Below are 167,606 nucleotides of genomic sequence, written 5' to 3'. Positions count from 1 at the left end.
AGGCATTGTTTCATCTTGTTCCAACGGCCCATTAGAGGGAAAAAATAATCTCTGTAAGCTTATCAAGCGCATTGCCTTTGGTTTTGGGCGTTTTGATCATCTTAGAAAACGGATTTTGCTCCAACAAATCCTTGTCAAACGCAACTAAAAAAGCTGTCCTAAGACAACTTTTCACACACTGCTGTAACTCATTTTTTAGCGAGTACCACCGCAGAGTTGACAGAGCCGTTTTTATTGTTCTACTTCCACAAAGCAATATTTTTATCTGGCGCTAGGATAAACAACATTTGTACCAATAACTTTGGCCTTTCAAATCTTAAAATTCCTTGGCTGCTGCTTCTACTTTGCTAAGAAATTCAGACAAGAATTCTTCTGCCTTTTCAGGCTGATAAGCATGGCCTTCGACACTCAGAGAACTAAAATCTGTCCCGATAAATTCAAAAATCGCTTTCATATATTGAGTGCCTGTATCTTGTCCATTATAAAAACCACCGCTGGCTTGTAGATACAGTACTTTCTTGTCTGTTGCCAAACCTTTCGGGCCTTCTTCCGTGTAACGGAAAGTTTTACCCGCAACATTGACTGTATCAATCCATTTTTTAAGGCTAGCAGGAACCATAAGGTTCCATAATGGACTAGCAATGACTACTTTATCTGCTGAAAGGAATTGCTCTGTAAAGGCACCAAAACGTGAAACTTTATCTTGTTGTGATTCAGATAGGGCAGTAAATTCTACACCATTCTGCATGGCAATGAAAGCCGAAGCCATGTCTTGATCAATTTCAGGGATATTGGCTGAGAAGACATCGAGCACTTCTACCTCATCTCCTGCATTTGCGGCTTTATAAGCAGATACAAAAGCATCCAAACCTTTGATTGAGAAGCTGTCTTCAGCTGTCAAAGGATGCCCTTTTACAACAAGTAATTTCGTCATCAATAAATCCTCCAAGATTTCATTTAATTTACATATGTAAACAATATTACTTTATCATTATATCAAAAACATTTTTGAAAGGCTATAATTTTAATATGTGAAATTCAGCACAAATCTGTAAACGTTAAAACCACCTTGAAAAATGTCAAGATGGCTTTTGATTTTAGTGGCGAATTAAATAATCAAATGCACCCAAAGCTGCAGTAGCACCACTTCCCATTGCAATAATAATTTGTTTATAAGCAGAGTCTGTACAGTCTCCCGCAGCAAACACGCCAGGAACATTAGTAGCCCCTTGCTTATCGACGATAATTTCGCCCCGTGCTGTACGGTCAACAACACCGTCAAGCCATTCAGTATTTGGTACTAGTCCGATTAAGATAAAGACACCTGACAGTTCAAGAGTTACCTTTTCTTGTGTTTCGCGATTGACATAGTCTAAACTTTCGACCTTGCCCTTACCATGAATAGCTTTTGTTTCGACATTGGTCAGAACAGTTACGTTGTCCAGAGAATACAGCTTTTCTTGTAAAACTTTATCGGCTTTAAGCTCTGGTAAAAACTCTAAAACAGTCACGTGCTCAACTACACCAGCTAAGTCAATGGCTGCTTCAATCCCAGAATTTCCGCCCCCAACTACGGCAACTTTTTGGCCTGCGAAGATTGGTCCATCACAGTGTGGACAATAAGCTATTCCTTTATTTTTGAATTCTTCCTCTCCCGGAATTCCGAGTGAACGCCAGCGTGCTCCAGTTGATAGTACAACTGTTTTAGACTGAAGAACTGCGCCATTTTCTAGTGTCACTTCAAGCAGATCTTTTTTCTCTAATTTCACCGCCTTTTGTGTTTTCATAATGTCTGTAGGATAAGATTTTACATGTTCTTCAAGCTGTGCGACCAGCTTAGGACCTTCAGTATAGGTTGTGCCGATAAAGTTTTCAATACCTAAGGTTTCTAATGGCTGACCACCAAATTTTTCAGCTAAGATACCCGTACGTATTCCTTTACGCGCTGCATAAATAGCTGCACTGGCACCTGCTGGTCCACCACCAACAACAAGAACATCGTACGGTTCTTTCTTATCAAATTCTTCACTGCCGGCCTCACCAAGGAGTTTGTTTAAAATCTCTTCAAGGCTCATACGACCACTTGAAAATTCTTCACCGTTAACAAAGACTGTTGGGACTGCCATCACACCTCGAGATTTTACTTCTTCTTGGAACATGCCGCCCTCAATCATCGTGTGTGTAATATTTTCATTAAGTACACTCATAATATTCAGAGCCTGTACAACGTCTGGACAGTTATGGCAAGTCAAGCTGACGTAAGTTTCAAAGTGATAAGGCTTATCTATAGCTTGAATACGTTTTTTAAGGTCTTCTTCAATCTTAGGTGCGCGACCACTAACTTGCAAAAGCGCCAAAACGAGTGAATTAAATTCATGCCCTAAGGGAATACCGGCAAAGGCAACACCTCGCATCTCGCCCTTACGTACCACAGCAAATCCAGGAGCTTTTACCAATTTTGCTTCCTCGACACTTATACGAGGTGACATCTCCGCAATCTCATTGACAAAATCACGGACTTTTTTACCGTTCGTATCATTTTCATCTGCTTTTACGCGCAAGGCGATATCATTTTCTAAAAGTTCTAAATATTGCTTAAGTTGTGCTTTAAGATTCTCTTCTAACATTTTTTCTTTCCATTCTTTTTAGCTTAAAAAAGGCGAGTAAGCTACTTCGCCTTCTTAAATTAAATCTTACCAACCAAGTCCAAGCCAGGTGTCAGTGTTTCGGCATTTTCTTTCCATTTTGCAGGACACACTTCTCCTGGATGATTACGGATATACTGTGCTGCACGCACCTTGTCTACCAACTGGCTCGCATCACGACCAATCCCATCTGCTGTAATCTCTACAGCTTGAACGACTCCGTCTGGGTCAATGATAAATGAACCACGTTGTGATAAACCAGATGTTTCATCTAAAACATCAAAAATACGAGAAATTTTTTGGGAAGGATCAGCAAGCATTGGGTATTCTACTTTCCCGATAGCTTCACTGTGTTCATGCCACGCAGCATGGACAAAGTGTGTGTCTGTTGAACATGAATAAACTTCAACACCTAGTTCTTTAAGAGTAGCGTATTGTTCTTGCAAGTCTTCTAGTTCTGTTGGACAAACAAATGAGAAATCTGCAGGATAAAATACAATAACATTCCATTTTCCTTTAAAATCATCTGAATTGACCGTTAAAAATTTCCCATTTTGGTAAGCTTCAGTAACAAATGGTTCAACTTCTTTTCCGATTAGTGACATAGATTTTCTCTCCAATTTTTCTATTATTTTTTTGTTCCCTAATAATTATTACAAAATGCTGAGTGTTAGTCAAAGAATCTGTTCATAATTTCGGAACAAATGAAACCGCTTAATGCTTCTGAATTATTACACTCTTGCTTTATAACCGTAAACAGCACTTTTGTGATTGAGAAAAGGATAATTGATAATGTTCTGATTATTTTATAAAACAAAAAATCCCGCTAGGGGAAAAATTTTATCTTGCAGTGAATGCTAAGTACTTATCTAACATAAAGGGGCGTAAATAGGCTGTTGCACTACTTGTAGGAAGAATTTCTTCTGAAAGGGAAATACCAAGCTCATTTTGGATATATTTTCTGCGTTTCTGAATTCTATGCCAGATTTCGGGATACATTTGACGGATGTCAGCTCTTAGTTTTTCATCTGCTAAGAAAATACCACTTTCACAGCTTACGCCGGCATATCCCTGTACAGAAGGAATGATATCAATTTGGAAAAGCATTCCGCTCTTCAACTTTTCTGTTGACGCTGGATAAATAGGAGAGCTCAGCCATTCTTCGTCAGCTATCAGATGCCCTGGATTTAAGGTCCAACCATATTTTTCTTTGGGGAGAACTTCTTCGACTTTATTATACAGGTCTTGGCCTAACATTCCGATTTTAACTGTTTCCAACCATGTTTTCACAGCATTAAAATAAGGTTTAGCTACAACTTCCAAATAATCTTTTTCAGCATCAGGTAACTCTGAAAGTTTGCTTACAGCATATCCGCCTCTACTTTGAAGACCTCCCTTATAACCTGTTGTCATAGACAGTCTATCGCCTTTTTTGATAACTTTAGACCCCGGATAGATATTCGCTTTTTCAAACCGCTCACCAGTAGCCATAATTGTAACAACACTATGATCCTGACCCAGATCAGAGAGACTCTTCGCAACTTCCATCTCTGTCTTTCCAACCTCCACTTGATCCATTGTCTGCAAAATACAGCGCCCTGCTAATGCTGCGCCAAACTCATAATGCGCAAATTCATTAGCATTGTTTCTAGTGCGTATGCCGCCTTCACCAATGAAAAGTTGTGTAGCATTTTCCATTAATACCTTGGGATATAAATTTTTTAGAGCCTGAACCAGATAGTAAGGAAGTTCAAAAAGTTGGGCATTATCTTCCGTGAAACTGGTGAAATTTTTCCAGCCTACAAGACCAATTTTCTTTGAATTTTCCAAAGCACATTGACCCAAAATTTCCTCCACTGTTCCTTTTTTAGGCATGGGCTGATTAGGCAAGGAAAAATGTGGCATGTGTATGGCTTTAGCTAAAAGTCTTGCCTTACTTGCTTTATTCAAATTCTCATTGCCCAATACCATGTAAACCTCACCAGTCACATGAAGAATGAGTAGTGCTTCTTCAAAACGTGGAAGAAAACCTGTTAAATATTCAAAGTTACTCCCATGTTCCAGATCAGCATAAATAACCAAACTGTCATAGCCTTTTTCTCGCATTTTTCCGAGTAAAGCAGTTTTTCTAAAAGCCATCGTTTCATCAGTCAAGGAAACTGGACTTAACTTGTTTTCAATAGCTGGGGCTTTAATCTGCTTAAGCTGAATCAATTTTCGCTCCTTTTTGTAAAAATAAGAATTGCCTAAAAAAGCAATTCCGTACTTAGTGATATTAATTTTTTAATTCTTTTAAAACAGACTTTAAATGTGAAAACTGCGAAGGCTCGGACAAGGAAACTGTCATTTCCCAAGCTTTTGTGCCTTCCTCAACTGCTAAAGAGAGAAAGATACGCTGAAAATGTGAGAGTGCCTCAGAATGAACGAGGTAATCAATCTCTTCTGGGGACAAAAAAATCTGATTTCGCTGAATTGCCTTGTTCAAATAGCGGAGCCAAAGCCGTGCATCTCCTCTAGATTTTTTAGCAGCAGCTTCAAAGTATTCTTTCCAACTCATTTATAACAACCTCAAAAGTTCTGGTTTTTCTCGTAAATAATTTTTCAAAGCCTCTTTGCCATAAGCGATACTGTAGGCTTCTAAAACAACTGCAGGATCGGATGTTCCTTCCGAATAATTTTCCAACAAATCAAGTAAAGTATCTGGACTTTCTATTTTTAATTTTTTCATGATTTGTGCAATATCAGGAATGTCCTTCTCTCTTCCCGCCTGAATCTTATCAATCAAAACAGATTGAAGTGAAGAGAGATAAACTTCAAGATGGCTTGCCTTAAAAATCAAGACCCTATCCTGTTCAGAAAAAGACATGATTTGTCCAATCGAATGACTTAGCCAAGGCTCGTTCACAGTTCCTACATGAAATTCTTGGCCAATCTCTGCAATAATTTCTTCTACTTTGGAAGTGGATTCATAGAAAGCATCGATATCTTCAGTAGCTTTTAAACCGTGATACTCAAGCACAAAGCCACCCACACATTGTAAATTCAGATGGATGTCATTTTCTGACAGCTTTTCATTCAAACGTGTAAACAACTTATCATAATTCATAAATCATATACTTTCTTTTGAAATCTCTCCTTTTGATTATAGCATATAGCAGCGTATAAAAAAAGAGTTTTTTATCTTTTAAAACAAAAAAACACCTTTTGGCGTTTTAATTCCTTATTATTTCAAATGCAGTTTGTAAGTCTTCTAACAAGTCGTGAATATCTTCAATCCCTACAGACAAGCGGATTAATCCATCTTTGATGCCCACTGCTTCTCGAAGATGTTTTGGTATTGAAGCATGTGTCATTACCGCTGGAACCTCAATCAAGCTTTCAACACCACCCAGTGATTCTGCCAAAGTAAAATATTTTAGAGATTCGACAAAATATTTTACTTTACTTTCATCTTGGAGCTCAAAAGAGAGCATTCCGCCAAATCCTGACATCTGTTTAGAGGCAATTTCATATCCAGAATCTGTAGAGAGTCCTGGATAGTAGACTTTGCTCACTTGTGGGCTTTTCTCCAGAAATTCTGCAATTTTCTGGGCATTCGTTGCGTGAGCTTCCATACGAAGTGCTAAAGTTTTTATTCCTCGCTGAACCAACCAACTGTCTTGCGGTCCTAAAACACCCCCGATAGAGTTCTGCATAAAACCAATACGCTCTGCCAAGTTTGTATCGTTTGTTGTTACCAAGCCTGATACCACATCCGAATGTCCTCCCAAATACTTTGTTCCTGAATGAAGAACGATGTCTGCCCCCAAACTTAAAGGGCGCTGAAAATACGGCGTAGCAAAAGTATTGTCTACAATTGTGATAAGATTATTTTCTTGTGCAACTTCTGTAAGTTGTCGTATATCTAAAATCTTCATCAAAGGATTTGAAGGTGTTTCAAAATAGAGGGCTGTGGTGGTAGGCTTTATCGCCTTGTTTAGTGCAGAAAAATCTGTTAAATCAACCAGATCATACTCTAGCCCAAAGTTCTGCATGACTTTGTCCATCAAACGGAAAGTACCACCATAAACATCATTGCCCATAATGATATGGTCGCCTGCCTTAAAAATTGAGAGAACAGCATGAATCCCTGCTAATCCTGAACCGAATGCAAAACCGCGCACGCCTCCTTCTAAATCTGCAATAAGTGATTCTAGAGCATGACGCGTTGGATTTCCCGACCTTGAATATTCATAAGCTTTGGGCTGTCCTAGTCCCTCTTGCTTATAGGTTGATACTTGATAGATTGGGACTGAAACAGCTCCGCTGGTAGCATCTTCACTGATTCCCCCATGAATCATTTTTGTTTTTATCTTCACCTCTGATAGAGTCCCCTCTCTTTAATTATTCATTCATTATAATACAGTTTATTTCTTTTATGATTAAGAATTATTTATAACCAAGTTTTAAAAATTTTATACTGAATTGCTATTAAGTTTTCAAAATACAAAAAATGCTTAACCCGATGTATAAGAACACTGGTTAAGCGTTTTTGTATTTTGGATGAAATCAGTCAAATTTCTTCCTCTGTTCTAAGTTCTATTTTTTAACCTCGTTTGCGTTAGAGAAGAGGTCATTTAAGGCTTCACTCATCGTTGGGTGTGTAAAGATATGATCTCTTATCATAGTATAGGGCAACTTGGCCTTCATTGCAAGAGACAGAATATTAATCACTTCATGTGAATCTTCAGCATAGAGCGTTGCCCCTAAAATTTCCTCTGTTTCTGGGTCAACAAGTGCCTTGAGTAAACCTTTACTTTGCTTGAGTACAGCTGATTTAGGAATAGCTGTAGCTTCTAAACGGAAAAGACGATAATTTTTTCTTTGAGCTTGAGCCTCAGTTTCTGTCAAACCGACATTAGAGAGTGTTGGGGTGATAAAAACACTGCTTGCTAGCTCTCCCCGATTATCCAAAGTTCGTCCCTTATCGCCATAAAGTTGACTTTCAATAATTCTGTAGTCGTCTAATGACGTATAGGTGAACTGTGGTCCGCCGTGTACATCTCCGAGAGCCCAAATATTTTTGGCAGAAGTTTCCAGCTTTTCATTCACTAAGATATGTCCGTCTTCTCCTATTTTTACAGAAGTATTTTCCAGTCCTAAACCAGAGATATTTGGCTTACGACCAGTGGCTAATAAAATCTTATCTGCTTCAACTTCTTCTGCTTGACCATCAAACGTGATATTCAAGATACTCTTCTCATCACGGTCAAAAACACCATTAATTTCGTAGCCGAGCTTGAAAACCGCTCCTGCTTCTTCTAAATCTTTTTTCACACGTGCTGCGATATCTCGATCTTGACGTGGTAAAAAAGTGCGATGAGAATCAATGACAGTTACCCTAGAGCCATAAGACAGGAACATTGAAGCGAATTCAAGACCAATGTAGCCTGAGCCAATGATGACGAGATGATCTGGACGTTTTTGCAAGTCCATCAACCCTGTGGAGGTTACAAGATTTTTGCATTCTGACATGCCAAGAATTGAAGGCAAAATTGCGCGTGCTCCTGTATTTATAAAAATACGCTCAGCCTCCACAAGCATGGCAGGTTGACCCTCTCGAGAGACTTCCACCTCATGATCCGATAAAAATCGAGCCTTACCATCTATAACCGTTGCTGTAGGCTCATCTGCAATCATGTGATAATTTTTGCTATTTAATTTTTCGACAAGATTGACTTTTTGAAGTGCTGCATCCGCAAAATTCTCACCTTTTTGGCCATTGACGATTAGAGACTTTGAAGGGATACAGCCAATATTAATACATGTTCCACCGTACATGCGTGGAGATTGCTCTACTATTGCAACTGCTTCCCCTTTTCTGGCTAAAGATTTCGCAAGCGTTTTCCCTGCTTTCCCAAAACCAATGATAAGATTTTTAACTACTTTTCTTTCCATACTATAACTTTCCCCTATAATCCACGATAAGTAAATTGTGACTTAAATATTCACCCTCTGTTTTCAAAGCTATAAGATTATAACTGCCCTCAACCTTAGCATATAGGTCTTGGCTTCCCCAGAACATCTCGCCCCATTTTTTAAAATAAATGGGACCAAACTCAGAGTCCAAATGTGCATCAAACACCTCAGGAAGTTTACCCTTGTCTATGGCGAGGAGTCGATAGCGTGAAATACCACCTGCACATGCATCTACTGACTCGTTTTTTTCACTCAACTCATGGTCAAAATCTAATACAAAATCTGCATTTTCGAATTTCATCAATCTTTCGCCTACTTCTTTATCGAATATAAATTTCATGTTTTCTGCCTCCTATCATTTAAACAAGTGACTTGATTTCCTTTCTTAATTTATCTATTCCCTTTTCAAAAACCGCCCAGTCCTGTGTAAGTTTAAGCAGTAGATGGTTGCCTTGAATGCTTGAAATGATATGCTGCGCTTGAATTTGGGCTTTTTCTTGACTCCAACCCGTAATTTCAATAATTCGTGCTTGAACCAATTGCGTCCAGCTTTTCATAAGTTGACACAACAACTCACGAAAATCCTCATCCTCGCCCGCACCAAGTTCAACAACAAGATTTCCTACGGCACAGCCATAATGCTTTATTTCGTCTTTATGCATCCGAATTTCCCAATCCAGCATAGCAAGTAGGGCCTCTTCTGGATTTTTCATTTTACGTAAGAGAGGCTCAAAACATTGTCTCTCCCATTCCGAACTGTGCGCACGAATCACCTCGAGGCAGCTTTCCTTTTTAGATAGGAAATAATGATAAAGTTGCCCTTTCCCAGTACCGGAATCTTCCAAAATATCTCGGATAGAAGTTGAAGCATACCCTTTCTGACAGAAAAGTTTCTTACTGCTCTCTATGATTTTATCTTTTGCTTCCGACACTTTACACCTCCAATCATTTTACCTACCGCTTGGTACAGTATTAATATAACACACCATAGAGTGTGCTGACAAGAAATTGAACTTGAAATTTCAGATTCAGGATAATCATAAGAGGATATTAGAAGGGCAATCATCAAAAAAGAATTTAAAAAAACCATTCACAAAGGACTCCGAACAGTCACTTTGAATGGTTCATTTCTTTATTTGTTTTTAAATCACTCCAAAAAGAATAAAGATGATAACAAGAACTCCTAGAGCTATACGGTACCAACCAAAAACTTGGAAATCGTGGCGCTTGATATAACTCATCAAGAATTTAATAACAAAGACTGATACGATATAAGCCACAGCCATACCTACGATAAGTGCGATTACTTCTGACAGACTAAAGTGAAGTCCGAACTTCAAAAGCTTGAAAGCTGAGGCACCAAGCATTGTTGGAACAGCTAGAAAGAACGTAAACTCTGCAGCGACAACACGTGACACACCAATCAACAAAGCACCGACAATAGTCGCACCGGAGCGTGATGTACCAGGAATCATTGAGAGAACTTGAAACATCCCGATAATTAGTGCAGCTTGATACGTAAGTCCCTTGATACTGGTGATTTTAGGCTGACGTGTTTTATTCCAACGTTCGACCACAATAAAGGCAATACCGTAAATGATGAGCATGATAGCAATCGTTAATGGTGTACCAAAATTTTCTTCTAAAAAATCGTTGAGAAAGAGACCGAATACAGCTGTGGGGAGAAAAGCTACGATAACTTTAAGCCACATATTAAAGACAGATCTTTTGATACGTACCCCTTTGCCTTCAATGTTAACAAATGGATTCATCTTTGACCAAAACTCTACGATAACAGCAATAATCGCTCCTAACTGAATAACAACGAAAAACATATCTTTAAAAGCCTGAGTCATATCTGTATGAATAAAGGCATCAACTAGAAGCATATGTCCTGTACTTGATATGGGTAGCCATTCCGTAATCCCCTCAACAATGCCAAGGAAGATGATTTTCAAAAGTTCAATAAAATTTAAGTCCATTTTTCTTATATCCTATTCGTTAATATGGTAAAGCTATTATTTTCAGCAGGCAAAGTTTCAACTTACATTCTTCGACCAGCACTTGAACCATTTTACCAAAATTAAGGCGTAAATTGAAGTGACAGGAAAAAGCACTCCCTTACAATTGAGGGAATGCTTTGTTATTTTTCTTGAGCTTTTTCATACTTCAGCCCCATTGCATTGATTGAAACAACGACTGTTGAGATACTCATTAACACGGCCGCTGCTAAAGGATTGATTGAAATCCCAAATGTAGGATAGAAAATGCCAGCAGCAACAGGAATAGCGACAATATTGTAGCCAGCACCAAACCAAAGGTTCTGTTTCATTTTACGGTTAGATCGTTTAGAAATTTCAATCAGGGCTAAGACATCACTAGGATTTGAGTTCACCAAGACAACATCCGCTGTGTTAATCGCCACAGAAGTTCCACCGCCAATAGCAATCCCAAGATTACTTGTTGCCAGTGCTGGAGAATCATTAACCCCATCTCCAATAAAGAGGACATTGCCTTTTTCTTGATACGTTTTGACAATCCTTGCTTTATCTTCTGGTTTTAACTCAGCATAAAACTCTGTCATGTCTAAATTTTTAGCAATTTTTGCAGCTGTAGCCTTATTATCACCAGTCAACATGATGGGTAAGATACCGCGTTTTTTCAGTTCTGCAATGAAAAATGCTGCATCCTCCTTTAGCGAATCGCCTAAAGCCACAAAACCATGAATTTTCCTGTCAGATATCAAGAAAGATACAGTCAGCCCCTGAGCAAGAACTTTTTGAATTTCGTCTTGGTCAACTGCAATAGAGTGCTCTTGAAGGTAGGCGTAAGATACAACACTATAGTTTTTGCCCTGTACACTTCCTTCCAAACCCACACCAGGAATACTTTCTATATTTCTTGCTTCGAGTTGTAAATCTTCCACTGCATGAACAATCGAAAGGGCAATTGGATGAGTAGAGCCGTTTTCTAAAGCTGCCATCACCTGCAAAATATCAATGTCTTCTTCGTCGTCGACTTTTACAACTTGACGCACAGTAAATTTTCCGTCCGTTAAAGTACCAGTCTTGTCCATCAAGGCATACTTTACCTTATGGATTGACTCCAAAGCAGTTCTGTTTTGAATGAGTAGACCATTTTTAGCTGAAATATTGGTCAAACGTGCCACAACGAGAGGGACAGCTAATCCTAAAGCATGAGGACAAGCAATCACAAAGACGGATACAGCGGTCATTAAAGCGAAGCTAAGTGTGGAAGTCATTGTCCAGATGATGAAAGAAGCAATACCTACGATTAAAGCTGTCCAGAAGAGCCAACCTGCGACTTTATCGGCTAGATTTTCACTGGCAGACTTTTGCTTTTGGGCTTTTTCGACCAGTTGGGCAATTTGTGAAAGGAGAGAATCCTTGCCTAGAGAAGTAACTTTCATTTCGAAGGGAAGGTTTTGATTCAGAGAACCGCCGTAAACAACATCTCCCTTTTCTTTTGGTACAAGACGAGATTCACCTGTAATCATCGACTCATCTACAGATAAGTGAACTGCTTCTGACATCACGATACCATCCGCTGGAATTCGCTCATTTTCCTTAACTAAAAGAACATCGTCTACTTTGAGCTCAGATATGGCTACGTCTTTTCCGTCTTTCAAGTGCGCTTTTTTAGGAATAAGCGATGCCAAGTCCTTGAGAGCATCACCTGCACGGTGAACAGCTCTCATCTCAATGATATGCCCAGCCAACATGATGACGATAAGGGTTGACAGTTCAAACCAGAAATCCATAGCTTCCCCACCAGCCCACACCACGACCGTAGCATAGACAGAGTACAGATAGGCAACAACAATTCCCATAGTGATGAGCATCATCATCGCAGGTTTTTTAGCCTGCAATTCTCCACGCGCACCACTAAAGAAAGGTGTGCCACCGTAAAAGAAAATAATTGAACCCAGTATCAACCTAATAAGCGAGTCCCCTGAAAAATGGAACAATTGAAATCCAGCAATGCTTGAAATAGCAAGCAGTGGAAACATCAAAGCAATACTGACTTTCAGCTTCTTGCTCATATTACCCATGTGCATCATGTGTCCACCGTGGTTCATCATATCATGCTCACCGTGATGTTCCATTTCTTCCCTATCATGTTTCATATGTTCAATGTGTCTATTATCCATGTTAACCTCCCTAAATGTTTAGTTTTTTGAACACTCTTCATCTATAGTTTACGCGAATAAACTTATAAAGTCAAGTAAACTGAATTTTCTAAGAAGTTAAAAAGAACTTAATTTGTTTGAACAACTATCAGTCTAAAATTGTAAATCCTAGAGCTTTAATGTCTTTATTGAAAGTCTGAACTGTTTCGAGTGAGAGTGTGTTCAAATCTTTATGATACATTGAAAGCTTATTCAAAAGAGCAGGAGGGACAGTAATTATATCGACACCAAGATCTTGTGCTTGCACAATATTCAGCACTTCACGTGTCGAGGCCCATAAAAGTTTTACTCCTTCTTTTCGGTGACAGATTTCTACTGACTTTTTCACAAATGGTTCTGGATGGACACCGGTATCTGCTATGCGCCCAGCAAATACCGAAACAATGCTCTCAACTCCTGTAGTAAGTGCATCTACAGTATCCTGAACTTGTTTTTCCGTCATCAAGGCTGTGATGTTCAACTTTAAGCCTAAATCTGACAATTTTTTGATTAAGGGAATGCTTGACTCACCACGTGTGTTCATGATTGGAATTTTCACAAAAACATTATTCCCTAGAGCAGCAAGCTTTAATGCCTCTTTTTCCATTGTTGCAAAGTCATCCCCAAAGACTTCAAAGCTAATAGGCATCCCTTCTATTTTTCCCAGAGCTTCTTGGACAAAAGACATATAATCTGTAACTCCTGCCTGCTTCATGAGTGAGGGATTTGTTGTAAATCCTGAGATGAGTCCAGCTTCTTTCATTGCAATCATATCAGAAATTACTGCACCGTCAGAATAGATTTCAATATTAAATTTCATAGAATTTCCTTTCGTTTTGCTTACTTTTGGCCATAATAAGCAGCAGAACCATGCTTGCGAAGGTAGTGCTTATCCAGCAGATATGTTGATGCTTCTTCTGCTTTAGGATTGAGTTGTTCAGTTAATCTGGCCATCCTCGCAACTTCCTCCAAGACCACACTGTGATAGACTGCCTCTTCTGGTGTTTTCCCCCATGTGAAAGGTCCATGATGACGCACGAGAACACCTGGAACTACCTTATAACTACTGCTTCTTTCCCTAAGGGTTTCGATAATCACCGTTCCCGTTTTTCTTTCGTAATCGGAGTGAATTTCCCCTGCTGTGAGCGAACGGACAACTGGAATTCCTCCATAAAAATAATCTGCGTGGGTTGTCCCATAAAATGGAATATCCCGCCCTGCTTGGGCCCAACCGACAGCTTCTGTTGAATGTGTATGAACCACTCCCCCAATCTCTGGATAAGCTTTATAAAGCTCTAAATGTGTCATCAAGTCAGAAGAAGGGTTGAGTTCTCCTTCGATAACTTTACCCTCTAAATCCGTGATGACCATATTGTCCGGTCTAAGATTATGATATTCAACACCGCTAGGTTTAATGACAACATAACCAAGTTCCCGGTCTATAGCAGAAACATTTCCCCATGTGAACTTTACTAGTCCATATTCTGGAAGTGAGACATTCGCTGCATAGACACGCTTTCTAAGCTCTTCTAATATCATTTATTTAAGCCCTGCTTTCTCAATCAATGGATAAAGGAAGGTTTGAGCTTCTCGGATTGCAGCTCTTGTTTCCTCTACTGTATCACAGTTTTCAGACCACATTTCGATTAAAAATGGGCCTTGATAATTTGTTTCTTTTAAAATATTGAACATTATTTCCCAATCTACGCTCCCTTTTCCAAAAGGAACATCCCGAAACTGCCCTTTCGAATGCTCTGTTACAGCATATGTATCTTTTAAATGAAGCCCTGCAATTGAGAGATGGCCAAGAAAGAGTTCACTGTAAATATCATTATGCCATGCGGAAATATTTCCTGTATCTGGATAGACAAAAAGATAGGGTGAAGCAACTTCCTTCTCAATGGTCAGGTATTTTTGAACGGAGTTGATAAAGGGATCATCCATTGTTTCAACCGCCAAGATAACTTGGGTCTGCTCTGCCCAGTTACACACCTTTCGCAAATTTTTGATATACCGTGCTCTTGTTTCAGTAGATTTTTCTTCATAATAGACATCATATCCTGCGACTTGAATAACACGGATACCTAAATCTTGAGCTAGTTCAATGCATTGTTCCATAATTTTTAACGACTTTGCCTCAGTCTCAGGATTGTTTGACCCTAAGGGAAAACGGCGGTGGGCAGAAAAACAAAGGCTTTGAATACGAATACCCGTTTCGTAAATTGCTTGGACAACTTCCAAGCGTTCTTCTTTTGTCCAGTTTAGCCGAGCCAAGCGCGAGTCGTCCTCGTCGACTGACATTTCAACAAAGTCAAAGCCCAGTTCTTTTGCAAACGCTAATCGCTCCTTCCAAGAAAAATGCCTTGGCATTGCTTTTTCGTAAATTCCAATAGGTCGAGTCATAATTACCCCCAAATCCGTAAAATTTCAGCTTTGAACTCCTGTGCAGCTTCTGCAGGCTTTGGTGCCTCAGTAATGCCACGCCCCACAATAAATGTAAAAATATCTAGTCCTCTAAAAAGTTCTAAGTTTTCGGTATCCAGACCACCAGTGACTGAAACGCGGAAACCCATATTTATCAGCTTTTTGATCTTATCAAGATCTTTTTCACTCCAAGTCTTCCCTTCCAGAAGAGCATCACGTGATTGATGGTAGATGACTTGGGAAATTCCTGCATCAAGCCAAGTCTTTGCTTGCTCATATGTCCAATCACCATAAAGTTCTACCTGAATCTCACCATTTTTATCATTTATTTCTTGAATTGCTTTCCGAGCGGCCTTCATCGTTGGAAGAGTTGCAGAGCAGATACAAGTCATCCAATTCGCTCCACATAGCGCATTGTTTTTAGCCACAGTTCCTCCTGCATCAGCACATTTGGTATCAGCAACAAGCGTTTTATCAGGGAAAAGACCACGGAGTATCTCTACCAGTTGACTCCCCACCTGTAACAGGCAAACTGTACCCGCTTCGATTATATCGACTTCATGTCCAACGGATACAGCAGCTTTAAGCGCACTATGCAGCTCTGAGTGATCCAGAGCTACTTGTAAATTAGGGCGTCTTTTATTCATTTTCATCATCCTTCTTGGTTTAGACTCTGTTATGTTCCACGAAATTTTTATTAAAAAGCTTCTTTTACATTTCCCTGTCTAGATTTAATTCCTCAAGAAAAGGGTTGCTTTTAGACTCTTCTAGCATCTTAAAGATTTCCTCTTTGTGTTTGGCAGCTACAAGCCTTTCAATTGAATTTTCAAGTTCAAACAATGCCACAATTTGTGGGATTGCCACGGAGGTATGGATCTCAGAGCTGATAGCTGCTAAAGTTAACAAAACGCTTACCTCTTTACCATCTGAGAAAGTTACAGGCTCAGTCAAGCTGATAAGGGAAAAAGCAGTTCTGTTTACCCCTGCTTCCGGCCGTGCATGAGGCATTGCCATACCGGGCATAAGGATATAGTATGGTCCATATTTTTCAGTTAATTCCAAAATTGCATGATAATACGCTTCCGTTACTGCACCGCTATCAATAAGAGGTTTAACGGATAGTTTTATCGCCTCTGACCAGTTTTGAGCTCTTAAGCCCAGACAAATAGAATCATTTTCCTTTAGGCTCTGCATCAAATTCATCTTTTTTCCTCCTAAGCCCTATTACTTTATATAAGTATCATAAGACGGCTTGTAATTTTGTCTTAATCTCAGTATCGTCCATTAAGTTATCAAGACCGATAAGATGTGCTTTCGTACGCCCTTTTAATTCTCCGATGAGATGCTCTGATACAATGACAATATCGTAACCAGCTGCTAATCCTTTGGCTTCCTCTACAGAGCAGGAAGCAGATTCAAAATCAGTAATTCCCAACTGGCGTACTGCACGCTCTACTTTCATCTTAATAACCATTGATGTTCCCATTCCATTGCCGCATGCTGTCAAAATTTTTAACATATATTTTTCTCCTCATCTGTTTCTTTTTTACTGAATTTATCTTCTCCTAGCGCTTGGACTTGTCCGGCATAGTAAGCTTCTTTGCTCCTGGCTTTCCGATACTGAAGCTGTGGAATTACTAGAAAGAACAGGCAGACAATGACATAACCCCAAACGCCTAATTTTTGGAAAATGTAAGCAAACGGTACCCAAGGTAATTCAAAGTCAATGTTCCCATGATAACCTCCGAATGCTTGCAACTTAAGCAAAGCAACTGCAAGAGCACCAATAGAAACTTGAAGCAAGCCTGAAATAAAGGAAAGAATAAGCGCTGCTTTCCAGCCTCCACGTTTATCTGCATAAACGGCAATGGCTGCATTGTCAAAGAATACAGGAACAAATCCGGTGATGATAAGAATAGGGCTGCCAAACACAATCAGCAAGCCAATCATAAGCAGCTGACCAATCAATCCAAACACAAACCCTGAAAGCACCGCATTAGGTGAGCCGAAGCCGAATGAAGCTGCCACATCAACAGCTGGGAATGAGCCAGGCAAAAGCTTTTGCGAAATACCTTGGAAGGCATTGGTTAGCTCTGTTACAAACATACGAACGCCCTGCATCAAGATAAATAGGTAAACAGAGAATGTAAAAGCCGTTTGAATCACATACATAAAATAAGATTGGGCTTCAGGATTATAGGGAATCCCAGAGGTAATGACTTGGGGATTAGACATAATATCTGGCCCCAGAACTGCCAAGATTGCACCAAAGAAAACCAGCATCAAGGTTGCCGAAGCAACAACGGTATCGTGAAAAATGGAGAGAAACTTGGGAAGTCTTATATTATCAAGATTTTCTTCTTCATTGCCGATTTTCCCTGCAACCTTATCAACGAACCAAATGGCGAACTGCTGTTGATGACCAATCGCAAATCCTCCCCCACCCGTTAAAGTCTGAGTAGCTTCAACGGTCATATTTGAGCTCACTGCCCAGTAAAGCCCACAGAGAATACCAATTGCCACGATACCAGAGGGACTCCTGAACTCGGGTACAAGCAAAAGCACCATCAGTGAGAGGGTTGCTGCCTGCTGGACCATGATGTGGCCGGTAATAAATAAAGTACGCACCTTGGTGATTTTCCGAAACATTACCAGCACAATATTGACACCAAAACCAATCAGAATGGCCGTCGTTGCTGCACCGATAAAATCAGGAAATTGCTTAGCAATACTTTCGTTTGCCGCTGTCAAACCAAAGTAAGGGTCAATAACTGCTGCACCAATATTGAATTTATAGTTCAAAGCGGCAAGTATAGGCCGAAAAGTATTTACTAAACCACCCGAAGCAACATTCAAAATCAGATAGCCGACCGTTGCTTTAATGAAACCCGAAAAGACTTCATGCGCTGGCTTTTTAAGTAGAGCATAACCGATTAAAACTAGTAAACCTACAAAAAAAGCGGGATTCTGTAAAATATTTTTAGAAAACCATTCTAATATAATAATAAAAGCATTCATAAAAATTTACTCCTGTATCACAACAAGGCTTTAAATTGAATGTTTGAATCTTCCTCAAAGCAATCTTCAAACCCACGTGGATGGTGGTACTCTATTTTCTCTTTATCTAGCGGGTAAGTATACTTGCCGCCGACTTCCCAAATGAATGGGTGAAAGTCGTATTGCAAGCGCTCTTTACGCATTTTCCAAAGCTCGAGTATTTCAGCTGTAGAGGCCATAAAGTTAGACCAAATATCATAGTGCACAGGGATAATGACCTTAGCCTGCAAATTTTCAGCCATTCGTAACAAATCGACCGAAGTCATCTTATCTTGAATGCCTCTTGGATTTTCGCCATAGTTATTCAAAGCCACATCAATACTAAAGTCCTTACCATGCTTAGCAAAATAGTTCGAAAAGTGAGAATCTGCGCCATGATATATGGTTCCACCGGGGGTTTCAAAGATATAATTCACTGCCTTTCGCGCCATTTCTGCATCGGTGATTGTTAAACCTGAAAGTTCTCCCCCTTGACTCTCTGCGCCCTCAACAGGCAAAGTGACCAAACATGTCCGATCAAAAGATTCTACAGCATGTACTATAACATCTTTTACTGTAAAGGACTCCCCAGGCTTGACGATTATAATCCTTTTTTCAGGTACACCCCATTTTTTCCAAATTTCACCGCATTCATAAGGCCCAACCAATTTCACATGTCTTAACTTGGGATTATTAACAATAGCTGCTGCCGTACTCAAATCAATATGGTCACTATGAAAATGTGAAACCAAATAATAATCCAGTTCTTCAATCGCAAAAGGATCAATCACCATGGGCTGAACACGGAGATTGGGTTGCAACTGACGAGCCCCTGCCATGTTAGCCATTTGATGGCCGCGAACCATGTTCTTTATCTTTTTGCTTGACTTGCCTCGTGATGACCATAAGTCCATAACAATATTTGCAGCAGCTGGCGTTTTTATCCATAGGCCACAATTTCCCAGCCACCACATTGAAAAATTTTCCTCCGGCACTACTGTTGCTGCAATTTCTTCATTAAGCCAAGTGCCCCATTCTGGAAAGGTATTCAAAATCCATGATTCTCTGGTCACTTCATTTATATTAGCCATATCAACCTCCTGTGTTGCTCTTTACTCTAATCTTAATATGCTAAGTGCAATAAAAAAAGACCAAATAGCGCACTTTTATGTGTTCATATTTGGACTTTTTAATTTAAGATAACTTATTCATCATTTCTAGAATGCTTCTCCTGCATTCTTTTACTGCCGAAGTATCTCGTATATAGTTGCTTAACAGACTTTCTAAATTATCGTTAAACTTAGGAAATTTCCCAGATTGAAAATAACTGCTATGGCCAATTTTGGCACTATCATTCTCTGTCAAAATAGGATGAACAAAAATGAAAGGGAGCTCAGTTTCTAGAGGGCTTGTAGAAATCAAAAGCCCTAGATCAACAATTTCTTCAATGCTTTTGAACTGTTCCGTAGTAAAAACTGCCTTGATGTCTTCTTCTGGGATATATTGATACAGCTGCTTGATAAGCAACTTTTGAACTGCGAGTCCCTCATCGCAGACAACATAGACGGAACTCTTTTGAGATTTTGAACCTGTGTTTTTTAAGGCGCCACCAAAATGAACAGCCATATAAGCGATGTCGTCATCGCTTAATTCAATCTTCCAACTTTCTTCCAGTAAGGCAGCACTGTTTTTAGTAAAATGAAAAACTTCAGGATATTTCTCTTTAATCTGTTCTGTTAATGGATTTATTGAAAGAATGCCATATTTTTTACGGAACAACATTGCTTTGGCATGTGACAAAAGGGCCTTTGCTAATTCTTCTTTTTGTTCCAAGGGAAAGGCAGAAAGCTCCTCAAAGTATACAATACAGGCATCAACTGTTTTCTTCAAATAGTGCCAATCCTTACTTGTAGCATGTTCATCGCTGTCTTTTCTATATGAAAGGAACAGGAGGGCGATCGTCACAGTTTCAAACGCATTAAGTTGAATCGAGAGTTCTTCGAAAATTATCTCCGCTAGTTTCAGCGCAGCTTTGTATTCAATACGCGCGTGAATCACTGACAAATCTCTACAAACTTCTTCGATTTCCGAGTGACTCAGCTGCATGTTCCAACAGCTCATCAAGACTAATGGGAAGGTTTTAAACATTAATTGAAGTTCATGTTGATTAATTTTTTTCCTCAGATTCCTTTCTAAAATAGGGACTTGATTTTCAAATAATTTTTTTAACTCACCATACTTAGCATCACTATCTGTTTCAGATATTGTTTTCCGTATTATTTCCAGAAAACCTAAGCTTCCATTGGAGAAGATATGGCTGTAGATTTTATGCATGTATTGCACTTGTCCTAGTGCTGCGCCTCTCAAGAAGTAACCCTTTTGCTTTGTGGTCTGTAGGCTGACTTTGTATTGGCTGTTTTGCAAATCATCGCGGATGCTGTTTAAATCATTCAGAACAGTATTACGAGAGGTTTCTGTCAAATCTATTAACTTTTCGAGTGTCACTCGCTCATTGTTTATACAAATGTGGAGGATAATCAAGTGTCTTCTCTCACTCGCAGTCATCATGTAAGTATACGTATTTATCCTCATGATTAAAGACTGACAAGCCCTTTTTTGCGTAAAGCTTAAAAGTACTCCTTGCCGAGGAACAGTAAGAATTTTGTCAATATTTTCCGGCAAAGCATCGTTGATTTTATCAAGATGATAGTATATCTTCCGGCGGGAAACTTGGAATTCTTTTGCAATGACTGTTACCGTTTTAGGTTCCTTAGATGTCATTAAACATCTCAGCAGTTCAAAACTTCCTTTATCTAAAAGCATATTCAGTCCTCCTTGGCCTTGCGCGTCCTTTTCTACTCTCATTATACATTTTCTTTTTCCTGATATCCCTCTATATGACGAAATCTCAATAAAATTTAAAAAACAAAAAATAGGCACGTTATCGTTAAACACACCTATTCCTTTGCTCAACCCATAGATACTTTGTAAAATTTATGGGCATATGCTTGTAATAAAGATAGCCTTGAGGCATCTCCTACTTATTTTTAATATTACGACTTTAGGAAAAATGCTTTCTTATGCCATTAGATACCGCTAATAAAAAACATCATAAGAAACCTGTGATGTACACGTACTCTTTGCACCAGAATTGTCTAGAAATTCAGCTTTGTCCATATCCTCTCCTTCCTTTCCGATTTGTTTTTAACATGTACTCCTTAGATTTCAGGAAAAATGATTCCTTATGCTACTTGACATCACTTGTAAAAAACATGATAAGGAACTTGTAATGTACATGGACACTTTACATCAAAAACATCTATAAGTCCAGCTTTTTCCATTTTCTCTCCCTCCTTTCCTACTTAATTTTTATAGAGCCCAAAGATGATACGTTCCGTCCACTGAACAAGGACAGTTCGCCACACGGATGTTCAGAAGCTTAGCTTTTTTCATATTTCCTCCTTTCTGACACTATCTTGTGTTATGTGTCACAGAAATTTTATTCCTGTCTCTTTAAAGTATCACTTTTTAATTTAACTTTTGCAAGACCAAAAAGTTTCTATAACGTAAAATACAAAGTGTCAGGTTACCTTTAATAATATACACCTACCATGTATTTATCACTTTTATGGAAAGTTTTTCTACCTTTTGTCCCATAGCTTAAACTGTATTTGTCCTTAACACTCTCAAAGTACCTAAAGCAGTCGAAAATAGTAGCATAAAAGCGCTTTATACCAAAAGGTTCTGAAACTTAAAATTCTTCAGGAAAAGTAAACTACGTCTTTTGAGACCTCCCTGTTCTTAAGCCTTATGTAGTCCTGATCAATATCAGCGGTGTACCATACATGACAAACTGATTGTCTTTGACATATATCGCTTCTACTTTCCCCTCTTGTTCCATATAAACTTCATTCAAAATGCGTAATTCTTCAATAGACAACAGTATATTTCCTTGTATAAATGTTGTACCTTCAGAAAGATTTGAACTAAAATGAACAACACCAACAAGTTTACTTAAATATATTCGACAATTTACAAGCTGTGTTTCTTTATAGAGTACGGATACTCTATTGGATGTAAATATAAGAGGGCTTAACTCGTGAAGTATGTTCTCTTGAATGAAGTCTGAATGCTTATCCTTCAAAATATAATTCTCTCATTCTTCTGATTAAAACTCATCTAAATCTATGCGCACAGGTTCATTGCTAAGATGATTTATTTTAAAAGCCAATAAATTTGAATGTTGAATTCCACATATACCAATCACTATTTCTGATCGTCTTCGATAATACATTTCATGTCTTGAACTGCAGCAAGAAATTTTAATCTTTGCTTCCTTTTCTAACCATTTTTTATAAAAGCGTTTCTTTTTATAATCTTTATCTCCATTTCCAAGATAGGTATCATACACAAGGTCAGAGCGCTCTCTTAAAACTTCAGCATCGATTCCTACAGGAGTTTTAGAAATTGCCAGTACATAAAATGAATCTGAATTGGAAAAGCTTATGTAAAAAGGTAGATTTTCTATTTCATGGGCACTTTTCTCAAAAGCTTGGAGTAATAACTGGTCAGACAGATTGTAAAACCCCAAAACCTGAAAGACAACTTGGCTTCCCACAAGGTGTTTCCGTTTTGTTTCCTCTCGAATGGCTTGATTGTAACGTTCTAATCTTTGACCAAAAAGAGTGTTTTCAAGTGCTTCACCTGTGTCTTTGTATATGAAAATTTCAATATTACTCAAGAAAGCTCTCCAATATTTCACTGACCTTGCTTAAAGAAGTTTCTGATTCTTCAAAAATTCCTCTACTAATCTCTGACATCTTCACAGAGTAATCCGCTATCTCTGAACGAAACATTGAGAGTTTTTCACTGATTTTCTCTTCTTCTTTACTCAATAGCATTGCTGCCCCATAATCACTAAATTTTTTTATATTCCAAAGTTGCTCATTAAAAAATGGAATGCCTATAAAGGGAATGCCTTGTTGAGCCATGGCATAAACCGTCCCTTGTCCTCCATGAATAATCGCAAATGAAATTTTAGCTCTTAGAGAACCAAAGTCTACAAAATCTACCAGTTCAATGTCCTTTCTGTCGATATAAAATTCTTCACCACTTGTGGTTAAGATATAGGAAGGGCCTTTGGGAAGATGTGACACAAAATCAATAACCCATTCTTTATTAAAAGAAGTCCCAAAACTCAATAATATCCTATTTTCACCTTTCAACCGACGAAAATCTGATTGCTGTGAAGAAAAAAGTATTGGACCTACGATTTTATAATTACTCTCTGAGTCAAAACTATAAAATTTGCTATAATCCGCAATCAAATTTAAGTTTCCTATGAAGAGTTCTAATCCTGACTTCATTGGAAGGGCTCCTTCTGATATCAAATATTTATTCCAAGACTCCACACTTTTAGAGTATGAAAGAACTAAACGTTTGATGCTCTTTTTAGCTTTTTCATTCTCTTTATCAAAAGACATATGACCTGGAATAATGCCGTCAATATTATGGATAATCTCATCAATTTGTACTGAACCAGAAATGATCCATACGAGTGGGATTTTCTCAATTTTACAACTCACTACAATACTTAAACGATAGCCAGTAAATACTGCATCAAATTGTTGATTCACTAGGAGTTCTCGCTCATAATCACACATGTTTCTAATTTCTTCGTCTGTCAAAAAGTTAAAGTCCATATCAAAAGAGAAAAATTCTTGATAGCGTTCTCGACAATATACTTGAGTGTCAAAAGGACATTGATGAAAAATATAGGCATCATGCTGGAATAAAAAGGGATAAAAAACTTCTCCCAATATGTGGATTTCATGTCCTGCCTGATGTAGAGCAGAGGCGATTTGTGACAAACGCTGACTTTCTCCGAGATTCATCATAAACGGTGCGAATAAAAACTTTTTCATTTAATATATCCTATATCTTTTCCAATAAAACAGTTGATAGCCCCCCAAATCGTGAATAAGAAATTATCAAATAGTGCCCTGTCTTTAAGTCTTCCTTATTCAAAACATAGTCCAACTCTTCTCCAGCCCCATCCGAAGAAAAGTCTAACTCATCCAGTGAATAAACGGGTATATCCAAGGCTGCTAACCAATCTCTAAGAACATCGTATTCTTTTTCTTCTGTCTTTTTATTCGCATTCCATACGACACCTTTGAGAGTGTCAAAAGTGATGCCTCTTATTGGCAGTTCTGCCTCAATGAGAGAAATTAAATCATGCTTTATTTCTTCATTAGTTCTGACTTTATTATCATATTTTATCTGTTCAGCACCAAGAATTCGTGCTTCTCTCTTTTCAGACGAATTTCCAACAATTAACGTACTGCAGTAGTCTGAGGGTCTAAATTTTTCTGGGTCATATCCAAGTTTTTCCCAAGCAAAAAGAGAGAAGTCTGTCCATTGAGAGGCTGAAACGATCAATACATGAGAGAGTTTCTCATTTTTCATCATCTCCTCGGCATAGATAATACCATCAGCAAAGCCAACATTAGAAGAAATGACTGATACTGGACCTTTAATTTTAAATAATATTGAGAGCATCCCTGCTGCCGCATTCATAACAGTAAAAGGGAATTTTGAAGCAGATACTTGATGATACCCTTCTACTCTAATCTGTTTTTCAATATCCTCCACAACTTCTAAAGGTCCAGACGGTGTCGTAAAAAGGATACCCACTTTATTTAAATCTATTTTTTTAAAATCTAAACTGCTGCGTTCAATAGCTTTAGCAACTGTACCCGCAATCATTTTAGAAAAATTATCCATCCTACGATACTGTGCTGGATTAATTTTAGGAGAGGGTGAAAAATCAGTATAACGTAGTCCTCTTATTTTGCTAAAACTTTTAGATATATTTTCATATCTACTGCTTTTATCTTCCAAACTTTCCAATGTTGAAGCATGTGATATGATGTCCATATGAATATTTTCACTCGCTAAGAAAGTTTCTTCTGGTGTATCTTTTGAAGCAAGGAGTACTCCACTGTTATTTCCACCAAATGCGAAAGAGAAATTAAGTGCATAGGAAATATCTTTCGGAATATTTTGATTCCTCACAAAACAATCTTCTTGATAAGAATCTAAAGTTTTTGTCGCCGGAACAGTTTTCTCCTCTATCGCCAGAATACAGTTAATGGTTTCGATAATGCCAGCAGCACCCAGTGTATGACCTGTTTGCCCTTTCGTACTGCTCACCCTTACCGTAAGCGGAAAGTTTTTTCCAATCATGGATTTTTCCATGCCATCATTTGCGCGTGTGCCTGTGCCATGACCATTAATGTAATCAACTTTATTGAGCGGCACTCCTGACTGTTCTGACAAGTTCAGAGCAATTTGACCAGCTCCTTCACCAGTAGCTTTAGGCGCTGTAATGTGATAAGCATCTGATGTAATTGAACCTCCCAATACTTTTCCGTATTTTCCAACTTTATTTTTCTCAAGAACAATAAATCCTGCTCCCTCTCCCAGACTAATACCGCTTCCAGTAGAGTAAGGTTGACACGGAGACTCTTTATTAATGGCTCCTAGAGAGGTAAATCCTGCAAGTGAAATATCACTTAGTTCATCACAGCCGCCACAAATTGCAATATCACATTTACCGTCTTGGAGAAGCTGTGTTCCCAAAATCACTGCATTATTACTCGCAGAGCAAGCAGTTGAAATGACGTAATAACTTGCCTTTATTCCATGATAAGCGATGAGTTCATCCGCAATATAATGCAAAGAACGTTTTTTAAAAAGATCATTCGACATGTCTAAACGATTGTCTTCAAAAGAATAGAGAAGTTCTTGACCCAAGACTTTTCCTCCTAAGGATGTCCCTAGACATATCGCTATCTTTTTGTCTTTTTCTTCTTCAAGTTGAAGATTCGCGGAAGATATTGCTTCTTCAAAAGCTAAAAAGGCAAATTTAAAATTACGGGTTTCCTGCTGATATTTTTCAGGAACTTCCAGTTCACTCTCGACAGCTCCTACATAAGAGTTCAATTCATGTTCCCCGTTAATAAACCGTTTTTGTTTGATTCCTTCTGTTTGAGAGAACAAATTTTTCTTATGTTCCTCAAGATTTTTTCCTAAAGATGAAACGACACCAACTCCTGTAATATTAACTTGATTTCCCATTATTTTGACCAACTTTCTGGAATAACATACGGGTTGGATAGCGTTTCTAACACAACTCCTCCTTCTGTCAGAAAATGAAGGCCTGAGTGAGCATAATATCTTTCAACCTGTAACATGCCTAAACATACCCGGTCAGTTTTTTCATCAAGTGCCTTTATCACCCAGTATACTTTTCCAATTTCTTGATTATCGAAATAAACACCTTCATCTCTTTGAACTTCTGCGGAAGCTGAAAAGACAATACTTTGTTTTGTTGAACTTTCAAAATCCGCTAACAAGCCCCTTCGTCCTTTAAACTCTTCTTTTGTGAAGTCTAAATTCCATGCATATCCTAACTCAAACAAATTATATTGTCCTCTGTATACATCATACACGGGATGGTTGACTTCAAACTTGACATAATCATCAAGTTCTTTATCATATTGCGCTGTATCGGCTAAAAATTCATCAATAAAATGAGGAACCAGATGATTCGGCAAGAGAAACTGATAGCCAAATTCTCCTGAATATCCAAAACGAGCCATAATAATATCAGAGCCCTTATATGTTGTGTTAGTAATGAATTTGAAATTTAAAGTTGAAATATCATAATCATAAAACTGCTGTGCAATTTCTCCTGATTCCTTTCCCTCAATTTGAATGAGGCTCAACTCATCTGAAACTTCCTTGATACTAAATTCACCTTTGATATCGGAGAATAGCGAAAGTAAATCTTCATTAGAAAAAATAATATACTTATCTTCTAATTTATAAAAAACGATTTCCGAATAAACTGTTCCTTTATCAGTCAATATAAATGAAAAGCCACAAGTATCAATATCTGAAAACTCAATATTTTTAGGTATCAATGGATTGAGTATATCCTCTACATCCTCTCCTTTAAGCTCAAAAATTTTTCCCTCAAATTTTCTATATGCCTTGTTTTTACGGAGTTCTTTATAAATTTTATTCATCATTTTCTTCCTCTCTTTTTAATTGTCTAAAATGTATAAACTGTTGGCTGTCTGAACTGTTAGGAATAACACATCGTATCATTATCTTGTTGCTTTCTTTGAAAGAATAAATTTTTCCTTGTTCTGCAGTTATTGATAAGTAACGATTTTTACCCCTATCCACTATTAAAATGTTCTCCCGTGCTTCCCAAATGGGCCCCTTATTTTTATAAGCGTAAAAAGCATCATGTGTCCAAGCTTCTACACGACTTGAACAAGACCAAGAAAACTCCAATACCTTATAAGAAAACATTCTATTTTTACTGTCACCAATATAAAGCTTCCCCTCCTCCATATCTATACGATAAAAAAGTGATCTTCTTTTTTGGTCAAGACGATAATTTACTGCACCGTCTTCCATTGCTGTATAAGCTTTAAGATTTCTTATAGATTTCCAATTTAAATTCACCGCTCTAAATTCTCTAAAATCTATGTTAAAATTTTGAGTTGCCTTTTTTTCAAATTTAATCGAATAATCTATCTTTACATTTCTGAAATTGTTTAATTTTATAAAAGAAAGCGGGCGATATTGCATTTGGTTTGAAGTCGGATTTTGCGTCGAATAGGTAAGTTTTAGTTTTTCAGAAATAATAAGATAGCATAAATCACGTGTTTTAAATTGATGTGCTGACACAAAATCATCTAATTCATTCGGAAGTTGTCCTGGAACATAAGGGAAAGTTGCTCCTTCTTCTTGGATCAAATAGTCCTGTTCTAAGATTTTCATTCCATATTTCAAAACTTTCTCCTTATTCTCAGCTGGAAACTCTTTGATGTAATAATGAGCTTCCAGTCTATTCGGATAAAGTTCAATCACTTTATAAATGTCTAAGTGCTCTCCAATGCAGCGAATGCTTATCTTATTTTCATATTCTTCAACTAAGAATTTCACCTCTTCAGGCCTAGCAAATAATAAATAGGTATCTTCAATAAAGGCCTTATCATTTTTAATAAAGAACAAGCTTCCATTAGAGCGATTGACGACTAAACGGTATGAAAGCATTGACTGATTCAACTGAATATTTATCTTTTCATCGGTAGGCTCTCTATAATGGAGTTGTACCCTAATTTCTCCTATATCTGTGTATACTACGCCTTGAATTAAAAAATTTAGTGGGGCTTTTTTTATTTCAATTTGATTTTTCTTACGTGAAAGTTTTACATATTTAAGATTCCCTATCCTGGCCTTAACAAAAGATACTTGTTCCGAGTAAAATTCACATCTCAGATAGTATCTCTTATTTTCTTTAAAGATATACAATCGAAATAAATCAAGTTGGATATCAAAGGGATAGTATGCCTTAGAAAAGCAACGATACACCATCTTCTTTCCTGAAATTTCAGTTAAAAGTGTCGAAATATCAGCCTTATCTGTCTGCTCTATAATTTTGAAAGTATTAATGTTGTATTTGCTTTCCAAATCTCCCGTAAATTTAAATGCCTTTAAAACTTTAGGCAATAAACTTCTGAGGAGATAACAATGATTCATGTCCTCATAACTTCCTTCAAATTTTGAAAAGCCATTTCTTTTGGAAAGAGTCAGCGAAGCTTTATTATAACGACTGATTTCTGTAAAATGTGTGTGAAAATCACAATTGACGATATCAAATAATACTTCTTTGTGAAGTAATGAAATTGCTGCACCAGTTCGATGCTCCACATCTATTAAAAGAAAGCCACTGTAGCTTTCATTCACAGGAAGTACGCCAAAAGTAATAAATTTGAAAAATGCAGTTGTGCCAATAATTTTTCCATTCTTCTCAAGGACATAAAAGTGACTTGTCTCTTTAATCGCCAAAGTTAAGCAAAAATCTTCCAAGGTCACGGGTGCTCCATTTTGGAATTGGTAAACTTTATTTTTATTGAACAAGTCTACAATTTGAGGAATATCTTCTTCTACTAAAGTCCTCACACGGTAGGCAGAATCATTTTGCATATTTCATACCTTTTTTTAGAAGCATATAGATAGCCAATAGTCCAATCATACACATGGAAACATACAAAAGCATCTCGTTATTGGACAGTGTATGATTATTCACTGTTCTTAAGGCAAGTCCATAGGAAATTTTATACTCATTTTCCACGGACTGTGGTGCGCCTGCAAACACTTTGTGTAGACTATGTGACATCAATACATTTTTTAACATGGCGTTCATTTGAGTCATTGGAAACCACGTCATAACTTGAGCTAAAACACTGCCAACAGAGCCAATGGCGATATAAACTCCAGATAAAAAACCGATTAATGTACCGATAATTGTGCTCAATGTGCTGAAGGCAGAGCTACTTTTAATAAGGGATAAGAAAGGAAGTACAATTGTTGCAGAAAGTAAGCAACTCATCACAATCAACCCCAATATTTTCAGAAAATCTGCCAAACTAAACATCTGAAGATAGTTGAAGCCATTAAACAGCAGTACTCCAAAGAAAAAACAAAGAATCGTAACAAGAGTACCTAGCATGCCAGCAGCAATAATATAGGATAATTCAAGTTTCCATAACGAGCAACTACTGATTTCAAAATCTTCATTTAATTTTTTTTCCCTATCAGAAACCATGACACTAAAAGCTCCTAAGGTACTCGTTAAAGAAACAATCGTCGTTAAACCAGCAATCAGCCATAGATTTACCATTTGAATCACAGGAGAAGACACTGTGGTTGTTCCCATGCTTTCTTTTATAGCATCCAGTTGCATTTGTCCCAAAAAAACTTGATACAGCACCAACAAGATTACTACAGAAAGAAAAGACATGAAAAACGCCATTTTGTCTCGTATATATACCAGAATATTACGTTTGACTAAAGAAAGCATCTTAAATTCCTCCTTGTATTTCGTTTAATAAGTTCAAATAAGCAACTTCTAATGTTGCGTTTTTAACTTCGAAAGTTTCAATTAACGACTGATTATAAGAGAGAATACTCAATATTTGCTCCATTGTCACATTTTGATAAATGTATTCTTTCTCATTCTTTCTTATGGGAGACAGCTCAAACAAATCAGATACAGAGGCGTTTGAATTTTTCAATGTAATTTCCAAATTTGTCGAAGAATTTTTTTCTATAAAGCCTTCAACGGAACCTGAATAGTGGAGTTTTCCCTGGATTAAGACATTTAAACGATCACAGAAAGCCATCTCTTCTAAATAATGTGTAATCAAAATTATTGTCATCTTTGCCTTTTTATTCAGTTCATAAATAGCTTCCCACAAGTCATTTCTGGACTTAGGATCTAAGCCAGTTGTCGGCTCATCAAGAAGAAGAATAGAGGGATTGTGCAGCAAAGCTCTTGCAATGTCTACCTTTCTTTTTTGACCTCCTGAAAGCATGCCATAACGCCGTGTTCTTAATTCTTTAATGGATAAATATTCTTCAAATTTTTTTAAGCTCTGAAAGACTTGCCTCTTATTTAAGCCATATAAGGCACCTCGTGTAATCAGATTTTCTTCAACTGTCAAACGTTCATCTAGACGACTGGATTGAAAAACAATTCCTACATGATGATAGAATGTGTCTGCCTTAACCTTATCTCCGTCAATTTGCCATTCAATGTGTCCTGAAGTTTTATGCGTTGCTTGGATCAAAATGTTGAATAATGTTGTCTTTCCTGCCCCGTTTGGCCCTAACAAACCATAAAACTTTCCTTCCTCAAATTCTGTTGATATTCCTTTGAGGACTTCAAAATCTCCATATTTTTTTTGAATATCTGTTAAAGTAATTTTCATTTTTGCGAGACCAAAATCCTTCCTGAAGCTACTTCTTTACGTGAGTCATTTGTTATTCTCACCTCAATTTCTGAAAGTTTCCCCAGTTTAATAAAGCTCCTGCATCTAATGCTTAAGGTATCTCCTGGAGATACTAAAGTTTTCAACTTGAAATTTTTGATGCTTGCCAAATATCCTACCTTATCCGATAAATTTTCTTCCAAACATAATTTTTCAAAATCTGTGCCACTAATATTTATTTGATCAGATAAGCTATCCAAAATATACATTAATGCTGCAGCTTGGGCGCCGCACTCAATCAGTAAAACGCCAGGCATGATAGGTTGTTTGGGGAAATGCCCTTGGAAAAACGGTTCATTGATGGTTACATTCTTTCTACATAAAATTTCTCCTCTGCTATAATTTTCAACTGAATCAATCAATAGAAAAGGATAAGTATGTGGAAGCAACGCTATAATTTGTGTAATATTCAGTTTTTTCATTGTTGCTCCTCTATAAGTTGGTTTTCTATGATATAATCCGTTAATTTATTAATGGAAGAAAAGATGGACATGTCATCATCTGATAATGCAATCCCAAACTCAGTGGAAATTCCAATAGACAATTCCAAAGCATCAATCGAGTCTAACTCCAGCTCTCTACCAAATAATGGTTGATCATTTTGAATCAGTTTTTTATCTAAATCTAACATCAAGGACTCAACCAAAATTGTCTTTATTTTTTCTTCAATTACTATGCGCTTTTCGATATTTTCTTTTTCAGTTTTCCAATCAATCATTAATCATTCCTCCATCTATTACAAAATTCTTGCCTGTAATGTAATTTGCTTTATCACTACTTAAAAATGCGACTAACCACGCGACCTCCTGAGGATCTCCAAACCTCTGGAGCGGTATTAAGTTTTCAATAATCTCTGCCTTATTTTTTAAGTTACTTGTCATATCTGTATTGATAAATCCAGGACTTACACAATTTACATTGATGTTGTCAGCTGCAAATTCTTTAGCCCAAGATTTCGTTAAAGAAATAATTGCTCCCTTTGTTGCCGAGTAGTTAGCTTGTCCAATCTGCCCTGTAACCCCACTTGTCGACGAAATATTGACAACTTTGCCCCCATTTTTTTTAACCTTCATATACCTTAAAACAGATTTAGAAATATTTACCGCTCCTAGTATGTTCACATTTAAAACAGTTCCCCATTTTTCAGTAGACATCATTAAGAAATACCCATCTCGGGTAATTCCTGCATTATTAATTAGGCAATCAATTTGACCATAGGTCTCATATATTGTTTTAATAATCTTGGAAACATCTTTTTCCCTCGAGATATCGCATGTTTGAACATCTATATCAGGATATTCATCTGCCAATGATTGTGCAGTTGCTTTATTTCCTTGGTATATAGCGATAACTTTATACCCCTCTTTGTAGAGCTCAATGCTTATTGATCGTCCAATTCCTCTCGTGCCGCCCGTTACAATTGCTACTTTCATATTTCTCCTTAGCTTAATTTTTCTTTAAATTGAGTAGTTTTACTTGTTTCAGAATAAATCTATTGGGAGATAAATCCTCTATTGATAAACCTTTCTTTACAAGTTCTTCTAAAATTCTGTGCCACTTAAACTCTTGGGTCAGCTGGTTTATAATTTCTTCTTCAAGATTAGAGGACATGTAGATATATTTAAAAGCATTGTTTTGTTGAATATCAAGAATTTTAACAAGTTGAATATATTCTTCTTTTATTGGTTGAAGAAACTTTGTATGATAGGGTACTTTCAGTCCTAACTTTTTAAGTTTTATCAATAAATCAGCTGATTCTACTCTATCTACAAATCTGTCTCTATTTTCTTCCGAAAAGCTAAGGACACCTGTAGTGGAGTCAGTAGTGATTGCTAATTCCACAAAACTAATGCCATCAATAACCTCTCTTAGTCTCTCCATGGAAGATGTAGCAACGAGCCACATTTCCTCTTTACATTTTAGGGAATTCACTAATGCGGCTCGTTTTTCAATAAACGTCACAATATTTTCAAAACTTGCTGAATCACTTGCCAGCAATACGTTAAATATCCCTGCACTATGCGAGGAAAAACAAGTAATATCCGATAGTTTATACTCCGAAGTTCGCCATAAATTATATATAAATGTTCCCAGCATTGATGCATAATTATCGGATAGCAATATTTCATTTTTTAAAATGCTTTGGAAATATGTATGGGACTGAGTGTTAGTAAACTTTAATTTTTCAAGAATGTCTCGCCCTGCAGCTGATTGGGATAAGCGTATCAAATCTTGTAATCTAATGTTTCCTTGCCCACCATACACTAATATTTTTGACAATTTTCTCGTCCTCCTTAAAAAATTTTCTAACTTTTCGGGAAACGTTACCGCTTACATTTATTTGTACGACAAAAAAATGCTTTTATCACCATAGCTGTAAAAAAAATTATTGCTTCATACAAAAAATAGTTCTACTTGATAAGTTTTCCACTACTTTCGCCAAATAATTCACTCACCTTATTTTAAGTTAATATGCGCATGATTCTCTTAGAATCACTTTTCTTAATGTAAATGTAGCATTATTACACAGCTTCGACAATTTACATCTGAACTACATTTGTAAACCGTGATAAGTTATTTCCTTTAGAAAAAATAATAGGCACGTTTGTGCCAAACAGAAAAGACTTACTCTTCTGATATTTAAAAAATGCAAAATAAAAAGAGCAGCTACAAAATGTAGCTTACTCTTTACATTTGCTTTCCCACTTGTTCTGGATCCTTTTTGAAGAAAAAGATGCCCAAAGCTCGTTTGCTAGCAGAGTCAGATGTGCACTTATAGGTCTCACAACTTACTTCACATTTTTTCAAAACATATTTTTTAAATTAAGTCTTATTTTTATTACGGAGTGAATCATTGAGGATAATCCCGTTTTCATCTTTCCAATATTCCCAACCATTTCTGCTGCCGCCAAGAAGTAGCTCTGCTGCTCTAGAAACAGAGGAGGTTGTGTAATCTTGAACAAATTGCATGCCACCAATGGATTCTTCAATGATGCCATTATTTAACAATTCTTGTCTGGTTTCACCTAAGTAGTCTGAAGAAATATCTTTTATTTTCGAGTATATTTCTGAACCCGAGTATATCGTAACCGTCTCATTTTCATTCAAATACCCGCTTGCCTTTATGCCTTGAGCTTCTAGAAAAATATTTCTAGAAGCATCATACTTGTAATTACCGCTCGACCGTAAGTAGGGATACATAGAAATTAGCCTATTGATTAATTCTGCACTTCTATCTGTAATTGATTTTGATGTCCATTCAGTCATCCCATATAAATTTTTATTCATACGGATATGAAGAGTGTCTTCAAAAATTCTCTTCTTGGTTTTAAAATCTTTATTTCCCGCAGCAGAATTATCAGGTTTGCTAACAAGAGTTAGATTACCAATGGTATTGACTAGACCTGTGTAATCCTCACCAGAAACATTAGCCTGCTCTTCCCAATAGGACGTACTGGTCTGTGGCATAATGTGTTCAATGGATAGCTTGCTCATATCAAGCGTTGCAGAATTATCACTATTTTCTATTTTTTCTAGTAACCACCGCGTTAATCTCATAGTATAGGCATTAGCATTTGAAAGATTTGCCTTCAAAGATTTATCCGTTGGCACAGCCATATTGTTAGACTGATTTCGAGTAACAAGTACATAAATAACTATATCAACGATATTTTCAAAGCCACTTTTTTCGGCCTGTCTCTGTACATTCTTTATGTAGGCGGGAAATGCCTTAGATACTCTACTGGTATCATCACCATTGAAATATCGACGAATTTGGTAATTGTTCAATACTTTGATAACTTCAAAATATTGTTCTTCAGTAATCCTCTTATCTTTGTAGTACCATTCCGATAACTCTAAAACAAACGGTGCTGGCATCATGCTTTCTAAACTTTGAAAATCACTTAGGATTTCAGAATATTTACCCGTTGGTGCTTTATAGCTTTATAATAAAGAGAAGCGAAGTAGTTAGAATATCGCACAAGTTTTTCAAGCAACTCCGCATCGCTATATTTTTTACGTTCTTCATACCAATAATTTTTAAACGCTTGATACAAAACATGTTTTGCAGAATATTTACCCATTATGGCTGCGAGATAATATCTGAAAAAATCTTCCATGGCCCTTGAATTATTGAATACTTCTTCTAATCTCCGCCAATACGTTCTATATAAAATTGTTTGTTCTTCATTGGATTTATCCATCATAATGAAATTTCGAATTAAATCTGAGGCGGTTAACCTCTCACCAGTTGAATTAATACTCTCAAAAATCTGTTGCGCATTGTCGCGGTCGTCCAACTTAATATAGACTATGGAAAATCTTTTCAAAGCATACAAAACTCTATCAAAAGTATATTCATGAACCAGACTCTTCAACTCAGCCTGAAGATATAAAAAATTGCGAACGATATTGCTTTCGCTTTCCTTGTCAATCTCATCATATCTTCCTTCAGCTATGATAAGATAGTCATTTCCGTCAGCAACAGATGGATAAAGTCGTTGACGGTATCGGCTTCCTACTTTTTCAGAATAATTTTGAAGATAAGTTTCATCAATCTCTCTCGCACGGTACTCATTTTCAGCAATTGATTTCATAGCATGAGCAATCAAAAACATCGTCACTAACCGTTGCTGCCCATCTACTACAGAACGTTCCATTTTATAATCAACAATATTCTCAAGATACACAATTGTCCCTAAAAAATGTTGTTTTTGGTTACTCTCATCTTCAATAAGTCCAATCAAATCTTTTTTCAGTTGTACAAGTTGTTTTTTCACAGTCCATGTGTATTTGCGTTGATACACAGGTATAACAAATTGTTTCCACATTGCTTCAGGAATGAATTCGTCCAATAATTTTCTCGGGTTTGATTCCACAGTACTGCTCCTCTGCCATTTTCTACTTACTTTAACTGGATTATTTTTTTATAGAAGTACTTTCTTGACGGAAAAATAGCACACTGACTTCCAAGAAAGTATGCCCCTGCTTTTATACTTATATACTAATTTCTATTCACATATTTTCCTAAAAGCTGTACTTTCCTTTCTCGTAAATTATATCACATTCTTCAATTCCTTGCTTATTTCAATTGGATAGTCCATGCGCTTACCTTAACATTTTAATGTTCCGTTCCAGTTAAATCTGCTTTCAATAAGACTTTTTATTTTTGGGAAAACCATCAAAAAAATCCCCCTTTTTAAATAAGAGGGAAGATTGATTATAGGTATAGTAGTTATTTCTTCACTACTTCTGCTGATATATCATCAATAAAACTCCTCAGGCAAAAGCGTATCCGCTAATTTGATATTGTCTGAGTAATCAATAGGAACGTCAATCACGACTGGTCCTGTTGTGTTAGGAATAGATTCTAGAAGTTCTTTCAGTTCTTTTGCACTGTGTACACGATGCCCTGTAGCTCCCATAGCTTCCGCATATTTTACATAATCAACGCTACCAAAGTTAACACCTGCGGCCCGGCCATATTTTTTCTCTTCTTGGAATTTAACCATATCATAGTGTCCATCATTCCAAATGATATGAATTAATGGCAAATTAAGGCGAACAGCAACTTCAAGTTCTTGACCTGTAAAGAGGAAACCTCCATCACCAGAATGAGAATATACCTTATGTCCTGGACGAAGCAAGGCAGCTGTAATTCCCCATGGCAAAGCAATACCTAGTGTTTGCATGCCGTTCGAGAAAAGCAAGTGACGTGGCTCGTAAGAACGGAAGTAACGTGCCATCCAGATGTAGAGTGAACCAACGTCAACAGTTACTGTTTCATCATCTTTAACCACTTCTTGGAAAGTATTGACCAAGTCGAGTGGGTGCAAACGTCCTTCTTCAGCTGCTTCTATGTCAAATTCGTGCTGGTTAATCACATCACGCAAACCTTTAAGGTATTCAACAGAGCCTTCTGGTAAATTATAGCCACGAACTGCCGGCAAAAGATTTTCCAATGTTTGAGCAATATCGCCGATCAATTCACGTTCTGGTTGGTAGTATGTATCAATCTCAGCAATTGCATTGTCAATAACGACGATGCGACTATCAATCTCAGCATTCCAGTTGCGTGCTTCATATTCGATTGGGTCATAACCAACGGCGATGACTAGGTCTGAACGTTTGAGCAACATATCTCCTGGTTGGTTACGGAAAAGTCCGATACGCCCGAAGAATGTATGTTCAAGGTCACGTGAAATTACACCTGCACCTTGGAAAGTTTCAACGACAGGAATAGACACGTGTGAAAGTAGGTTACGCAAAGCTTTGGCCACTTTTTCATCTGAACCACCTGCACCAACAAGGATAACAGGCAATACGGCATTTTTAATGGCTTGTGCCAAATAGTTAATGTCATCAATTGAGGCATTCCCCATCTTTGGATCTGACAATGGCTTAATTGCATTGACTGATACTTCTGAGTCGATTACATCTTGTGGAATGGACAAAAAACTTGAACCTGCACGGCCAGCTTTTGCAATGCGATAAGCATTAGCTATTGTTTCTGAAATTGTTGATGGGTCCAAAATTTCGGAAGAATATTTTGAAGCAGGTGCCATCATCTGTGCATTGTCCATAGATTGGTGAGCGCGTTTCAATCGATCACTCCGTTTTACTTGACCTCCAATGGCAAGAATTGCGTCGCCTTCAGAAGTTGCTGTCAGGAGCGGTGTTGCTAAATTTGATACACCTGGTCCAGAAGTTACAGCAACTACACCTGGTTCCCCTGTAATCCGCCCCACAGCTTGTGCCATGAAAGCAGCTCCCTGTTCATGACGTGTCACAATGAGTTTCGGTGCCTTAGAATCATGCTCCAAGCGGTCAAATACACGGTCAATTTTAGCTCCTGGAATCCCAAAAACATATTTTACATTATGGTTGATTAAACTATCTACGACTAAGTCTGATCCGAATTTTTTATCAGTCATTTCTTCTCCATTTCATTTAAGATTCACAATCTTCACGACTAATTCTAGCAGAAAAAAATTTAATTTACAAAAATAGAAGCCTGTCAAACACATATGTAGTCTGCTTTAGCCAATTTTTTAGTTATAAAACGTTTACATTATCTCCAATAACAAATTGCAAAGATTATTCTCGCATTTTTATACAAAAAACTATTGTACGATTACTCGAACAATAGCCCTCTCAGTTCTTCATCTTCTGGGACAAGTTCCAGATATTGTTTAATGTAAGTCTGAGCTTTATTATTTTGTCCCAGTTGCAGGAGAAAGTCAACATAGTCCTTCAAAAAATCAGGATTTTCCCTGAGTCCAGTCGAAAGAAGTTCTGTATAAAGTGCCTCTGCCTGCTTATCGTTTTCCAGCTCCTTATTGGCTTGAGCAAAAAGCCACTGTGCCAGCAAGTGTTCTTCTTCTAAAAGCTTTTCAAGGCGAATCACTGCCTCAAAATCACCCATATTGAAATAAAGGTTAGCAAGCAGAAAGACGGTTTCATCATGAAGCTCCGCAACATTGAGAGCATCCACCAAATAACGTTCTGCTGCTGCTTGATCTTTTTGACTGTAAGCCAGTTTGGATAGAAAATGCAATAATAAAGCTGAGTTTGGGTTTTTACGCAAATCTTCCTGAGCCACTCGTGCTGCTTCCTCAAACTGACGATCAGCCTCCAAAGCTTGAGCATAGGCCAGCTCATAGTTTAAAAGATCCGTGTTATAGTCTTCCAGCTGTTTAAAGTAGCTAATGGCACGCGTTTGATTATCGAGTGCACTGTAAAGCAAGGCAATCTTGTAGATAGTATCTGCTGTTTTAGAAAATTCCAGTGACTTTTCCAAAAAAGACAGAGCATTTTCAAAATTTCCAAGCTGTGCATAGGATTCACCAATCCGCTGATAGGTGGAAATCTTAGTCTGCTTCAAGATTTCACGGACAGAAAGTTTGGCATAATTTTGAATTGCCTCTTGATAGGCGCCTTGCTCATAATAGCTTTCCGCCAGAGCGAATGTAATTAGTGGAGAATCTGATAATTCACGGGCTTCTTCAAGCTTACTGATAGCTGTCTCAAAGTCACCTTCAAGCTGGTACAAGTCAGCAATTTTAATCAGAGCAGCAACATAGTTCTCATCACCTAAAGGAATCTGATAAAGATAGTTCAATGCCTCGTCAATCTGTCCATCATCCTCAGCGATTTCAGCTAAATTGATCAAATAATCGGTACTGCTAGGATTGTCACCTAAAATCTTGTCATACACTTGATGACTCTCGTCAATAAATCCCATCATCTGTAAATACTCTGCTAGGTCAGCGAGCATTTCTTCACTATCATACTTGAGTGCATGACTTAAGGCATTGTGCATCCCAATCAAATCACCTTTGTGCAGGAAGTCAATTGTATCTTCTGAATAAGACATTAGTTTTCCTCTGTTTCTTGAATTTCAACCGTTTTTCCTAAACCACCGGGATGATAGAGTTCCGAAATTTCACGATACCAATCATAAAAGTGGCTGATAATAACCTTAGCTGCCGCATAGAATGGAACTCCCAAAAGCACCCCCCATAGTCCAAAGACTTTACCCGCAGTCAAGAGAACAAAAAGAACTGTAACGGGGTGAATACTTAACTGTTTTCCTAAAACTAATGGAGAAACAAAACGGCCTTCGATTGTTTGTTCAATGATATATACGATCAAAACCTTGAGCAACATCATCGGACCACCAGTAGCTAACCCAATAATCATGGCAGGGATAATTGCCAAATAGAAACCTAAGAAAGGAATCAGATTAAAAATCCCTGAGAGAATCGCAAGAGTAATTCCATAACGCAATCCAATGATTGGCAATCCAATCGCTAACATCAGAGCTACCGCCAAAGCAACAATGACCTGACCACGAACATAGTTAGCCAACTGACCATTCATTTCAGTCAAAATCTTAGATGTATCTTTACGCCAGTTAACAGGTAAAAGATGCGTGATATAACCGTTCAAATTCTTTCCATCTCGTAAAAGATAAAAAAGAACAAAGGGGAAGATAACAAGTGAAATAAAGACACTCGCTGTACGCGTAATGACATCCGTAATCGAATTAAAGGCTATGGATGAATAATTTTTTGACCATTCAACAATGTTGTTCCCCATAGAATCCATAAAGTCATCCATCTGTGGACGGAACTGCTCAAAATGCTGATTTGTCAGTAGTTTATTCACTTCTTCTTGAATTTGTTCCACGTAGCTTGGCACATGCCTAGAAAAAACAGAAACACTGTTTGATACAGAAGGAATAGCATAAGCCAGCCCCCATACAAGTAAACCTGCGATCAACAAGAAAATAACTACAATACTAACAATACGCGGTACACGTTTCTTCTCTAGATAGTCAACGATTGGGTTAAGCAAATAATAAAATACTGCCGCTAAAACAACGGGTAGTGAAACGATCGCTAAGAAATCGCCAATCGGTGCAAAGATGAAATGTACCTTATTGAGCAATAAAATATTCAGCAATAAAAGCAAAATAACTAATAGCACTGTTACTACTTTGTTATTCATAAACCATTTGAAAAAAACAGAGGCTCTGAGGTTTTGTTTTTCCATGGGACGTTCCCCTTCTTTTGTGAAAATTCTTCTTATAATTATAACATAATTTTTATTAATTTGGTCGAGAACTTTCTTTGTTTTGCATAATTTAATTTATGTAAAATAGTCTATTTGTGACGTCCCGTTTTCAGTCCTCTAATCAACGGGATTTAACTTTCAATCCCCCTTATAATATATTTAGTGGTTATCCGCCACATAAGTTTATACTTAATTAAGACCGTGGATCAGTATTTCCTCCAAGCGCTTGACGTTTTTTCTACAATTTTCTACAATAAGGTTACAAGACAAAAAGTGCGTGGATACCACAGAAATAAATTTATTGCTGGAGATACACTTGATGTTGTACGTTAGAATTGATGTCGCAAAGCATAAACATGACTTTGCCCTATTAGATGAACAAGGTGAAATACCGATTAAAAATAAATATTTCCCCAACAGCCTTGATGGCTTTGCTTATCTACACAAGAAACTCCAACAACTCAACGAAAGCTATCTCATTGCCCTTGAAGATACCGGACACTATTCCTTTAATCTCTTGGCTTTTTTACATGAGAATAACTATCAAACTTACACTTACAATCCCTTTCGTCTATTAGCATAGAAGAAAGCTATCACCACATGTGGAGTTGGTGGGGCTGCTGTCAAAAGTGAAAAAGTAATTTTTATACATCAATGGGCTCAGAATTAGGAGGATATGATGAGAATAGGAATTATACAGGGAACAACTCAAGTCAGTAAGAATGAGTTGCTCCATAATACTGTCGTAAAAGCTGTAGAAAAAAAAGGGTATGATGTATTTAATTTCGGAGTTTATCCCAACGAGAAACAGTCATATTCATACACAGAAATCGCCTTTTTAACTGCACTACTCATAAACAGTAAAGCTATTGATTTTGTAATTACTGGCTGTTCTTCTGGGCAAGGGATGAATTTGGCCTGTAATACATTACCTGGATTGTTATCGGGTTTCATTCAAAACCCTCAAGATGCTTATTTATTTGGAAGAATTAATGATGGGAACGTGGCTAGTTTGTCACTGGGATTAGGATTCGGCTGGTTAGGCGAGCTTAATTTAGAGTATACGTTAGAAAAATTATTTGATGGAGAATTTGGGATTGGATACCCTGCAGATGTTGCAGAGAGAAAAGTCAGAGAAACTCATCGGGTGAAAGAATTTAATAAGATGAGTAAAATATCTATGATTGAATTAATGAAAAATATGGATAGAGATTTTATAGATAAAATTATGACTAAGAAAAATGTTATTCATTATATCATTGAAAATTCTAACGAAGTGGAATTGGTGGACTATCTTATAAAAGAGATTTCATAAAAAAGTATTGAAGACAGTAATCTGGCGGTGTTATTGCAAAAAACTTGGAACTCACCAATGCTGAAAAGGTTTTGGAATTAACGAGAGTAAGGACAGCTGGTGGGCTCCCGATTGTTATTTTCCAATCTTACATCAATCCAAAAATGGTACAGATCACTAAAGAAGAGATTAACAATTGTGAATCTTTATACTCATTTTCCCATCAACGTATCGAATTAATGTAGTAATTTGTTAAATTTTATACTGATTTTTAATCTAACCCTAGCCCATTAGCTGCAATGACTGCTTTATACCAATGGAATGATTTCTTAGGAATCCGCTTTAATGTTCCATGACCCAAATCATCCTGATCAACATAAATGAAACCATATCGTTTGGCCATTTCCGATGTTCCAGATGAAACAATGTCAATTGCTGACCATGTAGTATACCCTATTAACTGAACCCCATCTTTAATGGCTTCTTCTATCTGCTTGATATGAGCAGACAAGTAATCAATGCGGTAATCATCGTCTATCTTTCCATCTTCTAGCACATCTTCCGCTCCAATTCCATTTTCTACAATAAATAATGGAATACTGTAACGATTATACAGATCGTTTAATGTATATCTCAATCCAATTGGATCAATTTGCCACCCCCACTCTGAAGCCTTCAAGTGCGGATTTTTCAATGTATTCTTTAAATTACCATCGGTTTCTTCAAAATTTTCTTTATCAGCTGCAGAAATTGAAGACATGTAGTAGCTAAACGCCAAAAAGTCAGCAGGATAACGTTTCAAAACAGCTTCGTATTTGTAATTCAATCCCATTTTCATGCCAAAACCTAGCTGCATAGGGTGGATACTCACCACGAATGACTGTATCAGTAAAATAATAATTGTCCATTTGCTCATTTTTTTGTGCTTCTAATGCATCTTCAGGCTTACAAGTTGCCGGATAAGTCGTAAACTTAGCAACCATGCACCCCAACATCGCTTCCTTTGAAACTTTACTTAATGCTTTTTTAGCTAAGGCAGAGGCCACAAACTGATGATGCGCAGCTTGATAACAATCTTGCAGATAGGTTGCTTCATCATCTTTTACAATACCTGTTGAGTAAAAGACATTAAAGCGAGCTCCGTTAATTTCGTTAAAAGCAATCCAATAGTTAACCTTTTCACCATATCGCTCAAACAATGTTTTCGCATAAGTTACATAAAAATCAATGAGTTGACGATTCTTCCAACCGCCGTACTGAGTGACTAAATTCATGGGCATATCAAAATGATTAATTGTAATCAGCGGCTCCATGCCATGCTTAATAACCTCAGCAATAACTTGATCATAAAATGCTAAACCTTTCATATTTGCTTTTGCATCATCACCATTCGGAAATATTCGCCCCCAAGCAATTGAAAAACGAAACACCTTAAATCCCATCTCAGCACACCATGCAATATCTTCTTTAAATCGATGATAAAAATCAATGCCATGACGCTTAGGAAATTTCCTATCATCCGTTTCCTGTAACACTTTCTCAAGCCGCTCAGCTGTTATTAACTTACGCACTGACCTCGGAACAGTTTTATCATGTTTGACTGCAATATCCGCAACAGTTAATCCTTTGCCATCTAAATCAAATGCCCCTTCTGATTGACAAGCGGCAATCGCACCACCCCACAAGAAATTTTCAGGGAATGTTTGTTCAAATTTTTTCATATAAACCGACCTCCATTAAGCAATTACCGTCAGCATTTTTTCTCCTAAGTTCACTTGACCCCTTGTTTTCTCAGGCAAAACCGACACAAAATCATTTGTATTCGTCACCACAACAATCACACTTGACTCATAGCCAGCTAACTTAATTTTTTCACCATCAAATTTCACAAGCAAATCACCCGTCTTGATAGTTTGGCCTTCTGTACAGAAAACTTCAAAATACTTTCCCTCTAATTTCACTGTATCAATTCCAATATGTATCAAAACTTCAACACCATTCTCATCCGTAATCCCAATGGCATGCTTTGTCTTAAAAACTGTCGTAATAACCCCAGTCACTGGCGACATGACTTCTCCATTAGGTGCATCAATCGCAATCCCTTCACCTAACATTTTCTCAGCAAATATATGATCGCTCACTTGACTTAACTCAACCACCTTCCCCGCAGCTGGACTATAAACAACACTTGATTTAATCTGACTAACAGGCTCCTTTTCTTCCTTATCATCTGTTATTTCAATTCCTTCTGCCTTAAAAATTGTCTTCCCAAGCAGATAAGTAATCAGAAAACTTGACACAACCGTCACACCCAGACCAACTAAAATGCTCGCAGGACCGCCCCCCATAAAAATTGGAATGGTTAAAATACTTGGCATCCCACCAGAATACGCTCTTGCCCCCATCATTGTTGCAATCATACCACCAAGTCCACCACCGATTAAGGTTCCGACCATCGTTGCTTTATACTTCGTTAACACGCCATAAAGAGCAGGCTCTGTAATCCCTAAGAAACCTGAAAAAGCTGATGATAATACAATTTGCTTCTGTTTTCTATCCTTGACTAAAAAATAAGTTGAAAAGGTTGCGGTTGCAGTTGCCATCGTACTTAAAAAGTTCGCAGGCGTAATAGTGGTATAACCAAAAGTGGCAATTTGCTGAAGCTGAATTGGGCGAATAGCATGATGCATCCCAACAATAACAAGAAAGGGTCGCGTTGAACCAATCACAAAACCGGCCAACCAAGGTGCCTGATCAATAAGCCATTGAATACCAATAGCTAAATAATCACCGATATAAAAACCAACTGGGGCTACACCAATCAGCATGACTGGTGCCATAATTAAAATAGTAAGTAAGGGGGTAAAAACCGTACTGATTAAATCAGGCATCCATTTTTCTATCCAATTCCACACATACTTTAAAATCCAAACACCTAGCAAAATCGGCAAAATAGAAGATGAATAATCAATAAGTGGCAATGGTAAAAATCCAAATGCAGTCAAAGGATCATTTTCTCCTACCATTCTCATTAGATCAGGGTGCATGATAATACCAGCAAGGGCAAGCGCCATGTACTCATTGGTTTTGAACTTACGAGCCGCTGAAACTGCAATTAAAAATGGTAAGAAGAAGAACATGGCATTACCAGTAATCTTTAAAACAAAATTTAACGTACTTTCTGGATCAAGCCATCCTTTCTCCCTTGCAAAGAAACTCAACCCTTGAATCATACCACCAGCAACAATAGGTGGCAATGCAGCAACTAAAATACTAGATAATGTGCCAATGGCAGTATTAAAACTAAATTTTTTCTCCCCATCATGGTCAATTCCTGAATCAACTAAATCTAATGATGGATACTGCTCCATTATCTCACGAAAAACCTTTGTAACCCCATTTCCAATAATCACTTGATACTGCCCACCTTGAATTTGAACACCTACCACATCTAACTGCTCTATTTCCTTTGTTTTCGCCATGCGGTCATCTTTTAACACAAAACGCAAGCGCGTTATACAATGGGTTAAAGATTTAATATTTTGAGCTCCACCCACGAGTTTCACAATCTTTGTTGCTAATTCTTTTTTATTCATTAAAATCACTCCTCTTTCAAGTAAAAAAACCTTGCATCACTGGCATCTGAAAAAATAATGAAACTCACCTATCAAGTTCCTATTTTATTGCCAAATGATCAAGGTCTTGCCAGCCTAACTGTAACGAATCCTTTATGATCTGTTCTTTTTTTCAACTAAATTGCGAAGATGTAAAATCAAATACATTTTTTCAATATTCGATGTGTGCCAGCCTTGCTTTTCTTGTAAATAATAGTCAATCAAATCGACACAATTCTTTTCTTTATTGAAGCGAGAGAATACCATGTTAACCAACTCATTTTGGTCTCCATTTTCTTGTATGACACCATTTTTTTGACGCATTAGATAATAGCGGAGATGCGTAATAAAACGTTGAAAATACCAAGAATCTTCATCATAATCACAGTTTAACTGGTATCTAACAAGTTGTAAAATATCATTGGTCATCTCAACCATTTGAACACCCTCATGATGTACCGATGACTCAATTTGTGCATTAACAAAATGGAGTGCAATGAAAGAGGCTTCCGCATCAGAAATATTCACTTTTAACTGTTCACGTATTAACGTAACCGCAAATTTTCCAATCCCATATTCAAGAGGATAAAACTTTTTAATTTCCCAGTCAAGCGGATTAGAAATATCCATTTGTTTTTCATAGCGTTGTAGTGAAAAACAAATATGATCAAGTAACGTAAAGAAGATATTCGGATTCAAACTTTCCTTAATTTGAACCTGTCCATAACGAATGATTCCATCTACTGCTTCGATATCTGCTCCACTAGCATCCGTGATTAATGATGCCATTTGTTCTAGATTTAAGCTACCTTCAGAATAAAAAGTCTTTTCCACCTGATCCTCCGCAATCTGATCACCTGAATGTTTCCCAAAGCCAACACCTTTTCCCATTACAATCAATTGTTGTCCATTTTTTCTCGCTAATGCTACATTATTGTTGATCCTCTTTTCTACAATCAAGATCTCACCTCCAAACCTGAATCAAATCAGAACATTTTAAAACATATTGCTTAGCTTTCCCTTTGTGATGTATTTAATCAAGAAGCACACTCCTTTCATTTCTTTACAGTTTCTTTAAAAAATAAAAACCAGAATAAGGACAAGTAGTAAAAAACTATTTGCACTTATTCTGGTCTTGCCTGCCGAACAGTAACGAATCCAGTAAAAAAACCGTTTTAATTTAAGAACAATGATACCATATTCCAATAAAATTGTCAATAGTGTGTGCGTCTTTTTTTGAGGTTATTATTCAGAAGACGAAAATTTGATTAAATTTGCAATCTATTTTTAATTAGTAGTGAAAAATTTTTGATGTTATTTTATGTTTTTTAAACAACATCAAATCGCTTAATATACTGGTATTATATATCTCAATGTTTTTTTCAGTAGTTTTCTTCTCTTTTTTTTAGCTTCTCTAAAGTTATTTCCAAGACCTTTGGCTCAAAAAAATCCTTTGATACCAAGCCTTTTACAGCCCTAATCTATTTCTTCCTTGTAAACAACGCAACTGTCTCCACGGTATTACCCCTTTCCCACAAAACTTTCCTTACTTCCTTGCCGTCAATATAAATCGGAAAGTTAAACTCTATCGACTTCAACGGCATTTTCGATTCTCCACTCGGATATATCTGGATTTCTTTAATGAGGTAAGTGATAAGACTTTTCTTCTCCTCGTCACTCATTATAGCATATAACTTTCCAAAGTTCTGCATGATTTTGTAAACATTATCAAGCGTTATGGCTTCCATCTCAATGGAGCTTTTTCTTAATTTGGCATCTTCAATGCGTTCCTCCAACTCCACCATCGTATCATACAAAGCATCAAGCCTTAATGTCATATCATGGATTTTTCTTTCACGGAATCGGGCATCAACAGGAAGATTGTCAATTTCATTTTCCAGACGTGCTTTATTCAAATCCACCTCTTTCAGCTTATTTTCATAATTGGCAAGCTCTTTATCCACTGTGCTTGTATCAGTCTGCACTCCTATCCGCTTTTCAATTTCTTTCGCAAAATAGGCATCGCTTACCAACTCTTTTACGGCTTCAACTACAAGCGGCTCAATATCTGTTTTCCGAAGGGATGCTTTATAATCGCAATGATGACCTCGCTCCTGCTTATTTCTTCCACATATATAATAGTAAACTTCCTTATATGTGCCGTCTTTATTTGTCCATGCGTGTTTATTCGTATACATTGAGCTGCCGCAAAGAGGGCATTTCAATACGCCAGTCAGAAGATGTGACCTATCTTTGCCAACCTTTGACGGCTGCTTAATTCCTGTTGCTTTCCGCTTTGCATGAACTTTCTGCCAGAGTTCCTCACTGACAATTCCCTCATGCTGTCCGTCCTCTAAAATATAATCATCGGTATGAACCTGCTTATATTCGTTTTTTGTTCCCTTGACCTTTTCCCGTGTCCTCCTGCCGTAAGCAATTTTTCCGCAGTAAACAGGATTGTCTAATATCTGCCGTATTAAATGGTTGCTCCATGTTTCTAACTTTCCGTTCTGACGGGGAATTTTCTTTATTCCTTGCAAGTTAAGATATTTGGCAACTCCGCCAAGCCCTATATCAGAATTTCCAAACTTATCAAATATAATTCGGATTGCTTCTGCTTCTGTTTCTTCTATTAAGAGCTGATTGTCTTTCAGATAATAGCCATACGGGGCAAAGCCACCATTCCAACCGCCCTGCCTTGCTTTTTCCCTGCGTCCGTTCATTGTCTGCTCGATAATGTTTTCCCTCTCAATCTCCGCAACCGCAGAGAGAACGGATATTAAGAGCTTGCCGCTTGTCTGGGATGAATCTATTCCTTCCTCAATACAGATAAGGTTTATTCCATAGGACTGCACAAACTCCAGAGAATTTAGGATGTCGGCTGCGTTTCTTCCAAAACGGGAAAGTTTATAGACAAGAATATATTCTATCTCCAATCCGTTTTTTATGTCGGAAAGCATTTTCTTAAATGCAGGTCGCCCCTCGATTGATTTACCTGACTTTCCTGCGTCTTCATAGATGCCGACAATCTCCATTTCCTCACGGTCTGCAAAACGCTTCAAGCTGTTTTTCTGCCCCTCAAGGCTGTATCCGTCAACCTGCATCTCGGTACTTACTCTGGGATACAAGACACATTTCTTTCCTTCTCTGTTCACACTACCACCTCCGATAATTTAGGAAAATGTGATATGTATGGTTGCGTAAATCTACGCAACACTATCCAATTCCTGCAAAACAAATCTTCCGTACTTTTCAACAATCTGCACCATAGCTTTGATAAAAGTATCGAAGTTTTCCGCTTCATTAACCTTACATTCGTGCTGCTGTTCTGCATTTGTGGATACTTTAGCATTTTCCATCTGACTACCTCCGCAAAACAAAGCGGCTGTATGCCCTAAATTATAGAGATACAACCGCAGTTTGACCAATGTGCAAATTTCTCCGTTTTCCCTAATTTGCACATTTTCCGTTTGGTCTGTTATTGAGTGAAATACTAATGGCAAGAGCCTTGTCAACTCTTGCCATTACGTTATCGGGCATCAATCCCATATACTGTTTTAGTCTATGTTTATCAATCGTCCGTATCTGTTCAAGCAGGATGATGGAGTCTTTATCAAGCCCCTCAAAATCATTTACATCCGTATGTGTCGGTAATTTTGCCTTTGTGTGTACTCGGCTTGTAATAGCAGCCACGATTACCGTAGGGCTATGCCTGTTTCCTATATCATTAGAAATGATAAGTACAGGTCTTGTACCGCCTTGCTCCGAGCCGACAACGGGATTTAAGTCTGCGTAGAAGATGTCCCCACGCTTGATAGTCCTTTCCATTATGTGTTAAACCTCCTATCTGGATTTAGGCAGGGGCTTCCTGCCTATGTAGCAGCCAAACACAAGGAAGTATTTAAGGTCGGGAGAGCATTAACAAAATCTCTGTTCTTATGACCGCCTTATATCTGGCTTTATGATAGGAGCATCTCAATTTGTCCTCGACACCCCGAAATGCAATGCGTCCTTTGACGCAGGGAAGTCGCCAAACGGTCAGCAGCGAACTGACGCCACGGGAGTTCCACCCCAACTGTCGGTCTGACAGAGCCGCCCTCATTGCCTGCGACGGGTTGGATACCGTTCGGGCTGTGACTGGACGGGAGTACCATTGTTCTCTTTGTGGGTCATGGCGAAATCGGGAGCCGCCCGATATTTTGAGTCGGTATTTGACCGCTCACCACCTTTCATCGCTATTCTGCTTATCGGCAGGTCATGGCGTACCGCTGCACACGCTTATGCTCATCACTATCACAAAGAGGAAGTATCTGACGAATGATTATTCGGTTGTCAAGGAACTGTCCCCGTTTTCGCCACACAAAGGAAAATGGGGCGAAGGCTTTTTGCCTTACACCCCATAGTCCTTGAAAATCCTTGATTTTCCCCTCTACTCAAAAAATTTTTTCAATTTTTCTTTGAGCCTGTCCATTCTTCTGTAAACTGCCTTTTCGGTAGTGTTGAGCTGTGATGCAATTTCACGGGTAGAATAGCCCTGTACCTTCATCACAACGATTTGCAGGGTAAGCCTGTCCACCATAATAAGGATTTGATAGAGCTGCTGATTTTCGATGCTGTCTAAAAAATCCTCAACGGTTTTCACTTCGGGCTGTGCTGTTTCTTCGGCAAATTCCTCAAGGTATGTACCTGCATCCTGCAATCTGCGGTAATACCGCCTGTCAGAATTAAAGACCGACCAATCATGGGTATGGAGCTGTTCGATGGTGTCCTCGCTAACACCCAAGCTCCGTAACTGCTTTTCTTCGGCTTCTTTCCAGAGCCGCCATTTCTTTTCTTCTCTGCCATAATTGAATGACATTCCTGTTACCTCCAATCTGAATTTTTTTGAAAATCCAGATTGGCAGGTGGAGAGCGACAGCCAACACCAGAAACAGCCCTGCGGCGTGTTCTTACAAAAAACGACAAAAGAAAAACCGCAAAGGCTGTCACACCTTTACGGTTTAAGGAAAGTTTATTTCTATTGTGTAGAGATTTGGCTTCTACTTTTGAGGTGCAAAGCCCCCATGCGGTTATGAGGATTTTTTTAACAGGTTATTCGCCCATCCTCGGTATGTTGGTATATGTAAGTAGAAGCTGCTGCTTGCAGGCAAAAGAAATCCCTCCAAACTTCAAAAGCGAAGTCAGAGGGTAATTCAAGCATAGCAAATCAACCCACCCGAACATCGTTTTTTTTATTCGGTGGGCTTATCCTACCTATGGTTATATAAAAACAGAGCCGACAAACTGTGATTTCATTTCACAAGTTCATCGGCTCTGCGTCTTAGCGTCTGGCTCTATAATGATATGTTGTTCTGCCCGATAAACGGGAATTTATAGTAAATAACCTACAGCAATAAAAAGATAGCTATACAAGCATTCCCTGTTTAACCTTAAATACATTAAAATTTCCTCCTTCGCAAGTGATTTGTTCTCTTGACCTGCTTTGAGAATAATCACTTTTTCTTTTTCTGTCTATCAAACCTGTTTTACTTCGCTGAAAACACAGTGTCAAAAGTATTTGACAGCACTTCAAACCTTATAGAAACAGCTTGATTATTTCTTTTGCCCACGAGAGATAGGCAGGAACAACCGTATCAAGTGATTGCTTTATGGCAATAATGTCCTGTTCCGAAAGTTCTCCAATTTTTTGGAATACATTTCCTGTGGCTTCCGTATCTCCTAAAGCAATCATTGCTCTGGCATTGTCACCAAGGGCAAAATATTTTCCGATGGATAACGCTCCCACGGAAAAATCGCCGATTGCGATTGCACCGAGGGAAATGATACCCAAGCTGATTGCACCGGTCGCAAATACGCCAATGGAAAAACATCCTGCGGATAAAAGTCCGAGAGCATACATACCGATTGAAAGCATACCGATTGAAAGCATACCGAGCGATAACACGCCTATGGATAGCATACCGAGGGAAACAATTCCTTTTGCTTTTAATCCAACTGCAATCACACCACGGGCATTTAAGCCCACGGCAACAAAGCCCCTTGCGTTTCTACCAATATGCCATAGGGGCATACCCAATATTGTTTTTTCACTTTTTCTCTCACGCAGACGCTTTCTGAAAAACAGGATTTCCTCATTGGAATTGGATTGATTGTTACAGTCTGTTTCTTCTGCGCCTTTAAGCAGATAATCCAACGAGCAATCAAACAACTCACTTATCCGTATCAGTTTGTCAGTTTCGGGATATGTAATATTGCTTTCCCATTTGCTGATTGCCTGTCTGGATACTCCGAGAACATCAGCAAGCTGCTCCTGCGTGTAATTGTTTTCTTTTCGTAGTTTTGATAATTTATCGCCTAATGTCATAGTGCGTCCTCCAATCTGAACTTTTTGTTCGTGTTAATCATACCTGTTTGATGCTTGAAAGACCACCATCATCGAGGTTCTAAATGTAAACTACAGGTTGCATCATTGATTTTATAGCCTATTATGAGGATTTCTGGTTCTCCCTTTACTTTTCTTCATCTTCCGTAAACTCAAACAATTCCTCAACAGATACCGAAAAGACTTTGGCTATGTCCATTGCTAATTTTAACGATGGATTATATCGTCCGTTTTCCAAGTGAACGATTGTTTCACGCCTTGAATGTACTAATTCTGCCAAATCAGCCTGTTTCAGTCCTGCCATTTCACGATACTCCTTGATTTTTGTTTTGAGAGCCATCCTTAGACCCCCTTGCTATCCATAATGCAAAAAACAACAAATCGAATAATCGCTAAAACAAGTATCATTCCAACAAGTGCATATCCTGCCATTATTCCGTCTAAAAGGGTCAATGCGCCTGCAAAGGCGATTATGATAATGGCAACTATCAGTATTTTGAGACATATGGAATCGACTCGCCGTAAATTCTGAACAGCCAATTCATCCTTTGTTTCTTTGCTATACTTACGAATACGGTCTATTTGAATTAAGAAAAACAAAAAAGTAAACCCTGCGACAGCATATTGAATAGACATATAGTAATCATGCCAGTCACGTCTTGCCCACATCCAATAATAGCAAACAAGAAGAAGGGCATAAACAATTTTAGTTCCTACTAATTCTTTCAATGAGACTTTTGATTTCATAAATAAAACCTCCGTGTGATATATTTGTAACTCTTGCGTGTTATAAATATATCACACAGGCATCTCAAAGTCAATACGAAAGTGAATTATTTATAACTTAAAAACCGATGGTCTGTGACTGCTTACAAGTTCATCGGCTCTGCGTCTAAAGCGTCTGGCTCTTTGATGACTAAACTATTCTGTACTTACCCAATCAAAAAATCTATAATCATTTTCTTCTCTTCATATGTCAATTCATTTATATGACCTCTATCCCTTAACAAATATCTTTCGCTTTGTGTCCATACCTTTTTTGCTTTAAGTAACACACCCTTAGCAGGAAATAAGCAATCTTTCTCTGCTGCCATAACTAAAACAGGATTTTGATATTTACTAAGATTTTCACAGCTTTCATTTTGGGGCATAACAGATTTTATCTTTACATTATCAATACTACAACGGGCAGTTGCTAAAAAATCCCCTGTGATATTACTTTCTGTTATTGCTATCGGGAGAATGCATTTAATAAACCATTTTTCTTTGTGTGTGAGCCAGTACATGAGCATTGGAAATGCCATATTTATGCTTTTGTATGTAGGGGCATTCTGAATGGCAGACGGCACAATCAATACACTGCGTTTAATGACCTCTGGAGCAACACACATAGCTTTTACCAATATTCCTGCCCCAAATGAGCCACCGAAACAAGCCATTTCATGAAATCCTAAGCCTTTTATTACATCAACCGCCCATTTCCCATAATCTTGATTTCGTGGCGATAAGGGAACCTCTGCACTTTTGCCGGGATGTCCGATTGTATCAACAGCATATATGTGAAAGTCGTCCAGTAAAAACCTGCAATCTTTCAGATTATATGCGGTTGTCGAATTGCCCCCGTGAAAGACCAGCAGAGGTTCTCCTCTCAAATTGCCGCATTCAATTAAATGTGTTTTTCCAAAGGAAGTATCAATAAATAAGTCCGTATATGGAATTTTCAAATCCTCCATCTGTCTGTCGTACAACTTCCAGACTGTCTTTTTAGATTGCTCGTTTCGATAAATAGATTTCATTTTCTTCCTCCTGTCAATGCAAATTAGATAGTTTATCAGACATCATAACAACATTTATCTTCAATCCCTCCGCTTCAACCAAACTCTCGTGTTTGCATTTAGGACAATAAAGAGGATAGTTCCTCAAAACGGTATCTTCCCTAATCCTGTCACGGGTCTTATTGCCACAAACGGGACATAAAATCCATTCTTGCTTCATCATAAACACCTGCCTTATTTCTCACTCTGATACTCAATGAATAATTTGATGCCTAAACAAAATACAAATCCTCCCAGTAGGATAAACATTAGCCAAATCGTATTCCAATATGGAGATGTTGTATCATACATCCATAGCAGAAGTTCATTCCAAAATTTTAACCTCACACATATGGCAAACAGGTCAAATAAGAGATAACTTCCTCCCGCAATATATATCCATCGCCACCAATAGTTGTGATGGATATTCTTAAAAAAGCTGATAATCCCTAAAAAACAAAGCATAGCTAAAACAATCATAAGTCCATAATAAAAAGCATTCCTGCTTTCCAATATCCCAATCCAGAAATCTGCATAAGACTTCCTGTCAATCATTCCCCAAATCCTGTGTAAATGAAAAACACCAAATAACAGGAAAAACCACGGTTCATAAAATGCTATCTTCCTCATTTTTCTTTTCTCCATTTATACTATTTGACCAATATTTCTTAATAGTCAATTCGAACGTTGTTATATGGCTGTAGCCATAAAAACTACAGCCAATTATTAAAAAATTTGATTTACTAAACCTTTTATCAAGAGATAGAGGACATCTTCAAAATATTTTTCTCCAATTTCCTCCTCATGCAACGTAGCAAGATAAATTGCACGGAAAGCAGCGCTAAAAGTGTCTTTATCTGCCCCATCCCTAATAGGTAGTACAGAGAAAACTTTCTCTACAGCAGAACTGTCATGCTCCAAATGTTCGTTCAAAACCTCTGGCGGAAGTTTCCTTGCCAGTATCTCAACTTCCTTCGTACTTATCATTTTCAAAATTGGTGACTTGGAAGCTAAAATGTAAAAATCGCAAACAATCCTTGTTAGCTGCTCGACAATATCTCCATCCTGTTTCATTTCGTTTACAGCCCGATATACTTTCTGCTCAATCATTTCATGTTCTTCTAAAATGACTTGAAACAATAACAGCTCTTTTGATTTATAAAACAGGTAGAATGTTCCTTTTGGTATATTTACCCGTTGTACGATTTCATCAACGGTTGTGTGACGTACTCCATATTGGGCAAGACACTTTGCAGCTTCCTCTTTCAGCCGTTTTTTTATGTATTCTTTTTCTTGTTCAGAATAACTCTTTGGCAATAGGTTCACCTCTTTTGACTGAATTTGTTTCCATAGTCATTATAGCAAGTAACAGACAATAAATCAAGCTTTTGCCCTCAATATTCACATACTTATCATAATTTAAAAGAAGATTTTTCTATTTGGGTATTTAACTTCTTACTACAAGAGATTTCATATCCTATTACAAGAGATTTCACATCGTTTAACTGGAAGCCACATCTCTGTAAAATATAAGGGTAAAATTTTCAGAGTATAGGTGGTGAGCTTATGGACGAAAGGAACAATCATTTTGACTTTGATTTTACTCCGATAGGACAAGCAATTAAAAAAGCCCGTGAAGCCAGAGGAATAACAAGGGAGCAGCTTTCTGGGATAATCGGCTATGCTCCCAGACACATTCAATCTATCGAAAACGAGGGGCAGTATCCAAGCATCGAGCTGTTTATCCAACTTATTACGATGTTCGATGTGTCGGTTGACGAGTACATATTCCCAAATAAGGAAGTCAAAAAAAGTTCTGCCCGCAGACGCTTAGACGCACAGCTCAACAGATTAAATGATAAAGAGCTTTCCGTCATAGAAGCAACGATAAACGGACTATGTAAGGCAAAAGAGCAGCCAGAGGATTGACCTCTGGTTTTTCTTTCGCCCTTTTTCTAATATCTCGGACAGCCATATCCAAGGATTTCATAATACCCTACGGGGTAGCTGTTCTGTCGGCAGGCATCGCCAGAGTTACCCTCTACGGTGTAAACAACGCCGTTCTCACATTTCTCTACGATACCCACATGGTCAGAATCTCCGTCCTGTCCGTCGTTGCTCCAGTCGAAAAAGATAATGTCGCCTGCTTTCGGCTCATAATCCTTTCCCTGCCATTGTCCGTTGCCCTTAAACCAATCCACACCGTCCGAGCAGAGGGAGAATTTCGGCACAATGCCGCTGTCCAGATAGCCGCACTGGTCGGCACACCACGACACGAAGCAGGCACACCATTCCACACGCCCGTCAAAGCCGTACCAACTCCAATAAGGCTGACCGCCCTCATTGCCGAGCTGTGTCAAGGCAACTTCTACAATGGCTTGGTTGCCACCGCTTGTGAACGCCCGTCCGTATGGGTAATAGCGTAACACATGGGCGGGGTACTGCGTATCGCCGTACTTTTCCCACCCTAACCGCTGTGCCTGCATGGTGGAAAACTCTACCGCATTGGCGTAGGAATAGCCGCCGTAGTTGGTTTTTGCCCATGAGATATACCCGTTGCCGAAGTTATAGCCCTGCAAGGCGAGCTTGATACGCTCCATGTCAATCGGGTTTTCCACCTCGGCAGAGATAAGGGCGGCTTTCAGCTCCTGTACGCCGCACTGGATAGAATACTCTGGGTCTTGTATCCCGTTCGGCTCATGGGGATACCTTGTGTTAAAGCTGCCCTCCGCCGCCTGCATGGGGTCAAGCCCACGCCCGCCGCTTTCCTGCATCATCACCGCCTTGATAAGCTCCACATATTCGGGGATGCCGTACTGCTTGGCATACTTCTGTATCAACGGCGTGTGGGCTTCCACCTCCGCACTGACGGGGGTATAGGAAGTGCTTTCGCTTCCGCCCCCAAATAAGGACACGGCACATCCGAGCAGGACAACAATCAAGATAATCACGACGGCAATCCAACCGCCTGCGATTAGGGCGGAAATCAACGCCTTTGTGCCTGCGATAATCGCCTTGACTGCGGCAATGGCAGCCTTCACTGTCGCTTTTGTCGCTTCGGCTGTCGCCTTTGCGGTTGCTTTCGCTGCCTGTGCCGCTTTCTGGGCGGCTTTGGCAGACGCTTTCGCCGTTTTCTGTGCCGCCTTGACGGTCTGCTCGGTGGTCTTAATCGCCGTCTTAGAGGTTGCCTGTGCGGTCTTTACGCCTTTTTCCGCTGTCTTGACCGTGCCTTTTGCCGCAGATTTCACGGTCTTTTCCGCATTTTGGGCGGTGGTCTTGATGGTCTTTTTCCCCTGCTGACGGGTCTTTATCAACTGGCTTTCTGCACTTGCGGGAGCATCAGGGGCAGGAGAACGGCTCACAGTTCCGTAGCGGAGCTGTGAGCCGTTCCGTTCTGCAGCAGCCTGTGCTTTTTTCTGCTCGGCGGCTTTCATTGCCCGTCTGGTCTTAAACTCGGCAACCTTATCCTTTGCCTTGACGATATTTTCTTTCGTGGTCTGGACGGATTTCTGCCCCCGCTTATTGAATTGGTGGATGCCCTCGTCCTTTACACGGTCTGCGGTATGGGAGATTTTATCTGCCGCATACTCGGTGGCAGAGTTTTCCTCCGCATAATATCCCTGCTCCGCCTTGTCCTTTGTCTTGGCATAAGCGGATTTCATACGCTCACTGGCTATGGCGGCTTTGTCTATGGTCTTTATCGTACCCTTGACCGCATCTCTGGTCTTTATATCAGCCATACAAAACCTCCTTTCCCAGAGGATTTGCGGTCATTTCAGTCTGTCTTTTTCGCCACCACGACAAGCCTGCCGTTCTGTGCGGAATATTCGCAGGTGGAGAGGGTAATGAGCTTATCGCCGTATTCAGCAGTTACGCCCGTATCATATAGTGCAAGCTCCTTGCATTTTTCCACATAGGCGTTAAATTCTTCCTCATTCTCCGCATCCACAAAATCATAATAGCGGTAGCCCTCCGCACTGTACGCCACGGTCTTAAATACGGCGATGATTTCATATTCTGCAGCTTCCGTGAGGGTGTCAAACTGGATGGTCTTGTGCTTTTCATAAAAGCTCTTGGATTTGTAATCCTCCAACGCCCCGAACATCCTGCCGCCCTTGATGTGGTGTCCGTAAATAATGAGATTGTCGCTTGCGGCAAGGTCGCAGTCCTCTTGGATATACGGCACTCCCAAATCGCTGTATTCCTTTTCAAAGTTGTGCTTCAGATAGAAATTCGGATTGTTCTTCGTCTGCATGACGGGGTAATTGATGGTCGTGCCGTCAATGGAAATCCAACCTGCCATATCCTCATTCTGCAAATACAGCTCCTTATATTTCGCCAGAATGTCCTCGCCCTCGCTGACGGGCGTATCCTCTGGCGTTTCTTCCTCCGCAGGGGCGTTCTCCACAACCTTGGCAATCTCCGCAAAGGCTTCGGTCTGCTCATCCACCTGTGCATAGTGGTGGCAGATATGCCAGCCACAAAAAGCCGCCGCACCTAAAAGGCAGACGACGGCAACGATACAGATAACAGACTGGTATTTTTTCAGATATTCTTTCATAGGCTTTCTTTTCCTTTCTTGGTCTACCTTACATTATCGGTGTGCTGCTTGGGCGTGGGTAAATCCCTGCAATATTCGGGATACCTCACCTTGATGCCCTCCATAAAGTAGGGGGCGAACTCGCAGCAGAACAATTCCTCTGGGGTGAAATACCTCTCACGCCCGTCCTCGGCGTAACCGTTCCAGAGGTTAAAAGCAAGGTGGCAGACCTTGACCGTGCCGCTTGTCTGCCATCCGCCGTGCATCCCTTCTGGCTCAATGCAGTCCGTCTTGAAATCGAACATGGCATGGATGTTGTTCCTTGTTTCCTCCGCAATCCCCATCACATAGAAAAACGCCCTGTGGTAACAATCGTTTACCCTGCATTTCATCATATTTTCCAGAAAGAAATCACGGTGGGCTTTATTGCGAAACCTTATCTCTGACATAAAAATCCCCCTCTCTTAGACCTCACCAAATTTTGTCGTCATCAGCTTATACAGCTCCGTATTGCGTGGGAACTTATTAACGAACGGCACAAGGGAGCTGCCCACTTTGAGTAACCCTTGACCTGCACCGACATTGGTGATATAGCTCATCTGCAAATCGGAGATATTAAGGAGCTTGGCAAGCTCAATCCTGTCCGTGGACGCTTGGTTTAACATGATGATAAACTCGGAGTTTGCAAGCATTGTCCTTGCCGTGTGGCTCTGTAACAGGTCGTCCACATTCTGGGTAATGCCCGTACAGTACGCCCCGTACTTACGCACACGCTTCCAGAGGGTAAAGAGGAAGTTTGCCGAGTATTCATGCTGAAAGAGCAGGTAAATCTCGTCAATGAAAATAAAGGTGTTCCTGCCTTTCGCCCTGTTCTGGGTGATGCGGTTTAAGATGCTGTCAAGCACCACAAGCATACCGATAGGCTGTAACTGCTTGCCCAAATCCAGAATGTCATAGCAGATAAGGCGGCTCTTGGTATCCACATTCGTGTGCTTGGCAAAGGTGTTGAGGGAGCCGTCCGTGAAAAGCTCAATCGCAAGGGCGATTTCCTGTGCTTCTGGCTCATCCTGTTTCAGAAGTTCCTCACGGAAGTCCTGCAAGGTCGGCGGCGTTCCCATATAGTTGCCCTGCTGATAGTAGCGGTACACGCTTGCCGTACAGCGGTCTATGATGGATTTCTGCTTTGCCCCAAGGCTCGCACCACCGATGAGCTGCTCGCACAAAGACAAAATGAACTCTGATTTTAAGATGATGGGGTTTGCACCGTCGCCGTAATCAGAGTTCATATCCATAGCGTTGATGTGGTTCTCGCTTGTAGCAGAAATGTGAATGACCTCGCCCTGCATTGCCTTTACCAAAGGCGAATACTCACGCTCTGGGTCTATGATAATCACATCGGCGTTAGGGTCGGTGAGGATGATGCTCGTCATTTCCTCTTTCGCCGTAAAGGACTTGCCCGCACCAGACACGCCGAGGATAAAGGAATTGCCATTGAGCAGGTGGCGGCGGTTGGCGACAATCATATTTTTGCTGATAACATTCTGCCCGTAATATACGCCGTCCTTATGGTAGATTTCCTGCACTCGGAACGGGATAAACACCGCAAGGCTCTCCGTGGTAAGGGTACGCAGAGCATCAATCTTCCTCACGCCGAAGGGCAGGGCGGTATTCAGACCGTCCATCTGCTGATATTTCAGCACGGCAAACTGGCAGAGATGCTTTCTGGCTGTCGTGAGCAGGGCTTCCGTGTCATTGTCAAGCTGCTCTTTGGTATCAGCCGTATGCACCATTGTGAGGACGGCGAACATCATCCTCTGGTCACGGGTCGTCAAATCGTCCAGAAATTCCTTGCTTTCCTTTCGCTGCTGCTCCAAGTCGTAGGGGATAACGGCGGAAAAGTTGTTGTTCTGGTTCTGCTTCCTCTGCCAGTTCGTGATATTGGTTTCCACGCCCAAAAGACGGTTTTCCACCTCCCTTACGGCTTCGTCCGTAGGAACGGGTACGACATCCACGGAGAGCATCATGTTACGGTTTAATTCGCAAAGCTCCGCCACCATGCTGTCCTTGATATAGGCGGCGTACTCTCTGAGGAAAATCACACGCCCGTACCGATTGCCCATCTTGAAATAATCCTTTTCAAACTCAAAGGAGTCGGGGCAGATATAGTCCTTAAAGTCGTGACCTTTCCGCATGGTCTGGGAGAGGTCGAAGGAAAACGCCGTTTCCTCGCCCGTGCGGTAGAAGTCATGGAAGATACGCAGCCTGTCATTGGCATCCAGTTCCGTACACTTTGAGCCAAGACGGTTGAAATGCCCGATAAGGTCAGCACCTACACGGGCAAAATAGTTCCTCGCTTCTTCGATGTTCTTCTTGCAGACGGAAATTGTCACATACTTGTCCTGCACGATGGAATTAGCCCCCGTCGCCTTGTCAAGCAGCATCCTGTTGTATTCCTTGCGGTATTTATCCAGTCCGTCCTCCGCCATAGGGATAAGGATGGTCTGCTCAAAATCCGCTTTGTTCAAGCGGCGGTTGTTGATGGTGATTTTCGTGGTCGCCCCGCTGTCGAGGGCATTAAGAAGCTCCGAGTATTCAAGGAACATGGCTTCCTTGTCCTCACGGCTCGCCACGGCATAGTTGATGTCCTCAAACTGAAAGGTCTTTGCATATTTGTTCTTCCCGACAAGGAAAATGCCGTCCTCCCACATGGTTTTCAGCGGGATGACCGCCTGCACCGATTTCGGCACGATAAATTTTTCCTTATCCTGCTTAAACAGGTTTCTAAGCGTCTTTATCATGGCTTACCTCCTTACGCTTTTTTGATTTCTTGAAATGTTTCGGTTTCTTCGCCTTTTCTTTTACCGCTATTTGCTTCTGCTTCTTCTGGACGGCGGGCAAGCCCTTTTCGTGGGCTTCAAGGGTCGATTTCATGGCTTCGTAGTAGAGATTGTCTGGGGAAAACAAAATCTTCTTTGGCATTAAGAACTCTGATTTTATCCACGCCCAGACAAACTGCTCCGCCGTCATGCCGTTGTACTTCACAAAGCCCATCATGGCAAAAGGGGAAGCCCCCAGAATACACATCCAACTGAGGGTTTCCGTGCCGAACTTCGGGCGGAGCATGAAATATAAGCCCACCGCCACGCCGCAGGCAAGGACAGAAAAAACGAACTGCCGCATAGACAACCCGAAAAACATACTCTCCGTGTAGTTGCGGATTTCCTTATTTATCTTGACTTCCAATCGTTTTCACCTCCTTATCGCTCCCTGTCCTCATTTTTACGGGCAGGGGGCTGTTTCTGTGTTTCCCTCTGCGGCACAAGGTAGAGCTGACCGTCACGCTCTTTTGCCTGCGTGGGATAGCCCATGACCTTTAGTGCTTTTTGCAGGTCGGACACGCTTTCCCTGTCTGGCTTGCAGACACCGATTGCCCGATACATCTGCAAATCACCGTACCACTTTTCATTCTGGAAATTGTCTGCCCGAAAGAAAATATCCTCTTTGATTTCCTCAAGGGGCGTTTCAAATATCCTGCGGTATTCCGCTTCAAAATCGTACATCGCCAACCTCCTTACCGTTCCATTCCGTTCTTTCTTCTTGGTGCTTTCTTCTGGGATGGGTAGGGGATAAATTCTTCCTCCCCCTTGATAATGCTGAACTCCGCCCACAGAAACGGGTGTGTTTCCTGCTTCTGGTACTGGCGGATAAGGTCAACCGCACTTTCCTTTGTGGCGGTGCTACCTTGCTGCATCCCGTCCTTGAAAATATAAAACCGTTCCATTGTTCCTCCTTTACAAGCCCATCATTTCCCTGACAACACGGTCTGCCATCTTGACCGCACCGACTAAGACGAGCATATTGAATACAAGCTCCCCGATATAGCTCCATACCATTGTGACCGCCGCCGCATCGGGATTGACCACGGGCGGGGAAGAAGCAAACAGGGAGAAGATAATACACGCAAGCACGATGACAGCCCCCTCAAGGCACACGGCGGCATAGCTTTTGATAAAGCTCCTGCCGACGCTCTGGCTCGGCTCTCCCGCAAACGAGGACAGGGGAACGGGAGCGATGGCGGTGTAAATATACAGCTTGAAAAACCTGCCGTACACCGACATAATCATAATGAACGACAGCACCGTAATAAACAGCCCGCCGATAAGCGTCACCGCCCATAGGGGGATGCTCTCGAAAAAGCCGCAGTCCTCCACGGCTGTCACAATCTCCTGCGGCAATACCGTCTGCTGTGCCGCCCCGAAGCCTGCGGCATTCATAATCGTGGATATGACACCCTGCACAATCTTAAACAGAGCCATCATCAGCTCCAAGCCATAGGTCACTGCACCTTTGGCAAGGGCGAAGCGGATAAACAGCTTCAACGCCTGCTCTGGACGCTTCACCTCTGCAAAGTTGCCGCAGGTACGCATCACGCCTACCACAAAGAAAAGGACGAGCAGAGCAAGCCCGATAGCCTGCACCGCACCGTGGATGTCAACAATGGCTTTCCATATCGCTCCGCCCTTGAAATTCTCTGGGGATTGGGTAATGAGCTGCCATATCTCGGCTAACTTCTCATTCCAAGTATTTAGGGCGTTCTCCAAGTTCTGAACTACCCAGTTATCAGACATTCGACCACCTCCTTGTTAAAAATCGGCTTATGGGGCAATCCGCGAAGCGGATCTGCCCCGTAAGCCCTGTCTTGTGTCTTTGGGTTATTTTGTCTGCCGCTTCCCAATCAGCCTGTGATTAGGGTCAGAATCTCCTTTGCAAAGGTAATGACAACGCCGCCTGCAAGGGTCAGAAAGCCGTTCGCCCTCTGGGAAGGGTCGTGGGATTTCAGCGACAAGCCAATCTGCACGATGCCGAAGCCGAGCATAATCATGCCGACAGCCCTTACCAGACCGAAAATAAAATCAGAGAGGTTGTTGACTACCTGTATCGGGTCGTTGGCGGCAAAGGCGGTCATGGAAGTGCCAAGCACCATCGTGAGGGCAAGCACCGCCACGCAGTAGCGGCGGAAGCCCGTTCTGACCTTACCCGTCATGGGCAGCTTCGTGGTTTCTTTCTTCTGGGTGTCCTTTTTGTTGAAAATTCGCATAGATAAATCCTCCTTATAAATTGAATAGTTCTTCCAAGTCCTCCTCGGACAGAAGCTCATAGGAAGTGCTGACAGCCTTCACGCTCACGGCGTTTTCTGGAATGTCGCTGTCAAACACAAGGGTTGCGACAGCCTGCGTCGGCTCGCCGTGGAGATAGGGCGGCTGTCCTCCGTCGGTTGTCAGTTTCACATTGGGGTGCTTCAAGATGTCATACTTAAAGTCCATGACGGGGCGTTCCCCACGCACAAAAAGAAGTGCGTAGCGGTTGTCAAGCATACGCACTTCATCGGGCGTTAAAAGCTCACGCCCCGAAATCTGGTAGTTGGTGGAATAGTTCCCGCTGCGTCCAGAGCTTTTCCCATAAGTGTTCGTGTCAATGGTTTCCTTGCCTAAAAGCTCCGACACATACTTGTGGGTACTCTGCTCGTTGCCGCCCAGATAGAGAAATTCATCGCAGTTGCCGCAGATGCTTTCCCATTGCTTTTCAAAGAGGGCTTTGAGCTGTGCCAGATTTTGCAGGATAATCGAGACGGATACACCTCTGGAACGCATGACGCTCAAAATCTTGTCAAAATCATCGGGCAGCGAAACATTCGCAAATTCGTCCATTATGAAATGGCAATGGACGGGCAGGCTCCCGCCGTACTTATGGTCGGCAAGGTAGAAAAGCTGTTGGAATAGCTGCGTATAAAGGATGCTGACAAGGAAGTTAAAGCTCGTGTCGTTGTCTGGTATCAAGGCAAACAGGGCGACTTTCTTTTCCCCCAGAGAGGGCAAATCAAGCTCGTCCGTTGCGGTCAAGGACGCAAGGCTCTCCAGATTGAATTTTTCAAGCCGTGCGGCAAGTGTTATCTGGATGCTCTTTAGGGTCTTGGCAGAGCCAGAATGGTAATCACGGTAATACTTGAGGGCGATATGCTCTGGGTTTACCATCTCCAGACGGTCAAACAGCTCGTCTAACGGGCTTACATAGCTGTCGTCGTCCTCCCGTACCTCGCCTGCCCGTAAAAGCTCCATCACCATCGGGAAATTCTGCTCGTCTGGCGGTGCTTCGTATTTCAGATAGAACACCAAAGACAGGAGCAGCATACTCGCCGCCGTATCCCAGAACGGGTCTTGCGACTGGCTTCCTTTCGGCGTGGTTGCCTTAAAGAGATTGGTTACAAGCCGCTGCACATCGTTGTCGTTCCTTAAATACACAAAAGGGTTGTAGCAATGGCTCTTGTGCATATTGATTAAATCAAGCACTCGCACCTCATAGCCTTTCTTCTCCAACAGACCGCCCACATCCCGCACGATTTCCCCCTTTGGGTCTAAAATCACCATTGAGGTGTTGCACTGCATGGCGTTGGGCTTGCAGAAGAAGCGAGTTTTTCCTGCCCCGCTTCCCCCGCACACAAGGATATTCAGATTTCTCCTGTGCTTCTTGCCGTTCAGCCCGATACGGACATTCTGGGTCAACAGCTTATTCTGGGTCGGGTCTTTCTCTCGGTACTTTTTATTGAGCGTACCTGCATTGCCCCATTTGGCAGAGCCGTGTTCCTCCCGCCTGCGGTAGTTCCTGCGTGTGGAGAGATAAATGCCGATGCCCATAGCATAGGCAAGCAAAAAAATAAGGACAGTCCTTAAACTGTCCTCACACACCGTTATGGAAAACGGCTGATTGATTGCTGCGGATAGACCGCCGATTATCTCCACGATGCCGCCGCTGACATAAGGTGCTGTCAGCAGGGCAAGCCACACAACGGGTACGATGCCGCATACGGCAAGGATTAGGCTCGTCTTGTTCTCATCGTTCCTCATTGCACCTGCACGGGGCGACTTTTACTTTTCTGGTCGGGGCTTTGGATACTCTGATAATCAGCTCGTCAACGGGGTCGGTGGGGCGTTCCTCCCGTACCTGCTCGGTACGCAGCGTGTTCAGTGCGTTGAGCATAATGTTCTTATCATACTTATCCATAGCCAGATGGTAGCGTTCTTCTTTCATAGGCTGTACCTCCTGTTAGCGTTCCTGCTCCTTAGACTTCGGCGGCTTGTTCTTCTCCATGCTCTTATACATATCGCTCTGGATTTCCCCAAGGACATCACGCATCGAGCCAAGCTCGCCCTTGAACGCCTGCGTATCCATCCCCTCATACTCTTTGGGAAGCTTGCCGAAGTTGAAGCCTCTGGTGTCCACGCCATAACGGGAGCTTACCATATAGGCAACGCAGAACGATTTGAAATCGGAAGCGTCACGGCTCTCGTTATGCTTGAAGTCAAAGACCGCCGCCGCAACCTCCTTTGACATGCTCACAAAGAGCTGTTCCTCGGAAAGCCCCGTCTTGATAAAAATGGTCTGCTGCGAGCTGTCATAGAACACAGGCACTTCAAGCTCCTCCACGGGCTGAAAACCGACAGGGCTTGCGTCAATCATTGCCGACACAAGCTCACGGATAGATTTCTTCTCCTGCGGCTGCTGCCTGTCCTTTGCAGAAGTTTCGGAAACATCAAAAACCTCTTTGGCGTTATACCCGACAGCCTTTGTGCCATCATCACGGGTGTATTCCTTGCCAGGCTCAAGGATAACGACTTTCTGTGCGTCCTTGTTCACATAGACACGGCTCTGCTTCCAAGCCGCCCGTTCTTTAAGCTGCGCCGCTTCGGGCATCTGTGCCGACACTAAGATGGCGTTGTTGACAGAGTAGCGGTCAACAACGCCCCTGCACATCAAGGTACTGGCGAAACGCATCGCCGTCCGTCAGCATCTTTTCGCAGGTCGTGTCAATCAGCCCATAGGCTTCCTGCCGCTGCGCCTGTTTCTGGGCAGCCCATTCCTCTTTGTTAAAGGGGCGGCTGCCGCCGTTAAATACATCATAGATACTCATTTATCTTGCTCCTTTCGATTTGTTCGGTTTCTTCCGCTTCGGCGGCTGTTTATGCTCCGTCTTTCCTGCGGGCGGTTTCTTCGCCTTGTCGGAAGATTTGTCTTTGCCGACGGCAGGGGCATCGGCTTCCTGCTCCTTTCGGCTCTCCTTGATTTTCCGCAGTTCTTCTCTGACCGACGGTTTCTCCGCCTTAGTCATAGTAGCCCCCTCTGCGGATTTCTTTGGCTGCTCTGAGGTAGGCTCGGACAGAGGGGATTTTTCCGTCTTTGCCACCGAGGGGTTTGGGGCGTTTTCCTCTTTCTGCATCGGCTTTCCCATAAGGGCGTCCATGAGCTTGTCTTTCTCCGCCTTTTCGGGCGTTGTGATTTCTGGCTCTGGCTGTCCGTCCTTGGCATCCCTGCTTTTTTCCGCCGTGGTAACAATGGATGCGGTATCCACCGAAGCAAGGTTGAAGCGTTCCACGATACGGCTGATTTTCGATGCGTCCTCGGCTCTGGCAATCACATCGACCTCCGCATTGAGGTCTTTGTTCTTGCGGTCTGTGAGGACGCAGTAGAGTACGCCGTATTTTTTGGCTTCCTGCGTGAATTTCTGCAAATCGCCACGCTTGACGGTAAAGACTTTCAGCTCCTTGCCAGAGCGCAGCATGGAAGTCAGCCTCGCCTTGCCCTTGGTTTTCTTTTCCTCTTTGAGAATGGAATACAAGAGGATGGCGATATTCTTCGCACCCGCCCCTGTGATTTTGGCAGCGACCTCAAATCCCTCCAAGCTCATTCTTACGATTTGCTCCGCCGCTTCGCCGCCTGTGTTCATCCTTCATCAGCTCCTTTCTTTGCTGTTTGTTTTCGTCTGCCCGTATGACCTTTAACTTTTCTTTGAGGGTATCGCTGCGGGCTTCGATGCCCTCACACAATCTGACCTCCTTCCGTAAAAATTTCATACGCTCCGTGATTTCTGAAAGCCGAGCCTTGACCGCTTCTTTTTCTTCGCCGCCTGCTTTACGGCTCTGGGAATAAAGCCCCTTGCGCTGTTCGGTCAGCTCATGGATTTCGGATTCCAGAGAGCCTTTATATGAACAAAGCTGCTCCGCCGTATCAATATGATTGTGGCAGAGCAGCCTTGTTTCCTGTGTGATGGCTTCCATCTTCATAAGGTCGTCCTTTAGGAGATAGTGAAGCCGTGCATAATTCGGTTGCCTTTTCTTTGGCAGGATGCCGAGCTTATAGCAGTAGTGGAGATACAGCCCACGCAAGCCGCCGATTTTCTTGGCATCCTTTAATGAGCCTTTTACCCTTATGACCTTGACGGGCTTTGTCTGCTCGGCAAAACGGGAAAATTTCACCGCATAGGAATTTTCCTTAATGCGCTCTACAATCCTCTCGTTGGTATAATCCTCTCCGAGCTTATAGAGCCGCTTCGGTCTTTGCCATCCCTTTCCGATAATCGTCCAGTATTTGCGGTTGGGGTCAAAGCTCACTCGGTATCCCATTTCCGACAACTGGCGGTCAAAGTCTTTCAGCGTGTAGGATTTGGAGATGGCTTCGTCCACCGCCTGCCGTGCCACGGTATCCCTCGTAGGTCGCCCATGCTTTTCCGCTTGGTAGAGGGCGTAGGGCTTTTTCTTCCCGCTTGGGTGTTCGATGACCGATAACGCATACTCACGGCAAAGCTCATCGGAACGCTTACGGAGCAGCCGCAGGTTTTTCTTGTTGTCGTGGTAATGCTTGCCGTCCGTAAAGGAAACAGAATTGACAACAAAGTGGTTGTGCAGGCACTCGGTATTTAAGTGGGTGGCGACAATCACTTGAAACCTGCCGCCCCACATCTTCTCGGCTAACTTCACGCCCACCTCATGGGCAACCTCTGGCGTGACCTCGCCTGCCTTGAAGCTCTGGAAGCCGTGGTAGCAGACAATCTCGCTCGTGTCGTTCCACTGATGTTTGGCAATCATCATTTCATCCCTTGCGGTGGCGGGGTCGCAGTTCACGCCGCTGACAAAAAAACGCTGTTCGGTCTTGTCCTTATTGGTGGCGTATTCCATGACATCCACCATCGCCTGTAAATCGCTTTCGCTGTACTTGGGGTTGGCGGTCTTTTCTGGGTTCTCGGCATAGTCGATGGGGTGGTCGAGCCTGCCTTTCACATCCCATATCTCGCACACCGCCATCAGCCCGTCTGCTTTCTGGGGAGAAGATAGCTCCTGCTCACATCCAGACGGAACTCCCGCCACCGCTTGGCTTCCTCACGGAGCATCGGGGCGTCCACGAAGTCAAGAGCGTTGGCTTTCGCCGCAAGCTGGTTGATGCGGTTGCCGATTGCCGACAGCTCCCGCATGATTTTGTAAAATTCTGGGTCTGGCTTCTCGCAAAGGCGGTAGCCCATCAGCATGGAACGAAGCAGGGCTTCCTTGGAATGCCCCGACCTCTCCACAAGCTCATAAAGGTAGGCGGCTTCCTCCTCATTCAGACGGAAAAGTATCTGCACATTTCTTTTTCGCATCGGCATCCTCCTTTCCCTCGGAGAGCCTGTTAATCTGCATTAGGCACATCAGCACAACGCCAATGATGCTGCCGAGCATCGTGCCGATGACAAAGAATAAAAACTCGCTCATTCTTAAAGCTCCTTTCTTCTGACCGCTTTCTTGGCGGCATCCTTTTATGGGGGTATTAGGGGGCATCCCCTAACAAGCGAATTTGGGCGTCCATCGGAAGATGGATAACCAAATTCAGTGCTTGGTAAGACATTGCTCAGTCCTCGTCCTCCAGACGGCATTCTCCGCACATCGGGCAGAAGTACGGACATTCCGAACAATCCTCGTGCTTCAGACACTCGTCCTCACCCTCATCGGACGGGTCAATTTCCTTTTCTCCGTCCTCGTCTGCTTCCATAATATCGGCTTCGCCGCAGACAAAATCCTCATCGGAAAAGTCGATAAGGTCGGTGTCAAAGAGGATGATTCTGAGCTTCTCCGCCGCCTGTTCGGGGCTGTCGGCATAGACGGAAATGGTCTTTTCATAGTGTCCTGTGAGCGTTACATCATACTGTTTCAATGGGTAAAATCCTCGCTTTCATTCTTAAATTTGGTGTGGTCTTAATGGTCTTTCCTGCTAAAAATCTGCTGCACAATCAACGGGCATCCCTCCTTTCACGGTGGGGATTTTGCTTGGCAAGCCCCAGATAGGACATTAAAAAATCGTTGACATCCTTGCCGACTGGCGGCGGGGTGTCAACGATTTGATAGTCTTTCTGCAATAATTCTTTAAGGGCGGCGGTGCATAATCTGCCCGTCCTGTCGTTATCCAAGTGCAGGATAACGGTCTTAACCTGTGGGTTTTCTTGCAGGTAAGTGGATAGGGCAATGGGGATTTTGCTCTCTGAAAGTTCCTTTTTCGGCTGATACACGCCCGACAAAGAGAGCAGGTTTTCTTTCCTGTAATCCTTTCCCTCGCATTTGAGGTAGGTGGCATAGGACAGCAAATCAATGGCTGCTTCAAATAGATGCACCGTGTCCGTCGGCTCTCTTGCCAGAAGTCGGAACGAATACCGCTTGTCGCTGCCCGATGCGTCGCCCTTAAAGGAGCTGCCAAGCGTACTCCTAAGAGCCGCATACTTTGGCGTTCCGTTCTTGTCCTTGCCGACAAAAACAGCGTTGTGGTACTTCCTGCCCTCAAAGATGATGCCCTCTGCGATACAGTCCTGTATGAGCTGATAGTCAATGCCACGCCCGAAAAGGTACTCTGTCACACGGTCTGCGTTTGCGTTTTTCTCTGGCAAAAGCAGCACTTTCGGCTCGTCTTTCTTTACGACAGGGGGCGGCGGCTTCCAGTCGCCCATATCCCCCGTGAGGGTCTGCACGGCTTCCACGAAGCTGTATTCCCGTACTTTCATCAGATAATCAAGGGCGGAATAGCCGCCGAAGCCCCTTGACCACCAGTACCATTTGCCGTTGGAAATCTTCAAGCTGTCGTGTTCCCTCGTGCAGTAGACATTGCCCGCCACACGCTTTAGGTTGCTCGGCTCGTACCGTTGCAGGTAGGAGAGCAGGTCGATTTGCCGTGCCTGTTCAATCACGGCGGGGTCAAACTGCACATAGCGGTTGCTTCCCATTCAAATAAAATCACCTCCAGAAATGAATTTAGCCGAGGGGCTTTCGGTAAAGAAAACCTCTCGGCTATGTAAAAAACGGCATCAGCTTTCACGCCAACGCCGTCTTTCTTCGGTCAGTCCGTTATAAAATCCCTGCCTTTTTGAGATAACCCACGCTGTCATAGCAGCCACGGAAGTACACCGCCTGCATCTCCATGTCCGTGAGTTTATTCTTTAACTCCATTACCTCAATGAGAGCCGCACATTCTTTCTCGGTCAGCTCGCTTTCGGTTTCGCTGTCAAATACGGCTAAAACCTTGGGATATTCCTCATAAATGCCCTCAATCTTTTCTTGCAGGGCTTTGTATTCCTCGTCCTCTTTCGACAGTCTGGCAACGACAGAGCTTAGATATTCGTTGAAGATATTGCCGTGAACATCTACAAAAGTTTCAAATCTGAACGTATTAGACATTTTCCTCACCTCCGATTTTTCTTATCGTCACCTATTATACTGCCCAGATTTCAGCAATACAAATGTGCAAATGGGATTTAACGCTCCCAGCTCTGTGTTTTCTTTTCGGGCGGTTCGTTTTCCTGCTCTGGCTCGGTATCCATAACAGGGGTGTCTTTCTCGTCCAGATTCAGCTCAATATTGAGGGCGTTCAGCCTGTCGGTCTTTTCTTTCAGCTCATCTTCATAGGCAAACGGCTTCAATACCTCGGTCTTTGCATTGGCAAGCTGCTCCAAGGTTTCCGCCTTTCGGGTCTTGGCGGCTTCCAGTCTGGCAGGGATTTTCCCAATCTCGTTTTCAATACGGGTGAGATTTCCCAGAGCATCCGTGCCTAAATCAACCTTGTGCTTTGTCTTTCCGCAGAGATTAAGACAGTAATGGGTATTGAAGGTGTCGTAATAAACCTCCATCTTGAAACCTCGGTAGCTGCCGATTTCCACGGGATTTGACAGCGGGTTTTCCTTACAGACCGCAAGGAGCATTTCGCCCGCATCCGCTTTTTCCTTATAGGTCACGCCCTTTAAGGTCATGGGACAGAACTTATCCTCGCCCTGCGGCTTGTGCTGTTCGGCAAGGGCGGCGTCGCTTTCGTAGCCGGCAATGCGTTCCTCATACTCTTTAATGGTCTGCGGAAAGTATTTGAGTATCCTGTCCTCAAGGTCGTAATGCTCGGAAAGATAGCTCTGCTTCAAGACTTTCAGCTTCGCCACCTGCATATCCAAGTCCATTTTTTCCTTAAAACGCTCATCGCCTGTGGCAAGCATCTTGACCTCCGCAAAGGAAAGAGCCACCTCGTCCACATCCTCGGCGGAACGCACGGGGCTTTTGCTCGTCATTATCTGGGAGATAAATTTCTGCTTGCTTTCTACCAACTGATAGAGGTAAGCATCAAAGGTCTGCTCGGTCACATAGCGGTAAACCTCCACTTCGGGAAACAGATTGCCCTGCCTTTCAATCCTCCCTTGACGCTGTTCCAAATCAGTCGGTCATTTTTTGCGGACAGTTCATACATGCTATCCTTTTCTGTTCTCTGCTCCTGCGTTTGCTCTCGTTTGATTTCTCCCTCCGTATCTTCTTGGCACAAGCAGGACAATACCTTGATGCACCAGAGCCCGGGACATATTCAACGCCGCACACCGTACAATTTTTAGCGGGCATTGCTGCCCACCGTTTTGTAGGTATGATATGTAATTCATCGACAAAGCCGATGAATTTATAGTAAATCTTGATTTCCTGCTTCACTGTTCCGTCTGCCATCTTCTCACGCTCCGAAACAAGTATCTTGTCTATGAGTGCGTTTATAACTGTTGCATCCAGTTCTTTTAAGCCTTGATAATTTCGGATAAGGGCGAGGAAGTCACGGATTCCCCGTGATTTCTCGTAGCTTTCATTAAGAGTTTCCGTCACCTCTTTCAGCCTTGCTTCAATTTCAAGCTGCTCTTTCTGGTATTTCCCCGACATCATCTCAAAATTCCGCTCGGTAATACGCTCCATGACCTTATCCTCGTAGAGAGAGGAAAACAGCCTGTCCAGTTCCGCAAGGCGTTTGTTCAGCTTCTTACGTTCTTTCTCTAATGCTTTCGCCCTGCTCTGGTCTGTTTCCGTGAGCCGCTTTTCTATGGCCCTGACCGCCTTTTCATCATTCACTGCCATATCCGCAAAACAGTTGATGTCGGCAAGAACGGCATTGAATAAATCCCTTGCTTCTATATTGTGGGCACTACACTCGCTTCTTCCGTTTCTTGCATAATTATTACATGAATACTGTACACAGTCGATAATCTCTGGGCGTTTCCTCCTGTGTACGTTCATTGCCCGCAGAGCACATCCGCAGTCCACACACTTGATAACGCCTGCAAAAATATTTACAAATCCTCCCTTGTTCTGTGGAAGCCTACGACTTGTAATAAGCTGTTGGACAATATCAAATTCCTCCTGCGTGACTATTCCCTCATGGGTATTGGGTATCACTTCCCATTCTTCGGGCAGCTTAGAGGGGCGTTTCTTGCTTTTCATATTGGCGGCAATCCGTTTGTAGCCTACAAGATTTCCCGCATATATCGGGCTTCTTAAAATGCTCCTCACGCTGTTCCCACTCCAAATATAGCGTTTGTCCTCGTTCCCCTCAAAATGACGTTCAAAGCCTGTTTCGCCACGCTCCGCCGCATAAGCGGCAGGGCGTAGGATATGCTGTTTATTAAGATGTCTGCAAATTTTGGCAACTCCATTCCCTTTTAATGCAAGGTCGAATATCTCTTTTACAACATGTGCCACTTTATCATCTATCAGCAGATGGTTGTGGTCGGCAGGGTCTTTGATATAGCCATAAGGGGCGGTAGTTCCCATGAATTTCCCCTGTTGAAACCTCGCCCGATATGCCGATTTTATCTTAACAGATATGTCAGCGGCATACATTTCGTTTAAAATGTTGCGGAAAGGCGTGATGTCCATAGCAGATTTATTCAAGGTATCTACGCCGTCATTGACCGCTATATACCTCACGTTATGCTCTGGGAAGAAAACTTCCAGATATAACCCACAATCAAGATAGTTTCTCCCCAGACGGGATAAATCTTTCGTAATCACGCAGTTTATCAGACCGCTTTCAATGTCTTTTATCATATTCTGGAAACTTGGTCTTTGGAAATTTGTACCAGAATAACCATCGTCCACATACGTTTTTGCTATGTGCCATCCCTGCTTTTTCACATAATCCGTGAGGATGGATTTCTGTGTCGCAATGCTCGCACTCTCGTTATCCGTACCATCGTCTTTAGATAAGCGGCAATAAATGCCGACTAAATAGATTTTCTTTTCTTCTTTGATTCCTGCCATACTGTAAAACCTCCGTATCTGTCCTATCTGTTTTCATGTCCCATTGCGTACATTCTAAGCGGACAGCCCCTCATTGTCGAAGGTGTCGCCCTCGGCAATCTTCTTCCGAATATCCTCGGAGATAATCGGGACAAACGCTTCTGTAACGGTCTGTGTGCCGACATATTCACGGCTGATTATCATCTGCACTGGTGCTTTTGGCACGATACGCTTTCTCTTTTTATCTGCTTTCTTATCCTCGCCCATACTTAAATCTTCCTTTCCAGACAGGGCAGGGAAGAGTTTGGAAATGTCCCCGCCCTGCCAATCAGATACCATTAATCCTCGCTGTTTAATTCTTTCTGTAATGCTTTAAGGAGTGCCGCCGCTTCATCAGCGTTCAGCGTGATTCCCTTGCCGCACTTTTCACGGTTCGGGGAAAAGCTGCGGATGTCATACTTCGGCTCTTTCCCATTCCATGAAATGAGATTGATTTCCTTTGTGTAGCCACTGTCGCCCGTAGACAATACTGCGATTTCCTTTACGATTTCATACTGGATTTCTCTCATTCTCCATACCTCAACTCTCTGTATTTACTTCCCGAAAAAAGAAGATTAGCGGCTGTCACGGTTGCGTTTCCTCTGCAACTCACGCTCCAAAAGTTTGATGATGGTTTCCTCCATCTGCTTCGGCGTTGTGTTCTTCGGAAAGTATTTTTTCAGCTTGCTTGTGTTGATTTTCAAGGTTTCTTTCTGGTTGCCCTTTTCCTCCGTCATAATCGCAAATATCGTATCCATGTCAAGCCGCCCGCTCTGGCTTAACTGTTTCATCCGCTGTGCCTGTGAGAGTGAGGGCGTTGCTTCTTCGCTCTCCATCGTGGCAAAGAGGTTTTCCTGCTCGTCTTTCTTCAAGAAGGACAGTTCCACCGCAGGCGTGAGGGCGATTTTCCCCTCGTCCACCATCTGCAAAATCGGCGGTATCAGTTCCGTCAGGCGGATAAAACGCTGCACGGTCATCCTGCCCACGCCGAAGCCCTGTGCCACCTTGTCGTCCGTCCGCAACTTCGTCACAACTTGTGACGAGGTTAAGTCTGTGCGGAAACCCTGCCGCTTCATGGCTTCGGATTTCATCTTGTAAGCAAACGCCCGCTCCGATGGCAGGATATTCTCACGCTGCAAATTGCTGTCTACAAGGGTGATGATGGCTCGGTCACGGTCTAAGGGCAGGACAAACGCAGGCACGGTATTTATCCCTGCAAGTTCAGAAGCACGGACACGCCGCTGTCCTGCAATCACTTCATAACCGTCCCCGTCCTCTTTCGGGCGTGTGATTATCGGCGTGACAATGCCAAATTCCTTGATGCTTTCCGCTAACTCTGACAGTGTTTCATCTTCTGCCACATGAAACGGATTGTCGGGGAACGGGTACAAGTCTTTGGTCTTTAACACCTTAAAATCCTGTTTCTTCATTCACATATCTACCTTTCTTTCGCTCTGCTTCTATGATTTTTCTGCAATTCTTCCAACACTTCGGGCGGTATTTTTGACAGCAGCCGCCCCATCTGCTCGTTGGTTCTCTGCAATTCAAATATCTTCTGATTCGCTTTCTGCACCTTTAGTTCCTGCTCGTACTTTTCATCACGCATACGCCCCGCATAGTCTGATTCCTGCCCAATTCTCTCTTTCAAACTGTCGATATACGCCTGCTGTTTCCCGATTTCCTTAGAGAATTTCTCCACGTCTGGCAGCCATGCAGAGAGTAAATCTAACGCTTTATCCCTTTTCTTCCCTGCGTTAAAGGCGTTGATGTCGGATAGGGCAGACACGATTTCTTCATACTGTTTATCAAGCCTGCCGCCTAATTTATAGAGCCATGTGGGGACGTGTTTCCGCTTGGTTTCCATTGAGGACTGCCCCCGTTCAAGCTGATTCCACCGTGAGGACATCCGCTCATGGTAGGCGGTCTGCCACTCGGATAATGATTTCTGGTTGCCTAAGATAGCTTTCGCTGACAGCTTATTGTCTGGCGTAATCGGCACAAAGCAGAGGTGCATATGGGGCGTTCTCTCGTCCATATGGACGACAGCGGAGAGGATATTCTGCTTTCCAACACGCTCCGAAATGAAGTCAAGAGCCGTCTGGAAATACGCTTTTTGTTCTTCGGGCGGTAACTGGTTCATAAATTCTGGTGAAGCTGTGATGAGCGTTTCCACCATCATCACGCTGTCTTTCCTTGTCCTGCACCCCGCTTCGGCTACCATGCGGTTAATCTCTTTCTTGTAGGTGTACTTTGGTGGTGCTATGAGATGGTAATTGTTTTTAGAGCGTTCCATATCTATATCTGGGTTGCTTTTGTAGGCTTCTTTCTTCCGCTCGTTGTGGCGTTCACAAGCCGCAACGCCGCCCGCTTTTCGTTTCTGGAAACGCAGGATTGCATAAGGCATAGGCGGATTCCTCCTTTCTTTCGGCGGGTGACCGTCCTTTGGGGTGACAGCGGTGACGGTGGTGACAGCAGTTTTGGGATACCCCCTGCCGACTGCCGCAACTGTCACCCTCACCCCCTGCATGACGGTCATGTCGATGATGACGGTGTTTTTGGGATACCCCCCTCGCAAGAGCCGTCACCGTCATGCCGCCATTCTTTTATCCGAAGCCGTAAGGCGTAGGATAGCAGGGCACAGCCCTGCCTTAAGGGAGTCCAGAGGGAACGTCTGGCACACGACTTTGCAGGGCAAAGTGTAGTGTGTTACACCCTGTAAACGCAGTCGGAAAAATCGGAATGATTTTTCTGACCGCAGGGGTGGTTTTACACGACCGAAAAGGGCGAGTAAATCTCACGCCTGCATTTTGCGTTTACGGGGTGTTCTCCCGTAGGGATGACAGCGGCAGGGTATCCTAAAATCACTGTCACCACCGTCACTGCTGTCACCCGCAGGGCAGAGCCGCCAGCTTTACATGGCTTTAAGCGTCAATGACAGTAACAGGGGGGTATCCTAATATCGCTGTCACCACCATCACCGCTGTCACCCGCCCTCCTTGCAAGGGCAATCCGCCTGCCGTCTTTCCTGCGGCTGTACTGGTAGCAGATACGGTTCTCGCTTAAAAATGTGGTGCGGTATTCATTCAGCCATTTCGTAATCACCGTGGGTATGGTTTCCGTTTCCCCCATAGCGGCTAACAGTTCCGTTGCCGTGCCTATCCATTCTTCCTTATCCCTCATAAAATCCACCAACCGAAAAAGGACATCTGGTATCGTTTCTTTCGCAAGCTGCTCCTGCGTTTTCCGCTCCACAAGCTCCCAACGGCAATCACGGAAACGCAGCGTGTATTCCTGATAAGGCGTGTCCCTGCCCGTCACATACAGCTTGGCGGTGTCAGACGCACGTTTCTCCTTTTCCAGAACAAAGGTAGCGTCCGCACTCCCCGTTAATCCTGTCGTCCCAGACACCTTGTTGAACACGTCGCTGTCATTCTGCTTTCGGATGTGGTGTACGACAATGACCGCCAGAGAGTGCCTGTCGGCAAAGTCTTTGATGAGGGAGATGTCCCCATAGTCGCTTGCATAGGCATTGTCTTTTGAAGCTGTACGGACTTTCTGCAAGGTATCAATGACAATGAGCCTGCTGTCTGGGTAATCTTTCAGATAATCTTCAAGCTGCACGATAAGACCGTCTGACAGCTTGCAGCTTGCCACGGCAAAGTGGAGCCGCCCGCTTGCTTCGTCCGTCAAACGAAATAACCTGTCCTGTATGCGGCAGAACGTGTCCTCAAGGCAGAGGTAAAGCACATCGCCCTCCATTGTCGGCATATCCCATAAAGGGATTCCCTGCGACACGCATAAGCATAGCTTCAGCATGAGCCAGCTTTTGCCTATCTTCTGTGAGCCGCAGAACAGCGATAAGCCTGTCGGGATAAGGCTGTCCACCACAAAGGATGGTTTCTCAAGCGGTTCATAAAGGAGCGTTTCGGCGTTGACTGTCTGTAACTTCTGCATGGCTTTCCTCCTTTCGGGCGGTGTCTTTGTTTTCGTTGCACATAGGCGTTGACCTCCTTAAAAATAGATTTACTCCCACGGAAAAAAGTGAGAGTATGTAATGCCGCCAATCCCACACAAATAAAAAACAGATTTCTTTTTCGGGCGGTGTCGGTCACGGTTGGAGATATTTCTTCAATTTCCGCCTTTACTTTCTCCTTTGCAATCGCAACAGATTTCTGTATTGCCGAAGCGGTGCAATGCTCCATAGCGGCGATTTGGTAAAAATTGAACTCATACTCGTAGTAGAGCAGGAAACGCCGCCTTTGTATCTCTGGAAGGCTCCCAACCGCCTTATAGAGCGTTTCATTCCGTTCTTCCTCAACCATGCGTTCATCAAGGCTCTTAGGCACACGCAACGCCCGTCTGTAAAGGGTTTCGTCCCATACCTCGTTAAACTCCCTGTGCCGCTCGTCCCATTAGAAAAGATTCCTGTTCCTGCGCTCCATCTGCCGAAACTCCATAAAGAACTGTTCCGACACTTCCAACTCGTGGGATTTGCCCTGCCCGTCCTTAAAGCTGATAAAATACCTTGTGCCGCTTTCCGTGGATTCCTCCCGAAGCGTGTATGCCTTAACCCTGTATGCCATCCTGTTGTCCTCCTGCAAAAAATGAGTGAGGGGATTTCCATCCCTCACCCAGTAGCCCGCAGGATGGCAGGCTGTTTTAGAAGCTATAAAATTTTCCGCAGCTTCTTCCGCAGATGGTCTAACCTCGCATAGATGGCACCAGTCGTCAAATGCACAAGCGGGGCAATCTCCTTTGTGGAATACCCCTGCATTTTCAGCAGGACGATTTTCAAGGTACGCCCGTCCACCGTGACTAATACTTGATAGAGATTTTCGCTCTCAATCTCTTCCAGTAACTCCGCAACCGTACCCACTTCCGCCTGCCGCTCCCTGCCTGCCATGTCCTCAAGATATTCCGCAACGTCATTCGTCCATCGGTAAAACCGCCTGTTGGAATTGAAGTCTGCCCTGTCCGCCATGCGTATCTGCTCAATGGTCGCTTCATCAACGCCGCACTCACGCAGCAGCTTTTCCTCCGCTTCTTTCCAGATACGCCATTTCCTGTCCTCCCGTCCGTGGTTGTATGCCATTCTTACTTCCTCCAATCAGAATTGATTGAGAGGGCAGAGAAAAGCCCCCTCATCTTCCCAAAGGAAAAAACAAGGGGGCTGAACGCCTTAAATTTTAATTTTCTATTATCTTTCTTAGTTTTATTAGGATTCTGGCTTTGCGTTTGTTTACAACGCTCTGGGTTATGCCCAACCTCGCCCCGACTTCACGCTCGGAAAGTCCGTCAAAAAAGATTGCCTGTATCAGCTCCTGTTCACTATCCGACAGCAAAGGCAGGGCGGCTTTCAGCCTGTCCACCATGACCGCATTGACAACGGTTTCTGCAATGTCCACCGCTTCATCAGTGATAAAGTCCAGAGGATTCCCCTCGCTGTCCGTAAATCCGTCGAGAGATAGCAGTCTATTCTTTGTATCTAATTTTTGCAGATAACGCCACCGTTCCTTGTCACGGTAGAAGTCTGTGTATTGCTCCCTCACGACTTCAAGCAGACAGCCTTGAATGGGGATAAACAGCTTGTCCATATAGGTCTGGTCGGATTCCCTGCAACGGCAGAACTCCGTGTAGGATAATTCCACATAGCCGCCACTTTCTCTGATATATACCTTTCTTGGTGCATATTTCACCATAAATACCTCCCATCTGAATTTTTGAAATGTAAAAAATCCAGATGGAGAGGCGGAGAACGACACCGCATATCAGAAACAGCCCTACGGCACTTTCCAACAAAAATCGACAAAAGAAAAACCGCAAAGGCTCTGTGACCTTTACGGTTATAGGAAATAGTAATTCTATTGTATGGAGATTGTACTTCTACTTTCAAGGTGAGAAGTACCGTTGCACTGGCAGAAATTTTTTTAACTGGTTTCCTGCCGTTCTCTGATATGCTATGTATTGATAAATTTTGCTTCGTATGAGCAGATAGATAACTGCCCGAAAAAAGGACATAAAAAAATCCCTCCAAATTTAAAAACAAATTCAGAGGGTAATTTAGGGTATAACAAAATAACCCACCCGAATATCGTTTTTTTTATTTGGTGAGTTTGTTCTTTCAAATACGAAACAAAAAGAGCCGATGATTCGTGAATTGTTCCACAATTTCATCGGCTCTGCGTCTTAAGCGTCTGGCTCTTTGATGACAGTTATCTTCAAGTTGTCAACTTTAATCAATCTTTCTTGTCTGCATTTTGGACAATAAAGGGGATAATTCTCCAAAACAGTGTCCTTCCTAATTTTATTACGGGTTTTGCTCCCACAAACAGGACACAATATCCATTCGCATTTCATCATAATTAGTCTCTAATCCTTTCAAATCTCATTTTATATGACTTTTGCAAGCTGTTAAGCTAACTTGTGGAACATATGCCGAACCTTATCTATACGGCTATTCGGGCGGCGGGGTTGGCAAATAAATTTACCAATAGCTGGCTGGTATCCTTTTAACTCTGTCAAGCAGACTCCCTGCCCATTTGTGAAATAAGTTAAATCGTTCCTGTATTCTTGAATACATCTAGCAGGGATTTCTCCTTTCAGAATGACCTCGTCATTCTTTATCTGAGTACTTACAATATCTGCACAATACCTTGGAGCATCATGATACGCCCGTGAGAGATATTCCTGCGGTGCATAAATTTCAAAGTGGAGATATGGCTCTAATAGTTCTGTCCCTGCTTTTTTTAAAGCCTGCTCCAATACGATAGGGGAAAGCAGCCGAAAGTCTGCGGGGGTACTTACAGGACTATAATACAATCCATATTCAAAACAGATTTTACAGTCTGTCACTTTCCATCCATACAGCCCCTGCTCGCAGCCATAAAGAACCCCCTCCATAACCGCATTTTGGAACGATTGATTTAAATATCCAAGTGAAACTCTGCTTTCATACTGCACTCCGCTTCCAATAGGGAGCGGCTCTATGGACAACCCGACAGAAGCCCAGAAAGGATTTGGCGGGACTTCTATGTGGATGGTATATTCTGCTTTTCTAAGCGGTCTTTCCATATATATAACAGTAGGCTCTTTTATTTCTGCCTCCACATGATATTTTTCCTCAAGGATGGCACAAATGACTTCCATCTGCACATTCCCCAAAAAAGAAAGTATAATCTCATGCGTTGTAGTATCCACATAATATTTTAAAAGAGGGTCGCCATCTGAAATTTCTGTAAGTGCCCCAAGCAATATTTCCCGCTGTTCAGATTTCTTTACTGCAATCGTTGTTTGGAGCATAGGGAGAGGATTTTCAATAAATTTTCTCTGCGGCAACAGTATTTCGTTCCCCAAAATACTGTTTAGCTGCAAAACATCATTTGGTAAAATTACAATATCACCAGAGCAGGCTGTATCGGATGAATATAATTCACCGTTTGTCGGAACACACATCTCTGTGATTTTTATTTTCTCTTTTTCAGATATTCTAATAACATCCCTCAAATGCAATGTTCCGCTATATATACGCACATAAACAAAACGCCGCCTTTTCTCTGAATATTCAATCTTAAAAACCTGCCCGCATAGTTCAGATTGACCTTCAGGCGTTGATGAATAAAATTTACTGGCAATTACTTCTATAAGCTGCCGAATCCCCAGATTGTTTTTAGCGCTTCCGTGATAAACGGGAAATAACGTTCCGTTTTGGAATCTCCTGTTTTCTTCCTGTTCCAGTTCTGACATTTTAAACGGTTTCCCTGACATATATTTCTCTAATAGTTCATCGTTTCCCATAATTACCGCATCCCACTGTTCCATATCGTCATTGTCCGTTACATTTATATGGGGATGCTGCCCAACCTTTTGCTTCACTATAATTTCCGAAGAAAGCTTTGCTTTCATTTCCCGATATACCATTGGCAAATCAATCCCCTCTTGGTCAATTTTATTGATGAAAAAAATTGTCGGAATCTTCATTATCTGTAGTGCATGAAACAGTATACGGGTCTGTGCCTGTATGCCATCCTTTGCAGAAACTAATAATACTGCTCCGTCTAATACGGATAAAGAACGGTATACTTCCGCCAAAAAATCCATATGGCCTGGCGTATCTATAATGTTGACTTTTACATCCTCCCACTGAAAAGATGTCACTGCTGTCTGGATAGTGATTCCCCTTTGACGCTCCAAATTCATTGTATCTGTCCTTGTTGTGCCTTCATCTACGCTCCCTAGTTCTGCAATTGCACCACTGGTATACAATAAACTTTCCGTTAATGTTGTCTTTCCTGCGTCAACGTGAGCCAGAATGCCTAAGTTAATTATTTTCATGTGATTTTCCTCCTATCAACACCCAAAAAAGGGCATAAAAATACCCAGTGATAAATACTCCTATCACTGGGTAAATAACTCCAATAGCCCCAAAACACTTATATGTTTTCGGGCATATAAAATTACATGATAAAAGTATTCTTAAACTGGGTACAAAAAACTAAGCCCCATATTAAAAGTGAAACGGGACTGCTACTTTTTGTTCCCACTATCAAATTGACAGTTTATTTAAGAATACCTTGCCGCATATTTATTAACTCCTTGTATAATACTGAATCTAATTATATTCCTTAACCCTTTATTTGTCAAGCTGACAAACTAAAGCAGAAAAAGCGGCAGGATTTCCCCCTGCCACTAATCATCTGTTTATGCAAAAATAATTTCCTTTTCCACAATCTCCCTCGCACAAGCCCTTATGTTATTGAGGCATCCTGTCCATTCTAAGGCGTTTTCTGCCTTTAGCTGTTCCGTTATGCCCTGTGCCTGTTTCATACCCTCTATGAGCCTTTCAAAGCGTTCCTGTGCCTGTCTGTTGATGTCGGCAAGGTAGGCGTTTAGCCTGCCGCTTGTAAGAAGATTGGTGTATGTAACTTTACGGTACTGTTTTAGATAATCTAAATGCCGTTGCCCCCAGATGCCTATTGCCTGTTCTTCTTCGGCGGGTACAGTTAAGCACGGTATCAAATAATCCCCTTGCCTTTCGTATTTGCCGCCCAGTTCCTCAAATAATGATTTTGCCATTGTCTGTTACCTCCACATTCTTTTTTATTTTGAATGTCCGCAAAATCCGTCCTACATCAGACGGACAGTAGCAGGGGTCATTACGCCGCTTCGCTTGATACTATCGACAAGCTGTTCCATGTCCTCGTCCATTAAAACCTTGAACGGGTGGTCGGGAAACTCGTCAATCTGGGAAATGGGAATATCCCGTATTTTGCTTAACTTCGCTTCCTCACGGCTCTGGTCTGTTTCAAACAGGTCATCGTATGCGGTCAGCTCGATTTTTGTTTCTCTGTTTCTCGCCAAGCTCTGCCACCTCCTTTCCGAACTGCTCATAAGCTGCGGCTACCTTGCCGCCTTTGTCGTAGGCAAAAATGCTCTTTCCCTCTGCGGTGGCTTCTACCGCACGGATGGAATGGGGTATCTGGGTATCAAACACCTTGATTTTCTGTCCGTAGGCACTTCTCACCGTGGCGGTGATTTCCTTGGAGATGTTCGTGCGGGGCATTACCATCGTCATAAGGATGCCGTCAATCCGCAGAGGTGGATTGATTTGCCGTTTGACTTTCGACACGGAGCGAAGCAACAGCTCTAAGCCTTTGGCAGAAAGATAGTGGGGCTGTGTGGGGATAACCACGCTGTCAGCCGCCGCAAGTGCATTGATGGTGAGCATACCCAAACTCGGCATACAGTCTATTAAACAATAGTCGTAATTCTTTTTGACCTCGTTCACGCAGGTTTTCAGCACGCTTTCACGGCTTATGGCGTTAATCAGCCTTACTTCCAAGCCCGACAGCTCAATATTGGACGGTAACAGGTCAACGCCCTCGCCGTGGTGCAGGATGCCTTGGACGACATCAACAGATTTATCGTCTATGATGTCCTGCATGATGGTGGAGAGCGTGACCTGCAAATCGTCTGGTCTGTTAAGCCCAAGTGACATGGTTAGATTTGCCTGTGCGTCGGCATCAATGAGCAAAACTTTCTTGCCCTGCTGTGCCAGACTTACGCCCAGATTGACCGCCGTGGTGGTCTTACCGACACCGCCTTTCTGGTTGGTTAAAGCGATTACTTTGCAATTTGACATAGAGTGCGTCCTCCTTTCGCATAGATTTAGCCGCTTTGTCAAGGCGGCTATGTAACTGTACCAGAGGACGCAGGACGCAAAAAAGCCGCTTACTCTTAAACTTGATAAGAATAAGCGGCTTCGTGGTGATGTGCCTTAGACATATTCAATTTTCATTCTCTTAACAGGGGCGTTGACAACTTTGAAAATGAGTTCGTCAACGGGGTCGGTATATCTGCCCTGTTTGATAAGCTGATTTTTCAATTCCACAAGGCTATGTAGCAACAGCTTTCTTTCCTCGCTGTCAAAATACAAGTGGGTTTTCTTTTCTCTCATAATTGCCACCGTCCTTTTTTCTTTCATTATATAGGGAAATGATAGACGGCTCAAATCTGCAATTCGGGTAAAAAAATAAGCGTACCACTATTTCTAATGATACGCTCATAATTTCAGATAACCTCAAAATGCTTCAAAGCATCTTTGATTGCTTCAACCTTTTCTGGTGTTGGATGTTTCCTCGGCTGTTTCAATTCCTCTACCGCATTAGGGGCATCGTACATCGGCAAACCTAAATCCCGTTTTACCTCTGCGATATATGCGGTATGTACTTTGAAGCCATATTTTTCTTCTATGTACTCCTTAATCATTTTGTAGGTAACTCGCTCTTTCGGCTTGTATGCTTCGGCTCTCTTAGCGATATTATCAAGCGGCACTTTGCCCTCACCCTCGCCAAACTCGACTTTTACGTTGATTACGCTGTCTGGTTTTTTGTGGGAAAGCATTACAACCGTCTCAACATGCTTCGTCTGCGGAAAGAGATCAACCGGCTGCACTTTTTCCAAAAGATAGCCTTCTTCTTCAAAGTGCACGACATCACGTGCAAATGTCGCTGGATTGCATGAAATATAGATGATAGTGCGTGCTTGTGTTGCTGTTGCCGCTTTGATAAAGCTTTCATCTAACCCCTTACGTGGTGGGTCAACAAAGATAAGATCAGGCTGAATCCCCTCTTGCAACCATCGGGGCATCACTTCTTCTGCTGGACCCACTTCATAATGCGCATTTGTGATACCATTAAGAGCTGCATTGACCTTGGCATTTTCAACTGCTTCAGGTATAACTTCCATACCGTAGACTTGTGCGACTTTGTCCGCCATTCCAAGTCCAATGGTGCCGATACCGGAATACGCGTCAATGACAACATCATCTGCTTTCAGCTCTGCGAAATCATAGGCCAACTGATAAAGCTTCTCTGCTTGTGCTGTATTGACTTGATAGAAAGCCCGTGCTGAGATTTGAAATTCCTTACCCAGCATGCTATCCGTGATGTAATCTTTACCTGACAGAAGTTTGAACTCCGAGCCAAAAATAGCATTTCCTGTCGACTTGTTAATGCTAAGCTGGAAGGAGTCAACCTTATCACCGTATTCGGTAATAAGTTCAGAAAGTCCAGCAAATTGAGCATCGGTCACAACCAAGATGAGCATGATTTGACCGCTATGGAAACCTCGACGAATCACGATATTACGTACAATACCTCGCTTTGCTTTCTCATCATAGGGTTGAATGTTAAGCCGTATTAAACTCTCACGCACCTGATTAACCAAGTCATCAATTTCTGGATTTTGAATATAAAAATCACGAATCGGAACTAAATCGTGAGAATTCTTACGGAAAAATCCTGTTTCTGTCCGTCCTTTCACACTACGGACAGGTACTTGCGCTTTATTGCGATATTGACTTTCCTGTTCTGCACCTAAGGTTTCGAGGACCGGAAAATCTGGCTTATGTGCATTTTTACGAAGCACATCGACAACCTGTTGGCGTTTAAAATGAAGCTGCGCAGGATAAGCCATATGACCAAAGTCAGCGATTCCTGTGCGCAAATAGGTCACATTCACATCCTGCACACGATCTGGAGATTGGCTGAGCCATTCTTCTACCTTTCCAAAGCCAAAATTTTTCCCGACTTTTAGAACCTTCATTTTTATCTCTTCAGCAGGTAAAGCATTTTCAACAAAAAAAGGGAAGTTATCTACTTTGATAACTCCTTGTCCTTCGTGTGTCAAGTCAACGACTTTTCCTTGGATAATTTCATTTTTCTGGAATTTTTTCATGATTTCATGATAGCATACCCGCTTGATAAAGTCCAATGATGTTTAAATGACAAGCACCTTAACAACTTCACGGAAATTGATTACAGTAAGCTTTTTGTTAACTTGCTAAATATCAAAGAAAGGATTTGTATTCACTTTACTTTCTATTATTTCAACATCTGTGGCAAAACTGGCTAATTTTTCAGCAACTTTTGGAACAAAGAGATGCTCCAAGTAATGTCCGGGATCAAGTCCGACAAGCCCTTGCGAAAGTTGGTCATGTCCAACATGGTAATAGATATCACCTGTAATGTAAAGATCCGCACCTTTAGCTTGAGCCTCTGTCCAAAATTTACCGCCGCTTCCACCACAAATAGCGACACGCTTAATCATCTGGCTTAATGAGCGGTCATAAGTCACCAAACGCAAATAGTCTAAAGCAAAAGTTTTTTTCATTTTCTCTGAAAAGTCCGCCAAACTCATCGGCTCAATATTACCTACACGACCCAAACCTTCTTCGGATAAAATTTCTGTATCCTTAATCTCTAAAAGCTCACAGAACCAATCATTAAGTCCCCCATCAACAACATCAATATTGGTGTGACTTGTATAAACAGCAATACCGGCTTTCGCCAAGTCAAGGACTATCTTTTCCTGACTGTCCGCATCTGTCAAATTCGCTAAGGGACGGAAAATGACAGGATGTTTCGCTAAAATCAAATCCACGTCTTTTTCAATAGCTTCCAAAACAGTTTGTTCTCGAATATCCAAAGTAACTAAAACTTTTTTTACCGGAGCATCAAGTGAACCAATCTGTAAACCTACAGGATCTCCTTCAACCGCTAAATCTTTCGAGCAAAACTCTTCGTACAAGGCCATGAAATCTCTGATTTTCATTGTAGGACTCCTTCTATCTTTTCTTTTTTAGCTTGAACAGCTGCGCGTTTCTCATGGTTTTCAGGAAGTCGTTCAAGTATTTTCTTTAAAGTACTGAGCTCTTTATTCCATTTTTTACGGAAGACCTCTGATTTTTCTTGCGAAAGATAAGGTCCAAACTCAAGCTCTGTTTCATTCAGCTCAGATGTGCCATGCTCTGCCACAATAATTTCATAGATTTTTCCTGCTTCAAGAAGAATCTTTTCTGACGAAATTACAAAATCATGCGCGACAAGCCACGAACGAAGACTTTCTTCATGATTATTGGGCTGCAAGATAAGTTGCTCCACTTGACTCAATTTATCTTTACCCTCTTCAAGGATTTCCGAAATTAAAAGTCCACCCATACCCGCAATCACGATACTTGAGATAGCATCGCTTTCTTCAAAGGCAGCCAAACCATTGGCTAATCTGACCTCTATCTTATCTTGCAAGTTCTGCTCAGACACATGATTTTTAGCAATCTGAAATGGGCCTTTAACCACTTCGCCTGCGATTGCAAAATCAATCTTTTTTTGCTGAATCAAATAGGTTGGGAGATAAGCATGATCACTGCCTACATCCAAAAGACGGCTGTCAGATTTAACGAGATCAGCAACAGCTTGTAGACGTTTTGAGAGTTTTACTTCAGTCATTCAAGTTTCTCTTTCCAAATTTACAGTATTCAAGGACAGGACATTCTTCACACTTTGGTGCGCGCGCCGTACAATGATAACGTCCAAAAAAGATGAGGTGATGATGACTTTCCACCCAGCGTTCCTCAGGAATGAGCTTCATCAACTTTTCTTCGACTTCCAAAACGGAGGCTTTCTGTGACACGATATCTAAACGCTTTGAAATCCGTTCTACATGGGTATCAACAGCAATTCCAGGTATACCATAAGTTTCTCCCAGAACGACGTTTGCTGTTTTTCGGCCAACACCAGGCAAGGTTTGTAATAATTTTTTATCTTTTGGCAGTTCGCTATTAAAGTTTTCTACCAGCATCTGAGAAGTCTTTACAATGTTTTTCGCTTTCGTTTTGTAAAGTCCAATTGTTCGGATACATTGTTCAACGTCTGAAATGTCTGCCTGTGCCAAACTTTTAGGGTCAGGATACTTCGCAAAAAGACCTGGTGTCGCCTTATTTACGCCCTTATCTGTGGCTTGTGCAGATAAGATAGTTGCAATCAAAAGTTGAAAAGGTGTTTCCCACTCCAGCTCTCCGTGTGCTTCCGGAAACATGTTTACAATGATATCTAAAGCTTCTAAAAATTTTTTCTTACTTAGCATATTATTTTCCGTTCCAAGGACCATCCATTGGGATATAAAAATCTGTATTTTTTTGGTTCTGTGTAGCTTCTACACGCTCTGCTTTACGCTGCTCAATAGCTTGTGTACTCATTAAGCCTTCGTTACGCCAGTTTCGCAAAATCGCTTTGATATAGTTGAGCGAAACTTTTCGATTAATGACTGCTTCACGAAGAGCAAGTTTAATCAACTCTGCATCATAATTATCTTCAAAAAGCAGGCTGCGCAGTTCTTCACTTTGCATTGGTGTAATCATACCCATCTCTGCTTCAAAAATATTAACTAAATCTTGAAGTTGCCCCGTGTTTTGTATATTAGAAGTATCTTCTGCTTGAATTTTTGGTGTCAATCCTTCCAATTGATCCAGCTTTTTAAGTGCAGGAGTAACATCAAAAATCGTTTCTACATCCCCTGAAATTTCCAATAAGGTAACTTTCAAAGAACCAAAATCTTGCAAATTATCAATACTGTGGTTAACATCTGAAAGTTTCTTTCCTATCTTTGTAGCAATTTCACTGGGCGCACTGTCACGATTTTCATACAGATAAAGCCAAACCAAAAAGTCCCCCGCTGAGGGGAAAAGTTGAGCAAAATGCTCCAACATAGCATGAGGAAGTATGATGTGTCCAGCCATATAGTTTTCATAGTAGGTCATGCTATTATTTTATCACATTTCATTGTTTTCTTCCTTTTCTTCTATGAGACAAGCATGGATAAAAAGGGAACTATAAAATAATTCGCATTATCCAGAAAGAATTGTTTGACAATTTATCCTAAAAAAAGTAAAATATTCACAAAGACTATGTAAAGGAGATAACATGGCTGGCTCCCAAGTTAATAAACAACTACCTAAGGCAACTGCAAAACGTTTGCCTCAATACTACCGTTTGTTCAAACTTTTAGTTGATGAACAAGTGACGCGCACAAACTCGCAGCTTATTTCTGAAAAAATTGGTGTAGATGCAGCAACGATTCGGCGAGATTTTTCACTTTTTGGTGAACTGGGACGGCGAGGTTATGGCTATGAAACACGTGCTTTGCGTGACTTTTTTGGAGAACTACTTGGACAAGACCGTGAAACCCATATTGCCCTTGTAGGAGTCGGCAATCTTGGACGGGCCTTGATTAACTACCAATTCCAAAATCGCAATAAGATGCGTGTTACCCAAGCTTATGATGTACCAGAAAATCCACTCGTAGGTACAACGAGCGCTACAGGTGTTCCTATCTACGATATTGCAGATTTCTCAAAACATGTCAAAAACTCAAAAATCAAAACAGCGATTATTTCTGTAAATAAAGAAAATGCTCAAGAAGTTGCAGATATCTTAGTAGAGTCCGGAATCAAAGGTATTCTTAATTTCTCACCTTTACGCCTGCATGTACCAGATGATGTCGTAGTACAATCTATTGACTTAACCAAAGAACTTCAAACCCTCTTGTTCTTCATGTCACATAAGGATATCAAATAAAAAGCTCAGATAATTTCTAGATGGCTTGTTTGTCCGAACTGCTTGAAGTGTGAGGGTATCAATGCACAAAACATCACTTAAAAAATACAGCAGCACTTGAATAAACTGCTGAAAAAGTCGGGAAATTCATTTTTCCCGACTTTTTTATACGACAAGTTCTTGTATTTAAGCAAAACAATATAAGTTTTTCAGTAGTCTTACACTCTGTCTCTATATTTTTTAATGGTCCAATAGACCCTCTTCTCTGAAGCTGAGATAGGTATTGTGTCCTGTAATAATGTGGTCTAAAAAATGAATGCCTAAGTTTTCGCAAACCTCCTTAATTTTCTTGGTAAAGACTTTATCCTGCGGACTTGGCTGAGTTATACCTGAAGGGTGATTATGTGCAATAATAATTCCGACAGCAAGATTTCTAATTGCATAATGCAAGATCTCACGTGGATGAGCAATTGAATGGTTGACTGCTCCGATGAAAATCGTTTTTTTCTGAATGATACGGTTTTGACTGTCCAAGTAAATAGCAACTAAATTTTCCTGATCAAAAGAAGCCATCTCATCTACCAAACTCATCCCCAGTTGTTGAGACCCCATCACTTGCCCATAGCGCTTTCTTTGTGTTGTATGAATCCTCTTTCCAAGCTCAATCATGGCTCTTATTTCAACTGCTTTTACTTGACCTATACCTGATATTTCCTTTAGCTCTCCCACTGAAGCACGGCGAAACTCCTCTAAATTGTCAAAAACACTCAGCACACGAGCTGCAAGTTCCATGACATTTTCTTTTTTACTACCTGTTCTCAATAAAATAGCTAAAAGTTCCTGTTCATTCAGCTTTTCAGAGCCAAAAGCTAATAGACGTTCACGGGGTTTCATAGGATAATTATCTTCTCTTACTTGATACATGTCTTCTCCCTATATACCTGTACGTAAAAAACGCTTGAAATTCACCTTTTCTTTTATCACAGAACTTGGATTTTCTCCATAAATCCCTAGGTTTGTCCCTTCACTCTTTAACTTGTCCCAAACACTAAGAAACAACCTCAAGAAACCATAATTACAGATACGCTGGGAAGAAAAAACTAAAAAAAAACAGAAAATGCTCAATGTGGCATAGAAAGCCATCATCTTGAGCATTTTTCTGTTTGACTATTGAGACCTTAGCCGCTTAAGAATATTAATTTCTTATTCAACAGTTACGGCTTTAGCAAGATTACGTGGTTTGTCTACGTCAAGACCACGTTGTACTGTTGCATAGTAAGCAATCAATTGTGTCGGTACAACCATTGAAATAGCTGAAAGATAAGGGTGAACATTATTGATGACAATATCATCATCTTCACGTGCTACAGCTTCTTCTACAATCGTAATCGCTGATGCACCACGTGCCACTGTTTCCATGACATTTCCTCGTGTGTGTGCTGCAACTTCTTCATTATTTGAAATCAGCGCAATCACAGGTGTACCATTTTCAATCAAAGAAATTGTCCCATGTTTAAGTTCTCCAGCAGCAAAGCCCTCACATTGGATATATGAAATTTCTTTTAGTTTCAAGCTAGCTTCCATAGAAACAAAGTAATCTTGTTTACGACCAATATAGAAAGCATTTCGCGCTTCTGGCAACAGTTTTGCTACTAGGTCTGAAATCATTTCTTTCTCTGAAAGCGTGGACTCGATAGATTGAGCAACGAGTGAAATTTCCTTGACTAAATCGAAATCAAGCGCCTTAAGATTTTGGTCGGCGTCACCTACAGCCTTAGCTAAGAAAGCTAAAGTTGCAATCTGCCCTGTGTAAGCTTTCGTTGAAGCAACTGAAATTTCAGGTCCAGCACCAATCAACATTGTGTATGTTGCTTCACGTGATAATGTTGAGCCAGGTACATTTGTTACAGTCAAGCTTGGATGACCCAGTTCATTTACTTTTACAAGTACTTGACGACTATCCGCTGTTTCACCTGATTGTGAAAGGAAGATAAACAAAGGATTTTCACTCAATAATGGCATACCATAACCCCATTCAGAAGCAAGGCCAAGTTCAACCGGTGTATTTGTCAGCTCTTCAAGGATTTGTTTAGAAGCATAGCCTGCATGAAGTGATGTTCCAGCTGCGATGATGTAGATGCGGTCCGCTGCTTGAACTGCTTTTACAATGTCTGCATCAACAGTAACTTTTCCATCTTGATTCGTATAAGTAGAAACGAGTTTACGCATCACGCTTGGTTGCTCATCAATTTCTTTGAGCATATAGTAAGGATATGTTCCTTTACCAATATCTGAAAGGTCAAGTTCCGCTGTATAGCTTTGACGCTCTACTGTATTTCCTTCGTAATCCATTACCTCTGCCTTATCTTTAGTCAAGATAACGAGCTCTTTATCATGAATTTCCATAAATTCAGATGTTTCACGAATCATGGCCATTGCATCAGAGCACACCATGTTATAGCCTTTTCCTAGACCGATAAGTAAAGGAGATTTGTTTTTCGCAACATAGATTACATCAGCATCTTCTGCATCCATGAGAGCAAAAGCATACGAGCCTTCAATAATAGACAAGGCTTTTTTAAATGCTTCAAGTACAGAAAGTCCATCTTCTTCCGCAAATTTAGCGATGAGGTGTACGGCAACTTCTGTATCTGTTTGTCCCTTAAATGTATCATTTGCAAGGTATTCTTCTCTAATCTCTGAGAAATTCTCAATCACTCCATTGTGTACCAAAACGAAACGTCCTGAAGTGGAAGTATGAGGATGTGCATTATCTTCGGTCGGTTTACCATGTGTAGCCCAACGTGTATGACCAATCCCCGCTGTTCCAGTAACGTTGTCCCCTGTTTTTGCTTCTAAGTCTGCAATGCGACCGACTGATTTTACAAGGTTAGCTTTTCCAGAATCATCGGTCACAAAAATTCCTGCTGAATCATAACCACGATATTCAAGTTTTTCAAGACCTTGCAACAGAATGTCCGTTGCATTACGGTTTCCAACAACACCTACAATACCACACATATTAATCTCTCCATTAGCTAAATTGGTATAGCTACTTTTTCTTTATTTTTTCGTCAATAAAAAAATGATAATACAATGTTTTGCATTTGTCAAGAATAATAAATCTTTAATTGGTATAGTTGATTATAAGCAAAAAAATAAATCTTTCGATTTACTTTAATTGCAACTTGACTAATTCTTTGTCCACCTGTGCGAGTACCTTTTCTAAGTCTTCTTCATTGTTGACGAAGTCAAATAAATCACCATCAATACGCATTTTAGGTGAAACGTTATAGTTTTTATACCATATTGGGTATTCCTCATGCACCTGTTGGTAATAAGCTTTCAGCTCTGGCTGTTTCTCTACTTGTTCAAAACTTCGCCCCCGTTGAGTGATTCTTGAAAGCATTGTTTCAAAGCTCACGTCAATATAAACAAGTAAATCAGGACGTTTTTTAGGCATTCCTTCTATCTCTTCTAGCATATTACTGAGCAAATTTTGGTAGATTTCTAGTTCTGTTTTTGTGACATTACCATTTTTATAATTTAGTGTTAAAAAAAGTTCGTCTTCAAATATCGAACGGTCAAGAACGTTATTTTCCTGATCATAAGCCATTTTGATTGATTCGAAACGTTTGTTTAAAAAATAAATTTGCAGCAAAAAAGCATATTTTCTAGGGTCTTGATAATATAAGTCAAGAACAGGATTATTATCTACCGCTTCATAATATACATCTGTTCCCAAATGTTTTCCCAAAGCTTTAGCCAAGCTTGACTTTCCCGCACCTATTGTTCCTGCTAAAACAATCAAAGTTTTATTCTCCTATAAAGTCCAAAGCAGGACTGTCTTCATTTTTATTGTTTATTTTTTTGTTCCAGTAAATACTCTCTGATTTGAGCCATAAAGTATAAGGAACCTGTCATTAAAAGAACATCATCTTCTTTTAACATGTCTTTTAAGACATGATATTCGTCTTTCCAATTTTCAACCAGTTCCACATTATCTCGTTCAAGATAAGTGAACTCTTCTAATTTTAATGCTTTTGGATAATCAAAAGTTGTTAATATAAGCCGAGAATTATCAACGCTTTGGAGCATTTTAATCATCTCTGTAATATCTTTTGTGACGATAGCTGAAAAGAGGATGATAATTTTCCGACCTGAAAATTCTGTTTTCAAATTTTCTAAAAGACGATGCATAGCATGTACATTATGCGCGCCGTCAAGTATAATCAAAGGCCTATGACTTATTTGCTCCATTCGTGCAGGCCAAAAAGTGGCTTGCAGACCTTTTCTGATAGCATTTTCTGAAAGTGATAATTTCATTTTTTCAGCATAAATCAAAGAAAGTTTGATTGCCAGTGCTGCATTGTCTACCTGATGAACCCCTAATAAAGATTTTTCTAGGTAGGTTAATTCAAAATGGTCATCCCTATAGTTAAAGTACTCATCTTCAAGCACTTCAACTTGATAATCTACACCAAATTGATAATGCTTTGCCTGCTTTTTTTCAGCTGTTTGCTGAATAACCTTTAGTGCTTCAGCAGAGATTCTTCCACTCACTAAAGGCGTATGCGGTTTAATAATTCCCGCCTTTTGTGCAGCTATTTCCTCTAAGGTAGAACCCAGTATATCCATGTGATCCAAACCAATGGTTGTTATCGCACTTGCTACAGGCTGGATCACATTCGTACTGTCCAGCAAACCACCCAAGCCGACCTCGATCAGAGCTACATCAACTTTTTCATCTGCAAAATAGCGCAGCGCTACAGCTGTAATAATCTCAAACTCAGTAATACCTGCAAATCGTTCATCCGCATCGAGCTGTTCAACTAAAGGCTTTACCTGCTCCACATAGAAAATAAGTTTCTCATCGGGAATAGGTCGTTCATTAATAGCCATACGCTCACCAAAGGACTCAATGAATGGACTTGTAAAGGTGGCTACTGTGAGACCAAGCTGACGTAAAATACTCCTTGTAAAAGCAACTGTTGAACCTTTGCCATTTGTTCCAGCAATGTGCAGCATGGATAAATCCCTTTCAGGATTCCCAAGTAGTTTCAGCAAGGCTTCTACCCGAGTTAAACCAGGACGAATATTAAATTTAAGTCTACTGTGAATCCATTCTAATGCTTGATCAATATTCATGTCCTTCTCTTTTCTCTTCAAAATATTTTTGGAATTCCTCAGGTGCTTCGGCTTTAGAAAGTAAAAAAACAGGTAATTCAGAGCGCCTTGTCAGACCGTTTGTGAGTTCAAATGTGTAACGAAAATCAATATGTTGATGCGCCTTTTCATTTTTCACAGAATTAAACGGAATTTCTATGATATTCACATCTATAAGATGCCCATTTTTTGCTACGAGTCCCGTTTCCTCGTGAAATTCGCGTAAGGCAGCTTCTTTAGGACTCTCTCCTTCTTCCACATGTCCTGCCGGAAGTAAGAGTTCTTTTTGATAGGGATGTTCGATAAAGTATAGCTTTTCTCCCTCAAAAACAAGAGCTGATGCCGAAAGCTGCAAGGATGGATTTTTCTTCCCTTTTAAATCTTTACCGTTTCTCAAAAGCTCTTTTATCTTTTGGATTTTTTTTGAATTTCCCAAAGAGGAAATCTCATGTATCAACTCATTGTACATCAGTATTTTTGGTAAATTTTAAAATTTTCTATTAAGCGATGCGTTGCTTCAACATCATGCACCCGTAAAACACGTCCACCATCCATCATCATTTGACTTTCGAGAATCAAAGTTGAGATGAGACGTTCATCAACTTCCATGTTTAAAAGGTTGCTCATGAAGGATTTTCGGGATATTGCTATCATCACAGGTAAACCCAGTTTTGTCAATAATTCAGTCGTTTTCAACCTCTGTAAGGAATCCACACCTGTTGCACCACCAGAAAAACCTACACCAGGATCAATACAAATCTGAGTGCTGGCAATTCCCAACTCCTTAAGTTCTTTTTGCTTATCGGCAAAATATGCAGGCAATTCTTGATAGACATTGTCCGCATAATGTAAGCCTGCTCGACCATTATTCATCACAACTAAAGCAGGTTGATATTCTTGTATGAGCAACAATTTTTCAGGTGTATCAAAACCATCTATGTCATTGATGATATCTGCTCCTTCATCAAGTACACGTTGCATGACATAAGCTTCATCCGTATCAATGGCAATAACAGCTTCGGGAAATGCTCTACGAATATTTTTCAAAGGTTCCGCCAAACGTTGCCACTCTTCTTCTGGAGAAATGTCGACATAGCCAGGACGAGAGGATTTTCCTCCCAGTTCAACAACATGCGCTCCGTTTTGCAAATCTTGCTCAACACGGCGCAAGATATAGTCTAACGTCAGATTCTCTTTTGCCCCATCGTAAAAAGAATCTGGCGTCACATTGACAATACCATAAACAATAGGATCTAAAGTCAAGTCAAAAGAAAAATTCTTTCCTGACCAGATAATCTTATGCCGCTTAAAAATTGTTTCTAGAATCGCTTTCCCCTGCGGAAAAGGCCAGACTTGAATGAAGTCAGAAAGCTGATAAATCGTAAAAAAAGCCAACATATCTCGACCATCAAGCAAGGTTTTTGATCCGAGACGAAACAAAATATCGTTTAGGCTTGTCAGCTCTTGACTATTGCAGTCAGTGAACTTAACCACAATATGTTTTAAGGAAAAGGAATCTGTATTTTGTTCAATAATCTTCATTTTAAGTTAGGCTTTCTAAAAACTCCAGTCTCGTTTCTCTATTTTCTTCAAATTCCCCTAAGAAAAATGAAGTTCTCGTCTGAGAATTTCCTTTTTTAACACCACGCATCTCGATGCACATATGACGTGCTTCGACAACTACTGCTACACCTTTAGGCTGTAAAATATCATTCAAAATTTCTGCAATGTCTCTGGTGATATTTTCTTGGACAGAAAGCTTACGTGAAACATAGTTAATCAAACGCGGGATTTTACTTAGACCAATAATATTACCGTCTTTCGGAATGTAGGCAACATTTGCTGTGCCAAAAAAAGGCAACATATGGTGCTCACACATAGAATAAAACGGAATGTCTTTAATCAAGATGGTTTGATCTTGTTCTGTCGCTTCAATCTTAAATAACTTGTATTCTTCAAAGGCTGTTAATTTTTGGGAAGAAAGGATTTCTTCGTACATCTTAGCAACACGTTCTGGTGTTTCGAGAAGCCCTTCACGTTCTGGATTTTCACCCACAGCCGTTAAAATATCTCGGACAGCATTTTCGATACGTTTGCGCGCTGTTTTTTCTTCAGGAATTTCTATTATTTTTTGCCCTTTCCCTTCAAGATTAGAGATAGCCTGTTTGACTTGGGTTTCATATTCAAAGCCCTCCTCTAAAATGTCCATGAGAGGAATCAAAACAAAAAGACGATTGAACAGTTCTTTATGAGGAATAGTCAAATGCTCCTCTCGAAACTTTTCAGTGCCATAAAATAAAATATCAATATCGATAGTTCGTGGCCCCCAATGAACTGCACGTACACGGTTAAGCTTGCCTTCAATATCATGAATAACTTCAAGTAAAGTTTCCGCCTCCAAAGTTGTTGAAAGCTTCAAAGCTATATTGACAAAATCATCTTGTGGAACACCGCCGACAGGTGAAGTTTGGTAAACTTTTGACTTTTTTTCTATCAAGATAGCTGAGTTTTGCCCTAAGAGGTTCACCGCCTCTTGTAGATATGCTTGCTTATCCCCAATGTTACTTCCTAAACTCAAATAAACCGTTTGCATCACTTTCCTGCTTTCCCCCTTAGAAAGCCGTAATTATTCTGTATAAATACTCTAACTTCAAAAAATAGTAGTTTAACCAATCATTTCAATTTCTACATTGTCAAAAATCCCTGCGATAGGTACGGCCAACTTGCGGATATGTACTTCCACCGTTTCGACTTTTTTATTTTCTTTGATGGCTTGAATAATGTCAAAAGCTAATTTTTCAATCAAATCTGCACGCGATGATGCAATGATTTCCGAGATACTTTCATAAAAAGAAACATAACTCAAGGTTTCATCTAAGCTGTCCAAGCCAGAATACGAAAAATTAGTCGTTACAATCAAATCAATCTCTAAATTTTGTCCTAATATCTTTTCTTCAGGCAAGACACCGATATGAGAAAAGAATTTCATGTTATTAATCTTAATCTTATACATACTGTTCAATGGCTGTCCAAGCCTCGTCAATTCCGGTCTTGTCAAAGCTCGAGAAGATAACAAAATCATCTGTACTATCAAACTTCAAAGCTTTTTTGATTACTGAGACATGCTTGTTCCATTTTCCACGTGGAATCTTATCTGCCTTTGTTGCAACTAAAATAACTGGAATATTATAGAACTTTAAAAAAGTGTACATCAGTTTATCATCTTCTGATGGTTCATGGCGCAAATCCACAAGAGCAAGAACAGCCTTCAGATTAGGCGCTGTAGTGAGGTACTCCTCAATCATTTTGCCAAACTTTTCTCGTTCCTTTTTAGACACACGCGCATAGCCATAACCTGGCACATCAACCAGGTGTACTTTGCTGTCAACATTATAAAAATTAAGGAGCTGGGTTTTTCCTGGTGAACTTGAAGTTCGTGCAAAGTTCTTTCGGTTGAGCAAGGTATTTATAAAGCTTGATTTTCCAACATTTGAACGCCCTGCAAGCGCGATTTCTGGTATATCCGTATCTGGATATTGCTTGGCAGAGGCTGCTGAGATTGTCAGTTTTAAATTATTAGGATTTATTTTCATTATTCTCTTTCCCTGTGTCTTTCAAGGTTTGTCTTAAGCATTTTTTGAAACCATAACAAGAAAACCATGAGCACTCATGATTTTCTATTTTTCAATATAAATGACTTCTGCTTCTGCTTTATCACGTACAGCTGCCTCTGTAATAATCACTTTTTCAATGTTATCATGACTTGGAACTTCAAACATGATATCCATCATCACTTCTTCAATGATTGAGCGTAACCCACGTGCACCTGTCTTGCGTTCAATAGCTTTTTCAGCAATCGCATGCAAGGCTGCATCTTCAAATTCCAGTTCAACATTATCGTAGCTTAATAACTGCTTGTACTGCTTGATTAAGGCATTCTTGGGTTCTGTTAAAATACGGATCAGGTCAGATTCTGTTAGACGTTCCAAAGCCGCGACTACAGGTAAACGTCCAATAAACTCAGGAATCAAGCCAAAGGTCTGGATGTCTTCTGCGATAATTTCTTGCATATAGGATTCGTCATCTGCTAATGCTTTATTATTTGTTCCGAAACCGATGATTTTTTCACCAAGACGTTGTTTAACAATTTCTTCAATACCATCGAAAGCTCCTCCAACAATAAAAAGGATGTTTTTCGTATCAATTTGAATCATTTCTTGGTTGGGATGCTTACGTCCACCTTGCGGAGGGACACTTGCTACAGTACCTTCGATAATTTTTAAAAGAGCTTGTTGAACACCTTCACCCGAAACATCACGAGTAATCGAAACATTTTCAGATTTTTTAGCGATTTTATCAATTTCATCAATATAAATGATACCGCGTTCAGCACGTTCGATGTTAAAATCACTGGCTTGAAGAAGTTTCAATAAAATATTTTCAACATCTTCTCCAACGTAACCCGCCTCAGTCAAACTCGTTGCATCGGCAATAGCAAAGGGAACATTCAGTGATTTTGCCAAGGTTTGTGCTAGGAAAGTTTTCCCTGAACCTGTTGGTCCAATCAAAAGAATGTTAGACTTTTGGAGTTCAACTTCATCATCATCCTTACGCGCAAAATTGATACGCTTGTAATGATTATAAACGGCAACGGCCAATGCACGTTTTGCGTGCTCTTGACCAATCACATAACCATTAAGATGGTCCAGCATTTCTCTTGGGGTCATTACAGGAGTAGTTTCAAAGTCCTGAGAATTCTCCTCTCGCATTTCTTCCTCAATCAAATGACTTGATAACTCAACACATTCGTTACAAATATAGACACCAACACCAGCAATAAGCTTCTTTACCTCTGGTTGGCTTTTGCCACAGAATGAACAATAGATATTTTTATTTTCTTTTATATCGTTAGACATGTATATCTCTTCTTCTAAATTTTAAAATTTTTTAGGAAAATAAAGTTCCATAAAAAGCATGAATGGAATTCACTATGTTAGTAAAGGCATTAAGAAGGAATATTACCCCTAAGCCCCAGCGCTTTTTACGGAAGCATTGCAGCGCAAGTATCACGCATATTGCACACAGGACAGCCGTAAATAAGCCAAAAATTGATTTTGTCAAGGTCTGTGCTTCTCCTTCCGCTCATATTTTTCAATCGTAAAATCATAAATATTTTTTTCGTCTTTTTCCCGATAGTCCTCTGATATTTTTTCATACTGTGAAAAATCAAAGTCTTCTGGAAAATATGTATCCGCTGTAAATTTCTCATGAACAATAGTTTTATATAAAGCAGATATTTTTTTTTCAAAAAGAAGGAACATCTTCGCACCACCGATAATATACAAATCACGGTCTTGGCTATTATACCATTCCAACACTTCAGAAACACTATGCATGATAAGAACTCTATCGTTGTCTTCTTTTGGATAGGAAGTATCACGTGTAAGTACGATGCTGATACGTCCCGGAAGCACACGTTTGTTCATACCTTCAAAGGTTTTTCGGCCCATCAAAATGGCTTGATGGTAGGTTGTATTTTTAAAATGTTCCAGTTCAGCAGGTAAGCGCCAAGGTAAATGACCCTCAACACCAATTGCCTTCGCTTCATCTTCTGCCCAGATTGCGTAAATCACTTTACTTCCCCCCCTGCTTTTCTCTACTCCTTGAAAAGCCAACCATCCTTATAAAACAAAGATGTTCCTTTCTTTTTAATGCGTTGTCGTCCTTGTACCTAAAGGCACTCGGTAACATACAGCAAGTCCTATGAGACATGGCTTAAATGTTTCATTCATCAACAGTTATAAAATATTGCGCATGAGCGTTACTATTGTCGTGTTTCGATAACAGCATTTTTTCTGTTGTCAAGGATATAATTACCTTTATCATTATATCAAAAAACACCTTTTTTTACTCTAATTTTTCTTTTGCAGAAAAAGTGTAAAAATTTTGCATTATTTTCTTTACTTTTCCTAAAAGATGTGGTAATATGTTTTTATCAATTAATTTGTTTCAATCAACCCTGTTATGATTAAAGCAAATTAGTCCCCCAACTAGGCTGCTCGCTGAGGCCATACTCCGAGCTACCTAGTTTTTATTTTTGTAAAAATCCCGCTTAATACAGTGAATGGAGAATATTATGAATCATATTGTGCTTTTTGAACCGCGTATTCACTTTAATACAGGAAATATTGCCCGAACATGTGCTGCTACAAATACTACCCTGCATTTGATTGAACCATTTGGTTTTGAAATTACAGATAAAAATCTCAAAAGAGCAGGTTTAGACTACTGGGACAAGGTAAATATCATTTATCATAAGAATCTTGAAGATTTTCTCAGTCATATCGATGGGAAGCTTTACTTGGTCAGTAAGTTTGCTGATCATGTTTATTCAGATATTGATTATTCAGAAACTTCTGAGGATTTGTATTTTATTTTTGGTCGCGAAGACACAGGCTTACCTGAGGCTTTCATGCGGGAAAATGCAGAAAAGTGCATCCGTATCCCGATGAATGATGCGCATGTACGCAGTCTTAATCTTTCGAATGCCGCTTGCATGATTATCTATGAAGCGCTTCGGCAACAGGGGTTTGCAGGACTAGAACTTAGCCATACTTATGAAAAGTATAAGTTGAAATAGGTTTATCAATGTCAAAAGAGGACAGAACATTTGTTCCGACCTCTTTTTTTGTAATCTTTTATGAGTTAATTTGCTTGGTTGATGATGAGAGCGGGACGTGGTCCTCCTCCTATAGGATGATCCAAACCAGTTGAAGTTAGTGTACTGCCAAACCAACGACTATCAACAATCCATATACGGTTGCCACCTGTAGGTGTACGCAAATGCCACCAATTATTACCGTGTGCGACACGGTCCCCAGGATTAGGAAAAGCACGTCCTGGTCCTGATAAGCGTGTCACATCAGCCAAGGAAAGAGAAAAGGCACGAGGCGTTCCGCTAGTATCAACCTGAGTCACATCGGCCGCAACCTCTGGAAAATCGTCCAGATTGTTAGGTATCCAGCGATCAAATGGACCGTCAAAGGTGACATTATTAGGTAAAACTGTTCCTGTTGTAAAGTTATTCGCAACAGGTTGAACCAGAGCTTGTACTGCGCTATCAAGCCCGTCATACCAAGAGACAAGCGCCATATCGTGGTCGTTCCAAGAGGCATTGTCTATTACCCCATTCCGAATAATCATATGATTACCAGAACCCATGTTCTCCAGATAACGGTATTGTTCACCTGCCATGGTGAAAACACGTCCTGGGTTCATAGCACTAAAGTTAAACGCCTCTGGCTGTGCATCCTCAAAAACGCCTGGATTGCCGTCATTATTTGTGATTTCTTGAAGTAATAGACTAAGATAACTACTATGAGTACTATCATTTGGAAGATTTACCAAGAACTCCTCGCTTTGATCTGAACTGATCAGCTGACTGTCCACATGAATACCGTAATAATATTGACCCGGGATGTTACCAGCTGCTGCTGCCATCTCTGCCGCATCAATCAAGTAAGAAGTTGCCTGCCCTGACTGGAGCGTATTGGCCCAATAGGCCCAGCCCGTCCGGCTATCTATCACCCAAAAGTTACCTGTTTTATCCGCAGCTGGTAGGGCATACCACTGGTCTATCGTCATCGGGGCACGGTCTTGTTGCAGGTTTTGTGCAGCATCGTTGGTGACAGTTTCTCCCGGCCAAGTGCCGCCGCTATTGTCAAAATCATCACCCGATGACCAGTAAGCATCTGTACCGTCACCGGGATGAGTGGCACCGTCTGTTACACCATCTGTGACTGGACTTGTGATCCAGTCACGGGCATGTCCTGCAGCTGCCGTCATCAGGTCTGCGTTGTCATGGTTAAAGGTTGGCATAAACCATGGCGCATCTTGTCCTGCTCGTTCCCAACCAAAGGTCAGACGGGAATAACGATTGAAGGCTGCTGAGTCACCTGCACGAGTATTTAAATCATTTGCAGCTGGTCGCATGATTGTCCAGCTGTCTACATCACCACGAGTGGTCCCTGGTACAAGAGGTTCAAAATCTGTTGTCCCTCCTCTTCGAATTTCCATAAATTCAGACAATCGGATGCGCACCATGATTTCAACATCACCGAAGTTTTCAACGAAAACATCTTTATTTTCAGTATCCCGGTTATAGTAGTCATGGGTACGTCCACCGACCGAGTTCTCCCGTATCCGGTCATTGATGGCCCGCTGGTTGAAGGCTTGGAAGGCAAAGGTGCCGCCTACCAAGAGCAGTAAGAGCGATAAAAGTGCGAGATTGCGCAGTTGCCGCCGTTTTTTCTTTTCTGGTGTCATAAACTCCTCCTTTGACGTAACATTTACTTTCGAGTTTTTATTACATATACATTTCTAATGTTACGTTCACTTTCTGAGTCTATAGTATAAAAAAAAAAAAAAAGTCAAATGAAATGAGTGTTTGATGAGAAGAGCGGGGGCCAAATTGACGAGTAGGTGACTTTGTGGCAGTTGAAAAAGTAAATTTATCGAAGAACAGTAAAACGCTCAAACTAGCTTGAGCGTTTATTTATAGCTTATAGACGATAGAAACTTCAGTTCACCTTTACTTCATGAGCATTCACTACAGCTTCTGCTTCAGGTTTAGAATTTAGAATTAAGTTAAGAAGAATGGCTGAAACTGTACTAACGACAATCCCATTAGACAAGAAGATTTGAGCCCAGCTTGGCAGGCTAACAAATAGATTGCTTGAGTTAAATCCAACCCCCATGCCTACTGAAATAGCAACAATAAACAAGTTTTGGTTGTCTTTGTAATCAACTGTGCCAAGCATTTTTACCCCTTGCATGGCAACCATACCAAACATAATAAGCATAGCCCCACCAAGTACAGGTACTGGAATAAGCTGTGCAATGGCAGCAAATTTAGGAATCAATCCCAAAGCGATTAAAAAAGCTGCAGTAAAGTAGATTGGCTTACGTGATTTTATTCCTGACATTTGAACCAAACCTACATTTTGCGAGAAACCAGTATAGGGGAAGGTATTGAAGATACCGCCAAGCAAAACAGCAAGACCTTCTGAACGGTAGCCGTTTCGTAAACGTTTCTCAGATAACTCTTCACCTGTCAAATCAGATAAGGCTAAGTAAACGCCTGTTGACTCCACCATAGAAACAATAGCGATGATAATCATCATCAGGCAGTCGATTAAATAAAAGCGGGGCATCGCTATACGGAAAGGAACTGGCAAGTGTGCCCAAGGGGCTTGATTAATGGCTGAAAAGTCAACCATATGTAAGCCAGCTGCTAAAACAGTACCTGCAACTAAACCAATCAAGATAGATATCGAGCGAATAAAGCCTTTAGCAAAAATGTGGACAAGGAGAATCACTAATATAGTAAATCCTGCAAGCAGTAAACTGTTAGTTGTCGGTGCTGCTTCGTTATTTCCCATATTCCCAACCGCAACAGGAATCAAAGTCAGTCCTATCGTTGTAATAACTGAACCTGTAACCAGAGGAGGGAAAAATTTCCTTATTTTAGAAAAAACACCTGCAACTGCAATAACAAAGACACCTGAGGCGATTAGGGCACCAAACATAGCGCCATCACCATGTTTTTGTCCAATAATAATGAGTGGAGCAACAGACTGAAAAGCTACACCCAGAACAACAGGAAGCCCGATACCAAAATTCTTGGTCATCTTAAGTTGAAGTAGGGTCGCTAAACCGCACATAAAGATATCCGTTGAAATCAAATAAGTCAACTGCATTGCACTGTAGTTGAGAGCAGAGGCAATCATAATGGGCACCAAAATTGAGCCTGAGTACATCGCAAGGAGATGCTGTAAACCTAAAACTGCTGCTTGACCGTTGGCTTGTCTTTTTATCTTAAACATTATTTTTTCTACTCCTTCTTAATCCCAGACAGCATCATCTGCTGGCGCAAATACAACTTTTCCTGACTCAAATTTTTCGATGCGAGCCAAGGAAGTTACTGTTAAACCTTTATCAATCAGAAGTTGCCGGCCTGTTTGAAAGCTCTTCTCGATGACAATACCAATGCCTGCCACTTGCGCCCCTGCTTGCTTGATGAGCTCCTCTAACCCTAATGCAGCTTGACCATTGGCCAAAAAGTCATCAATAATCAATACATTATCCTCAGAAGAAATAAATTTACGAGAGATTGAAACTGTAGAAGTCACTTGTTTCGTAAATGAAAAGACTTCTGTTGTCAGTAGCTCTTCGTTCATTGTAATATTTTTTGATTTTTTTGCAAAAACCATTGGTACACCGAGTGCTTCAGCGGCATAGAGCGCTGGCGCAATACCACTGGCTTCGATAGTTACAACTTTAGTAATGTCTTGGTCTTTATAGACCTGAGCAAAACGTTGTCCGATTGCTTTCATCAGTTCATAGTCAACCTGATGAGTAAGAAAGCTATCAACTTTTAGAACTTGATCTCCAAGAACTTGTCCATCACGTACGATACGATTTTCTAATAACTTCATGATTTCTCCTAAATGTTTATACCTAAGAACTGCTCGTCTCTAGCAAATACAAAAGCCCTACCTGGTAAGGTAGAGCATTTCTAAACGACAAAAGAAGATATGATTTATAAGGCATCAATCAAGACATGAACACTTACATTCAAAGCCATACTGCACAAATAAAAAATCCTCTTATTGTCCTGCTTTTACGGTGCAGGGTAGAGACACTCAGCCATATTCTAAGTATAAATAAGATTTTTTAATATTGATATAGTATAACGTATTTTATTTTTTTAATCAAGAAAAGATCGCGATAAATAAATTTTTTTCAAATATTTATAAATATTGTTCGGAAATCACTTATTGTTTAACTGCATTCATCAGTTGAGAAACTTCTTTTTTACTTAAACGACGGTAACGACCTGGTGCTAGTCCCTCTAAATTTAAGGGGCCATATTGGACGCGGCTTAGTTTTTGAACCGGTAAGCCGACTGCCGCAAACATTTTTTTAACTTGATGATTTTGTCCTTCATGGATGGTCAAACTAACCAGTGAACTATTCTTCACCTTATCTTGTCTCATAATTTCATAACGTGCTGGACTTATTTTTTTCCCATCAATAGTCATCCCCAGAGTTAAAGGGCGAAGATTTTCTTTATTGGCTTGCCCTTCAACTTTAGCAATGTAAACCTTTTCAACACCGTGTCGAGGATGTGTCATCAGGTTCGTAAATTCTCCATCATTTGTTAAGAGCAAGAGACCGCTCGTATCCCAGTCCAGACGACCGACAGGATAGATGCGTTCTTTTCCTTTAGGAAGTAAGTCCATAACTGTTTGACGCCCCTTATCATCACTTGAACTAGAAATATAGCCGCGTGGCTTATTAAGCATATAATAAACAGGTTCTTCATTATAAACGGCAACACCGTTTACTTCCACACTGTCTCCTGCCTCTACTTGATAAGCCAAGTTAGTCATTGTGACATTATTAACAGATACTTTTCCTGATAAGATGAGCTCTTCTGCCTTACGTCTGCTAGCCACACCTGCATGTGCCAAAAATTTATTGATTCTCATTTATTTCCCCATTTTCATTAAATAATACCTGCTGCTCTCCCACAAACTGACTTTCATCAACTTCTGGTAACTCTGAAAGATTATTGATTCCGATATAATCTAAAAAGAATTCTGTCGTTTCATACAAACCTGGACGACCGACAACCTCAAGTGTTCCCGTCTTTTCTACTAAGTTATAGGCCCGTAGAGTAGAGAGTGCCCCACTGGAATTCACACCGCGCAATTGATCAATCTCTAATCGTGTAATCGGCTGTTTATAAGCAACAATCGAAAGAACCTCCAAGGCAGAGCGCGAGAGACTCTGGTTAAGTGGTGTTTTGGCATAGTTTTTAAGAATATCAGCGAATATATCTTTTGTGGCTAGCTTATATTTTCCAGCCGTTTCAATAATCGTCAATGCGGATTCTTGATCTGTTTGATATTTTTCAACCAAACGCTCTATTTGTTGTTCACAAGCAAACTTACTCATACCAGAAAGCTCTGACAGCTGATTCAACTCAAGTCCTTCTTCACCTGCAACGAAAAGCAAAAGTTCTAAAACAGCTGTTTTATTTAGCTTGTCCATCCTGACCTCTTTCTAATAGAATTTCACCAAAAACTTCATCTTGTTTGAACGTGATTTGTTGTGTTTTTATTAACTCCAAAAGTGCCATAAAAGTAGTTAGCAGTTCTTCCTTAGATGTTTTTTTCGAAAATAGTGAGCTAAAGGTATAAGAGCTTTTCTTTAAAAAGAGAGCAGATAATTCGACAATTTTGTCAGAGATGGAAAATTTTTCTGCTTCTATCGTTGTATTTTCATCCGTGAAAGATTGTTTGTGCAGCTCCAAAACATTGCTAAAAGCCAAAAACAAATCCAAACTGCTATAATCTTGTAAAAGTACAGCATCTTCACCAATAATTTCTGTTTTTGCTTTGGAGTAAAATTGGCTACGTTCTTCATGCATTTGTGCAATATCTTGCGACAAGGCCTTGTATTTCCTATATTCATCAATTTGAGCCAAAATATCCTGTTCGAGCTGTTCAGTATCTTCTATGAACTCTTCTGCAACCGTAGGCAAAAGACGACGAGACTTGATGAGCATAAGTTGACTCGCCATTACCATATACTCACTGGCAATTTCTAGCTCTAAAGTCTTCATAGTCTTCAAAAAATTTAAATACTGCTCAATAATCGGAACCAGAGGCACTTCAAAAATATCAACTTTATATTGTCCAACCAGATGTAAAAGTAAATCGAGAGGACCTTCAAAATCATTGATTTTTATCTTTATTTCTTCAATCATTTATAGTATTTTTCTAAGGTTGTAGTTGTAGATAAACCTAGAGCTTCTGCCAACTCATAGACAGTTTTCCCTGCTCTAACTTGCTTCAAAATATACTGCTCTCGCAACTCTTTTGCCGTCATATCTGTATATTTTCTAAGCTCGAGATAGAGAAACTGACGCGACTTGACAAAAAGCTCATCTGCATTATTAATTCTCTGTGTGTAGAGAGCAAACTTATCTCGAATAGGTAATACTCTTTTCAAGCCCGCTTTTTCTACCGTTAAAATTTTGAACTTCCAGTTGAAATTTTCCCAACGCAATTGCTGAATTTCTGCAAACGTCAATCCGAATTCAAGAATGAGGAAAGCTAAAAAGTGCCCCGGCGAGGTTACTGGCCGATAAATCGCTGACAGATTCTTAAGCTCTGCTTTTTGTTTTACTGCTTTCTTTTTTGCACTCACTTGCTGAATCTTGTGCAATTCTTTCAGCAAATTTTTTTCATACAAATAAGACAGAAACTGATTGGCACTTGATATTTTACGACGTTGTGCAGCTACTGTCAATTTTTTTAGGGACTGACGATAAAGTAAGAGCGACTCCCGGGAAATGCTTTTCTTTTCAAAAAATTCTGCAAAATTCCGCAAATCGTAAAGATAATTTGATTTTGTATTTTCTGAGAAGTTTTTACTGGCTAAAAAATTAGGTATTTCGTTTGATAATATCATAGTCTTTACTAAATTCATGGGCAAAAGCATTGATAGCTTTCAAGATTTCTTGACGTGCAATAATGCCAACAAATTCCGTTCTTTTTACTACAGGTAAGAAAGGTTCTTTGACCAACTTATGTAGAATTTCTTCAAGGGATGCAGATGGGCTAACTGTTTCTACTCCAGTGTCGACAATTTCTGAAATACGTGTATTCATTGATTTTTCATAAAAGAAATCTTCTCCCATTTCGAACTCAACGATGTCTGCAAGACCTACAACTCCAACATATTCTTTATTTTTAGTAAGCACTGGCACCCTAGAGTATTTGTACTGACTCAATAAAAGTTTTGCATGTGAAACATTGTGCTCATCAAACAAGACAGCAACATCATCAGCAGCTTTTATAAAGGTTTCACTCTGCCCTAAGAAATATTTTTCAATAGCTTTATCAATCATTTTTACCCTACCTATTTTTCTACAGATTAAAAGTAAACTGTAAATCTGGAATTTCCTTGTGCTCCAAATCACGATAAGAAACATTATAACCGTTGTCAAGTATCGTAACAACAGCATACATTTTTATATTTATGTTCCCACGCGGCTGACTGACAGAGCCTGGGTTAATAAACAAAGTCTTTCCTATAATCTGTGCCACAGGTTGATGTATATGCCCAAAGAGCGCAATGTCAGCTCCTTTTTCCTCGGCAAAATAGGAATAACGTTCAAGCCCAAATCCAACATAGAATTGATGTCCGTGAGCGATGAGAATTTTCTTTCCTTCAACCTCCACCATTTTCACTTCTGAGTAGCCCTCATCATAGTCACAGTTTCCTGAGACTACGGTAATGCCTCTCCATATTTCATCATTGCTCGGTAACTCAGAATCGCCACAATGAAATAAAGCTGAAGCTGTACCTTCATACTTTTCTTTGATTCTTTTAACTATTTCACGATCAGTGTGTGAATCACTCATTACGATAAACATCGAAGACTCCTTTTAGCTTAAGTAGAGCTTTATTTTTTAATGTGCTCCAGCCATTCTGGCAACTCTGCCATTAGTTTTTGCAAAGCCTGACCACGATGTGATGCTGTATTTTTTTCCTCAGCAGTAAGCTGGGCAGCTGTTTTGTCAGATGTTCCTACTAAAAAGATAGGGTCGTAGCCAAAGCCATTTTCTCCTTGCGGCGTAAGGCCAATACGACCTTGCCAGTCTGCTTCGACCACTAAACTTTCTTGGCCTGGATAAGCAGCGACTAGTGTCGTATGAAAATGCGCAGTACGTCGTTCTGGCGTAATTGCAGTTGATGCGAGTTCATGGAGAAGTTTTGCAATGTTTTCTTCATCCGTAGGATTGGGGCCAGCAAAACGATGGCTCCAAACTCCTGGTAATCCTCCGAGAACATCGACACACAAACCCGAATCATCACCGATTACGACTTGACCAGTGATTGCTGCAATTTGCTCCGCCTTCAAACGTGCATTTTCTTCAAAAGTCATACCCGTTTCTTTGATATCTGGCAGTTCAGGATAATCTTTGAGGTTCTTAATTTTATAGCCAAACTCTTCAAAGAGACGTTTAAACTCCCTCGTTTTTCCATCATTACGTGTTGCAATAAGCAATATTCTTTCTGAAGAAAGTTCCGTATGTTCTGCTCTTATCTTTCTTACACCTAGCCACCGATCAGCTATTACTTGAAAAGCTCCTGCATCACCCGTTGTGTAGAAACGATGTCTAATACTGTCGCGCTCCTCGCCGTTAAGGGCAAAATAGTTAAGCAAAACAGTGATATCACGCACGGTTTCTGAACCGCTGTCGATGAGTTGAACATCCTGTCCCATCTCTTTTTGAATAAGCTTGCGTAGCAATGGATAGTGGGTACAACCCAAAATCAAAGTATCCACTTTACCAACCATTGGTCTTAGGGTTTCTGCTACAATGTTTTTCGCGGTTTCTGTATCAACTTGGTTTGACTCAACTAAAGGGACAAAGTCTGGACACGCCAGACTGAGAACTTCAACGCTGGATGACTTAAACTGAATAACTTTGCGGTATTGTCCAGAATTAACTGTCGCTTGCGTTGCAATTACGCCTACTTTCTTATTGACTGTTTTCTGAATTGCACTTGAAGCACCAGAAAGAATAACGCCAACAACAGGAATATCCAAAGCTGCTCTGACTTCATCCAGAGCCACCGCTGTTGCTGTGTTACAAGCAAAAACAATCATTTTTACATTTTTGGAAAGCAAAAAATTGACCATATCCCAAGTGAAAGCAGTAATCTGCTCATTTGAGCGTGACCCATAAGGCGCACGTTGCGTATCACCGATATAGACAATTTCTTCGTTTGGTAATTGACGGAGAATCTCGCGAACAACGGTCAAACCTCCAACTCCTGAGTCGAGTAAGCCAATAGGTCTGTTGTCCATAAATACCTCCAAAATTTACTTTTTCTTAGTGTCTGCTTGTTTTGCTGCACTACGAATTTGACGAAGCACTTGCTGTACTTGTGCTTCTGATGGTTTGCGTCCCATGGATCCCATCATCATGCGCACTGCATCTTCATTCAATGGTGGGTTATCCATCAAGAGTTTTTTCGTTTGCTTTTGTGTAAACCAAGCACCACCTGCAAAACCTGCAACAGCAAAGACAAGCATAAGTAAAATAGCAACAAATAAATTCATTAATACTCTCCTACAAGAAAGCTATAAAATCGCTTTCGAAATTTTTCTCCTTATTATATCAAATTTAGGCTCATTTGTCGTGTTCTTTGTATGTTTCAATCGTTCATTGAGCATATCACAGCCTACAATATTTACTGCTTCTATCCTCCCATAGAAAGAAGCACTTGATTGCTCATACTTTAGCAAGCGACGCTTATTGAGTACGACCTGACAAAGCGAAAACAATCTTTTTTCGCTGAGGTCTAGTAAGACTCTAGCAAAGACCCAGAGGGCTTTGCGTTTGACCGTTCTCGCTTTAGCGAGTTACGGGCATTGAGTATTAATCCACCTTATAAATCCAGCCTTCTGGTGCCTCTTTGTCACCAAACTGTATGCCAACTAACTCATCATAAAGCTTCTGGGTCACAGGACCAACTTCTGTTTCTGAATAGAAAACATGGCGTTTCCCTTGGTCATCAATAGCACCAATAGGAGAAATTACGGCTGCTGTCCCACACGCTCCCGCCTCAACAAAATCATCGAGCTGATCAACAAAGACATCTCCCTCAATAGCCGTCATTCCTAAACGTTCTTCTGCCAGTTGTAACAAGGAATATTTTGTAATTGAGGGCAAAATAGAGGGGCTCAAAGGGGTGATAAATTCATTATTTTTTGTGATACCAAAGAAATTAGCAGCACCAACTTCTTCAATTTTAGTATGTGTTGCGGGATCAAGATAAATCACATCTGAATAGCCTGCTTCATGTGCTTTTTGTCCTGGCTCGATGGAGGCAGCATAGTTCCCACCAACCTTGGTTGCACCTGTGCCATGTGGCGCTGCACGGTCATAATCTCTTGAAACTAAAAAGTTTGTCGGAGTAAGGCCGCCTTTAAAGTAAGAACCAACAGGAACGGCAAAAACAGTAAAAATATATTCGTCCGCTGGTTTTACACCCACAAGACCGCCAACACCAATTATTAAGGGACGAATATAGAGTGTAGCTCCTGTTCCGTAAGGAGGAACAAACTCTTCATTGGCTCTTACCACTTGCTTGACAGCATCAATAAATTTTTCTGTAGGTACTTCTGCCATACGCAAGCGTCGCGCTGTTGCTTGGAGACGCTCGGCATTGCGGTCAGGGCGAAAGAGATTAATGTCCCCTGACTTTGTTCGGTAGGCTTTCAGTCCTTCAAAGCCTTGCTGACCATAGTGAAGTGCAGGCGAAGCTTCTGATAAATGCAGCGTTGCATCACCTGTTAGTTTCCCCTCATCCCATTTTCCATCCTTAAAGTGTGATATATACCGAAAAGGCAGTTCTCGATATTCAAAACCCAAGTTTTCCCAATCCAATTTAGTTGTCATTGTATTTTGTCCTCCCTTATTTTTCCATAGATGTTTTACTAAAAAGTTCATCACCTAAAATTTTTTTAGTATTTGCTATAATTATTAATTATAAGCTATTTTGAATGTGATTTCAATGTAAATTCAGAAAATTATACGACAAACGCATGGAGAAATTATGAGAACGAAAAAAGTTCTTTAAACCATGAAAACTTGTACCACTTATAAAATGGGCAAACTCCATCAAGATTGCTATTCATACGTTTGTCATAAGAAAATTATAGAAATGGAAATAAAATGAATACTCTTAGAATTAACTTTCAAGATTTAGGGCAGCTTCTTCTTGATAAACTCATTTATGTTGTTTTAGTTAGTTTTTTGTTCTTTATCTTATATCGAATCAGTATCCGTATTGTCGACTATCTTTTTAAAAATTACAGCAAGCGCTCTTGGGCTGACTCTTCTCGCATTATGACCTTGGCTCGTTTAAGTAAAAGTGCTTTGACTTACCTCACAGCCTTTCTATGGGTCTATACAATCCTTTCACTTTTAGGTGTCCCTGTAGCTAATGTTCTTGCTGGAGCTGGAATTTTAGGCGTTGCACTTGGTTTTGCTGGCCGAGATTTGGTAGCTGATATCATCAATGGTTTTTTCATTATTGTTGAGCATCAAATCAATGTTGGTGACTGGATTCGATTTGAAAACCTAGGTATTGAAGGAGAAGTGACATCTGTAGGTATCCGGTCCATTACCTTAATTTCAGATGACGGAGCTACAGCCTTCATACCTAATCGTAATATTGAATCATTGAAAAATTTTTCTTACAAAGATCGTACAGTAAATCTTGATATCCCTGTAACCACAGAAAATTTAGAAGAAATGAAAAACAAAATACTCCAAGTAAATACTGACTATCCCCAAGTTATTTATGATGGTATCATCACTCGTGATGAGAGTATTTTCCTTAGAAGTCGTTTAACTGCCGCTTTGGATGAAATAAATGGCTTGCGCTTAGAAATCATGGATAAATACTATACAAAATAAGCAGGTCACTACAGAATGACCTGCTTATTTTTTTATCATTGTTCTAACGGGCTCATAAGTTTTACGATGTATTGGTGTAACACCGAAGGCTTTAAGTCCAGCCAAGTGTTTAGCTGTGCCATAACCAGCATTATGTTCAAAGTCATAATGTGGGTACTGCTGTGCATACTGTTCCATGATACGATCTCGCGTCACTTTAGCGACGATACTTGCTGCCGCAATGCTTGCTGATTTGGCATCTCCTTTAATAATGCTAAGTTGTGGTGTAGCAATATCCAACTCCATTGCATCAACCAAAAGATAATCAGGTTGCAATCCTAACCTTTCTACTGCTTGTAGCATGGCTTTTTTAGTTGCTTGATAGATATTCACTTGGTCAATTGTTTTATTATCCACTAGACCTATACCTATGGCTAAGGCTTTTTCTTGAATTTCATTAAAAATGGTTTCATGCTTAGACTTGGGAATTTTCTTGCTGTCGTTAAGTCCCTTGATTTTACAGTTTTTAGGCAGAACAACTGCTGCTGCTACAACTGGGCCTGCTAGAGGTCCCCGTCCAACTTCATCTATTCCGGCGACTAAATTAAAGCCCTGTACATAGGCTTGTCGTTCAAAACTAAGCATCATTTCAAGCCGTTCTTCTTCAGCTTGTTCTGCCAAAATCTCTTTTTTACGGCGTTTAACAGCTGCTTTAACACCTGCGCGAGGGTCTTCAAGAAAAGCCTCTACATCACTAATGCACGTTAAATGAGCTAAATGCTCTTTTATTTCTTTAATTGTTTGCATAGTCATCTACCTTGTCCAAGCAGTATTCGCCCATCCTGCCATCCCGAACATCTTTAACAAACATCTGATAAAATCGATCATAATCATCACGAAAACCGAAACGCTTCGTGAGCTCCATGATTAACTCTGGCATTTCCAAAGCCGTGTCTTCTTCTTTCATTCGGAGCCGTTTCATGGTTGCTTCTTTATAATTTTCCAAAAAATATTGTAACCCGAAGATGGTCACGTCATCCATTGGCAAAAGTTGATCTTTAATAGCTCCTGTTAACGCAAGCTTCAGCCCCACTTGCTCATCTTCAAATTTTGGCCAAAGTATCCCTGGTGTATCAAGAATTTCCAGTTCTTTATTGGTACGAAGCCATTGCTGCCCCTTGGTTACCCCTGGTTTGTTTCCTGTAACAGCGACCTTTTTCCCTGCCAAGCGATTCATCAAAGTTGACTTCCCGACATTAGGAATACCAACAATCATCGTACGCAATGCACTGTTCTGAATACCACGTTCAGTATTTCGGGCAATCTTTTCAGTCATCAGTGTTTTAGCAGCAGCAGTCAAACGTTTTACTGTATGTTCTTCTTTCGAATTAATAGACAAAGCGATAATGCCTTGCTTTTCAAAAAAATCCACCCAGCCTTTCACGGCATTTCTATCAGCCAAATCTACCTTATTCAGCGCGATTAAGCGTGGCTTATCGCCAATGATTTTATTCAACATAGGATTACGTGAGCTTATCGGCAAGCGCGCATCTACTAGCTCAATAACAAAGTCAACATATTTCAAGTTTTCTTGTACTTGACGGCGGGCCTTGGACATGTGCCCTGGAAACCATTGGATTGTACCCATATCTATACCTTGCTATAACCAGAGTTACAGCCTTTCGTTTTTATTTCTTCAAGCGAGGAATTGTTTTTTTCACAGCCCGTTTTTCTTTTAAACCATTATCTTGCAAAGAGCTGCCAGTGCTAAGCCAGTTGACATCCCTCGTATTGCTTAAAATATTCCATCCACTACATAGTTTTGTTTCAACCCTATTATTCTATCATTTTTCACCTCCCTTCGCCATTATGTATTTGTGTTATTTCTGACATAATAGATTTTCCAAAATTATCTCACAGTATCTCTGAATAAAATTAATAACTTCTGCTCCAAATATTTCTCATTAAGCTTTTTCATTTGCCAAGATTTCCCCACTGCCTTCCCTGCATTAAAAAAACACTGATTTTCACCAGTGCTCCAAATCTGTTTTCTTTCGAATTTTTCTTGTAACTAAACGCTCTATCTCGAATTATTTTTCCTTCCTAACTCCATAGGCAAAGCGGACACTTCCAATTTCAGCAGCATTTTTCATTAATTCTAAGTTCAACCAACCTGCAACCTCATAAAAAGGCTTATTTTGAAGCGGCCATTGTCCCTCTTTGGAACGTGCAAACTCTTCCTCTGACATTTCGGATATACACTTGACCCACTGGCTTTTTAAGTCTGCTAAGTTTGAAAATGCTGTACCTACGTCTCGCGGCCAGTCAATATCCTCCACAGTCAAACGCCCATTGCCAAAATTATAGTCCAGAGCCATTGACCACCAAAAATCTATGTGCCACATAGTCCACGCAATGGTTGGCATTCCGATATCATAAGCTTCTGTCTCTGGAAAACCCTTGGTTGATAAACTCGGATGTGTTACTTCAAAATTCATTTCAGCTGCAGATAAATCCTTCAAGTGATATTCCAATAAAGCCCATGAAACCTCAAGTTGCGCCAACAAACTTTCTTTAATCATCTTAAAACTCCCTGTATTAAACATTTTTTTATATTTTGAGACTTCTGTATCGACCTCTTTTTGGAGACCAAAAACAGTAAAGTCCTTCCTTAGAAAGACTTTACTAACGCTTATTTATTCTGGCAACTCTGATTCAGCAAAAGCATAGTAGTTTCCATCTGGATCTTGAAAGTTAAAGTTAACCATGCCTTGGAAATTATTGATAGGGCTGACCTTGTCTGTGGCAGTAGCTACACGCGCATGCCATTCTTCTAAATCATCTACAGTAAAAAGCATTGAGCCTTTCATATCAGCCACCTCAGGCGAATTTTGTCGAATAAATTCAATATTCCATAGTTGAATGCGTGCACTTGGAGCTTGTGAGTCCACAGCGAAAATCACAGTTTCCTCTTGACCTGAACCTTGACGTCTGAGCTCAGTTAAGCCGATTTTAGTCCAAAATTCGGAATGCTTTTGTACATCCGATACATAGAGCATGTTACAAAGATTGATCATAATGTTTTTCTCTTTCCTTAAACAAATTACTTTCTGCAAGTCTTGCAGATTCTAAAACAAGACGCATCCACTTATTTAGCCGCTTCATAAAAGCAGCGTTTAGGAGAAACAAGTTTCCCTTCTTTTTTTAATTTAACAATATGCTTACTTACTTCTGATTTTTCAATTCCAGTCGCTTCAGCTACAGCTTTCGCATCTAACATTTCTGATGAGTTTTTGAATGTGTGAAGTACTTTTTCCTTATTATCCATACAGGACTCCTTTTTCTATGTATTTCAAATTCGTAACACAAATGTCACAATAGTATTATATCATTTTTTGCTATAAACTTGACAGTGTTTTCACCAACTAGAAAAAATAAACTTTCTACCTTAATGCTTATCTTTTCTTCAGAAGTTTTCGCACTCTCGCTGCTCGCTTATTTTTCAGACAACATCTCCCTCAAGAGCTTTATTCCTGTGCTATACTAATATTATAAAATTTTACGACTAATAAAGCGGAGGTTATAATTTGGCTCAATTTAATTTTTTATCAAAGACTTTTAATGTCATTATAAAAGTTTGCCTAAGTTTACTCGGACTCGTTATTTCCTTTCTCATGTTTAAAGAGATCTGGCTGCTCCTTTTGTCATTTTCTACGGGCTTTGTTGATTATAGCTTCTATGATATTATTGACCGCATATTGACTTTCTTTCTCTTCTTAGAATTTCTAGAGTTAATTATACATTACCTGGCTGATAACGATCACCCTACAATAAAAAAATATATCTATATTGCTGTAGCTTCTATCGTAAGACTCTTGATTTCAAATCACGAGACGTCTCAATTGAGCCTTTTTCTACAATGCTCCGCAATCTTGGTTCTCATTATCGGAACTGTTCTTTTGAACCGCTGGGGGGACCTAAAATAAGCTGTCAAAATAAATTGGGAAAAGTTCCAAAAATGAAAAAACGCTTAATCATATGCATAAAAATGCGAGACTAAGCGTTTTTTGTTTGTCATCTTGGCTAAGAGCAGTTAGATTTTACTGCTTGCACAGACTTTTTACTTGCTTATTTTGTACTGCTCTGTGCAATAGTCAAAAGTACAGCTGGCACACGATATGGTGAGCAGGAAACATAGTCTAAACCTATTTTTTTGAGGAAAGTTACAGCTTCGGGATCACCCCCAACTTCACCACAGACACCAAAGCTGATTTCAGGATATTCTGGTTTCACAAGTCCAATCGCAGTCTTCATCAATGCCCCAACACCGTCCTGATCCAAATGTTGGAAAGGATCATCTTGCAAAATCCTTTTTTCGATATACTCAGGCAGGAACTTCACAGAATCATCGCGTGAAAAACCATAAGTAAGCTGTGTCAAGTCATTGGTACCAAAGCTAAAGAACTGTGCAGCTGATGCCAACTTATCAGCTGTCAAACAAGCTCTTGGTATTTCAAGCATAGCCCCGATCTTATAAGCAACCTCTCTCCCGCTTTCCTTAAAAAGCTTTTGAATTTTACTTTCAAGAAGTTCCTTGAGGTAAGTTAGCTCTCTTTCCTCTGAAATTAAAGGAATCATTATCTCAGGTTTCACTTGTTTTCCTGCTTGAGCAAGATCTAATGCCGCTTCAATGATTGCTTCAACCTGCATCTCATAAATCTCTGGATACGTCACAGCTAAACGGCAGCCCCTGTGTCCCAACATCGGATTAAATTCTTCTAATTCTTTTCCTCTTTGAATAATAAAATCTACAGACTGACCACACGCTTTTGCAACTTCCTCAAACTCCTCTTTCGTTTTAGGCATAAATTCATGAAGAGGGGGATCTAAAAGTCGAATCGTGCACGGCATACCTTCCGTTAGACTTAAAATTTCTAAGAAATCCTTTTTCTGATACTCTTTTAAAGTTTCAAGGGATTTTTTGCGCTGCATCTCTTCTTCAGAAAGAAACATTTTACGCACTTCAAGGATACGCTCTTTACCAAAAAACATGTGCTCTGTGCGTGCCAAGCCAATCCCACTTGCTCCAAAATCTAAAGCTGTCTTGATATCATCAACTGTTTCTGCATTAGCTCTAACTTTCATGTCGCCTATTTCAGCAGCCCATTTTAGAACTTTTCCTAGAATTTCTAAATCTTGTGCCTTATCAAGTTTAATTTCACCTCGATAGATATTTCCTGTTGTACCATCTACCGAAACAATATCTCCTTCTTTTATGATTTGAGTGCCATACTGCGCCTGTTTTCGCTTCTCATTAACATTAAGTGCTTCACACCCAACAACACAACAAACTCCCATCCCACGCGCAACAACTGCAGCATGCGAGGTCATTCCCCCACGAGAAGTAACAATGGCTTCGCTCACAAGCATTCCTTCTATATCTTCTGGAGAAGTCTCTGTTCTGAGAAGAACGACTTTCTGACCAGCTTCATGTGCATTTTGAGCATCTTGAGCATTAAAATAAACCCTTCCATAGGCTGCACCAGGACTGGCTGGCAAACCTTTTGCAATTGCTTGATTTTGTGCAAGTGACTTTTCATCAAATACTGGATGTAAAAGCTGAGTAATCATAGAAGGCGTTAAACGCTTCAAACTTTCTTTCTTACTTATTACACCATCCTCTGCCAACTGAGTCGCAATTTTAAAAGCTGCTTTGGCAGTACGCTTTCCATTTCGTGTTTGTAAAATAAAGAGTTTACCTTCTTCTATAGTAAATTCTATATCTTGCATATCTTGATAATGCGCCTCTAGTTGTTGACAGATTTTTTCAAATTGTCTATAGATATCAGGATTATCCTCCTTCAGTTCCTGGATAGGTCGCGGTGTCCGGATTCCTGCAACAACGTCCTCTCCTTGAGCATTCATCAGAAACTCTCCAAAGACGCCTCCTTCTCCAGTGGCTGGATTACGTGTAAAAGCCACACCTGTTCCACTTTTTAATCCTGTATTGCCAAAGACCATTTCCTGAATATTCACTGCTGTCCCCAATGTGTCTGGAATATCATGAATACGGCGATAAGTGACTGCTCGCGGATTGTTCCAAGAAGTAAAGACTGCTTCTACTGCTGCATAAAGTTGTTCTACTGGCTCTTGCGGAAATTTTTCACCGACTTCCTTCAGGTAAATTTCACTAAACTGCTTAATAATCTGTTTCCAGTCTACTGCTTGCATTTCGGTATCAGATGTATAGCCATGTTTCATCTTATAGTCCGTTAAAGCTTCTTCAAAAAGATTTTTATCTACAGCTTTGACAACATCTCCAAACATCTGAATTAAACGGCGATAGCAGTCGTAAGCAAACACTGGATTGCCTGTTTTCTGGGCAAGAATTTCAACACTTTGATGATTCAGCCCCAAGTTCAAAATAGTATCCATCATACCCGGCATTGAAAATTTTGAACCACTTCGTACAGAAACGAGAAGAGGATTTTCATTATCCGCAAATTTCTTTCCCGTTTCCTTTTCTAAACGTGCAATATGCGTTTCTATTTCTTTAATTAGTTCTGCATCCAAATTTTTTGAATTCAGATATTCTAAGCAAGCTTCCGTTGTGATTGTAAAACCGCGAGGAACAGGCAAACCAATGCTGGTCATTTCAGCTAGATTCGCTCCTTTTCCGCCCAAGAGATCTTTTTGTTCTTTTGATCCCTGAGTAAAATCATAAACGCGTTTCTTTCCCATTGACATAATTGTCTCCTCTATAAATGTGATATACTATTTAACGAACAAATACATTATATAGTATGTCATATATATTGTCAAGCTTTTTTGTAATCGCATTCTTTTTTTGTGGATTTTAGTTCCTATTTTTTTATTCCCCCATATATTGCTTTTCTATAACAATTCTCTTATAATATATAGTATGTCCTATTTATTAAGGAGCTCGTATTGAAACTCACAAAAAGACAAACTGAAATTATTAATATTGTAAAATCAGAACAACCCATTAGTGGTGAAAGAATAGCTCAAACTCTCGGCTTAAGTCGTGCAACATTGAGAAATGACTTGTCTATTCTTACGATGACTGGCTTACTTGATGCAAAGCCAAAGGTGGGCTATTTTTATACCGGTCAAAAGATTCATCCTCTTTATTTAGAGAGCTGTTATTCCCAAAAAGTAGAAGACTATATGACGTCACCCTTGATTATTGAGCAGAATATGTCTATCTATGATGCCGCCACAAGCCTTTTTTTATATGATAGTGGCAGTATCTATGTGAAGAACGAGGAAGGAGAGCTCGCTGGACTTCTTTCTCGTAAAGATCTCCTTCGTTTTTCCATTACTGGAAACAATCTGGAGAAAACACCCGTCGCTGTCATAATGACACGCATGCCAAATATTCACACAATCGGTCCGGATAAAACCCTTCTTGAAGCTGGAAATATCCTCTCACGCTATGAAGTCGACAGCTTACCCGTAGTCGAAAAAGAAGGCTCAAAAAAAATAATCGGTAAAATTTCAATCAAGCATATTATGAAGGCCTTCATTCAGACAGGCAATAAGATTCAAGATGAAAACTAAAGGGGAAAAAATGCAAAGTATAAAAATTTATTTAATCACAGACTCTGTCGGAGAAACTGCCAAAAAAATCATTTCTGCTGTTGTGGCTCAATTTCCAACTGTAGACTTATCAGATGTCCACCTCTATCCTTTTACAAATGACAAAGAGTCACTTCTAGAAATATTAAATGATGCGAAAAAAGAACAGGCTATCGTAGCGATTACTCTCGTGGATAAGTCTTTAGTAGACTTTGTAGAAGAGTTTTCCAAAACGCATAGCTTGCCCTATGTGGACTTCATGTCTCCTCTCATACAAATCATCGAAAATCTATCTGGTGAACATCCCACTCAAGAATCTGGCAGTGTTCATCGCCTGAATCAAGCTTATTTTAATCGTGTATCTGCTATTGAGTTTGCTGTAAAATATGACGATGGCAAGGATCCTAAAGGCTTCTTAAATGCCGATATCATCCTTCTGGGAGTATCACGGACCTCTAAAACTCCTCTGAGCATGTACTTAGCCAACAAAGGATACAAGGTTGCAAATCTACCGATTATTCCTGAAGTTGAAGTGGCAAAAGAACTTTTTAAAGTTGATCCTCATAAAATTATTGGTCTAACCAGTACATCCGAAAGTCTAAGCAATATCCGAAGCTTTAGAGAACAGACTTTAGGCTTAAAAACAAAGTCAATGTACTCTGATGAAAAACGTATACTTGAAGAACTTGCTTACGCTGAAACTCTTTTTGAACAGTTAGGGATTGAAACTATTGATGTCAGTAAGCGTTCGATTGAAGAAAGCTCTATGCTGATTGAAAATCTAATTCAAAAATAAACCGCACAATCGTGCGGTTTATTTTATCTTACAGAAGAGTAAGTTTTCCAGCAGCAAAGCTTGTTAAAATAAAGATAACTTAAAGAAAAGGAGCTTTACATGTCGAAAAAGAAAATCTGGATTATTCCTGTCTTACTTCTATTCATCCTTGGAGGATATTTTGCTGTTAACAAGGTCGTGGCCTTGTTTCACCAGCCTGTCCACGGCATAATCTTATACAGCAAAGATAAGAAAAGCTTAGAAAAGGGACTAGAAAATAACCACTCCTCCATCAAAGATTCTATCAATATCAAAGCAAAATATAACTCCAAAACAGATACATTAGTTTTGAGTAAAAACTCCGCTGAGAAGTTGATAGCTGCTCACGCAGTCAATTATGTAAATAAAAAAGGGAATGATTTTACTTTCAAACATGTAACATCACTTTCAAAAACTCCCGCACTATGGACGTCTGATCTTAAAGCAGCAAGTGCTACAGATGAAAACGGGAAAATTTTTACTGCTGCAGCAACGGAATATATTGTCTTAGGTGAGTCAAGTACTACTAAAAAGACACTTGTACTAGACAATAATGATTTCCAAAATTTTCAAGCAGCTGCTGAATATATTAGCGTGATTGAAGACAAACGTGATGCAGCTCATGCATTAACAACATATAGCTTTGACAAGGCCCAAATTTTCAATTTTAACCAAAAATAAAACTTTATCTGTATTTATGCAAAACAAAAACGCTCAATTAGGATATTCTTTTACACCTAGTTAAGCGTTTTTTAGACCTTTTGTCCCTGTCTCTTTTATTTATTAAAGACAGCCAATAAAATATATATAATCACATGGCACTAAATATTAGTTTTTAGTTTTTTAATCAAAAAGCTACCAGCACTCCAAAGTAACAATGCAATAATGATAAAAAGAATCAATAAACCAATAGAACCATTAGCAATCGAACGGAAAAGTGTCAGTCCTCCAACGGCATAGACAAATCCCCAAATTAGATAGCCTGGAAGAGCCACAAGTGTGTATTTACCCCATTTCCAGTTCAACATACCGGCTCCAAGCTGCACTACAGATTGGAAGCCTACTGTTAAGAAACTTAGAGGAATAACCGGCCAACCATATTTTTGGAGTGCACGCATTCCTGCTTGATTTTCCTCTGATTTCTCTGCATTTTTCCCCCATTTTGTCTTCAGTATTCCCATATGAATGAGTTTTCCTAGTCCAAAAGTCATTTGTGCCCTAAAGAAAACAACTATAAATAAAAATAAAGTTGCTTGCCAAAGCGGCAAACTTGCCACCCAATCGAGCATATTTTCAATCATCCGTTTATCCTCTTTCATTTATACATCAGCTCAATAATCTAGCCTATTACTATTGAACCATAAAAAATTAAAAAGTCAAACTTTTCCGGTATATTCCATACGGAGATTCTGAAAATCAAGCATGCTTACAATATTTTTTCTCGTCTTAACGCCCAGCAAAGTAATGCATGTGAGACTTTTTGTTTTCATTTCTACTTTTATGAAAAAGTGCCATAATCGCCCCTGAACACCATTTTTATATCACAGCTTTTTTCTCTTTGTACACCTATAAAAAAACTTCCACCTCGGGAAGCTTGACTATTTTATCAAAATTTTATTGGAAGAAAAACATGCTAAATTCTATTTCTTGACTACAATAACATTACATGGTGCGTGATTAACAACATAGTTCGTTGTTGAGCCTACAAGCAAACGATCAAACATGTCTGTGCCCGTTGCACCGATTACGATGAGGTCAATCTTATGCGCTTCTTCCTCAGCGAAATTAACAATACTTAGCTTAGGCTTACCTGCAACTTCATAAGTTTCATATTTAACTTGTTCACGAATAATATCTGCACAGTTTGCTAGAATATCTTGTGCAAGTTGGTCCAAGCCCGGTGTTTCTAAAATGCCTTTATGAACTGCGCCATAATACTTATTGAGATCTTTTACTGTAAGCACATGCAATTTTGCCTGATTCATACGAGCAATACGTACTGCTTCATCTATCGCTTTATAGGACTGTTCCGAGCCATCAACTGGAACCAAGATGTTTTTATAATGGTTATCCATTTTAAATTCCTCCCTTTGATGTTATTATCTATAGTTCTATTGTACATTTTATTTTTTCAAAAACGAAATTATTTCCTTAAAAAAACTTTCATACTGTGCATTAAGACACTCTTTCATATTTTTCACGCCAATTATCTCATGAGTTTTAATCTAGATTTCTCTACAATAACTTCTGAAAGCTGTCTAACAATTTTGTCACTTTATTTTAGTGAATTGTAAACGTCATAGAATTTATCTGAAATTTTAAAACGGTTTTTTTGTGCTTTTAAAAAGAATGTGCTACAATGTTAATGGAATTTCGTTATGTTCGTTATAGTGTCCTTTCGTCAATATAAAGAGAAAGGAGAATGCATTATGACATTCACTAACAAAAATAAAAATTTCAAGTACAGTGTATCTCTAGATACTTCAAAAGATATTTTTAAAGTATTTTTGACCAATAATCCAGAAGTTTATGGTCTTGGTCGTACCATTGAAGAAGCAATGCACAACTTGGAAGAATTAGCATAAGGAGCTCATAGCAATGGATGAATATTCCTCGTGATGGTATCTACTTCACCGTTTAAGTAGATGCCTTTTTGTTACTTAAAATTTCGACTTTCCCTATAACTTCTCTTAAATAGATTTACTTCTTCTTAAAAATATGATTTAATTACATCATGAATATCGGTGTAGAAAAGAGCTTATGCAAATGATTTCAAAAAACCTTCAAAAAGCGATACTCAGAGCTAATCAGATTCAGCCAAAAGTCAATAGTTTTCCTTATCTTGCGGAATGTTTAAGGCAAGAAGGTATTATTAAAAACATGTCGTGTTGGTCCATGCCCAACATTTGATCAAGCAGCACTCATCAAAGCATTACGTGCAGATCAAGCAGGGAAAATTACTTTTTCTGAATTTCTAACTGCCGCCTGGAAAGCTGGAGTTATCAGATATGAAGTTGACTTTATAAAACGGCAAGTTACATACTTTAGCGCTTTTGGTGAAGAATATAGAGAAGATTATTCTGCTGTCACTCTTGACAAAAAGACCACAAAAAACAGCCTTTAACGTAATTATCTGGAATATATTATTTTCGAACTAGCTCTTCTTCAGCTAGTTTTTTGTTTTTTTAGTTATTAGTTATCAGTTTAGTTATCATTATTTAGCAAAGTACAAAAACAAAAACCGCTTAATAGAGCGGTTTTCTTAAACTACAATAAAGTAGTGATATATATAATGGAGGCGAGGGGAGTTGAACCCCTGTCCAGACACCTTGCTACATCAACGTCTACAACCATAGGACTTTCTCTCATTTAACAAATTTCCAAAGCCAGTCTCAAACAGCAGAAATTTGCGATGCTTTAAAATCTCTTTTTTTATGTAAAGCCACCATAAAAACGTATCCGACTGAGGTTTAGAGCTTCAGAACGCCATCGGCGAACGATCATCAGCTACGCAGGCTGGTGTTTAGGCAGCGAGTGCGTAAGAAGTGTTATTTTTAGCAGTTATATTTATCTGCGATGGATTTAGGTGACATCACCACCAGTTGCAGTTCATGCGCGACAATGCCTGTCGAATCCGTAACGCCCCCGTTACGGTGGAATGAATTCCAAGTACTTATTATAACACAAGTCATCTAATATTTCACGCGCAGTGGTCGTGCTAAGATAGCCACGAGTGATAAAAATATAATGCTAATGCAAAGAGCAACTGTCACAAAATTTACCTTATCCGGCGCATTTAAAACATCAATGGGTGAAAGCAGACTGAATGGCAACCATTGAGAAACGTCACTCAAGGTCTGTAAAATAGAGCTAAGAACCACAAGCACAAGTACAGAGACAACCGCCAGAAAAGTTTTTCTCGTCCAAACAACAAGGGCGCTGCCAAACACCGTCAGAGTGAGTAAAGCCAAAGTTTGAAGTACACTTGCCGAAAAAACTCTTCCAAAATCCATAGTTGGAAAGAAAACCCAGGTTACATAGGCTGCACTAGCAAGACCCATAAAGTTACTTAACACAGTCACAAAAAAAGCAAGAATAAATTTTGGCACTTGTAATATAAAGGAATTTCGTGCCACTGTCGAATAATAAAGCCCTAAAGAACTCTCTTTCTTTATCCTAAAGGTATCAGCAACAAAATAAATTAAAACAAACAAGCCAATTTGAGAAGTATTACTAAAATAAGATTCCATTAATGATTTCCAATTAGGATCTGGCATAAGAATAATCGTGCCATCTGTCCCACCAAAGGCTGATAAAAATTCCTTCATGTAATAAATTAAAACAGGCGAAGTAATACCGAAAAAGATAAACAAAAAGAAAAGAATTCCCAGACGACCACTGCGCCACCATATCTTTGTTTCAAGAAAAATTAATCTTTTCATTTTTCACCCCCATAATAGCCCGTTCAAAGGCCAGCTCCAAACTGTTACTTGTTGCCCGATAGACACTTATCTTTCCACCTATATCAGGGAAGACTTGTAAAAGCTTCTCAGTGTATTCGCTTTTAACCATCAATTTTCCAGTAATTTCAGGATAAAACTCAATATCATTCACTTGAAGAATATCCATCACTTCTTGCTTGACTTGTTCACTTTTGATTTCGAGCTCTGCAAAATCATCCATCTGACTGTTTTCAATAAATTGATGAAGCTTTCCTTGAAAAATTAATTGACCATGGTTCAAAACAAGAAGTCTGTCCGCAATATTCTCTATATCTGCAAGGAGATGACTTGAAACAACTACGGTTTTTTCCTGTGCTACTTCCATAATAAGTTGTAAAATTTCAATGCGACCAATAGGATCCAAGGCGCTTGTTGGTTCATCAAGAAAAATCAGTACCGGATCAAGCAAGAGAGCAACTGCTATACCCAAGCGCTGCTTCATCCCACGTGAATAGCCGCCGACCTTTTTACTGGGATAATCTACCAAACCTACCTTTTCAAGTGTTGTTTCAATTTGTTCTGCATTTTCTGGCTTCTCATGTAAAGCACAGCTTTGTTGGAGAACTTCTTTTGCTGTAAGATGGGCAGGAAATTCTGGTGTGTCTGGACAATAAGCTAAAGCCTGATTAGCTAACCTTATTTTTCCTTGACTGGCTTTATGCTGACCTAAAATAGCATGAATCAAGGTTGTTTTTCCAGCACCATTTGGACCAATCAAACCAATAATACCGGGATAAGCCTCAATGGAACAAGTAACATTTTTTAAAGCCTCAAAATTTCCAAACGAAACCGTCAGGTTTTCAATGTCGATGATTTTATTCATGTCTATCCCTTCCTAAAGTAAAATAAACTATTCCTCCTAAAGGTATAGAAATAATACAGATTAGTGCCCAGCCCCATTTAGGGAGGTGTTTCACTTTTGGACTCTTCAGAAGACTGTAAAAACAGACTCCGAAGTAGATTACTATCAACATAACAAGCGGTATAATAATACGTATATCCATTTTTCAAGCTCCTTTGCGTATTTCTTTAAAATTCATCTTCGTCAATTTTCTGGATTTCATGTAAAACCCCAGTTAAATGTTTATCAGAAGCATATTCTTCTAAAAGTTTATCAATGAGCTGATTTCGAACGACATAGTTGGAAAAGAGATGGAGTTTTTCTTCATAACCTTCCAAAACTTTTTCTGTGCGTTTAATGTTATCATAGACGGCTTGACGACTCACATCAAACTCTTCAGCAATCTCAGCCAAACTGTAATTATCTGCATAATACAGTTCAATATAATTCATCTGTTTGTCTGTCAAAAGAGTCGCATAAAACTCAAAAAGCGTATTCATACGGTTTGTTTTTTCGATTTCCATAACTTCCTGGCATTCTAAGAAAATGTCTGTTTTTTAACATTCATTTTCAAATTTATTCATAACATAAATTCCCTATCTTTTATAATTCTATCATAATTCTTGCTGTAATCATAAGTACACCTCTATAGATGTTAGGCTCTCTTTACAGATATAACTTATCCGGTCAAACACAAACTTCCAGTTCTAATGAACAACAGCTAGCTACGCGTTCATAAAAAAACAGTATCTGCACTTTAAATTAGATAATAATCAATGATTGTCATGCTACACATATGCTATAATAGAGAAATGAAAAAGATTCTAATTGCGGATGATGATCGTTCGATTTTAACCTTACTTTCTTACAACTTTCGGCAGAATGATTTTGAGGTTACAACTGTCAGCGGTGGAAAGCAAGCCTTAGAGAAAGCTAAGAAAAATCATTACGACCTTATCTTGCTGGATTTGATGATGCCTGAGCTTTCTGGTATTGAGGTGACGGAAATTTTACGTAAAAAACAGAATTTCACGCCTATTTTGATCCTCACCGCACGAGATGATGAGGAAATGAAACTGACAGGACTCAATTCGGGTTCTGATGAATATTTGGACAAGGCAACACCTCTAAAAGAGATAATCGTAAGGGCTAATGCGCTCATTCGTCGTCATCAATACTATAATCAGACTTTAGGAAATGAAAAAGTTTTGGAAAAATCCAAAGTAAAGTTCGATCGTCTAGAACTAGACTTTACAAAAAAAGTTTGTATATTTGATGGAAAGCCTTTAGATTTGACCAAGCGTGAATTCGAAATTTTGGAACTTTTGATTGATCGCTCGGGTGATGTTGTTTCACGTGAAGAATTGCTCCAACATTTTTGGGGAATATCTTCTGCTGCAGAAACACGGACTATTGACGTTTTGATCAGTAAGATTCGTAAAAAGTTAGACAATCAATTTATAAAAACAAAACGAGGATTTGGGTATTACTTCTCTGATGAAAAAAATAAAGCTTAAAAACATTGTAATTTCGACAGTTATTTATCTTGTTGCGACTGTAACTTTGCTCGTTTTTCTCAACATACAGATTCTAAAAACAGATACAAACCGTGTTTTACACGCGATTGAAACGACTAAAACATTCCTTTCAGAGCACCCTGATTCCGCTCTACCTAGCAAGTTCCAGTATTGGCCTGCAAGCACACGAAATGAGGAAACTAAAAAGATTGACGCGGGAGCTGAATATGCACAAGCCGTCACTCGTCACTCTATCGAAATCACCAGTCCAATACGTAAAGACGGTGTAATAACCGCATATCTCCATGCTGTTGATAGTCGTACCTCCCCTTGGTTCACTAATCTGATGGTGGGAGGTTTTGCTACACTCGTTTATCTTGCTTGTGCCTTCTATGTTTTTGTTCACGCCAGACGTAACTATCTCTTTACACAGGATATTGTTGCTAAAATAAAGAATATTGAACGTAGTCCTCTAACACAGAGCTATCTGATGAGTGAAAATGATGACAAAGTGACATCTGCTCTCAATTCTTTGGGCGAATATATTCAAAATCAGATTTTGTCGCACAGTGAAAAGAAAGAAAATATTTACGAATTTATTGAGCTCTTCCAGTTTCCCATCTTTATTTACAATGCCAAAGGCAAGATTCGTAAAACAAATGCTGCTTTTAAAAATGAATTTGCAGACACACACAATCTCGACATTTTCAGTCCTTATGCGGACTTCTTAACTTTCTTGGTGGATAAGATGCTTAATCCAACAACTCAGGAAAAGGATTTCTATTTCGAAAATATAAATGCCTATTATCAAGTCCGTATTTCACCGCTTCCTGATTTGGACAATCGCTTCTTAGTTACTCTACTTGATATTACAGCTTTTAAACGTACTCTTAATGCGCATAATGAACTTATTGCGAACGTCAGTCATGAGTTAAAAACACCGCTGACTTCAATCAAAGGCTTTGCTGAGTTGCTTAAAGACAACTCTCTTCCTGAAGCTGACCGGCAAGAATTTTCGAAGATTATCAGTAAGGAAAGTTCTCGCCTGATTGACTTAGTTCAGGATACTCTGCTTTTGACCAAACAAAACATTCACATTGAAAAGAAAAAAATTAATCTTACAGCCCTTGTCGAGGAGATTCTAAGCACCTCTCAACCGTTACTCGATGAAAAGCACTTGTTCCTCCAGACAAAAATTTCGAATATTTCCCAAGTGACAAATCGTCAAATGGTGCACAGTATTTTTGAAAATCTGATTGAAAATGCTATAAAATACACCGATGAGCATGGAAAGATATTTGTCGGTCTCCATAAAGATAAGAAGAAAGTTATTTTCACCGTAACTGATAATGGACCTGGTCTGACAGAAATTGAAAAGTCTAGAATCTTTGAGCGTTTCTATCGAGTGGATGAAAGCCGAACACAAGTGACAGGAACAGGACTTGGATTATCAATCGTTGATAAAAATGTAAGAGAGCTACAAGGACATATCGATGTGATTAGTGTTCCCGGTAAAGGAACAACTTTCACAGTTACCTTGTAAAAAAGCTTTATGAAAGTAAAACTGCTAAAAATTGACAACAAATTGTGAAAATAAAAAATGGAACCGCACACGCTTAAGTGGTTCCATTTTTATGTGCATAAATAAACTGAGATTTTGCATCAGCGACACTGAATAAAGGTTTTTTCACTCTATCTTTCAAGATAAAATTCAAAGCGATCACCAACATATTGCGACAATACATATTCAAAAGCGCAGCCATCTGATAAGTATGAAATCTGTGTCAATCCTAAAATAGCATCACCGGATTTTATTTTTAAATATTCAGCTACTTCTGTACTTACCTTTTTAGCTGAAATAATCTGCTGACTATGCTCAATCACATATCCTGCCTGGGTTAAAGTATTAAAAAAGTTAGAAGTGATACTTTTCTTTTCGAAAGGCTTCACCAAATCATAAGGAATACTTGCCACTTCGTAGCAAATAGGAACTTGATCTGCATAGCGGACACGCTCCATACGAATAATTGCCCTATCTTTAGTAATCTGTAGCTTTTCGCACTCAACTTCATTAGGTAATGTCTTGAGATAACTTAGAAGTTCTGTAGAAGGTGTTTTACCCTGAGCAGTGACAATCTCTGTAAATGAGGTTGTCCCGCGCATCTTTTCGCGAACTCGCCGACTCGCTACATAAGTACCGCTTCCAACACGGCGCTCCAAAATTCCTTCATCAACGAGTGAAGTCACTGCTTGCCGTGCTGTCATACGACTCACACCAAAACGTTCAGCCAAATCTCGTTCGCTCGGCAAGCGTTCTCCAATTTTCCAAACTGCTTTTTCAACCTCTTCTTTTATCGCATCATGAATCCTTACATAATTCGGAAGGTTACTTCTCTGCATGCTGTCTCCCTTTGCACCGTTTTTTACTTATTATATACCAATTTTAAATAAAAAACCAGCTACAATAGCTGGTTTACATAATTGGTATAATTATTTAGCTGGAACTGTTATTTCACCATCAATAATCTTTTGTTTGGCAGCTTCAACAGCTTTCCATGCTTCGTCTGAAGTATTGTTACGCGCAAGATCGACACCTGAGTTTTTCAAATCGTATTTAAGAATTTCGCCACCAGGGAACTTGTCATCTTTTACCTTGTTTGAGACGTCTTTGACGACATTTCCAACCTCTTTAAGTGTAGAAGCTAGGACAAAGTTAGATTCTTTACCGTCTTTTGATTTGAAGTTTCCGTCTGCTTCTTGGTCACGGTCAACACCGATTACCCAAACCTTATCGGCTTCGTTTTTTGTTTCATTAAGTACACGTGCTTCTGTAAATACACCTGTTCCTACACCACCTGCAGCTTGATAGATGATATCTGCACCGCTAGAGTACATAGCTGATGCGATTGTTTTACCTTTACCTGCATCGCTAAATGAACCAGCATATTGAACATCTACTTTGATGTTTGGATTGACAGACTTAACACCTTCTTGGAAACCAACTTCAAAGGCTGTGATGATGTCTGAGGCAACACCTCCGATGAAACCAACGTGATCTGTCTTGGTTGTTTTAGCTGCGGCAACACCAGCGAGATAAGCAGCTTCTTGGTCAGCAAATGTTGCAGAAACGACATTTTGCTGGTTTTCAATCACAGAGTCAATGATGGCAAACTTAGTATCTGGATTGTTTTTAGCAGCCTGTGAAGTTGCTTCTTGAAGACCAAAACCAATACCAAATATTAGGTTATAACCACCAGAAACTGCTGAGTTAAAGTTTGCTGTGTAGTCAGAAGCTGAGTTTGATTGGAAATAGTTGATGCCTTTACCTCTTGAAAGGTTATTTTCTTTCCCCCAAGCTTGCAAGCCTTCCCATGCTGATTGGTTGAATGAACGGTCATCAACACCACCAGTATCGGTAATCATCGCTACATTGAGATCTGTTTTTGCTTCACCACCTGAAGCTGCATCACGCCCACGACAACCAGCCAAAACTGCTACTGATGCAAGTGCCAAAGCACCAACTGCGAAAATACGTTTTTTCATAGAAACGTTTTCCTCCAAATTTTAAAATTTTTTTAAACTCTTACAAGATAAGAGATTTTATCTATAAGTTTATTTTAAGCTATTTTATATATTAATTCAAGCTAAAAACAAAAATGCGAAATTTATCCGCATCTTTGTTCGGAAATAGCAAATTTACAGGTAATTTTAGCTTATCATTCCAATTCTTGGAACGAATACGGCAATAATTCCCCAACAGTTGTTGCTTTCACTTCTTTTGACTTGGACAACAAATAAACAGGCATATCTGCATCACAAAATTCTGAAATCACTTGACGACATGCACCACAAGGACTGATGGGAGCGGCAGTTTCTCCATAAATATACAGACTTGAAAATTCCAAATGATCTTCGGATACGGCCTTAAAAATAGCTGTCCTCTCTGCGCAATTGCTTAAGCCAAAGCTCGCATTCTCAATGTTACAGCCTTGATAAACTTTACCATCCGTAGCTACCAACGCTGCACCTACAGGAAAATGTGAATAAGGGACATAAGCATGACTGCTTGCTTCACGTGCTGCTTCAATAAGTTCTTTAGTAGCTGGCATTGGCAGTTTCACCTTCCATGATTGCGACACCTGATGAGCATCCCAAACGGTTTGCTCCAGCTGCAATCATTGCTTTAGCATCTTCAAGATTGCGGATACCGCCTGAAGCTTTAACACCCATGTCAGGTCCAACCGTTTCACGCATCAATTTTACATCTTCAACTTTAGCACCGGCTGTTGAAAAGCCTGTTGATGTCTTAACAAAGTCAGCACCCGCACGTTGTGCTGCTTGACAAGCTTTGACTTTTTCTTCATCTGTCAAAAGACTTGTTTCGATAATAACTTTAAGGATACGGCCATCCTTAATGGCATTAACTGCTGCAATATCACTTTCCACTAAGTCCCATTTACCGTCTTTAGCTGCACCAATATTAATTACCATATCTACTTCGTCTGCGCCTTTTTTGATTGCATCTGCGGCTTCAAAGGCCTTGACTTCTGAAGTATTTGCTCCAAGAGGGAAACCGATGACTGTACATACTTTTGAAACTTCATCTTTGAGTTGTTCAGCAGCAAATGCTACCCAGGTTGGATTGATACAAACACTTGCGAATTTGTATTTTTTTGCTTCATCAACGATAGCTTGCACTTTTTCTTGTGTAGCATCAGCTTTGAGGATAGTGTGGTCAATGTATTGATTAATTTTCATTTTTAGGTCTTCTCCTAGTTATTATTTATAGTGCGGACTATAAAGTTCGCTTTAGTTGTGAACATTAAAATTTTATTTGGGCTTGCGACTTTTAAGGTACAGCATCCCAATCATCGTATAAACCGAGATAAAGATAAGAATAAAAAGGGCTATTTTGAGCAACGTATTCTGTGCCCAAAGATTCATTCCAATTGCCCCAAGTGCAGCACCTGCTATACTTTGTAGAGCTTTTATTTCGGTGGGAATAGGGGGAAGTTCATTTTTCATCAGCGAATAATTTCCAAAATTTCAGGTGCATGAACTTGCTGGTCAGAAATTTCGATATTGTTCTTAAACTCCGTAATCAATTCTGGTGTAATTTCACGATTACTATAAAGTGTGGCGATAAAATCACCCTTTTGGACGAAGTCACCCACTTTTTTAGCCAAATTAATACCTGCTTCAAAATCGATTGTATCTGCCTTGGTTGCTCGTCCTGCACCAAGCTTCATCGCAACAATACCGACACCCATTGCTTTTTCTTGCGTAATGTAGCCTTCACGCTCGGCATGGATTTCCACAGTATGTGCCACATTTAATTCTGCAGTCAAATGATTGAAGGCTGTTGCATCCCCGTGTTGTGCTTCACACATGGCAAGGAATTTGGCATAAGCTTTACCATTATCAAGATTTTCGATGATTTCTGGAACAGTTTTTTCTACACCTGCTAATCCAAGCATAATTTGAGCCAGTTCAGCGATAAAGCGACGGAATTCCGATGTTCCTTTACCATTTAGCGTATTCACGGCTTCCGTAATTTCATTACGATTACCTATGGCATATCCTAAAGGCTGGTTCATATTTGTTAGAACTGCCACTGTTTCACGACCAACAGCCTTTCCTAAGTCAACCATTGTACGCGCTAAAAGTCGGGCATCTTCGATATTCTTCATGAAAGCCCCGTCGCCAACAGTCACATCAAGCAAAATGGCATTTGAGCCCGAAGCAATTTTTTTAGACATGATAGAACTTGCAATTAATGGAATAATATCGACTGTGGCTGTCACATCTCGAAGGGCATAGAGGAGTTTGTCTGCTTTAACCAAATCATCAGATTGACCAATCACCGCGATTCCTGAATCTTTTACTTGGCTGATAAAGTCTTCTTCTGTTTTTTCAATTTCAAAACCTGGAATAGATTCTAACTTATCCAGCGTGCCCCCTGTATGTCCTAAACCACGGCCGGACATTTTAGCGACAGGGACATCAAAACTCGCCACTAAAGGGGCCAAAATAATCGTTACTTTATCACCTACACCACCAGTCGAATGTTTGTCTACCTTCACACCAGGGATGGCAGATAAATCAAATTCTTTACCTGACTTAACCATAGCCATGGTTAAGTTGGCTGTTTCCTCTGTCGTCATACCCTTAAAATAGATAGCCATTGCAAGTGCTGCCATCTGATAATCCGGAACTTCGCCAGTCGTATAACCAGAGATAAGCCAATCGATTTCAGCTTTCTCAAAGTGACCACCATCTCGTTTTTTTTGAATCAGGTCCACCATTCTGTAGGTCATAGTTTCTCCTTATAACTCCTTAAAATGTAATATCCTTTATCTTTCGCGACAATCTCACAGTTGCCAAAGACAACATTCATTTTCTTTTGCGCACTCGGCGCGCCCTGTTTTTTCTGAATCACGATTGTCAAATGACCATTATCATTTAAATGCATATAAGCATCAGATAAAATAGCATGTACCACTTCTTTTCCCGCACGAATAGGGGGATTTGAAATAATAGCATCAAAGCTTTGTTCAACATTATCATATATATTAGATAAAAAAATATTATCAACTTTTATATTGTTTTTATCTGCATTTTTCTTTGCTAAATCAAGAGCACGGCTATTTACATCTACAAGTGTGGCTTTCAAGCCATATTTTTTTGCTAAAGTTAAAGCCAGTGTGCCATAACCACAACCTACATCAAGCAAAGTCTTCGCTCCTTCGGGTTGAAAATTATCCAGCAACACACGTGAACCATAATCAATAGCGTTTTTAGAAAATACACCTGCATCAGTCAGAAAGTGTAGGGGAAGGCCCAAAAGTTCAACCGATAGCTCCTGCACGTCATGTGCTAAATCACGGTTGTCTTCATAATACATATTTGTTTTTACCATTACATTTTATTTTATCACAAAATATTTTATTTTTTCTCAGAAAACCTTTACAGATAGTAATCAAGGACTTAAAAACTCTTACTTTATAGCTAGAGTATTTTTTCATTTCATGCACTCTCTATAGCAAGCTAATCTGCTTTCTACAAATTTTTTAAACAAAAGGAAAATATGCTAAAATATCCTTATGAATAAATTCATTAATTACGATGAAATCTCACGAGAAACTTGGCAAAATTTATACCTGTCTTCCATAGTTCCCTTGACAAATAAGGAGCTGGATGCCATTCGTTCACTCAATGATGAAATTTCACTGCAAGACGTTATTGACGTCTATCTTCCATTAATACATTTGGTACGTTTATATAAAAAGAATATTGAAGATTTAAGTTTCTCCAAAGGATTGTTTTTACAAAAAATTGTTCAAACGCCCCCACTAATCATTGGGATTTCTGGATCTGTCGCTGTCGGAAAATCTACTGCTGCGCGTCTCGTTCAGCTCCTCCTTTCCCGTGAATTTAAAAAATTAAGCGTAGAGCTTGTGACAACAGACGGTTTTCTTTATCCTACAGCAATTTTAGAAGAGCGTAACATGTTAGACCGTAAAGGCTTCCCTGAAAGTTATGACATGGAACGCCTCTTAGACTTTCTCTATCGTGTAAAAAACAGTGAGCGATGCGAAATCCCCCTTTATTCACATGAAACTTATGACATCATCGAAGATAAAACCCAGATTATCGACCAGCCTGATATTTTGATTTTAGAGGGAATAAATGTTCTCCAAAATCCGCAGAGTGAACTTCTTTATGTCAGTGATTTTTATGACTTCTCTATTTATGTTGATGCTGATGAGGACTTGATTGAAAAATGGTACTTGGAACGGTTTGACAGCCTACTCAAACTTGCTGAAAATGATCCTCATAACTATTATCATCAGTTTACGAAAATGCCTTACGATGAAGTGATGCAGCTCGCGCGTCAAACATGGACAAATACTAATCTGCCTAACTTGCGCGACTATATCGAGCCGACACGTAACCGCGCCGAAGTCATCTTGCACAAAGCTGCCAACCATTACATTGATAAAATTTATTTGAAGAAATTTTGAAATAGCATAACAATAACTTACTCTTTAATTAAAATAACTGTCTTTTTGTGTCAAACGTTTTTATAATTAGCTCTTTTATGATAAAATATTTTAATATTAATTTTTAGGAGGCCCCCTTGTCTGATAAACAACTTGAAAAAATTATCGTTCTTGACTATGGTAGTCAGTATAACCAATTAATTTCTCGTCGCATTCGCGAGATAGGTGTTTTCTCGGAGCTGATGAGTCACAAAGTCACAGCTCAAGAAATCCGTGAAATAAACCCTGTGGGAATTATTCTTTCTGGGGGACCTAATTCTGTTTATGATGAGGGTTCATTTGATATCGATCCCGAAATTTTTGAACTCGGTTTACCTATCCTAGGCATCTGCTATGGCATGCAATTGATTAGTCACAAATTAGGTGGTAAAGTTGAAGGTGCCTCTGAACGAGAATATGGTGTTGCTCCCATTGAGTTAAAAGCTCCATCTAAGCTCTTTGCCAACACGCCTGACAAACAAGATGTGCTCATGAGTCATAGTGACCGTGTTGTTAAACTTCCAGAAGGCTTCCATGTTGTTGCAACTTCTCCAAACAGTCCATTTGCTGCCGTTGAAGATACTGAACGCAACATTTACGGCATTCAATTTCACCCTGAAGTACGTCACTCCGTATACGGAACAGACATGCTCCGTAACTTTGCCTTGAATATCTGTGGCGCCAAAGGTGATTGGTCAATGGAAAATTTCATTGACATGCAAGTCAAGAAAATCCGAGAACAAGTTGGTGATAAAAAAGTCTTGCTTGGTCTCTCTGGCGGTGTAGATTCTTCAGTTGTAGGAGTGCTCTTGCAGCGTGCAATAGGTGATCAATTGACCTCTATCTTCGTGGATCATGGTTTTCTCCGCAAAGGTGAAGGTGATCAAGTGATGAATATGTTGGGAGGCAAATTTGGCTTAAACATTATCCGTGTTAACGCTGAAGAACGTTTCATGAATAAGTTAGCTGGTGTTTCTGACCCAGAGAAAAAACGTAAAATCATCGGTAACGAATTTGTTTACGTCTTTGATGATGAAGCTTCTAAACTTAAAGATGTAAAATTCCTCGCTCAGGGTACACTCTATACGGATGTGATTGAGTCAGGAACAGATACAGCTCAAACAATCAAGTCACACCACAATGTTGGTGGCTTGCCAGAAGACATGCAGTTCGAATTGATTGAACCTTTAAACACACTCTTCAAAGATGAAGTACGTGCCCTTGGTACAGAACTTGGAATGCCTGATGAGATTGTATGGCGTCAACCTTTCCCAGGACCTGGTCTTGCCATTCGTGTTATGGGAGATTTGACACCTGAGAAGGTTGCGGTTGTCCGTGAATCTGATGCCATCCTCCGTGAAGAAATTGCTGCCGCTGGTTTAGACCGTGACGTATGGCAGTACTTCACTGTTAATACAGGTGTCCGTTCAGTTGGTGTCATGGGAGATAGCCGGACTTATGATTATACACTCGCCATCCGTGCTATCACTTCTATTGACGGTATGACAGCGGAGTTTGCGAAACTCCCTTGGGATGTTCTACAAAAGATTTCAGTACGTATAGTAAACGAGGTGAATCACGTTAACCGCGTTGTCTACGATATTACCTCCAAACCACCTGCAACTGTTGAGTGGGAATAATAGCAAGGAAAAATAGCTAGAATAGAAATTAAAAATCGCTTAACAGAGCGGTTTTTGTTTTACGAAAATCAATAAAAAACACTGATTTTGAAAAAAATTGGCACAAAAAAACCGACCGAAGTCGGGGATTTACCTATAAGAACAGACTTTCATTATATCACATTTGCTATTTCATCAAATAGGATAATAGAGTTTCTATCTATTTAATATTTTATAAAATAGACTAGGTGTAGGAGAATGAGTTCCTGACACTCATAAAAGGGCACCCATTTAACCAAAATTCACCTTTTCTTCCAAAGCTTCAGTTAGAACTTGACTTGCATTTATCCCCTGCTCTTTAGCTAAGATTGCAAGATATTCTGGAATGCTGACATTTTTACGGACCACTTTAGAATGATATTTACGCATATAAGCCACCATGTCAATTGCGATCAATGCAATAGTTGCATCCGGTTCCGCTTTTTTTACTTCTTCAATCGAGCTTGCTTTGGGCATTTCTGCATAATCTTCCAAAGCAAAGCCTAGTACTTCCTCAGCCATTTTATAAGCTTCATCAAGGTCTTTCCCTTGAGTCATTGCTTCTGGGACATCTGGAAAGTGTACAGAGATATAATCTCCATCTGTTTTAAATACTACTGGATATAATAACATTTTTTCTCCCTTCTGAGATAAAGCAAAAGTTCTACTGGTCATTTCAGACCAGCTTGCTTTTTAATACTTGCCTCTAAACCATTTCCTAAGTCTTTATTATGCATGGGCACAATTGTTATTTTCTTAGTATCTGGATTAAACATTTTCTTGTGACTTCCACGTTGACCTTTTTCAATAAAGCCATTCTTTTTGAGAAATTTAACCATTTCTCTAGGTGTCATTGGCAATGCTTCATCTCCTTTCTTGACCACATTCACATTATACACAAAAGTTGTGTATAAATCAAGTGGTGTGTATAGAAAAAGCAAAAAAATTCCCCAACCAAAGCTGAGGGATAAAATATAGTTTTCATTTAATATATGATTAATTATATATTAATCTTCCTTATCACTATCTTCACCAAAATCGGTAGTATTTATAGTTGGTAGGATAATTGCATTTTCATTATCTAAAGATGTAATAAATGAAACGATTGTTCTTATATATGGGAATAACAGCAAGGAAAAATAGCTAGAATAGAAATTAAAAATCGCTTAACAGAGCGGTTTTTGTTTTACGAAAATCAATAAAAAACACTGATTTTGAAAAAAATTGGCACAAAAAAATTAGTGAAAAAGTGCTTAACTGTCCGCATACAACTGCTGAAGTTAAGCACTTTTGGTTTTTTCTCAAAGAAAAAGAGTTTAAATTCACCATAAGGAAAACAAAGTCCTTTTGAAAAATCACTGGATTTTTACTGCTTATATGTTTGAATTCCATGCTCCGTCTTCGTCCCGGAGGATGAGGGCGGGGAAACCATCTGTTATACGTGCAACGGTACCATTCTGATTGAAAATATTAAATGAGCCAAGTATGCTTACATTTTGTATAAACCACGGTAAATTAGTATCAAATAAAGTTCGTGGGGTTGTCCACATACTACGTGAAGCCATAGTCGGAAAAGCTTTTCCAGGACCCGAAAGATGATTGAATTCCGCAAGAGAAAGAGCAAAAGCTTTCTTCTCGCCATTAGGGTCAACCTCCGCAAAGTCATTTTTCAAAGCCTCCGTAAAGGCTGGATGTTCAAAGTCTAGAATAAAAGCACGTGGTGTACCTACAATCGGTATTACGGAACTTAAGTTACCTGAGAAATTTGTTGTCCAACTAGCTATACCGATATGGGCTTCTGGTCCTGTCCCTATAAATTCTTTTTGCACAGGTTGTACTTGACGTCGAATAACAGAAGGCAAATTATTATGCCAGTTCTTCATATTATTATCTAAAGTCGAACCATTATAACTTGTCACACCAGCAATAGTATTCCATGCACTCCCAAACTGATTGCCCGTTGCCATGATCAAATGATTCCCCTCCCCCTTGTTTTCAAGGTAGCGGTATTGCGTGCCCCGCATAGAGAATGTTTGTCCCGGTGCCATCTCACCAAGAATAGGTAGGCCATTGCGTACTTCATCCACCAGCTGTTTGGCAAGGTCGCTATGGTTTTCTGGGGCTTCATCCCAAAAGGCAGAGACGTCGCCATCGGTGTTGGCTACCATATTGGCGACAGCCTTAATCCCGTAGTAATAATCTCCCCGAATCCCGCTTGTCGCAAAGTTAGCCTGATCGAGGAGGAAAGAGGTCGCTTCCTCTGGGAAGAGCAGATTGGCCCAATAAGCCCAGCCTGTCTGGGGATCCACCACCCAGAAGTTACCGACACGGTCTTGAACGGGCAGGGCATTCCACTGGCTGAGCAACATGACCGGTTGGTCTTGGATGACGGTTTGGCGAGCCGTGTGTGTCCCGTTCTCAGTATCTGGCGGTGTTCCTAGGAGCGAGGTGGCTGTGCTACCGTTGTTCCAATAGCCATCTGTCCCATTCCCAGGATGTGTGACCCCTGTAGCATCTGCGCCGGCATTGGTTCCATTAGGACTAGCCGAAGTATCGGCTTCTTCTCCCGACTGGGTCCAGTCACGCCCGTCCCCTGCAGCAGCTGTCTTGTGGTCATCGCGGGCACGGTTAAAGGTCGGCATAAAGTAGGGAGCATCCAGCTGTCCAGAGCCGTCTGTGGCTGCTCGGGGAGTCCAACCGACAGTCCAGCGGGCACGGGCATTGAAGACGGCGCCCGGTCCGACACGTTGGCCAACTGTATTGCCTGAGGCTTCTGGTGTCCAAGGCGTCCATGTGCCTGTGTCTTCTTTGATGGGTTGGACTGCGTTACCGTCTTCCACCTCTTGCGGGTCGGCTTGGACTAGAGATTCGCCATTAATTTCCATGTATTCGAGGAGTTTTACACGTACCAAGATAGGGGCATCGCCAAAGTTCTCGGCGAAGACATCCTTGTTGCCTGAGGCACGGTCAAAGTAGTCGTGCAGGCGACCCACTTCTTCGAAATTAATATTTCCACTTCGGTCATTGATGGCCCGCTGTGTAAAGGAGAACCATGCAAAGGTACCCGAAATCAATAACAAGACTGACAGTATGACTAAAAGGATGCCTAGTTTTCTCTTTTGTTCCATTTCTATTTTTCCACCTACTCCATAAATATGATGTAACAAAAGAAATCTTTTTGTTACAAACTCTAAGAGTATTAAAAAAAAAAGAAAATGAAAGTGAAATAGTATTTAGATGAGGAGAACAAAGCTTCTTAAAATGGGCGCAATACATCTAAAAGGCTCTGGTTTAGGTGTTTCAAAGGGGAGAGCAAGAAGATTCAATCACTGGCCTATCATTTTTATAAATTACTGCAGCTATAAAAAAATGGCAATAGATTTTTCATCTACTACCATAGATTATACAGAAGCATTATTTTTTAGTTCACTTAACAACCATAACATTACAGTTTGCATGATTAATAACATAGGCAGTTGTTGAGCCCACCAGCAGCCGGTCAAATGCTCCCTTACCAGTAACACCGATGACGATTAAATCAACATCATGTTCTTGGCTAAAGTCAATAATTTCTTTCTTAGGCGAACCCTCCACACGATAAGTCTTGAACTCAACCTGTTTCTTAATGATGTCAGCAGCTCTATCTATAATTGCTCGTGCTTGCTCCTCTAGGTTTTCAAGAATAAGCGGTGCACCATAGGTTGAGCCATAAAGTCGAATATCGTCTTTAACATGTAAAACAAGGAGTGAAGTTTCATTTTCTTTAGCTATCTTAACAGCTTCACGCACTGCCTTATCAGATTGTTCAGAGCCATCTACTGCGACCATGATATTTTTGTATTGTTTTTCCATAGAGTCCTCCCTTATTTTAAAATTGTCAATTTAACTTTTCTATATCTATATTTTAAAACAAAAGGACAGAAAAAGACACTAATAGAGTTAAAATAAAATCCGATTTTTCTTTTATTTTATAGGTCTTGTAATTTCAAATGTTTCACCTAAAGCTGTATAAGCTCTTCCAGACAGACGAGCGACAGGATCTAATGCCTCAGCTTTAATATAAAGTTTCTCCTCGTCAATAACCGTGTCATCTACCAGTATATTTTTGACTTCTAAGAGCATAAGGTGGCTGGTTTTTCCTACAGGTATATGCTTGTGAAGTATCACTTCTAGTCGAGCCTTAGCGTTTGCGATAGCTGGTACCTTAACTTCTTGTGATTCTGTCAAATTGATTCCAAACTTTTCAACTTCACTTTCATTAGCTGCAAGCGGTGCTGACGTTTTATTCATTGCTTCAACATTATCAGTGTTGACCAAATGAATAACCCCCTCTTCCCTTTCCAAAAGATTTCTGACAGAATCCTTCATCTCCGTCATCGCAATAGAGACAATGACTGGCTCCTTAGAAACTACATTAAAAAAGCTAAAAGGAGCAGCGTTGACAAGTCCTTGACTATTTTGCGTTGTTAGCCACGCAATAGGTCTTGGGACAACAAGACCAGATATAAGCTTATAGGCTTCCTTACTGTTCATATCCTTTGTTTTAAATGTCTTCATCTTCTCTCCTCTAAACCGTTTTTTAATTTTTCCATAGATTGTGATACTTTTCTTTTCACGTTTCAATGCCAAAAATGGCACAGATGTGCCATTCTCTCCTTCTTCATCTCTAAAATAGAGAGAATGGCAAGATATAAATAACCGTAACAGAGTAAATTAAGTCTCCAACTTTTTCGTTTACAAATGTAAATTCATTTTATTATACCATCTTCTCAATAATTTTCAAAAATATTGTACTTCAAAAGTTCTCTTCTCACTCAGATATAAAGTTTCTAAACTTTAAAATAATTCAATAAAAGTTGGCAAAACAAGAAGTCTATCACCGTGTCTCGGTACTGCGTTTCTTTCATTTTACCTAACAAAAGGTTAAGAATTTTTTCTTTTTCACGGTAAGTTTCTACCAAGAGGCCTTTCCGAAAGAGAGCATGTTCTTCCTGAGAAGCAAATTCAGCATGCCTAACAAGTCGTTTTTTTAGTGTGAGAGCTTGTTCTTCTAAAGCTGCATGTCGCGTAATATTTCTAAAAATTTCTTCTAGATATTGAATAACCTCGATAAGAAATTCCTTCTCAAGAATAACCTTTTTGCCTGCCCCCATCAGCTCCTTTTCCCATAGAGCTAATATTCTTGAAGAAGCTGAAGTAAATAATAAACTGAACTGGCTAATATCTTCTGTACGCAAATAAAAGAGATAGGCAAGCTGTAGAGGATAGGACAAACGATAAAGTTCAACGTTACTCTTCTCATTTCCATAGGGTATCGCGGAAGAATAGCTCGTGTTGACAAACTCAAAATGCTGCTTTAGCACATGGGCAATCATTTCACGAATCATTTCATCATTTGAGGCAAGGGGTAAATATAAGCTTGCTTGCATGGCAGAGCGCTGAAGCCACTTTGTTGAACTTCCTTGCAACAATTGACACGCTCTATTTTTTTCTTTGTTTTCCAAATAATCAACCAGGGGATCTTTAAAGCAATTTCTAAATACAATCGCCCATTCAGGATTAATTTCTTCACTCAGAGTTTCGATTCGAAAAATCGATTTTCTACTTTCCATCGATAATCTAATCGTGTGCATCCTCTTCCTCCCTGTTATCATTTTTATTTTCTATATCTGCAAACTTGATATTTCCGTTAGGCTTTCTAAAATGTCATCTGTCAGAATTGTGATGTGTCCCATTTTTCTGCCTGCTTTTGCTTCTAATTTCCCATAATCATGAATGTGCCATTCTGGGTGTTCACGGTTTATTTTTTCAACTTTAGTAACATCCTGACCTAAGATATTTATCATAATCGCCTTTTTTAAAAGACGAGGCTCGGGCAATTTTTCACCCAGTATGCCTTTGATATGTAAATCAAATTGTGAAAAATCGCAGGCTTCTATCGTGTAATGACCTGAGTTATGGGGACGCGGAGCAAGTTCATTAACATAAATATCCCCTGACTCTGTAAGAAACATTTCAACACAAAGCGTTCCTGAAAGCTGGAGCTTTTTTCCTATTGCTAGAGCTAAGTGTTCTGCTTTTTCGCTTATTTCAGAAGAAACTAGTGCAGGAGCAACCGTACGGTGCAAAATATTGTTGACATGCTCGTTTTGACATAAGGGAAAGGTAACAAAATCTTTACCATTTCCACTTATAATAATCGAAATTTCATAAGAAAAATTAACGAAGTCCTCCAAAACACACTCGGCACTGTCTGCTAATTTTATTGCCTCTTTCAAATCCTCGTCACTCTTTAAGACAACTTGCCCATGCCCGTCATAGCCTCCTGTTGTCGTTTTAAGAACTTGTTTCTTGGTCACCTTTTTTGGAAGGTCTTGAGCATCACAAACCAGCTTCCATGGTGCTATCATCACCTCACACTCTTCTAAAAACTCTTTTTCTAATTTACGGTTCTGCGTGATTTCCAACAATCTGATACCTTGCGGAATGTCTACACATGTTTCTAATTCATACAGTGCTTTTGATGATACATTTTCAAACTCGTAAGTTATTAAATCACAAGCGTAGGCTAGTTTTAGAAGCGCATCAACATCATCGTAATCAGCAATAAGCAACTCGTCCGAACATTTTGCTGCGGGACAGTTCGGATTAGGGTCTAAAGTAATTACTTTATGACCCATATATTGTGCAGAGATAGCCATCATCTGCCCTAACTGACCACCGCCAATAATTCCAATTGTTTTTTTCTTATGTTGCATATTTTCATTATAGGTCATTTTTCTTCTTTCCCCTACTCTTTTTTGGATAGTTTAAAAATAAATCCGTTAATTATACGGATTTTTATTTACTAATATAGAATTATTTTTACAAATATTACACTAACTTTTAAAACATAAGTTTACAGTAGCTTTTTGGTCGATGCCACAGATATTTCTGCAGCATTTTCCCTGTATTTTTTTAATTTTTTAGCCAAGCTTTGATTACCCAGCGCCAAAATTTGAACTGCATAGAGTCCTGCATTTTTGGCGCCTGCTGTTCCTATAGCCATGCTAGCAACAGGTACACCACCTGGCATCTGTACTATAGAGTAAAGACTATCCAAGCCTGATAAGACACGAGACTGGATTGGCACACCAATCACGGGAAGTAACGTCATCGAAGCAACCATTCCCGGTAAGTGAGCTGCACCTCCAGCTCCTGCAATAATTACCTTATAGCCTTGCTTTTCTGCATTTTTGGCAAAATCCAACATTATTTCTGGTGTCCGATGTGCCGATACTACTTTTTTATCAAACGCTATACCAAATTCTTCCAAAATTTGTGTACTTTGCTTCATTGTTTCCCAATCTGAAAGAGATCCCATAATAACTGCAACTTCTGACATTCTTATACTCCTTTATTTCCAATATCTGTTCGGTAAAACATCCCTTCATTGTCTAAACTGTCTAACTTTGTATACAATACCTTCTGAACGCTCCTTATATCTGTTCCTGTTTCCGTAGCCATATACACACGTCCCCCACTTGAAAACAGTTGTCCATTTCTTTCGACAACGCCGGCATAAAAGCAATTTAAACCAGACAAATCAGGCAAGGCAACACTTCCTGTTGAAGTATTAGGATAACCTTGATTCGCCACGACTACTCCTAAAGTGATTTCATCTGTATTCCACATCAACTGCGGCTCTCTGCCTTCTAAAATGTCTATTATATTTTCAGCAAAATCGCTCCTTATTGTCTCCAAAACCACTTGTGTTTCTGGATCTCCAAACCGAGCATTAAATTCAATTGTCTTTACACCTTGCGCCGTCCATATTAACCCTGCATAAAGCACTCCTGTGAAGGATTTGTTTTCAGCCCTTAATCCAGCAATCGTTGGTTCAACAATCCTCTCTAAAGCTTCTTGAACAATACTTTCTGGAATATGAGGTACTGGCGCATATGCCCCCATTCCTCCTGTGTTAGGACCTTGATCCCCATCAAAGGCCCGCTTATGATCCTGAGCAATAGGCAGCGGGTATATCTTACCCTTATGAACCAGACTAAAGAGAGAAAATTCCTCCCCTTCAAGATATTCCTCCACAACTGCTTTTGCCTCAGTCATCTGGAAAATGTCCCTTAAAGCCTCTCTTGCTGTTTCTAAGTCCATTGCTACAGTAACACCCTTACCCGCAGCCAATCCATCGGCCTTAATGACAATAGGAGCTCCTTTTTTCTCAACATAGTTTAGAGCTTCTTCCAAGTCTAAAAAGCTTTCATAGTCTGCTGTTGGCACACCGTATTTTTTCATAATAGATTTAGCAAAGCTCTTGCTTCCTTCAATCTGTGCCGCATCAGCTCTTGGACCGAATATACGCAAGCCTTCTTCTAAAAATACATCAACGATACCGTTCATTAGTGCCGTTTCCGGTCCGACAAAAGTCAAATCAATCTCTTCTTTTTTAGCAAAACCAGCCAAAGATTGACTATCAAGTTCGGAAATAGCCACTGTTTTTAGTTTTTCTTCTGTCATTCCGACATTTCCTGGGCAAATAAAAACTTTATCCACCTTTTCACTTTGAGCAAATTTTCGCGCAATTGCATGTTCACGCCCACCTGAACCAACGACTAAAACCCTCATATTACCTCACTTTCTTTCTCACCTCTATCTTAAAATATTTAGATAAAAAGAAAAAGCCCTAGAGGACTTTTTAAATATATTCTTGTTCAAACGTTCGGAATTATCAAGAGAGGACAGGTAAAAAAGGGATTTCCAATAAATCTTCAATCTCACAGTCTGGCACCAACTCTTCTTGAGTACTTAAATGTTTCGGGTTATACCAAATCGTTTTTATTCCAGCATTTTTCCCACCTAAGATATCTGTTGTTAGAGTGTCACCAACGATTGCGAAAGCTTTCTCCTCCGCATGGTCAATATGATCGAAAACATAATCAAAGAATTCTTTTGACGGTTTGTGTTTTCCAATTTCCTCACTAATAAAAATGTCTTTGAAATATCGCTCAATACCGGACTCTAAAATGCGTGGACGTGATACTTTAGATGTGCCATTACTGACGATATACATTTCTCTTTTTTCCTGTGCCAGTCTATCCAAAAGTTCTTTAGCATGAAAAATGAGTTCATGCCCTTGTGCAAGATAACGCTGATAAGTAGCATCAACGGCAGAAGCATCGTACACTTTGGTTACACCCAAGGCCCTAAAAGCTTTGGCAAAACGTGTGGTAAGCAGTTCTTCACGACTGATTTCTCCTGCTTCGTGACTGCGCCACAAGGCTTTATTTTCGCGCGAATAGATAGCCCTATTTTCCTTTGTATCTTCAATATGATACTGTTCAAAAATTTTTCCCAAAGCCATATATTCTGCCTTATCAAAATCAAGAAGCGTATTGTCTATATCAAAAAGTAGTACAGTCATTTTCTCTCTTCCTAAAAAATATATGAATCTAGTTTAACGATTTGTTGAAATTTTTTCAACAAAAGAGTTTTTTCATGAAAATAAGGCAGCACTACTTTGCCAATAAGGCTACAGATTGATATGGGGCAAGTGTTTCGCTCTCATATGAACCATAATTATTGACAAAAACTTCTGCTTTTTCAAAGCCTTGAGGAATTTTAAAATTCACACTATGATTTGCAAAATTATTAAGAACGAGCAGACGCTGTTCACCATATTCACGAACAAAGGCATAAATGTGCTCAGCGTCCTCAAGTGCAGGTTTGTAACTTCCTTCAGAAATGATTTTTTCAGACTTGCGTAAATCAATCATTTTCTTATAGAATTTGTAGATTTCTCCATCCTTGTCTTTTTTCACATTGATATCTGTATGTTTTCCAACTTTAAGCCAGGGCTCGCCTCTTGTAAAGCCTGCATTTGTACTATTGTCCCACTGCATCGGTGTTCGTGAATTGTCTCGAGACTTGATGCTGACTATGTCAAAGGCTTCTTCTTCTGATTTTCCTTGCTTTATCAGCATTTCATAAGCGTTTCGTGCCTCTACATCTTTGTAATCTGCTACAGAATCATAGTCTGGATCTATCATTCCAATTTCTTCTCCCATATAAATGAAAGGTGTCCCTCGACTAAGATGAATTGAAGCTGCGAGCATCGTTGCCCCTTTCACTCTAAAATTCTTCACATCAACAAAACGGTTAAGGGCGCGGGGTTGATCATGATTATTCCAGAAGTTTGCATTCCAGCCTCCTCCTTTCCCCATTTTTTCTCCCCACTCATGGAAAAGATGCTTCAGCATTTGAAAGTTAAAGGGAGCTTTGGTCCACTTATTTCCGTCTTTATAGTCCGTTTTAAGATGGTGAAAATTAAAGACCATACTTAGTTCTTTTCGTTCAGGTTGCGTATAGAGAATACTGTTCTCAATCGTTGTCGAGCTCATTTCACCCACTGTTATGGCATTCTCATCCTGACCAAAAGTCTCTCGATTTAACATTTGGAGATATTCATGCGTGATCGGCTTATCTGTATACTCAAATTTCCCCTCAAACTCTGGATTGTTTTTAAGAATTTTATCTTTTCCGATTACATTAATCACATCGAAACGGAAACCGGAAATTCCTTTTGAGCGCCAAAAATTAACGACTTTGAACAACTCTTGACGTACATTTTTATTGCGCCAATTTAAGTCAGCTTGAGTCACATCATACAGGTGAAGATAATATTTTCCTGTATCGCCAAAAGGAGCCCAGGCGCTGCCACCAAATTTAGAGCGCCAATCTGTAGGTTGGTCTCTTAAAATAAAGAAATCTTGGTAGTATTTATCACCAGCTAAGGCCTTTTTAAACCATTCATGTTCTGTTGACACGTGGTTCAAAACCATGTCCAGCATAAATTCAATACCCAACTTTTTCCCTCGAGCAATCATTTGGTCAAAATCTTCAAAATCACCGAATACAGGATCGATATTCATATAATCAGAGATATCATAGCCGTTATCTTTTTGAGGACTAGGGTAAAAAGGATTGAGCCAAATCATATCAATTCCCAACTCTGCCAGATAGGGCAATTTTTCCGTGACTCCTCTGAGGTCACCGATACCATTTCCTGTTGTGTCTAAAAATGATTTAGGATAAATCTGATAGATGACTTTCTCACTTAATGTCATAATCTTCTTCCTTTGTTCTTTATTTATTTATAGCTGATTTAAATACGTTTTTCTTTTCAAGACCTGTTCCCATTGTATCTGAGTCTTTGAAACCAAAGAACCACACCAATGTCATTGAAACAACGATACACACTGCTGTTGCAATCCAGAAAACAATGAAGTTATTCGGGTTACCTGCAGCATGCGTCAGTGGATTTGTCGTAGCCGCAAAGTTAGGGAAACCAATAAGTGAGCCGGAGAAGCCATACATATGCAAGTCTAAGAGACCTGCTACAGCTGCACCTGCTGCTGCACCGATTGAACTCATAATAAATACGCGCATATACTTCAAGTTAATACCGTACATGGCTGGCTCTGTTACACCACAGAAAGCCGAAATAGCCGCAGGCAATGCTAAACCTTTAAGACTTTGCTGACGTGTTTTGAGGAAAACAGTTAAAGCTCCTGCACCTTGTGCTAACATTGTGAAGGAAACAATCATATTAATATTTGATTCTCCCGTTGTCACAATTTGCTGTGTCAAAATAGGAATAACGAGCCAGTGAAGACCAAAGATAACCAAAACTTGATAAAGACCACCAATAATTGCTCCTGCTATAGTGAGGTTAAGGTTAATCAAACCAGTAATAACCGAAGCAAGTGCTGATGAAACAATACTAATCACAGGCCCTACCAGCAATAGAACCAATGAAGCAACGATAAAGAAAGTAATCATTGGTACAAAAATTGAACGAAATGCCAAAGGCATATGCTTTTTAAGCCAAGAACCAATAGGTTTTGCTAACCAAGCAGCTACAATGATAGGGAAGATGGTGTAGGCATAGTTAGGAAGACTCACTGGGATGTTAAAATAACTTGTATTAAAGGTAACACCAAAGAACTCCATAACAACAGGAGCTTTTCCTGCAACAATCTCACCATTTTGAATAATATTTGGTGCTGCCACAAGACCTTGTAATGCAGGGTGGATCATAAAGCCACCTACCGCAGCGACAACGTAAGGGTCTGACCCTAGCTGTTTTGCAGCCGCGTAGCCAACTAAAACCGGCAAGAAATAGAACGGCGCCATTGCCAATGTTGAAATAATAATATAAGTCGGGTCAGTAGGACTAATAAGTTCAAAAATATGATTTCCCTTAACAAACATGTTAAGGATACCATTAATCATACCACCAGCAGCTAGAAGACCAATGATTGGCATCATTGAACCTGTGATTGTTCCAACCACAACCTGAAAAGCACGCGCAACTGGGTTCTTCGACACCTTGTTTTCTTCGGTTACTATGTTATCATCAGCACCCTCAACTACACGACTTCCAAGTTGAGCCACAATTTCATCATAAACATCTGCAACAGCTTGACCGATAACAACCTGATATTGTCCTAAGTTAGCATTATAAACAACGCCAGCAACACCGTCCATAGCTTCTATTTTTTCGCTATCTGCCTTATCTTTATCTACTAAATAAAAACGTAAGCGTGTGATACAATGAATAGCCTTTGTAATATTTTCTTCTCCACCAACAGCTTCAATAATATCTGCTGCAAGTTTTTTGTAATCTGCCATGATTTCTCCTTTTTATTTTGCTTTTGCTTGGCCAAGCTTATCGCCTGCCTGAGCTTTTCCTTTTTCAATAGAAAGACTGCCCAATTTTTCAGAAGTATTGGTGATTAAAATCATACTTGTCAAAGGAAGCCCTGCCGCTTCAACCTGTTGCCAATCCACACGCCCAAGCTTGTCGCCGCCTTCAACTTTATCCCCTAGCTTTACCTTAATGTGAAACGGTTGACCGTTGAGGCTTACTGTATCGATTCCCAAATGAAGTAAGACTTCTAAACCATCAGCACGCTTAAATCCTAAAGCATGGCCTTGAACCAAGGTGACCTCCCCCGCTACGGGACTGACAATTTGATCACTCGTTGGCTCAATTGCATAACCATCCCCCATCACTTTTTTTGAGAACACGGGGTCCGCGACCTGTTCTAAATCAATGACTGTCCCTGATAGAGGTGCATATAGACCTGTGTCATCACTCAAAGTTTTTTTCTTGCCAAAACCTAGCATCTTTCTCTCCTTAAACATAATAAATTGATAACTTGTACGTACAAGTTAATGATACCAAAATGAAAGCGGTTTTGCAAGCGTTTATATTTTTACTTTATCTTAAACTTCTTTTTTGCTACACTTATACTATGAAAAAGTATGAAATCATTCTTCGAGATTTAGAGAAAAAAATAATTGAGGGAACCTATCCCGAAAATAAACTTTTACCTAGCGAAAATCAGCTCACAGAAATCTATCAAACCAGTCGTGCAACGGTAAGACAAGCTTTAAAAATTTTAGAAGAAAGTGGCATTATTCAACGGCGACATGGTTTCGGATCAATCGTTATTCCACGTGAAAGATTGATGTTCCCCATATCTGGTTTAATCTCTTTCAAAGAGTTAAAAGATTCTTTAAACTTTGTCTCTACTACAGAAATCCTAACTTTTGAGAAAATTACTGTAGACAAGCAGCTTTCAGAGCTTTCTTTTTTTGAAGAAGGAGCTCAAGCTTTTCATATCTTGCGCCGCCGAAATATTGATAACAGTTTTGTCATTCTTGATCGCGACTATATCTTAGCTTCTATTGCACCAAATATGACAGAAGATATGATTCAAACTTCCCTTTATGCTTATCTTGAGCAGCAGCTTAATTTAGACATCTCCTATGCTCAAAAAGAGATTACTATTGATTTTGTTAACACTGAGGACAAAGACTATTTGGACTTGAACCCTAAAGACCGCCATGTTGTTAGTGTGCGCAGTCATGTTTACCTCTCCGACAATAGTATTTTCCAATATACAGAAAGCCGACATCAGGTGGACAAGTTCCGCTTTACTGAGTTTTCGAGACGGCAGAAACACTAATAAAAAAAGCTAAACTCTCGTCTAGCTTTTTTTATCAATGACGGAAATGTCTCACACCTGTAAAGACCATTGTGATGCCATACTTGTCGCAAGCTTCAATGACTTCTTGATCGCGAACGGAACCGCCCGGTTGGACAATTGCTTTGATGCCAGATTTGGCAATCTCGTCAATGTTATCGGCAAAGGGGAAGAAGGCGTCAGAGGCAAGCACAGCATTATCTAAACCTTTTTCCTGAGCGGCTTCTATTGCTATTTTCACTGAAGCTACACGGTTGGTTTGACCGGGTCCAACGCCGAGTGTTTGATGTTCATTTGTAACAATGATACCGTTAGACTTCACATATTTGACTGCTTTCCATGCAAATTTTAGCGCTTCCCATTGTTCCTTATCTGGTTGGACTTGCGTTGCTACTGTCCAACTTTCTTGTTGTTCTGTAACAACATCTTGTTCTTGTACTAAAACACCGCCAAGCACACCTGTAATCATCGGTTCTCTTTCTGATGCACCAATTTGTTCAAAATCAAGCGTAAGCAAACGGATATTTTTCTTTTTCTTTAAAATTGCCAGAGCCTCATCAGAAAATGTTGGTGCAATAATAATCTCTAAAAAGATTTTGCTCATTTTCTCAGCTGTTTTCTGGTCAACTGGACGATTTAAAACGACAATACCCCCGAAGATAGAAACAGGATCTGCCTCATAAGCATAGTCCCAAGCCTGCTCGATTGTCACCGCTTGTCCAATGCCACAAGGATTCATATGCTTAAGCGCCACAACGGTAGGTTGCTCCGTAAAATCACGCGCAATCTGCAGCGCAGCATCTGCATCACGCACATTGTTGTAAGATAATTCTTTACCATGCAACTGCACACTTTGTCCAATCGAATAAGCAGTCGGGAGTGCATTTTCATAAAAATCTGCATCTTGTTGTGGATTTTCACCATAACGCATCCCTTGTTTTAAATCATAAGTCAGTGTCAACTTTTCAGGTTTTTCCTCTTGACCAGAAAATTTTTCTGTTAAATATTGTGCAATGAGCGCATCATAAGCAGCAGTATGTCGAAAAACTTTGGCAGCCAAACGTTGACGAAGCTCTAAGGTAGTTTCCCCAGCTTTTTCGAATTCTTTGAGAACTGTAGCATAGTCTGTTGGATCAACAAGAACAGTAACATCGGCATGATTTTTTGCTGCAGAACGTAACATTGAAGGACCACCAATATCAATATTCTCAACAATTGTTTGATGGTCAGCTCCTGATAAAAGTGTCTCTTTGAAAGGATAAAGATTGACAGCAACCAAGTCAATGGGGGTAATATTGTGCTCTTCTAAAGCAGCTACATGCGTGTCCAAATCACGTCGTGCCAAAAGCCCACCATGAATCATTGGATGCAATGTTTTCACACGACCATCCATCATTTCCGGAAAATGCGTGACTTTTTCAATCGCTAAAGTTGCAATACCTGCTTCATCCAAAGTTTTTTTTGTCCCACCGGTTGAGATAATTTCAAAGCCAAGCTTACTCAAAGACTCTGCAAATTCAACAATTCCATTTTTATCCGACACACTGATAAGCGCACGTTTAGTCATTTTTATTCCTTTTCTTTTTTTAAGTTTATAATAGCTGTTACTATTTTTTGATAAGTTCTTCTACTACTTTTATATACAATTCATGCTCTGCTTGATGGAGTTTTTTTTCATATTCGGCGAGTTCTGGGTGATAATCAAGCTGCTGCTGGGCTAAAATTTTACCTGTATCGACTCCCGCATCCACCCAATGAACGGTGATGCCCAGTCCCTTTTGAGCTTCCCAAGATTCTTCTAGCGCATGTGCTGAACCCGCAAAAGCTGGCAAATAAGATGGATGGATATTAATAATCCGACCTTCATAAGCTTGCAAAAGAGTAGGGCCAACAATTTTCATATAACCTGCGAGACAAACCAAATCAATCTGATATTCACGGAGTAAAGAAACTATGGCTTCTTCGTAAGTCTGTTTATTAGCGAAAGATTTTAGCGTAAAGCTGACGGAAGGCACATTGAGCTGCTGGGCTCTTTGAAGAGCATAAGCCTCAGTCTTATCTGAAAATAAGAGCTGAATTTCTGTGGGAAAAGCTTGAGCTAGAGCTTCAAAGTTGGACCCTGATCCTGAGGCGAAAACGGCAATCCTCATTTTATAATTACCGATTGTTTCATACGAGGCGTAATTTTTCCGATTTCGTAACATTTTACTCTTTGCTTCACTTCTTCAGCCTTTTCTGGAGCCACAGCGAGGACCATACCAATTCCCATATTGAAAATTTGAAACATTTCATCATGAGGAACTTGACCGTATTTCTCTAAAGCTTTGAAAATAGGCAAAATCTCCCAGCTGTCTTCTTTTATTTCAGCTGTTAATTGATCACCAAACATTCGCGGAAGATTTTCATAAAAACCGCCTCCTGTAATGTGTGATATTCCTTTAATCATATTGTCCTTTATAAGTGGCAAGAGCTCTTGAACATAAATATGGGTGGGTTCAAGCAACTCTTCTCCGAGGGGACGTCCCAGCTCAGGAAGAATTTCTTGTTTATCGAAATCTTTAAAGATTTTCCGAACGAGTGAGTAACCGTTCGAATGAATCCCTGAGGAAGGAAGACCTAATAAAATATCACCTGCCTCAACGTTTTTGGGACCATCAATAAGGGCTGACTTTTCGGCAATACCGACAGCAAAACCCGCAAGATCATAATCATCTGTATCATACATATCCGGCATCTCTGCTGTTTCGCCACCAATCAAGGCTGCACCTGACAGCAAACATCCTTGGGCAACACCTGCAACCACTTTTTCGAGCTTTTCCGGATGGTTTCTCCCGGTAGCGATATAGTCAAGAAAGTAGAGAGGTTCTGCTCCAGCTGCAATGATGTCATTAACACACATGGCCACACAATCAATCCCAATCGTGTCATGTTTATCTGCTTCAATAGCCAGTATCAGCTTAGTACCTACTCCGTCTGTTCCAGAAATAAGCACTGGTTCCTTAACATCAAGTTTCGAAAGATCAAATGCCGCGCCAAATCCTCCAAGTCCTCCAAGAACGCCAAGTCTCTTCGTTTTTTCGGCGTGTTTTTTTATGCGATCAACCACTTGGTAACCCGCTTCAACATCAACTCCAGCCTTTGCATAAGCATTTTTAGACATTTTTCCCTCCTAAAGATTTCAGGTAATTTTCTTCGTAATCGTAAAGTGGTGTCGGATATATACCGTCAAAGTAAGACAGACACAGATTATCGTGGCCAATAGCCTCAACTAATCCTTCTTGACTTAAAAAGGTAAGACTATCTGCTCCAATGATTTGGCATATTTCATCGACTGAGTGATTGGCTGCAATCAGCTCTTCTCGCTTTTGAATATCGATACCATAAAAGCATGGATAAGCAAGCGGTGGACTCGCAATCACAACATGAACTTCAGCAGCGCCAGCATCTTTAAGTAAACGCACGATTCGTCTGCTTGTCGTTCCACGTACAATAGAATCGTCCACCATGATAACCTTTTTACCTTCAACTACACTGGAAACAGCCGAGAGCTTCATCCGTACACCCTGTTCTCTTAGTTCTTGTGTAGGCTGAATAAATGTACGTGCCACATATTGATTCTTAATCAGACCCATTTCGTAGGGTAAGCCAGATTCTTCTGCATATCCTGATGCTGCTGAGAGTGACGAATTTGGCACACCAATAACAATATCTGCATCTATTTGTGCCTCACGCGCCAGGATACGTCCTGACTGTTTACGTGCTGTATGGACATTGACACCTGCAATAACACTGTCCGGACGTGCAAAATAAATATACTCCATTGAACAGATTTGTGTATTGGTCTTATCTGTAAATTGCTCAATATGCAAGCCTTGATCATTAATTTGAATAATCTGACCGGGTTTGACTTCTTGAACAAAGTCCGCACCTATCACATCAAAGGCACAAGTTTCACTGGCTACAACGAGCGCACCGTTAGCCATTTTCCCAATAGATAAGGGACGGAAGCCATTAGGATCAAGAGCTGCAATCATCGAATCTTCTGTCATCAAGAGATAAGCAAATCCACCTTTAACAGTATTCAAGGCTTCCTTTACTTTTCCCATAAATTCAGGATGATGACTGCGGCGAATCAGATGCGCCAAAATTTCTGTGTCTGAACTTGAAGAAAATATCGCACCTTGTGCTTCTAATTCACGTCGTAGCGATATGGCATTTGTCAAGTTGCCATTATGGGCTAGACCAAGCTGCGTGTCTTGAAATTTAAAGTGAAAAGGCTGGATATTGTTTAATTCTGCTGAACCTGCGGTGGCGTAGCGCACATGACCCATTGCTGCTTTCCCTGATAATTTTTGCAAGTCTTTTTCGTGACGAAAAACTTCTGTTACCAAGCCTAAATCACGATGCCGTTGAAGTTGCCCATCATTATTTGACAGAATACCAGCACCTTCTTGCCCCCTATGTTGCAAGGCATGAAGCCCAAAATAAGTCAGTTGTGCAGCTTCAGGATGTCCCCAGATACCAAAAACACCGCATTCTTCGTTTAAGGACTTTACTTCATAAGGCATGGAATCGCTCCTTCATAAATCGCTTTTGCTTCTTCAGTCGATAGGGAAATTTCGCCGTCTTTTGCCGAAATTTTAATTTCTGACTTCTCTGTAACCTGCCCTAACTTGCTTGCTTTCCCTGCCATCAGCTCTTCAAAGTTCTTTTCATCTTCTGGATGAACCGAGAGGATAAAGCGCCCTTGACTTTCAGAGAAGAGTTGTGATACATTGCCATCAAAATGAACCGAAATTCCTTTATTGTTTGCAAAAGCCGACTCGACAAGAGCTACAGCTAAGCCACCTTCAGATAAATCATGTGCTGATTGAATGAGACCCGCTTGGATTGCTTTTAATACATGTTCCTGATTTTCTTTTTCGGCTTGCAGGTCGAAGTTTAGTGTACCTGAAAGCTCTCCTGTCATCATTTTTTGAATTTCAGACCCAGAGAAATCATCTGCAGTATCCCCGATAAGATAAATTAAGTCACCTGTTTCTTTAAAATCCTGTGTCGTAATATGTGCAACATCTTCAATCAGGCCAACCATCCCAATCATTGGTGTCGGTAAAATAGATTGACCGTTCGTTTCGTTATGGAGGGAAACGTTGCCCGAGATAACCGGGGTGGATAGGACACGGCAAGATTCCGAAATGCCATCACACGCCTTGCTCAACTCATAAAATTGCTCTGGCTTTTCTGGATTACCAAAATTAAGGCAGTCCGTAATAGCTAAAGGTTTCCCCCCTGAAGCAATGATATTTCGTGCTGCTTCTGCGACAGCTATTTGCCCACCAATCTCGGGATTAAGATAGAGATAGCGCGCATTACAGTCTGTTGTCATCGCTAAAGCTTTATTGGAATGACGGAGGCGGATAACTGCCGCATCAGATCCAGGTGCAACAACTGTATTGGTCATTACACGACTATCGTAGGTTTCGTAAATACTGCGCTTGCTCGCAATCGTTGGTTGATTCAGGAGTTCTTTGAGTACCTCTGTTGCGTTTGCAATTTCCGGGATAAATTTTTCGGCTTTTTCAAATGCAGCAATACGTGCAGGTTCTTTCATTTCACGATGATAAACTGGCGCATCCTCGGCTAAAGAGTCTACTGGAATTTCGGCAACTTTTTCACCTTGGTGGAATAGCGTATACATCCCGTCATCAGTAACTTCGCCAATATTTACCGCATCAAGTTCGTATTTTTTAAAGAGCTCAACGATTTCGTCTTCATGCCCTTTTTTAATGCAAAGTACCATGCGTTCTTGCGATTCTGAAAGCATCATTTCGTAGGGTGTCATATTCGTCTCACGTTGTGGCACTAAGTCTAAATTAAGTTTCAAACCTGAGCCAGCCTTTGAAGCCATTTCCGAAGTCGAAGAAACTAATCCAGCAGCCCCCATATCTTGAATACCGACAAGGATATCAGAATGATTATGAATCACTTCGAGACAAGCCTCTAACAAAAGTTTTTCCATAAAAGGATCGCCCACTTGAACGGCAGAACGTTGTGTTTCAGAACCTGAACCAAACTCCTGAGAGGCAAAGGAAGCACCATGAATGCCGTCACGTCCTGTTTTCGCGCCGACATACATGATTGTGTTGCCCACACCTTTGGCTTGCCCTTTTTGGATGTGCTTATGCTCAATCAAGCCCACACACATCACGTTCACTAAAGGATTTCCCGCATAAGATTCGTCAAAAGCTACTTCTCCACCTACTGTCGGAATACCGATACAGTTACCATATCCTGCTATTCCAGCTGTCACACGGTCAACAATGTGACGTGTTTTAGCATTGTCAATCTGACCAAAGCGAAGACTATCCAAAAGAGCAACTGGTCGCGCGCCCATCGAAAAGATGTCACGAATAATCCCGCCCGATCCTGTTGCTGCTCCCTCATAGGGCTCAACATAGCTCGGGTGGTTGTGTGATTCTGCCTTGAAAACAACTGCCCAATCATCACCAATATCAACGACACCTGCACCTTCACCTGGTCCCATAAGTACTTGTGGGCCTTCTGTTGGGAACTTTTTCAAGACAGGCTTTGAATTTTTATAGCAACAATGCTCTGACCACATCACGGCATACATGCCAGTTTCTGTAAAGTTAGGCAAACGACCACCAAGAATCTCATTTTTAATTTTAGAGTATTCTTCATCAGTCAAGCCCCATTCACGATAAATTTTTGACGTTTGGATTTCTTCTGGACTCATTTCAACGCTCATTGTGGCGCTCCTTCTTCTACAAAATTTTTCAAGATACTGGCAAACATTTTTTGACCATCATTTCCACCCAATAGGGATTCTACAGCGCGTTCTGGATGGGGCATCATTCCTAAAACATTGCCCTCTTTATTGCAGATCCCAGCAATATCTAAAGCTGAACCATTAGGGTTTCCATTTGCATAAGTGAAAATGATTTGTCCGTTGTCTTTTAAATCTGCCAAGGTTTGTTCATCCGCAATATACTTGCCTTCCCCATGTGCGATGGGCAAGCTAATCACTTCATCTTCAGCAAAAGCTGTCGTAAATTTTGACTTATTATTTACTTTTAAGTTTTGCCACTTTGAGACAAACTTTAAGCTGTCATTTTGAATCAAGGCACCCGGTAAAAGTCCTGCCTCAACAAGAATTTGAAAGCCATTACAGGTACCAAAGACAGGTTTCCCCTCTGCTGCCAAACGCTTAATCTCTGGCATGATGTTAGAAAAAGAAGCAATGGCTCCGCAACGTAAGTAATCCCCATAACTGAAACCTCCAGGAATCAACACACCATCAAATCCTGAAAGAGAATTTTCCTCATGCCAGACAAATTCGGCTTCAGCTTGCATCACATCACGAATGGCCCAAAGGAGGTCAAAATCACAATTTGATCCTGGAAATTGAATAACTGCAAATTTCATCAATCTACCACCTCAACCTTGTAAGTTTCCATGTTTGGGTTAGCAAGGAGTTTTTCTGCGATTTCCTCAACTTTAGAGACTGATTCCTCAGCCGTTGCATCAACTTCAATCTCAAAATATTTTCCTACACGAATGTCTTTTATCTCAGCATAACCTAGCTTTTGAGTTGCTGCTGTGATGGCTTGTCCTTGAGGATCTAAAATTGATTTTTTATAGGTTACGTAAACTTCTACTTTGCTCATTTTCTCTTTCTTATTCACTTTCTTTTATTTTTCTCTATAGATACGGCTTAAATCTTACAATTCTTTTTCTTCTTGAAGGGCTGTGAGTACACGACTGTATACATCAATCAAATCGCCAATATTACGGCGAAAAACATCTTTATCTAAATGATTCCCCTCCGCATCCCAAAGGCGGCAAGTATCTGGTGAAATTTCGTCTGCCAAGATAATTTCGCCAGCTGCTGTACGACCAAATTCGAGTTTGAAATCAACCAGACTTAAGCCGATTTTTGCCCAGATTTTTTGTAGAAGTGCATTGATTTTCAGTGTTTCTGACTTGATGAATTCCACTTCTTCTGGTTGAGCAAGTTCAAGAAAATAGACATGTGCATCATTGATAAAGGGGTCATCCAGCACATCAGATTTGTAATAAAATTCAATAATGGGTTGAGGAAGAACGCCACCTTCTTCCAAAGCAAATCGCTTTGCAAAAGAGCCAGCAACACGATTTCTCAAGACCACTTCTAGAGGTATAATCTCAACCTTTTGATTCAATTGTTCGGTTTTAGACAATTTTTCAATGAAGCTTGTTCGGATTTTTTCAGCATTCAATTTTTGAAAAATCAAGGATGTAATTTGATTGTTCAATGCGCCTTTGCCTTTAATTTCTTCTTTTCTTTTACCATTCAGAGCTGTTGCATTATCACAATACTCCACCCAAATCAGCTGTTCATCCTCTGTCTCATAAAGCTTCTTTGCTTTACCTTCATAAAGTAAGCGTCCCTTTCTCACGATGTGCCTCCTATTTATTTTATAATTTCATTCTAACTTTATTTAGAGTACAAAAAAAGATATTACTTGTTAAAGCAATATCTTTTTTAAACATTGTTCGTTTTTTACGAATGTTTATATAAAACTTCAAATTCTTCGCAGACAATATCCATATCCGGGGAAAAACACCCTATCTCTCGGAAAAAGTTTTCGTGAGCTTGACGCCAATAGGCGAGACTCCTATCTCCTTCACCCTCTTTGAAAGCATGCTCCTCTGTTACTTCATTAAATTTAGTAATATAAACCTTACTTGTTTGAATTGCTGCTCGAGGGCAACCTTTGCCGTCTAGTAAAAGTTCATACTTCCCATCAACTTCAGGTAAATCCTCATCAGGATCATAGTCCAATAAAGCACTCGCCGTTGCTCGTTTTTTACCTTGAAGGACAAGGTCCAATATCTCATCGGCCATTTGCGGATTATTCCCAAAAGACCATGCACCACCAAAGTTCTCAGGATTTAAATTTGCTTCTTTGATAAATTCTTTGTACATTCTTCCTCCTAGTCTTTTTCTTATAAGTTTCAACAGAATCTTTTTCTCGGAGCAATTCATTCTGTCAAGGGAAGGTATCCTCTATATTTGAAAAATATTCTGCAGCTATAAAGCAACGTGAAGGCGGATAAGAACAGTAATCTCCTTAAATTGCCAAATCAAATTTTAATTGCGGACCTACCGGTTCATAATCCACCAATTCAAAATCTTCGGGTTTAATATCAAAGAAATTCGTTCCATCTGCTACATTTAAAATCAAGCGTGGTTCTTTTTCTGAACCCGTACGTGACAGCAATTCATTCGCTTGCTCAAATTGATTATCATAAATATGCAAGTTATTGACGAAGTAGAAAAACTTACCCACTTTCCAACTAAAATGTTTAGCCAGCATCATTTGCAAAGCCACGTATTGCATTGCATTAATGTGATGCGCGACAAGCATGTCATTAGAGCGTTGAATCAAGGTTGCGTCCAGATAAATTTGTCCATCTGCTTCACGTCTTACATCAAACATGGTTTGAAAAGCACAAGGCAAAAGGCCTTCTGTTTCTTCAAAATCTTCATATTGCCAAAGATTAATGATATTGCGGCGGTTCCAGGGATTTTTTTCCAAACCTTCAAGAAGTTTGCTGATAATATTATATTTTTTGACTGTTGCCCCATAACGTTGGCCTATGGTACCATCACCGATTCCCCATTCAGCCCAATATTTTACACCATATTTTTCTTCGAGAACATCGAGTGCACTTGTCTGATCTTGGTAAATCCACATGAGTTCTTTGATTGCTGTCTTGATAGGGATACGACGAAGAGTTGTGATAGGAAATTGGCCTTTTTCAAGATCATAAGTGACGAAAGATCCTGTAATATATTTACTGTTGGCTGTTTGGCCATTTTTATATTTTGGGCGTGCATTTTCTGAAAACACGCCCTTTTCGAGGATATTACTGATGTTTTCTTTGAAGATTTTATCTGCGTAAGTCATATTTCCCTCACTTAAATTATTTATTCATGACTAACATTATATCATATTATGAATTGAGCGTTTGAAGATAAGTACTCATTTTTCCCCTCCTTCCTGTAGGGCTTTTCAACCTACCCTAGGAAAGTAGTCAGAGAATCCCCAAAAGAAAAGAGAAACATCTTCAACACAAAAAAACAGAATATCTTTTATACTTTCTCGCTCAAACACTCCCAGCGCTCATACTTTACTTCTAAGTCAGCAGTAACTTGATCTAATTCTTTTTGCAACTCAGCAAGCCTACCAGCATCAGAACCGTTTTCATTCATTTCTGTATCAATTTCTTCTATTCTTTCTTCTAATTTGGCAATATCTTCTTCGATCGTTGCCCACTCTTGTTTCTCTGCCCATGTCATCCGTGGTTTTACATTCTCACGAACCCGTGTATCAGCTTTCGGCGTTGCCACCTCCACAGGAGCAGTTACTTTTGTCGCCAAGTAATCACTGTAAGCGCCAAAAAGATGATTAATTTTTCCATCCTCAAAAGCTAAAAGCTCATTGGAAACCTTGTCTTGGAAATAACGGTCGTGACTGACGGTAATTACGGCACCAGGGAATTTTGCAAGAAAATCTTCTAAAACTGTTAAAGTTGCAATATCTAAATCATTGGTTGGTTCGTCCAACAATAGAACATTAGGCTGTGTCAATAATATTTTTAGCAAATAAAGACGTTTCTTCTCACCACCAGAAAGTTTACGAATCAAAGTACCATGTGTGCTTCTCGGAAAGAGAAATTGTTCCAAAAGATTGACAATCGAAACCGTCTCACCGCTTGTATTTTGGCTAGCAGAAGCGACTTCTTCCAGAAAATTGATGATGCGCTTGTCCTCTTCAAGTCCACGTATTTCTTGACTAAAATAACCAATTTTAACAGTCTCACCAATATCCATCGTTCCTGATGTCAACTGAAGCTCTCCGGCGATAATATTGAGCAAGGTTGACTTACCTACGCCATTATCACCAACAATCCCAACCCGACTTTTATTCTGTACAATCCAGTTCAAGTCAGAAAAAATTGGACGATCAGGAAATGCAAAAACTGCATTTTCAAAGTTTATGACTTTTTTCCCTAAGCGTGTCGTCGCTAAACTGATATCTACATCACCCAAGTCTTTATCTGTACGTATATCTTCTTTCAAGCTTTCAAAACGGTCAATACGCGCCTGTTGTTTAGTTGCTCGCGCTTGCGGAGACTTACGTATCCATGCTAATTCAGACTTGTAAAGCTGTTGGTTTTTGTGCAAGCTTGCAGCCTCACGCTCCTCTGCTTCAGCACGTTGCGCCAAATAATCTTGATAATTTCCTTGATATTCTTTGAGTTTTGACTTGTCTAGCTCAAATATACGTGTCGCCACATTGTCCAAAAAATAGCGATCATGTGTCACAAAGAGCACTGTTCTCTTGCTGTTTTTGAGATAGTTTTGCAACCATGCGATAGTGTCCACATCAAGGTGATTTGTCGGCTCATCCAACAAAAGTAAGTCTGATGGATTCACAAGGGCTTGGGCCAACTGCACACGGCGTTTTTGTCCACCCGAAAGCGAGCCTATCTTTGAAGAAAAATCAGGCAGTTTGAGCTTTGTCAATACTGTTTTCACATCTGCTTCTACTTGCCAAGCGTTTAAAGCATCCATATCGGATTGAGCACGTTCAAATTTGCTTAAGTCTTCAATATTTAAAAGTGCAGCTTCATATCTTTTGATGGCCCTCATTTGGGGGAGTGAATCATCCAGAACAGTATCCATGATACTCGCTGTATCGTCAAAATCTGGTTCTTGCGTCAAATAGGTAATTTTATAATCTTGGGGGTGAGTAAATGGAGAAACATCTCCATCAAAACCTTGTATACCCGCAATCGTATTAAGCAAGGTCGTTTTACCTGTGCCATTTGTCCCTAATAGCCCTATGCGATCGAGGTCATGAATGATAAATGAAATTTTATCAAAAAGTATTTTATCTCCCACGCTTTTTGTTAATTCTGATGCTAAAAAGTCTGCCATGTTCGCTCTCAATCCTATCTTTTTCTCTGAATACTCTTATTTATTATAGCACAACTTAAAAAAGGCAAAGAGCCTGAGCCCTTTGCCTTTTGATATTAAACATTAAAACTAGAAAAACTCTCCGAGCTTAAATCTGTCAAGTCTGCATTTCCTAAGTCCAAGAGGTAAATACGAAGCTTTTGAGAAAACGTCATACTGTTTCGTGTATTTTCAATCGTTTTCTTCACCACAGGTATATCATCTGTGATTAATCCATCCACATCGTACAGGCGCATACGTTGTACCGTATTTGGAGTATTGACATCCCAGGCATATACTTTTTTGCCATATTCATGCGCTTTTTCTACAAATTCTGAATTCAATGTTGATATTTCAACGGAAAAAGCATCTACATTACTTTTAGGTACCCCGATAAGATTGTAGGTCATAATGTAAGAGACAAAAGTAGACTGATCGTGATTTTTTAGACTCCGTGACAAATCAAAGCTTAAAGATTGTACTTGATGTTTTTTTGCTTCGATATCTTTTTTGTAACGTTGCAAGAAATTCTTACTCACTGCCTCTACATCATCATTAAGTGGAATTTTAATCTCAATCAGCAATTTTTGATGAAGTTTATCTGCTTCTTTTAGGTATTCATCAAAGCTTGGCAATGGAGCAGATTTTCCATTTTCCCGGACAGTGAGTTTCGTAAGCTCAGCTAAAGTCAGCTCATTTACCCTCTTGTTGACACCAGCTAAATGCCGTAAATTTTCATCATGCATGACAACGAACTGTTTGTCTTTTGTTTCCCGGACATCCATTTCCACATAATCTGGACGATAGGTTTGGCTGGTTTCAATCAAAGCCGGAATTGTATTCTGAACGCCATTTTTCTCTGACACACCACGATGAGAAATAATCAGTGGATCTGATAGGGTATCTTGACTGAGATAGTAGACATTAAAAATGCCAATAAGTGCAATAAACAGAGCCGTAAAAATCCCTAATAAACTGCGACTTACCCAGCGCCAAGCTTTAGGCAGCAGACGAAAAGCCTTAAGTTCTACATGTATTTCTTCTGACGTTAATTCCTCTAACAGATTAATGACTACATAAAAAATCAGTATCAACGACAAGAGCATGTGCAGTAGAGCTGAAACTTGGATGATAAACATAATCACAGTCGCTGATGCTAAGGCAATCTGTGGCATATGATAATCAATTGCAGATTGCAACAGAATCAAAAGCTGACTGATCACCCAAAAAGAGGCCAGTAGACTTACAAAAATTGCTGTGAAACGGAAAAAGAAAACTTTAAATGTTCCTTTACTCATCTGCCAACTGGTGCTCAATGAAGTTCTGAGTTTTTTCTGCTGTAAAATCATGAGCGGCAAGACAAAAATCAAACGGTAGCCGATAAAAATAGATAATACAGTCAGTAAAATATAAGCCGCCAAGAGCCACCAATTGTTAGTAGCAATAAATTCCAGTATAAAGTTGGGCACCTGAATGGCAGAAATGATATCGATACCGCTTGCAAAACCACTCAAAGGCAGAACCAACATAAAATAAAATAGGAAAAATAGAATAAGGGAAGGTCGAAGGTGCCTCAATCTTGAAAATGTTGCATAAAGCAATTCAGGAATCGTTACTTTTTCCTTTTTCCTCACAAAGTGAACCAGTATAGTAAGAAAAGTAAACTCCAAAAATACAGCTACCAAGGTCAACACTAGGATTCCCACCAAAGCGAGTGCCGTTAGGGGATGCTTGCTAAAAATGGAAATAACATTATCATAAGCAAGATAATCAATTTCTTTACGGCGAAGTAAAAAATTAGTGGTCACAGTCAAAGTTGGAACTACGACCAGTAAGAGTAAGAGGTGAAAAAAGATTACGGGACCAAAATAGTTAAACGTATTTTTAAAAAAATCTTTTGTCATCTGAAACGTTTTACGCATTTTCATTTCCTTTTTAGTAATGTATATAATAAATGTCTCCCTATTTTAACATAATATTTTCTGAACACTAAGAATATGCTTTGCACTCTTTTACAGGATAGACATTTTGTATAGGGCATCAAAAAAAGCACCTCGGTGCTTTCTGTCTGTTATTATTAGTCGTTAAAGTCGTACCGGAGCTTCATACGATTTGAACCTGAAATTACCATACGACCAAGCATTTCAGTCATTGCTTTCAACGCAAAGGCTGCCAATTCTTCATTTGCTGCTTGTGGGTCTGCAGCGGCTCCCGCTTTATCCGTTTTATTTTGGATTTCACGGAACTTACCGACAGTTGCCAATTCATAGGTATCACGTAAATCAACGTATTTGCTGTAATCTGTATCGCCAAGGAGCGCTGCTGTACAGCTGAGCCAGTACATATTGTTCAAGTCAAATGTAGCTGTTGCATCACGGTAGCATGCTGGTGTGTCTTCAACATTTGTGTAGAAAGGTACGACATGGTTGAAGGTATTTGCCCCAAATGCCAACCATTGAATACCTGCAAGTTTTTCATCCACATGATTACGGATTTGCAAAATGTGGACACTGTGATTACGGTTAATCCCAATTGGGCGGAAAAGTTGTGCTTGTTCTGGTGTGTTTGTTGTACCATAGGTATCAAACTCAGTATTTTCAAAATGACTTGAAAGTACAAATTTCACATCTTCTACTGAAATTTTACGTGTGGCTTTACAGATGAAGGGTAATTCTTGATTTTGAGGATCATCACTTGGAGTTCCCAAAGCATTTTGACCGTACCAAGTACGTGGATTGTTATATACACTGTCTTTAACTGAGCTAGAACCAAAAATATGACGTAAATTGTAACCTTCAAAATCTGGATTGAGATGATTTTCATCAATTAATGCTTTCAAATCTTTTGAACAAAGCGTATCTTCACTTTCAAAATCAAAATGATCAATGTTCATGCGGTTAGGCGCAACCACATAAGAATCATCTGGGATGCGAACTGCTGCCCAATGATGACCACCAATCGTTTCCAACCACCAAACTTCTTCTTTATCAGCAAAAGCAATACCGTTGGGTTCATATGTCCCATATTGATCAAGAAGGGCACCTAAGCGTTCAACACCCTCACGCGCACTGTGGATGTAAGGCAAGACAAGAGTAACATAATCTTCTTCTCCCATACCGCTTTCTTGATTGTAAGGGTCAAGCCC

178 protein-coding genes, 1 other RNA gene, 2 pseudogenes and 1 riboswitch (1 of these 182 only partly in view) are annotated in these 167,606 nt (G+C 40.2%); of the genes and pseudogenes, 20 read left to right on the top strand and 161 right to left on the bottom strand.

All coding sequences use genetic code 11. The features are described from left to right. A partial coding sequence (locus ACGHCK_RS02370) for a transposase (protein WP_394304458.1) occupies positions 1-148 on the top strand: 148 nt, incomplete at its 5' end. 168 nt (positions 149-316) lie between these two features. Here ACGHCK_RS02370 and ACGHCK_RS02365 read toward each other — a convergent pair. The 38 genes from ACGHCK_RS02365 to ACGHCK_RS02180 form a co-directional block, all read right to left on the bottom strand. Beyond that, complete coding sequence (locus ACGHCK_RS02365; protein ID WP_251420634.1) at positions 317-934, bottom strand: FMN-dependent NADH-azoreductase; 618 nt, start codon at positions 932-934, stop codon at positions 317-319. A 163-nt stretch (positions 935-1,097) separates the two neighbouring features. Further along, positions 1,098-2,627 carry an alkyl hydroperoxide reductase subunit F gene (gene ahpF, locus ACGHCK_RS02360; RefSeq protein ID WP_251420632.1) on the bottom strand — a complete coding sequence of 510 codons (1,530 nt, stop codon included), beginning with the start codon at positions 2,625-2,627 and terminating at the stop codon, positions 1,098-1,100. Between the two features lie 59 nt (positions 2,628-2,686). Next, the gene (gene ahpC / locus ACGHCK_RS02355; RefSeq protein WP_251420630.1) at positions 2,687-3,250 is read right to left on the bottom strand and encodes an alkyl hydroperoxide reductase subunit C; all 564 of its coding nucleotides are present in this window, start codon (positions 3,248-3,250) and stop codon (positions 2,687-2,689) included. Positions 3,251-3,485: 235 nt separating this feature from the next. After that, positions 3,486-4,859 carry a M24 family metallopeptidase gene (locus tag ACGHCK_RS02350; RefSeq protein ID WP_251420628.1) on the bottom strand — a complete coding sequence of 458 codons (1,374 nt, stop codon included), beginning with the start codon at positions 4,857-4,859 and terminating at the stop codon, positions 3,486-3,488. A 61-nt stretch (positions 4,860-4,920) separates the two neighbouring features. Continuing rightward, a complete protein-coding gene (locus ACGHCK_RS02345) occupies positions 4,921-5,202 on the bottom strand; it encodes a hypothetical protein (RefSeq protein ID WP_251420626.1) in 282 nt (93 codons plus the stop codon). Continuing rightward, positions 5,203-5,751 carry a DUF6036 family nucleotidyltransferase gene (locus tag ACGHCK_RS02340; RefSeq protein WP_251420623.1) on the bottom strand — a complete coding sequence of 183 codons (549 nt, stop codon included), beginning with the start codon at positions 5,749-5,751 and terminating at the stop codon, positions 5,203-5,205. Positions 5,752-5,857: 106 nt separating this feature from the next. Continuing rightward, positions 5,858-7,003, bottom strand: coding sequence for a cystathionine gamma-synthase (locus ACGHCK_RS02335; RefSeq protein WP_271327898.1), 1,146 nt, complete (start codon positions 7,001-7,003; stop codon positions 5,858-5,860). Positions 7,004-7,223: 220 nt separating this feature from the next. Beyond that, positions 7,224-8,582: an FAD-dependent oxidoreductase gene (locus tag ACGHCK_RS02330; protein WP_251420621.1), complete on the bottom strand. Its 1,359-nt coding sequence runs from the start codon at positions 8,580-8,582 to the stop codon at positions 7,224-7,226. Between the two features lies 1 nt (position 8,583). Further along, entirely contained in the window at positions 8,584-8,943 is a 360-nt protein-coding gene (locus ACGHCK_RS02325) for an iron-sulfur cluster biosynthesis family protein (RefSeq protein ID WP_251420619.1), read from the bottom strand. A gap of 19 nt (positions 8,944-8,962) precedes the next feature. Beyond that, positions 8,963-9,535 carry a TetR/AcrR family transcriptional regulator gene (locus ACGHCK_RS02320; protein ID WP_271327899.1) on the bottom strand — a complete coding sequence of 191 codons (573 nt, stop codon included), beginning with the start codon at positions 9,533-9,535 and terminating at the stop codon, positions 8,963-8,965. A gap of 210 nt (positions 9,536-9,745) precedes the next feature. Then, a complete protein-coding gene (locus ACGHCK_RS02315) occupies positions 9,746-10,585 on the bottom strand; it encodes an undecaprenyl-diphosphate phosphatase (RefSeq protein WP_202229541.1) in 840 nt (279 codons plus the stop codon). A gap of 161 nt (positions 10,586-10,746) precedes the next feature. Next, complete coding sequence (locus tag ACGHCK_RS02310) at positions 10,747-12,774, bottom strand: copper-translocating P-type ATPase (protein ID WP_251420615.1); 2,028 nt, start codon at positions 12,772-12,774, stop codon at positions 10,747-10,749. Between the two features lie 127 nt (positions 12,775-12,901). Next, positions 12,902-13,612: a transaldolase gene (locus tag ACGHCK_RS02305; protein WP_202229537.1), complete on the bottom strand. Its 711-nt coding sequence runs from the start codon at positions 13,610-13,612 to the stop codon at positions 12,902-12,904. Positions 13,613-13,632: 20 nt separating this feature from the next. Beyond that, on the bottom strand, positions 13,633-14,331 hold the full coding sequence (locus ACGHCK_RS02300; protein WP_271327900.1) for an L-ribulose-5-phosphate 4-epimerase: 699 nt from the start codon (positions 14,329-14,331) through the stop codon (positions 13,633-13,635). Next, entirely contained in the window at positions 14,332-15,195 is an 864-nt protein-coding gene (locus ACGHCK_RS02295; protein ID WP_202229533.1) for an L-ribulose-5-phosphate 3-epimerase, read from the bottom strand. Between the two features lie 2 nt (positions 15,196-15,197). Next, positions 15,198-15,863 carry a 3-keto-L-gulonate-6-phosphate decarboxylase UlaD gene (locus ACGHCK_RS02290; protein WP_251420610.1) on the bottom strand — a complete coding sequence of 222 codons (666 nt, stop codon included), beginning with the start codon at positions 15,861-15,863 and terminating at the stop codon, positions 15,198-15,200. A gap of 64 nt (positions 15,864-15,927) precedes the next feature. Then, a complete protein-coding gene (locus ACGHCK_RS02285; RefSeq protein ID WP_251420608.1) occupies positions 15,928-16,419 on the bottom strand; it encodes a PTS sugar transporter subunit IIA in 492 nt (163 codons plus the stop codon). Between the two features lie 37 nt (positions 16,420-16,456). Next, positions 16,457-16,735: a PTS sugar transporter subunit IIB gene (locus ACGHCK_RS02280; RefSeq protein ID WP_271327901.1), complete on the bottom strand. Its 279-nt coding sequence runs from the start codon at positions 16,733-16,735 to the stop codon at positions 16,457-16,459. Beyond that, positions 16,729-18,234 (bottom strand): PTS ascorbate transporter subunit IIC, encoded by a 1,506-nt coding sequence (locus tag ACGHCK_RS02275; protein WP_202229525.1) that lies wholly within the window; start codon positions 18,232-18,234, stop codon positions 16,729-16,731. Before ACGHCK_RS02275 ends, ACGHCK_RS02280 begins: the two co-directional genes overlap by 7 nt. 17 nt (positions 18,235-18,251) lie before the next feature. Further along, positions 18,252-19,343: an L-ascorbate 6-phosphate lactonase gene (ulaG, locus tag ACGHCK_RS02270; protein WP_251420606.1), complete on the bottom strand. Its 1,092-nt coding sequence runs from the start codon at positions 19,341-19,343 to the stop codon at positions 18,252-18,254. Between the two features lie 103 nt (positions 19,344-19,446). Further along, positions 19,447-21,117, bottom strand: coding sequence for a BglG family transcription antiterminator (locus ACGHCK_RS02265; protein ID WP_394304453.1), 1,671 nt, complete (start codon positions 21,115-21,117; stop codon positions 19,447-19,449). 943 nt (positions 21,118-22,060) lie between these two features. Next, the gene (locus tag ACGHCK_RS02260) at positions 22,061-22,396 is read right to left on the bottom strand and encodes a biotin/lipoyl-containing protein (RefSeq protein WP_251420602.1); all 336 of its coding nucleotides are present in this window, start codon (positions 22,394-22,396) and stop codon (positions 22,061-22,063) included. A 24-nt stretch (positions 22,397-22,420) separates the two neighbouring features. After that, positions 22,421-22,993, bottom strand: coding sequence for a hypothetical protein (locus ACGHCK_RS02255; protein ID WP_251420600.1), 573 nt, complete (start codon positions 22,991-22,993; stop codon positions 22,421-22,423). Next, the gene (locus ACGHCK_RS02250; RefSeq protein ID WP_394304452.1) at positions 22,986-24,071 is read right to left on the bottom strand and encodes a glycosyltransferase; all 1,086 of its coding nucleotides are present in this window, start codon (positions 24,069-24,071) and stop codon (positions 22,986-22,988) included. Before ACGHCK_RS02250 ends, ACGHCK_RS02255 begins: the two co-directional genes overlap by 8 nt. A gap of 115 nt (positions 24,072-24,186) precedes the next feature. After that, positions 24,187-26,394, bottom strand: coding sequence for a beta-ketoacyl-[acyl-carrier-protein] synthase family protein (locus ACGHCK_RS02245; RefSeq protein WP_271327902.1), 2,208 nt, complete (start codon positions 26,392-26,394; stop codon positions 24,187-24,189). Continuing rightward, positions 26,394-27,350: an aminomethyl transferase family protein gene (locus ACGHCK_RS02240; RefSeq protein ID WP_271327903.1), complete on the bottom strand. Its 957-nt coding sequence runs from the start codon at positions 27,348-27,350 to the stop codon at positions 26,394-26,396. Before ACGHCK_RS02240 ends, ACGHCK_RS02245 begins: the two co-directional genes overlap by 1 nt. Continuing rightward, positions 27,340-29,322: a GNAT family N-acetyltransferase gene (locus tag ACGHCK_RS02235; protein ID WP_271327904.1), complete on the bottom strand. Its 1,983-nt coding sequence runs from the start codon at positions 29,320-29,322 to the stop codon at positions 27,340-27,342. The genes ACGHCK_RS02240 and ACGHCK_RS02235 overlap by 11 nt, the downstream gene beginning before the upstream one ends. After that, on the bottom strand, positions 29,312-30,199 hold the full coding sequence (locus ACGHCK_RS02230) for an ABC transporter permease (RefSeq protein WP_271327905.1): 888 nt from the start codon (positions 30,197-30,199) through the stop codon (positions 29,312-29,314). The genes ACGHCK_RS02235 and ACGHCK_RS02230 overlap by 11 nt, the downstream gene beginning before the upstream one ends. A 1-nt stretch (position 30,200) precedes the next feature. Then, entirely contained in the window at positions 30,201-31,109 is a 909-nt protein-coding gene (locus ACGHCK_RS02225; protein WP_251420589.1) for an ABC transporter ATP-binding protein, read from the bottom strand. Further along, on the bottom strand, positions 31,106-31,591 hold the full coding sequence (fabZ, locus tag ACGHCK_RS02220) for a 3-hydroxyacyl-ACP dehydratase FabZ (RefSeq protein WP_394304450.1): 486 nt from the start codon (positions 31,589-31,591) through the stop codon (positions 31,106-31,108). The genes ACGHCK_RS02225 and fabZ overlap by 4 nt, the downstream gene beginning before the upstream one ends. Further along, positions 31,588-31,887, bottom strand: a complete 300-nt coding sequence (locus ACGHCK_RS02215; RefSeq protein ID WP_251420587.1) for a phosphopantetheine-binding protein — start codon at positions 31,885-31,887, stop codon at positions 31,588-31,590. Before ACGHCK_RS02215 ends, fabZ begins: the two co-directional genes overlap by 4 nt. Further along, positions 31,880-32,602 (bottom strand): 3-oxoacyl-ACP reductase FabG, encoded by a 723-nt coding sequence (gene fabG / locus ACGHCK_RS02210; RefSeq protein ID WP_251420585.1) that lies wholly within the window; start codon positions 32,600-32,602, stop codon positions 31,880-31,882. The genes ACGHCK_RS02215 and fabG overlap by 8 nt, the downstream gene beginning before the upstream one ends. A gap of 13 nt (positions 32,603-32,615) precedes the next feature. Beyond that, positions 32,616-33,449 (bottom strand): ACP S-malonyltransferase, encoded by an 834-nt coding sequence (locus ACGHCK_RS02205; protein WP_251420583.1) that lies wholly within the window; start codon positions 33,447-33,449, stop codon positions 32,616-32,618. Between the two features lie 543 nt (positions 33,450-33,992). Continuing rightward, positions 33,993-35,051, bottom strand: coding sequence for a DUF4357 domain-containing protein (locus ACGHCK_RS02200; RefSeq protein ID WP_271327906.1), 1,059 nt, complete (start codon positions 35,049-35,051; stop codon positions 33,993-33,995). A gap of 23 nt (positions 35,052-35,074) precedes the next feature. Then, a complete protein-coding gene (locus ACGHCK_RS02195) occupies positions 35,075-36,049 on the bottom strand; it encodes a DUF262 domain-containing protein (RefSeq protein ID WP_271327907.1) in 975 nt (324 codons plus the stop codon). A 387-nt stretch (positions 36,050-36,436) separates the two neighbouring features. Further along, the gene (alsS, locus tag ACGHCK_RS02190; RefSeq protein ID WP_202229495.1) at positions 36,437-38,104 is read right to left on the bottom strand and encodes an acetolactate synthase AlsS; all 1,668 of its coding nucleotides are present in this window, start codon (positions 38,102-38,104) and stop codon (positions 36,437-36,439) included. 200 nt (positions 38,105-38,304) lie between these two features. After that, the gene (locus tag ACGHCK_RS02185) at positions 38,305-39,546 is read right to left on the bottom strand and encodes a tetratricopeptide repeat protein (RefSeq protein WP_271327908.1); all 1,242 of its coding nucleotides are present in this window, start codon (positions 39,544-39,546) and stop codon (positions 38,305-38,307) included. After that, entirely contained in the window at positions 39,546-40,727 is a 1,182-nt protein-coding gene (locus ACGHCK_RS02180; RefSeq protein ID WP_251420579.1) for an AI-2E family transporter, read from the bottom strand. The genes ACGHCK_RS02185 and ACGHCK_RS02180 overlap by 1 nt, the downstream gene beginning before the upstream one ends. A gap of 340 nt (positions 40,728-41,067) precedes the next feature. On the opposite strand from ACGHCK_RS02180, the gene ACGHCK_RS02175 reads away from it, so the two are divergent. The 3 genes from ACGHCK_RS02175 to ACGHCK_RS02165 all read left to right on the top strand — a co-directional run bounded on the left by ACGHCK_RS02175 (position 41,068) and on the right by ACGHCK_RS02165 (position 42,287). Further along, the gene (locus ACGHCK_RS02175) at positions 41,068-41,331 is read left to right on the top strand and encodes an IS110 family transposase (protein WP_202229488.1); all 264 of its coding nucleotides are present in this window, start codon (positions 41,068-41,070) and stop codon (positions 41,329-41,331) included. 96 nt (positions 41,332-41,427) lie between these two features. Next, on the top strand, positions 41,428-42,063 hold the full coding sequence (locus ACGHCK_RS02170) for an RpiB/LacA/LacB family sugar-phosphate isomerase (protein WP_251420638.1): 636 nt from the start codon (positions 41,428-41,430) through the stop codon (positions 42,061-42,063). Between the two features lie 44 nt (positions 42,064-42,107). Continuing rightward, positions 42,108-42,287, top strand: coding sequence for a UTRA domain-containing protein (locus tag ACGHCK_RS02165; protein ID WP_394304449.1), 180 nt, complete (start codon positions 42,108-42,110; stop codon positions 42,285-42,287). A gap of 26 nt (positions 42,288-42,313) precedes the next feature. Here the strand turns inward: ACGHCK_RS02165 and ACGHCK_RS02160 are convergent. The 6 genes and pseudogenes from ACGHCK_RS02160 to ACGHCK_RS02135 form a co-directional block, all read right to left on the bottom strand. Next, positions 42,314-43,763 (bottom strand): annotated as a pseudogene (locus ACGHCK_RS02160) (glycoside hydrolase family 1 protein). A gap of 15 nt (positions 43,764-43,778) precedes the next feature. Further along, positions 43,779-45,638 carry a glucose PTS transporter subunit IIA gene (locus ACGHCK_RS02155; protein ID WP_251420577.1) on the bottom strand — a complete coding sequence of 620 codons (1,860 nt, stop codon included), beginning with the start codon at positions 45,636-45,638 and terminating at the stop codon, positions 43,779-43,781. 132 nt (positions 45,639-45,770) lie between these two features. Then, entirely contained in the window at positions 45,771-46,616 is an 846-nt protein-coding gene (locus ACGHCK_RS02150) for a PRD domain-containing protein (RefSeq protein ID WP_251420576.1), read from the bottom strand. 521 nt (positions 46,617-47,137) lie between these two features. Then, positions 47,138-48,811, bottom strand: coding sequence for a recombinase family protein (locus tag ACGHCK_RS02145; protein WP_271327909.1), 1,674 nt, complete (start codon positions 48,809-48,811; stop codon positions 47,138-47,140). Between the two features lie 51 nt (positions 48,812-48,862). Further along, complete coding sequence (locus ACGHCK_RS02140) at positions 48,863-49,015, bottom strand: hypothetical protein (protein ID WP_271327910.1); 153 nt, start codon at positions 49,013-49,015, stop codon at positions 48,863-48,865. 91 nt (positions 49,016-49,106) lie between these two features. Continuing rightward, positions 49,107-49,484 carry a type II toxin-antitoxin system PemK/MazF family toxin gene (locus tag ACGHCK_RS02135; protein ID WP_271327911.1) on the bottom strand — a complete coding sequence of 126 codons (378 nt, stop codon included), beginning with the start codon at positions 49,482-49,484 and terminating at the stop codon, positions 49,107-49,109. Positions 49,485-49,809: 325 nt separating this feature from the next. Between ACGHCK_RS02135 and ACGHCK_RS02130 the strand changes: the two genes are divergently transcribed. After that, positions 49,810-49,977, top strand: a complete 168-nt coding sequence (locus ACGHCK_RS02130; protein ID WP_394304448.1) for a hypothetical protein — start codon at positions 49,810-49,812, stop codon at positions 49,975-49,977. 108 nt (positions 49,978-50,085) lie between these two features. Here the strand turns inward: ACGHCK_RS02130 and ACGHCK_RS02125 are convergent, their stop codons facing one another. The 8 genes from ACGHCK_RS02125 to ACGHCK_RS02090 form a co-directional block, all read right to left on the bottom strand. Then, positions 50,086-50,514 (bottom strand): RNA polymerase sigma factor, encoded by a 429-nt coding sequence (locus ACGHCK_RS02125; RefSeq protein ID WP_271327912.1) that lies wholly within the window; start codon positions 50,512-50,514, stop codon positions 50,086-50,088. A 717-nt stretch (positions 50,515-51,231) separates the two neighbouring features. Then, entirely contained in the window at positions 51,232-52,020 is a 789-nt protein-coding gene (locus ACGHCK_RS02120) for a helix-turn-helix domain-containing protein (protein ID WP_271327913.1), read from the bottom strand. 145 nt (positions 52,021-52,165) lie between these two features. Further along, positions 52,166-52,378: a helix-turn-helix transcriptional regulator gene (locus tag ACGHCK_RS02115; protein WP_271327914.1), complete on the bottom strand. Its 213-nt coding sequence runs from the start codon at positions 52,376-52,378 to the stop codon at positions 52,166-52,168. Positions 52,379-52,380: 2 nt separating this feature from the next. Further along, complete coding sequence (locus ACGHCK_RS02110) at positions 52,381-52,785, bottom strand: hypothetical protein (protein WP_271327915.1); 405 nt, start codon at positions 52,783-52,785, stop codon at positions 52,381-52,383. A 185-nt stretch (positions 52,786-52,970) separates the two neighbouring features. Continuing rightward, entirely contained in the window at positions 52,971-53,834 is an 864-nt protein-coding gene (locus ACGHCK_RS02105; RefSeq protein ID WP_271327916.1) for an alpha/beta hydrolase, read from the bottom strand. A gap of 13 nt (positions 53,835-53,847) precedes the next feature. Further along, entirely contained in the window at positions 53,848-54,033 is a 186-nt protein-coding gene (locus tag ACGHCK_RS02100) for a cysteine-rich KTR domain-containing protein (protein ID WP_459554198.1), read from the bottom strand. A 14-nt stretch (positions 54,034-54,047) separates the two neighbouring features. Continuing rightward, a complete protein-coding gene (locus tag ACGHCK_RS02095) occupies positions 54,048-54,482 on the bottom strand; it encodes a hypothetical protein (RefSeq protein ID WP_271327918.1) in 435 nt (144 codons plus the stop codon). A 96-nt stretch (positions 54,483-54,578) separates the two neighbouring features. Next, positions 54,579-55,169 (bottom strand): TetR/AcrR family transcriptional regulator, encoded by a 591-nt coding sequence (locus ACGHCK_RS02090; protein ID WP_271327919.1) that lies wholly within the window; start codon positions 55,167-55,169, stop codon positions 54,579-54,581. Positions 55,170-55,418: 249 nt separating this feature from the next. On the opposite strand from ACGHCK_RS02090, the gene ACGHCK_RS02085 reads away from it, so the two are divergent. Continuing rightward, on the top strand, positions 55,419-55,781 hold the full coding sequence (locus ACGHCK_RS02085) for a helix-turn-helix transcriptional regulator (protein ID WP_271327920.1): 363 nt from the start codon (positions 55,419-55,421) through the stop codon (positions 55,779-55,781). 26 nt (positions 55,782-55,807) lie between these two features. Here ACGHCK_RS02085 and ACGHCK_RS02080 read toward each other — a convergent pair whose 3' ends face one another. The 41 genes and pseudogenes from ACGHCK_RS02080 to ACGHCK_RS01880 all read right to left on the bottom strand — a co-directional run bounded on the left by ACGHCK_RS02080 (position 55,808) and on the right by ACGHCK_RS01880 (position 88,902). Beyond that, complete coding sequence (locus tag ACGHCK_RS02080; protein ID WP_271327921.1) at positions 55,808-57,592, bottom strand: lysozyme family protein; 1,785 nt, start codon at positions 57,590-57,592, stop codon at positions 55,808-55,810. Between the two features lie 35 nt (positions 57,593-57,627). Further along, complete coding sequence (gene srtB / locus ACGHCK_RS02075) at positions 57,628-58,413, bottom strand: class B sortase (RefSeq protein ID WP_459178576.1); 786 nt, start codon at positions 58,411-58,413, stop codon at positions 57,628-57,630. A 23-nt stretch (positions 58,414-58,436) separates the two neighbouring features. Beyond that, a complete protein-coding gene (locus tag ACGHCK_RS02070) occupies positions 58,437-58,841 on the bottom strand; it encodes a DUF6075 family protein (protein ID WP_271327922.1) in 405 nt (134 codons plus the stop codon). 15 nt (positions 58,842-58,856) lie between these two features. Beyond that, positions 58,857-61,190, bottom strand: a complete 2,334-nt coding sequence (locus tag ACGHCK_RS02065; RefSeq protein WP_271327923.1) for a VirB4-like conjugal transfer ATPase, CD1110 family — start codon at positions 61,188-61,190, stop codon at positions 58,857-58,859. Continuing rightward, entirely contained in the window at positions 61,174-61,635 is a 462-nt protein-coding gene (locus ACGHCK_RS02060) for a PrgI family protein (RefSeq protein ID WP_271327924.1), read from the bottom strand. Before ACGHCK_RS02060 ends, ACGHCK_RS02065 begins: the two co-directional genes overlap by 17 nt. 14 nt (positions 61,636-61,649) lie before the next feature. After that, on the bottom strand, positions 61,650-61,952 hold the full coding sequence (locus tag ACGHCK_RS02055) for a hypothetical protein (protein ID WP_271327925.1): 303 nt from the start codon (positions 61,950-61,952) through the stop codon (positions 61,650-61,652). Between the two features lie 11 nt (positions 61,953-61,963). After that, a complete protein-coding gene (locus tag ACGHCK_RS02050) occupies positions 61,964-62,173 on the bottom strand; it encodes a hypothetical protein (RefSeq protein ID WP_271327926.1) in 210 nt (69 codons plus the stop codon). Between the two features lie 10 nt (positions 62,174-62,183). Then, positions 62,184-63,020, bottom strand: coding sequence for a hypothetical protein (locus ACGHCK_RS02045; protein WP_271327927.1), 837 nt, complete (start codon positions 63,018-63,020; stop codon positions 62,184-62,186). Positions 63,021-63,127: 107 nt separating this feature from the next. Continuing rightward, complete coding sequence (locus ACGHCK_RS02040) at positions 63,128-63,490, bottom strand: glutamyl-tRNA amidotransferase (RefSeq protein ID WP_271327928.1); 363 nt, start codon at positions 63,488-63,490, stop codon at positions 63,128-63,130. Positions 63,491-63,503: 13 nt separating this feature from the next. Beyond that, a complete protein-coding gene (locus ACGHCK_RS02035) occupies positions 63,504-65,294 on the bottom strand; it encodes a VirD4-like conjugal transfer protein, CD1115 family (RefSeq protein WP_271327929.1) in 1,791 nt (596 codons plus the stop codon). Continuing rightward, entirely contained in the window at positions 65,281-65,478 is a 198-nt protein-coding gene (locus tag ACGHCK_RS02030) for a hypothetical protein (protein WP_074082577.1), read from the bottom strand. Before ACGHCK_RS02030 ends, ACGHCK_RS02035 begins: the two co-directional genes overlap by 14 nt. Before the next feature lie 15 nt (positions 65,479-65,493). Next, the gene (locus ACGHCK_RS02025) at positions 65,494-66,222 is read right to left on the bottom strand and encodes a hypothetical protein (RefSeq protein WP_271327930.1); all 729 of its coding nucleotides are present in this window, start codon (positions 66,220-66,222) and stop codon (positions 65,494-65,496) included. Then, entirely contained in the window at positions 66,182-66,358 is a 177-nt protein-coding gene (locus tag ACGHCK_RS02020) for a hypothetical protein (protein WP_271327931.1), read from the bottom strand. The genes ACGHCK_RS02025 and ACGHCK_RS02020 overlap by 41 nt, the downstream gene beginning before the upstream one ends. Further along, positions 66,359-67,171, bottom strand: a complete 813-nt coding sequence (locus ACGHCK_RS02015) for a PcfB family protein (RefSeq protein ID WP_271327932.1) — start codon at positions 67,169-67,171, stop codon at positions 66,359-66,361. It abuts the gene before it with no gap. Next, complete coding sequence (locus ACGHCK_RS02010) at positions 67,113-68,588, bottom strand: relaxase/mobilization nuclease domain-containing protein (RefSeq protein WP_271327933.1); 1,476 nt, start codon at positions 68,586-68,588, stop codon at positions 67,113-67,115. The genes ACGHCK_RS02015 and ACGHCK_RS02010 overlap by 59 nt, the downstream gene beginning before the upstream one ends. Beyond that, on the bottom strand, positions 68,525-68,857 hold the full coding sequence (locus ACGHCK_RS02005) for a plasmid mobilization protein (RefSeq protein ID WP_271327934.1): 333 nt from the start codon (positions 68,855-68,857) through the stop codon (positions 68,525-68,527). The genes ACGHCK_RS02010 and ACGHCK_RS02005 overlap by 64 nt, the downstream gene beginning before the upstream one ends. Next, positions 68,817-68,969, bottom strand: coding sequence for a DUF3789 domain-containing protein (locus ACGHCK_RS02000; protein WP_271327935.1), 153 nt, complete (start codon positions 68,967-68,969; stop codon positions 68,817-68,819). Before ACGHCK_RS02000 ends, ACGHCK_RS02005 begins: the two co-directional genes overlap by 41 nt. 136 nt (positions 68,970-69,105) lie before the next feature. Beyond that, positions 69,106-69,408 carry a hypothetical protein gene (locus ACGHCK_RS01995; RefSeq protein ID WP_271327936.1) on the bottom strand — a complete coding sequence of 101 codons (303 nt, stop codon included), beginning with the start codon at positions 69,406-69,408 and terminating at the stop codon, positions 69,106-69,108. A gap of 76 nt (positions 69,409-69,484) precedes the next feature. Then, the gene (locus tag ACGHCK_RS01990; protein ID WP_271327937.1) at positions 69,485-70,465 is read right to left on the bottom strand and encodes a DUF3991 domain-containing protein; all 981 of its coding nucleotides are present in this window, start codon (positions 70,463-70,465) and stop codon (positions 69,485-69,487) included. A 121-nt stretch (positions 70,466-70,586) separates the two neighbouring features. Further along, positions 70,587-70,916 carry a DUF6664 family protein gene (locus ACGHCK_RS01985; RefSeq protein WP_271327938.1) on the bottom strand — a complete coding sequence of 110 codons (330 nt, stop codon included), beginning with the start codon at positions 70,914-70,916 and terminating at the stop codon, positions 70,587-70,589. A gap of 77 nt (positions 70,917-70,993) precedes the next feature. Next, the gene (locus ACGHCK_RS01980) at positions 70,994-71,932 is read right to left on the bottom strand and encodes a helicase (protein ID WP_271327939.1); all 939 of its coding nucleotides are present in this window, start codon (positions 71,930-71,932) and stop codon (positions 70,994-70,996) included. Position 71,933: 1 nt separating this feature from the next. Further along, on the bottom strand, positions 71,934-73,790 hold the full coding sequence (locus tag ACGHCK_RS01975; protein ID WP_001820670.1) for a recombinase family protein: 1,857 nt from the start codon (positions 73,788-73,790) through the stop codon (positions 71,934-71,936). Positions 73,791-73,844: 54 nt separating this feature from the next. Beyond that, positions 73,845-74,108 carry a hypothetical protein gene (locus ACGHCK_RS01970; RefSeq protein WP_000253176.1) on the bottom strand — a complete coding sequence of 88 codons (264 nt, stop codon included), beginning with the start codon at positions 74,106-74,108 and terminating at the stop codon, positions 73,845-73,847. After that, a complete protein-coding gene (locus ACGHCK_RS01965) occupies positions 74,108-74,338 on the bottom strand; it encodes a YdbC family protein (protein WP_001206986.1) in 231 nt (76 codons plus the stop codon). Before ACGHCK_RS01965 ends, ACGHCK_RS01970 begins: the two co-directional genes overlap by 1 nt. Positions 74,339-74,383: 45 nt before the next feature. Next, positions 74,384-75,238, bottom strand: coding sequence for a ParB/RepB/Spo0J family partition protein (locus ACGHCK_RS01960; RefSeq protein WP_000743700.1), 855 nt, complete (start codon positions 75,236-75,238; stop codon positions 74,384-74,386). An 8-nt stretch (positions 75,239-75,246) separates the two neighbouring features. Beyond that, a complete protein-coding gene (gene mobV / locus ACGHCK_RS01955) occupies positions 75,247-76,212 on the bottom strand; it encodes a MobV family relaxase (protein WP_001820668.1) in 966 nt (321 codons plus the stop codon). A gap of 524 nt (positions 76,213-76,736) precedes the next feature. Further along, positions 76,737-77,762, bottom strand: coding sequence for an AAA family ATPase (locus tag ACGHCK_RS01950; RefSeq protein ID WP_001170964.1), 1,026 nt, complete (start codon positions 77,760-77,762; stop codon positions 76,737-76,739). Positions 77,763-77,916: 154 nt separating this feature from the next. Continuing rightward, positions 77,917-78,391, bottom strand: a pseudogene (locus ACGHCK_RS01945) (RNA polymerase sigma factor). Positions 78,392-78,474: 83 nt separating this feature from the next. After that, positions 78,475-78,900: an RNA polymerase sigma factor gene (locus tag ACGHCK_RS01940; protein ID WP_000323895.1), complete on the bottom strand. Its 426-nt coding sequence runs from the start codon at positions 78,898-78,900 to the stop codon at positions 78,475-78,477. Positions 78,901-78,994: 94 nt separating this feature from the next. Then, positions 78,995-79,507, bottom strand: a complete 513-nt coding sequence (locus ACGHCK_RS01935) for a sigma-70 family RNA polymerase sigma factor (RefSeq protein WP_000241709.1) — start codon at positions 79,505-79,507, stop codon at positions 78,995-78,997. 487 nt (positions 79,508-79,994) lie between these two features. Next, positions 79,995-80,165, bottom strand: coding sequence for a cysteine-rich KTR domain-containing protein (locus ACGHCK_RS01930; protein ID WP_004614788.1), 171 nt, complete (start codon positions 80,163-80,165; stop codon positions 79,995-79,997). 54 nt (positions 80,166-80,219) lie between these two features. Next, positions 80,220-82,139 carry a tetracycline resistance ribosomal protection protein Tet(O) gene (gene tet(O) / locus ACGHCK_RS01925; protein ID WP_000691758.1) on the bottom strand — a complete coding sequence of 640 codons (1,920 nt, stop codon included), beginning with the start codon at positions 82,137-82,139 and terminating at the stop codon, positions 80,220-80,222. Positions 82,140-82,505: 366 nt separating this feature from the next. Next, complete coding sequence (locus ACGHCK_RS01920) at positions 82,506-82,880, bottom strand: TnpV protein (protein ID WP_001129922.1); 375 nt, start codon at positions 82,878-82,880, stop codon at positions 82,506-82,508. A gap of 51 nt (positions 82,881-82,931) precedes the next feature. After that, entirely contained in the window at positions 82,932-83,195 is a 264-nt protein-coding gene (locus ACGHCK_RS01915; protein ID WP_459178577.1) for a ParB N-terminal domain-containing protein, read from the bottom strand. Continuing rightward, positions 83,119-83,946, bottom strand: a complete 828-nt coding sequence (locus tag ACGHCK_RS01910; protein WP_271327940.1) for a ParA family protein — start codon at positions 83,944-83,946, stop codon at positions 83,119-83,121. The genes ACGHCK_RS01915 and ACGHCK_RS01910 overlap by 77 nt, the downstream gene beginning before the upstream one ends. A 135-nt stretch (positions 83,947-84,081) precedes the next feature. Continuing rightward, complete coding sequence (locus ACGHCK_RS01905; protein ID WP_271327941.1) at positions 84,082-84,261, bottom strand: hypothetical protein; 180 nt, start codon at positions 84,259-84,261, stop codon at positions 84,082-84,084. 113 nt (positions 84,262-84,374) lie between these two features. Then, on the bottom strand, positions 84,375-86,042 hold the full coding sequence (rlmD, locus tag ACGHCK_RS01900) for a 23S rRNA (uracil(1939)-C(5))-methyltransferase RlmD (RefSeq protein WP_271327942.1): 1,668 nt from the start codon (positions 86,040-86,042) through the stop codon (positions 84,375-84,377). Positions 86,043-86,147: 105 nt separating this feature from the next. Then, the gene (locus ACGHCK_RS01895; protein ID WP_251420574.1) at positions 86,148-86,918 is read right to left on the bottom strand and encodes a Nif3-like dinuclear metal center hexameric protein; all 771 of its coding nucleotides are present in this window, start codon (positions 86,916-86,918) and stop codon (positions 86,148-86,150) included. Then, positions 86,915-87,592, bottom strand: coding sequence for a tRNA (adenine(22)-N(1))-methyltransferase (locus ACGHCK_RS01890; RefSeq protein ID WP_251420572.1), 678 nt, complete (start codon positions 87,590-87,592; stop codon positions 86,915-86,917). The genes ACGHCK_RS01895 and ACGHCK_RS01890 overlap by 4 nt, the downstream gene beginning before the upstream one ends. Then, positions 87,585-88,229, bottom strand: a complete 645-nt coding sequence (gene nth, locus ACGHCK_RS01885; protein WP_251420570.1) for an endonuclease III — start codon at positions 88,227-88,229, stop codon at positions 87,585-87,587. Before nth ends, ACGHCK_RS01890 begins: the two co-directional genes overlap by 8 nt. A gap of 1 nt (position 88,230) precedes the next feature. Next, positions 88,231-88,902, bottom strand: coding sequence for a DnaD domain-containing protein (locus ACGHCK_RS01880; RefSeq protein WP_202229468.1), 672 nt, complete (start codon positions 88,900-88,902; stop codon positions 88,231-88,233). A 163-nt stretch (positions 88,903-89,065) separates the two neighbouring features. Between ACGHCK_RS01880 and ACGHCK_RS01875 the strand changes: the two genes are divergently transcribed. Beyond that, entirely contained in the window at positions 89,066-89,719 is a 654-nt protein-coding gene (locus ACGHCK_RS01875) for a redox-sensing transcriptional repressor Rex (protein ID WP_202229466.1), read from the top strand. A gap of 219 nt (positions 89,720-89,938) precedes the next feature. Here ACGHCK_RS01875 and radC read toward each other — a convergent pair whose 3' ends face one another. The 11 genes from radC to ACGHCK_RS01820 form a co-directional block, all read right to left on the bottom strand. Then, on the bottom strand, positions 89,939-90,622 hold the full coding sequence (gene radC / locus ACGHCK_RS01870) for a RadC family protein (protein ID WP_251420568.1): 684 nt from the start codon (positions 90,620-90,622) through the stop codon (positions 89,939-89,941). A 279-nt stretch (positions 90,623-90,901) separates the two neighbouring features. Beyond that, a complete protein-coding gene (gene glmS, locus ACGHCK_RS01865) occupies positions 90,902-92,719 on the bottom strand; it encodes a glutamine--fructose-6-phosphate transaminase (isomerizing) (RefSeq protein WP_251420566.1) in 1,818 nt (605 codons plus the stop codon). Between the two features lie 151 nt (positions 92,720-92,870). Beyond that, positions 92,871-93,509, bottom strand: coding sequence for a deoxynucleoside kinase (locus tag ACGHCK_RS01860; RefSeq protein ID WP_251420564.1), 639 nt, complete (start codon positions 93,507-93,509; stop codon positions 92,871-92,873). A 44-nt stretch (positions 93,510-93,553) separates the two neighbouring features. Further along, a complete protein-coding gene (locus ACGHCK_RS01855) occupies positions 93,554-94,846 on the bottom strand; it encodes a bifunctional folylpolyglutamate synthase/dihydrofolate synthase (RefSeq protein ID WP_251420563.1) in 1,293 nt (430 codons plus the stop codon). After that, entirely contained in the window at positions 94,836-95,333 is a 498-nt protein-coding gene (locus tag ACGHCK_RS01850; protein ID WP_251420562.1) for an NUDIX domain-containing protein, read from the bottom strand. The genes ACGHCK_RS01855 and ACGHCK_RS01850 overlap by 11 nt, the downstream gene beginning before the upstream one ends. Further along, the gene (folP, locus tag ACGHCK_RS01845) at positions 95,333-96,406 is read right to left on the bottom strand and encodes a dihydropteroate synthase (protein WP_271327943.1); all 1,074 of its coding nucleotides are present in this window, start codon (positions 96,404-96,406) and stop codon (positions 95,333-95,335) included. The genes ACGHCK_RS01850 and folP overlap by 1 nt, the downstream gene beginning before the upstream one ends. 1 nt (position 96,407) lies before the next feature. Beyond that, entirely contained in the window at positions 96,408-97,457 is a 1,050-nt protein-coding gene (gene folE, locus ACGHCK_RS01840) for a GTP cyclohydrolase I FolE (protein ID WP_202229450.1), read from the bottom strand. 72 nt (positions 97,458-97,529) lie between these two features. Beyond that, positions 97,530-97,877: a dihydroneopterin aldolase gene (folB, locus tag ACGHCK_RS01835; protein ID WP_251420560.1), complete on the bottom strand. Its 348-nt coding sequence runs from the start codon at positions 97,875-97,877 to the stop codon at positions 97,530-97,532. Next, positions 97,870-98,457 (bottom strand): ribosome biogenesis GTP-binding protein YihA/YsxC, encoded by a 588-nt coding sequence (gene yihA, locus ACGHCK_RS01830; protein WP_251420559.1) that lies wholly within the window; start codon positions 98,455-98,457, stop codon positions 97,870-97,872. The genes folB and yihA overlap by 8 nt, the downstream gene beginning before the upstream one ends. Before the next feature lie 84 nt (positions 98,458-98,541). Continuing rightward, positions 98,542-99,780 carry an ATP-dependent Clp protease ATP-binding subunit ClpX gene (clpX, locus tag ACGHCK_RS01825; protein ID WP_251420558.1) on the bottom strand — a complete coding sequence of 413 codons (1,239 nt, stop codon included), beginning with the start codon at positions 99,778-99,780 and terminating at the stop codon, positions 98,542-98,544. 201 nt (positions 99,781-99,981) lie between these two features. After that, positions 99,982-100,497, bottom strand: a complete 516-nt coding sequence (locus tag ACGHCK_RS01820) for a dihydrofolate reductase (RefSeq protein ID WP_251420556.1) — start codon at positions 100,495-100,497, stop codon at positions 99,982-99,984. A gap of 503 nt (positions 100,498-101,000) precedes the next feature. Between ACGHCK_RS01820 and ACGHCK_RS01815 the strand changes: the two genes are divergently transcribed. Beyond that, a complete protein-coding gene (locus ACGHCK_RS01815) occupies positions 101,001-101,504 on the top strand; it encodes a tRNA (cytidine(34)-2'-O)-methyltransferase (RefSeq protein ID WP_271327944.1) in 504 nt (167 codons plus the stop codon). A 65-nt stretch (positions 101,505-101,569) separates the two neighbouring features. On the opposite strand, the gene ACGHCK_RS01810 is transcribed toward ACGHCK_RS01815, so the two are convergent. The 12 genes from ACGHCK_RS01810 to ACGHCK_RS01755 form a co-directional block, all read right to left on the bottom strand. Then, complete coding sequence (locus ACGHCK_RS01810; RefSeq protein ID WP_271327945.1) at positions 101,570-103,189, bottom strand: hypothetical protein; 1,620 nt, start codon at positions 103,187-103,189, stop codon at positions 101,570-101,572. 254 nt (positions 103,190-103,443) lie between these two features. Further along, the gene (locus tag ACGHCK_RS01805) at positions 103,444-104,748 is read right to left on the bottom strand and encodes a nucleobase:cation symporter-2 family protein (RefSeq protein WP_271327946.1); all 1,305 of its coding nucleotides are present in this window, start codon (positions 104,746-104,748) and stop codon (positions 103,444-103,446) included. An 18-nt stretch (positions 104,749-104,766) separates the two neighbouring features. Further along, complete coding sequence (locus ACGHCK_RS01800) at positions 104,767-105,360, bottom strand: xanthine phosphoribosyltransferase (RefSeq protein ID WP_251420547.1); 594 nt, start codon at positions 105,358-105,360, stop codon at positions 104,767-104,769. 154 nt (positions 105,361-105,514) lie between these two features. Further along, a riboswitch (purine riboswitch) is annotated at positions 105,515-105,612 on the bottom strand. A gap of 87 nt (positions 105,613-105,699) precedes the next feature. After that, entirely contained in the window at positions 105,700-106,416 is a 717-nt protein-coding gene (locus ACGHCK_RS01795) for a pseudouridine synthase (RefSeq protein ID WP_251420545.1), read from the bottom strand. Further along, a complete protein-coding gene (scpB, locus tag ACGHCK_RS01790) occupies positions 106,403-106,981 on the bottom strand; it encodes an SMC-Scp complex subunit ScpB (protein WP_202229430.1) in 579 nt (192 codons plus the stop codon). The genes ACGHCK_RS01795 and scpB overlap by 14 nt, the downstream gene beginning before the upstream one ends. Beyond that, positions 106,965-107,699 (bottom strand): segregation/condensation protein A, encoded by a 735-nt coding sequence (locus tag ACGHCK_RS01785; RefSeq protein ID WP_251420544.1) that lies wholly within the window; start codon positions 107,697-107,699, stop codon positions 106,965-106,967. The genes scpB and ACGHCK_RS01785 overlap by 17 nt, the downstream gene beginning before the upstream one ends. Beyond that, positions 107,696-108,406: a site-specific tyrosine recombinase XerD gene (gene xerD / locus ACGHCK_RS01780; RefSeq protein WP_202229581.1), complete on the bottom strand. Its 711-nt coding sequence runs from the start codon at positions 108,404-108,406 to the stop codon at positions 107,696-107,698. The genes ACGHCK_RS01785 and xerD overlap by 4 nt, the downstream gene beginning before the upstream one ends. Beyond that, complete coding sequence (gene cbpB / locus ACGHCK_RS01775; protein WP_202229426.1) at positions 108,381-108,845, bottom strand: cyclic-di-AMP-binding protein CbpB; 465 nt, start codon at positions 108,843-108,845, stop codon at positions 108,381-108,383. The genes xerD and cbpB overlap by 26 nt, the downstream gene beginning before the upstream one ends. Before the next feature lie 19 nt (positions 108,846-108,864). Continuing rightward, on the bottom strand, positions 108,865-109,374 hold the full coding sequence (locus tag ACGHCK_RS01770) for a metallophosphoesterase (RefSeq protein ID WP_251420541.1): 510 nt from the start codon (positions 109,372-109,374) through the stop codon (positions 108,865-108,867). Positions 109,375-109,403: 29 nt separating this feature from the next. Further along, positions 109,404-110,816 (bottom strand): glutamate racemase, encoded by a 1,413-nt coding sequence (racE, locus tag ACGHCK_RS01765; protein WP_271327947.1) that lies wholly within the window; start codon positions 110,814-110,816, stop codon positions 109,404-109,406. A 15-nt stretch (positions 110,817-110,831) separates the two neighbouring features. Continuing rightward, a complete protein-coding gene (locus ACGHCK_RS01760; RefSeq protein ID WP_202229420.1) occupies positions 110,832-111,071 on the bottom strand; it encodes a YneF family protein in 240 nt (79 codons plus the stop codon). A 319-nt stretch (positions 111,072-111,390) separates the two neighbouring features. Further along, positions 111,391-112,413: a branched-chain amino acid aminotransferase gene (locus ACGHCK_RS01755; RefSeq protein ID WP_271327948.1), complete on the bottom strand. Its 1,023-nt coding sequence runs from the start codon at positions 112,411-112,413 to the stop codon at positions 111,391-111,393. A 276-nt stretch (positions 112,414-112,689) separates the two neighbouring features. Between ACGHCK_RS01755 and ACGHCK_RS01750 the strand changes: the two genes are divergently transcribed. After that, positions 112,690-113,436: a mechanosensitive ion channel family protein gene (locus ACGHCK_RS01750; RefSeq protein ID WP_251420538.1), complete on the top strand. Its 747-nt coding sequence runs from the start codon at positions 112,690-112,692 to the stop codon at positions 113,434-113,436. A 24-nt stretch (positions 113,437-113,460) separates the two neighbouring features. Here the strand turns inward: ACGHCK_RS01750 and ACGHCK_RS01745 are convergent, their stop codons facing one another. From ACGHCK_RS01745 to ACGHCK_RS01725, 5 genes are all read right to left on the bottom strand, one after another. After that, positions 113,461-114,222: a ribonuclease HII gene (locus tag ACGHCK_RS01745; RefSeq protein ID WP_202229417.1), complete on the bottom strand. Its 762-nt coding sequence runs from the start codon at positions 114,220-114,222 to the stop codon at positions 113,461-113,463. Then, positions 114,209-115,063 (bottom strand): ribosome biogenesis GTPase YlqF, encoded by an 855-nt coding sequence (gene ylqF / locus ACGHCK_RS01740; RefSeq protein WP_202229416.1) that lies wholly within the window; start codon positions 115,061-115,063, stop codon positions 114,209-114,211. The genes ACGHCK_RS01745 and ylqF overlap by 14 nt, the downstream gene beginning before the upstream one ends. A 442-nt stretch (positions 115,064-115,505) precedes the next feature. After that, positions 115,506-115,997 (bottom strand): DinB family protein, encoded by a 492-nt coding sequence (locus tag ACGHCK_RS01735; RefSeq protein WP_202229415.1) that lies wholly within the window; start codon positions 115,995-115,997, stop codon positions 115,506-115,508. Between the two features lie 114 nt (positions 115,998-116,111). Further along, a complete protein-coding gene (locus ACGHCK_RS01730; protein WP_202229414.1) occupies positions 116,112-116,492 on the bottom strand; it encodes a VOC family protein in 381 nt (126 codons plus the stop codon). A 71-nt stretch (positions 116,493-116,563) separates the two neighbouring features. After that, positions 116,564-116,743: a MarR family transcriptional regulator gene (locus ACGHCK_RS01725; RefSeq protein WP_251420534.1), complete on the bottom strand. Its 180-nt coding sequence runs from the start codon at positions 116,741-116,743 to the stop codon at positions 116,564-116,566. Between the two features lie 259 nt (positions 116,744-117,002). On the opposite strand from ACGHCK_RS01725, the gene ACGHCK_RS01720 reads away from it, so the two are divergent. Next, positions 117,003-117,401: a phosphate-starvation-inducible PsiE family protein gene (locus tag ACGHCK_RS01720; RefSeq protein WP_202229412.1), complete on the top strand. Its 399-nt coding sequence runs from the start codon at positions 117,003-117,005 to the stop codon at positions 117,399-117,401. A 142-nt stretch (positions 117,402-117,543) separates the two neighbouring features. On the opposite strand, the gene ppdK is transcribed toward ACGHCK_RS01720, so the two are convergent. Next, positions 117,544-120,162 (bottom strand): pyruvate, phosphate dikinase, encoded by a 2,619-nt coding sequence (ppdK, locus tag ACGHCK_RS01715; protein ID WP_251420532.1) that lies wholly within the window; start codon positions 120,160-120,162, stop codon positions 117,544-117,546. Between the two features lie 201 nt (positions 120,163-120,363). Here ppdK and ACGHCK_RS01710 point away from each other — a divergent pair, with 201 nt between their 5' ends. From ACGHCK_RS01710 to ACGHCK_RS01700, 3 genes are all read left to right on the top strand, one after another. Continuing rightward, positions 120,364-120,996 (top strand): helix-turn-helix transcriptional regulator, encoded by a 633-nt coding sequence (locus ACGHCK_RS01710; RefSeq protein ID WP_251420530.1) that lies wholly within the window; start codon positions 120,364-120,366, stop codon positions 120,994-120,996. Positions 120,997-121,006: 10 nt separating this feature from the next. After that, entirely contained in the window at positions 121,007-121,810 is an 804-nt protein-coding gene (locus ACGHCK_RS01705; RefSeq protein WP_202229409.1) for a pyruvate, water dikinase regulatory protein, read from the top strand. 99 nt (positions 121,811-121,909) lie between these two features. After that, entirely contained in the window at positions 121,910-122,509 is a 600-nt protein-coding gene (locus ACGHCK_RS01700; protein ID WP_251420528.1) for a lipoprotein BA_5634 family protein, read from the top strand. Positions 122,510-122,649: 140 nt separating this feature from the next. Here the strand turns inward: ACGHCK_RS01700 and ACGHCK_RS01695 are convergent, their stop codons facing one another. Next, the gene (locus tag ACGHCK_RS01695; RefSeq protein WP_251420516.1) at positions 122,650-123,129 is read right to left on the bottom strand and encodes a VTT domain-containing protein; all 480 of its coding nucleotides are present in this window, start codon (positions 123,127-123,129) and stop codon (positions 122,650-122,652) included. Between the two features lie 339 nt (positions 123,130-123,468). Next, positions 123,469-123,903, bottom strand: a complete 435-nt coding sequence (locus tag ACGHCK_RS01690; protein WP_202229406.1) for a universal stress protein — start codon at positions 123,901-123,903, stop codon at positions 123,469-123,471. A gap of 354 nt (positions 123,904-124,257) precedes the next feature. On the opposite strand from ACGHCK_RS01690, the gene ACGHCK_RS01685 reads away from it, so the two are divergent. Together ACGHCK_RS01685 and ACGHCK_RS01680 are read left to right on the top strand one after the other, a co-directional pair. Continuing rightward, positions 124,258-124,413: a hypothetical protein gene (locus ACGHCK_RS01685; protein ID WP_237459842.1), complete on the top strand. Its 156-nt coding sequence runs from the start codon at positions 124,258-124,260 to the stop codon at positions 124,411-124,413. Between the two features lie 338 nt (positions 124,414-124,751). Then, a complete protein-coding gene (locus tag ACGHCK_RS01680) occupies positions 124,752-124,952 on the top strand; it encodes a DUF1398 family protein (RefSeq protein WP_394304457.1) in 201 nt (66 codons plus the stop codon). Positions 124,953-125,118: 166 nt separating this feature from the next. Here the strand turns inward: ACGHCK_RS01680 and ssrA are convergent. From ssrA to ACGHCK_RS01660, 4 genes are all read right to left on the bottom strand, one after another. Beyond that, positions 125,119-125,475, bottom strand: a transfer-messenger RNA (tmRNA) gene (gene ssrA / locus ACGHCK_RS01675). 45 nt (positions 125,476-125,520) lie between these two features. Further along, a complete protein-coding gene (locus ACGHCK_RS01670; RefSeq protein ID WP_202229403.1) occupies positions 125,521-126,270 on the bottom strand; it encodes a hypothetical protein in 750 nt (249 codons plus the stop codon). Next, complete coding sequence (locus ACGHCK_RS01665; RefSeq protein WP_251420511.1) at positions 126,248-127,153, bottom strand: ABC transporter ATP-binding protein; 906 nt, start codon at positions 127,151-127,153, stop codon at positions 126,248-126,250. The genes ACGHCK_RS01670 and ACGHCK_RS01665 overlap by 23 nt, the downstream gene beginning before the upstream one ends. Before the next feature lie 206 nt (positions 127,154-127,359). After that, entirely contained in the window at positions 127,360-127,695 is a 336-nt protein-coding gene (locus ACGHCK_RS01660; RefSeq protein WP_251420509.1) for a putative DNA-binding protein, read from the bottom strand. Positions 127,696-127,983: 288 nt separating this feature from the next. Between ACGHCK_RS01660 and ACGHCK_RS01655 the strand changes: the two genes are divergently transcribed. Both ACGHCK_RS01655 and ACGHCK_RS01650 read left to right on the top strand, forming a co-directional pair. Further along, a complete protein-coding gene (locus tag ACGHCK_RS01655; RefSeq protein WP_202229399.1) occupies positions 127,984-128,688 on the top strand; it encodes a response regulator transcription factor in 705 nt (234 codons plus the stop codon). Then, positions 128,651-130,231 carry a sensor histidine kinase gene (locus ACGHCK_RS01650; protein WP_271327949.1) on the top strand — a complete coding sequence of 527 codons (1,581 nt, stop codon included), beginning with the start codon at positions 128,651-128,653 and terminating at the stop codon, positions 130,229-130,231. Before ACGHCK_RS01655 ends, ACGHCK_RS01650 begins: the two co-directional genes overlap by 38 nt. Before the next feature lie 149 nt (positions 130,232-130,380). On the opposite strand, the gene ACGHCK_RS11450 is transcribed toward ACGHCK_RS01650, so the two are convergent. The 7 genes from ACGHCK_RS11450 to ACGHCK_RS01610 all read right to left on the bottom strand — a co-directional run bounded on the left by ACGHCK_RS11450 (position 130,381) and on the right by ACGHCK_RS01610 (position 135,607). Next, complete coding sequence (locus ACGHCK_RS11450) at positions 130,381-131,088, bottom strand: GntR family transcriptional regulator (protein WP_202229395.1); 708 nt, start codon at positions 131,086-131,088, stop codon at positions 130,381-130,383. 90 nt (positions 131,089-131,178) lie between these two features. Continuing rightward, a complete protein-coding gene (locus ACGHCK_RS01635; RefSeq protein ID WP_202229393.1) occupies positions 131,179-132,231 on the bottom strand; it encodes a BMP family lipoprotein in 1,053 nt (350 codons plus the stop codon). A 173-nt stretch (positions 132,232-132,404) separates the two neighbouring features. Continuing rightward, on the bottom strand, positions 132,405-132,797 hold the full coding sequence (locus ACGHCK_RS01630) for a cytidine deaminase (RefSeq protein WP_202229391.1): 393 nt from the start codon (positions 132,795-132,797) through the stop codon (positions 132,405-132,407). Beyond that, positions 132,784-133,446 (bottom strand): deoxyribose-phosphate aldolase, encoded by a 663-nt coding sequence (deoC, locus tag ACGHCK_RS01625; protein WP_251420505.1) that lies wholly within the window; start codon positions 133,444-133,446, stop codon positions 132,784-132,786. Before deoC ends, ACGHCK_RS01630 begins: the two co-directional genes overlap by 14 nt. 72 nt (positions 133,447-133,518) lie before the next feature. Then, positions 133,519-133,713 (bottom strand): hypothetical protein, encoded by a 195-nt coding sequence (locus ACGHCK_RS01620; protein ID WP_271327950.1) that lies wholly within the window; start codon positions 133,711-133,713, stop codon positions 133,519-133,521. Then, positions 133,713-135,005, bottom strand: a complete 1,293-nt coding sequence (locus ACGHCK_RS01615; protein WP_271327951.1) for a pyrimidine-nucleoside phosphorylase — start codon at positions 135,003-135,005, stop codon at positions 133,713-133,715. Before ACGHCK_RS01615 ends, ACGHCK_RS01620 begins: the two co-directional genes overlap by 1 nt. Next, complete coding sequence (locus ACGHCK_RS01610; protein WP_251420499.1) at positions 135,002-135,607, bottom strand: class I SAM-dependent methyltransferase; 606 nt, start codon at positions 135,605-135,607, stop codon at positions 135,002-135,004. Before ACGHCK_RS01610 ends, ACGHCK_RS01615 begins: the two co-directional genes overlap by 4 nt. 184 nt (positions 135,608-135,791) lie before the next feature. On the opposite strand from ACGHCK_RS01610, the gene coaA reads away from it, so the two are divergent. Further along, the gene (gene coaA / locus ACGHCK_RS01605) at positions 135,792-136,712 is read left to right on the top strand and encodes a type I pantothenate kinase (protein WP_202229381.1); all 921 of its coding nucleotides are present in this window, start codon (positions 135,792-135,794) and stop codon (positions 136,710-136,712) included. Between the two features lie 116 nt (positions 136,713-136,828). After that, positions 136,829-138,370 carry a glutamine-hydrolyzing GMP synthase gene (gene guaA, locus ACGHCK_RS01600; RefSeq protein ID WP_202229379.1) on the top strand — a complete coding sequence of 514 codons (1,542 nt, stop codon included), beginning with the start codon at positions 136,829-136,831 and terminating at the stop codon, positions 138,368-138,370. 270 nt (positions 138,371-138,640) lie between these two features. Here the strand turns inward: guaA and ACGHCK_RS01595 are convergent, their stop codons facing one another. From ACGHCK_RS01595 to ACGHCK_RS01535, 13 genes are all read right to left on the bottom strand, one after another. Beyond that, a complete protein-coding gene (locus ACGHCK_RS01595) occupies positions 138,641-139,021 on the bottom strand; it encodes a type II toxin-antitoxin system HicB family antitoxin (RefSeq protein WP_251420497.1) in 381 nt (126 codons plus the stop codon). Positions 139,022-139,059: 38 nt separating this feature from the next. Next, positions 139,060-139,248 carry a type II toxin-antitoxin system HicA family toxin gene (locus tag ACGHCK_RS01590; RefSeq protein WP_029343517.1) on the bottom strand — a complete coding sequence of 63 codons (189 nt, stop codon included), beginning with the start codon at positions 139,246-139,248 and terminating at the stop codon, positions 139,060-139,062. A gap of 513 nt (positions 139,249-139,761) precedes the next feature. Continuing rightward, a complete protein-coding gene (locus ACGHCK_RS01585) occupies positions 139,762-141,516 on the bottom strand; it encodes a hypothetical protein (protein WP_394304443.1) in 1,755 nt (584 codons plus the stop codon). A 298-nt stretch (positions 141,517-141,814) separates the two neighbouring features. Next, positions 141,815-142,240 carry a universal stress protein gene (locus ACGHCK_RS01580; RefSeq protein WP_202229373.1) on the bottom strand — a complete coding sequence of 142 codons (426 nt, stop codon included), beginning with the start codon at positions 142,238-142,240 and terminating at the stop codon, positions 141,815-141,817. Between the two features lie 111 nt (positions 142,241-142,351). Continuing rightward, positions 142,352-142,945: a flavin reductase family protein gene (locus tag ACGHCK_RS01575; protein ID WP_202229371.1), complete on the bottom strand. Its 594-nt coding sequence runs from the start codon at positions 142,943-142,945 to the stop codon at positions 142,352-142,354. A 272-nt stretch (positions 142,946-143,217) separates the two neighbouring features. Next, a complete protein-coding gene (locus ACGHCK_RS01570; RefSeq protein ID WP_251420951.1) occupies positions 143,218-144,021 on the bottom strand; it encodes a glycoside hydrolase family 125 protein in 804 nt (267 codons plus the stop codon). Positions 144,022-144,051: 30 nt separating this feature from the next. Continuing rightward, the gene (purK, locus tag ACGHCK_RS01565) at positions 144,052-145,164 is read right to left on the bottom strand and encodes a 5-(carboxyamino)imidazole ribonucleotide synthase (protein WP_251420953.1); all 1,113 of its coding nucleotides are present in this window, start codon (positions 145,162-145,164) and stop codon (positions 144,052-144,054) included. 122 nt (positions 145,165-145,286) lie between these two features. After that, positions 145,287-145,772 (bottom strand): 5-(carboxyamino)imidazole ribonucleotide mutase, encoded by a 486-nt coding sequence (gene purE / locus ACGHCK_RS01560; protein WP_271328077.1) that lies wholly within the window; start codon positions 145,770-145,772, stop codon positions 145,287-145,289. Positions 145,773-145,774: 2 nt separating this feature from the next. Further along, positions 145,775-147,007 (bottom strand): phosphoribosylamine--glycine ligase, encoded by a 1,233-nt coding sequence (purD, locus tag ACGHCK_RS01555; RefSeq protein ID WP_251420957.1) that lies wholly within the window; start codon positions 147,005-147,007, stop codon positions 145,775-145,777. Positions 147,008-147,110: 103 nt separating this feature from the next. Further along, positions 147,111-147,803: a YjjG family noncanonical pyrimidine nucleotidase gene (locus ACGHCK_RS01550; protein WP_251420959.1), complete on the bottom strand. Its 693-nt coding sequence runs from the start codon at positions 147,801-147,803 to the stop codon at positions 147,111-147,113. 91 nt (positions 147,804-147,894) lie between these two features. Continuing rightward, positions 147,895-149,505, bottom strand: a complete 1,611-nt coding sequence (gene treC, locus ACGHCK_RS01545) for an alpha,alpha-phosphotrehalase (protein WP_251420961.1) — start codon at positions 149,503-149,505, stop codon at positions 147,895-147,897. Positions 149,506-149,524: 19 nt separating this feature from the next. Then, on the bottom strand, positions 149,525-151,072 hold the full coding sequence (locus ACGHCK_RS01540; RefSeq protein ID WP_271328078.1) for a PTS transporter subunit EIIC: 1,548 nt from the start codon (positions 151,070-151,072) through the stop codon (positions 149,525-149,527). A 12-nt stretch (positions 151,073-151,084) separates the two neighbouring features. Further along, entirely contained in the window at positions 151,085-151,570 is a 486-nt protein-coding gene (locus ACGHCK_RS01535; RefSeq protein ID WP_251420965.1) for a PTS sugar transporter subunit IIA, read from the bottom strand. 128 nt (positions 151,571-151,698) lie between these two features. Here ACGHCK_RS01535 and treR point away from each other — a divergent pair, with 128 nt between their 5' ends. Beyond that, positions 151,699-152,415: a trehalose operon repressor gene (gene treR, locus ACGHCK_RS01530; RefSeq protein ID WP_251420967.1), complete on the top strand. Its 717-nt coding sequence runs from the start codon at positions 151,699-151,701 to the stop codon at positions 152,413-152,415. Between the two features lie 34 nt (positions 152,416-152,449). Here the strand turns inward: treR and purH are convergent, their stop codons facing one another. The 13 genes from purH to ACGHCK_RS01465 all read right to left on the bottom strand — a co-directional run. After that, positions 152,450-154,000, bottom strand: a complete 1,551-nt coding sequence (gene purH / locus ACGHCK_RS01525) for a bifunctional phosphoribosylaminoimidazolecarboxamide formyltransferase/IMP cyclohydrolase (RefSeq protein ID WP_251420969.1) — start codon at positions 153,998-154,000, stop codon at positions 152,450-152,452. 40 nt (positions 154,001-154,040) lie between these two features. Continuing rightward, positions 154,041-154,583: a phosphoribosylglycinamide formyltransferase gene (purN, locus tag ACGHCK_RS01520; RefSeq protein WP_202229349.1), complete on the bottom strand. Its 543-nt coding sequence runs from the start codon at positions 154,581-154,583 to the stop codon at positions 154,041-154,043. After that, positions 154,580-155,593 (bottom strand): phosphoribosylformylglycinamidine cyclo-ligase, encoded by a 1,014-nt coding sequence (gene purM / locus ACGHCK_RS01515; RefSeq protein WP_251420971.1) that lies wholly within the window; start codon positions 155,591-155,593, stop codon positions 154,580-154,582. Before purM ends, purN begins: the two co-directional genes overlap by 4 nt. Then, positions 155,586-157,001: an amidophosphoribosyltransferase gene (gene purF, locus ACGHCK_RS01510; protein ID WP_202229345.1), complete on the bottom strand. Its 1,416-nt coding sequence runs from the start codon at positions 156,999-157,001 to the stop codon at positions 155,586-155,588. Before purF ends, purM begins: the two co-directional genes overlap by 8 nt. Further along, positions 156,986-159,202 (bottom strand): phosphoribosylformylglycinamidine synthase subunit PurL, encoded by a 2,217-nt coding sequence (gene purL / locus ACGHCK_RS01505; protein WP_271328079.1) that lies wholly within the window; start codon positions 159,200-159,202, stop codon positions 156,986-156,988. Before purL ends, purF begins: the two co-directional genes overlap by 16 nt. Further along, positions 159,199-159,879: a phosphoribosylformylglycinamidine synthase subunit PurQ gene (gene purQ / locus ACGHCK_RS01500; RefSeq protein WP_251420977.1), complete on the bottom strand. Its 681-nt coding sequence runs from the start codon at positions 159,877-159,879 to the stop codon at positions 159,199-159,201. Before purQ ends, purL begins: the two co-directional genes overlap by 4 nt. Then, positions 159,879-160,121, bottom strand: coding sequence for a phosphoribosylformylglycinamidine synthase subunit PurS (purS, locus tag ACGHCK_RS01495; RefSeq protein ID WP_251420979.1), 243 nt, complete (start codon positions 160,119-160,121; stop codon positions 159,879-159,881). Before purS ends, purQ begins: the two co-directional genes overlap by 1 nt. Positions 160,122-160,175: 54 nt before the next feature. Continuing rightward, a complete protein-coding gene (gene purC / locus ACGHCK_RS01490; protein ID WP_251420980.1) occupies positions 160,176-160,892 on the bottom strand; it encodes a phosphoribosylaminoimidazolesuccinocarboxamide synthase in 717 nt (238 codons plus the stop codon). A gap of 104 nt (positions 160,893-160,996) precedes the next feature. Next, positions 160,997-161,422, bottom strand: coding sequence for an ASCH domain-containing protein (locus ACGHCK_RS01485; RefSeq protein ID WP_251420981.1), 426 nt, complete (start codon positions 161,420-161,422; stop codon positions 160,997-160,999). Between the two features lie 145 nt (positions 161,423-161,567). Beyond that, positions 161,568-162,407 carry a thymidylate synthase gene (locus tag ACGHCK_RS01480; protein ID WP_202229337.1) on the bottom strand — a complete coding sequence of 280 codons (840 nt, stop codon included), beginning with the start codon at positions 162,405-162,407 and terminating at the stop codon, positions 161,568-161,570. A 185-nt stretch (positions 162,408-162,592) separates the two neighbouring features. After that, positions 162,593-164,443, bottom strand: coding sequence for an ABC-F family ATP-binding cassette domain-containing protein (locus tag ACGHCK_RS01475; protein ID WP_251420982.1), 1,851 nt, complete (start codon positions 164,441-164,443; stop codon positions 162,593-162,595). A gap of 95 nt (positions 164,444-164,538) precedes the next feature. Then, on the bottom strand, positions 164,539-166,383 hold the full coding sequence (locus ACGHCK_RS01470) for a glycerophosphoryl diester phosphodiesterase membrane domain-containing protein (RefSeq protein ID WP_202229333.1): 1,845 nt from the start codon (positions 166,381-166,383) through the stop codon (positions 164,539-164,541). A 155-nt stretch (positions 166,384-166,538) separates the two neighbouring features. Next, a protein-coding gene (locus ACGHCK_RS01465) for a C69 family dipeptidase (RefSeq protein ID WP_202229330.1) crosses the window boundary here: on the bottom strand, positions 166,539-167,606 show its 3' portion. It continues 327 nt past the right edge of the window; only the last 1,068 of its 1,395 coding nucleotides appear in the window; its start codon lies off the right edge, out of view; its stop codon occupies positions 166,539-166,541.

It is taken from the genome of Lactococcus muris, assembly GCF_042849115.1.
GTDB classification, from domain to species: Bacteria; Bacillota; Bacilli; order Lactobacillales; family Streptococcaceae; genus Lactococcus; species Lactococcus muris.
The sequence above is the reverse complement of the archived record's forward strand: the minus strand, read 5'-3'. Positions and strand labels throughout refer to the sequence as shown.

Excerpts from the sequence above, each read along its gene's own strand:
- ACGHCK_RS01610 (WP_251420499.1), bottom strand. The coding sequence starts at position 135,607 with ATGGTAAAAACAAATATGTATTATGAAGACAACCGTGATTTAGCACAT.
- nth (WP_251420570.1), bottom strand. The coding sequence starts at position 88,229 with ATGCTAAGTAAGAAAAAATTTTTAGAAGCTTTAGATATCATTGTAAAC.
- ACGHCK_RS02035 (WP_271327929.1), bottom strand. The coding sequence starts at position 65,294 with ATGAGGAACGATGAGAACAAGACGAGCCTAATCCTTGCCGTATGCGGC.
- scpB (WP_202229430.1), bottom strand. The coding sequence starts at position 106,981 with ATGGACAAGCTAAATAAAACAGCTGTTTTAGAACTTTTGCTTTTCGTT.
- ACGHCK_RS01965 (WP_001206986.1), bottom strand. The coding sequence starts at position 74,338 with ATGAGAGAAATCCAGTATGAAATCGTAAAGGAAATCGCAGTATTGTCT.
- ahpC (WP_251420630.1), bottom strand. The coding sequence starts at position 3,250 with ATGTCACTAATCGGAAAAGAAGTTGAACCATTTGTTACTGAAGCTTAC.
- purH (WP_251420969.1), bottom strand. The coding sequence starts at position 154,000 with ATGACTAAACGTGCGCTTATCAGTGTGTCGGATAAAAATGGAATTGTT.
- ACGHCK_RS02025 (WP_271327930.1), bottom strand. The coding sequence starts at position 66,222 with ATGCGTTTCGCCAGTACCTTGATGTGCAGGGGCGTTGTTGACCGCTAC.
- ACGHCK_RS01760 (WP_202229420.1), bottom strand. The coding sequence starts at position 111,071 with ATGAATTTATTTGTTGCTATTTTACTTATGCTTGTCTTTGCTGTTGCA.
- ACGHCK_RS01550 (WP_251420959.1), bottom strand. The coding sequence starts at position 147,803 with ATGACTGTACTACTTTTTGATATAGACAATACGCTTCTTGATTTTGAT.
- ACGHCK_RS01705 (WP_202229409.1), top strand. The coding sequence starts at position 121,007 with ATGCAAAGTATAAAAATTTATTTAATCACAGACTCTGTCGGAGAAACT.
- ACGHCK_RS01655 (WP_202229399.1), top strand. The coding sequence starts at position 127,984 with ATGAAAAAGATTCTAATTGCGGATGATGATCGTTCGATTTTAACCTTA.
- cbpB (WP_202229426.1), bottom strand. The coding sequence starts at position 108,845 with ATGATTGATAAAGCTATTGAAAAATATTTCTTAGGGCAGAGTGAAACC.
- ACGHCK_RS02155 (WP_251420577.1), bottom strand. The coding sequence starts at position 45,638 with ATGAATAAAAAAGAATTAGCAACAAAGATTGTGAAACTCGTGGGTGGA.
- glmS (WP_251420566.1), bottom strand. The coding sequence starts at position 92,719 with ATGTGTGGTATTGTAGGTGTTGTTGGAAACCGTAATGCAACGGACATT.
- ACGHCK_RS01730 (WP_202229414.1), bottom strand. The coding sequence starts at position 116,492 with ATGATCAATCTTTGTAACATGCTCTATGTATCGGATGTACAAAAGCAT.
- ACGHCK_RS01850 (WP_251420562.1), bottom strand. The coding sequence starts at position 95,333 with ATGTACAATGAGTTGATACATGAGATTTCCTCTTTGGGAAATTCAAAA.
- purD (WP_251420957.1), bottom strand. The coding sequence starts at position 147,007 with ATGAGGGTTTTAGTCGTTGGTTCAGGTGGGCGTGAACATGCAATTGCG.
- ACGHCK_RS01920 (WP_001129922.1), bottom strand. The coding sequence starts at position 82,880 with ATGGCAAAATCATTATTTGAGGAACTGGGCGGCAAATACGAAAGGCAA.
- ACGHCK_RS01685 (WP_237459842.1), top strand. The coding sequence starts at position 124,258 with ATGACATTCACTAACAAAAATAAAAATTTCAAGTACAGTGTATCTCTA.
- ACGHCK_RS01575 (WP_202229371.1), bottom strand. The coding sequence starts at position 142,945 with ATGAAGACATTTAAAACAAAGGATATGAACAGTAAGGAAGCCTATAAG.
- ACGHCK_RS01795 (WP_251420545.1), bottom strand. The coding sequence starts at position 106,416 with ATGAGAATCAATAAATTTTTGGCACATGCAGGTGTGGCTAGCAGACGT.
- ACGHCK_RS02325 (WP_251420619.1), bottom strand. The coding sequence starts at position 8,943 with ATGAAATTTATATTCGATAAAGAAGTAGGCGAAAGATTGATGAAATTC.
- ulaG (WP_251420606.1), bottom strand. The coding sequence starts at position 19,343 with ATGGCTAATATAAATGAAGTGACCAGAGAATCATGGATTTTGAATACC.
- rlmD (WP_271327942.1), bottom strand. The coding sequence starts at position 86,042 with ATGAAAAAATTCCAGAAAAATGAAATTATCCAAGGAAAAGTCGTTGAC.
- ACGHCK_RS02085 (WP_271327920.1), top strand. The coding sequence starts at position 55,419 with ATGGACGAAAGGAACAATCATTTTGACTTTGATTTTACTCCGATAGGA.
- ACGHCK_RS01815 (WP_271327944.1), top strand. The coding sequence starts at position 101,001 with ATGAATCATATTGTGCTTTTTGAACCGCGTATTCACTTTAATACAGGA.
- folB (WP_251420560.1), bottom strand. The coding sequence starts at position 97,877 with ATGTATAAGATTAAGATTAATAACATGAAATTCTTTTCTCATATCGGT.
- ACGHCK_RS02140 (WP_271327910.1), bottom strand. The coding sequence starts at position 49,015 with ATGGAAAATGCTAAAGTATCCACAAATGCAGAACAGCAGCACGAATGT.
- ACGHCK_RS01810 (WP_271327945.1), bottom strand. The coding sequence starts at position 103,189 with ATGACACCAGAAAAGAAAAAACGGCGGCAACTGCGCAATCTCGCACTT.
- ACGHCK_RS02225 (WP_251420589.1), bottom strand. The coding sequence starts at position 31,109 with ATGAAAATTACTTTAACAGATATTCAAAAAAAATATGGAGATTTTGAA.
- ACGHCK_RS02055 (WP_271327925.1), bottom strand. The coding sequence starts at position 61,952 with ATGTACGATTTTGAAGCGGAATACCGCAGGATATTTGAAACGCCCCTT.
- ACGHCK_RS02125 (WP_271327912.1), bottom strand. The coding sequence starts at position 50,514 with ATGTCATTCAATTATGGCAGAGAAGAAAAGAAATGGCGGCTCTGGAAA.
- ACGHCK_RS02330 (WP_251420621.1), bottom strand. The coding sequence starts at position 8,582 with ATGGAAAGAAAAGTAGTTAAAAATCTTATCATTGGTTTTGGGAAAGCA.
- ACGHCK_RS02215 (WP_251420587.1), bottom strand. The coding sequence starts at position 31,887 with ATGATTGATTGGAAAACTGAAAAAGAAAATATCGAAAAGCGCATAGTA.
- ACGHCK_RS02180 (WP_251420579.1), bottom strand. The coding sequence starts at position 40,727 with ATGGAAAAACAAAACCTCAGAGCCTCTGTTTTTTTCAAATGGTTTATG.
- xerD (WP_202229581.1), bottom strand. The coding sequence starts at position 108,406 with ATGATATTATCAAACGAAATACCTAATTTTTTAGCCAGTAAAAACTTC.
- fabG (WP_251420585.1), bottom strand. The coding sequence starts at position 32,602 with ATGAAAGTAGCAATTGTAACGGGCGGCACGAGAGGAATTGGACGATCA.
- ACGHCK_RS01670 (WP_202229403.1), bottom strand. The coding sequence starts at position 126,270 with ATGAAAAGATTAATTTTTCTTGAAACAAAGATATGGTGGCGCAGTGGT.
- purN (WP_202229349.1), bottom strand. The coding sequence starts at position 154,583 with ATGAGGATTGCCGTTTTCGCCTCAGGATCAGGGTCCAACTTTGAAGCT.
- ACGHCK_RS01630 (WP_202229391.1), bottom strand. The coding sequence starts at position 132,797 with ATGCCAGCTACTAAAGAACTTATTGAAGCAGCACGTGAAGCAAGCAGT.
- coaA (WP_202229381.1), top strand. The coding sequence starts at position 135,792 with ATGAATAAATTCATTAATTACGATGAAATCTCACGAGAAACTTGGCAA.
- ACGHCK_RS01615 (WP_271327951.1), bottom strand. The coding sequence starts at position 135,005 with ATGACCTACAGAATGGTGGACCTGATTCAAAAAAAACGAGATGGTGGT.
- purQ (WP_251420977.1), bottom strand. The coding sequence starts at position 159,879 with ATGAAATTTGCAGTTATTCAATTTCCAGGATCAAATTGTGATTTTGAC.
- ACGHCK_RS01935 (WP_000241709.1), bottom strand. The coding sequence starts at position 79,507 with ATGGTGAAATATGCACCAAGAAAGGTATATATCAGAGAAAGTGGCGGC.
- ACGHCK_RS01735 (WP_202229415.1), bottom strand. The coding sequence starts at position 115,997 with ATGATTAAAGAAAGTTTGTTGGCGCAACTTGAGGTTTCATGGGCTTTA.
- ACGHCK_RS01755 (WP_271327948.1), bottom strand. The coding sequence starts at position 112,413 with ATGACAACTAAATTGGATTGGGAAAACTTGGGTTTTGAATATCGAGAA.
- ACGHCK_RS01695 (WP_251420516.1), bottom strand. The coding sequence starts at position 123,129 with ATGATTGAAAATATGCTCGATTGGGTGGCAAGTTTGCCGCTTTGGCAA.
- ACGHCK_RS01620 (WP_271327950.1), bottom strand. The coding sequence starts at position 133,713 with ATGAAAAATGAACTTCCCCCTATTCCCACCGAAATAAAAGCTCTACAA.
- ACGHCK_RS01895 (WP_251420574.1), bottom strand. The coding sequence starts at position 86,918 with ATGAAAATCAGAGATTTCATGGCCTTGTACGAAGAGTTTTGCTCGAAA.
- ACGHCK_RS02095 (WP_271327918.1), bottom strand. The coding sequence starts at position 54,482 with ATGAGGAAGATAGCATTTTATGAACCGTGGTTTTTCCTGTTATTTGGT.
- ACGHCK_RS02280 (WP_271327901.1), bottom strand. The coding sequence starts at position 16,735 with ATGTTAAAAATTTTGACAGCATGCGGCAATGGAATGGGAACATCAATG.
- ACGHCK_RS01890 (WP_251420572.1), bottom strand. The coding sequence starts at position 87,592 with ATGACTGAAGTAAAACTCTCAAAACGTCTACAAGCTGTTGCTGATCTC.
- fabZ (WP_394304450.1), bottom strand. The coding sequence starts at position 31,591 with ATGAAAAAACTGAATATTACACAAATTATAGCGTTGCTTCCACATACT.
- ACGHCK_RS01880 (WP_202229468.1), bottom strand. The coding sequence starts at position 88,902 with ATGACCTACTATGAAAACTATATGGCTGGACACATCATACTTCCTCAT.
- ACGHCK_RS01960 (WP_000743700.1), bottom strand. The coding sequence starts at position 75,238 with ATGAAGAAACAGGATTTTAAGGTGTTAAAGACCAAAGACTTGTACCCG.
- ACGHCK_RS01485 (WP_251420981.1), bottom strand. The coding sequence starts at position 161,422 with ATGTACAAAGAATTTATCAAAGAAGCAAATTTAAATCCTGAGAACTTT.
- ACGHCK_RS02340 (WP_251420623.1), bottom strand. The coding sequence starts at position 5,751 with ATGAATTATGATAAGTTGTTTACACGTTTGAATGAAAAGCTGTCAGAA.
- ACGHCK_RS01930 (WP_004614788.1), bottom strand. The coding sequence starts at position 80,165 with ATGAAATGCGAATGGATATTGTGTCCTGTTTGTGGGAGCAAAACCCGT.
- ACGHCK_RS02290 (WP_251420610.1), bottom strand. The coding sequence starts at position 15,863 with ATGAATAAAAGACGCCCTAATTTACAAGTAGCTCTGGATCACTCAGAG.
- ACGHCK_RS02365 (WP_251420634.1), bottom strand. The coding sequence starts at position 934 with ATGACGAAATTACTTGTTGTAAAAGGGCATCCTTTGACAGCTGAAGAC.
- folE (WP_202229450.1), bottom strand. The coding sequence starts at position 97,457 with ATGCAAACGGTTTATTTGAGTTTAGGAAGTAACATTGGGGATAAGCAA.
- ACGHCK_RS01975 (WP_001820670.1), bottom strand. The coding sequence starts at position 73,790 with ATGGCAGGAATCAAAGAAGAAAAGAAAATCTATTTAGTCGGCATTTAT.
- ACGHCK_RS02295 (WP_202229533.1), bottom strand. The coding sequence starts at position 15,195 with ATGACTCGACCTATTGGAATTTACGAAAAAGCAATGCCAAGGCATTTT.
- ACGHCK_RS02100 (WP_459554198.1), bottom strand. The coding sequence starts at position 54,033 with ATGAAGCAAGAATGGATTTTATGTCCCGTTTGTGGCAATAAGACCCGT.
- mobV (WP_001820668.1), bottom strand. The coding sequence starts at position 76,212 with ATGCCTTATGCAATCCTGCGTTTCCAGAAACGAAAAGCGGGCGGCGTT.
- ACGHCK_RS02005 (WP_271327934.1), bottom strand. The coding sequence starts at position 68,857 with ATGCGAAAAAGAAATGTGCAGATACTTTTCCGTCTGAATGAGGAGGAA.
- ACGHCK_RS01725 (WP_251420534.1), bottom strand. The coding sequence starts at position 116,743 with ATGGATAATAAGGAAAAAGTACTTCACACATTCAAAAACTCATCAGAA.
- ACGHCK_RS02265 (WP_394304453.1), bottom strand. The coding sequence starts at position 21,117 with ATGAGAGTAGAAAAGGACGCGCAAGGCCAAGGAGGACTGAATATGCTT.
- ACGHCK_RS02065 (WP_271327923.1), bottom strand. The coding sequence starts at position 61,190 with ATGATAAAGACGCTTAGAAACCTGTTTAAGCAGGATAAGGAAAAATTT.
- ACGHCK_RS02020 (WP_271327931.1), bottom strand. The coding sequence starts at position 66,358 with ATGAGTATCTATGATGTATTTAACGGCGGCAGCCGCCCCTTTAACAAA.
- ACGHCK_RS02285 (WP_251420608.1), bottom strand. The coding sequence starts at position 16,419 with ATGAATTTGATGCAGAGCCTAAAGGAAAATGATTCTATTTGTCTGGGC.
- ACGHCK_RS02000 (WP_271327935.1), bottom strand. The coding sequence starts at position 68,969 with ATGAGCGAGTTTTTATTCTTTGTCATCGGCACGATGCTCGGCAGCATC.
- ACGHCK_RS01910 (WP_271327940.1), bottom strand. The coding sequence starts at position 83,946 with ATGTCAAATTGCAAAGTAATCGCTTTAACCAACCAGAAAGGCGGTGTC.
- ACGHCK_RS02070 (WP_271327922.1), bottom strand. The coding sequence starts at position 58,841 with ATGTCAGAGATAAGGTTTCGCAATAAAGCCCACCGTGATTTCTTTCTG.
- ACGHCK_RS01580 (WP_202229373.1), bottom strand. The coding sequence starts at position 142,240 with ATGGAAAAACAATACAAAAATATCATGGTCGCAGTAGATGGCTCTGAA.
- ylqF (WP_202229416.1), bottom strand. The coding sequence starts at position 115,063 with ATGGGTACAATCCAATGGTTTCCAGGGCACATGTCCAAGGCCCGCCGT.
- ACGHCK_RS02120 (WP_271327913.1), bottom strand. The coding sequence starts at position 52,020 with ATGACATTAGGCGATAAATTATCAAAACTACGAAAAGAAAACAATTAC.
- ACGHCK_RS01570 (WP_251420951.1), bottom strand. The coding sequence starts at position 144,021 with ATGCACACGATTAGATTATCGATGGAAAGTAGAAAATCGATTTTTCGA.
- ACGHCK_RS01535 (WP_251420965.1), bottom strand. The coding sequence starts at position 151,570 with ATGCTAGGTTTTGGCAAGAAAAAAACTTTGAGTGATGACACAGGTCTA.
- ACGHCK_RS02040 (WP_271327928.1), bottom strand. The coding sequence starts at position 63,490 with ATGCGAATTTTCAACAAAAAGGACACCCAGAAGAAAGAAACCACGAAG.
- ACGHCK_RS02110 (WP_271327915.1), bottom strand. The coding sequence starts at position 52,785 with ATGAAATCAAAAGTCTCATTGAAAGAATTAGTAGGAACTAAAATTGTT.
- purM (WP_251420971.1), bottom strand. The coding sequence starts at position 155,593 with ATGTCTAAAAATGCTTATGCAAAGGCTGGAGTTGATGTTGAAGCGGGT.
- ACGHCK_RS02315 (WP_202229541.1), bottom strand. The coding sequence starts at position 10,585 with ATGGACTTAAATTTTATTGAACTTTTGAAAATCATCTTCCTTGGCATT.
- ACGHCK_RS02030 (WP_074082577.1), bottom strand. The coding sequence starts at position 65,478 with ATGAAAGAAGAACGCTACCATCTGGCTATGGATAAGTATGATAAGAAC.
- ACGHCK_RS01660 (WP_251420509.1), bottom strand. The coding sequence starts at position 127,695 with ATGGAAATCGAAAAAACAAACCGTATGAATACGCTTTTTGAGTTTTAT.
- ACGHCK_RS02230 (WP_271327905.1), bottom strand. The coding sequence starts at position 30,199 with ATGCTTTCTTTAGTCAAACGTAATATTCTGGTATATATACGAGACAAA.
- ACGHCK_RS01745 (WP_202229417.1), bottom strand. The coding sequence starts at position 114,222 with ATGCAAACAATTAAAGAAATAAAAGAGCATTTAGCTCATTTAACGTGC.
- ACGHCK_RS01475 (WP_251420982.1), bottom strand. The coding sequence starts at position 164,443 with ATGGCAGACTTTTTAGCATCAGAATTAACAAAAAGCGTGGGAGATAAA.
- radC (WP_251420568.1), bottom strand. The coding sequence starts at position 90,622 with ATGTATCAAGTAAGAGAAGATAATTATCCTATGAAACCCCGTGAACGT.
- ACGHCK_RS02310 (WP_251420615.1), bottom strand. The coding sequence starts at position 12,774 with ATGGATAATAGACACATTGAACATATGAAACATGATAGGGAAGAAATG.
- alsS (WP_202229495.1), bottom strand. The coding sequence starts at position 38,104 with ATGACTGATAAAAAATTCGGATCAGACTTAGTCGTAGATAGTTTAATC.
- ACGHCK_RS02305 (WP_202229537.1), bottom strand. The coding sequence starts at position 13,612 with ATGAAATTTAATATTGAAATCTATTCTGACGGTGCAGTAATTTCTGAT.
- ACGHCK_RS01480 (WP_202229337.1), bottom strand. The coding sequence starts at position 162,407 with ATGACTTACGCAGATAAAATCTTCAAAGAAAACATCAGTAATATCCTC.
- purE (WP_271328077.1), bottom strand. The coding sequence starts at position 145,772 with ATGTCAGAAGTTGCAGTTATTATGGGATCTCTTTCAGATTGGGAAACA.
- ACGHCK_RS02080 (WP_271327921.1), bottom strand. The coding sequence starts at position 57,592 with ATGGCTGATATAAAGACCAGAGATGCGGTCAAGGGTACGATAAAGACC.
- ACGHCK_RS01770 (WP_251420541.1), bottom strand. The coding sequence starts at position 109,374 with ATGTTTATCGTAATGAGTGATTCACACACTGATCGTGAAATAGTTAAA.
- ACGHCK_RS01595 (WP_251420497.1), bottom strand. The coding sequence starts at position 139,021 with ATGTTATTATATCCAGTAGTATTTAAAACAGATGGAGATTATATCTCT.
- racE (WP_271327947.1), bottom strand. The coding sequence starts at position 110,816 with ATGGACAACAGACCTATTGGCTTACTCGACTCAGGAGTTGGAGGTTTG.
- ppdK (WP_251420532.1), bottom strand. The coding sequence starts at position 120,162 with ATGTCAATGGGAAAGAAACGCGTTTATGATTTTACTCAGGGATCAAAA.
- ACGHCK_RS02300 (WP_271327900.1), bottom strand. The coding sequence starts at position 14,331 with ATGATATTAGAAGAGCTTAGAAAGCGTGTCTATGCAGCGAATGTCTCA.
- ACGHCK_RS01635 (WP_202229393.1), bottom strand. The coding sequence starts at position 132,231 with ATGAAAAAACGTATTTTCGCAGTTGGTGCTTTGGCACTTGCATCAGTA.
- clpX (WP_251420558.1), bottom strand. The coding sequence starts at position 99,780 with ATGTCTAACGATATAAAAGAAAATAAAAATATCTATTGTTCATTCTGT.
- ACGHCK_RS02105 (WP_271327916.1), bottom strand. The coding sequence starts at position 53,834 with ATGAAATCTATTTATCGAAACGAGCAATCTAAAAAGACAGTCTGGAAG.
- ACGHCK_RS01665 (WP_251420511.1), bottom strand. The coding sequence starts at position 127,153 with ATGAATAAAATCATCGACATTGAAAACCTGACGGTTTCGTTTGGAAAT.
- ACGHCK_RS01990 (WP_271327937.1), bottom strand. The coding sequence starts at position 70,465 with ATGGGAAGCAACCGCTATGTGCAGTTTGACCCCGCCGTGATTGAACAG.
- ahpF (WP_251420632.1), bottom strand. The coding sequence starts at position 2,627 with ATGTTAGAAGAGAATCTTAAAGCACAACTTAAGCAATATTTAGAACTT.
- ACGHCK_RS02200 (WP_271327906.1), bottom strand. The coding sequence starts at position 35,051 with ATGATGCCAGCACCGTTTGTTTTAGAGTTATCGGAATGGTACTACAAA.
- ACGHCK_RS02135 (WP_271327911.1), bottom strand. The coding sequence starts at position 49,484 with ATGGAAAGGACTATCAAGCGTGGGGACATCTTCTACGCAGACTTAAAT.
- ACGHCK_RS01800 (WP_251420547.1), bottom strand. The coding sequence starts at position 105,360 with ATGAAGTTATTAGAAAATCGTATCGTACGTGATGGACAAGTTCTTGGA.
- ACGHCK_RS01855 (WP_251420563.1), bottom strand. The coding sequence starts at position 94,846 with ATGAATATTGATCAAGCATTAGAATGGATTCACAGTAGACTTAAATTT.
- ACGHCK_RS01950 (WP_001170964.1), bottom strand. The coding sequence starts at position 77,762 with ATGCAGAAGTTACAGACAGTCAACGCCGAAACGCTCCTTTATGAACCG.
- treC (WP_251420961.1), bottom strand. The coding sequence starts at position 149,505 with ATGACATTAAGTGAGAAAGTCATCTATCAGATTTATCCTAAATCATTT.
- ACGHCK_RS01470 (WP_202229333.1), bottom strand. The coding sequence starts at position 166,383 with ATGCGTAAAACGTTTCAGATGACAAAAGATTTTTTTAAAAATACGTTT.
- ACGHCK_RS01805 (WP_271327946.1), bottom strand. The coding sequence starts at position 104,748 with ATGTTTAAGATAAAAAGACAAGCCAACGGTCAAGCAGCAGTTTTAGGT.
- ACGHCK_RS01785 (WP_251420544.1), bottom strand. The coding sequence starts at position 107,699 with ATGATTGAAGAAATAAAGATAAAAATCAATGATTTTGAAGGTCCTCTC.
- purL (WP_271328079.1), bottom strand. The coding sequence starts at position 159,202 with ATGAGCGTTGAAATGAGTCCAGAAGAAATCCAAACGTCAAAAATTTAT.
- ACGHCK_RS01940 (WP_000323895.1), bottom strand. The coding sequence starts at position 78,900 with ATGGCATACAACCACGGACGGGAGGACAGGAAATGGCGTATCTGGAAA.
- ACGHCK_RS01915 (WP_459178577.1), bottom strand. The coding sequence starts at position 83,195 with ATGAGCAGTTCGGAAAGGAGGTGGCAGAGCTTGGCGAGAAACAGAGAA.
- purK (WP_251420953.1), bottom strand. The coding sequence starts at position 145,164 with ATGACCTATAATGAAAATATGCAACATAAGAAAAAAACAATTGGAATT.
- srtB (WP_459178576.1), bottom strand. The coding sequence starts at position 58,413 with ATGAAAGAATATCTGAAAAAATACCAGTCTGTTATCTGTATCGTTGCC.
- ACGHCK_RS02235 (WP_271327904.1), bottom strand. The coding sequence starts at position 29,322 with ATGCAAAATGATTCTGCCTACCGTGTGAGGACTTTAGTAGAAGAAGAT.
- ACGHCK_RS02275 (WP_202229525.1), bottom strand. The coding sequence starts at position 18,234 with ATGAATGCTTTTATTATTATATTAGAATGGTTTTCTAAAAATATTTTA.
- ACGHCK_RS02240 (WP_271327903.1), bottom strand. The coding sequence starts at position 27,350 with ATGATGAATAAAATTTATAAAGAACTCCGTAAAAACAAGGCATATAGA.
- ACGHCK_RS02175 (WP_202229488.1), top strand. The coding sequence starts at position 41,068 with ATGTTGTACGTTAGAATTGATGTCGCAAAGCATAAACATGACTTTGCC.
- ACGHCK_RS02345 (WP_251420626.1), bottom strand. The coding sequence starts at position 5,202 with ATGAGTTGGAAAGAATACTTTGAAGCTGCTGCTAAAAAATCTAGAGGA.
- ACGHCK_RS02170 (WP_251420638.1), top strand. The coding sequence starts at position 41,428 with ATGAGAATAGGAATTATACAGGGAACAACTCAAGTCAGTAAGAATGAG.
- ACGHCK_RS01690 (WP_202229406.1), bottom strand. The coding sequence starts at position 123,903 with ATGGATAACCATTATAAAAACATCTTGGTTCCAGTTGATGGCTCGGAA.
- ACGHCK_RS01700 (WP_251420528.1), top strand. The coding sequence starts at position 121,910 with ATGTCGAAAAAGAAAATCTGGATTATTCCTGTCTTACTTCTATTCATC.
- ACGHCK_RS02045 (WP_271327927.1), bottom strand. The coding sequence starts at position 63,020 with ATGTCTGATAACTGGGTAGTTCAGAACTTGGAGAACGCCCTAAATACT.
- deoC (WP_251420505.1), bottom strand. The coding sequence starts at position 133,446 with ATGAAAATTAATCAATACATTGACCACACTATCCTCAAAGCTGATGCT.
- treR (WP_251420967.1), top strand. The coding sequence starts at position 151,699 with ATGAAAAAGTATGAAATCATTCTTCGAGATTTAGAGAAAAAAATAATT.
- ACGHCK_RS01875 (WP_202229466.1), top strand. The coding sequence starts at position 89,066 with ATGGCTGGCTCCCAAGTTAATAAACAACTACCTAAGGCAACTGCAAAA.
- ACGHCK_RS01585 (WP_394304443.1), bottom strand. The coding sequence starts at position 141,516 with ATGGAACAAAAGAGAAAACTAGGCATCCTTTTAGTCATACTGTCAGTC.
- ACGHCK_RS01970 (WP_000253176.1), bottom strand. The coding sequence starts at position 74,108 with ATGGTATCTGATTGGCAGGGCGGGGACATTTCCAAACTCTTCCCTGCC.
- ACGHCK_RS02115 (WP_271327914.1), bottom strand. The coding sequence starts at position 52,378 with ATGGCTCTCAAAACAAAAATCAAGGAGTATCGTGAAATGGCAGGACTG.
- ACGHCK_RS02185 (WP_271327908.1), bottom strand. The coding sequence starts at position 39,546 with ATGTCTTATTCAGAAGATACAATTGACTTCCTGCACAAAGGTGATTTG.
- ACGHCK_RS01905 (WP_271327941.1), bottom strand. The coding sequence starts at position 84,261 with ATGAGAGAAAAGAAAACCCACTTGTATTTTGACAGCGAGGAAAGAAAG.
- folP (WP_271327943.1), bottom strand. The coding sequence starts at position 96,406 with ATGAAGATTATTGAACAAAATACAGATTCCTTTTCCTTAAAACATATT.
- ACGHCK_RS01985 (WP_271327938.1), bottom strand. The coding sequence starts at position 70,916 with ATGTCTAATACGTTCAGATTTGAAACTTTTGTAGATGTTCACGGCAAT.
- ACGHCK_RS02015 (WP_271327932.1), bottom strand. The coding sequence starts at position 67,171 with ATGAACACAGGCGGCGAAGCGGCGGAGCAAATCGTAAGAATGAGCTTG.
- purF (WP_202229345.1), bottom strand. The coding sequence starts at position 157,001 with ATGCCTTATGAAGTAAAGTCCTTAAACGAAGAATGCGGTGTTTTTGGT.
- ACGHCK_RS01540 (WP_271328078.1), bottom strand. The coding sequence starts at position 151,072 with ATGGCAGATTACAAAAAACTTGCAGCAGATATTATTGAAGCTGTTGGT.
- ACGHCK_RS02245 (WP_271327902.1), bottom strand. The coding sequence starts at position 26,394 with ATGGGAAATCAAGTTAATATTACAGGAGTTGGTGTCGTTTCATCTTTA.
- ACGHCK_RS02050 (WP_271327926.1), bottom strand. The coding sequence starts at position 62,173 with ATGGAACGGTTTTATATTTTCAAGGACGGGATGCAGCAAGGTAGCACC.
- yihA (WP_251420559.1), bottom strand. The coding sequence starts at position 98,457 with ATGAAAATAAATCCTAATAATTTAAAACTGACAATCTCAGCAGCCTCT.
- ACGHCK_RS01750 (WP_251420538.1), top strand. The coding sequence starts at position 112,690 with ATGAATACTCTTAGAATTAACTTTCAAGATTTAGGGCAGCTTCTTCTT.
- purS (WP_251420979.1), bottom strand. The coding sequence starts at position 160,121 with ATGAGCAAAGTAGAAGTTTACGTAACCTATAAAAAATCAATTTTAGAT.
- ACGHCK_RS11450 (WP_202229395.1), bottom strand. The coding sequence starts at position 131,088 with ATGCAGAGAAGTAACCTTCCGAATTATGTAAGGATTCATGATGCGATA.